General features: G+C 69.0%; 211 protein-coding genes, 3 tRNA genes, 2 pseudogenes and 1 riboswitch (2 of these 217 running past the window's edge). Of the genes and pseudogenes, 112 read left to right on the top strand and 104 right to left on the bottom strand.

Annotation, left to right across the window (positions count from 1 at the left end):
* From BLT43_RS03440 to arsJ, 5 genes are all read left to right on the top strand, one after another.
* Positions 1–740, top strand: the 3' portion of a protein-coding gene (locus BLT43_RS03440) for a BCD family MFS transporter (RefSeq protein WP_090110254.1). It extends 547 nt beyond the left edge of the window; 740 of the gene's 1,287 nt are visible here — the last part of the coding sequence; its start codon lies off the left edge, out of view; it ends in the stop codon at positions 738–740.
* On the top strand, positions 740–1,915 hold the full coding sequence (locus tag BLT43_RS03435) for a geranylgeranyl diphosphate reductase (RefSeq protein WP_207497401.1): 1,176 nt from the start codon (positions 740–742) through the stop codon (positions 1,913–1,915). The genes BLT43_RS03440 and BLT43_RS03435 overlap by 1 nt, the downstream gene beginning before the upstream one ends.
* Before the next feature lie 129 nt (positions 1,916–2,044).
* Positions 2,045–2,884, top strand: coding sequence for an arsenate reductase/protein-tyrosine-phosphatase family protein (locus BLT43_RS03430; protein WP_090110071.1), 840 nt, complete (start codon positions 2,045–2,047; stop codon positions 2,882–2,884).
* Positions 2,881–3,879 carry an ArsJ-associated glyceraldehyde-3-phosphate dehydrogenase gene (locus tag BLT43_RS03425; protein WP_090110070.1) on the top strand — a complete coding sequence of 333 codons (999 nt, stop codon included), beginning with the start codon at positions 2,881–2,883 and terminating at the stop codon, positions 3,877–3,879. The genes BLT43_RS03430 and BLT43_RS03425 overlap by 4 nt, the downstream gene beginning before the upstream one ends.
* Complete coding sequence (arsJ, locus tag BLT43_RS03420; RefSeq protein WP_090110068.1) at positions 3,876–5,141, top strand: organoarsenical effux MFS transporter ArsJ; 1,266 nt, start codon at positions 3,876–3,878, stop codon at positions 5,139–5,141. The genes BLT43_RS03425 and arsJ overlap by 4 nt, the downstream gene beginning before the upstream one ends.
* Before the next feature lie 13 nt (positions 5,142–5,154).
* Here arsJ and BLT43_RS03415 read toward each other — a convergent pair whose 3' ends face one another.
* From BLT43_RS03415 to BLT43_RS03400, 4 genes are all read right to left on the bottom strand, one after another.
* Complete coding sequence (locus BLT43_RS03415) at positions 5,155–5,595, bottom strand: PaaI family thioesterase (RefSeq protein WP_090110066.1); 441 nt, start codon at positions 5,593–5,595, stop codon at positions 5,155–5,157.
* A gap of 66 nt (positions 5,596–5,661) precedes the next feature.
* On the bottom strand, positions 5,662–6,060 hold the full coding sequence (locus tag BLT43_RS03410; protein WP_131802618.1) for a hypothetical protein: 399 nt from the start codon (positions 6,058–6,060) through the stop codon (positions 5,662–5,664).
* Between the two features lie 57 nt (positions 6,061–6,117).
* Positions 6,118–6,762 carry a protein-L-isoaspartate(D-aspartate) O-methyltransferase gene (locus tag BLT43_RS03405; protein ID WP_207497400.1) on the bottom strand — a complete coding sequence of 215 codons (645 nt, stop codon included), beginning with the start codon at positions 6,760–6,762 and terminating at the stop codon, positions 6,118–6,120.
* A 111-nt stretch (positions 6,763–6,873) separates the two neighbouring features.
* A complete protein-coding gene (locus BLT43_RS03400) occupies positions 6,874–8,832 on the bottom strand; it encodes a bifunctional 2',3'-cyclic-nucleotide 2'-phosphodiesterase/3'-nucleotidase (protein ID WP_090110063.1) in 1,959 nt (652 codons plus the stop codon).
* 179 nt (positions 8,833–9,011) lie between these two features.
* On the opposite strand from BLT43_RS03400, the gene BLT43_RS03395 reads away from it, so the two are divergent.
* The gene (locus BLT43_RS03395) at positions 9,012–9,578 is read left to right on the top strand and encodes a sugar O-acetyltransferase (RefSeq protein ID WP_090110061.1); all 567 of its coding nucleotides are present in this window, start codon (positions 9,012–9,014) and stop codon (positions 9,576–9,578) included.
* A gap of 71 nt (positions 9,579–9,649) precedes the next feature.
* On the opposite strand, the gene BLT43_RS03390 is transcribed toward BLT43_RS03395, so the two are convergent.
* From BLT43_RS03390 to rpsF, 4 genes are all read right to left on the bottom strand, one after another.
* Complete coding sequence (locus BLT43_RS03390) at positions 9,650–10,408, bottom strand: SDR family NAD(P)-dependent oxidoreductase (protein ID WP_090110058.1); 759 nt, start codon at positions 10,406–10,408, stop codon at positions 9,650–9,652.
* A 130-nt stretch (positions 10,409–10,538) separates the two neighbouring features.
* A complete protein-coding gene (gene rplI / locus BLT43_RS03385) occupies positions 10,539–11,123 on the bottom strand; it encodes a 50S ribosomal protein L9 (protein WP_090110056.1) in 585 nt (194 codons plus the stop codon).
* Positions 11,124–11,134: 11 nt separating this feature from the next.
* Positions 11,135–11,362 (bottom strand): 30S ribosomal protein S18, encoded by a 228-nt coding sequence (rpsR, locus tag BLT43_RS03380; protein ID WP_090110054.1) that lies wholly within the window; start codon positions 11,360–11,362, stop codon positions 11,135–11,137.
* A gap of 24 nt (positions 11,363–11,386) precedes the next feature.
* Positions 11,387–11,740 (bottom strand): 30S ribosomal protein S6, encoded by a 354-nt coding sequence (gene rpsF / locus BLT43_RS03375; protein WP_090110052.1) that lies wholly within the window; start codon positions 11,738–11,740, stop codon positions 11,387–11,389.
* Positions 11,741–11,988: 248 nt separating this feature from the next.
* Here rpsF and BLT43_RS03370 point away from each other — a divergent pair, with 248 nt between their 5' ends.
* The 4 genes from BLT43_RS03370 to BLT43_RS03355 all read left to right on the top strand — a co-directional run bounded on the left by BLT43_RS03370 (position 11,989) and on the right by BLT43_RS03355 (position 14,912).
* A complete protein-coding gene (locus BLT43_RS03370) occupies positions 11,989–12,594 on the top strand; it encodes a hypothetical protein (protein ID WP_090110050.1) in 606 nt (201 codons plus the stop codon).
* A 101-nt stretch (positions 12,595–12,695) separates the two neighbouring features.
* Complete coding sequence (gene fabD / locus BLT43_RS03365) at positions 12,696–13,622, top strand: ACP S-malonyltransferase (RefSeq protein ID WP_090110048.1); 927 nt, start codon at positions 12,696–12,698, stop codon at positions 13,620–13,622.
* Positions 13,623–13,745: 123 nt separating this feature from the next.
* Complete coding sequence (gene fabG, locus BLT43_RS03360) at positions 13,746–14,483, top strand: 3-oxoacyl-[acyl-carrier-protein] reductase (protein WP_090110046.1); 738 nt, start codon at positions 13,746–13,748, stop codon at positions 14,481–14,483.
* Positions 14,484–14,678: 195 nt separating this feature from the next.
* Positions 14,679–14,912, top strand: a complete 234-nt coding sequence (locus tag BLT43_RS03355; protein WP_017929475.1) for an acyl carrier protein — start codon at positions 14,679–14,681, stop codon at positions 14,910–14,912.
* A gap of 117 nt (positions 14,913–15,029) precedes the next feature.
* Here the strand turns inward: BLT43_RS03355 and BLT43_RS03350 are convergent, their stop codons facing one another.
* Entirely contained in the window at positions 15,030–15,962 is a 933-nt protein-coding gene (locus BLT43_RS03350) for an alpha/beta fold hydrolase (protein WP_090110044.1), read from the bottom strand.
* Positions 15,963–16,049: 87 nt separating this feature from the next.
* Between BLT43_RS03350 and BLT43_RS03345 the strand changes: the two genes are divergently transcribed.
* Positions 16,050–16,763: a helix-turn-helix transcriptional regulator gene (locus BLT43_RS03345; RefSeq protein ID WP_090110043.1), complete on the top strand. Its 714-nt coding sequence runs from the start codon at positions 16,050–16,052 to the stop codon at positions 16,761–16,763.
* 37 nt (positions 16,764–16,800) lie between these two features.
* On the opposite strand, the gene BLT43_RS03340 is transcribed toward BLT43_RS03345, so the two are convergent.
* Entirely contained in the window at positions 16,801–17,586 is a 786-nt protein-coding gene (locus BLT43_RS03340) for a PilZ domain-containing protein (protein ID WP_090110041.1), read from the bottom strand.
* A 168-nt stretch (positions 17,587–17,754) separates the two neighbouring features.
* Between BLT43_RS03340 and fabF the strand changes: the two genes are divergently transcribed.
* The 22 genes from fabF to BLT43_RS03235 all read left to right on the top strand — a co-directional run bounded on the left by fabF (position 17,755) and on the right by BLT43_RS03235 (position 35,786).
* Complete coding sequence (fabF, locus tag BLT43_RS03335) at positions 17,755–19,023, top strand: beta-ketoacyl-ACP synthase II (protein ID WP_090110039.1); 1,269 nt, start codon at positions 17,755–17,757, stop codon at positions 19,021–19,023.
* The gene (gene mltG / locus BLT43_RS03330) at positions 19,023–20,186 is read left to right on the top strand and encodes an endolytic transglycosylase MltG (protein ID WP_090110037.1); all 1,164 of its coding nucleotides are present in this window, start codon (positions 19,023–19,025) and stop codon (positions 20,184–20,186) included. The genes fabF and mltG overlap by 1 nt, the downstream gene beginning before the upstream one ends.
* A 182-nt stretch (positions 20,187–20,368) precedes the next feature.
* Positions 20,369–20,704, top strand: coding sequence for a hypothetical protein (locus BLT43_RS18865; RefSeq protein WP_131802617.1), 336 nt, complete (start codon positions 20,369–20,371; stop codon positions 20,702–20,704).
* Complete coding sequence (locus BLT43_RS03325; protein ID WP_090110035.1) at positions 20,586–21,995, top strand: DNA-packaging protein; 1,410 nt, start codon at positions 20,586–20,588, stop codon at positions 21,993–21,995. Before BLT43_RS18865 ends, BLT43_RS03325 begins: the two co-directional genes overlap by 119 nt.
* Before the next feature lie 154 nt (positions 21,996–22,149).
* Positions 22,150–23,325 carry a phage portal protein gene (locus tag BLT43_RS03320; protein ID WP_090110033.1) on the top strand — a complete coding sequence of 392 codons (1,176 nt, stop codon included), beginning with the start codon at positions 22,150–22,152 and terminating at the stop codon, positions 23,323–23,325.
* A complete protein-coding gene (locus BLT43_RS03315) occupies positions 23,318–23,542 on the top strand; it encodes a GTA head formation protein, RCAP_rcc01685 family (RefSeq protein ID WP_090110031.1) in 225 nt (74 codons plus the stop codon). The genes BLT43_RS03320 and BLT43_RS03315 overlap by 8 nt, the downstream gene beginning before the upstream one ends.
* A gap of 11 nt (positions 23,543–23,553) precedes the next feature.
* Entirely contained in the window at positions 23,554–24,072 is a 519-nt protein-coding gene (locus BLT43_RS03310; protein ID WP_090110029.1) for an HK97 family phage prohead protease, read from the top strand.
* 14 nt (positions 24,073–24,086) lie between these two features.
* Positions 24,087–25,256: a phage major capsid protein gene (locus BLT43_RS03305; RefSeq protein ID WP_423222109.1), complete on the top strand. Its 1,170-nt coding sequence runs from the start codon at positions 24,087–24,089 to the stop codon at positions 25,254–25,256.
* Positions 25,257–25,314: 58 nt separating this feature from the next.
* Positions 25,315–25,914, top strand: coding sequence for a head-tail connector protein (locus BLT43_RS03300; RefSeq protein ID WP_090110026.1), 600 nt, complete (start codon positions 25,315–25,317; stop codon positions 25,912–25,914).
* Positions 25,911–26,249, top strand: a complete 339-nt coding sequence (locus BLT43_RS03295) for a head-tail adaptor protein (RefSeq protein WP_090110025.1) — start codon at positions 25,911–25,913, stop codon at positions 26,247–26,249. Before BLT43_RS03300 ends, BLT43_RS03295 begins: the two co-directional genes overlap by 4 nt.
* Positions 26,246–26,656, top strand: coding sequence for a DUF3168 domain-containing protein (locus tag BLT43_RS03290; RefSeq protein WP_090110024.1), 411 nt, complete (start codon positions 26,246–26,248; stop codon positions 26,654–26,656). Before BLT43_RS03295 ends, BLT43_RS03290 begins: the two co-directional genes overlap by 4 nt.
* Positions 26,657–26,732: 76 nt before the next feature.
* Positions 26,733–27,149 carry a phage major tail protein, TP901-1 family gene (locus tag BLT43_RS03285; RefSeq protein WP_090110023.1) on the top strand — a complete coding sequence of 139 codons (417 nt, stop codon included), beginning with the start codon at positions 26,733–26,735 and terminating at the stop codon, positions 27,147–27,149.
* Entirely contained in the window at positions 27,149–27,457 is a 309-nt protein-coding gene (locus BLT43_RS03280) for a gene transfer agent family protein (RefSeq protein ID WP_090110022.1), read from the top strand. The genes BLT43_RS03285 and BLT43_RS03280 overlap by 1 nt, the downstream gene beginning before the upstream one ends.
* Positions 27,454–27,651 (top strand): rcc01693 family protein, encoded by a 198-nt coding sequence (locus tag BLT43_RS03275; protein ID WP_090110021.1) that lies wholly within the window; start codon positions 27,454–27,456, stop codon positions 27,649–27,651. The genes BLT43_RS03280 and BLT43_RS03275 overlap by 4 nt, the downstream gene beginning before the upstream one ends.
* On the top strand, positions 27,648–28,247 hold the full coding sequence (locus tag BLT43_RS03270) for a phage tail tape measure protein (protein ID WP_090110020.1): 600 nt from the start codon (positions 27,648–27,650) through the stop codon (positions 28,245–28,247). The genes BLT43_RS03275 and BLT43_RS03270 overlap by 4 nt, the downstream gene beginning before the upstream one ends.
* 8 nt (positions 28,248–28,255) lie before the next feature.
* Positions 28,256–28,888, top strand: coding sequence for a DUF2460 domain-containing protein (locus BLT43_RS03265; protein ID WP_090110019.1), 633 nt, complete (start codon positions 28,256–28,258; stop codon positions 28,886–28,888).
* Positions 28,885–29,736 carry a DUF2163 domain-containing protein gene (locus BLT43_RS03260; protein WP_090110018.1) on the top strand — a complete coding sequence of 284 codons (852 nt, stop codon included), beginning with the start codon at positions 28,885–28,887 and terminating at the stop codon, positions 29,734–29,736. Before BLT43_RS03265 ends, BLT43_RS03260 begins: the two co-directional genes overlap by 4 nt.
* Positions 29,733–30,155 (top strand): NlpC/P60 family protein, encoded by a 423-nt coding sequence (locus BLT43_RS03255; protein ID WP_090110017.1) that lies wholly within the window; start codon positions 29,733–29,735, stop codon positions 30,153–30,155. Before BLT43_RS03260 ends, BLT43_RS03255 begins: the two co-directional genes overlap by 4 nt.
* Positions 30,155–34,030, top strand: a complete 3,876-nt coding sequence (locus BLT43_RS03250) for a baseplate multidomain protein megatron (protein WP_090110016.1) — start codon at positions 30,155–30,157, stop codon at positions 34,028–34,030. Before BLT43_RS03255 ends, BLT43_RS03250 begins: the two co-directional genes overlap by 1 nt.
* Entirely contained in the window at positions 34,030–34,314 is a 285-nt protein-coding gene (locus BLT43_RS03245) for a DUF7742 family protein (protein ID WP_090110014.1), read from the top strand. Before BLT43_RS03250 ends, BLT43_RS03245 begins: the two co-directional genes overlap by 1 nt.
* 58 nt (positions 34,315–34,372) lie before the next feature.
* Positions 34,373–35,188, top strand: a complete 816-nt coding sequence (gene cysE / locus BLT43_RS03240; RefSeq protein WP_090110012.1) for a serine O-acetyltransferase — start codon at positions 34,373–34,375, stop codon at positions 35,186–35,188.
* A 103-nt stretch (positions 35,189–35,291) separates the two neighbouring features.
* On the top strand, positions 35,292–35,786 hold the full coding sequence (locus tag BLT43_RS03235; protein ID WP_090110010.1) for a fasciclin domain-containing protein: 495 nt from the start codon (positions 35,292–35,294) through the stop codon (positions 35,784–35,786).
* A 36-nt stretch (positions 35,787–35,822) separates the two neighbouring features.
* Here the strand turns inward: BLT43_RS03235 and BLT43_RS03230 are convergent, their stop codons facing one another.
* The 11 genes from BLT43_RS03230 to BLT43_RS03185 form a co-directional block, all read right to left on the bottom strand.
* Positions 35,823–38,078, bottom strand: a complete 2,256-nt coding sequence (locus BLT43_RS03230; RefSeq protein WP_090110008.1) for a pyrroloquinoline quinone-dependent dehydrogenase — start codon at positions 38,076–38,078, stop codon at positions 35,823–35,825.
* A gap of 71 nt (positions 38,079–38,149) precedes the next feature.
* Complete coding sequence (locus BLT43_RS03225; protein WP_090110007.1) at positions 38,150–38,614, bottom strand: GNAT family N-acetyltransferase; 465 nt, start codon at positions 38,612–38,614, stop codon at positions 38,150–38,152.
* Between the two features lie 46 nt (positions 38,615–38,660).
* On the bottom strand, positions 38,661–39,008 hold the full coding sequence (locus BLT43_RS03220; RefSeq protein WP_207497398.1) for an antibiotic biosynthesis monooxygenase: 348 nt from the start codon (positions 39,006–39,008) through the stop codon (positions 38,661–38,663).
* 291 nt (positions 39,009–39,299) lie between these two features.
* Positions 39,300–39,971: a hypothetical protein gene (locus BLT43_RS18860; RefSeq protein ID WP_131802616.1), complete on the bottom strand. Its 672-nt coding sequence runs from the start codon at positions 39,969–39,971 to the stop codon at positions 39,300–39,302.
* A gap of 290 nt (positions 39,972–40,261) precedes the next feature.
* The gene (locus BLT43_RS03215) at positions 40,262–41,632 is read right to left on the bottom strand and encodes a pyruvate dehydrogenase complex dihydrolipoamide acetyltransferase (RefSeq protein WP_090110004.1); all 1,371 of its coding nucleotides are present in this window, start codon (positions 41,630–41,632) and stop codon (positions 40,262–40,264) included.
* Positions 41,633–41,645: 13 nt separating this feature from the next.
* On the bottom strand, positions 41,646–43,046 hold the full coding sequence (locus BLT43_RS03210) for a pyruvate dehydrogenase complex E1 component subunit beta (RefSeq protein ID WP_090110002.1): 1,401 nt from the start codon (positions 43,044–43,046) through the stop codon (positions 41,646–41,648).
* A gap of 3 nt (positions 43,047–43,049) precedes the next feature.
* Positions 43,050–44,099 (bottom strand): pyruvate dehydrogenase (acetyl-transferring) E1 component subunit alpha, encoded by a 1,050-nt coding sequence (gene pdhA, locus BLT43_RS03205; protein WP_242652196.1) that lies wholly within the window; start codon positions 44,097–44,099, stop codon positions 43,050–43,052.
* A 164-nt stretch (positions 44,100–44,263) separates the two neighbouring features.
* Positions 44,264–44,560 (bottom strand): FtsB family cell division protein, encoded by a 297-nt coding sequence (locus tag BLT43_RS03200; protein WP_090110000.1) that lies wholly within the window; start codon positions 44,558–44,560, stop codon positions 44,264–44,266.
* Positions 44,561–44,697: 137 nt separating this feature from the next.
* A complete protein-coding gene (locus BLT43_RS03195; protein ID WP_090109998.1) occupies positions 44,698–45,627 on the bottom strand; it encodes a class I fructose-bisphosphate aldolase in 930 nt (309 codons plus the stop codon).
* A 126-nt stretch (positions 45,628–45,753) separates the two neighbouring features.
* Positions 45,754–46,548, bottom strand: a complete 795-nt coding sequence (locus BLT43_RS03190) for an SDR family NAD(P)-dependent oxidoreductase (RefSeq protein ID WP_165612529.1) — start codon at positions 46,546–46,548, stop codon at positions 45,754–45,756.
* Between the two features lie 11 nt (positions 46,549–46,559).
* Positions 46,560–47,750 (bottom strand): phosphoglycerate kinase, encoded by a 1,191-nt coding sequence (locus BLT43_RS03185; RefSeq protein ID WP_090109996.1) that lies wholly within the window; start codon positions 47,748–47,750, stop codon positions 46,560–46,562.
* 121 nt (positions 47,751–47,871) lie between these two features.
* Here BLT43_RS03185 and BLT43_RS03180 point away from each other — a divergent pair, with 121 nt between their 5' ends.
* Both BLT43_RS03180 and BLT43_RS03175 read left to right on the top strand, forming a co-directional pair.
* The gene (locus BLT43_RS03180) at positions 47,872–48,378 is read left to right on the top strand and encodes a peptidylprolyl isomerase (protein ID WP_090109994.1); all 507 of its coding nucleotides are present in this window, start codon (positions 47,872–47,874) and stop codon (positions 48,376–48,378) included.
* The gene (locus tag BLT43_RS03175) at positions 48,371–48,928 is read left to right on the top strand and encodes a peptidylprolyl isomerase (RefSeq protein ID WP_090109992.1); all 558 of its coding nucleotides are present in this window, start codon (positions 48,371–48,373) and stop codon (positions 48,926–48,928) included. Before BLT43_RS03180 ends, BLT43_RS03175 begins: the two co-directional genes overlap by 8 nt.
* A 45-nt stretch (positions 48,929–48,973) precedes the next feature.
* Here the strand turns inward: BLT43_RS03175 and BLT43_RS03170 are convergent, their stop codons facing one another.
* The 6 genes from BLT43_RS03170 to BLT43_RS03145 form a co-directional block, all read right to left on the bottom strand.
* Positions 48,974–50,083 carry a sensor histidine kinase gene (locus BLT43_RS03170; protein WP_090109989.1) on the bottom strand — a complete coding sequence of 370 codons (1,110 nt, stop codon included), beginning with the start codon at positions 50,081–50,083 and terminating at the stop codon, positions 48,974–48,976.
* A gap of 71 nt (positions 50,084–50,154) precedes the next feature.
* Positions 50,155–51,558, bottom strand: a complete 1,404-nt coding sequence (locus BLT43_RS03165) for a protein adenylyltransferase SelO (protein ID WP_090109987.1) — start codon at positions 51,556–51,558, stop codon at positions 50,155–50,157.
* A gap of 120 nt (positions 51,559–51,678) precedes the next feature.
* Positions 51,679–52,608, bottom strand: a complete 930-nt coding sequence (locus tag BLT43_RS03160; protein ID WP_090109985.1) for a nucleoside hydrolase — start codon at positions 52,606–52,608, stop codon at positions 51,679–51,681.
* An 89-nt stretch (positions 52,609–52,697) separates the two neighbouring features.
* Positions 52,698–53,264: an acetolactate synthase small subunit gene (gene ilvN, locus BLT43_RS03155; RefSeq protein ID WP_090109984.1), complete on the bottom strand. Its 567-nt coding sequence runs from the start codon at positions 53,262–53,264 to the stop codon at positions 52,698–52,700.
* A gap of 73 nt (positions 53,265–53,337) precedes the next feature.
* A complete protein-coding gene (locus BLT43_RS03150) occupies positions 53,338–55,089 on the bottom strand; it encodes an acetolactate synthase 3 large subunit (protein ID WP_090109982.1) in 1,752 nt (583 codons plus the stop codon).
* A gap of 283 nt (positions 55,090–55,372) precedes the next feature.
* Entirely contained in the window at positions 55,373–56,323 is a 951-nt protein-coding gene (locus BLT43_RS03145; RefSeq protein WP_090109981.1) for a YihY/virulence factor BrkB family protein, read from the bottom strand.
* A gap of 205 nt (positions 56,324–56,528) precedes the next feature.
* Between BLT43_RS03145 and BLT43_RS03140 the strand changes: the two genes are divergently transcribed.
* Both BLT43_RS03140 and BLT43_RS03135 read left to right on the top strand, forming a co-directional pair.
* Complete coding sequence (locus BLT43_RS03140) at positions 56,529–58,406, top strand: PhoX family protein (protein ID WP_090109979.1); 1,878 nt, start codon at positions 56,529–56,531, stop codon at positions 58,404–58,406.
* Between the two features lie 135 nt (positions 58,407–58,541).
* Complete coding sequence (locus tag BLT43_RS03135; RefSeq protein WP_090109977.1) at positions 58,542–60,191, top strand: alpha-amylase family protein; 1,650 nt, start codon at positions 58,542–58,544, stop codon at positions 60,189–60,191.
* A gap of 79 nt (positions 60,192–60,270) precedes the next feature.
* On the opposite strand, the gene BLT43_RS03130 is transcribed toward BLT43_RS03135, so the two are convergent.
* The 3 genes from BLT43_RS03130 to BLT43_RS03120 all read right to left on the bottom strand — a co-directional run bounded on the left by BLT43_RS03130 (position 60,271) and on the right by BLT43_RS03120 (position 62,218).
* The gene (locus BLT43_RS03130; RefSeq protein WP_090109975.1) at positions 60,271–61,107 is read right to left on the bottom strand and encodes an arginyltransferase; all 837 of its coding nucleotides are present in this window, start codon (positions 61,105–61,107) and stop codon (positions 60,271–60,273) included.
* Positions 61,108–61,208: 101 nt separating this feature from the next.
* Positions 61,209–61,673, bottom strand: coding sequence for an RDD family protein (locus BLT43_RS03125; RefSeq protein ID WP_090109973.1), 465 nt, complete (start codon positions 61,671–61,673; stop codon positions 61,209–61,211).
* Positions 61,674–61,744: 71 nt separating this feature from the next.
* Positions 61,745–62,218, bottom strand: coding sequence for a DUF2852 domain-containing protein (locus BLT43_RS03120; RefSeq protein ID WP_090109971.1), 474 nt, complete (start codon positions 62,216–62,218; stop codon positions 61,745–61,747).
* 252 nt (positions 62,219–62,470) lie between these two features.
* Between BLT43_RS03120 and BLT43_RS03115 the strand changes: the two genes are divergently transcribed.
* Entirely contained in the window at positions 62,471–65,245 is a 2,775-nt protein-coding gene (locus BLT43_RS03115) for a [protein-PII] uridylyltransferase family protein (RefSeq protein WP_090110249.1), read from the top strand.
* Positions 65,242–65,505: a hypothetical protein gene (locus tag BLT43_RS03110; protein WP_090109969.1), complete on the top strand. Its 264-nt coding sequence runs from the start codon at positions 65,242–65,244 to the stop codon at positions 65,503–65,505. Before BLT43_RS03115 ends, BLT43_RS03110 begins: the two co-directional genes overlap by 4 nt.
* A 57-nt stretch (positions 65,506–65,562) precedes the next feature.
* On the opposite strand, the gene eda is transcribed toward BLT43_RS03110, so the two are convergent.
* Positions 65,563–66,204: a bifunctional 4-hydroxy-2-oxoglutarate aldolase/2-dehydro-3-deoxy-phosphogluconate aldolase gene (gene eda, locus BLT43_RS03105; protein WP_090109968.1), complete on the bottom strand. Its 642-nt coding sequence runs from the start codon at positions 66,202–66,204 to the stop codon at positions 65,563–65,565.
* 228 nt (positions 66,205–66,432) lie between these two features.
* Positions 66,433–68,235, bottom strand: coding sequence for a phosphogluconate dehydratase (edd, locus tag BLT43_RS03100; RefSeq protein WP_090110248.1), 1,803 nt, complete (start codon positions 68,233–68,235; stop codon positions 66,433–66,435).
* 185 nt (positions 68,236–68,420) lie between these two features.
* On the opposite strand from edd, the gene BLT43_RS03095 reads away from it, so the two are divergent.
* Both BLT43_RS03095 and BLT43_RS03090 read left to right on the top strand, forming a co-directional pair.
* A complete protein-coding gene (locus BLT43_RS03095) occupies positions 68,421–69,629 on the top strand; it encodes an RSP_2647 family RNA methyltransferase (protein WP_090109966.1) in 1,209 nt (402 codons plus the stop codon).
* Positions 69,626–70,174: an RSP_2648 family PIN domain-containing protein gene (locus BLT43_RS03090; RefSeq protein ID WP_090109964.1), complete on the top strand. Its 549-nt coding sequence runs from the start codon at positions 69,626–69,628 to the stop codon at positions 70,172–70,174. Before BLT43_RS03095 ends, BLT43_RS03090 begins: the two co-directional genes overlap by 4 nt.
* Here BLT43_RS03090 and BLT43_RS03085 read toward each other — a convergent pair.
* On the bottom strand, positions 70,164–70,850 hold the full coding sequence (locus BLT43_RS03085) for a M48 family metallopeptidase (RefSeq protein ID WP_090109961.1): 687 nt from the start codon (positions 70,848–70,850) through the stop codon (positions 70,164–70,166). The two genes, BLT43_RS03090 and BLT43_RS03085, sit on opposite strands and share 11 nt — an antisense overlap.
* Positions 70,851–71,020: 170 nt before the next feature.
* On the opposite strand from BLT43_RS03085, the gene BLT43_RS19080 reads away from it, so the two are divergent.
* Positions 71,021–71,182: a hypothetical protein gene (locus tag BLT43_RS19080; RefSeq protein ID WP_165612528.1), complete on the top strand. Its 162-nt coding sequence runs from the start codon at positions 71,021–71,023 to the stop codon at positions 71,180–71,182.
* Between the two features lie 23 nt (positions 71,183–71,205).
* Here the strand turns inward: BLT43_RS19080 and BLT43_RS19075 are convergent, their stop codons facing one another.
* The gene (locus tag BLT43_RS19075) at positions 71,206–71,376 is read right to left on the bottom strand and encodes a hypothetical protein (RefSeq protein ID WP_165612504.1); all 171 of its coding nucleotides are present in this window, start codon (positions 71,374–71,376) and stop codon (positions 71,206–71,208) included.
* A gap of 313 nt (positions 71,377–71,689) precedes the next feature.
* On the opposite strand from BLT43_RS19075, the gene dksA reads away from it, so the two are divergent.
* Both dksA and BLT43_RS03070 read left to right on the top strand, forming a co-directional pair.
* Positions 71,690–72,112: an RNA polymerase-binding protein DksA gene (gene dksA / locus BLT43_RS03075; RefSeq protein ID WP_090109960.1), complete on the top strand. Its 423-nt coding sequence runs from the start codon at positions 71,690–71,692 to the stop codon at positions 72,110–72,112.
* Positions 72,113–72,116: 4 nt separating this feature from the next.
* Positions 72,117–73,289 (top strand): FAD-dependent monooxygenase, encoded by a 1,173-nt coding sequence (locus BLT43_RS03070; protein WP_090109958.1) that lies wholly within the window; start codon positions 72,117–72,119, stop codon positions 73,287–73,289.
* A 92-nt stretch (positions 73,290–73,381) separates the two neighbouring features.
* On the opposite strand, the gene BLT43_RS03065 is transcribed toward BLT43_RS03070, so the two are convergent.
* The 5 genes from BLT43_RS03065 to BLT43_RS03045 form a co-directional block, all read right to left on the bottom strand.
* On the bottom strand, positions 73,382–73,711 hold the full coding sequence (locus BLT43_RS03065; RefSeq protein ID WP_090109956.1) for a hypothetical protein: 330 nt from the start codon (positions 73,709–73,711) through the stop codon (positions 73,382–73,384).
* 194 nt (positions 73,712–73,905) lie between these two features.
* Positions 73,906–74,235, bottom strand: a complete 330-nt coding sequence (locus BLT43_RS03060; RefSeq protein WP_090109954.1) for a hypothetical protein — start codon at positions 74,233–74,235, stop codon at positions 73,906–73,908.
* 231 nt (positions 74,236–74,466) lie between these two features.
* Entirely contained in the window at positions 74,467–75,249 is a 783-nt protein-coding gene (gene xth / locus BLT43_RS03055) for an exodeoxyribonuclease III (protein ID WP_090109952.1), read from the bottom strand.
* Positions 75,250–75,314: 65 nt separating this feature from the next.
* The gene (locus tag BLT43_RS03050) at positions 75,315–77,786 is read right to left on the bottom strand and encodes a PBP1A family penicillin-binding protein (RefSeq protein WP_242652195.1); all 2,472 of its coding nucleotides are present in this window, start codon (positions 77,784–77,786) and stop codon (positions 75,315–75,317) included.
* Positions 77,787–77,929: 143 nt separating this feature from the next.
* Complete coding sequence (locus BLT43_RS03045) at positions 77,930–78,253, bottom strand: HesB/IscA family protein (protein ID WP_479724259.1); 324 nt, start codon at positions 78,251–78,253, stop codon at positions 77,930–77,932.
* Between the two features lie 80 nt (positions 78,254–78,333).
* Here BLT43_RS03045 and BLT43_RS03040 point away from each other — a divergent pair, with 80 nt between their 5' ends.
* The 8 genes from BLT43_RS03040 to BLT43_RS03005 all read left to right on the top strand — a co-directional run bounded on the left by BLT43_RS03040 (position 78,334) and on the right by BLT43_RS03005 (position 88,364).
* On the top strand, positions 78,334–79,557 hold the full coding sequence (locus tag BLT43_RS03040) for a deoxyguanosinetriphosphate triphosphohydrolase (RefSeq protein ID WP_479724258.1): 1,224 nt from the start codon (positions 78,334–78,336) through the stop codon (positions 79,555–79,557).
* A gap of 37 nt (positions 79,558–79,594) precedes the next feature.
* On the top strand, positions 79,595–81,430 hold the full coding sequence (locus tag BLT43_RS03035; protein ID WP_242652207.1) for a cation:proton antiporter: 1,836 nt from the start codon (positions 79,595–79,597) through the stop codon (positions 81,428–81,430).
* A 132-nt stretch (positions 81,431–81,562) separates the two neighbouring features.
* Positions 81,563–83,305, top strand: a complete 1,743-nt coding sequence (argS, locus tag BLT43_RS03030; RefSeq protein WP_090109942.1) for an arginine--tRNA ligase — start codon at positions 81,563–81,565, stop codon at positions 83,303–83,305.
* Between the two features lie 62 nt (positions 83,306–83,367).
* Positions 83,368–84,300, top strand: coding sequence for an SPOR domain-containing protein (locus tag BLT43_RS03025; protein ID WP_242652194.1), 933 nt, complete (start codon positions 83,368–83,370; stop codon positions 84,298–84,300).
* Entirely contained in the window at positions 84,297–85,292 is a 996-nt protein-coding gene (locus BLT43_RS03020; protein WP_090109940.1) for a glycoside hydrolase family 3 N-terminal domain-containing protein, read from the top strand. Before BLT43_RS03025 ends, BLT43_RS03020 begins: the two co-directional genes overlap by 4 nt.
* Positions 85,292–86,074, top strand: a complete 783-nt coding sequence (locus tag BLT43_RS03015) for a segregation and condensation protein A (RefSeq protein WP_090109938.1) — start codon at positions 85,292–85,294, stop codon at positions 86,072–86,074. The genes BLT43_RS03020 and BLT43_RS03015 overlap by 1 nt, the downstream gene beginning before the upstream one ends.
* The gene (scpB, locus tag BLT43_RS03010; RefSeq protein WP_090109937.1) at positions 86,071–86,703 is read left to right on the top strand and encodes an SMC-Scp complex subunit ScpB; all 633 of its coding nucleotides are present in this window, start codon (positions 86,071–86,073) and stop codon (positions 86,701–86,703) included. The genes BLT43_RS03015 and scpB overlap by 4 nt, the downstream gene beginning before the upstream one ends.
* Positions 86,704–86,846: 143 nt before the next feature.
* Complete coding sequence (locus BLT43_RS03005; protein WP_090109935.1) at positions 86,847–88,364, top strand: GGDEF domain-containing protein; 1,518 nt, start codon at positions 86,847–86,849, stop codon at positions 88,362–88,364.
* A gap of 79 nt (positions 88,365–88,443) precedes the next feature.
* Here the strand turns inward: BLT43_RS03005 and BLT43_RS03000 are convergent, their stop codons facing one another.
* From BLT43_RS03000 to BLT43_RS02965, 8 genes are all read right to left on the bottom strand, one after another.
* A complete protein-coding gene (locus BLT43_RS03000; protein WP_090109933.1) occupies positions 88,444–89,520 on the bottom strand; it encodes a 2'-deoxycytidine 5'-triphosphate deaminase in 1,077 nt (358 codons plus the stop codon).
* 58 nt (positions 89,521–89,578) lie between these two features.
* A tRNA-Pro gene (locus tag BLT43_RS02995) sits at positions 89,579–89,655 on the bottom strand.
* Between the two features lie 65 nt (positions 89,656–89,720).
* Positions 89,721–90,323, bottom strand: a complete 603-nt coding sequence (locus tag BLT43_RS02990) for a MerR family transcriptional regulator (protein WP_090109931.1) — start codon at positions 90,321–90,323, stop codon at positions 89,721–89,723.
* Positions 90,324–90,330: 7 nt separating this feature from the next.
* Positions 90,331–90,633, bottom strand: coding sequence for an integration host factor subunit alpha (ihfA, locus tag BLT43_RS02985; RefSeq protein WP_090109929.1), 303 nt, complete (start codon positions 90,631–90,633; stop codon positions 90,331–90,333).
* Between the two features lie 114 nt (positions 90,634–90,747).
* Complete coding sequence (locus tag BLT43_RS02980; RefSeq protein ID WP_090109927.1) at positions 90,748–91,719, bottom strand: beta-ketoacyl-ACP synthase III; 972 nt, start codon at positions 91,717–91,719, stop codon at positions 90,748–90,750.
* A complete protein-coding gene (plsX, locus tag BLT43_RS02975) occupies positions 91,716–92,780 on the bottom strand; it encodes a phosphate acyltransferase PlsX (RefSeq protein WP_423222108.1) in 1,065 nt (354 codons plus the stop codon). Before plsX ends, BLT43_RS02980 begins: the two co-directional genes overlap by 4 nt.
* A gap of 136 nt (positions 92,781–92,916) precedes the next feature.
* Positions 92,917–93,123: a 50S ribosomal protein L32 gene (gene rpmF / locus BLT43_RS02970; protein WP_090109923.1), complete on the bottom strand. Its 207-nt coding sequence runs from the start codon at positions 93,121–93,123 to the stop codon at positions 92,917–92,919.
* Between the two features lie 208 nt (positions 93,124–93,331).
* The gene (locus BLT43_RS02965) at positions 93,332–93,946 is read right to left on the bottom strand and encodes a YceD family protein (protein ID WP_090109922.1); all 615 of its coding nucleotides are present in this window, start codon (positions 93,944–93,946) and stop codon (positions 93,332–93,334) included.
* Between the two features lie 92 nt (positions 93,947–94,038).
* Here BLT43_RS02965 and BLT43_RS02960 point away from each other — a divergent pair, with 92 nt between their 5' ends.
* Positions 94,039–94,512 (top strand): outer membrane protein assembly factor BamE, encoded by a 474-nt coding sequence (locus BLT43_RS02960; protein ID WP_090109921.1) that lies wholly within the window; start codon positions 94,039–94,041, stop codon positions 94,510–94,512.
* Positions 94,513–94,520: 8 nt separating this feature from the next.
* Here the strand turns inward: BLT43_RS02960 and msrB are convergent, their stop codons facing one another.
* On the bottom strand, positions 94,521–94,925 hold the full coding sequence (gene msrB / locus BLT43_RS02955; RefSeq protein WP_090109920.1) for a peptide-methionine (R)-S-oxide reductase MsrB: 405 nt from the start codon (positions 94,923–94,925) through the stop codon (positions 94,521–94,523).
* An 88-nt stretch (positions 94,926–95,013) separates the two neighbouring features.
* On the opposite strand from msrB, the gene BLT43_RS02950 reads away from it, so the two are divergent.
* Together BLT43_RS02950 and BLT43_RS02945 are read left to right on the top strand one after the other, a co-directional pair.
* Positions 95,014–95,742 (top strand): GNAT family N-acetyltransferase, encoded by a 729-nt coding sequence (locus BLT43_RS02950; protein ID WP_090109919.1) that lies wholly within the window; start codon positions 95,014–95,016, stop codon positions 95,740–95,742.
* Between the two features lie 31 nt (positions 95,743–95,773).
* The gene (locus tag BLT43_RS02945) at positions 95,774–97,594 is read left to right on the top strand and encodes an ABC-F family ATP-binding cassette domain-containing protein (protein WP_090109918.1); all 1,821 of its coding nucleotides are present in this window, start codon (positions 95,774–95,776) and stop codon (positions 97,592–97,594) included.
* Positions 97,595–97,741: 147 nt separating this feature from the next.
* On the opposite strand, the gene BLT43_RS02940 is transcribed toward BLT43_RS02945, so the two are convergent.
* Positions 97,742–98,743: a Fe(3+) ABC transporter substrate-binding protein gene (locus BLT43_RS02940; protein WP_090109917.1), complete on the bottom strand. Its 1,002-nt coding sequence runs from the start codon at positions 98,741–98,743 to the stop codon at positions 97,742–97,744.
* A gap of 74 nt (positions 98,744–98,817) precedes the next feature.
* Positions 98,818–99,663, bottom strand: coding sequence for a nucleoside triphosphate pyrophosphohydrolase (gene mazG / locus BLT43_RS02935; RefSeq protein ID WP_090109916.1), 846 nt, complete (start codon positions 99,661–99,663; stop codon positions 98,818–98,820).
* Positions 99,664–99,725: 62 nt separating this feature from the next.
* Between mazG and BLT43_RS02930 the strand changes: the two genes are divergently transcribed.
* The 6 genes from BLT43_RS02930 (at position 99,726) to BLT43_RS02905 (ending at position 105,289) form a co-directional block, all read left to right on the top strand.
* Complete coding sequence (locus BLT43_RS02930; protein ID WP_090109914.1) at positions 99,726–100,886, top strand: M20 aminoacylase family protein; 1,161 nt, start codon at positions 99,726–99,728, stop codon at positions 100,884–100,886.
* A 2-nt stretch (positions 100,887–100,888) separates the two neighbouring features.
* The gene (gene speB, locus BLT43_RS02925) at positions 100,889–101,857 is read left to right on the top strand and encodes an agmatinase (RefSeq protein ID WP_090109913.1); all 969 of its coding nucleotides are present in this window, start codon (positions 100,889–100,891) and stop codon (positions 101,855–101,857) included.
* A 51-nt stretch (positions 101,858–101,908) separates the two neighbouring features.
* Entirely contained in the window at positions 101,909–102,391 is a 483-nt protein-coding gene (locus tag BLT43_RS02920; RefSeq protein WP_242652193.1) for a DUF1499 domain-containing protein, read from the top strand.
* A gap of 56 nt (positions 102,392–102,447) precedes the next feature.
* Positions 102,448–103,503, top strand: a complete 1,056-nt coding sequence (prfA, locus tag BLT43_RS02915; protein WP_090109912.1) for a peptide chain release factor 1 — start codon at positions 102,448–102,450, stop codon at positions 103,501–103,503.
* Complete coding sequence (prmC, locus tag BLT43_RS02910) at positions 103,500–104,366, top strand: peptide chain release factor N(5)-glutamine methyltransferase (protein ID WP_090109911.1); 867 nt, start codon at positions 103,500–103,502, stop codon at positions 104,364–104,366. The genes prfA and prmC overlap by 4 nt, the downstream gene beginning before the upstream one ends.
* Before the next feature lie 230 nt (positions 104,367–104,596).
* The gene (locus tag BLT43_RS02905) at positions 104,597–105,289 is read left to right on the top strand and encodes a DUF4167 domain-containing protein (protein WP_090109909.1); all 693 of its coding nucleotides are present in this window, start codon (positions 104,597–104,599) and stop codon (positions 105,287–105,289) included.
* Between the two features lie 78 nt (positions 105,290–105,367).
* On the opposite strand, the gene rsmA is transcribed toward BLT43_RS02905, so the two are convergent.
* The 6 genes from rsmA to lptF form a co-directional block, all read right to left on the bottom strand.
* Positions 105,368–106,210 carry a 16S rRNA (adenine(1518)-N(6)/adenine(1519)-N(6))-dimethyltransferase RsmA gene (rsmA, locus tag BLT43_RS02900; RefSeq protein ID WP_090109907.1) on the bottom strand — a complete coding sequence of 281 codons (843 nt, stop codon included), beginning with the start codon at positions 106,208–106,210 and terminating at the stop codon, positions 105,368–105,370.
* 65 nt (positions 106,211–106,275) lie between these two features.
* Positions 106,276–107,244 carry a 4-hydroxythreonine-4-phosphate dehydrogenase PdxA gene (gene pdxA, locus BLT43_RS02895; protein WP_090109905.1) on the bottom strand — a complete coding sequence of 323 codons (969 nt, stop codon included), beginning with the start codon at positions 107,242–107,244 and terminating at the stop codon, positions 106,276–106,278.
* Positions 107,241–108,455 carry a peptidylprolyl isomerase gene (locus tag BLT43_RS02890; RefSeq protein ID WP_341349828.1) on the bottom strand — a complete coding sequence of 405 codons (1,215 nt, stop codon included), beginning with the start codon at positions 108,453–108,455 and terminating at the stop codon, positions 107,241–107,243. Before BLT43_RS02890 ends, pdxA begins: the two co-directional genes overlap by 4 nt.
* Before the next feature lie 41 nt (positions 108,456–108,496).
* Positions 108,497–110,602 carry an LPS-assembly protein LptD gene (locus BLT43_RS02885; RefSeq protein WP_090109901.1) on the bottom strand — a complete coding sequence of 702 codons (2,106 nt, stop codon included), beginning with the start codon at positions 110,600–110,602 and terminating at the stop codon, positions 108,497–108,499.
* Entirely contained in the window at positions 110,599–111,687 is a 1,089-nt protein-coding gene (gene lptG / locus BLT43_RS02880; RefSeq protein WP_090109899.1) for an LPS export ABC transporter permease LptG, read from the bottom strand. Before lptG ends, BLT43_RS02885 begins: the two co-directional genes overlap by 4 nt.
* Positions 111,684–112,802, bottom strand: a complete 1,119-nt coding sequence (gene lptF / locus BLT43_RS02875; RefSeq protein ID WP_242652192.1) for an LPS export ABC transporter permease LptF — start codon at positions 112,800–112,802, stop codon at positions 111,684–111,686. Before lptF ends, lptG begins: the two co-directional genes overlap by 4 nt.
* A 159-nt stretch (positions 112,803–112,961) precedes the next feature.
* Between lptF and BLT43_RS02870 the strand changes: the two genes are divergently transcribed.
* On the top strand, positions 112,962–114,437 hold the full coding sequence (locus tag BLT43_RS02870; RefSeq protein WP_090109895.1) for a leucyl aminopeptidase: 1,476 nt from the start codon (positions 112,962–112,964) through the stop codon (positions 114,435–114,437).
* Positions 114,438–114,441: 4 nt separating this feature from the next.
* A complete protein-coding gene (locus BLT43_RS02865) occupies positions 114,442–114,903 on the top strand; it encodes a DNA polymerase III subunit chi (RefSeq protein ID WP_090109893.1) in 462 nt (153 codons plus the stop codon).
* Between the two features lie 49 nt (positions 114,904–114,952).
* Here the strand turns inward: BLT43_RS02865 and BLT43_RS02860 are convergent, their stop codons facing one another.
* The 3 genes from BLT43_RS02860 to BLT43_RS02850 all read right to left on the bottom strand — a co-directional run bounded on the left by BLT43_RS02860 (position 114,953) and on the right by BLT43_RS02850 (position 118,221).
* Positions 114,953–115,531: a retropepsin-like aspartic protease family protein gene (locus tag BLT43_RS02860; RefSeq protein ID WP_090109892.1), complete on the bottom strand. Its 579-nt coding sequence runs from the start codon at positions 115,529–115,531 to the stop codon at positions 114,953–114,955.
* A gap of 16 nt (positions 115,532–115,547) precedes the next feature.
* The gene (locus BLT43_RS02855) at positions 115,548–116,192 is read right to left on the bottom strand and encodes a MarC family protein (RefSeq protein ID WP_090109889.1); all 645 of its coding nucleotides are present in this window, start codon (positions 116,190–116,192) and stop codon (positions 115,548–115,550) included.
* Between the two features lie 181 nt (positions 116,193–116,373).
* On the bottom strand, positions 116,374–118,221 hold the full coding sequence (locus tag BLT43_RS02850; protein WP_090109888.1) for an ABC-F family ATP-binding cassette domain-containing protein: 1,848 nt from the start codon (positions 118,219–118,221) through the stop codon (positions 116,374–116,376).
* A 219-nt stretch (positions 118,222–118,440) separates the two neighbouring features.
* On the opposite strand from BLT43_RS02850, the gene ndk reads away from it, so the two are divergent.
* From ndk to BLT43_RS02830, 4 genes are all read left to right on the top strand, one after another.
* The gene (ndk, locus tag BLT43_RS02845; RefSeq protein WP_090109887.1) at positions 118,441–118,863 is read left to right on the top strand and encodes a nucleoside-diphosphate kinase; all 423 of its coding nucleotides are present in this window, start codon (positions 118,441–118,443) and stop codon (positions 118,861–118,863) included.
* Positions 118,864–119,023: 160 nt separating this feature from the next.
* Entirely contained in the window at positions 119,024–119,320 is a 297-nt protein-coding gene (locus tag BLT43_RS02840) for an antibiotic biosynthesis monooxygenase family protein (protein ID WP_090109886.1), read from the top strand.
* A 109-nt stretch (positions 119,321–119,429) separates the two neighbouring features.
* Complete coding sequence (locus BLT43_RS02835; protein WP_090109885.1) at positions 119,430–119,981, top strand: GNAT family N-acetyltransferase; 552 nt, start codon at positions 119,430–119,432, stop codon at positions 119,979–119,981.
* A gap of 63 nt (positions 119,982–120,044) precedes the next feature.
* The gene (locus BLT43_RS02830) at positions 120,045–120,446 is read left to right on the top strand and encodes a VOC family protein (RefSeq protein ID WP_090109884.1); all 402 of its coding nucleotides are present in this window, start codon (positions 120,045–120,047) and stop codon (positions 120,444–120,446) included.
* Positions 120,447–120,449: 3 nt separating this feature from the next.
* On the opposite strand, the gene BLT43_RS02825 is transcribed toward BLT43_RS02830, so the two are convergent.
* Both BLT43_RS02825 and BLT43_RS02820 read right to left on the bottom strand, forming a co-directional pair.
* Positions 120,450–121,406 carry a glutaminase gene (locus tag BLT43_RS02825; protein WP_207497396.1) on the bottom strand — a complete coding sequence of 319 codons (957 nt, stop codon included), beginning with the start codon at positions 121,404–121,406 and terminating at the stop codon, positions 120,450–120,452.
* A 16-nt stretch (positions 121,407–121,422) separates the two neighbouring features.
* Positions 121,423–121,899, bottom strand: a complete 477-nt coding sequence (locus BLT43_RS02820; protein WP_090109883.1) for a lytic transglycosylase domain-containing protein — start codon at positions 121,897–121,899, stop codon at positions 121,423–121,425.
* 550 nt (positions 121,900–122,449) lie between these two features.
* Here BLT43_RS02820 and BLT43_RS02815 point away from each other — a divergent pair.
* Positions 122,450–124,969, top strand: a complete 2,520-nt coding sequence (locus BLT43_RS02815) for a cation:proton antiporter (RefSeq protein ID WP_090109882.1) — start codon at positions 122,450–122,452, stop codon at positions 124,967–124,969.
* On the opposite strand, the gene BLT43_RS02810 is transcribed toward BLT43_RS02815, so the two are convergent.
* Complete coding sequence (locus BLT43_RS02810) at positions 124,966–125,559, bottom strand: gamma-glutamyl kinase (RefSeq protein WP_090109881.1); 594 nt, start codon at positions 125,557–125,559, stop codon at positions 124,966–124,968. The two genes, BLT43_RS02815 and BLT43_RS02810, sit on opposite strands and share 4 nt — an antisense overlap.
* A gap of 174 nt (positions 125,560–125,733) precedes the next feature.
* Here BLT43_RS02810 and recA point away from each other — a divergent pair, with 174 nt between their 5' ends.
* The 3 genes from recA to BLT43_RS02795 all read left to right on the top strand — a co-directional run bounded on the left by recA (position 125,734) and on the right by BLT43_RS02795 (position 130,412).
* The gene (gene recA / locus BLT43_RS02805) at positions 125,734–126,816 is read left to right on the top strand and encodes a recombinase RecA (RefSeq protein WP_090109879.1); all 1,083 of its coding nucleotides are present in this window, start codon (positions 125,734–125,736) and stop codon (positions 126,814–126,816) included.
* A gap of 406 nt (positions 126,817–127,222) precedes the next feature.
* Positions 127,223–129,901, top strand: a complete 2,679-nt coding sequence (gene alaS / locus BLT43_RS02800) for an alanine--tRNA ligase (RefSeq protein ID WP_090109877.1) — start codon at positions 127,223–127,225, stop codon at positions 129,899–129,901.
* Between the two features lie 121 nt (positions 129,902–130,022).
* Entirely contained in the window at positions 130,023–130,412 is a 390-nt protein-coding gene (locus BLT43_RS02795; protein WP_242652191.1) for an MOSC domain-containing protein, read from the top strand.
* Here the strand turns inward: BLT43_RS02795 and BLT43_RS02790 are convergent.
* The 5 genes from BLT43_RS02790 to BLT43_RS02770 form a co-directional block, all read right to left on the bottom strand.
* Positions 130,409–130,951, bottom strand: coding sequence for a dienelactone hydrolase family protein (locus BLT43_RS02790; protein WP_090109873.1), 543 nt, complete (start codon positions 130,949–130,951; stop codon positions 130,409–130,411). The two genes, BLT43_RS02795 and BLT43_RS02790, sit on opposite strands and share 4 nt — an antisense overlap.
* 117 nt (positions 130,952–131,068) lie before the next feature.
* Positions 131,069–132,886, bottom strand: coding sequence for a translational GTPase TypA (gene typA, locus BLT43_RS02785; RefSeq protein WP_090109871.1), 1,818 nt, complete (start codon positions 132,884–132,886; stop codon positions 131,069–131,071).
* Positions 132,887–132,993: 107 nt separating this feature from the next.
* Positions 132,994–133,605, bottom strand: a complete 612-nt coding sequence (locus tag BLT43_RS02780) for a YitT family protein (protein WP_090109868.1) — start codon at positions 133,603–133,605, stop codon at positions 132,994–132,996.
* A 54-nt stretch (positions 133,606–133,659) separates the two neighbouring features.
* Positions 133,660–134,022, bottom strand: a complete 363-nt coding sequence (locus BLT43_RS02775; protein WP_090109866.1) for a hypothetical protein — start codon at positions 134,020–134,022, stop codon at positions 133,660–133,662.
* 7 nt (positions 134,023–134,029) lie between these two features.
* A complete protein-coding gene (locus tag BLT43_RS02770; RefSeq protein WP_090109864.1) occupies positions 134,030–135,241 on the bottom strand; it encodes an NADP-dependent isocitrate dehydrogenase in 1,212 nt (403 codons plus the stop codon).
* Positions 135,242–135,375: 134 nt separating this feature from the next.
* Between BLT43_RS02770 and BLT43_RS02765 the strand changes: the two genes are divergently transcribed.
* The gene (locus tag BLT43_RS02765; RefSeq protein WP_090109862.1) at positions 135,376–135,783 is read left to right on the top strand and encodes a DUF4112 domain-containing protein; all 408 of its coding nucleotides are present in this window, start codon (positions 135,376–135,378) and stop codon (positions 135,781–135,783) included.
* A 4-nt stretch (positions 135,784–135,787) separates the two neighbouring features.
* Here BLT43_RS02765 and BLT43_RS02760 read toward each other — a convergent pair whose 3' ends face one another.
* Positions 135,788–136,381: an HD domain-containing protein gene (locus BLT43_RS02760; protein ID WP_090109860.1), complete on the bottom strand. Its 594-nt coding sequence runs from the start codon at positions 136,379–136,381 to the stop codon at positions 135,788–135,790.
* Positions 136,381–137,034, bottom strand: coding sequence for an alpha/beta hydrolase (locus BLT43_RS02755; protein WP_090109858.1), 654 nt, complete (start codon positions 137,032–137,034; stop codon positions 136,381–136,383). The genes BLT43_RS02760 and BLT43_RS02755 overlap by 1 nt, the downstream gene beginning before the upstream one ends.
* 172 nt (positions 137,035–137,206) lie before the next feature.
* Between BLT43_RS02755 and iscR the strand changes: the two genes are divergently transcribed.
* The 11 genes from iscR (at position 137,207) to BLT43_RS02700 (ending at position 147,200) form a co-directional block, all read left to right on the top strand.
* Positions 137,207–137,665, top strand: coding sequence for a Fe-S cluster assembly transcriptional regulator IscR (iscR, locus tag BLT43_RS02750; RefSeq protein WP_090109856.1), 459 nt, complete (start codon positions 137,207–137,209; stop codon positions 137,663–137,665).
* A complete protein-coding gene (locus BLT43_RS02745) occupies positions 137,662–138,705 on the top strand; it encodes a cysteine desulfurase family protein (protein ID WP_090109854.1) in 1,044 nt (347 codons plus the stop codon). Before iscR ends, BLT43_RS02745 begins: the two co-directional genes overlap by 4 nt.
* A gap of 19 nt (positions 138,706–138,724) precedes the next feature.
* On the top strand, positions 138,725–140,263 hold the full coding sequence (sufB, locus tag BLT43_RS02740; RefSeq protein WP_090109852.1) for a Fe-S cluster assembly protein SufB: 1,539 nt from the start codon (positions 138,725–138,727) through the stop codon (positions 140,261–140,263).
* Positions 140,263–140,853, top strand: a complete 591-nt coding sequence (locus BLT43_RS02735) for a hypothetical protein (RefSeq protein ID WP_090109850.1) — start codon at positions 140,263–140,265, stop codon at positions 140,851–140,853. The genes sufB and BLT43_RS02735 overlap by 1 nt, the downstream gene beginning before the upstream one ends.
* A gap of 17 nt (positions 140,854–140,870) precedes the next feature.
* The gene (gene sufC / locus BLT43_RS02730) at positions 140,871–141,626 is read left to right on the top strand and encodes a Fe-S cluster assembly ATPase SufC (protein ID WP_090110243.1); all 756 of its coding nucleotides are present in this window, start codon (positions 140,871–140,873) and stop codon (positions 141,624–141,626) included.
* A complete protein-coding gene (sufD, locus tag BLT43_RS02725; protein ID WP_090109848.1) occupies positions 141,626–142,909 on the top strand; it encodes a Fe-S cluster assembly protein SufD in 1,284 nt (427 codons plus the stop codon). The genes sufC and sufD overlap by 1 nt, the downstream gene beginning before the upstream one ends.
* A 1-nt stretch (position 142,910) precedes the next feature.
* The gene (locus tag BLT43_RS02720; RefSeq protein WP_090109847.1) at positions 142,911–143,396 is read left to right on the top strand and encodes a hypothetical protein; all 486 of its coding nucleotides are present in this window, start codon (positions 142,911–142,913) and stop codon (positions 143,394–143,396) included.
* Between the two features lie 2 nt (positions 143,397–143,398).
* Positions 143,399–144,004 (top strand): YIP1 family protein, encoded by a 606-nt coding sequence (locus BLT43_RS02715; protein WP_090109845.1) that lies wholly within the window; start codon positions 143,399–143,401, stop codon positions 144,002–144,004.
* Entirely contained in the window at positions 143,997–145,217 is a 1,221-nt protein-coding gene (locus BLT43_RS02710) for a cysteine desulfurase (RefSeq protein ID WP_090109843.1), read from the top strand. Before BLT43_RS02715 ends, BLT43_RS02710 begins: the two co-directional genes overlap by 8 nt.
* Positions 145,218–145,290: 73 nt before the next feature.
* A tRNA-Arg gene (locus BLT43_RS02705) sits at positions 145,291–145,367 on the top strand.
* 177 nt (positions 145,368–145,544) lie between these two features.
* Complete coding sequence (locus BLT43_RS02700) at positions 145,545–147,200, top strand: BCCT family transporter (protein ID WP_090109841.1); 1,656 nt, start codon at positions 145,545–145,547, stop codon at positions 147,198–147,200.
* 183 nt (positions 147,201–147,383) lie between these two features.
* Here BLT43_RS02700 and BLT43_RS02695 read toward each other — a convergent pair whose 3' ends face one another.
* The 12 genes from BLT43_RS02695 to BLT43_RS02640 form a co-directional block, all read right to left on the bottom strand.
* Complete coding sequence (locus tag BLT43_RS02695) at positions 147,384–149,801, bottom strand: mechanosensitive ion channel domain-containing protein (RefSeq protein WP_090109839.1); 2,418 nt, start codon at positions 149,799–149,801, stop codon at positions 147,384–147,386.
* 263 nt (positions 149,802–150,064) lie between these two features.
* Positions 150,065–150,796: an ABC transporter permease gene (locus tag BLT43_RS02690; protein ID WP_090109837.1), complete on the bottom strand. Its 732-nt coding sequence runs from the start codon at positions 150,794–150,796 to the stop codon at positions 150,065–150,067.
* On the bottom strand, positions 150,793–151,518 hold the full coding sequence (locus BLT43_RS02685) for an ABC transporter ATP-binding protein (RefSeq protein ID WP_090109836.1): 726 nt from the start codon (positions 151,516–151,518) through the stop codon (positions 150,793–150,795). The genes BLT43_RS02690 and BLT43_RS02685 overlap by 4 nt, the downstream gene beginning before the upstream one ends.
* Positions 151,515–152,186, bottom strand: coding sequence for a thiaminase II (gene tenA, locus BLT43_RS02680; RefSeq protein WP_090109835.1), 672 nt, complete (start codon positions 152,184–152,186; stop codon positions 151,515–151,517). The genes BLT43_RS02685 and tenA overlap by 4 nt, the downstream gene beginning before the upstream one ends.
* Complete coding sequence (locus BLT43_RS02675) at positions 152,183–153,118, bottom strand: ABC transporter substrate-binding protein (RefSeq protein WP_090109834.1); 936 nt, start codon at positions 153,116–153,118, stop codon at positions 152,183–152,185. The genes tenA and BLT43_RS02675 overlap by 4 nt, the downstream gene beginning before the upstream one ends.
* Positions 153,115–154,098: a HesA/MoeB/ThiF family protein gene (locus BLT43_RS02670; RefSeq protein ID WP_090109833.1), complete on the bottom strand. Its 984-nt coding sequence runs from the start codon at positions 154,096–154,098 to the stop codon at positions 153,115–153,117. The genes BLT43_RS02675 and BLT43_RS02670 overlap by 4 nt, the downstream gene beginning before the upstream one ends.
* Positions 154,095–154,691, bottom strand: coding sequence for a thiamine phosphate synthase (locus tag BLT43_RS02665; RefSeq protein ID WP_090109829.1), 597 nt, complete (start codon positions 154,689–154,691; stop codon positions 154,095–154,097). The genes BLT43_RS02670 and BLT43_RS02665 overlap by 4 nt, the downstream gene beginning before the upstream one ends.
* Complete coding sequence (locus tag BLT43_RS02660; protein ID WP_090109827.1) at positions 154,688–155,458, bottom strand: thiazole synthase; 771 nt, start codon at positions 155,456–155,458, stop codon at positions 154,688–154,690. Before BLT43_RS02660 ends, BLT43_RS02665 begins: the two co-directional genes overlap by 4 nt.
* A 1-nt stretch (position 155,459) precedes the next feature.
* Positions 155,460–155,657, bottom strand: a complete 198-nt coding sequence (gene thiS / locus BLT43_RS02655; RefSeq protein WP_090109824.1) for a sulfur carrier protein ThiS — start codon at positions 155,655–155,657, stop codon at positions 155,460–155,462.
* Positions 155,641–156,615: an FAD-dependent oxidoreductase gene (locus BLT43_RS02650; protein ID WP_090109822.1), complete on the bottom strand. Its 975-nt coding sequence runs from the start codon at positions 156,613–156,615 to the stop codon at positions 155,641–155,643. The genes thiS and BLT43_RS02650 overlap by 17 nt, the downstream gene beginning before the upstream one ends.
* On the bottom strand, positions 156,615–157,421 hold the full coding sequence (gene thiD, locus BLT43_RS02645) for a bifunctional hydroxymethylpyrimidine kinase/phosphomethylpyrimidine kinase (protein WP_423222107.1): 807 nt from the start codon (positions 157,419–157,421) through the stop codon (positions 156,615–156,617). The genes BLT43_RS02650 and thiD overlap by 1 nt, the downstream gene beginning before the upstream one ends.
* A 54-nt stretch (positions 157,422–157,475) precedes the next feature.
* A riboswitch (TPP riboswitch) is annotated at positions 157,476–157,576 on the bottom strand.
* A 371-nt stretch (positions 157,577–157,947) separates the two neighbouring features.
* The gene (locus BLT43_RS02640) at positions 157,948–158,979 is read right to left on the bottom strand and encodes a LacI family DNA-binding transcriptional regulator (RefSeq protein ID WP_090109818.1); all 1,032 of its coding nucleotides are present in this window, start codon (positions 158,977–158,979) and stop codon (positions 157,948–157,950) included.
* 143 nt (positions 158,980–159,122) lie between these two features.
* On the opposite strand from BLT43_RS02640, the gene BLT43_RS02635 reads away from it, so the two are divergent.
* The 5 genes from BLT43_RS02635 (at position 159,123) to BLT43_RS02615 (ending at position 164,587) form a co-directional block, all read left to right on the top strand.
* Positions 159,123–160,196, top strand: a complete 1,074-nt coding sequence (locus BLT43_RS02635; protein WP_207497395.1) for a carbohydrate ABC transporter permease — start codon at positions 159,123–159,125, stop codon at positions 160,194–160,196.
* Entirely contained in the window at positions 160,196–161,032 is an 837-nt protein-coding gene (locus BLT43_RS02630) for a carbohydrate ABC transporter permease (RefSeq protein WP_090109814.1), read from the top strand. The genes BLT43_RS02635 and BLT43_RS02630 overlap by 1 nt, the downstream gene beginning before the upstream one ends.
* Positions 161,033–161,072: 40 nt before the next feature.
* Positions 161,073–162,356 carry an extracellular solute-binding protein gene (locus BLT43_RS02625; protein ID WP_090109812.1) on the top strand — a complete coding sequence of 428 codons (1,284 nt, stop codon included), beginning with the start codon at positions 161,073–161,075 and terminating at the stop codon, positions 162,354–162,356.
* Positions 162,357–162,423: 67 nt separating this feature from the next.
* Positions 162,424–163,527, top strand: a complete 1,104-nt coding sequence (locus BLT43_RS02620; RefSeq protein ID WP_090109810.1) for a glycoside hydrolase 5 family protein — start codon at positions 162,424–162,426, stop codon at positions 163,525–163,527.
* Position 163,528: 1 nt separating this feature from the next.
* A complete protein-coding gene (locus BLT43_RS02615; protein WP_090109807.1) occupies positions 163,529–164,587 on the top strand; it encodes an ABC transporter ATP-binding protein in 1,059 nt (352 codons plus the stop codon).
* A 143-nt stretch (positions 164,588–164,730) separates the two neighbouring features.
* Here the strand turns inward: BLT43_RS02615 and BLT43_RS02610 are convergent, their stop codons facing one another.
* From BLT43_RS02610 to BLT43_RS02595, 4 genes are read right to left on the bottom strand one after another with little or no spacing between them, the layout of a single operon-like run.
* The gene (locus tag BLT43_RS02610) at positions 164,731–165,696 is read right to left on the bottom strand and encodes an ABC transporter ATP-binding protein (protein WP_090109805.1); all 966 of its coding nucleotides are present in this window, start codon (positions 165,694–165,696) and stop codon (positions 164,731–164,733) included.
* On the bottom strand, positions 165,693–167,579 hold the full coding sequence (locus BLT43_RS02605) for a dipeptide/oligopeptide/nickel ABC transporter permease/ATP-binding protein (protein WP_090109803.1): 1,887 nt from the start codon (positions 167,577–167,579) through the stop codon (positions 165,693–165,695). Before BLT43_RS02605 ends, BLT43_RS02610 begins: the two co-directional genes overlap by 4 nt.
* Positions 167,576–168,523 carry an ABC transporter permease gene (locus BLT43_RS02600; RefSeq protein ID WP_090109801.1) on the bottom strand — a complete coding sequence of 316 codons (948 nt, stop codon included), beginning with the start codon at positions 168,521–168,523 and terminating at the stop codon, positions 167,576–167,578. Before BLT43_RS02600 ends, BLT43_RS02605 begins: the two co-directional genes overlap by 4 nt.
* 54 nt (positions 168,524–168,577) lie before the next feature.
* Positions 168,578–170,149 (bottom strand): ABC transporter substrate-binding protein, encoded by a 1,572-nt coding sequence (locus BLT43_RS02595; protein ID WP_090109799.1) that lies wholly within the window; start codon positions 170,147–170,149, stop codon positions 168,578–168,580.
* A 101-nt stretch (positions 170,150–170,250) separates the two neighbouring features.
* Here BLT43_RS02595 and BLT43_RS02590 point away from each other — a divergent pair, with 101 nt between their 5' ends.
* Positions 170,251–170,940, top strand: a complete 690-nt coding sequence (locus BLT43_RS02590) for a DUF1028 domain-containing protein (protein WP_090109798.1) — start codon at positions 170,251–170,253, stop codon at positions 170,938–170,940.
* Here the strand turns inward: BLT43_RS02590 and BLT43_RS02585 are convergent, their stop codons facing one another.
* A complete protein-coding gene (locus tag BLT43_RS02585) occupies positions 170,941–171,708 on the bottom strand; it encodes a FadR/GntR family transcriptional regulator (protein WP_165612526.1) in 768 nt (255 codons plus the stop codon).
* Positions 171,709–171,776: 68 nt separating this feature from the next.
* Between BLT43_RS02585 and BLT43_RS02580 the strand changes: the two genes are divergently transcribed.
* The 6 genes from BLT43_RS02580 (at position 171,777) to BLT43_RS02555 (ending at position 176,842) form a co-directional block, all read left to right on the top strand.
* Positions 171,777–173,003 carry a M20 family metallo-hydrolase gene (locus tag BLT43_RS02580; RefSeq protein WP_090109796.1) on the top strand — a complete coding sequence of 409 codons (1,227 nt, stop codon included), beginning with the start codon at positions 171,777–171,779 and terminating at the stop codon, positions 173,001–173,003.
* A gap of 256 nt (positions 173,004–173,259) precedes the next feature.
* Positions 173,260–174,270, top strand: a complete 1,011-nt coding sequence (locus BLT43_RS02575; protein WP_090109794.1) for an AraC family transcriptional regulator — start codon at positions 173,260–173,262, stop codon at positions 174,268–174,270.
* 78 nt (positions 174,271–174,348) lie between these two features.
* Complete coding sequence (locus BLT43_RS02570; RefSeq protein WP_090109792.1) at positions 174,349–174,714, top strand: glycine zipper family protein; 366 nt, start codon at positions 174,349–174,351, stop codon at positions 174,712–174,714.
* Between the two features lie 199 nt (positions 174,715–174,913).
* Complete coding sequence (locus BLT43_RS02565) at positions 174,914–175,282, top strand: hypothetical protein (RefSeq protein ID WP_090109790.1); 369 nt, start codon at positions 174,914–174,916, stop codon at positions 175,280–175,282.
* Positions 175,283–175,298: 16 nt separating this feature from the next.
* Entirely contained in the window at positions 175,299–176,165 is an 867-nt protein-coding gene (locus BLT43_RS02560) for an SDR family oxidoreductase (protein ID WP_090109788.1), read from the top strand.
* Positions 176,162–176,842: a DUF4386 family protein gene (locus BLT43_RS02555; RefSeq protein ID WP_090109786.1), complete on the top strand. Its 681-nt coding sequence runs from the start codon at positions 176,162–176,164 to the stop codon at positions 176,840–176,842. The genes BLT43_RS02560 and BLT43_RS02555 overlap by 4 nt, the downstream gene beginning before the upstream one ends.
* 20 nt (positions 176,843–176,862) lie before the next feature.
* On the opposite strand, the gene BLT43_RS02550 is transcribed toward BLT43_RS02555, so the two are convergent.
* From BLT43_RS02550 to BLT43_RS19300, 10 genes and pseudogenes are all read right to left on the bottom strand, one after another.
* Positions 176,863–177,366 (bottom strand): anthrone oxygenase family protein, encoded by a 504-nt coding sequence (locus BLT43_RS02550; protein WP_090109784.1) that lies wholly within the window; start codon positions 177,364–177,366, stop codon positions 176,863–176,865.
* Positions 177,367–177,427: 61 nt separating this feature from the next.
* Entirely contained in the window at positions 177,428–177,856 is a 429-nt protein-coding gene (locus BLT43_RS02545; protein ID WP_090109782.1) for a DUF4345 domain-containing protein, read from the bottom strand.
* Between the two features lie 26 nt (positions 177,857–177,882).
* Positions 177,883–178,812, bottom strand: coding sequence for a Rossmann-fold NAD(P)-binding domain-containing protein (locus BLT43_RS02540; RefSeq protein WP_242652190.1), 930 nt, complete (start codon positions 178,810–178,812; stop codon positions 177,883–177,885).
* A gap of 8 nt (positions 178,813–178,820) precedes the next feature.
* Positions 178,821–179,954: an AraC family transcriptional regulator gene (locus BLT43_RS02535; RefSeq protein WP_242652206.1), complete on the bottom strand. Its 1,134-nt coding sequence runs from the start codon at positions 179,952–179,954 to the stop codon at positions 178,821–178,823.
* 73 nt (positions 179,955–180,027) lie between these two features.
* Positions 180,028–181,236 carry a winged helix-turn-helix domain-containing protein gene (locus BLT43_RS02530; protein WP_090109778.1) on the bottom strand — a complete coding sequence of 403 codons (1,209 nt, stop codon included), beginning with the start codon at positions 181,234–181,236 and terminating at the stop codon, positions 180,028–180,030.
* Between the two features lie 205 nt (positions 181,237–181,441).
* Entirely contained in the window at positions 181,442–181,687 is a 246-nt protein-coding gene (locus BLT43_RS02525) for a hypothetical protein (RefSeq protein ID WP_090109776.1), read from the bottom strand.
* A gap of 786 nt (positions 181,688–182,473) precedes the next feature.
* On the bottom strand, positions 182,474–184,819 hold the full coding sequence (locus tag BLT43_RS02520) for a Tex family protein (protein ID WP_090109774.1): 2,346 nt from the start codon (positions 184,817–184,819) through the stop codon (positions 182,474–182,476).
* Between the two features lie 302 nt (positions 184,820–185,121).
* Positions 185,122–186,192, bottom strand: coding sequence for an endonuclease NucS domain-containing protein (locus BLT43_RS02515; protein ID WP_090109772.1), 1,071 nt, complete (start codon positions 186,190–186,192; stop codon positions 185,122–185,124).
* Between the two features lie 227 nt (positions 186,193–186,419).
* Complete coding sequence (locus BLT43_RS02510) at positions 186,420–191,909, bottom strand: DUF4011 domain-containing protein (RefSeq protein ID WP_090109770.1); 5,490 nt, start codon at positions 191,907–191,909, stop codon at positions 186,420–186,422.
* A gap of 600 nt (positions 191,910–192,509) precedes the next feature.
* A pseudogene (locus BLT43_RS19300) lies at positions 192,510–192,973 on the bottom strand (IS110 family transposase); the annotation flags it as partial.
* Between the two features lie 147 nt (positions 192,974–193,120).
* On the opposite strand from BLT43_RS19300, the gene BLT43_RS18855 reads away from it, so the two are divergent.
* A complete protein-coding gene (locus tag BLT43_RS18855; RefSeq protein WP_165612525.1) occupies positions 193,121–194,767 on the top strand; it encodes a hypothetical protein in 1,647 nt (548 codons plus the stop codon).
* Positions 194,768–195,084: 317 nt separating this feature from the next.
* Here BLT43_RS18855 and BLT43_RS18850 read toward each other — a convergent pair whose 3' ends face one another.
* Positions 195,085–195,537 (bottom strand): hypothetical protein, encoded by a 453-nt coding sequence (locus tag BLT43_RS18850; protein WP_131802614.1) that lies wholly within the window; start codon positions 195,535–195,537, stop codon positions 195,085–195,087.
* A gap of 298 nt (positions 195,538–195,835) precedes the next feature.
* On the opposite strand from BLT43_RS18850, the gene BLT43_RS18845 reads away from it, so the two are divergent.
* The 3 genes and pseudogenes from BLT43_RS18845 to BLT43_RS02495 all read left to right on the top strand — a co-directional run bounded on the left by BLT43_RS18845 (position 195,836) and on the right by BLT43_RS02495 (position 197,743).
* Positions 195,836–196,123, top strand: coding sequence for a hypothetical protein (locus tag BLT43_RS18845; RefSeq protein ID WP_131802613.1), 288 nt, complete (start codon positions 195,836–195,838; stop codon positions 196,121–196,123).
* Between the two features lie 134 nt (positions 196,124–196,257).
* Positions 196,258–197,010 (top strand): annotated as a pseudogene (locus tag BLT43_RS02500) (IS5 family transposase); the annotation flags it as partial.
* An 88-nt stretch (positions 197,011–197,098) separates the two neighbouring features.
* On the top strand, positions 197,099–197,743 hold the full coding sequence (locus BLT43_RS02495) for a type VI secretion system-associated protein TagO (RefSeq protein WP_090109768.1): 645 nt from the start codon (positions 197,099–197,101) through the stop codon (positions 197,741–197,743).
* A 482-nt stretch (positions 197,744–198,225) separates the two neighbouring features.
* On the opposite strand, the gene BLT43_RS18840 is transcribed toward BLT43_RS02495, so the two are convergent.
* On the bottom strand, positions 198,226–199,860 hold the full coding sequence (locus tag BLT43_RS18840; RefSeq protein WP_131802612.1) for a primase-helicase family protein: 1,635 nt from the start codon (positions 199,858–199,860) through the stop codon (positions 198,226–198,228).
* Between the two features lie 690 nt (positions 199,861–200,550).
* Here BLT43_RS18840 and BLT43_RS02485 point away from each other — a divergent pair.
* The 7 genes from BLT43_RS02485 to BLT43_RS18690 all read left to right on the top strand — a co-directional run bounded on the left by BLT43_RS02485 (position 200,551) and on the right by BLT43_RS18690 (position 210,204).
* Positions 200,551–200,961: a helix-turn-helix domain-containing protein gene (locus BLT43_RS02485; RefSeq protein WP_090109764.1), complete on the top strand. Its 411-nt coding sequence runs from the start codon at positions 200,551–200,553 to the stop codon at positions 200,959–200,961.
* A gap of 198 nt (positions 200,962–201,159) precedes the next feature.
* Positions 201,160–202,920, top strand: a complete 1,761-nt coding sequence (locus BLT43_RS02480) for a site-specific integrase (RefSeq protein ID WP_090109762.1) — start codon at positions 201,160–201,162, stop codon at positions 202,918–202,920.
* On the top strand, positions 202,917–204,554 hold the full coding sequence (locus tag BLT43_RS02475) for a hypothetical protein (protein WP_090109760.1): 1,638 nt from the start codon (positions 202,917–202,919) through the stop codon (positions 204,552–204,554). Before BLT43_RS02480 ends, BLT43_RS02475 begins: the two co-directional genes overlap by 4 nt.
* Before the next feature lie 320 nt (positions 204,555–204,874).
* Positions 204,875–205,264, top strand: coding sequence for a hypothetical protein (locus BLT43_RS02470; RefSeq protein WP_207497392.1), 390 nt, complete (start codon positions 204,875–204,877; stop codon positions 205,262–205,264).
* 2 nt (positions 205,265–205,266) lie between these two features.
* Positions 205,267–205,713, top strand: a complete 447-nt coding sequence (locus tag BLT43_RS02465; RefSeq protein ID WP_090109758.1) for a hypothetical protein — start codon at positions 205,267–205,269, stop codon at positions 205,711–205,713.
* A gap of 658 nt (positions 205,714–206,371) precedes the next feature.
* Positions 206,372–207,475, top strand: a complete 1,104-nt coding sequence (locus BLT43_RS02460) for an SMEK domain-containing protein (protein ID WP_090109756.1) — start codon at positions 206,372–206,374, stop codon at positions 207,473–207,475.
* Positions 207,476–207,951: 476 nt separating this feature from the next.
* On the top strand, positions 207,952–210,204 hold the full coding sequence (locus BLT43_RS18690; protein ID WP_110559005.1) for a CHAT domain-containing protein: 2,253 nt from the start codon (positions 207,952–207,954) through the stop codon (positions 210,202–210,204).
* 339 nt (positions 210,205–210,543) lie between these two features.
* Here BLT43_RS18690 and BLT43_RS18835 read toward each other — a convergent pair whose 3' ends face one another.
* From BLT43_RS18835 to BLT43_RS02440, 5 genes are all read right to left on the bottom strand, one after another.
* Positions 210,544–211,620, bottom strand: coding sequence for a hypothetical protein (locus BLT43_RS18835; protein ID WP_131802611.1), 1,077 nt, complete (start codon positions 211,618–211,620; stop codon positions 210,544–210,546).
* Entirely contained in the window at positions 211,613–212,140 is a 528-nt protein-coding gene (locus BLT43_RS02455; protein WP_090109754.1) for an ImmA/IrrE family metallo-endopeptidase, read from the bottom strand. Before BLT43_RS02455 ends, BLT43_RS18835 begins: the two co-directional genes overlap by 8 nt.
* Before the next feature lie 637 nt (positions 212,141–212,777).
* Positions 212,778–214,853, bottom strand: a complete 2,076-nt coding sequence (locus BLT43_RS02450; protein WP_090109752.1) for a DUF6538 domain-containing protein — start codon at positions 214,851–214,853, stop codon at positions 212,778–212,780.
* A 146-nt stretch (positions 214,854–214,999) separates the two neighbouring features.
* Positions 215,000–215,074 (bottom strand) — tRNA-Asn (locus BLT43_RS02445).
* Between the two features lie 72 nt (positions 215,075–215,146).
* A complete protein-coding gene (locus BLT43_RS02440) occupies positions 215,147–216,034 on the bottom strand; it encodes an MBL fold metallo-hydrolase (RefSeq protein WP_090109750.1) in 888 nt (295 codons plus the stop codon).
* 36 nt (positions 216,035–216,070) lie between these two features.
* Between BLT43_RS02440 and BLT43_RS02435 the strand changes: the two genes are divergently transcribed.
* Together BLT43_RS02435 and BLT43_RS02430 are read left to right on the top strand one after the other, a co-directional pair.
* Positions 216,071–217,387, top strand: coding sequence for an ATP-binding protein (locus BLT43_RS02435; protein WP_090109748.1), 1,317 nt, complete (start codon positions 216,071–216,073; stop codon positions 217,385–217,387).
* Between the two features lie 204 nt (positions 217,388–217,591).
* Positions 217,592–218,899, top strand: a complete 1,308-nt coding sequence (locus BLT43_RS02430) for a flagellar hook protein FlgE (RefSeq protein ID WP_090109747.1) — start codon at positions 217,592–217,594, stop codon at positions 218,897–218,899.
* Positions 218,900–218,947: 48 nt separating this feature from the next.
* Here BLT43_RS02430 and BLT43_RS19070 read toward each other — a convergent pair whose 3' ends face one another.
* A complete protein-coding gene (locus BLT43_RS19070) occupies positions 218,948–219,829 on the bottom strand; it encodes a CAP domain-containing protein (RefSeq protein WP_110559004.1) in 882 nt (293 codons plus the stop codon).
* A 494-nt stretch (positions 219,830–220,323) separates the two neighbouring features.
* Between BLT43_RS19070 and BLT43_RS02420 the strand changes: the two genes are divergently transcribed.
* The 4 genes in view from BLT43_RS02420 to BLT43_RS02405 are tightly spaced (at most 24 nt apart) and all read left to right on the top strand, a layout consistent with a single transcriptional unit that may run on beyond the window.
* The gene (locus BLT43_RS02420; protein WP_090109745.1) at positions 220,324–221,904 is read left to right on the top strand and encodes an ABC transporter substrate-binding protein; all 1,581 of its coding nucleotides are present in this window, start codon (positions 220,324–220,326) and stop codon (positions 221,902–221,904) included.
* A gap of 24 nt (positions 221,905–221,928) precedes the next feature.
* Complete coding sequence (locus BLT43_RS02415; protein ID WP_090109743.1) at positions 221,929–222,903, top strand: ABC transporter permease; 975 nt, start codon at positions 221,929–221,931, stop codon at positions 222,901–222,903.
* A complete protein-coding gene (locus BLT43_RS02410; protein ID WP_090109742.1) occupies positions 222,903–223,808 on the top strand; it encodes an ABC transporter permease in 906 nt (301 codons plus the stop codon). Before BLT43_RS02415 ends, BLT43_RS02410 begins: the two co-directional genes overlap by 1 nt.
* Positions 223,805–223,962, top strand: the start of a protein-coding gene (locus BLT43_RS02405) for a dipeptide ABC transporter ATP-binding protein (RefSeq protein ID WP_165612524.1). Its footprint extends 1,552 nt past the window's final position; only the first 158 of its 1,710 coding nucleotides appear in the window; its start codon is at positions 223,805–223,807; the stop codon falls past the right edge of the window. Before BLT43_RS02410 ends, BLT43_RS02405 begins: the two co-directional genes overlap by 4 nt.

Here is a 223,962-nt window from a genome sequence, read left to right as displayed (position 1 = left end):
CGGTGGCGCTGACCGGCCTCGCCATCGCCGGCATTGAGGCCAAGGTCGAGCCGCGCCCGCCCGAGCCCAAAGCGAAGCTGCGCGAGGGGCTGGCCGAGATCTGGGCCGAGCCCGCGGCGCGGCGCTTCACCGTCTTCGTCTTCCTGTCGATGACCGCCTATTTCATGCAGGAGCTGATCCTCGAGCCCTATGCCGGGCTGGTCTTCGGCTTCACGCCCGGCCAGTCCACATCGCTCAGCGGCGCGCAGAACGGCGGCGTGTTCCTCGGCATGCTGACCGTCGGCATCGCCGCCACCGGCTTCGGCCTCGGCAGGCTGCGCTCATGGGTGGTCGGCGGCTGCCTCGGCTCGGCGGCGAGCCTCGCCGCCGTCAGCCTCGTGGCGCAGACCGGCAGCGGGGCCGCGCTGATCGCCGCCGCCGTGGCGCTGGGCTTCTGCAACGGCGTCTTCGCCGTCGCCGCGATCGCCGCGATGATGGCGCTGGCCGGGCAGGGCCGCGACCGGCGCGAAGGCACGCGGATGGGGCTCTGGGGCGCGGCGCAGGCCATCGCCGCCGGGATCGGCGGGCTCGCGGGCGCGGGCCTTGCCGACCTCTTGCGCGGCCTCATGGGCAGCGATGCCGCGGGCTTCGGCGCGGTGTTCCTGATTGAGGCGATGTTGTTCGTTCTGGCCGCGGCGCTCGCCGTGCGGGCGGTCGCGCCCGGCACGCGCGCGCCCCGGCCGCTGGCGGGAGAGGGCTGATGTTCGACGTGGTGGTGGTGGGCGGCGGCCCGGCGGGGGCGACGGCGGCCGAAGACCTCGCCCGCGCGGGGCACGCGGTGGCGCTTCTCGACCGAGAGGGCCGGATCAAGCCCTGCGGCGGCGCGATCCCGCCGCGGCTGATCGCGGACTTCGCGATCCCGGACGAGCTGCTGGTGGCGAAGATCACCACCGCGCGCATGGTCTCGCCCACCGGCCGGCATGTCGACATCGCGATCGAGAACGGCTTCGTCGGCATGGTCGACCGCAAGGATTTCGACCCTTTCCTGCGCGCCCGCGCCGCGGCCGCCGGGGCGACGCGGCTGGCCGGCACCTATCTCGGGGTCGAGCGCGAGGGCGGCGTCACCCGGCTGCGCTACCGCGACAAGGCCAGCGGCGAAGAACGTGCCGTCGCCACGCGGCTGGTGATCGGCGCCGACGGCGCGCGTTCGCGCGTGGCGCGGGCCGAACTGCCGGGCGGTGACCGCATCCCTTACGTCATGGCCTATCACGAGATCGTCGCCGCGCCCTCGGGCGCGGGCTGGGACCCGTCGCGCTGCGACGTGGTTTATGACGGCCGCGTCTCGCCCGATTTCTACGGCTGGGTCTTCCCGCATGGCGCCTCGGCCAGCATCGGCATGGGCTCGGGGCAGGGGCGGGTCGACCTCAAGGCCGCGACCGCGACGCTGCGCGCGGCAAGCGGTCTCGCGGACTGCGAGACGCTGCGCCGCGAGGGCGCGCCGATCCCGCTGAAGCCGCTCGAGCGCTGGGACAACGGCCGCGACGTGGTGCTGGCGGGCGATGCCGCGGGCGTGGTCGCGCCCTCCTCGGGCGAGGGGATCTACTACGCCATGGTCGGCGGGAGGCTCGCCGCCGAGGCCGCCGCCGCCACGCTCGCCTCGGGCCGCGCCCGCGACCTGCGGCTGGCGCGCAGGCGCTTCCTGCGCGAGCACGGCACGGTGTTTCGGGTGCTGCGCTCGATGCAGTCGGCCTATTACCGCTCCGACGACCGGCGCGAGCGCTTCGTTTCGCTCTGCCACGACATCGACGTGCAGCGCCTGACCTTCGAGGCCTACATGACCAAGAGCCTCGTCCGGGCCCGTCCGATGGCGCATCTGAAGATCGCCGCCAAGAACCTCGCGCATCTGACCGGTCTGGTGGCCGCGACCCGCGGCTGACTGGATGGTGGCCGCGACCCGCGGCTGACCGCGCCGCCCGTCCCGGCATGGCAAGGGCAGGGCCGCCGGGGCCGCCGATCTCTCCAAGCCCGGTTTACAGCAATTCGATAATTCGAGTATTCCTGAACTATGGAATCGAACGCCGTCGAATCGCTGGCCGTGCTGGCCCATCCGCAACGCCTCGCGCTGTTTCGCCTGCTCATGCGCCGCTACCCCGACGCGGTGCCCGCCGGCGAGATCGCCGGGATGCTCGAGGTGCGGGCCAACACGCTGTCGGCCTATCTCTCGGCGCTGCGCCAGGCCGGGCTGATCGCGCAGCTGCGGCAGGGCCGCTCGCTGCTCTACCGCGCCGACATGGAGCGGGCCGGCGGCCTCCTGAGCTACCTGATCGAGGATTGCTGCCGCAGCCGCCCGGCGCTGCGCCCCGCCCAGCTGGACCCGACCGCCGCCAGAGGCTTCGCCATGACCCGCAGACCCTACAACGTGCTGTTCATCTGCACCGGCAACTCGGCCCGCTCGATCTTCGCGGAGGCGATCCTGCGCGACATCGGCGGCGAACGCTTCCGCGCCTTCTCGGCCGGCACCAGCCCGCGCTCCGAGCTCAACCCGATGGCCCTGCAGGTGCTCGAGGCGAACGGCCACGACACCGCCAGCCTGCGCGCCAAGACGGTGGAGGAGTTCCGCGGCGCCGAGGCGCCTGCGCTCGATTTCGTCTTCACCGTCTGCGACCGCGCCGCCAACGAGGAGTGCCCAGCCTGGCCCGGCCAGCCGATCTCGGGACATTGGGGCCAGCCCGACCCGGTGAAGGCCACCGGCACCGGGCCAGAGCGGCAGCTGGCCTTCCACCAGGTCTACGGCGCGCTGCGCCGGCGCATCGAACTCTTCACCACGCTCGACTTCGCGGCGCTCGACCGGATCGCGATCCAGCGCGCCGTCGACGGCCTCACGACCGGAAAGGATCCGCAATGACCACCTACGCGCTGAACGGCCTCGGCCGGATCGGAAAGCTCGCCCTGCGCCCGCTCATCGAGAGCGGCGCCGAGATCGCCTGGATCAACGACGCGGTGGGCGACCCGGCGATGCACGCCCACCTGCTGGAGTTCGACAGCGTGCATGGCCGCTGGCCCGCCGCGTTCTCGGCCGACGAGACCGCGGTCACCATCGACGGCACCCGCCTGCCGGTCCATGCCGAGAAGCGCATCGACGATCTGCCGCTCGACGGCGTCGACGTGGTGATCGACTGCACCGGCGTGTTCAAAACCGAGGCGAAGCTCGCCCCCTATTTCGCGGCCGGGGTGAAGAAGGTCGTGGTCAGCGCGCCGGTCAAGGACGGGCGCACCGCCAACATCGTCTACGGCGTCAACGACGAGAGCTACGACCCCGACGCCCACGACATCGTCACGGCGGCGAGCTGCACCACCAACTGCCTCGCCCCGGTGGTCAAGGTGATCCACGAGGCCTTGGGCATCCGCCACGGCGCGATCACCACGATCCACGACGTGACCAACACCCAGACCATCGTCGACCGGCCCGCCAAGGACCTGCGCCGCGCGCGCTCGGCGCTCAATTCGCTGATCCCGACCACCACCGGCTCGGCCACCGCGATCACGCTGATCTACCCGGAGCTGAAGGGCCGGCTGAACGGCCATGCCGTGCGGGTGCCGCTCCTGAACGCCTCGCTCACCGACTGCGTCTTCGAGGTGGAGCGCGAGACCGACGTGGACGAGGTGAACGCGCTGCTGCGCGCCGCCTCCGAGGGGCCGCTCGAGGGCATCCTCGGCTACGAGACCCGGCCGCTGGTCTCGGCCGACTACACCAACGACCCGCGCTCCGCGATCATCGACGCGCCCTCGACCATGGTGGTGAACGGCACTCAGGTGAAGATCTACGCCTGGTACGACAACGAGATGGGCTACGCGCACCGCCTCGTCGACGTGGCGCGCATGGTGGGGGGGCGGCTGTGACCGCCCGGCCCGAGGGGCTCTCGGCCTACATCGCCGTCACCGCCGCCTACTGGGCCTTCATGCTCACCGACGGCGCGCTCCGGATGCTGGTGCTGCTGTATTTCCATGGCCTCGGCTTCTCGCCGGTGCAGCTGGCCTACCTGTTCCTGCTCTACGAGGTCGCGGGCGTCGTCACCAACCTCTCGGCCGGCTGGATCGCGGCGCGCTTCGGCCTGACCTCGACGCTCTATGCCGGGCTCGGCCTGCAGGTCGCCGCGCTCCTGGCGCTGGCCGCGCTCGACCCGGGCTGGGGGCTCTGGGCCTCGGTCGCCTACGTGATGGCCGTGCAGGGTGCCTCCGGCGTCGCCAAGGACCTCTCGAAGATGAGCGCCAAGAGCGCGGTCAAGCTCTTGGCGCCATCGGGGCAGGGCGGCCTGTTCCGCTGGGTCGCGGTGCTGACCGGCTCGAAGAACGCGGTGAAGGGCATGGGCTTCCTTCTGGGCGCGGCGCTGCTGGCGCTCATAGGCTTCGTGCCTTCGGTGCTGGCGATGGCGGCGGTGCTGGCCGTGATCCTCGTGGCGATCCGGCTGCGGATGCCGCCGGGCCTGCCGCAGGGCCGCAAGGGCGCGAAGTTCCGCGAGGTGTTCTCGAAGGACCGCGACATCAACTGGCTCTCGGCGGCGCGGCTGTTTTTGTTCGGCGCGCGCGACGTGTGGTTCGTGGTCGGCATCCCGATCTACTTCTACGCGGTGCTCTCCGACGGCTCGGAGGCGGGCAACCGCGCGGCATTCTTCCTGATCGGCAGCTTCATGGCGGTCTGGACCATCCTCTACGGCGCGGTGCAGGCCTGGGCGCCGCGGCTGCTGCGCGCGGCCCACAGGCCCGAGGCAGAGCTCGCGGGCGCGGCGCGGCGCTGGGCCGGCGCCCTCTTCGTGGTGCCGGCCGCGCTCGCCGCGCTGGTCTGGCTCGCGGGCGAGCCGGCAACATGGCTGACGCTGGCGCTGGTGGCGGGGCTGATGCTCTTCGGCGCGCTCTTCGCGGTGAACTCCTCGCTGCACTCCTACCTGATCCTCGCCTTCTCGAGCGCGGAGCGGGTGACCATGGATGTCGGCTTCTACTACATGTCGAACGCCGCCGGCCGGCTGCTGGGCACGCTGCTGTCGGGCGTGACCTACCAGCTCGGCGGCCTGCCGGCCTGTCTCGGCACCGCGGCGGCGATGGTCGGGCTGAGCGCGCTGGCGGCGACCCGGCTCGGGGCCACGCGCCGGCCCGCCGCCGCCTGAGACTCCCGGGCGGTCAGCCCGCCGCCGGCACCGGCACGATCGTGCCCTGCAACAGCGCGACCGCGCGCTCCGCGCCGTCCTTGGCGACGGCGCGGACCTCGGCGGTGACGACGATCAGCCGCCGCCCGGCCCGGACCACCCGGCCCTCGGCCACGAGCCGCTCGCCCTGCGCCGGGGCGAGCAGGTTGATCTTCATCTCGGCCGTCACCACGTCCTCCTCCGGCCCGAGCCGGCTCAGCGCGGCGTAGCCGGCGGCGCTGTCGCCGATCGAGAAGGCCAGCCCGGCATGGGCGACGCCGTGCTGCTGACGCAGCCCCGGCGCGATCGCCGCGCCGATCCGGCAATAGCCCGGCGCCACCTCCTCGATCCCGGCGCCCAGCGTCGCCATCATGCTCTGCTGCGCAAAGCTCGCGCGGATGCGCGCCGCCACGGCGTCGAACTCGCTGCCGTCCATGCCCGTCCTCCCGGTCCTCGTCCCGCCGCGGATGCTGGCGCAGCGCGGCGGCGCGGGCAAGCCCGCTCAACGCAGCCCGGTGTCGAGCTCCATCTGCGCCGCCGTGTCGACCAGCGCGTCGATCGCCATCATCGCCGCCATGAAGGCGGCCATGCAGACCGCCGAGTTCAGCGCGCTCTGGATCAGCCGCTTGCGGCGGCTGTCGAGCCGGGAAAAGATCGGGATCTCGGGCCGCAGCATGAAGACCGAGAGCAGGTAGGCGAACAGCAGCGCCGAAAGCAGCCAGTCCAGCAGCCGGAAACCGGGCCAGCCGGTCTCCTGCGCCACCAGCCGGGTGAAGCCGACCACGAGGCTCCAGCGCACCATGTTGAAGGCGACCACGGCCAGCTCCTCGAGCCGCCGGCCGATGGCCGCGCGCACGGACGGATCCGTCAGTCGTTCGGCCCAGTCCAGCACCCGTGGCATCGCCCTGCCTCCCGCCTCCATTAGACAGGGTTTCGCACGATCGGGGAAGCCGCGGGCTCAGCCGCGCCAGCCGGCCTGCCCCAGAAGCGGCACGAAGCGCACCGCGCCGAGGTCGTCGAGACGCCCGCCTTCCGGCGCGCGGGTCAGCCGCAGCAGCCGCTGCACGCCTTCGGCCGGGCCGACCGGCAGCACCAGCCGCCCGCCGGGGGCGAGCTGGTCGTAAAGCGCGGGCGGCGGCTCGGGTACGGCGGCGGCGACGAGGATCGCGTCGAAGGGCGCGGCCCACGGCCAGCCGGCGCTGCCGTCGGCCACGTGCATCTCGACCGAAAGCCCCAGCGCCCGCAGCCGCGCCCCGGCGGCCTCGGCCAGCTCGGGCAGGCGTTCGATCGCGACGACCCGCAGCCCCATCTCGGCCATCACCGCCGCGGCGTAGCCCGACCCGGCGCCGATCTCGAGCACGCGGTCGCCGGGCCTGGGCCGGGCCGCCTCGATCATCCGCGCGACGATGTAGGGCTGCGAGATGGTCTGCCCGGCGCCGATCGGCAGCGGCCCGTCGGCATAGGCGAGCCGCACCAGCCCCTCGGGCACGAAGCGCTCTCGCGGGACATGGCCCATGGCGCGCAGCACCAGCGCGTCGCGGATGCCGCGCGCGACCAGTTGCCGCTCGACCATGGCGGCGCGGGCCTCGGCCGGATCCTGCATCCGCGCGCCCTCCCGCATCCACGATACACCCGCCGGCCGGTCGCGGAAACGGCAGGGGGCCGGGGCGCCGCGTGGCGCCCCGGCCCCCGGGGTCGTCTCGTCAGCCCCGGCTCAGAGCCGGATCACGAAGCGCGCGAAGCCGTCCGGCCCGTCGCCCGCCGGCGCGATCTGCACGCCCTTGACGTCGTTGAGGTATTCCGCCGCGCGCGGGCCGGTGTCGAACAGCACCGTGGTGCCGTCCATCGGCACGAAGCTCCAGTTCGCGTCGGCCGAGGGGCTGATCGTGCCCTGCTCGACGATGTAGCGCACGATCACGTCGCGGTTGGTGTCGGGCGCCTCGAACACGATGGTCGAGCCGTCCGCGCCGGGGAAGGAGCCGCCGCCGGTGGCGCGGTAGTTGTTCGTCGCGATGATGAACTCCTGCTCGGGGTCGATCGGCCGGCCTTCGAACTGCAGGTCCTGGATGCGGTTGGTGTCGGGGTTCACCACCGCGCCCTCGCGGTCGAACTTGGCGGGCTGCGACAGGTCGATGCGGTAGGTCACGCCGTCGATCACGTCGAAATTGTAGGAGGGGAAGTCGTCATTGAGCAGGACCTGCTCCTCCTCGCCCTTCTCGATGTGGTTGAACATGCCGGCCGAGCGCTCGAGCCAGTCCTTGACCTCGGCCCCGGTCACGCGCACCGCGCGCACCGTGTTGGGGTAGAGGTAGAGGTCGGCCACGTTCTTGATCGCCACGTCGCCGGTGGGCACGTCGGTGTAGTAGTCCGGCCCGCCGCGGCCGCCGGCCTTGAAGGGCGCCGCCGCCGAGAGGATCGGCAGCCCCTCGTGCTCGGTGCCCTTCAGCATCTGCTCGATGTACCAGCGCTGCGCGTTCGAGACGATCTGCACCGACGGGTCGTCCGCCACCAGCGCGAAGTAGCTGTGCAGCGGCGCGTCGGTCTTGCCCACCGCGCGGCGCACGTAGTCGAGCGTCTCCTGGTGCTCGTCAGCCACCGCCTGCAGCACCGGGTCGAAGCTCTCGACCAGCGGCGTGATCGAGCGATCCTCGCCGCGCTCGTAGATCGGCCGCGCCTCGACCTCGGAAGAGGCGACCTTCCAGCCCTCGCCGTCGCGCTCGAGCATCAGGTCGACGAGGCCCATGTGGCTGCCCCAGAAGCCCGCCATCACGCCCGGCTTGCCGCCGATCGTGCCGGCCTCGACGTCGACGCCGGGCGTCTCGGCGTAGTCGGGGCCGGGGAAGACGAGGTGGCTGTGCCCCGTGAGCACGACGTCGATCCCCTCGACGCCCGCGAGCGGGATCGCCGCGTTCTCCATGCCCTCGGTGTGCTCGACCGGGCCGATGCCGCTATGGGCCAGCGCCACGATGATCTGCGCGCCCTCTTCCTTCATCTTCGGCACGTAGGCCTCGGCGGCGCGCACGATGTCGCGCGGCTCGACCTTTCCCTCGAGGTGCTTGCGGTCCCAGTTCATGATCTGCGGCGGCACGAAGCCGATCACACCGATCCTGATGGCATGGGTCTCGCCCGCGCCGTCGGTGATCTCGCGCTCGAGGATGGTGTAGGGCGGCACCAGCGTCTCGTCCTCGGTGATGCTCGCGCCGGCCTTGGTCACCACGTTCGACGACACGATCGGGAAGGCCGCGCCGGAGACCGAGTTCATCAGGAAGTCGAGCCCGTAGTTGAACTCGTGGTTGCCGAGCGTCGAGGCGTCGAAGCCGAGCGTGTTCATCGCCTCGATCACCGGGTGCATCGCGCCCTCGGGCATGCCGCGCTCATAGGCGATGTAGTCGCCCATCGGGTTGCCCTGCAAAAAGTCGCCATTGTCGAACAGCACCGAGTTGGTGGCCTCGGACCGGATGTCCTCGATCAGTTTCGCGGTACGCGCGAGGCCGACCGTGTCGATCTCGCGGTCCGCGTAATAATCGTAGGGGTAGACGTGGACGTGCAGGTCCGTGGTTTCCATGATGCGCAGATGCGCCTGGTTGGACTGGGCGCGCACCGAGAAGGGGTGCAGCGCGATCATGGCGGAGCTTCCGGCGAGGAAGCCGCGACGGTTCAGGATCAAGGCCATGGGTCGTTTCCCTGTTGCTGTCGGGGGACGTGCGCCCCCGTGTCATGGCTCCGACCTTAACCAATGCGCGTGACGGTTGAATGATTATTTCCCGCATGCGGCGGGCTGCCGCCACGGCAGCGGCTTGCCGGGCGGGCCGCGCGGTGCTCCACTCGCGCCGCGAACCATCGGAGGACGAGATGCGCAGCGAGAAGGACAAGATGCTGGCGGGCGAGCTCTACCGCGCCGGCGACCCGGAGCTTCAGGCGCTGGTCGGCCGCGCCAAGAACTGGATGGCCGACTACAACGCCATGTCGACCGCCCCGGTGGCCGAGCGCCACGCCAAGCTTTCGGAGATCATGGCGCATGTCGGGCAGGGCGCGGTGATCCGGCCGCCCTTCTACTGCGATTACGGCATGAACATCCGGCTCGGCGAGGGCGTGTTCCTGAACTTCAACTGCGTGCTTCTCGACGTGGTGGAAATTTCGATCGGCGATCTGACGCAGATCGGCCCCGGCGTGCAGATCCTGACCCCCGACCACCCGCGCGACGCGCAGTCGCGCCGCGACGGGCTGGAGTTCGGGCGGCCCATCCGCATCGGCGCCAATGTCTGGATCGGCGGCGGCGCGCTGCTGATGCCCGGCGTCACGGTGGGCGACGACGCGATCATCGGCGCGGGCGCGGTGGTGACGCGCGACGTGGCCGCGGGCACGACGGTGGGCGGCAACCCGGCGCGGGTGCTCAGGCGCCGGAGCGAAGAGGTCTAGCTCGCCTCAGGCGTGACGACGCCCGGCACGCCTCAGGCGAGACGACGCCCGGCACGCCTCAGGCGTGACGCCTAACGCGCCGACAGCCCGCCATCCACCGCGAACTCGGCGCCGGTGACGAAGGCGGACTCGTCCGAGGCCAGCGTCACGCAGGCGGCGGCGACCTCCTCGGGCCGACCGAAGCGGGCGAGCGGCGTGTCGGCGGTGAGCGCGGCCATGCGCTCGGCGCGGTCTGGGCCCGAGCCCAGCATCGGCTCCCAGATGCCGGTCAGCACCGCGCCCGGCACCACGGCGTTGCAGCGCACCGGCGGCGACATCGCCGCGCCGTGCAGCGCCACGCTCTTCGTCAGGCTCAGCAGGCCGGCCTTGGAGGCGGCATAGGCCGCCGCGCCCGCCACGCCGGTCTGCCCCGATCGCGAGGCGATGTTGACGATCGCGCCGCCGCGGCCGCGCATCAGCCGCAGCGCGTGGCGGCAACCCAGCATCGCGCCGTCGAGATTGACGGCCATGACGCGGCGCCAGTCGGGCAGGGCGACCGCCTCGGGGTCGTGCGGCGCGGCGCCGGCCTCGAAGCCGGTGATGCCGGCATTGTTGACCAGCACGTCGAGCATCGGGTGCGCGCCGGCCAGCGCCTGCCAGCCCGCCTCGTCGGTGACGTCGAGGCCGCGGCCGGTGCCGCCGATCTCGCGCGCCAGCGCCTCGGCCGCGCCGGCGTCGCGGTCGGTGACGATCACATGCGCGCCCTCGGTGGCGAAGCGGCGGGCGATGGCGGCGCCGATGCCGCGCGCCGCGCCGGTGATCAGGCAGGTCCGGTCGGCAAGGCGGGGCATGGCGGTCTCCTGCGCGGGCGGGTCGTGTCGGCCGGTCCAGCATCGGCCCGGCGGCGGCCGCGGGCAAGACATGAAGAAAGGGCCGCGTCCTGCGACGCGGCCCTTTCCGTTTCCAAGCCTGGCGGGGCGATCAGCCCTGCTGGCCCTCGTCGTCATTGGCGGCGCCGCCGATGTCGTCGAACAGGCCCTGGATCTCGAACTCGGCAGCGGCTTCTTCTTCCGCGGCCAGGTCCTGGATCGACTTGCCCGACGCCTGCAGCTCGGCCTCTTCGGGCGAGCGGGCGACGTTGACCTCGATGGTGGCGTCCACCTCGGGGTGCAGCACCACGGTCACCTCGTAGAGGCCCAGCTCCTTGATCGGGCCGCGCAGCACGACCTGCTTGCGGTCGACGGTGAAGCCCGCCTCGGTGGCCGAGTCCGCGACGTCGCGGGTGGTGACCGAGCCGTAGAGCGAGCCGCCGTCGGAGGCCGAGCGGATCACGACGAACTGCTGCCCGTCGAGCTTCTCGGCCATCTTCTCGGCCTCTTTCTTCGACTCGAGGTTCTGCGCCTCGAGCTGGGCTTTCTGGTCCTCGAAGCGGGCCTTGTTGGCGTCGTTGGCGCGCAGCGCCTTGCCCTGGGGCAGAAGGAAGTTACGGGCGTAGCCGTCCTTGACCTTCACGATCTCGCCCATCTGGCCGAGCTTGGCCACACGTTCCAGAAGGATCACGTCCATGGTCGGTCTCCTTATTTCACGGCGTAGGGCAGCAGCGCCAGGAACCGCGCGCGCTTGATCGCCTGGGCGAGCTTGCGCTGGTTCTTGGAGCCGACGGCGGTGATGCGCGAGGGCACGATCTTGCCGCGCTCGGAGATGTAGCGCTGCAGGAGCTTGGTGTCCTTGTAGTCGATCTTCGGCGCGTTCTCGCCCTCGAAGGGGTCGGTCTTGCGGCGGCGGAAAAACGGTTTGGCGGCCATTCTCTTATCCTTTCCTGAAACCGATCAGCGGCGGTCGCGACGGCCGTCGCGCTCGTCACGCTTCTGCATCTGGACCGAGGGGCCTTCCTCGTGGGCGTCGACCTTGATGGTCAGGACGCGCATCACGTCGTCATGCAGGCGCATCAGACGCTCCATCTCCTGCACGGCGGCCGAGGGCGCGTCCGAGCGCAGGAAGGCGTAGTGCCCCTTGCGGTTCTTGTTGATCTTGTAGGCCATGGTCTTCACGCCCCAGTACTCGTTCTCGAGCACCTTGCCGCCATTGTCGGCGAGGACGGTCGAGAAGTGCTCGACGAGGCTTTCGGCCTGCGCGTTGGACAGGTCCTGACGCGCGATGAAGACATGCTCGTAAAGCGGCATGCGATCTCCAGTTCGGTTTCCGGGCGCATTTCATAGGGCGGGGCGAAGCTCCTTCCGCTCCCCGTCCACGAGAGTCTGCGCGGTTCATGCGAATGCGCGGAAGGATGCGGCCTTATACAGGTCTCGGGCCGGGGCGCAAGCCGGCTGGCGATGCTGCAACTCGGCCGCCGCGGCGCCGCATTGACGCCGTAAATCTCGCGAGAAATGGACCTGCCCGAAAGGACAGTTAACCAGATTGGGACGTGGTGATGGAACAGGCGCAGCCGGAGGCGCGGGCGATGGACGAGGCGGCCGTTGACACGGCCTACGCGCTGAACGGAGGCGACCGGCGTCGCCCGGTCATGGCCGTGGCGCTGACCCTGATGTGGGGGGCGGGCTTCGGCGCGGCGGGCGCGGCGCTTCTGATGTGGGGGCTGCCGGGCGGCGGCGCGGCCGAGGCGCGGCTGGCGCTGCGGATCCTGCTGGTGCTGGCGCTGGTCGGGCTGATGGTCTGGTTCGCCGGGCGCAGCGACCGGCGCGAGCTCTTGTTCGACCCGCGCGCGGGGCTTCTGCGCGAGGTGCGCCACCGGCCCTGCCGCCCGACGCAGGAGCTGGCGCGCTGGGACTTCTCCGAGATCCTGTCGACCGAGATCCGGCGCCAGCCCGGCCCGGCGGGGCTGGCGGGCGGGGCCGAGCTGCGTCTGCGGCTCCGGCGCGAGCTCTGCGCGCTCAAGGTGGCCGAAGGCGGGCTCGACGAGATGACCGAGCTTGCCGCGCGGATCGAGGCCGACCTCGCGGCCGCGCAGGGCCGCCCGCGCCGCCGCCAGCGGCTGTTCCGCGGCGCCGAGGCGGAGGGCGACGGCGCCGTCGCCTGAACCCTCTTCCCGAACCGCCCGCTACCGGCCCCGCGCTTGTCGCGCGGGCGTGCTGCCGTTAAAGCGGGTGCAAACGGATCGCGACATCGAGGAGCAGCGCCATGAAGGCATTCGTCTTTCCGGGACAGGGATCGCAGGCGATCGGCATGGGCCGCGCGCTGGCCGAGGCCTATCCCGCCGCCCGCGAGGTGTTCGACGAGGTCGACCACGCGCTCGGCGAGAAGCTCAGCACGCTGATCTTCGAGGGCGAGATCGAGGAGCTGACGCTGACCCGCAACGCCCAGCCGGCGCTGATGGCGACCTCGATCGCGGCGATGGCCGCGCTCAAGGCCGAGGGGATCTCCGTCACCGACGCGACCTACGTGGCCGGCCATTCGCTCGGCGAATACTCGGCGCTCTGCGCCGCGGGCGCGCTGCGTCTCGACGACACGGCGCGGCTGCTGCGGCTGCGCGGCGAGGCGATGCAGCAGGCGGTGCCGGTGGGCGAGGGCGCGATGGCGGCGCTTCTCGGCCTCGACCTCGCCACGGCCCGCGCCGTGGCCGAGGAGGCCGCCGAAGGGCAGGTCTGCCAGGCCGCCAACGACAACGACCCCTCACAGGTGGTGATCTCCGGCCACAAGGCGGCCGTCGAGCGCGCGCTCGACATCGCCAAGGCCAAGGGCGCCAAGCGGGCGCTGCTGCTGCCGGTCAGCGCGCCGTTCCACTGCGAGCTGATGGCGCCTGCCGCCCGCGCCATGGCCGAGGCGCTCGACGGCGTCGAGATCCGCGAGCCGGCGGTGCCGGTCGTGGCCAATGTCCGCGCCTCGGGCGTCTGCGACCCGGTGACGATCCGCTCGCTTCTGGTCGAGCAGGTGACCGGCGCGGTGCGCTGGCGCGAAAGCGTCGAGTACATGGCCGGGCAGGGCGTGACCGAGTTCTGGGAGATCGGCGCCGGCAAGGCGCTGTCGGGCATGATCCGCCGCATCGCCAAGGGCAGCGAGACCCGCGCCGTCGGCACGCCCGAGGACGTGGCCGCCGCCAAGGGCTGAGCCCGCGGCTCCTTCACTCTTCAAATACTCGACTCCCGCGCCGCCTCCGGGCCGCGCGGGCTGTGGTCCGGGCGCGGGCTTGCTGCTAGACCCGGGGCCAACGGATTACGCAGGAGACCACACATGTTCGATCTGACCGGGAAATGCGCCCTGATCACCGGCGCCTCTGGCGGCATCGGCGGCGCCATCGCCACCGCGCTGCACGGCGCCGGCGCCACGGTGGGGCTGTCGGGCACCCGCACCGCGCCGCTCGAGGAACTGGCCGGCAAACTGGGCGAGCGCGCCCATGTCCTGCCCTGCAACCTGTCGGACGCCGATGCGGTCAACGCGCTGCCCAAGCAGGCGGCCGAGGCGATGGGCTCTGTCGACATCCTCGTCAACAACGCCGGCATCACCCGCGACAACCTGTTCATGCGGATGTCGGAAGAGGACTGGGCCTCGGTGCTCGAGGTCAACCTCACCTCGACCATGCGGCTGTGCAAGGGCGTGGTGCGGCCGATGATGAAGTCGCGCTGGGGCCGGATCGTCAACATCTCCTCGGTGGTGGGCGCGACCGGCAACCCCGGCCAGACCAACTACGCCGCCGCCAAGGCGGGCATGGTCGGCATGTCGAAGTCGCTGGCCTACGAGGTGGCAAGCCGCGGCATCACGGTGAACTGCGTGGCGCCGGGCTTCATCGCCACGGCGATGACCGACAAGCTCAACGACGAGCAGAAGTCGGGCATCCTCGGCCAGATCCCGGCGGGCCGCATGGGCGACCCCGAGGAGATCGCGGCCGCCGTGCTCTACCTCGCCAGCGCCGAGGCCGGCTACGTGACCGGCGCGACGCTGCACGTCAACGGCGGCATGGCGATGCTCTGAGCCCCGCATTCCGTGCAGGGCAGCGGGGCGAAAGCGTTTGCGCGTCCCGCAAACTCTGATAAAGGACGACGAGATTTCCGGTCGGATCCGCCTCGGCGGTTTTCGTCGGTCAGCGGCCCGCTCGGGCTTGAACGGCCCCCAGCGGGCAAGCAGTGAAAAGGCCCTCAAGGGGCCGGAAAGACGTGAGGAACTGACATGAGCGACGTCGCCGATCGCGTGCGCAAGATCGTTGTTGAGCACCTGGGTGTCGAAGAGGACAAGGTCGTCGAGAACGCCTCCTTCATCGACGATCTGGGCGCCGACAGCCTCGACACCGTCGAGCTGGTCATGGCCTTCGAGGAAGAGTTCGGGATCGAGATCCCCGACGACGCCGCCGAGACCATCCAGACCTTCGGCGACGCGGTCCGCTTCATCAAGGAAGCGCAGTAATCCAGAACGGCCCGGCGCCGGAACATTCCGGCCCGGTCGTCTCAGGCGGCACCCCCAGCGGGTGCCGCCTTTTTTCGTTTCGCGGCCCCGCCTCTCGCGCAGGCCCGCGCCGCCCCCTCATCCTTGCAGCCAGTTCAGGATCGCCTCCGTGGTCTCGCGCGGCTTCTCCTGCTGGATCCAGTGGCCGCAATCGAGGCTGACCACCTCGACGCCGGGCACCAGCTCGGCCAGCGTGTCGGATTGCGGAATCGTGTCCTGCGCGCCGTAGATCATCAGTGCCGGCGTCCGGATGACCGGGTCGGCATCCGCCACGATCCGCCAGTTGCGGTCGAGGTTGCGATACCAGTTGATGCCGGGCTCGAATCCCGTCGCCTCGAAGGCGGAGACGAAGACGGCCAGCTCGTCCTCGTCCATCACCGGCTCGCCCAGTGGCGTCTCGGCCAGTGCGAGGCCGATCATCACGTTGCCGGGCGCGGGCGGGGCCGGGGGGAGGTTCGTGCGAAAGAGATTTCGCAGGAAGCGCGCGGCGTTGGCATCGAGCACCGCGTCCGCGACGCCCGGCTGCCGGTTGAAATGCACGAAGTAATGGTCGCCGCCGAAGACCTCCTCCATCAGCTCGATCCAGGGCCGCTCGGTGCGCGGCTGGTAGGGCAGCGCGAGGCTGACGATCCTGCGGACCCGCCCGGGGTGCAATAGCGCCATGTTCCACACCACGTTCGCGCCCCAGTCATGCCCGATGAAGACGGCGTCGTCGTAGCCGTAATGGTCGAGCAGCGCCGCGAGATCGCCGGTCAGATGCGCGATGTCGTAGGCCGTGACCTCGTCCGGCCGCGACGACCGGCCATAGCCCCGCTGGTTCGGGACGATGACGTGATAGCCCGCCGCGGCGAGGGCGGGGATCTGGTGGCGCCAGGAAAAGGCATGTTCCGGCCAGCCGTGGCAGAGCACGATCGGGTTTCCGGCGTTCTCGCGCCCGGCTTCGAAGACCTCGAGCCGTACGCCGTTGACGGCGATGAGGCGGGCCTGCGGAAAAACATGTGAATGGATCATGGCATTCGTCCCTTGCTGATGCGTCCGGGGCAGGCCTAGGGTCCAATGGTGCCAGAAACTGGCACCATTCCACGCAGGGTAGAAGGAATGAAGGCTCGTCTTAGGCAGGACGCCATGGTGCGCCACATGCGCCGCAACGGCATCGTCACCGTGGCCGAGCTGGCCCGCGAGGTCGGCGCGTCGCGCCGCACCGTGCTGCGCGATCTCGGCGCGCTGCGCGACGCAGGCTTCGTGATCGATTCCGAGCCGGGGCGCGGCGGCGGGCTGCAGCTCGACCCGCGATCGGTGCAGGCCACGGCGCGGCTCTCGGTGTCGGAGATCTTCGCGCTGCTGATCAGCGTCGCCTCGGTGCGCGCGGCCGGGGGGCTGCCCTTCTCGGGGCTCGCGGATGCCGGCCTCGCCAAGATCGAGCAGGCCCTGCCGTCCGAGAAGGTGCGCGACCTGCGGCTGTTCCTCGACTGCCTCTATGTCGGGCGGCTCGCCCCCGAGGTCGACATCTCGGACATGGGCGAGATGGACCCCGAGCTGCTGCCGGCCTTCGAGCCGGCCTTCCTGCAGCGGATGCGGCTGCGTTTCCGCTACCGCGACGCGAAGGGGGCGGTGACCTGCCGTGATGTCGAGCCGCAGGCCATGCTGATCCTGCCGCCGCTGTGGTATCTCGTGGCGTGGGATCCGTCGCGCGACGGCTTCCGGCACTTCCGGATGGACCGGATCAGCGCGCCCGAAAGCGTCGCGGGCCCGCCGTTCCGCAGGCGCCGCGTGACGTTCAAGGACGACGTGCAGCCGGTCCGGCCCCGCTGAGCCCCGCCGCGCGACGCCGCCCCGGCGTTCCCGGCCCTCACGCCGCCCGCGTCGCCGCCAGCAGCGGCGCCAGCGCGTCCTCCGCCAGCGGCCGGTCGAAGCTCACGCCGGCATAATGCGCGTTGCGCCAGCGAATCGTGGCCGCGAGCCGCGCCTCCCCGATCTCGATCTCGACCGCAGTGGCGGGCTCGCCCGGCACGTCCGGCGCCAGCCGCAGCTTGGCGCCGAGCCGGCTGAGGTCGAGCACCATGGCCGGCGCCTCGCGCCCGCCCGCGCGCATCAGCGCGGGCAGCCGCACCGGGTGGCGGCGGCTCAGGCGGCGGCGGCGCCGGCGCAGCCGCGCCTGCAGCCAGACCGCGCCCGCCGCCGCGGCAGTCAGCGCCAGCGCCGCGACGCCGGCGGCTGCCAGCCGCACCGGGTGCCAGCCCGCCCGGTCCTCGCGCCGCCGGGCCGCGCCGCCGGCCTCGCCGCCCGTGGCCGCGCCGCGCGCCCGCGCCTCGGCGCAGCCCGCGCCCTCGGCCAGCCGCGCCAGCCGCGCCGCCCCAGACCCGGCCTCGGCCGCCACCGGCCGCCCCGCGGCCATCGCCCCGGCGGCGGCGAAGAGCCCGCGCACCGCGCCGGCCTCGGCCCCGAGCGGGTGATCGCGCAGCGCCCAGAGCAGGCTCTCCGCGTCGTGGCGGCGCAGGAGCGGCGCCAGCGCCGCGGGCCGCCCCGCCTCCACCGCGCGCGCCACGGCCTCGAGCGCCGCCACCGCCGTGCAATCGGCCCCGGCCCGGGCGGGCAGGGCCAGCAGAAGCGCGAGCAGAAGCGGCGGCAGGCGCATGTCGGGACCCCCGGGACAACCCGTTCATCCTCGCCCGACAGGCTGAATCCCGCGTTAAGCCCGGCTCACGCCCCGGCAGGGGCGGGTTTTCGCCGGGCGGCGCTCTTGCCCCTGCGCAAGCGCCTGCGGTATCAGGGCGGCAAGATTTTGACCGAGAAGGATGGGCAGATGCGGCGTGTGGTCGTGACGGGGCTGGGGCTGGTGACGCCGCTGGCCGACAAGGTCGAACCGAGCTGGAAGGCGATCCTCGAGGGCAAGAGCGGCGCGGGCACCATCACCCGCTTCGACGCCGAGCACCTCGCGACGAACTATGCCTGCGAGGTGCCGCGCGGCGAGGACGCAGATCCGGCGATCCGCTTCGACGCCGACGCCTACATGGCGCCGAAGGAACAGCGCAAGGTCGACGACTTCATCCTCTACGGCATCGCCGCCGCGCAGCAGGCGGTCGAGGATTCGGGCTGGACGCCCGAGGACGAGGAAAGCCTCGAGCGCACCGGCGTGATGATCGGCTCGGGCATCGGCGGCCTGAACTCGATCGCCGAGACGGCCGTGCTGATCAAGGAGAAGGGCCCGCGCCGCGTCTCGCCCTTCTTCATCCCCGGCGCGCTGATCAACCTGATCTCGGGCCAGGTCTCGATCCGCTACGGCTTCAAGGGCCCGAACCACTCGGTCGTGACCGCCTGCTCGACCGGCGCGCACGCCATCGGCGATGCCGCGCGCCTCATCAAGTACGGCTCGGCCGACGTGATGGTCGCGGGCGGCGCGGAAGCCGCGATCTCCGAGATCGGCATCGCCGGATTCAACGCCTGCAAGGCGCTCTCGACCAAGCGCCGCGATGACCCGCAGGCCGCGAGCCGCCCCTATGACAGCGACCGCGACGGCTTCGTCATGGGCGAGGGCGCGGGCATCGTCGTGCTCGAGGAATACGAGCACGCCGTGGCGCGCGGCGCCAAGATCTACGCCGAGGTGCTGGGCTATGGCCTGTCGGGCGACGCCTACCACATCACCGCGCCCTCCGAGGACGGCGAGGGCGGCGAGCGCGCGATGCGCGCGGCGCTGAAGGATGCGGGCCTCAGCCCCGACAGGATCGACTACATCAACGCGCATGGCACCTCGACCATGGCCGACACGATCGAGCTCGGCGCGGTCGAGCGGATGATGGGCGAGGCCGCGAAGAAGGTGACGATGTCCTCGACCAAGTCGATGACCGGCCACCTTCTGGGCGCCGCCGGCGCGATCGAGGCGATCTTCTCGATCCTGGCGATCCGCGACCAGGTGGCACCGCCGACCATCAACCTCGACAACCCGGCGGTCGAGACCGTGGTCGACCTCGCGCCGAACGCCAAGCGCGAGCGCGAGATCAACGTGGCGCTGTCCAACAGCTTCGGCTTCGGCGGCACCAACGCCAGCGTGATCTTCGGGAAGGTCGCCTCCTGATGTGGCGTCACGTCGCCTCCAACACGATCACCTTCCTGATCGTCGGCCTGGTCGGCGCGGCGGGGGTCGTGGCCTGGGGCGTCAACGAGTATTCCGGTGACGGCCCGCTCGAGACTGCGATCTGCCTGCGCGTCGAGCCGGGCACGACCATGCGCTCGGTCAGCCGGCGGCTCGAGGATCAGGGCGCGGTCAGCTCGGGCGCGATCTACCGGATCGGCGCGGAATACGCGGAGAAGTCGGGCCAGCTCAAGGCGGGCAGCCACCTGATCCCCGAGCGCGCCTCGATGCAGCGGATCGTCGACATCGTCACCCGTGGCGGCGCCTCGACCTGCGGCACCGAGATCCTCTACAAGATCGGCGTCAACGCCGTCCTGGCCGAGGTGCGCGAGCTCGACCCCGCCACCTCAGAGTTCACGGAGCTTGCGGAGTTCGACCCGACCGCCGAGGGCGTCGAGATCCCCGAGGACTACACCGAGATGCGCGAGCGGGCCGACACCCGCTACCGCATCGCCATGGCCGAGGGCGTGACCTCGTGGCAGGTGGTGCAGGCGCTCAACGCGATCGACACGCTCGAGGGCGACGTCGAGGAGGTCCCGGCCGAGGGCAGCCTCGCGCCCGACAGCTACGAGATCGCGCCGGGCACGCAGGTCGAGGCGGTGCTGGCGCGGATGCAGGCGGCGCAGGAGCGGATCCTCGCGGAGGCCTGGGAGGCGCGCGCCGACGAGCTGCCGCTGGAGAGCCCGGAAGAGGCGCTGATCCTCGCCTCGATCGTCGAGAAGGAAACCGGCGTCGCCGAGGAGCGGCCGCAGGTGGCGAGCGTCTTCGTCAACCGGCTGCGGCAGGGCATGCCGCTGCAGACCGACCCGACCGTGATCTACGGCATCACCGAGGGCCAGGGCGTACTGGGCCGCGGCCTGCGGCAAAGCGAGCTGCGCGCCGAGACGCCGTGGAACACCTACGTGATCAACGGCCTGCCGCCGACGCCGATCGCCAACCCGGGCCGCGCCGCGATCCAGGCGGCGCTGAACCCGGCCGAGACGGACTACGTGTTCTTCGTGGCCGACGGCACCGGCGGCCACGCCTTCGCCAAGACGCTGGCCGAGCACAACAGCAACGTCGCCAAGTGGCGCGAGATCGAGGCGCAGCGCGCGGCGGGGAATTGATTTTTCGTAAACGCTGCGGGCGGTTACGCGTTGCACCTGATGCATCCGACCTTGACTTTCGGGACGGTGTGACGTAAGGTCAGAGACAAGCTGAGACAGCTGCGCGAAGGCGGCCCCGGGTGATCCGGGGCCGCCTTTTTCGTGCGCGGTCGCGGCTTGAGGCAACCATCCGGAGCAGAGCGATGAACGACCTGACCGGCCCCCCGGGGCTGACCGACGCGGCGCGCCGCAAGCAGTGGGAGGACGCCTGGGCCTATCTCGGCTCGGTGCGCTCGACGCTGGCCGACCTCCTGGCCGAGGCGCGCGAGGCCGACAGCGGCTCCATGCGCGAAACCATCAGCAAGATCAGCCAATTGGAGAGCGCTCTTAAGACCGCGTTCGAAACCGAGAGGAAATTCCATGACTGGCTCAGCAAGCAATCCGGCGATCTCGCCGCCGGCGAGATCGACCTCGACGCCGCCCGCCATCGCATCGGCTGCCGGCTGGATCGCCTGCGCGCCTGCTGCCGCGAGGGCTGAGTTCCTCGCCGGCCTCGACGCCCACGACCTCCTGGCGCTCGAACACCTGTTCGAGCTCTGGGCGCTCGAGCACCAGCTTCCGCCCGGTGGGGACTGGCGCACATGGGTGATCCTCGGCGGGCGCGGCGCGGGCAAGACGCGGGCCGGGGCGGAATGGGTGCGCGCGCAGGTCGAGGGCGCGCGCCCGCGCGATCCGGGGCGCGCCCGCCGCGTGGCGCTGGTGGGCGAGACGCTCGACCAGGCGCGCGAGGTGATGGTGTTCGGCGAAAGCGGGCTTCTGGCCTGCGCGCCGCCCGACCGCCGCCCCGACTGGAGCGCGACGCGGCGGCTGCTGACATGGCCCAACGGCGCGCAGGCGCAGCTCTTCTCGGCGCATGATTTCGAGGCGCTGCGCGGCCCGCAGTTCGACGCCGCGTGGTGCGACGAGCTGGCCAAGTGGAAGCGCGGCGCCGAGGCGTGGGACATGCTGCAGTTCGGTCTGCGGCTGGGTGACGACCCGCGCGCCTGCGTCACCACCACGCCGCGCAACGTGGCTGTGCTCAAGGACCTGATCGCCGCGCCCTCCACCGTCGTCACCCGCGCGGCCACCGAGGCCAACCGCGCGCATCTGGCAGAGGGCTTCCTCGACGAGATGCGCCGCCGCTACGCGGGCACGCGGCAGGGCCGGCAGGAGCTTGACGGGCTGCTGCTCGACGACGCCGATGGCGCGCTGTGGTCGGCGGCGCTCTTGGAGGGCTGCGTCACCGACGCGGCGCCGCCGCTCGACCGGGTGGTGGTGGCGGTCGACCCGGCCGTGAGCGCGCATTCGGGCTCGGACGCCTGCGGCATCGTGGTGGCGGGCGCGGTCACGCAAGGCCCGCCGCAGGACTGGCGGGCCTGGGTGCTGGAGGACGCGACCGTGCAGGGCGTCTCGCCGCTCGACTGGGCGCTCGAGGCCTGCGCGGCGGCCGAGCGGCACGGCGCGGACCGGCTGGTGGCCGAGGTGAACCAGGGCGGCGCGCTGGTCGAGAGCCTCGTCCGGCAGGTCGACCCGCTGGTGCCGTTCCGGGCGCTCAGGGCGAGCCGGGGCAAGGCACTGCGCGCCGAGCCGGTCGCCGCGCTCTACGAGCAGGGGCGCGTGCACCACCTGCGGGGCTTGGGCCCGCTCGAGGACCAGATGGCGCAGATGACCGTGCGCGGCTATGCGGGCCCCGGCTCGCCCGACCGGCTCGACGCGCTGGTCTGGGCGCTGCACGAGCTGATGATCGGCCCCGCGCAACAGTGGAAGCGGCCACGTCTGCGGGTGCTGTGATCCCTACTTTACTCTGCAAATACTCGCGGGGGTGGGGGGGCGGCCGCCCCCGCGCTTCGCCCCGTTGCGCGCAAGCGGGGGGCACCGCACGCCCCGCTGACGCCATGCCAACCCCCGCCTGTCATCTTTCTCTCCACGGCGCAGGAGGGACGAGATGTTCGAATTCCGGAAACGCAGGGCGACCCCAGAGGCCCCAGAGGCCAAGGCCTCGGCCACGGGGCGGCTCCTGGCCTGGCCCGGCGCGGGCCGCCCGGCCTGGAGCGCGCGCGACGCGGGCTCGCTGACGCGGGCGGGCTTCACCGGCAACCCGGTGGGCTTCCGCGCGGTGCGGCTGATCTGCGAGGCGGCCGCGGCGCTGCCGCTGGTGCTGCAGGACCGCGCCGCGCGCCATGACAGCCACCCGGCGCTCGACCTTCTGGCGCGCCCCAACCCAGGCCAGGGCCGGGCGGAACTGTTCGAGGCGCTGGTCGGCCAGCTCCTGCTCACCGGCAACGGCTATCTCGAAGCGGTGGGCCGCGACGGTCTGCCTTACGAGCTGCACGTGCTGCGCTCGGACCGGGTGGCGCTGGTGCCGGGCGCCGATGGCTGGCCCATGGCCTACGACTATTCCGCCAACGGCCGCACGCATCGCTTCGCGCTCGGCGACGGGCCTGCGCCGGTTTGCCATATCAAGAGCTTCCACCCGCAGGACGACCATTACGGCCTCTCGGCGCTCTCGGCCGCCGCCACGGCGATCGACGTTCACAACGCCGCCTCGGCCTGGTCCAAGGCGCTCTTGGACAACGCCGCGCGCCCCTCCGGCGCGATCGTCTATCGCGGCGCGGACGGGCAGGCGGGGCTGACGCCCGACCAGTACGAGCGCCTCGTCGAGGAGATGGAGAGCCAGCACCAGGGCGCGCGCAACGCCGGGCGGCCGATGCTGCTCGAAGGCGGGCTCGACTGGAAGCCGATGGGCTTCAGCCCGTCGGACATGGAGTTCCAGCAGACCAAGGAGGCCGCGGCGCGCGAGATCGCCACCGCCTTCGGCGTGCCGCCGATGCTGCTCGGCATCCCCGGCGACGCGACCTATGCCAACTACCAGGAGGCCAACCGCGCCTTCTACCGTCTGACCGTGCTGCCCTTGATGGCGCGGGTCGCGGGCGCGGTGGCCGACTGGCTGTCGGATTTCGCGGGCGAGCGGTTCGAGCTGCGCGTCGATCCCGACCGGGTGCCGGCGCTCAGCATGGAGCGCGACGGCCAGTGGCGGCGGGTGTCGGAGGCGACGTTCTTGACCGACGCGGAAAAGCGCGCGCTCCTCGGCCTGCCGGCACGGGAGATCGGCGATGGCTGACGAGGGCTGGCACCGGGACGGCTTCGCCTGCGCGCCGGGGCTGAAGATCGAGGCGCATGAGCGGCTGGTGGCGCTGCAATTCGCGCAGGTCGCGGCGACCTTGGAGCGGATCGAGGCGGTGATGGAGCGGCTGGAGCGGCGTCTCTGGCTCGCGGTCTACGGCGTCGTCGCGGCGATCGGCGCGCAGGCGGTGCAGCAGATCCTGCAGGCGGCATGAGGGAGAACGGCATGGAACTGGAACGCAAGTTCTGCGCGGAGGGCGGCGCGCTGGAGATCGCGGAGGGCGCGGTCATCGCCGGCTACGCCTCGCTCTTCGGCACGCCCGACCAAGGCGGCGACGTGGTGGCCAGGGGCGCCTACGCGGCCTCGCTGAAGCGGCTGGCCCAGGGCGGCGGGAGGGTGCGGATGCTCTGGCAGCACGACCCCGCGCGCCCGATCGGCGTCTGGGACGAGGTGGTCGAGGACGGCCGCGGCCTGCGGGTCAAGGGCCGCATCCTGACCGAGGTGGCGCAGGGCCGCGAGGCGGCGGCGCTGGTGGCGGCCGGCGCGATCGACGGCCTGTCGATCGGCTACCGCACCAAGCGCGCGACCAAGGCGGGCGCGGGCCGCAGCCTCGAGGAGATCGAGCTGTGGGAGGTGTCTCTGGTCACCTTCCCGATGCTGCGCGGGGCGCGGGTCGGCGCGAAGGCCGACGACGCGCTGGCCGCGAAGATACGCGCCGCGCGGGCGGCGCTGAGGCTGGCATGAGCGAGGGGGATCGCATGCAGGAACACGAAACGGGGCACGAAACGGGGCTCGGCCGCGAGATCGGCGGGCTGATGGACGAGCTGGGCCGCTTCGCGGCCGAGGTCAGGACGCAACTTCAGAAGCAGGACGACCGCATGACCAGACTGGACCGCAAGACCGCGCTCGGGGCCGCGCGCCCGGCGCTCGACGCCAAGGCCGAAGGCCACGCGCCGCATCGGGACGCCTTCGCAGCCTATCTCCGCTCGGGCGAGGACGGGGGCCTGCGCGGCCTCGGGCTCGAGGGCAAGGCGATGAGCAACACCGTCGCCGCCGATGGCGGCTACCTCGTCGATCCGCAGACCGCCGAGGCGGTGCGCGCGGTGTTGGGATCCACCGCCTCGCTGCGCGCCATCGCCAACGTGGTCGCGGTCGATGCCGGCTCCTACGACGTGCTGATCGACCATGCCGAGACCGGCGCCGGCTGGGCCGCCGAGACGGCCGAGCGGGCCGAGACCGGCACGCCGCAGATCGACCGCATCACCATCCCGCTGCACGAACTCTGCGCGCTGCCGAAAGCCTCGCAGCGGCTGCTCGACGACAGCGCCTTCGATATCGAGGGCTGGCTCGCCGGCCGCATCGCCGACACCTTCGCCCGGCGCGAGGCGGCGGCCTTCGTCACCGGCGACGGCGTCGACAAGCCGCGCGGCATCCTCGACTACCCGCAGGTGGACGACGATTCCTTCGCCTGGGGCAGCCTCGGCTACGTCGCCACCGGCACGGCCGGCGGCTTCGACGCCAACAACCCCGCCGACGCGGTGATCGACCTCGTCTACCGGCTCGGCGCGCCCTACCGCGCGGGCGCCCGCTTCGTGATGAACTCGCGCACCGCAGGCGCGCTGCGCAAGCTCAAGGACGCCGACGGTCGCTTCCTGTGGTCCGATGGCCTCTCGGCCGGCGAGCCGGCGCGGCTGCTGGGCTACCCGGTGCTGATCGCCGAGGACATGCCCGACATCGCCACCGACGCTTGCGCCGTCGCCTTCGGCAACTTCGCCGCCGGCTACACCATCGCCGAGCGGCCCGACCTGCGCGTGCTGCGCGACCCGTTCTCGGCCAAGCCGCACGTGCTGTTCTACGCGACCAAGCGGGTCGGCGGCGCGGTGAGCGACTTCGCGGCGATCAAGCTGCTGAAGTTCGGCATCGCCTGAGCAAGGACCGGGGCCGCCATGCGCGCGGCCCCGGCGCGGCAGCGAAAGGACAGGCGCGATGAGATGGAACGAGACGGCACCCGTGCCCGAGGCGGCGCTGCCCGTGGAGGGCCTGAGGGCGCATCTGCGGCTCGGCACCGGCTTTGCCGAGGACGGGCTGCAGGACGCCGCATTGGCGGGCTTCCTGCGCGCGGCGATGGCCGCGATCGAGGGGCGCTGCGGCAAGGCGCTCATGGCGCGCGGCTTCGAGCTGGAGCTGACGCGCTGGGCCGAGCCGGGCCGCCAGCCGCTGCCGGTGGCGCCCCTGCGCGCGGTGACGGGCTTCGACCTGGTCGACGCGACAGGCACCGTGACGCCCGTGGCCACCGGGCTCTGGCGCGCCGACAGGGACACCCAGCGCCCCGCCATCGCGGCGCTCTCGACCGCGCTGCCCGCCATCCCGACCGGCGGCCACGCCCGGATCGGCTTCGAGGCGGGCTTCGGCCCCGCCTGGCCCGACATCCCCGCCGACCTCGCGCAGGCGGTGATGATGCTCGCCGCCCACTACCACGAATACCGCCACGACACGGCGCTGGGCCCCGGCTGCATGCCCTTCGGCGTCACCGCGCTGATCGAACGCTTCCGCCCCATGCGCCTGACCCTCGGGGGCCGGACATGAGGCCGCCGCGCCTGAACCGGGCGCTCGTGCTCGAGGCGCCGACCCGCACGCCCGACGGCGCGGGCGGCGTCAGGGAGGGCTGGAGCGCGCTCGGCACGCTCTGGGCCGCGATCGACGCCCGCTCGGGCCGCGATCTCGAGGACATGGGCGCGGCGCTGAGCCGGGTACGGCTCAGGATTACCCTGCGCGCCGCGCCCCCGGGCTCGACCATGCGGCCCGAGGCCGGGCAGCGGCTGCGCGAGGCGACGCGGACCTATGCGATCCGCGCCGTGCGCGAACTGGACCCCGACGGGCGCTACCTCGCCTGCGAGGCCGAGGAGGAGGTGGCGCGATGAGCTACGCCCAATCCGCCGCGCTGCAGCAGGCGATCTACGCCGCGCTCACCGCCCACGCGCCGCTGACCGACCTGCTCGGCGACGCGATCCACGACGCGCTGCCCGACGGGCCGCTGCCGCCGCTCTACGCGACGCTCGGGCCGGAAACCGCCCGCGACCGCTCGGACGGCACGGGCGCGGGCGCGCGGCACGACTTCACCGTCTCGGTCGTCGCCACGGCCGCCGGCTTCCACGCGGCGAAGCGGGCGGCGGCGGCGATCTGCGACGCGCTCGCCGGGCCGATCCCGCCGCTGACGCGGGGCCGCCTCGTCGGGCTGTCCTTCGTCAGGGCCAAGGCCGCGCGCGACGCCGAAGGGGCGGCGCGGCGCATCGACCTCGTCTACCGCGCGCGGGTCGAGGACGGCTGAGGGCAGCCCCGGCCGAGACCGGGGATTTGCGTATTTGCAGAGAGAAGTGGGCCACGAGCCCGGAAAGGAGGACGCGATGGCGGCGCAGAATGGCAGGGACCTGCTGATCAGGATCGACATGACCGGCGACGGGCTCTTCGAGACCGTGGCCGGGCTCCGGGCGCAGCGGCTCTCGCTCAACGCCCAGAGCGTCGAGGTCACGCATCTCGGCTCGCAGGGCTGGCGCGAAATACTGGGCGGCGCAGGCGTCAAGAGCGCGGCCATCGCCGGCTCCGGCGTGTTCCGCGACGAGGGCACCGACGCCCGGATGCGGCAGGTCTTCTTCGACGGCGAGACGCCGCGCATGCAGGTGGTGATCCCCGGCTTCGGCACCATGGAGGGCACATTCCAGGTCACCGCGATCGACTACGCCGGCACCCATGACGGCGAGGCCGCCTTCGAGATCGCCATGGCCTCGGCCGGCCCGCTCGCCTTCACCCCGGAGGCGGTCTGATGGCCAACCCGCATGCGGGCGAGGTGGCGGTGACGCTCGACGGCGAACGCCACGCCTGCCGCCTGACGCTCGGCGCGCTGGCCGAGCTGGAGGAGGCGACGGGCGAGGGCATCGACGCGCTGCTGGCCCGCTTCGAGGCGGGCGGCGCGACCGGGCGAGACGTTCTGGCGGTGATCGTCGCGGGGCTGCGCGGCGGCGGCTGGCAAGGCGCGGCGGGCGACCTCGTCTCGGCCGAGATCGCGGGCGGCCCCGCAGGCGCGGCCCGCGCGGCGGCGGAGCTGCTGGCCCGCGCCTTCGCCGCGCCATGAGCGGGCTCGACTGGGGCGCGCTGATGCGCGCCGGGATCAAAGGGCTGGGGCTGCGCCCGCGCGAGTTCTGGGCGCTCACCCCCGCCGAGCTGGCGCTGATACTCGGGCCCCGGGGCCCCGCGCCGATGACCCGAGACAGGCTGGAGGCGCTGATGCGCGCCCATCCCGACCCGACCGGAAAGGACGAGACATGACCGAGGACGAGATCGAGGCGCTGGAACGCGCGCTGGGCGATGCGGGCGGCATGGCAGACCGCTTCGCCGCGGACCTCGCGCGGATGCGCCGCGAGATGGCCGCCACCTCGCGCGACGTCTCGGCGCTGCAGCGCGGCTTCTCGGGCGGCATCCGCCGCGCCGTCGATAGCGTGCTGCTGGGCGGGCAAGGCCCGGGCGAGGCGCTGCGCGGCCTCGCGGGCTCCGTCGCCCGCACCGCCTATGGCCGCGCCATGCGCCCCGTGACCGACCGGCTGGGCGGCGCGCTGGCCGAGGGCGTGGGCGCTCTGATGGGCTTCGCGAATGGTGCCGCCTTCGCGGGCGGGCGCGTGGTGACGGGGCCGACCCCGGTCGCGATGCGCGGGGGCGCGGGCGTCATGGGCGAGGCCGGGCCCGAGGCGGTGATGCCGCTCTCGCGCGGTCCCGACGGGCGGCTGGGCGTCGCGGCACAGGCGGGCCAGCCGGTCGCCGTCACCGTCCACATCGCCACGCCCGACGCCGAAAGCTTCCGCCGCTCGCGCGGGCAGGTGGCGGCCGGGATCGCCCGCGCCGTCGCGCGCGGCCAGCGCAACAGGTGAGGTGAGACATGGCCTTCCACGAGATCAGATTTCCCGCCGCGCTGAGCTTCGGCGCATCGGGCGGCCCCGAGCGGCGCACCGAGATCGTCACGCTCTCCAGCGGCCACGAGGAGCGCAACACCCCCTGGGCCCATTCGCGCCGCCGCTACGACGCGGGCCTTGGCCTGCGCTCGCTCGACGACGTGGCCGAGCTCCTGGCCTTCTTCGAGGCGCGGCGCGGTCCGCTGCACGGCTTTCGCTGGAAGGACTGGCTCGACTACCGCTCGGGCCTCCCCTCGCACCCCGTGACCCCGCTCGACCAGCCGATCGGCACCGGCGACGACGCCGCCACCTCCTTCCAGCTGGTGAAACGCTACGGCGAGGGCGCGACGGCCTACCTCCGGCCCATTCAGAAACCGGTCGCGGGCAGTGTCCGCGTCGCGGTGGGCGGCGACGAGATCGTCGAGGGCGAGGGCTTCACGCTCGACGCCGCGACCGGGCTCGTCACGCTCGACCTCGCCCCGCCGGTGGGCGTCGGCGTCACCGCGGGCTTCGAGTTCGACGTGCCCGCGCGCTTCGACACCGAGAGCGTCGTGGCCGCCGCTGCCGGCTTCGAGACCGGCTCGGTGCCCGAGATCCCGGTGGTGGAGATCCGGTTGTGAGCGGGCTGGCAGGCCACCTCGCCACCGGCGCGACGACGCTCTGCCGCTGCTGGGCGCTGAGGCGCGCGGACGGGCTGGTGCGGGGCTTCACCGACCACGACGGGCCGCTGGCCTTCGACGGCATGGAATTCCGCCCCAATAGCGGCATGAGCGCCAGCGCGTTGGCGCAGGGCACCGGCCTCGCCGTCGACAATGGCGAGGCGCTGGGCGCGCTGACAGATGACGGCATCACCGAGACCGAGATCGAGCAGGGCCGGCTCGACGGCGCCGAGGTCACGGTCTGGCGGGTGAACTGGGCCGACCCGGCCCAGCGCGAGGTCGAGTTTCGCGGGCATCTGGGCGAGATTTCGCGAGAGGGCGCGCTGTTCCGGGCCGAGCTGCGCGGGCTCGCGGACCTGCTGAACCAGCCCGTGGGCCGCGCCTACCAGGCGCGTTGCGACGCGGTGCTGGGCGACGCGCGCTGCGGTGTCGAGGCCGGGCAGGCGGGGTTCTCGTTCGAGCGGACGCTTCAGGCGGTCGAGGACGCGCGATTGCGGCTCGACTGGCCCGACGCGCCCGTGCCGGGCTGGTTCGCGCGCGGGCGGGTCGAGGTGCTGGACGGCGAGGCGGCGGGCCTCTCGGCCCCGATCCGAGACGACCGGCAGGAGGGGGCGCGACGGGTGCTCGACCTCTGGCGGGCGATCCCGGGGCTCGAGGCCGGGGACCGGCTGCGCGTCGTCGCGGGTTGCGACAAGCGGGCGGAGACCTGCCGCGCCAAGTTCGATAACCTGCTCAATTTCCGCGGCTTTCCGAACTTGCCGGGCGAGGACTGGCTGATGGCGGTGCCGAGCGCGGGGCAGGGCCGGTGAGCGCGCGGATCGTCGCGGAGGCGCGCGGCTGGATCGGCACGCCCTACCGCCACGGCACAAGCGCCAAGGGCGCGGGCTGCGACTGCCTCGGGCTGGTGCGCGGCGTCTGGCGGGCGCTGGAGGGGGCCGAGCCGGAAGCCGTGCCGCCCTATGCGCGGCATGAGCCCGGGGCGGGCGAGACGCTGCGCGATGCGGCGCTCAGGCACCTGCGGGAGATTCCCCCGCGAGAGGCCAAGCCGGGCGACCTGCTGCTGTTCCGGTTGCGCCCGAACACACCGGCCCGGCACCTCGGGCTGCTCTCGGGGCCCGCGAGCTTCATCCACGCCTATGAGGGCCACGGCGTGGTCGAGAGCCCGCTCGGGCCCCCCTGGCAGCGGCGCATCGTCGCCGCCTTCGCACTGACGGAAAGGATCGGCTGATGGCGACCATCGTTCTCGGAGCCGTGGGCGGCGCCATCGGCGGCGCGCTGGGCGGCGGCGTCTTGGGGCTCTCGGGCGCGGTGCTGGGCCGCGCGGCGGGCGCGGCGCTCGGGCAGGTGATCGACGCGCGGCTGCTGGGCGCCGGGGCCGAGCCGGTTGAGACCGGGCGGGTCGACCGCTTCCGGCTGATGGGCGCGGGCGAGGGCGCGGCGATCCCCCGGCTCTGGGGCCGGATGCGGATCGGCGGGCAGGTGATCTGGGCCTCCGACTTCGAGGAGCGGCGCAGCACCTCGGGCGGCGGAAAGGGCGGGCGGCCCGAGCCGCGCGTGACCGAATATTCCTACGCCGTCAGCCTCGCCATCGGGCTCTGCGAGGGGCCGGTGACGCGGGTGGCGCGGATCTGGGCCGACGGGATCGAACTCGGCCCCGACGAGATCGACCTGCGGCTGCATGAGGGGCGCGAGGACCAGCTGCCCGACCCGAAGATACAGGCCGTCGAGGGCGCGGCCCCGGCCTATCGCGGGCTGGCCTACGTGGTGATCGAGAGCCTCGATCTCGGCCGCTTCGGCAACCGCGTGCCGCAGTTCTCCTTCGAGGTGCTGCGCCCGGCGGACGAGAGCGACCCTGCGCAGGCCGAGGACATCGCGCGCCTCGTGCGCGGCGTCGCGGTGATCCCCGGCACCGGGGATTACGCGCTGGCCTCGGGGCCGGTGCATCTGCCCGGCGGCTTCGGGGAACGAACGCCGGCCAATCTGCATTCGCCGCAGGGACCGTCCGACGCCGAAGCCGCGCTCGATGCGCTGGTGGAGGAGCTGCCGGAATGCCGTGCCGCCTCGCTGGTGGTGTCGTGGTTCGGGGACGATCTGCGCGCGGGCCATTGCACGATCCGTCCCAAGGTCGAGCAGGACGAGAGCGACGGCGAGGAGATGGCGTGGCGCGTCTCGGGGCTCTCACGCGAGACCGCGCCGCCGGTGCCGCGCGTGGACGACCGGCCGGTCTATGGCGGCACGCCCTCGGATGCGGCGGTGATCGAGGCGGTGCGGGCGATGAACGCGCGCGGGCTGGACGTCACCTTCTACCCGTTCATCCTGATGGATCAGCTTGCGGGCAACGGCCTGCCCGACCCCCATGGCGGCGCGGAGCAGGCGCCGCTGCCGTGGCGCGGGCGGATCACGACCGAGCGCGCGCCGGGCGAGGACGGGACCACCGACCGCACGGCGCAGGCCACAAGCGAGGTGGCGGCGTTCTTCGGGGCGGCGACGGCGGGAGATTTCGACCTGTCTTCGGGGTTGCCGGTCTACACCGGCCCCGAGGACTGGGGCCTGAGACGCTTCATCCTGCACTGCGCGCATCTCTGCGCTCTGGCGGGCGGGGTTGAGGCGTTCTGCATCGGCTCGGAGCTGGTGGGCCTCACCACGATCCGCGACGGGGCCGACGGCTACCCGGCGGTCGCGGCGCTGCGCGACCTCGCCGCCGAGGTCCGCAAGGTGCTGGGGCCGGGGACGAAGCTCTCCTACGCCGCCGACTGGTCCGAGTATCACGGCCACCAGCCCGGCGGCGGCACCAAGCGGTTCCACCTCGACCCGCTCTGGGCCGACCCGGAGATCGATTTCGTCGGCATCGACAACTACATGCCGCTCTCGGACTGGCGCGACGGGCGGGACCATCTCGATGCCGCCGGACACCGCTCGATTTACGACCTCGACTACCTGACGGCCAACGTCGCGGGCGGCGAGGGGTATGACTGGTTCTACCACTCGCCCGAGGCCCGCGCCGCGCAGATCCGCACGCCGATCACCGATGGCGACGGCGAGCCTTGGGTGTGGCGCACCAAGGACCTGAAGGGTTGGTGGGGCAACCCGCATCACGAGCGGATCGACGGGGTGCGGCAGGCGCAGCCGACCGCGTGGCAGCCGGGGATGAAGCCGATCCGCTTCACGGAACTCGGCTGCGCGGCCGTGGACCGGGGCACCAACCAGCCGAACAAGTTCCTCGACCCGAAATCCTCGGAATCGGCGCTGCCTTACCACTCGCGCGGCCATCGCGACGAGCTGATCCAGATGCGCTACCTGCAGGCGGTGCACCGGCATTTCGCGACGCCCGGAGAGAACCCGGTCTCGGGCGTCTATGGCGGGCCGATGCTCGACACCGGACACATGCTGGTCTGGGCCTGGGATCTGCGGCCCTACCCGTGGTTCCCGGCGCTGTCGGAGGTCTGGTCCGACGGCGCGAACTGGGCGCGCGGGCACTGGATCACCGGGCGCACGGCGCATCGCGACCTCGCCTCGGTGGTGCGCGAGATCTGCGCACGGGCCGGGGTGGCGGAGATCGACACGACACGGCTGCACGGGCTGGTGCGCGGCTACCTCGTCGATACGACCGGCAGCGCGCGCTCTGCGCTGCAGCCGCTGATGCTGGCGCATGGCTTCGACGCGGTCGAGCGCGGCGGGGTGCTGGCGTTCCGCTCGCGCGACGGCCGGAGCGATCATGCGCTGGAGATGGACGGGCTTGCCGTCACCGGCGATGGCCCGGCGCTGGAGCGGGCGCGCGAGGCCGGGGCGGAGGTGCCCGAGCGGGTGCGGCTGGGCTACGTCTCGGACGCGGCCGAGGCGGGCGCGGCGAGCGTCGAGGCGGCGCTGCCGGGGACGGAGGCCGCGCTGGTGCAGGCGGCGGAATTGCCGCTGGTGCTGACACGGGCGGAGGCGTTGGGGCTCGCCGAGCGCTGGCTGGCCGAGATCCGCATGGCGCGCGAGACGGCGCGCTTCGCGCTGCCGCCCTCGGCGCATGGCATCGGCGCGGGCGAGGTGGTGACGCTGGATGGCGGTGACTGGCGCATCGACCGGGCCGAGACCGCCGGGGCGGTGACGGTCGAGGCCACGCGCACCGCGCCGGGGCTCTACCTGCCGCCGCGCCACGAGGTCGAGGTGACGAGCGTGGCGGGCTACCGGCCGCCGGTGCCGGTCGAGGGGCTGTTCCTCGACCTGCCGCTGATCACCGGCGAGGAGGCGCCGCACGCGCCGCATTTCGCGGCCTCCGCCCGGCCATGGCCGGGGCCGGTGGCGCTCATGCGCGGGGTGGAGGATGCCGACCCGGTGCTCGACCTCGTGCAGCGCGGGCCGGCGGCGATGGGGGTGACGCTGACCGCGCTTGCCGCCGCGCCGGCGGGGCTGTGGGATCGCGGCCCGGCGCTGCGGCTGCGGCTGGTGCAGGGCGAGCTGGCGAGTGCCAGCGCCGCGCGGGTGCTGGCGGGGGCGAACCTCATGGCGCTGGGCGATGGCGAGAGGTGGGAGCTGCTGCAGTTCGTGGAGGCCGAACCGGTGGGGCCTGACGAGTGGGACATACGGACGCGGCTCAGGGGGCAGGCGGGGACGGACGGGGTGATGCCGGCGGTCTGGCCGGCGGGCAGCTACGTCGTGGCGCTCGACGGCGTGCCGGGGCAGGTGGGTCTGCCGGCGGCGGCGCGGGGGCTTTCGCGGCACTGGCGCTGGGGGCCGGCGCGGCGGCCGGCGCAGGATGCGAGCTGGCGGCAGGTGGAGCGCGGCTTCGAGGGCGTGGGCCTCAGGCCCTACGCGCCGGCGCATCTGCGCGGCGAAGAGCGCGGCGGCGATCTGCGGCTGTCATGGGTCCGACGCACGCGGGTGGACGGCGACGGCTGGGAGCGCGAGGTGCCATTGGGCGAGGCGCGGGAGGTCTACGCGGTGCGGATCGCGCGGGGCGGCGTCGTGCTGCGCGAGGCGGAGACGGGCGAGCCGGGCTGGACCTACGCCGCCGCCGACCGCGCGGCGGATGCGGGCGCGGGGCCGCTGGTCGCGGAGGTGGCGCAGGTGTCGGATAGCTTCGGGCCGGGACCCTTCGCGCGGCTGGCGCTGGGCTGATGCGGCCGGTGCTGCCGGGCTGCCTCGACCGCGGCACGGCCGCGCTTCTGGCGGTGCCGGGGCCGGCGCGGGCGGGGCTGGCGCGGCGGCTGGTGGCCGAGGCGCGGGCGGCGGACAAGTGGCGGTTGCGCATGGGAAAGGCGCATCCGCTTTGGGGCGACGGGTCGCTGATGGCGGCGGCGCTGCGGCACCCGCGCGTGGCGCTGCCGCCGTCGCTGGGGCGCGAGGGCCGCGCCGCGCTCAGGCTCCTGCTCGACGCCCTTGACGAGGCGGGCGGGCTTTGATCTTGGCCGGGAGGCCCTAAATGGGGTAGGACGAAAGCCCGGAACGCGGAGCACGGCGATGGCGACACCACAGGCCCAGCTGGCCGAACTGGACCCGGTCTGGCACCGGATCCGCGAGGAGGCCGAGACGGCGATCGCGGCCGAGCCGCTGATGGGCGGGGCGATGCATTCGGGCATCCTGCATCATGGCAGCTTCGAGCGGGCGCTGGCCTACAGGCTGTCTCTCAAGCTCGCCTCCGACGAGATGGGCGCGCAGATCCTGCGCGAGATCGTCGATGCCGCCTACGACGCCGAGCCCGAGCTCGTGGCCTCGGCCCGCGCCGACCTCGTCGCCACCTATGAGCGCGACCCGGCCTGCCACCGCTTTCTGCAGCCCTTGATGTATTTCAAGGGCTACCAAGCGGTGCAGTGCTACCGGCTGGGTCACTGGCTCTGGCAGGAGGGACGCACCGACCTCGCCTATTTCGTGCAGATGCGGGTGTCGGAAACCTTCGGCGTCGACATCCACCCGGCCGCCCGGATCGGGCGCGGCGTGATGATCGACCACGCGCATTCGGTGGTGATCGGCGAGACGGCGGTGGTCGGCGACAACGTCTCGATGCTGCACTCGGTGACGCTGGGCGGCACCGGCAAGGAAGAGCAGGACCGCCACCCCAAGATCGACGACGGCGTGCTGATCGGCGCCGGCGCCAAGGTGCTAGGCAACATCCGGGTCGGGCATTGCTCGCGCATCGCCGCGGGCTCGGTCGTGCTGACCGACGTGCCGCCCTGCACCACGGTGGCGGGCGTGCCCGCGCGCATCGTCGGCGAGGCGGGCTGCGCCCAGCCCTCGGTCTCGATGGACCAGATCCTGAAGGGCGAGACGCCCGAGTGAGGGCGAAGGCGGCCCGTCCGGGCCGCCGGCTTCACGCCATTTTGACCTTGGGTCAATGCGGCCTAACTCTGGCGGGTTTGTACCGTCCAGAAAGGTTGTACCCATGCAGAGACGCTTCGCCCTCAAGGCCGTGCTCGCCACCGGCGCGCTGGCCGTCGTCACCGCCTGCGCCCCGGCCGAGCCGCAGGCGCCCGACATCGTGCAGATCGCCTCGACCAATGACGACTTCTCGACGCTGGTGACGGCGTTGCAGGCCGCCGACCTGGTCGAAACGCTGCAGGGCGAAGGGCCCTTCACCGTCTTCGCGCCGACCAACGCCGCCTTCGAGAAGCTGCCCGCCGGCACGGTCGAGACGCTGTTGATGCCCGAGAACCAGGCGCAGCTCGCCGAGATCCTGACCTACCACGTGGTGCCGGGCGCCGTGACCTCGGCGCAGCTCGCCGGGCAGCGGCTTTCGACCGCGACGGTGCAGGGCACGGAGGTGCATATCGACGGCACCGGCGAGATGGTCACGGTCGAGGGCGCGAACGTCATCCTCGCCGACATCGAGGCGTCGAACGGCGTGATCCACGTGATCGACAGCGTGATCATGCCCTGATGCGCGCCGGACGCCGCCGCGCCCGGCGCGGCGGCGTCACTCCGCCGCCTGCTCCGCCCCGTCGGGCAGGGCGAAGGTGATCAGCTGGTCGCCGACCTGCGGCTTGAGGATCGGGTTGCCGCCGGCGACGAAGGAGACGTATTGCCGACCCTCGTGCTCGTAGACCGCCGGGATCGCCACGGCCGGCGCCTCGACCCGCCATTTCCACAGCTCCTCGCCCGTCGCCGCCGACAGCGCGCGCACATGCGCGTCCATCGAGGCGCCGATGAAGATCACGCCGCCCGCGGTGACCGCCGGGCCGCCCAGCGTCGGGCTGCCCCAGCTTTCGGGGGCGTAGAAGCCCCATTGCTGCGTCATGCCGAAGGGCACCTCCCAGAGCCGCTCGCCGGTGTCGAGGTCGTAGGCCAGCATGGTGCCGAAGGGCGGCTTCCAGCAGGGCAGGCCGATCGGGTTGACGAAGTTCGACAGCTTGAAGCCGTAGGGCACGCCCTCCTGCGGGTAGTAGCCCTGCTCGGCGCCGCTTTCGCCGGCGATGCGCTCGTATTCCTCGCGCGGGATCATCTTCAGGATCTGCGCCACCTTCTGGGTGTTGACGTAGAAGATGTTGGTCTCGGGGTCGAGCGCGCCGCCGCCCCACTGCATGCCGCCGGCCGTGCCGGGGTAGAGCAGCGTGCCCTCGCCCTCGGCGGTGGGCGGCGTGAAGAGGCCCTCGTAGCGCAGCTCGTCCAGCATCCGCGAGCACCAGCCGAAGCTGGTCAGGTCGCCCAGCCACCAGATACCGGGCCACGTGTCATAGGTGTTGGTGGGCTGCGGCACGTCGTAGAAGGGCTGCGTCGGCGCGGCCTCCTCGCCCGGCAGGTCGGAGGCGGGCACCGGCCGCTCCTCCATGCCGAAGACCGGCTCGCCGGTCTCGCGGTTCAGCACGTAGAGCATGCCCTGCTTCGAGGTCTGGATCAGCGCCGGGATGGTCTCGCCGTCGCGCTGGATGTCCACGAGCGCCGGCGCGGCGCCGGTGTCGTAATCCCAGATGTCGTGATGCACGAGCTGGCGCGACCAGATGATCTCGCCCGTGTCGGTGTCGACGGCGGTGACGGAGGTGGCGAGGGGAAGCTCCTCGGTGCGGTTGCCGCCGTAGTAGTTGGGGCTGGGCGAGGAGACGGGCAGATAGAGGATGCCGCGCTCGGGGTCGACGGTCATGTGGGTCCAGACATTGGCGGTTCCGGTGCGGTCCCACAGCTCCTTGGGGATGAAGTTGACGGTCCAGTCGAGCTCGCCCGTTTCGGCATCGACGGCGAAGACGGTGCCCGGCGGCGCCTGCGCGCTTTCCCAGTCCTTGCCGGCCCATCCGATGAAGAGGCGGCCGCCATAGGCCACGGGCGGTTGCAAGAGCGACAGCGGCCAGCGGTCGTTGGTGTCGTTCCACTGGTTGACGTCGAGCACGCCGGCCTCGCCGAACTCCTCGCAGGGCAGGCCGGTGTCGGCATCGACCGAGTGCAGCTTGGCGTCCATCGTGCCGATATAGACGCGCTTGGCGCAGGGGCCCTCGGAGCCTTCGGTCTCCCAGTAGGCGACGCCGCGGTTCTTCAGCGCCGGCTGGGTCAGCGCCTCGAGCCGGGCCTGGCTGTCATAGGACCAGATCTCCTGCCCGGTCGCGGGGTCGAGCGCGAGGATGCGGTAGAAGGGCGTGCCGACATAGAGCGTGCCGTTGGCGTAGACCGGGGTGGCCGACCAGACGGTCTGCGGCAGATCGCCCGAGCCGTCCGAGACGTCGCCGGTCTCGACCTGCCAGGCGGGCTCCAGCTCGTGCACGTTCTGCGCGGTGATCTGCTGGAGCGGGCTGTACTTCTGCGCCTCGAGATTGCCGTGGAAGCCCGGCCAGTCCTGCGCGCGGGCATCCTGCGCGAAGGGCAGGGCCATGAGCGCCAGCGCCACGGCGGCGTGGTCGCGCCGGCCCTTGCGCGAGACGAGGTTCCAGACCGAGCCGGCGGTGGCCGCGACCATCGCCCATGTCAGCACGTCCTGCATCAGGAAGTAGCCGGCGAGCGCGGTGAGCGCGGCGCCGATCAGCACGAGGATCTTCAGCGTCAGGTTCAGCCCCGCGGGCAGGACCACGAAGAGCACCACCGCCGAGGCGGCGGCGACCGCGACCGCGCCGAACAGCGCGAGGCCCGCGCCGATCGTGCCGGCGACGCCGCTGTCCGGGGCCAGCAGGGCGATGGCCCCGGCGATGGCGGCGATGACCGCCCCGATCAGCGTGAGGCCCAGACCGGGCTGCCTGTCTCGATGCGTCATGCGGTTCCTCCCGATCACCGTTTCGAGAGGCCAACGCGAGGTCGGGCGGCGGGTTCCCGCCGAGGTGGCGCTCAGCCGAGGCGCTTGGCGAAGAACACCCGGTCGAAGCCGTCTTCGTGGCGGCGGCCGGTCTCGGCGTAGCCGAGGCGCGGGTAGATCGCGAGATTGTCGGCCATCCTGGCGTTGGTGTAGAGCCGGATCTCGGGCAGGCCAAGATCGCGCGCCGCCGCCTCGCAGCGGCCGATCAGCCGCCTGCCGAGGCCGCGCCCGGCCGCCTCGGGCCGCACCGCGACGTTCTCGAGCAGCATGTGGCCGTCATCTTCGCGGAACACCACGAAGCCCATGAGGCCGTCGGGGCCGGCGGCGACATGCACCTCGCCCGCGGCGATCAGCGCGGCGTAGTCGGCGGTCATCGGCGCGGGTTCGCGGCCGATGGCGGCGACATAGCGGGCATAGGCGCGCCGCGCGCAGTCGCGCACCTCCGCCGCGTCGGCGGCGGTGGCGGGGCGGATCGGGGTCTTGTCGGTCTGCGTCATGCCGCGATGGAAGCCGATCGCGGCGCGCCGCGCAACCGGCGGGCGGTCATTCGGCGCGGGTCACCAACATGATGGCCGGCTGCCCGGCGACCCCGGCCTCCTGCATGGCGGCCATCAGCGCCTCGGAGCTGAAGAAGGCATCGGCGGCCTCGAGCGTCTCGAAGCCGTGCAGCACCATGACGTTGTTGGGGTTCTCGGGGTCCTGGTAGACCTCTTCCATGATGACGCCGCCGGCCTCCTGTTCCTCGGCGAAGCCGTCATAGGCGCTGCGCCAGGCGGCGTAGTCCTCGACGGCATGGGTGACCACGGCGAGCACGGGGGCGTCCTGGGCGGTGGCCGCGGCGGGCAGGGCGAGAAGCGCGGCGGCGGCGAGGGCGGTCAGGCGATGGGTCATGTCATCCTCCATGGGTCCGGCATCGGGCGGCGGGGCCGCCACGCTCAGGCTGCGCCTCCGGGCGGGGCGTTCCTAGCTGACCGAACGGTTGCAGGAGGATTGGAGGGGATGACCGCCTTGGGCCCTTACTGCAAGGTGCCGGATGACGAGCTACTATCCGCTGCCGGCTATTTATACGAGAATGCGCCAAAGATTGACTTGGCTTAGCCAAGTACGCGAGATGTGCGAGGAACACGTCATTTCATGGCTTCATTGGGCCTAGCTGCAACAGCTGACACTGTGGCAAAGTTCTTATAGGGTGCGGCGTGGACAATGGTTTTTGCTTTGCAGGAACCGGACCCTGCGATTCACTTCTCCTCGGCTGCCAAATGCGGGGACAATGAGTGTCGAAAAATCCGGAAGGCGATGATCCTTCCGGTGCAGAGTGTATTTCTCTCGGATCACGTCAAAATGGAAACGTCCGCGATAGGAGATACAGACGTCAACCGTCTCAATGTCAAACATTTGGGGCTGCGCAGGAATATTTCCCGAGATCTTGTCATCGACACGGATAGCCGATCCTGGCTCCAGAAAATCATGCCAGATTGCATCGCCAGTACTTGAGCGGGCGACAAACGACACATGGACATTGCGAACCTCTAAGTCTGATACGTTTTCAACTTCCAGAACGAGATCCGTGTAGGCGATAGGAAACCGTCTACCCTTACCAATTGCCAAGCCGATCAGCGCTTCAGGCGAGCAGAGGTCTGGATTGGTTTTGCATTTTGCCTTCCGATTCAAAAAAGCTTCGGACTCCTTGAAGTCAGCAATAAACTCAGCAGACGATGCTTCGCTTGGCATTAGCATGAGCCGCACTTGCGCGCGCGGTGTTGGAAAGGTGTAATCCGCCGTGACAAGTCCCGTAATCGAGCTCACGAAGCCAACCACGCCCACCACGGACAGCCCTTTTAACCAGCTCCGCATGCCAAACCCTTGCAACTATAATGCCGAAGTATTGGATACGAACCTGCGTAATTGCAAGTGAATCCGAAATCGGATCTCCGTAACCACATAGCACTTCGCAACATTTTCATTTACGACAAGCGTCGAGCAGCGTCTGGCGGAGATGAAATTTGATTAGAAGTCATTGGCGAAGTGGCAGCGAACTGGTGCCTAGTCCGCGTAGCGGACCTTCGCCTCAGCAGCCTTCGCGAACATGAAAAGGGCCGCACCCTCAGGGTGCGGCCCTTCTTCGTTCGCGCCGATGCGTGGCCTCAGGCCAGCATCACCATCGGGTTTTCCAGCGCCTCGGCGATGTGCTTCAGCAGCTCCGCGCCGAGCGCGCCGTCGATCACCCGGTGATCGACCGAGAGCGTCACCGACATCACCGTGGCCACCTCGACCTCGCCCGCGTCGTTGACCACCGGCTTCTTCACGCCGGCGCCGACCGCGAGGATCGCGCCGTGGGGCGGGTTGATGACGGCGTCGAAGTTGTCGATGCCGAACATGCCGAGGTTGGAGATCGCGAAGCTACCGCCCTGGTATTCGTGCGGCGCGAGCTTACGCTCGCGGGCGCGCTTGGCGAGGTCCTTCATCTGCGCCGACAGCGAGGAGAGCGTGCGGCTCTCGGCGTCGCGCAGGACGGGAGTGAAGAGCCCGCCCTCGATGGCGACGGCGACGGCCACGTCGGAGGGCTTGAGCTTCAGCACCCGGTCGCCGGCCCAGACGGCGTTGGCGTCGGACACCGCCTGAAGGGCAAGGGCCGAGGCCTTGATGATGAAGTCGTTGACCGAGAGCTTCACGCCGCGGGACTCGAGCTGCTTGTTGAGCTGCGAGCGGAACTTCAGAAGCGCATCGAGCTTGATGTCGCGGCGCAGGTAGAAGTGCGGGATGGTCTGCTTGGCCTCGGTCAGGCGCGCCGCGATGGTGCGGCGCATGCCGTCGAGCTTCACTTCCTCGAACTCGCGATCCGCGTACATCTTGCGGATCTGCTCGGCCTGCACGCCAGGCGCCGCGGGCTCGGCCACGGGGGCCTTGCCGGCTTCGCCGGCGGGCGCCTGCGCGGCCTTCTCGGTGGCCGAGGCGGGCTTCTGGCCCGGCTGGGCGTTCTCGACATCGGCCTTGACGATGCGGCCGTTCGGGCCCGAGCCCTCGATCTGGCTCAGGTCGAGGCCGCGGTCCTTGGCGATGCGCCGCGCCAGCGGCGAGGCGAAGATGCGGCCGCCGTCGCGGGCCTGCGGCGCGGGCGTGCCCTGCGCCGCGGCGTCGGCCTGCGCGGCCTTGCCGTCGTCGCCATAGCCCTTGGCGGGCGCGGTGGCCTCCTCGGGATGGGGTGCGGCGTGGCTGTCGGCGTCGCGGTCCTTGGCGCCGCCGCCCGAGGCGTCGATGTCGTCCGCGCTCTCGCCATCCTCGAGCAGCACGGCGATCGGCGTGTTCACCTTCACGCCTTCCGTGCCCTCGGAGATGAGGATCTTGCCGACCGTGCCCTCGTCGACGGCCTCGAACTCCATCGTGGCCTTGTCGGTCTCGATCTCGGCCAGAAGGTCGCCGGAGGCGACGGTGTCGCCCTCCTTGACCAGCCATTTCGCGAGCGTGCCCTCCTCCATGGTGGGCGACAGCGCGGGCATCAGGATTTCCGTTGGCATGTCTCGCGCCCCCTTACTTGTAGGTCACTTTGCGCACCGCCTCGACGACCTCGTCGGTCGTGACCAGCGCGTGCTTCTCGAGGTTCGCCGCGTAGGGCATCGGCACGTCCTTGCCGGTGCAGTTGATCACCGGCGCGTCGAGATGGTCGAAGGCCTGCTGCATCAGCACGGTCGAGACGTAGCCGCCGACCGAGCCCTGCGGCCAGCCTTCCTCGACGGTGACGCAGCGGTTGGTCTTCTTGACGCTCTCGATCACGGTCTCGGTGTCCATCGGGCGGATGGTGCGCAGGTCGATCACCTCGGCCTCGATGCCGTCGGCCGCGAGCTTCTCCGCCGCCTCCAGCGCGTAGGTCATGCCGATGCCGAAGGACACGATGGTGACGTCCGTGCCCTCGCGCGCGATCTTCGCCTGGCCGAGCGGCACGGTGAAGTCGTCGAGCTGCGGCACCTCGAAGCTGCGGCCGTAGAGGATCTCGTTCTCGAGGAAGATCACCGGGTTCGGGTCGCGGATCGCGGATTTCAGCAGGCCCTTGGCGTCGGCGGCGGAGTAGGGGGCCACGACCTTGAGGCCGGGCACCTGCATGAACCAGGCGGTGTAGTCCTGGCTGTGCTGGGCCGCGACGCGGGCGGCGGCGCCGTTCGGGCCGCGGAACACGATCGGGCAGCCCATCTGGCCGCCGGCCATGTAGAGGGTCTTGGCGGCCGAGTTGATGATGTGGTCCATCGCCTGCATGGCGAAGTTGAAGGTCATGAACTCGACGATCGGGCGCAGACCGCCGAAGGCCGCGCCGACGGCGATGCCGGTGAAGCCGTGCTCGGTGATCGGGGTGTCGATCACCCGCTTGGCGCCGAACTCGTCCAGCAGGCCCTGGCTGATCTTGTAGGCGCCCTGGTACTCGGCCACCTCCTCGCCCATCAGGAAGACGTTTTCGGCGCGGCGCATCTCCTCGGCCATGGCGTCGCGCAGCGCCTCGCGGACCGTGGTGGTCTTGGTCTCGGTGCCCTCGGGCCAGTCGGGCTTGCGCGGCACGCGGGGCGCGGCGGCGGCGGGCGACGAGGCGGCGGGGGTGTCGGCCGGAACGGTGTCCTTGGCCTTGGTCTCTTCCTTGACCTCGGTCTTGGCGTCGGAGCCCTTGTTAGTGCCGATATTCTCGGCGGCGGAGGCGTCCTCGCCATCCTCGAGCAGCACGGCGATCGGGGTGTTCACCTTCACGCCCTCGGTGCCCTCATTGATGAGGATCTTGCCGACGGTGCCTTCGTCGACGGCCTCGAACTCCATCGTCGCCTTGTCGGTCTCGATCTCGGCCAGGATGTCGCCGGAGGAGACGGTGTCGCCCTCCTTGACGAGCCACTTGGCGAGCGTGCCTTCCTCCATGGTCGGCGAGAGGGCGGGCATCAGAATTTCGGTCGCCATGGATCAGGCCTCCTGCGGGGCTTCGTCAGCGTAGATGTCGGTCCAGAGTTCCTCGAGCGCGGGCTCGGGGCTCTCCTTCGAGAATTCGGCGGCCTCGTTGACGATCTCCTTGATCTCCTTGTCGATCGCCTTGAGGTCGTCCTCGGTGGCGTGCTGGCCCGACAGCAGCACCTTGCGGATCTGCTCGATCGGGTCGCGCTCCTCGCGCATCTTCTGCACCTCGTCGCGGCTCCGGTACTTGGCCGGGTCGGACATCGAGTGGCCGCGGTAGCGGTAGGTCTTGATCTCGAGGATGTAGGGGCCCTTGCCGGCGCGGCAGTGCTTGACCGCGCGCTCGCCGGCCTCCTTGACCGCGAGCACGTCCATGCCGTCGACTTCCTCGCCCTGGATGCCGTAGGCGGCACCGCGCTCCCACAGGGAGGGGGACTTGGTCGAACGCTGCACGCTCGTGCCCATGGCGTACTGGTTGTTCTCGATCACGAAGACCACCGGCAGGTCCCACAGCTGCGCCATGTTGTAGGTCTCGTAGACCTGGCCCTGGTTGGCGGCGCCGTCGCCGAAATAGGTGAAGGTGACGCGGTCGGTGCCGTTGTACTTGTCGGAGAAGGCGAGGCCGGCGCCGATCGGCACCTGCGCGCCGACGATGCCGTGGCCGCCGTAGAAGTGCTTCTCCTTCGAGAACATGTGCATGCTCCCGCCCTTGCCCTTCGAGTAGCCGCCCTCGCGGCCCGTGAGCTCGGCCATCACGCCCTTGGGGTCCATGCCGCAGGCCAGCATGTGGCCGTGGTCGCGGTAGGAGGTGACGCGCTTGTCGCCCTCTTCGGCCGCGGCCTCGAGCCCGACCACCACGGCCTCCTGGCCGATGTAGAGGTGGCAGAAGCCGCCGATCAGGCCCATGCCGTAGAGCTGGCCGGCCTTCTCCTCGAAGCGCCGGATCAGGAGCATCTCGCGGTAGTAGTGCTTGAGCTCTTCGGCGGGGATGTTGGAGCCCTTGGGGGCGGGGGTGTCGGTTCCCTTGGCGGGCGCCGCGTCGGAGGATTTCCGGGTCGCCATGGCGTCTCCCTTCGCGCTGTCACGGATAGTTTAGCCTTGAACTATCCCTTACAGAAACTCGCCGGGATGCAACAGGCCATTTTCCATGTCGCGAAATGGAGCGCGCCGCGCCCCGGGAAAGGGCGCGGCGCGTCAAAATCTGCGATCGCGGCGAAAAGCCGGGCTCAGCGGATGACGATCTCGTCGGCGCGGATCAGGCCCAGCACCTCGCGGGCACGCGCGTCGAGCAGGTCGAGATCGAGATACTCGTCGGAGAGCCTTCGCGTCAGGTTCTCCATCTCGGCCACCTCGACGCGCAGCTCGCGCAGCTCTGCCCGGAGCTTGCGCGCCTCGGCATCGACCTCGGCGCGGCGGAACACGCCGTAATCGCCCTGCACCGCGGCGAAGGTGAAGTAGAGCCCGATCAGCGCCATGCTTCCGATGTAGAGCAGGGGGCCGAGCGCGGGTTTGCGTCGCATCATGTCACTGCCTCTCGTGCCACCTCTTGTCCGGGCGGCTGCATAGAGGATCGCACGAAAACGGCGGCGGGAGAACAGCTCCCCGCCGCCGTGAGTGGGTTTTCGCCCGAGCGTGGCCGGAAGGCCGCGCGCGCGTGGCCTCAGGCCTTGCCGAGATAGATGTCCTGCAGCTTGCCGAGCATCTCGAGCGCCTCGGTGCGGGGGCGCTGGAACGAGTTGCGGCCGATGATCGAGCCGTTGCCGCCGCCGTCGCGGATGGCGCGGGCGTCGTCATAGACCGAATCCGCGCCCTTCTTGGCGCCGCCCGAGAACACCATCAGCCGGCGGCCGGCGAAGGCCGACTGCACGCAGTGGCGCACGCGCGCGGCCTGGCTCGAGATGTCGATGCCCTGCTCCTCGTAGACCTTGCGGGCCTCGGGCAGCGACAGGTGGTCGGTCGAGAGCTTGATCTTGATCACGTGGGCGCCGATCAGGGCGGCGATCTGCGCGGCGTAGGCGGCGATGTCGATCGCGGTCTCGCCGTCCTTGTCGAGGCTCTCGCCGCGCGGGTAGGACCAGATCACGGTGGCCACGCCCTTGGCGGCGGCTTCCTTGCGCATCTCGACGATCTCCTCGAACATGTCGAGCGCGCAGTCCGAGCCGGGGTAGATGGTGAAGCCGATCGCCGAGGCGCCGATGCGCAGCGCGTCGTCGACGCTGGCCGTGACGGCCTGGTTCTTGCCGGCGGTCGAGGACATCAGCGAGTTGGCGCTGTTGCATTTGAGGATGGTCGGGATCTGGCCGGCGAAGCTGTCGGCCCCGGCCTCGAGCATGCCGAGCGGCGCGGCGTAGGCGTTCAGCCCCGCATCGATCGCCAGCTGGTAGTGGTAATGCGGGTCGTAGCCCTCGGGGTTGGGCGCGAAGCTGCGGGCCGGGCCATGCTCGAAGCCCTGATCGACCGGCAGGATGATCATCTTGCCGGTGCCGCCCAGCTTGCCGGCCATCAGCATCCGGGCGAGGTTGGCCTTCACGCCGGGGGTCTCGCCCTCGTAGTTGCGCAGGATGTCGCGGACGGTGTCGGTGATCTGCATGGGAGGCCTTTCGCGTTGCGTTTGTCGCAATTGGTAGGCCCCGGCTTGGCGACACACAATCCTGTTAGCGCCATCACGGCGGATTGTTAGCGCCACCAAGCCGCAGATTTCATTCAGGCTTTCGCCTCAGGCGCTGCCATAGGCCTTGCCGGTGAGCCGCGCGCCCAGCCAGCGCGGCAGCACCCGCCCGGCGAGCGCGGCGATGCGGGTCATGCCGCCCGGCACCACGGTGTGACGGCCCGCCAGCATCGCCTCCCAGCCGGCCTGCGCCACGTCGCGGGCGCGCGCCGGCTTGATGCCGCCGCCCGGGCCGCTCGCCGGCATGCCGGCGGTCTCGAAGAAGCCGGTCTCGACCGGGCCGGGGCAGAGCGCGGTGATCGAGACCTCGCTGCCCTCCTGCTCGAGCTCGGCCGAGACCGCGTCTGAGAGCGACAGCAGGTAGGCCTTGGTGGCGTGGTAGACCGCCATCTTCGGCCCCGGCACGAAGGCCGCGACGGAGGCCACGTTCATGATCCGGCCGGCGCCGTTGGCGCGCATGTGGCCGACCGCGCCCTGCAGGAGCACCGTGGCGGCCGAGACGTTGACCGCGACCATCTGCTCGACCTGCTCGGTGCCGCCCTCGCCGAAGCGGCGCTTGAGGCCGAGGCCCGCGTTGTTGACGAGGATGTCGATGCGGCGGCCTTCCGAGGCCTCGCGCCAGAGCCGCTCGGCGCCGCCGGGGCGGGCGAGATCGGCGGGGATCACCACCACCTCGACGCGCTCGCGCAGCTCGGCGGCGAGCGCCTCGAGCTTGTCCTCGGAGCGGGCCGAGAGGATCAGGCGGCGGCCGCCACGGGCGGCGATTCGGGCGAATTCGACGCCGAGGCCGGAAGAGGCCCCGGTGATCAGGGTCCAGCCGCGGCTTTGGGGTACGAGATCCATCTTCGGCTCCTTCATGCGCCCAGCGCCTTCACGCCCGGCAGCACCTTGCCTTCCATCCATTCCAGAAACGCGCCGCCGGCGGTCGAGACGTAAGAGAAGTCCTGCGCCACGCCGGCGGCGTTGAGCGCGGCGACGGTGTCGCCACCGCCGGCGACCGAGACGAGCTTGCCGGCCTTCGTCAGCTCTGCCGCCTTCTTCGCCGCGGTCACGGTGCCGCGGTCGAAGGGCTCGATCTCGAAGGCGCCCAAGGGGCCGTTCCACACCAGCGTCTTGGCGTTCTCGAGCGCCATCTCGACATGGGCGACGCTGTCGGGGCCGGCGTCGAGGATCATCGCGTCGGCGGGCGTGTCCTCGGCCTTGACGGTCTCGCTCTCGGCGCCGGCCTTGAACTCGCGCGCCACGACGACGTCGCGCGGCAGGAGGATCGTGCAGCCCTTCTCGGCGGCCTTCTGCGCGATCTCCTTCGCGGTGCCGGTCAGGTCGTGCTCGCAGAGCGACTTGCCGACATCGAGGCCTTGGGCGGCGAGGAAGGTGTTGGCCATGCCGCCGCCGATCACCAGCGTGTCGACCTTCTCGACGAGGTTCGACAGGAGGTCGAGCTTGGTCGAGACCTTGGCGCCGCCGACCACGGCGACGACGGGCCGGTCGGGTGTGCCGAGCGCCTTTTCGAGGGCCTGCAGCTCCTCGGCCATCAGCCGGCCGGCGGCGCAGGGCAGGAGGCGGGCCAGCGCCTCGGTCGAGGCGTGGGCGCGGTGGGCGGCGGAGAAGGCGTCGTTGACGTAGGCGTCGCCGAGATGGGCGAGCGCCTGGGCGAAGTCGGGGTCGTTCTTCTCCTCGCCCGGGTGGAAGCGGGTGTTCTCGAGAAGCAGCACCTCGCCGTCCGAGAGCGCGTCGACCGCGGCCTGCGCGGCCTCGCCCACGCAATCCTCGGCGAAGGCCACCTTGCGGCCGAGCTTGTCCTCGAGCGCGGGCAGGATCTGGCGCAGCGACATTTCCGGGACGACCTTGCCCTTGGGCCGGTCGAAATGCGCGAGCAGGATCACCCGGCCGCCCTTGTCGGCGATGTCGGTGACGGTGGGCGCGATGCGGGCGATCCGGGTCGCGTCGGTGACGCGGCCGTTCTCGACCGGCACGTTCACGTCCACCCGCAGGAGGACCCGCTTGCCCGCGAGGTCCAACTCGTCGATCGTCTTCCAGCCCATGCGCCGTCCTTTCCGTTTCGCGTCGTGCGATAGGTAGCGCCGGGGGGCGCGGCTCTCAAGCCATTGGCTTATCCGGCGCGCGCGCATATGTCTTCGCACCAGACCAGCAGGAGGACCGGCCATGGCCGAGATCAAGGATCCCGAGAACACCATCATCATCGAGCTGAAGGACGGCCCGGTGACGATCGAGCTTCTGCCCGACGTGGCGCCGAAGCACGCCGAACGGATGAAGGAGCTGGCCCGCGCCGGCGCCTATGACAACGTCGCCTTCCACCGGGTGATCGACGGCTTCATGGCGCAGACCGGCGACGTGCAGCACGCCAACATGGAGAAGGACTACAACCCGCGCCGCGCCGGCACCGGCGGCTCGGAGCTGCCGGACCTGCCGGCGGAGTTCTCGAAGCTGCCGCATGACCGCGGCACGCTGGGGGCGGCGCGCTCGGCCAACCCGAACAGCGCCAACTCGCAGTTCTTCATCAACTTCAAGGACAACCACTTCCTCAACGGCCAGTACACCGTCTACGGCCGGGTGATCGAGGGGATGGAGCATGTCGACGCGATCGCCAAGGGCGAGCCGCCGGCGAACCCCGACCGGATGATCAGCGTCAAGGTGGCCGCCGATGCGTAAGCTTGCCGCCCTGCTGGCGCTGGCCGCCAGCCCCGCCGCCGCCACCGGGCTCGAGATCGACGTGGCCGGCGAGGCCAACGGCACGATCGTGATCGACCTGTTTGAGGAGGTCGCGCCGAACCATGTCGAGCAGATCACCGAGCTGGCGCGCGCCGGCGAGTATGACGACGTGGTGTTCCACCGGGTGATCGACGGCTTCATGGCGCAGACCGGTGACGTGGAGTTCGGCCGGACCGGCGGCGACATGTCGATGGCCGGCATGGGCGGCTCGGACCGCGACGACCTCGATGCCGAGTTCTCGGACCTGCCGTTCGAGCGCGGCGTGGTCGGCATGGCGCGGGCGCAGGACCCGAACTCGGCCAACAGCCAGTTCTTCATCATGTTCGCGCCCGGCGACTTCCTGAACGGCCAGTACACGGTCGTGGGCGAAGTGACCGAGGGGCTCGACGTGCTCGACGCGATCAAGCGCGGCGAGGGGCCGAACGGCGCGGTGATCGGCGCGCCCGACGTGATGCGCGAAGTGCGCGTCGTCGAGGGCGCGGCCGAGTAGGGACCGCGACAGGACAGGGGGCCGCGCGTTCCGGCGCGCGGCCCGTCAGAAGAGCCGGGTCGGAAACTCGACGCAGACCCGGGCGCCGGTCTCGTCGAGATCGCGCGTGACCGTGCCGCCGATGCGGCTGATCGAGGCGTCGATGATCTGCCGACCGAGACCCTTGGCCGCGCCCGGCTCGACCGGCGTGGCGGCGCTGCCGATGCCGTCGTCGGAGACGGTCAGGAAGGCACGGTCGCCCTGCGCCGACAGCTCGATCAGCACCCGGCCGGCGCGGTCGTCGGGGAAGGCGTGCTTGGCGGCGTTGGCGACCATCTCGTTCACCACCAGCGCCAGAGAGGCCGCGACCTGCGAGGCCACGGTCAGCGGCACGAGGCGATGCTCGAGCCGGACCTGCTCGGGCAGGGTGGTGGCGAGGTGGCGGATGATGTCGGGCAGGAAGTGGTCGAGCGCGATCTCGTTGCGGGCCGAGACCTTGTGCAGCTCGGCATGCAGCATCGAGATGGCCGAGAGCCGGTCGATCGTGCCCGAGAGCGCGTCGCGGGTCTCGTCGTGGCTGGCCTGCGAGCGCTGGATGCGGACCAGCGCGGTGACCATCTGCAGCGAGTTCTTGACCCGGTGGTCGACCTCGGCGGCGAGCGTCTCCTGCGCGGCCAGCGCGCGGCGCAGCTCCATCCGGCGGGTGACCTGCCGGGCGAGGATCTTCAACAGCCGCTTCTGGCCGTCGTCGAGCTTGCGGGGCTTGGTGTCCAGCACGCAGAGCGCGCCCACGGGCGTGCGGCCGTCGACCTGCATCACCGCGCCGCCGTAGTAGCGGATGGCGCGCTGGCCGGTGACCAGCGGGTTGTCCATGGTGCGCGGGTCGCGGGTGGTGTCCTCGATCTCGAGGAACTCGATGTCGCCGCCGAGGCCGTGGCGGCAGATCGACTCGCGCATGGTGAAGTCGCGCTGGTCGGTGCCGTGGGCGGCCTTGGCCCATTGCCGGTCGGCATCGACGAGGGTGACGAGCGCGATCGGCGCGCCGCAGATCTCGGCGGCGTATTCGGCGATCTCGTCGAAATCGACCTCGTTGCCGGAATCCATGATCCCGAGCGACCGGATGGCCTCGGCGCGCTCGCCGGTCCTCGAGTCGTACTCGTCTCGCACTCCCGTCATCCTCGGTCGGGGCGCCTCCTGGCGCTCATGAAAACTACACCGCTCGCTGGACCCTCGGGTCAGCGATCACCCTAGGTGCCGCAGAAGGTCCTGTCCACAAGTTCGCCCTCCCCGGGGGGTGCGGCGAATGGCTCGCGCGCGGCGTCGAGCGGGTCGAAGGGCCGGGTGACGGCTTCGAGCATGGCGTGGAACGGCGCGAGGTCGCCGGCCACGGCGGCGGTGATGGCCTGCTCGATCCGGTGCAGGCGGGGGATGACGCGCGGGCTGGCGGCGTCGGCCACGGCGAGGTCGGGGGCGCGGGCGCGCCAGTCGGCGATCCAGTCCTCTGGCGCGCCGGTCTCCTCGGGCCGGTCCTCGGCCAGCGCGCGGAAACCCAGCGTGAAGTCGGTGCCGTGCTCGGCCATGGCGGTGAGCAGCCGCTCGATCAGCGCGCGGTCGTCCTCGGCGGCCTGCGCGAGCCCGATCTTGGCGCCGAAACGTTCGAGCCAGGCGGCCTGGTAGAGATCGGCGAAGCGGTTGATGATCGCGGTGAACTCCTCGACCGCCTTGTCCTGGTCGGGCATGAGCGGCACCAGCGCGGTGGCGAACTGCGCGATGTTCCACAGCGCGATCTGCGGCTGGTTGCCATAGGCGTAGCGGCCGAACTGGTCGATCGAGGAGAAGACGCGGGCCGGGTGGTAGGCGTCCATCATGGCGCAGGGGCCGTAATCGATGGTCTCGCCGGCGATCGAGCAGTTGTCGGTGTTCATCACGCCGTGGATGAAGCCGAGGCTCATCCAGTGGGCCACGAGGTCGGCCTGCCGCGCGGTCATCTGCGCCAGCATCTCGGGCACGGTGCCGGCCTTCGGGTAGTGCCGCGCCATCGCATGGTCGGCCAGCGCGCGCAGCGCGTCGTGGTCGCCGCGGGCGGTGAGGATCTGGAAGGTGCCGACGCGGATGTGGCTTTGGGCGACGCGGGTGAGCACGGCGCCGGGCAGGGCGGTTTCGCGGATCACCTCCTCGCCGGTGGTGACGGCGGCGAGGGCGCGGGTGGTGGGCACGCCCATGGCGTGCATCGCCTCGCTCATCAGGTATTCGCGGATGACGGGGCCGACCCAGGCGCGGCCGTCGCCCATGCGGGAATAGGGCGTGCGGCCCGAGCCCTTGAGCTGGATGTCGCGGCGGGTGCCGTCGGGACCCACGACCTCGCCCAGAAGGATCGCGCGGCCGTCGCCGAGTTGCGGGTTCCAGCTGCCGAACTGGTGGCCGGCATAGAGCTGCGCGAGCGGCTCGGCGCCTTCGGGGACGGCATTGCCCGCGAAGACGCGCAGCGCCTCGTCCGTGCGCAGCGCGGCCGGATCGAGGCCGAGATCGCGGGCGAGGCCCTCGTTCAGCGCGATCCAGCCCGGCGCGGCCACCGGCACGGGCGCCTGCCGGGTGAACAGGCGGTCGGGCAGGCGGGCGTAGCTGTTGTCGAAGGGGATGTGCAGGCTCATGGGACCGATCTATGCCTTCGCGCGCGGGAACCAAGCGGGCACGCGGCGGAAACGGGCCTGCCTGCTACTTTTCTCCACAAATACGCATGACGACCGGGTGGCGGGGGCCGCGACGGCGGGTCAGAGCCGGCCGATGCGCTCGGTCAGCAGATCGAAGAAGCCGTCGCGGTCGACATCGCCGATGAAGAGCGCGTTCTTCGGCCGGTCGGTCACGCCCCACCAGTCGGCGACGGTCATGCCCAGCGTCAGATCGGAGCCGGTCTCGATCTCGACATTGATCTCGCGGCCCGAGAACAGCTCGGGCTTCAGCAGCCACGCGATCACGCAGGGGTCGTGCAGCGGCGCGCCTTGGCTTCCGTATTTCGCGACGTCGAAGCGTTCGAAGAAGTCGGTCCAGCTGGCGACGACCTCGCCGATGCGGCCCATGTCGCGCATGGTGGCGATCCACTCCTTCGAGGTCAGCGCCTTGTGGGTGGCGTCGAGCGGCAACACGGTGACGGGGCGGCCGCAGCCGAAGACCTCGGCCGCGGCCTCGGGGTCGACATAGATGTTGAACTCGGCCGCCGGGGTGATGTTGCCGCCCTCGAAATAGCCGCCGCCCATCAGCACGATGCGCTGCACGCGTCCGACGATGTCGGGGGCGCGGCGGAAGGCGGTGGCGATGTTGGTGAGCGGCCCGAGCGGGCAGAGGGTGACGCTGCCCGCGGGCTCGCGGCGCAGCGTGTCGATGATGAAGTCGACGGCGTGCTGCTCCTGCAGGGGGAGCTTCGGCTCGGGCAGGGTGATGCCGTCGAGGCCGGTCTTGCCGTGGACGTGCTCGGCGGTGACGAGCGGGCGGGCGAGCGGCGCGTCGCAGCCGGCGTAGACGGGGGTGTCGCGGCCCGCGAGTTCGACCACCTGCCGGGCGTTGCGCTGGGTGAGGTCCAAGGGCACGTTGCCGGCGACGGCGGTGAGGCCCAGCACCTCGAGCTCGGGCGAGGCCAGCGCCAGCAGGATGGCGACGGCGTCGTCCTGGCCGGGATCGGTGTCGATGATGATCTTCTGCGCCATGCGTCGGGCCTCCTGTTCGTCAGGATCGCACAAGAGCAGGTCGCGCGCGCGAGGGCCAGCCCCCGCGCGCGGTCGGTCACGCCCTCGGATCAGACCTTGGCGTCGGCGCCGCGCGACAGGGCGGCGACGCCGGTGCGGACCAGTTCCTTGAGCCCGAGCGGGCGCATCAGCTCGGCGAAGGCGTCGATCTTGTCGGGCGTGCCGGTGATCTCGAAGACGAAGCTCTCGAGCGTCGAGTCGACGACGCTGGCGCGGAAGATGTCGGCGAGGCGCAGCGCCTCGACCCGGTGCTCGCCCTCGCCCGCGACCTTGAAGAGCGCCAGTTCGCGCTCGACGGTCGGGCCCTCGACGGTGAGGTCGTGGACCTCGTGGACGGGCACGATGCGCCCCAGCTGGGCCTTGATCTGCTCGATCACCTGCGGCGTGCCGGAGGTGACGAGGGTGATGCGCGACATGTGGCCGGTGTGGTCGATCTCGGCCACGGTGAGGCTTTCGATGTTGTAGCCGCGGCCCGAGAACAGGCCGATGACGCGGGCGAGCACGCCGGGCTCGTTCTCGACGATGACGGCGAGGGTGTGGCGCTCCTCGACGTCGGAGTAGACCGAGCGCAGGTTGTAGGCGGAGTGGCTGGTCGAGCCGGCCTTGATGTTCAGCATGGGTTGCTCCCTGTCCGGCCAGTGGCCGGAAAATTCCAATTTTCCGGGTCGTTTCCTTGGAAGGAAACGGCGCTCACACCAGCACCGCGCCGCCGGCCTCGATGGCGTGGGCGGTCGAGACCTCGCCCATCAGCATCTCGTTGTGGGCTTTGCCGGAGGGGATCATCGGGAAGCAGTTCTCATGCTTCTCGACGAGGCAGTCGAACAGGACCGGGCCGTCATGCTCGATCATCTCCATGATCGCGTCGTCGAGATCGGCGGGGTCCGAGCATTGGATGCCCTTGGCCCCGAAGGCTTCGGCCAGCTTGACGAAATCGGGCAGCGCCTCGGACCAGCTCTGCGAGTAGCGCTCGCCATGCAAGAGCTCCTGCCACTGGCGCACCATGCCGAGGCGCTCGTTGTTGAGGATGAACTGCTTCACGGGCAGGCGGTACTGCGCAGCGGTGCCGAGTTCCTGCATGTTCATCAGCCACGACGCTTCGCCCGCGACGTTGATGACGAGGCTGTCGGGATGCGCCACCTGCACGCCGATCGAGGCCGGGAAGCCGTAGCCCATGGTGCCGAGGCCCCCGGAGGTCATCCAGCGGTTCGGCGCCTCGAAGCCGAGATACTGCGCCGCCCACATCTGGTGCTGGCCCACCTCGGTGGTGACGTAGCGGTCGCGGTCCTTGGTCAGCGCCTCGAGCCGCTGCATGGCGTATTGCGGCTTGATCACCTTGTCGGAGTTTCGGAAGGACAGGCACTTCTTCGACCGCCACTCGTCGATCTGGGCGTGCCACTGGGCCAGGCCTTCCTTGTCGGTCTTGCGGCCGCGCGCGCTCCACGCCGCCATCAGGTCGGTCAGCACGTTGCCGACGTCGCCGATCACCGCGATGTCGGTGCGGATCACCTTGTTCACCGAGGAGGGGTCGATGTCGATATGGGCGCGCACCGAGTCGGGCGAGAAGGCGTCGATGCGCCCGGTGATGCGGTCGTCGAAGCGGGCGCCGACGCAGATCAGGAGGTCGCAGCCATGCATCGCCATGTTGGCTTCGTAGAGCCCGTGCATGCCGAGCATGCCGAGCCAGTTCTCGCCCGAGGCGGGGTAGGCGCCGAGGCCCATCAGAGTCGAGGTGATCGGGAAGCCCGTGGCCTCGACCAGCTCGCGCAGGATGGCGCTTGCCTCGGGGCCGGAGTTGATGACGCCGCCGCCGGTGTAGAAGACGGGCTTCTTGGCGGTCTCCATGGCGCGGGCGAGCGCCTCGATCGCCGCCGGGTCGCCCTTGATGGGCGGGTCGTAGCGGGTGGAGCGGGTCTCGGGGCCGCCATATTCGCCGGTGGCGAACTGCACGTCCTTGGGGATGTCGACGAGCACCGGGCCGGGGCGGCCGGCGGTGGCGACGTGGAACGCCTCGTGCAGGGTCTGGCCGAGGCGGTCGGTCTCCTTCACCAGCCAGTTGTGCTTGGTGCAGGGGCGGGTGATGCCGACGGTGTCGGCCTCCTGGAAGGCGTCGGAGCCGATCATGAAGGTCGGCACCTGGCCCGAGAGCACGACGATCGGGATCGAGTCCAAAAGCGCGTCGGTCAGGCCGGTGACGGCGTTGGTGGCGCCGGGGCCGGAGGTGACGAGCGCGACGCCGGGCTTGCCGGTGGAGCGGGCATAGCCTTCGGCGGCGTGGATCGCGCCCTGCTCGTGGCGCACGAGGATGTGGCGGATGTCGTTCTGCTGGAACAGCTCGTCATAGATCGGCAGCACCGCGCCGCCCGGATAGCCGAACACCGTGTCGACGCCCTGATCCCTCAGCGCCTGCACCACCATCTTCGCGCCGGTCATCTGCCGTGTCATCGTGGAGTTCCCTGTCTGTGTCGCCGTGCGGATACGAAAAAGCCCCCGGGTTTTCCGGGGGCGCATGGGAGACCGTCATGGTCGTGCCGTCACCGGCCCACGCGCCCAACCTCACCGATTACAAGAAGGAGATCCATGGTCCCCAGTCCTTTCGCTTCGCCCGCGCAGATATGCACGCACGGGCGGGAGGGTCAACCGCAATGTCCGGAGAAAATGTCGTGTCCGCGCGCGGGAGGGCAACTTTGTTGCCCCTGCCGCGCGCGGCCTTGCCGATCCGCAAAGCTCATCCCCGGGCGGCGGGCTTGTCGGCGCCGGATTCGGCGTCATCGGCCAGCGGGTCGTCCTGCGCGTCCTCGGGCTGCGGGTCGTGCTTGGCCTGGCGCTCCATCTCGCTGTCGAACTCGGCACCGAGCAGGATGATGAAGGACGACAGCCACAGCCACATCAAGAGCACGATGACGCCGCCCAGCGCGCCGAAGGTCTCGTTGTAGCCGCCGAAGTTGCGGACGTAGAAGGCGAAGCCGAGCGAGCCCACCAGCCACAGCAGGCAGGCCAGCGCCGCGCCGGGGGTGATCCAGCGCCATTTCTTCTCGCCCCGGTCGGGGCCGTAGCGGTAGAGGATGGCGAGGCCCAGCGCCACCATCACCAGCAGGACGGGCCAGCGCAGCACGGTGATCAGCATCTCGGTCGTGCCCTCCCAGGGCAGCACGCCCAAGAGCGCGGGCAGGCCGGCGGCGACGGCGACGATCGCGAGGAAGCCCACGATCATGCCCAGCGTCAGCAGGATCGTGCGGATGTAGAGCGCCACCATGCCGCGGCTTTCCTCGGCCTCGAAGGCGACGTTGAGCCCCTCGATCAGCGATTGCACGCCCTTGGAGGCGGAGTAGATCGCGACCGCGATGCCGAACAGCGCGGCGAGGCCGAGCCCGCCCTCCTCGGAGCCCGCGACCTCCTGGGCCTGTCCCAGAACGATCTCGGCGGCCTGCTGCGGCAGGAAGCCCGCGAGGCTTTCGAGCTGGCCGACCACGGCCGAGGGGTCGAAGAACAGCCCGGCGATGGCCATGGCGGCGACGATGCCGGGGAAGATGGCCAGAAGCCCGTAGAAGGCGCAGCCGGCGGCGATCAGGCTGACATGGTCGTCGCCGATCTCGCCGTAGACGCGCTTGAGCGTGGCCATCCAGCCGGGCTTGTTGATGTCACCCGGATGGGCGTCGGTGGTCTTTTGCTGCGCCATGGGCGGGCCTCCGCTGACAGGTCTCGACGGGCCAACACGGCAGGCATCGGCTGCGTTCCCCCCGGGGGCATGGGCGGCAAGCCCGGCACCGGCCCGGCACCGGGGGGGCGGCGGCTTTACAAAACCCTCACATGCGTGTCGCACCGGTGTCACGGGCGGGGCCTAGCAGGGCCGCAGCAAGATCTGCTCAACGAGGGAACGAGCCATGAACCGCAAGGATATCGACGCACTCAGCTGGGACGAGTGGGACGAGCGCCGCCGCCCGACCGACGAGACCACCGATTTCGACCGCGTGGTCGCGGGCGCGATGTCGCGCCGCGGCTTCCTGTCGGGGCTCGTGGCCTTCGGCTCGGGCGCGGCCGTGATGGGCTCGGGGCTGATGGGAGCCACCAGCGCGCGGGCGCAGGCGGCCTCGCGCTTCGCCTTCACCCCGATCCCGGCCGCGACCGACTTCACCGTGCACGTGCCCGAGGGCTACGAGTGGAAGGTGCTGACCAGCTGGGGCGACCCGCTCTTCTCGGACGCGCCGGCCTTCGACCCCGTCACCGGCACCACCCATGAGGGGCAGGCCCGCGCGGTGGGCGAGAACACCGACGGCATGCATCTCTACGAGATCGACGGCCGCGAGGTGATCGCGGTGAACCACGAATACGCCAATCTCAACATCAACCTGCCGCAGAACGACGAGGGCCGCCCGGCCACGATCGAGGACATCCGGCAGGTGCAGGACAGCCAGGGCGTCGCGGTGTTCGAGGTGAAGGATGCGGGCCAGGGCTACGAGGTCGTGCTCGACAGCCCCTACAACCGCCGCATCACCCATCGCACGCCGATGCGGATCTCCGGCCCGGCGGCGGGGCACGCGCTGCTCCAGACCTCGACCGACCCGTCGGGCACCGAGGCGCTGGGCACCTTCAACAATTGCGGCGCCGGGCGCACGCCATGGGGCACCTACCTGACCTGCGAAGAGAACTTCAACGGCTACTTCGGCTCGACCGACGCCGACCTGGAGCTGCCCGAGGGCTTCGAGCGCTACGGCATCGGCCACGAGTCGCGCTATGCCTACGAGCAGTTCGACCCGCGCTTCGACCTCGCGGTCGAGCCGAACGAGCCGAACCGCGCCGGCTATGTCGTCGAGATCGACCCCTCGGACGCCGCCTCGACGCCGGTCAAGCGCACCGCGCTGGGCCGCTTCAAGCACGAGAACGCCGAGGTGACGCTGGCGGCCGACGGCCGTGTGGTGGTCTATCTGGGCGACGACGAGCGCGGCGAGTTCCTCTACCGCTACGTCTCGAACGGCACCTACACCGAGGGCGGCGACACCTCCGGCCTGCTCGACGACGGCCAGCTCTATGTCGCGAAGTTCCACGAGGACGGCCGCGGCGAGTGGCTGGCGCTGACGCCCGAGACCACCGGCATGGACCGCGCGATGATCCACATCCACACCCGCCAGGCCGGCTCGGCGGTGGGGGCGACCACGATGGACCGGCCCGAATGGGTGGCGGTCAACCCGGTCAGGGCCGAGGCCTACTGCGCGCTCACCAACAACAAGAACCGCGGCGTGAAGCCCAATGCCGGCGGCGACGAGACCCCGGTGGGCGGCCCCAACCCGCGCGCCGAGAACCATTACGGCCAGATCGTGCGCTGGCGGCCCGAGGGCGAGGATCACGCCGCCGATGCCTTCGCATGGGATCTCTATGTGATGGCGGGCAACCCGGAGGTGCATGCGGACGCCTATGCGGGCTCCGACAACGTCACGCCGGGCAACCTGTTCAACTCGCCCGACGGCATGGCCTTCGACAGCCGCGGCATGCTGTGGATCCAGACCGACGGCGACGACAGCAACGAGGGCGATTTCGCCGGGATGGGCAACAACCAGATGCTCTGCGGCGACCCCGAGACCGGCGAGATCGCGCGCTTCATGACCGGGCCGAAGGGCTCGGAGGTGACCGGCGCGACCTTCTCGGCGGACCGCAGGACGATGTTCGTGGGCATCCAGCACCCCGACAACTTCCCCGACCCGGAGGCGCTGCCGCGCTCCTCGATCGTGGCGATCCGCCGTCTCGACGGCGCCGAGATCGGCTGAAACCAAGGCGGTGTTTGACGAGTGCGGGGCGGGCCATCGGTCCGCCCCTTTTTCGCGTGCCGCCGTCTCGCCGCGCCCGCGCCGCGTCCTAGCTCGCCGGTCAGATGGCGGGGCAGATGGCGGGAAGGACGCGCGATGATGGATCTGTGGTACAAGAACGCGGTGATCTACTGCCTCGACGTCGAGACCTACATGGACGCGTCGGGCGACGGGGTGGGCGATTTCCGCGGGCTCGAGCACCGGCTCGATCATGTCGAGGGGCTGGGGGCCACGGCGGTCTGGCTCAACCCGTTCTACCCGACGCCGAACCGCGACAACGGCTACGACATCACCGATTTCTACGGCGTCGATCCGCGGCTCGGGAACCCGGGCGACTTCGTGGCCTTCAGCCGCGCCGCCGCCGACCGCGGGCTGAAGGTGATCGTGGACCTCGTCGTCAACCACACTTCGACCGACCACCCGTGGTTCCAAAGCGCCCGATCGGACCCCGACAGCCCCTATCGCGACTGGTATGTCTGGTCGGAGGAGAAGCCCGAGGACATCACGGAAGGGATCATCTTTCCCGGCGTGCAGGAGGCGGTCTGGACCTTCGACGAGACGGCCGGCGCGTGGTACATGCACCGCTTCTACGAGCACCAGGCCGATCTCAACATCGCCAACTCGGATGTGCGGGCCGAGATCCTGAAGATCATGGGCTACTGGCTGGAGCTCGGGGTCTCGGGCTTCCGGATCGACGCGGTGCCCTTCCTGATCGAGTACAAGGGGCTTAAGGAGGAGCCGGACCGCGACCCGCATCTGCTGTTGTCGGAGATGCGCGACTTCCTGAGCTGGCGGCGCGCCGGGGCGATCATGCTGGCGGAGGCCAACATCGAGCGCGAGAAGGCGCCCGAGTATTTCGGCGGGCGCGAGTTCGGCGCCGACGAGCGGATGCACCTGATCCTCGACTTCCCGCTGAACCAGGCGCTGTGGCTGGGCTTCGCGCGGGGGCAGGCCGAGCCGGTGATCCGGGCGCTGGGCACGCGGCCCGAGGGGCCGCCGGTGCAGGCGCAATGGGCGACCTTCCTGCGCAACCACGACGAGCTGTCGCTCGACAAGCTGTCGGAGGCGGAACGGCAGGAGGTGTTCGACGCCTTCGGCCCGGAGGAGGACATGCAGCTTTATGGGCGCGGCTTGCGCCGCCGCCTCGCGCCGATGCTGGGCGACACCGACCGGGTGGCGCTGGCGCAGTCGCTGCTGTTCGCGCTGCCGGGTACGCCGGTGATGTGGTATGGCGACGAGATCGGCATGGGCGAGGACCTGTCGCAGCCCGAGCGCGACGCGGTGCGCACGCCGATGCAATGGGCCGACGAGCATCGCGGCGGCTTTTCGCGCGCGGACTGCGACCCGGTGCGGCCGGTGGTCGAGGAGGGGCCGCTCGGCTTTCACGAGACCTCGGTGGCGGCGCAGCGCGGCCGGCCGGGCAGCCTGCTCAGCCGGGTGCAGCAGATGGTGCGGACGCGCCGCGCCTGCCCGGAGATCGGCTGGGGCGAGACGCGGGTGCTGGAGGGGCTGCCGGCAGAGGTGCTGGGGCTCGAGAGCCGCTGGCGCGGCGCGCGGGTGGTGACGCTGCACAACTTCTCCGGCGAGCCTGTGACCTGCGCGCCCGATCTCGGCGACGCGCATCACCTCGTGTCGCTGCTGGGCGGGCCGGACGAGGCGGCGCGCGACCCGATCCCGCCGGGCGCGGAGATCGCGCTGCCGGGTTACGGCTACCGCTGGTACCGGGTGGACGGCGAACGGGCCTGAGGCGCGGCCCCGGTCGGCCGGGCTGCGCCCCGGCCGGTCCGTCGCGAGCCTCGGGCCGGGATCGTGGCGAAGGTGCCCTTCAGCCCGGCACGGGCCGGGTGTCGGGCAGGGCGATCCGGGCCACCTGTTCGGAGATCGGCGCGACCGAGAGCGGGTGGGTCTCGGAATCGTAGCCCTTCGGGTCGCCCAGCGGCTGCCAGCGCCCGGCGCGGTAGATCTCGAGCCCCGAGAAGCGGGCCTTGTAGTCCATCTTCGGGCTGCCGGGCACCCAGTAGCCGAGATAGACGTAAGGCAGCTCCATCTCGCGCGCGATGCGGACATGGTCCAGGATCAGGTGGGTGCCGAGCGAGCGGCGCGGCTCTGACGGGTCGAAGAAGGAATAGACCATCGACAGCCCGTCATCGAGGATGTCGGTGAGGCAGACCGCGCGCAGCCCGCGCCGGTCGTCCTCGATGCGGTCGGGGTCGGTGTATTCCACCAGCCGCGAGCGCACCGGCGTCTCCTCGACCATGGCGGCGAACTCGAACATGTCCATGTCGGCCATGCCGCCCTCGGCGTGGCGGCTGTCGAGATAGTCGCGGAACAGCGCGTACTGCTCCTCGGTGGCCCAGGGCGAGGTGGCGCGGCGCGACAGGTCGCGGTTGCGCCGGAGCACGCGCGCCTGGCTGCGCGAGGGCGCGAATTTCGACACGTCGATCCGGGCCGAGAGGCAGGCGGTGCAATCGGCGCAGGAGGGGCGGTAGAGCACGTTCTGGCTGCGGCGGAAGCCCTGCTTGGAGAGCGCGTCGTTCAGCTTCTCGGCCTGTTCGCCCTGCAACGCGGTGAACAGCTTCCGCTCCATCCGGTCCGCGAGATACGGGCAGGGCTGCGGGGCCGTCACGTAGAATTGCGGCGCAAAGGGCAGTGTGTGGCGCATGGCGTCTGCTGTCCGTCGGCTGGTCCGCAACAGAGGCTAGCGCCCGGTCGGGGGTCTGCCAAGTCCCCGGCCGAACGCTTCGGCAGATCGCCGACGCAGCGTCAGCCGCGGCTGCGCCGCATCGCGGTGGTGGCGAGGATGCTGTCGGTCAACCCCTGGCCGTGCGGGGTGAGCAGCATCATCGCCATGGAGACGAGCTGCAGCGGCATCACCATGACCGACACCGCGTAGCCGGCCGTGTGCAGAAACGCCTGCGTGGTGTCGAGCGGCCGGTCGTCGCCGTCGCGCAGCTCGATCGCCATCATCCGCATGCCCCAGGTGGCCGAGCGCGCCGAGATCGTGGCCCAGCGGTAGAGAAAGCCCACCACGGCCAGCATCGCCGGGAAGACGAAGAGCCCCAGGAAGGCGGTGAAGGGCAGAAGCAGCAGGCTCGCCACGAAGATGACGGCGACGTCGATCAGCCAGGCCAGGGCCCGCTTCATCGGCACGCCCTCGTAGAATTCGGGCGCGGTCTCGGGGTCGGGCAGGCCGCGCAGTCGCGCGGCGAAGCTGGGAGCGGCGGTCATGGCGCGATCCTCTCATGCCGGTGGGGGGACGGGCAAGGGCGGCCCCGCGGGGCCGCCCGGTTCGGTCGGGCTCAGGCGGCGTCCTTGTCGCCGTTGCCGTTGCCGTTCTCGTCGTCGCCGCGCTCGGCCGCCTCGCGGGCCTTGCGGGCGCGGTCGTCCATGAACTGGTCGAACTCGGCCTTGTCCTTGGCCTCGCGCAGCCGCTCGAGGAAGGCCTCGAAGGCGTGCTGCTCGTCCTCGAGCCGGCGCAGCGTCTCGGCCTTGTAGGCGTCGAAGGCGCTGTTGCCCGAGGGCCGCATGGCGGCGAAGGGCGAGACGTGGCGGGTGCGGCTGCGGCCGCGGCAGGAGGCGGAGAACATGCGCTTGCTCCAGATCATGTAGGCGAGAAGGGCGAGACCCACGGGCCAGAAGGCGACGAAGCCGAGCACCATGGCGGCGATCCAGGCGGGCTTGCCGCGGGCGTCGAGCCAGGCTTCGCCGCGGCGCAGCCAGCCGCCGGGGCCGGTGCGGCCGTAGCGGGGAGGCAGGGACATGGTCGTGGACATCGGTGGGGCTCCTTGCAGAGAGGCCTTGGTCGGGCCGGTGGGCAGAGAGGCCCTTTCGGGGCCGGTGGACAGTGTGACCCCTTCGGGGTCGGTGGTAATGTGAATGTCTTTCACATCTCTCATCTGGGCGCGGCGGATCGCCGCTTCAAGGGGTCATGTGAAGGGTTTTCACATTTTTCGGTCGCAGGCCGCGCGACGGGCCCGTCAGGGGAGCGATTGACGCCGCCCGCGCCCGGCCGCAACGTGGCGCGCATGACCGATCTCGCCTCGCGCCTGCGCCGCGCCCCGCGCCCCTTCGACACCGATCGCGCCCATGAGGCCCGCGCCGAATGCGGCTGGGCCTCGGGCGGCCTTGCCGAGCTGATCGGCGGCACCGCCGGCTGCAGCCCCTTCCTCGCCGGGCTGATCGGCCGCGAGGCGGCCTGGCTGGAGGCGGCCTGCGCCGACCCGGAAGCCGCGGTTGAGGCCGAGCTGGCAAGCTTCGACGGGCTCGACGCGGCCGCGCTGGCGCCGCGGCTGCGGCAAGCCAAGCGGCGCGTGGCGCTCATTGCGGCGCTCGCCGACCTGGGCGGCGCATGGCCGCTCGAGGAGGTGACGGGCAGCCTGACGCGGCTCGCCGATGCCGGGCTGCAGGCCGGGCTCAGGGCGCTGCTCGCGCCGCAGGTGGCGCGCGGCAAGCTGCCGGGCATCACCGAGGCCGACCTCGAGACCGGCGCCGGAATGTGCGTCTTCGCGATGGGCAAGATGGGCGCCTTCGAGCTGAACTACAGTTCGGACATCGACCTGATCTGCCTCTACGACGAGACCCGCTACGACGAGGCCGACCGCCACGAGGCCCGCGCCATCCTCGTGCGCGTCACCCGCCAGCTCGCGGCGCTGATCGGGGATCTCACCGGCGAGGGCTACGTCTTCCGCACCGACCTGCGGCTCAGGCCCGACGCCGCCGTGACGCCGGTCTGCCTGTCGATGGGCGCGGCCGAGCAGTACTATGAAAGCGTCGGCCGCACTTGGGAGCGCGCCGCCTGGATCAAGGCGCGGCCCTGCGCGGGCGACCTCGCCGCCGGCGGGCAGTTCGTCTCGACGCTCAGGCCCTTCATCTGGCGGCGGCATCTCGACTTCCACGCGATCCGCGACGCCCACGACATGCGGCTGAAGATCCGTGACCACAAGGGGTTGGGCGGCGCGCTCAACCTCATGGGCCACGACATGAAGCTCGGCCGCGGCGGCATCCGCGAGATCGAGTTCTTCACCCAGACGCGGCAGCTCATCTCGGGCGGGCGCGATGCCTCGCTCAGGGTGCGCGGCACGGTCGAGGGGCTGGAGCGGCTGGCGCAGGCGGGCTGGATCGAGGCCGGCGTGGCCGAGGGGCTGACCACGCATTACCGCGCGCATCGCGAGGTCGAGCACCGGGTGCAGATGATCGCCGACCAGCAGACCCACATGCTGCCCTCCACGGAAGAGGGCTTCGCCCGGCTCGCGGCCTTCATGGACCGCGACGCCGCCGAGCTGGGAGCCGAGCTGACCGAGCGGCTGGAGGCGGTGCACGAGCTGACCGAGGACTTCTTCGCGCCGGGCGGCGCGGGCGAGGCGGTGCCGGATTTCGGCCGCGAGACCACGGCGCGCTGGCCCGGCTACCCGGCGCTGCGCTCGGACCGGGCGGTCGAGATCTTCGACCGGCTGCGCCCCGAGATCCTGAAGATGCTGTCGGAGGCCGCGCGCCCCGACGAGGCGCTGGCGCAGTTCGACGCCTTCCTCGCCGGGCTGCCGGCCGGGGTGCAGCTTTTCTCGCTGTTCGAGGCCAACCCGCAGCTCACGCGGCTCCTGGTGGACATCTGCGCCACCGCGCCGGGGTTGGCCAAGTACCTGTCGCGCAACGCCGGCGTGCTCGACGCGGTGATCGGCGGCGGCTTCTTCGCCGACTGGCCGGGATGTGAGGCGCTGCGCTCTGAGCTGTCGGACCGGCTGGCGCGCCAGCCCGACCACGAGGCGCGGCTCGACGCGGCGCGGGTCTGGGCCAAGGAGATCCATTTCCGCATCGGCGTGCACCACCTGCGCGGGCTGATCGACGCCGACCGCGCCGGGCAGGAATACGCGGAACTGGCCGAGGCCGCCGTCGCGGCGCTGGTGCCGGTGGTGATCGACGACATGGCCCGACGCCACGGCCCGCCGCCGGGGCGCGGGCTCACCGTGCTCGCCATGGGCTCGCTCGGGGCGGGACGGCTGGGCTCGTCATCGGATCTCGACCTGATCGTGATCTACGACGCCGACGGGCAGGACGCCTCCGACGGGCCGCGCCCGCTGGCCGCGCGGGCCTGGTATTCGCGCTTCACCCAGGGGCTGATCACCGCGCTGAGCGCGCCGACATCCGAGGGCAAGCTCTACGAGGTCGACATGCGGCTGCGCCCCTCGGGGCGGCAGGGGCCGGTGGCGACCGCGCTGCCGGCCTTCCGCGCCTACCAGCAGGACGAGGCATGGACCTGGGAGCACCTGGCGCTGACCCGCGCCCGGCCGATCGCCGGCGAGCCGGCGCTGCGCGAGGAGGTGGAGGCGTTCCGCCGCGAGCTGATCGCCGAGAAGGCGCGGGGCACCAGCGTGCGCGACGACCTCGCCGCGATGCGGGCGCGGCTGGCCGAGGCGCGGCCCGCGCAGGGCGGCTGGGCGCTGCGCGACGGGCCGGGGCGGCTGCAGGATGTCGAGCTGTTCGCGCAGAGCCTCGCGCTGCGCGCGGGCTCGCCCGCCCGCGAGGTGCCCGCCCAGATCGCGGCCGGGCGCGAGGCGGGGCTGATCGGCGAGGACGCGGCGGCCGATCTGACCGAGGCGGCGATGCTGATGCGCCGGGTGCAATGCGTGATCCGGCTTCTGACCGGCGGCGGCGCGCCGCCCGAGCGCTTCGCCGAAGGCGGCGAGCGCCTGATGCTGCGCGAAACCGGGGCCGAGGATCTCGACGCGCTGCGCCGCGCCCTTGACGCGCGCGCCGAAAGGGCCGAGGCGGTGATCGCGCAGGCGCTTCAGGGAGACGGCGAATGAAGGATGCGATCGACCCCAAGGGGCTGGTGCGGGAAGCCTACCGGATCGAGGGGATCGGGCCGGAGGAATGCCGCTCGATCTTTCTCGACTGGGCCTTGTCGCTGCCCGAGGACACCGACAGCGCCATGGCGATCCGGCGGCTGCTGGAGCGCCACGCCACCGCGCCGCAGGGCCACCCGATGACCGCGGTGCTGGTCGAGGGGCTGAACGGCAGCGCGCCGCCGAAGCGGCGCGGCGGACGCGCCGGGCGCCAGGGCTGACGGCCCGCCCGGTCCGGCGGGCGGGCCATCAGCAGTTCGGGCGTGAAGCAGCCCCGCTCAGCGCGACAGCGCGGCGGCCTCGGCGGCGAGCTTGGTGATCGCGTCCCAGTCGCCGGCCCGGACCTTGTCGGCCGGCGCGACCCAGCTGCCGCCGACGCAGAGCGTGTTGGGCAGCGACAGGTAGTCGTTCGCGTTCTTCAGGCTGACGCCGCCGGTCGGGCAGAAATGCACCTGCGGGATCGGCGCGCCGATCGCCTTGAGCGCAGGCGCGCCGCCATTGGCCTCGGCCGGGAAGAACTTCTGCACCGTGTAGCCGCGCTCATAGAGCCGCAGCACCTCGGAGGCGGTCGCCGCACCCGGCAGGAGCGGCAGGTCGTTGGCCTCGCAGGCGTCGAGCAGCCGGTCGGTTGCGCCGGGGCTGACGCCGAAGCTCGCGCCGGCGGCCTTGGCGTTCTCGACGTCGCGCGGCGTCAGCAGCGTGCCGGCGCCGACCACGCCGCCCTCGACCTGCGCCATCTCGCGGATCACGTCGAGCGCGGCCGGCGTGCGCAGCGTCACCTCCAGCGCCGGCAGCCCGCCGGCCACCAGCGCGCGGGCGAGATCGGCGGCGATCGCGGCATCCTCGACCACGAGAACCGGGATCACGGGGGCGAGGCCGCAGACCTCGGCGGTCAGTTCGGAGGCGTGTTCGGGGGTCATCTGTCTGTCCTGTTGACTGTGTCGGGGGTGGGACGACGCAATCGTCCCTGTCTTGTTAATATCCGGTTAACCATATCGCCGCACCCTGCGGCGGCGGGGTCGGGCTGGCGGCCGTCGGACGGAGCATGGTCGCGTTCACGGGGCCGGCCCGTGGCCTCCCCCGCACAATGCGGCGGCGTCGGTGCCAGGCCGGGGAGGGGCCGGCATCGACGCCGTCCGCGCCATGCGTCAGACCACCACCGCCGCGCCGTAGGCGGCGCCGCCGACGGTGTTGCGGAACACCTCGAACAGCTCGCGGCCGACGCCGTTGCCGTTGCCCGACAGATCCGCCGGCGCCGGCTCGCGACCCGACAGGTCCTCGAGCACCTCGAGCCGGCCCGAGGGCGCGTCGAGCCGCATCCGGTCGCCGTCGCGGATGAGCGCGATCGCGCCGCCATCGGCGGCCTCGGGGGTGACGTGGATCGCCGCCGGCACCTTGCCCGACGCGCCCGACATCCGGCCGTCGGTGACCAGCGCCACCTTCAGGCCGCGGTCCTGCAGCACCGCCAGCGTCGGCGTCAGGTTGTGCAGCTCGGGCATGCCGTTCGACTTCGGGCCCTGGTAGCGGACCACGACGATGGTGTCCTCGGTGAACTCGTCGTTGCGGAAGGCGGTCTTCACCGCCTCCTGGTCGTGGAAGACGCGGGCCTTGGCCTCGATCACCTGACGCTCGGGGGTGACGGCCGAGGTCTTGATCACCGCGCGGCCGAGATCGCCGTCGAGCTGGCGCAGGCCGCCGGTCGGCTGGAACGGGTCGGAGACCGGGCGCAGGATCTTGTCGTTGCGGGTCTTGCCGTCGGTCGCCTCCCATTCGAGCTTGCCGTCCCTGAGCTTCGGCTCGCGGGTGTAGAGCTCGAGCCCGTCGCCCGCCACGGTGCGGGTGTCGGGGTGCAGGAGACCGGCGTTCAGAAGCTCGCCGATCATGTAGCCCAAGCCCCCCGCGGCGTGGAAATGGTTCACGTCGGCGAGGCCGTTCGGGTAGACCTTGGCCATCAGCGGGGTGATCGTGGAGAGCTCCGCGAAGTCCTCGAGGTCGAGGATCACGCCGGCGGCCTTGGCCATCGCGGGCAGGTGCAGCACGAGGTTGGTGGAGCCGCCCGTCGCCATCAGCCCGACGATGCCGTTCACGAAGGCGCGCTCGTCGAGCACGTCGGAGACGGGGGTGAACTCGTTGCCAAGGGCCGTGATCTGTGCCGCGCGGGCGGTGCCGGCCTTGGTCAGCGCGTCGCGCAGCGGCGTGCCCGGGTTCACGAAGCTCGAACCCGGCAGGTGCAGGCCCATGAACTCCATCAGCATCTGGTTGGAGTTCGCGGTGCCGTAGAAGGTGCAGGTGCCCGGGCCGTGATAGCTTTCCATCTCGGCCTTCATCAGCGCGTCGCGGCCCACTTCGCCGGCGGCGAACTGCTGGCGCACGCGGGCCTTCTCGTCATTGGGCAGGCCCGAGACCATGGGACCTGCGGGCAGGAACACCGAGGGGATGTAGCCGAAGGTGGCGGCGGCCATGACGAGGCCGGGCACGATCTTGTCGCAGACGCCGAGATAGAGCGCCGAGTCGTAGGTGTTGTGCGACAGGCCCACCGCGGCGGCGAGCGCGATCACGTCGCGCGAGAACAGCGACAGCTCCATCCCGGTCTGACCCTGGGTGACGCCGTCGCACATCGCCGGCACGCCGCCCGCGACCTGCGCGGTGGCCCCGGCCGCGCGCGCGGCCTCGCGGATCAGCGCCGGGTAGGTCTCGAACGGCTGATGCGCCGAGAGCATGTCGTTGTAGGCGGTGATGATGCCGATGTTCGGGGCGCGGCCCTCGGCCAGCGCGTCCTTGTCGGGGCCGGTGGCGGCATAGGCATGGGCCTGGTTGCCGCAGGTCAGATGCGCGCGGCGCGGACCCTCGGCGGCGGCGGCGGCCATGGTGTCGAGATAGCGCCGGCGCGGGCCTTCGCTGCGGGCGCGGATCCGGTCGGTGACGGCTTCGAGCGTGCGGTTGAGGGCCATGAACAGCTCCTGCTGGCGAGAAATCGAGGTCGGCCCGGCCATAGCATGTATCGTTAGCGCTAACAACCACGGTCGCCGCAGCGCGGCACGACGCCGGGGCCATGCCGGGTCAACGCGCCGGGCGTGGTGCGGTTCGCCCCGTTCGTCCCTCTTTTCGCCGTAGCCCGGGCAGGGTAGGAGGGCGCATGACGCCATTCCCCCACCTCCCGCCCTATCCGACGGTCCGGCTGCTGCCCAAGGCCGACGCCCGCGCCGTGCGCCACGGCTTTCCCTGGGTCTTCGCCAACGAGATGGTGCTCGACCGCCGCACCAAGAAGCTCGCGCCCGGCAGCCTCGCCGTGCTCGAGGATGCCGAGCGGCGGCCGATGGCCGTGGTCACGGTGAACCCGGACTCGAAGATCGCCGCGCGGGTGCTCGACCGCGACCCGGAGGCGGTGATCGACGGCGACTGGATCGCCGCGAAGCTGGTGGCGGCGCTGCGCCACCGCGAGGCGCTGTTCGACCAGCCCTTCTACCGGCTCGTGCATGCCGAGGCCGACGGGCTGCCCGGCGTGGTGATCGACCGCTTCGGCGAGATCGCGGTGCTGCAGCCCAACGCCGCCTGGGCCGATGCCGGGGCCGAGACCATCGCCGACGCGCTGCTCTCGGCCACCGGCATCCGCCGCGTCGTGCTGAACGGCTCGGGCCGCGCGCGCGGTCTGGAAGGCCTGGGCGAAGAGCTGCGGATGCTGCGGGGCGAGGCGCCCGAGGGGCCGGTGCCGGTGCCGATGAACGGCGCGACCTACATGGCCGACCTGATGGGCGGCCAGAAGACCGGGCTGTTCTACGACCAGCGGCCGAACCACGCCTTCACGGCGGGGCTCGCCAAAGGCGCGCGGGTGCTCGACGTCTTCAGCCATGTCGGCGGCTTCGGCTTGGCCGCCCTGGCCGGCGGCGCGGAGAGCGCGCTGGCGGTGGACGGTTCCGCCCCGGCGCTGGAACTGGCGCGGGCGGGGGCCGAGGCCTCTGGCATGGCCGACCGCTTCGAGACCCGGCAGGGCGACGCCTTCGATACGCTGGCCGCGCTGGCCGCCGAGGGGCGGCGCTTCGACGTGGTGGTCTGCGACCCGCCGGCCTTCGCGCCCTCGAAGCAGGCGCTGGAGGCAGGGCTTCGCGCCTATGAGCGGATCGCGCGGCTGGCGGCGCCGCTGGTCGAGGAGGGGGGCTACCTCGTGCTCTGCTCCTGCAGCCACGCGGCGGATCTGTCGAAGTTCCGCGCGGCCTCGGCCCGCGGCATCGGCAAGGCCGGGCGGCGCGGCGCGATCTGCTACACCGGCTTTGCCGGGGCCGACCACCCGGTGCTGCCGCAGCTGGCCGAGGGCGGCTATCTCAAGGCGCTCGCGTTCCGGCTGTGAGGGTCCTGCTCGACGCCTGCGTGCTCTACCCGACGGTGATGCGCGAGCTCCTGCTCGGCTGCGCCGGCAAGGGGCTGTTCGAGCCGCGCTGGAGCGCGCGGATCTCGGAGGAATGGGCGCGCGCGGCGGCGCGGCTGGGGCCGGAGGGCGAGGCGATCGCGCGCGGCGAGATCGCCATGCTCGACGCCAAGTTCCCGCGCGGCCGCACCAAGCCCGCGCCGGACCTGGAGCGGCGGCTCTGGCTGCCCGACCCGGACGACGTCCATGTGCTGGCAAGCGCCGTGGCGGGCCATTGCGACGTGATCGTCACCATGAACGCCAAGGACTTCCCGCGCGACATCCTCGCCGAGGAGGGGCTCAGCCGCGCCGATCCGGACAACTTCCTGCTCGGCCTCTTCGAGGCCAGCCCCGGCCCGGTGGGCGAGGTGGTGGACGCGGTGGTGGCCGAGGCCTCGCGGCTGTCGGGCGAGGGGTGGGAGCCGCGCAGGCTTCTGAAGAAGGCGCGGCTCAACCGGTTCGGCAAGGCGGTCGAGCTCAGGCGTTGAGCCACTTCGCCTCGTTGGCGTCGATCGCGGCGATGCGCTGCGCGGTCTTGGGGTGGCTCAGAAGCCAGGCCGGGGTGGCGCTGCCGCCGGCGCCGGCGAGCTTCTCCAGCTTCGACAGCAGCGACTTCTGCGGCCCGGTGCCGAGACCGGCCTTGAGCATCAGCGCCGAGGCATAGGCGTCGGCCTCGTACTCGTCGCCCCGGCTGAGCCGGGCCGAGACCAGCCGCGCGAGGCCCGAGGCGATGAGGCCGCCGAGACCGGGAATGAGCCGCGACAGCACGGCGGCGAGCGCGGTGCGGAGCGCGTTCTGCGCCGAGAAATCGACCATCCGGCGGCGGGCATGGCCAAGCGCCACGTGGCCCAGCTCGTGCGCCACGACGCTGGCGATCTCCTCGGCCGTCACCTCGCCGCGCGCGTAACGGTCGAGAAAGCCGCGGGTCAGGAAGATCCGCCCATCGGGGGCGGCGAGCCCGTTGACCGGGGCGATCTCGTAGACATGCACCTTGATGCGCGGCAGGTCGAGCGCGCGCGCCAGCCGGTCGCACACCGCCTTCAGCCGCGGTTCGGCCAGCTCGGTCGAGCGCTGGTCCAGCTCGCGCCGGGTGCGCCACGCGGAAAAGTGATAGACCGCAAGGCCGTAGAGCAGGGCGATCAGGATCGGTGTGAGTTTGAGCATCGTGGCAGCATCATGGCGGCGATTGTCGGACGCCTCACAGGGTCTTGTGGGTCACATGCGCTGTGGACGCCACAGTTGGGGTCGAGCCGATTCACGCGGTTGGAACCGAATCGGGGGTATCTCTATTGAAAGCATAACAGGGGGGGTGGCATCCACCGAACGAGGCAGTCATGGATTTCGAGCGACACGACAAGCAGGTTCGCGCCGCATCGATGCGCAAGGCATTCCCCGTGGAGCGGGATCTGCCGGATCATCTGCGCGACCTGCTGGGCCGTCTGGCCGAGGCCGAGACGAAACCCGCCCCCGGGCCCGAGCCCGATCCGCGCCACTGAACTTGGATCGCGCCCCTCGCCGCTCAGGCGGCGAGGCGGCTGACCGCGATCAGCAGGAACAACCCCACCAGACCCAGCGCGATCGCATGTGCGGCGCCCCATTGCAGCATGTCCGCCACGCGCCCGCCGCGGCGGCGCGCGCGCCATGCACCGAGCATCGCCCCGAGCACGAGGCCGGCCAGAGGTAGGATCATCGCAGGCTCCATCGCAGCAGACGCGGTCGCAGTAGCCGCCGTGCGCCGGGCTGTCCAGCGTCCATGCCGCGTCGCGGCGTCGCGCCCACCCCTCGCGCGAGCGTGAAAAGGCCGTGACAATCACCGCTTGTCGCCCGTTCGAAGCAATCGATTGCTTTGCAAGGAGTCGCGCCGAAGTGACGCGCCGGCCACGGCAGCGCAGAAACAGGATGACATAAGGTGACGCAGGGAGTAGGAGGGCGGCATAATAAGGGTACGCCGGCTGCGGGGTGGATTTGGGGGCCCCGGCGCTGGCCCTTGAATGGGAGCAGACATGAAAGCCGAGGCCTTCCTGACCGACGACTACCGGCCCGCCGAGGACGAGCCGTTCATGAACGAGCGCCAGCTCGAATACTTCCGTCGCAAGCTGCTGCACTGGAAAGCCGAACTGCTCTCCGACAGCCGTGACACCATCGAGGGGATGAAGGACGCGACGCGCAACATTCCCGACATCGCCGACCGCGCCAGCGAGGAAACCGACCGGGCGCTGGAACTGCGCACCCGCGACCGCCAGCGCAAGCTCGTCTCCAAGATCGACGCCGCGCTGCGGCGGATCGACGAGGGCGAGTACGGCTATTGCGAGATCACCGGCGAGCCGATCTCGCTGCGCCGGCTCGACGCGCGCCCGATCGCGACGATGAGCCTCGAGGCGCAGGAGCGCCACGAGCGGCGCGAAAAGGTGCATCGGGACGACTGACCCGATGCGACCCGTCCCGCCGCGGCGCCGGATCATCGTCGCCGGCGGCGGGATCGGCGGCCTCACCGCTGCGCTCGGGCTGGCCCGGGCCGGCCGCGAGGTGACGCTGCTCGAACGCGCCGGCGATTTCGGCGCGGTCGGAGCCGGCCTGCAGATCACGCCCAACGGGGCCGCGGTGCTGTCCGCGCTCGGGCTCGGCCCGGCGCTCGACGCCGCGGGCCTGCGCGCCGCGGCCGTGGTGCCGACCGACGGGCTGACCGGCCGCCCGATCGCGCGCTTCGACCTGTCGGGGCGCGATTACCGCTTTCTCCACCGCGCCGACCTGATCGACCTCCTGGCCGAGGCCGTCCGGCGCGAGGGCGTCGAAATCCGGCACGGGACCGAGCTGGTCTCGGCCGGCGCCGATGGCCATGTCTCGACCGCCGATGGCCGCGACTTGCAGGCCGGCCTCGTGGTGGGGGCCGACGGCATCCGCTCGACCCTGCGCGGGCTGCTGCGGCCGGGCGAGGCGCCCTTCTTCACAGGACAGGTGGCGTGGCGCGCGGTGATCGACGCGCCCGACCAGCCGGCCGAGGCGCGGATCTGGATGCTGCCCGGCCGCCATGTCGTGACCTATCCGCTGCCCGGCGGCCGGCTCAACATCGTCGCGGTGCGCGAACAGGGGGGCTGGGCGCCCGAGGGCTGGGACCATCCCGACGACCCGGACAACCTGCGCTCGGCCTTCGCGGACGCCGCGCCCGAACTGCGCGGCTGGCTCGGGCGGATCGGCGCGGTGCGGCTGTGGGGGCTGTTCCGCCACGAGGTGGCGCCGCGCTGGCATGACGGCGCGCGGGTGCTTCTGGGAGATGCGGCCCATCCGACGCTGCCCTTTCTCGCGCAGGGCGCGAACCTCGCGATCGAGGATGGCTGGGTGCTGGCGGATTGCCTCGCGCGCGAGGCCGGGCATGAGGCGGCGCTGGCCCGCTACCAGGCGCTGCGGCGCCCGCGCGTGGTCCGCGCCATCGCCGCGGCCAACGCCAATGCGCGCAACTACCACCTGCGCGGGCCGGCCCGGCGGGTGGCGCATCTCGGCCTCGGGCTTCTGGGGCGGGTGGCGCCGGGGCGGTTCCTCGACCGGATGGATTGGCTCTACGGATACGACGCGACCCGCGACACGGGGGTCGCGGGTCGGGCCTGAGGCGGGCGGCGCGCCATGCCGGTGGAGTAGAGACAGGGAGGCATGGCGGCCGCCGCGCGCGTCGCGCGGGGGTGGGAGGTGCCCCGTTGCGATCAGTTGGTGTCGATGCGCTGGGTGGCGACGATCTCGCCCGAGGCGTCGCGCAGCACGGCCGTCATGAAGCGGACGGGCTGGCGCTCGAGCTGGACGCGCAGGTCGTTGTTGGCGCCTTCGCGGACCGCGACGCTGCCGATCACCGGGCCGAGCCCATGCGCGGTGGCGTCGACGATCTCGACGATGCCGTCGCCGTCGGCGCGCACGAGGTCGATCGTGAGATAGGTGGACTTGTCGGCGTGGCGCTGCAGCGCGAAGCCGTTGGTGTCGGCCGCGGCGGCGGTGCCGCCGAGCGCGAGGGCGAGCGCGAATGCGATGCTGGTTTTCATGATCCGTCCTTTCCGATGTCCCGCGGGGCGGGAGTGTGGGGCGCTTGGGGTGGGCGGCGGGCCGGGGTCCGCTGCCGCGAGGACAGGCATCTCAGCCTCGGGCGCCCGGCGCCATCGCGGGAGTGTCGCCGGATGTCGCAGGGCGGGGCCGCGCGACATTGGGCGACAAACTTCCGGCGCCGGGCCGGCCGCGATCAGTTGGTGTCGATGCGCTGGGTGGCGACGATCTCGCCGTTCACGTCGCGCAGCACGGCGGTCAGGAAGCGGACCGGCTGGCGCTTGAGGTGGATGCGGACGTCGTTGTTGGCGCCCGAGCGCACGTCGGCGGTGCCGATCACCGGGCCGATGCCGTTGGCGGTCGCGTCGAGGATCTCGACGGTGCCGGCGGTGTCGGCGCGCACGAGGTCGAGCGTGATGAAGTCGGCCTTCTCGATGCTGCGCTGGAAGCCGAAGCCGGCGTTCGAGGCGCTGGCAGCGGTGCCGGCGAGAGCGAGCGACAGGGCGATGGCGATGGTCTTTTTCATGGGTCGGTCCTTTCGGTGTGCCTGGCCGCCGAGCGGCGGGGTGTGAAAGGCATATGGCAATCCGATTTCCGAACTGAACAGTTCAGTTTGTGCGATTTCGCGAGGCCGGTTGTGCGGGCCGGATCGGCTTTGCATGGCGGGGTTGCGCGCGGCGCAACCCTCTGGGCGCGCGCAGAAAAAAAGCCCGCGCTGCCGGGGCAGGCGGGCTCCTGGGGTACGCGGGCGGCGCGCTCAGGCGTCGAGTTCGACCCAGACCGGAACGTGGTCCGACGGCTTCTCGCGGCCGCGCTGCTCGCGGTCGATCCAGCAGTCGCGCATCAGGTCGGCGGCCTGCGGGGTCAGCAGCACGTGGTCAATGCGGATGCCGTTGTTCCGCTCCCAGCTGTTGGCCTGGTAGTCCCAGAAGGAGTAGTGGCCGGGGCCCGGCTGGCGGGCGCGGAAGGCCTCGGTGTAGCCGAGGTTGCAGATCCGGCGGAAGGCGGCGCGGCTCTCGGGGCGGAACAGCGCGTCATCGACCCAGGCCTCGGGGCGGGCGGCGTCCTCGGCCTGCGGGATGACGTTGTAGTCGCCCGCCAGAAGCGCCGGCTCCTCGGCCTCGAGAAGCTCCCTGGCGCGCGCCTCGAGCCGCTGCATCCAGGCCAGCTTGTAGTCGAATTTCGGCCCCGGCGCCGGGTTGCCGTTGGGCAAATAGAGGCAGCCCACCCGCACCGCGCGGGCGTCGCCGATCACCGTCGCCTCGATGTAGCGCGCCTGTTCGTCGCTCTCGTCGCCCGGCAGGCCGCGGGTCACGTCCTCGAGCGGCAGGCGCGACAGGATCGCGACGCCGTTGAAGCCCTTCTGGCCGTGGGTCTCGACCGTGTAGCCCATGTCCTCGAAATGCTCGCGCGGGAAGCCCTCGTCGACGGACTTGATCTCCTGCAGGAGCGCCACGTCGGGCTTTTCCTCCTCGAGCCAGGCCGAGAGCGCACCGATCCGCGCCTTGACGCCGTTGATGTTGAACGTGGCGAGTTTCATGCGCGCATCCTGTCGAGGCTCTCCGGGCCGCTGTTGTACCAGCCGCGGCCCGCGCGGCAACCCGCCTAGCGGGTGCAGAGCTTGCGCGGGCCGGAATAGGGCTGGAAGGTGCAGTCCGAGGCGCGGAACGAGCGGTAGGCGCGCGAGCAGGCCCGCACGTTGCAGCTTTGCGCCGCCTGTGCGCCGGCCTGCTGGCGCAGCCGCTGGGCGTTCTGGCCCTGCTGCTGCGGCTGCGGCGCGGGCTGGGCCGGCTGCGCGGCCGGGGCAGCCTGCGCATTCGAGCCGCCCGAGGCCAGCGCCACCTCGCGCCAGATCTCGGCCGGCAGGCCGCCGCCCGTCACCTCCTGCATCGGCGAGTTGTCGTCGTTTCCGATCCAGACGCCGATCACCATGCTGTCGGTGAAGCCGATGAACCAGCCGTCGCGGCTGTTCTGGCTGGTGCCGGTCTTGCCGGCGGCGAAGCCCGGGATCTGCGCCCGCTTGCCGGTGCCGTCGGTCACCACCTGCCGCAGCATCCGCAGCATCGGCTCGCGGGTGCGGTTGAGCTTGACCGCGTTCGGGTCCGCCCCCGAGACCGAGAGCGCCACGCCGGTCTCGCCCAGCTTGAGGTTGGAGATGCCGGTGGCCCGGATCGGCGCGCGCCCCGCGAGGATCGCGGCATAGGCCTCGGTCATGTCGAGCAGCGTCACCTCGGAGGTGCCGAGCGCGAGGCTCGGCGTCTCGGTCAGCTTGCCCTCGATGCCGAGCTGGCGCGCCACGGTGATGACGTTGTCGATGCCCACTTCCTGGCCCAGCCGCACCGCGGCGGCGTTGAGCGAGCGCGAGAAGGCCTCGTTCAGCGGCACGTTGCCGGCATAGTTGCCGGTGAAGTTCTGCGGCTTGTAGCCGTCGATGTCGATCGGCTCGTCGGGCACCAGCATGTTCGGCTCGGCGCCCATCACCAGCGCGGCGAGGTAGACCGGCAGCTTGAAGGTCGAGCCGGGCTGGCGCAGCGCGTCGGTGGCGCGGTTGAACTGGCTGGCGCCGTAATCGACGCCGCCGACCATCGCCTTGATGTGGCCCTCGGGCGTCATCGCCACGATCGCGCCCTGCGACGCGCCCGCCGCGCCGCCGCGATCGGCGATGGCGTTCTGCAGGATCTGCTCGGCGCGGGCCTGCAGCTCGGGGTCGAGCGTCGCGGTCACGGTCATCGGCCCGTCCACCGCGCCCGCGAGTTCCTGCGCCTCGCTCAGCACCCAGTCGGCGAAGTAGCTGCCGGCGCGGGCGGGGGGCGGCGAGGGTTCGAGCGCGGCCAGCTCGCTGCGGGCCGCCTCGGCGGCGGCGGGCTCGACCATGCCGAGATCGGCCATGACGCCCAGTACCGTCGCGCCGCGTTCGCGGGCGCGGGCGAGGTCGGCCTCGGGGTTGATCACGGAGGGCGCGCGGATCGAGGCGGCGAGGATCGCGCTCTCCGCGAGGCTCAGCTCCTGCACCGGCTTGTCGAAGTAGATCTGCGCCGCCGCCGGCATGCCCCAGGCGCCGGAGCCGAGATAGGTGGAGTTGAGATAGAGCTCCATGATCCGCTCCTTGCCGAGCTGGCGCTCCAGCCCCAGCGCCAGCACCATCTCCTGCAGCTTGCGCTTGTAGGTGCGGTCGGGGTCGAGATAGAGCACCTTCACCAGCTGCTGGGTGATGGTCGAGCCGCCCTCGACCACCCCGCCGGAGCGCAGGTTGCGCCACGCGGCGCGGCCGATGCCCTCGATGTCGATGCCCGGATGGTCCCAGAAGCGCCGGTCCTCGATCGCCGAGACCGCCTGCGGCAGATGCGCGGGCATGTCGGCCAGCGCCACGTAGCCGGCGCGGTAGGCGCCGCGGCTGAACAGCGTCTCGCCCTGCTGGTTCTCGACCGTGAGCGTCGGCTCCTCGAGCGGCGGCAGCATGTCGGCCAAGGGCAGGTCGCGCACCGCCCAGACCAGCACGCCGCCCGCGAGCACGGCGAGGAACAGCAGCACGAAGCTCACCGCGAAGACGCTGCGCCAGACCCAGCGGGTGGCGCGCACGGCGGCGGCGGGGCGCAGGGTGCGCTGCTCGAGCCGGGCGCGGCGGCGCGCGCCCGCGGCGCGCCAGGCGTCGCCGATGCGGCGTTGGATCGGCACGCGCGGCGCGGCCGGGCGGGGGGCCTGCGGGGCCTCGCCCTCGGCCCCGGCTTCCGTGGCGTCGCGCGCCTCGTCGCGTGTCGCGCGCCGCGCGGCGGCGGCCTCGGCGGCCTTCTGTTTCAGCTTCGCCGCGTTCTCCGAGCCGCGCGCCGCCAACGTCTGGCCGCCGCGGCCCATCGCGCCCAGCGCGGCCGAGCCCTGCCGCCCGCTCCAGCCCGCGACACCGGCCGCGCCGCGCCCCAGACCGCGCGCCGCCCGCGCCAGCGCGCGCATCAGCGCCGCCCAGAACAGCTGGGCCGCCTGCGCGAGATCGGTCTCGCCGCGCTCGGGCGGGCGTTCAGGGGCGCTGGCCCCGGACGAGGGTGGCGTCGGGTCGGTCGGTCTTTGGTCTTCGGAGGTCATCTCGGTTCGCATCCGGTGGGCGTGCGACCGAGGGTAGGGGCCGCCCGCACCGCGTCAAGACGACGCGGGCCGGGGCGTGGCGTGAGCCGGAAACGGCGCGGGCCCGGGGGCTGCGCCGGGCCGGCGCCGGGGCCTTGATGCGCTCAGATCGAGAAGCTGGTGCCGCAGCCGCAGGAGCTGGTGGCGTTCGGGTTCTCGATCACGAAGCGCGCGCCGATCAGCTCGTCGGCAAAGTCGATCGTGGCGTCGGCGAGGAAGGGCAGCGACACGCTGTCGACCACCACCTTCTCGCCCGCGCCCTCGAGCACGAGGTCGTCCTCCTTCGGCTCGTCGAGCGCGATCTCGTACTGGAAGCCCGAGCAGCCGCCACCCTCGACCGCGACGCGCAGCGCCTTGCCCTGCGCCTGCGCGCCGATCTCGGCGAGGCGCTCCCAGGCGCGGGGGGTGACCTTCGGGGGCAGCGTCAGCATGGGGAACCTATCCTTCGCGTGGCCATTGGGCCGGGCGGTGCGGCGGATTTGCCTGTCCGCGCGGGCTATTGCCCCATATAGGTAAGGGAAGGAATGACCTCAAGTTGGCGAATGACATGACCGCTCCCTACGCCTCGGACCCGCGCGAGACCCGTGGCCGCCTCTACCCCGAGCAGGAGAGCGCCTTCCGCTCCCCCTTCCAGCGCGACCGCGACCGCATCATCCACGCCTCGGCCTTCCGCCGGCTCAAGCACAAGACGCAGGTCTTCATCGAGCACGAGGGCGACTATTTCCGCACCCGTCTCACCCATTCGATCGAGGTGGCGCAGGTGGCGCGCACGATCTCGGGCGTGCTCGGGCTCAACACCGAGCTGACCGAGGCGGTGGCGCTGGCGCACGACCTCGGGCACCCGCCCTTCGGCCATACCGGCGAGGACGCGCTGAACGCGCTGATGGCGCCCTATGGCGGCTTCGACCACAACGCGCAGGCGATCCGCATCGTCACCTCGCTCGAGCGGCACTACGCCGATTTCGACGGGCTGAACCTGACATGGGAGACGCTGGAGGGCATCGCCAAGCACAACGGGCCAGTGACAGGGGAGATCCCGCACGCGTTGGCGCGCTACAATGCGCGCCACGACCTCGAGCTGCACACCCATGCCAGCGCCGAGGCGCAGGTCGCGGCGCTGGCCGACGACATCGCCTACAGCCACCACGACCTGCATGACGGGCTCAGGGCCGAGCTGTTCTCGACCGACGAGCTGGCGGAGCTTCCGATCCTCGACGCCTGCTTCGCCGAGGTCGACAGGCTCTATCCCGGCCTCAACTACTACCGCCGCCGGCACGAGGCGCTCAGGCGCTTCTTCGGCGTTCTGGTCGAGGACGTGATCGCCGTGGCGCGGCGCAACCTCGACGAGGCCGACCCGCGATCGGCGCAGGAGGTGCGCGCGGCGGGGCGGATGATGGTGCGCTTCACCGACGCGCTCTGGTCCGACCTCAAGGTGCTGCGCGAGTTCCTGTTCCATCGAATGTACCGCGCCCCTTCGGTGGTCGAGATGCGCGAGCAGGTGACCGGCGTGGTGCACGACCTGTTCCCCTTCTTCATGGCCAACCCCGACCAGCTGCCCAAGCAGTGGCGCAAGGACGTAGCGGAAGCCCGTGACGAAACCGACTTGGCGCGGATCGTGGCGGACTACATCGCCGGGATGACCGACCGTTTCGCGTTGCAGCAGCATGCACGGCTCATCGGCTCGGACATCCTTGAGACGACCAACGTGGCGGGGGCCTGGAGTGGCAATTGAAACGGCGACCGAGAACGCGGCGGCTCTGAGCCCGATCATGGCCTTCGCGCTGGTCGGCGCGATCGGGGTCGGTTCGCAATGGCTGGCCTGGCGGCTCAGGATGCCCGCCATCGTGCTGATGCTGGCGGCGGGGCTGCTGATCGGCCCGGTGTTCGAGCTGTTCGACCCCGACCGCGACATCGGCCCGCTGGTCAAGCCGATGATCTCGATCGCGGTGGCGATCATCCTGTTCGAGGGCGGGCTCACGCTCAACGTCCGTTCCCTGCGCGATGTCGGGCGCGGGGTGGGGCGGCTGGTCTTCATCGGCGCGCCGCTGGGCTGGCTGCTCTCGACGCTGGCGCTGCGCTACGGCGCGGGGCTGAGCTGGGAAAGCTCGGCCGTGTTCGGCGGCATCATGATCGTCACCGGGCCGACCGTGATCGCGCCGCTTCTGCGCACGGCGCGGCTGTCGCGGCGGCCGGCGGCGCTGCTGCAATGGGAGGCGATCGTCAACGACCCGCTCGGCGCGCTGGCCGCGGTGCTGGCCTTCGAGGTGGTGCTGGTGCTGCGCACCGCCACCGCCGTCGGCAGCGCGGTGTGGGAGCTGGCGGTCGGCATCGCCGTGGCGCTGGTCTTGGGCATCGCCGGCGCGCTGATCGTGGCCTGGGGCTTCCGCAAGGGGCGGGTGCCCGAGTTCATGAAGGTGCCGGTGCTCTTCGCGCTGCTGCTCGCGGTCTTCGCGGTGTCAGACACCATGCTGCATGAAAGCGGGCTTCTGGCCGTCACCGTCATGGGCATCGGCATCGCCAATGCCGACCTCGCCTCCTACGCCGAGCTGCGCCGCTTCAAGGAACACGCGACGATCCTGCTGGTCTCGGGCGTGTTCATCCTGCTGGCCGCGGCGATCGAGTTCGAGACGCTGGCCGGGCTCGACTGGCGGGCGGTGGTCTTCGTGCTGGCGGTGGTGCTGGTGGTGCGGCCGCTCACGGTCTACCTGTCGCTCATGGGCGCGGGCGTGCCGTGGCGCGAGCAGCTCCTGGTGGCGCTGACCGGCCCGCGCGGCGTGGTGCTGGTGGCGGTGGCGGGCCTCTTCGGCGAACGGCTGGCCGCGCTCGGCGTGCCCGACGGCGACAAGATCGCGCCGCTGGCCTTCGTGCTGGTGGCCGTGACCGTGGTGGTGCACGGCTTCACGCTGGCGCCCTTCGCGCGCTCGCTCAGGCTGTCGGGAGCGACCGTGCCGGGCGTGCTGCTGATCGGCGGCTCGCGCTGGACCCGCGGCCTCGCCGAGGCGCTGCGGAAGGTCGACGTGCCGGTGCTGATCGCCGATCCGAACCACAACAACCTGCGCACCGCGCGCGGCGAGGGGCTGCCGACCTATTCGGGCGACATCCTGTCGGAATCGGCCGAGCACTGGCTGGAGCTTGTGAGCTACGACATCGTCGTCGCCGCCACCGAGAACGATGCCTACAACACGCTGGTGGCGACCGATCTCGGCCCCGAATTCGGCCGCGACAACGTCTACCAGATCGCCCGGCAGAAGGGCGAGAGCGCGCGCCACGCCCTGTCCAACAGCCTGACCGGCCGGCCCTTCGGCCCCGACGAGACCCATGACGGGCTGGAGCGGCTGATGCGCGAGGGCTGGACCTTCCGCGTCACCCGGCTGACCGAGGAATACACGCTGAAGGAATGGCGCGCCAAGCGGCCGCACGCCAAGGTCATCGCCCGCGTCGGCCCGCAGGGCAGCACCGAGTTCATCTGCAAGGACGAGGAGATCCGCGCCGCGCCGGGGGTGCGGATCGTGTCGATGCTGCCGCCGGGCGAGGAGAAGGGCACCGACCCGCAGACCGGCAAGGAGATGGCCAAGCAGGCGGCGAAGCGGGCCGCGACCTCCTGAGACCGCCCGAGACATCCGGGGGACGCCCGCGCGCGGGCGTCCCCGATGCGCCCGCGCGTTGACGCGCGGCCTTGCCGTGGTAAAGGGTCGCGGGCCGATCTCGCGGCACTGGACTGGCCGAAAGGACTGCGCATGAACCTCTTCACCGACATCCGGGCGCTGGTGCTCGACACGCTGGACGCGATGACGCGCGACGGCGCGCTGCCCGAGGGGCTGGACACCGCCGCGGTGACGGTGGAGCCGCCGCGCGATCCGGCGCATGGCGACATGGCGACCAACGCCGCGATGGTTCTGGCCAAGCCCGCGAAGAGCAAGCCGCGCGACATCGCCGAGGATCTCGCCGCGCGGCTCGGCGAAGACGACCGCGTCGCCACCGCCGAGGTGGCGGGCCCCGGCTTCATCAACATCCGCCTCGCGCCGCAGCTGTGGCAGGGCATCGTTCGCGCCGCGCTGCGCGACGCCGATTACGGCCGCTCGCAGATGGGCGCCGGCGAGAAGGTGAACGTCGAATACGTCTCCGCCAACCCGACCGGCCCGATGCATGTCGGCCATGCCCGCGGCGCGGTGTTCGGCGACGCGCTGGCGCGGCTGCTGGACTATGCCGGCCACGACGTCACCAAGGAATACTACGTCAATGACGGCGGCGCGCAGGTCGACGTCCTGGCGCGGTCGTCCTTCGAGCGCTACCGCGAGGCCTGCGGCCTGACGCCCGAGATCGGCGAGGGGCTCTACCCGGGCGACTACCTCGTGCCGGTGGGCGAGGCGCTGAAGGCGCGCTGGGGCGAGAGCAGGCTCGACGCCCCCGAGAGCGAATGGCTCGAGGAGGCGCGCGAGGTCGCGACCGCCGAGATGATGGAGATGATCCGCGCCGATCTCGCCGCCCTCGGCGTCACCATGGACGTGTTCTTCTCCGAGAAGTCGCTCTACGGCACCGGCCGGATCGAATCCGCGATCGAGAGCCTGCGCGACAAGGGGCTGATCTACCGCGGCACGCTCGAGCCGCCCAAGGGCAAGACCCCCGAGGACTGGGAGCCGCGCGAGCAGACGCTGTTCCGCTCGACCGCGCATGGCGACGACGTCGACCGGCCGATCATGAAGTCGGACGGCGCCTGGACCTATTTCGCGCCCGACATCGCCTATCACTACGACAAGATCGAGCGCGGCTTCACCCAGCTGATCGACGTGTTCGGCGCCGATCACGGCGGCTACGTCAAGCGGATGAAGGCCGCCGTCTCGGCGCTGTCCGAGGGCCGCGTGCCGCTCGACGTCAAGCTGATCCAGCTGGTGAAGCTGTGGAAGAACGGCGAGCCGTTCAAGATGTCGAAGCGCGCCGGCAACTTCGTCACGCTGCGCGACCTCGTCGACCAGGTCGGCGCCGATGCGGTGCGCTTCCACATGCTGACCCGCAAGAACGACGCGCCGCTCGACTTCGACTTCGACAAGGTGCTCGAGCAGTCGCGCGAGAACCCGGTCTTCTACGTGCAATACGCCAATGCCCGCATCAACTCGGTGCTGCGCAAGGCCGAAGGCATGGGGATCGCGGTGGACGACGCGGCGCTGGCCGAGGCCGACCTGTCGGTGCTCGACCACGAGGCCGAGCTGCAGCTGATCCGGGCGCTGGCCGAATGGCCGCGCCTCGTCGAGATCGCCGCGCGCGGCCACGAGCCGCATCGCGTGGCCTTCTACCTCTACGATCTGGCCTCGCAGTTCCACGCGCTCTACAACCGCGGCAACGACGAGACCTCCCTGCGCTTCCTGCAGGAGGACGCAACGGCCACGCAGCGGGGCAAGATTTCGCTGGCGCGCGCGGTCGGCGTTGTGATCGGGCAGGGGCTTGGTATCTTGGGCGTCACCCCGGTCGAGGAGATGCGCTGACCCTAGCCCCGGGGCGAGGCGAACAGGGCGACGGGGGCCCACCCCCGCGACGGAGAGCGACGATGTCACATCCCGAGGAGCCGGGTCTCGCGACCCGACTGGCCGGACGGGCCGCGCTGCTGCTGCGCCATGCGGGGGCGCTGACCTCGCTCGCGCTGGTCGTCGGCCTCGGCGTGTGGGGCTACAAGCTGTGGATGCGCGACGTCACCGGCATCCCGGTGGTGCGCGCCATGCAGGGCCCGATGCGCGAGGCGCCCAAGAACCCGGGCGGCGAGATCGCGCTGCACACCGGCCTCGCGGTCAACGACATCGCCGCGATGGGCGAGGCCGCGGGCCCCGAGGAACGCCTGGTTCTGGCGCCGCGCGCGCCCGGCCTGACCGAGGAGGACCTGATGGTGCAGCCCACCGCCGAGGCCGACGAGCGCCGCGCCGGCGAGGCGCCGAGCTTCGACCCGTCCAAGCCGATGACCGCCGAGGACATTGCCGTGCTGGCCGACCGGATCGCCGCCGGCGTCGAGGAACCGGCCGCCCCGGCCCCGAACGTGATCGCCGGGCCGTCGCCCGAGGTGATCGCCGCCGTCGATTCCGGCGTCGTGGCCGGTGCCGCGCCGAGCAGCGGCGCGCCGATGCGCCCGGCGCTGCGCCCGCGCGCGCTGCGGCCGGCCACCGCCATCGCCGCCGCCACCGCCACGGCCCCCGAGACCGAGGCCGCGCCGGTCGCGGTCTCGACCCGCGAGATCGCGCCGGGCACCAGCCTCGTGCAGCTCGGCGCCTTCGACAGCCCCGAGGTGGCGGGCCGCGAATGGGGCCGCCTGACCGGCCGCTTCGGCGAGCTGTTCAACGGCCGCGAGCGGCTGGTGCAGGAGGCGATGAGCGGCGGGCGCACCTTCTTCCGGCTGCGCGCCACCGGCTTCGAGGACCTCGCCGACGCCCGCCGCTTCTGCGCCGCCCTCGTGGCCGAGGACGCGGCCTGCATTCCCGTGGTGGTGCGATGACCTCTGCCTGCATTCTCGGCCCCTCCGGGCCGTCGCTCGACGCCTCCGAGGCGGCTTTCTTCCGCGAGGCCGACCCCTGGGGCTTCATCCTGTTCGCGCGCAACGTCGAGAGCCGCGCCCAGCTGCGCCGGCTGACCGGGGCGCTGCGCGACGCGCTCGGGCGCGAGGCGCCGATCCTGATCGACCAGGAGGGCGGCCGCGTGCAGCGGATGCGCGCGCCGCACTGGCAGGAATTCCTGCCGGCGCTGGAGCAGATGCGCCGCGCGAAGGACCCGATGCGCGCGCAATGGGTGCGCCACCGGCTGATCGCGCAGCAGCTCAACGAGGTCGGCATCGACGTGAACTGCGCGCCGCTCGCCGATCTGGTCGAGCCCGAGACGCATCACATCCTGCGCAACCGCCTCTATGGCGGCGAGGTCGCGGAGGTGGTCGAAGCCGCCCGCACCGCCGCCGAGGCGATGCTGGCGGGCGGCGTGCTGCCGGTGCTGAAGCACATCCCCGGCTACGGCCGGGCGCGGGTCGACAGCCACAAGGCGCTGCCGCGCGTTTCGGTGCCGCTCGAGGCGCTGCGCGCGCGCGACTTCGCGCCCTTCAAGGCGCTCAATGACATGGCGATGGGCATGACCGCGCATATCGTGCTCGAGGCGGTGGACCCGGAGCTGCCGGCCACCACCAGCGCCGAGGCGATGAAGCTGATCCGCGACGAGATCGGCTTCGACGGGCTGCTGATGACCGACGACCTGTCGATGGAGGCGCTGTCGGGCCGGATCGGCGCGCGCGCCGCCGACAGCCTCGAGGCGGGCTGCGATCTCGTGCTGCACTGCAACGGCGACCGGGACGAGATGGCGGAGGTCGTCGCCGCCTCCGGCCGGATGACAGAGGCCGCGCGCCGCCGCGGCGACGCGGCGCTGGCGCAGCGCCGCGCGCCGGAGGCCGCCGACATCGCCGCGCTCGAGGCGGAGCTGGCCGAACTGACCGGGGAGACCGCGTGATGGATGGCGGGCAGGATTTCACCCCCACGGTCGAGGAACGTCGCGCCGCCGAGGCGCTGATCGTCGACGTCGCGGGCTTCGAGGGGCCGCTCGACCTGCTGCTGACGCTGTCGCGCAGCCAGAAGGTCGACCTGCGGCAGGTCTCGATCCTGGCGCTGGCCGAGCAGTACCTCGCCTTCGTCGAGCGCGCCCGCAAGCTGCGGATCGAGCTGGCGGCGGATTACCTCGTGATGGCGGCCTGGCTCGCCTTCCTGAAGTCGCGGCTGCTGCTGCCGCCCGACCCGGAGGCCGAGGGCCCCTCGGGCGAGGAGATGGCCGCGCATCTGGCCTTCCAGCTGGAGCGGCTGCAGGCGATGCGCGAGGCGGCGGGCCAGCTGATGGCGCGGCCGCGGCTCGGGCAGGACGTGTTTGCCCGCGGCGCCACAGAGGAGGTCGAGGTGCACCGCTCGACCGTGCATCACGCGGGGCTGCTGGACCTCTTGCAGGCCTATGCCCGCGTCCGCACCCGCGACGAGTTCCGGCCCTTCGTGATGGACCGCTCCAAGCTGATGACCATGGAGCAGGCGCTCGACCGGCTGCGCGCGGTGATCGGCGAGGCGGCCGACTGGGCCGACATCTCGGCCTATCTGCCCGAGGAGTGGCACGCCGAGCCGGAAAAGCGCCGATCGGCCACCGCCGCGACCTTCGCCGCCTCGCTGGAACTCGCGAAGGAAGGCCGCATCGAAATCCGACAGGGCGAGAGCTTCGCCCCGATCCAGATCCGCCGGAAGGACCGCGCATGACCGAAGCGCCGCAGCAAAGCCAGTTCGACGCCCCGCCGCTCGCCGAGGCCGAGCGCATGGTCGAGGCCATGCTCTTTGCCTCGGCCGAACCGCTGAGCCGGTCTGACATGGAAAAGCGCCTGCCCGAGGGCACCGATATCGACGCGGCCCTGGCCGCGCTGAGGACGCGTTACGAGGGGCGCGGCGTGACGCTGACGCGGGCGGGCGAAGCTTGGGCCTTCCGCACCGCGCCCGATCTCGGCCACCTGCTGCAGCGCCACGCGGTCGAGACGCGCAGGCTCAGCCGCGCGGCGACCGAGACTCTGGCGATCATCGCCTACCACCAGCCGGTGACCCGCGCCGAGATCGAGGAGATCCGCGGCGTCTCGGTCAGCCGCGGCACGATCGACCAGCTCGTCGATATGGGCTGGGTGCGGCTGGGGCGGCGCAAGATGACGCCGGGCCGGCCCGCCACCTTCGTGGTCACGGGCGACTTCCTCGACCATTTCGGGCTGGAGAGCCCGCGCGACCTGCCGGGGCTGAAGGAGCTGCGCGCCTCGGGCCTTTTGGAGAATCGCCCGCCGCCGGGCTTCGGCGAAGGCGGCGATGAGCCGGAGGGCGAATCGCAGGAAAGCCTGTTCGAAGGCTAAGCCCCGCGGCCCGACGTGGCGTCGTGCGGCGGCGAAATGATGACAATTCCGTCGTATCAAGGGCTTCTTAAGCCAAGCCGGTGATCCTGCCGACGATCCGCCCCGCCTGCGCGGTGGGGCCCGTCCCGTACAGGAACGCCGCCATGCCGCTCGAGCAGGCCAGACAACTGTCCACCCGCAGCTTCGGCGAGGTGCGCGCGGCGATCCGGCTGGTGCGCCGGGTGCAACGGGTCAGGCCGTGGCTCGCGGCGGCGGCCGGGGTGCTCTGCCTCGCCTCGGCCGCGGGCCATGTCCTTGACATCCGCTGGCTCTACCTGCCGGTCGCCGATGGCGGCGGCACGCATCTGCTGACGGCGCTTATCGGGCTCCTGCTGGCGCTGTCGCGGCTGTCGGTGCGCAACGGGGGCAGGGACGGGCGGCTGCCGCGCCTGCTGGCGTCGGCGGCGCTGACTCTGGTGGCGCTGCGCGCGACGGAGCTGACGCTGGCGCCGGGGCCCGTGCCGCTCGGCGCCTGGATCGACGCCTGGATCGGCGCGGGCCCGCTCCGACCCGAGATCGGCACCGGGCCCTATGCCGCCACGGCGCTGGGGGCGATCGCCGCCGCGATCCTGATATGGCCGCGCGCCTCGGCCGGCATGGCGGCGCTGCTGGCCGCCATCGGCCTGTGCGGCACCGTGCTTGTCGCCTACAGCTACGCGCTGTCCTCCGGGGTCGGTGGCATGTCGCCGGTCACCATGCTGATCTGCCTGCTGCTGGCCTGCGCCACGGCCGACCGGCATCTCGACCCGCTCGCGCTGAGGGTGCTGATCTCGGACGGGGCGGTCTCGACCCTGCTGCGCCGGCAGCTCCTGCTGGCGCTATCGGGCCTGTGGCTGGGCGGGCTGATGCTGCTGCAGGTCCGCCCCGGCCACTGGGAAGATGCGGCGCCGCTCTTCGTGACGGCGATGCTGGTGCTCGCCGCCGCCGGGCTGATCTCGACCATGGCGATCCTGGCGCAGGCCGAGAACGCCCGGCAGCGGCATCTCGCGGCGCTGGAGCGGGCCTCGGTCACCGATGCGCTGACGGGCCTCGCCAACCGCCGGGCGAGCGACCTCTTCGCGCGCCGATCCGTGGCCGCGGCGGTGCGGCAGGGCACCGGCCTTGCCGTGGTGCTGCTCGACATCGACCAGTTCAAGGCGATCAACGACCGCTTCGGCCATGCCCAGGGCGACCGGGTGCTGCGCGAGGTGGGGCGGCTGCTGCCGGGCTGGCTGCGCCGCTCGGACCTCGCGGTGCGCTGGGGCGGCGAGGAATTCCTGCTGATCCTGACAACGACCCGGCTGGTCGGGGCGATGGCGCTGGCGGAACGGGTGCGGCACTGCTTCGAGACGCGGCTGCGGCTGCCCGACGGCTCGGCCCCGGTCACGGTGTCCCTCGGCTGTGCCGAGCTTCTGCCGGGGGAGGAGACGCTCGAGGCGGCGCTGAGCCGCGCCGACGCGGCGCTCTACCGTGCCAAGCAGGCCGGGCGGAACCGGGTCGAGCCGCCGCTGCCGCCGGAGGGGGGCGCGACGCGGCCCTCCGAAACCGAGAGCGAGGCCGAGGATGAGAGCGAGGTCAGGGTTGGACGGCGGGCCGGCGACCGCGCCCACCACGGGGCGGACGAGGGGCGGGTAGGCGAGTGATGGCGGGCCCGGACCGTGCTTCTGGCGTGGGCCGGTGCCGTTTTGGTGGGTGCGTGGCCGGCGCGGCCGCGCCGCCGGCTCAGACGTCCCGGAACTGCTTGGAGAGCTTGAGCCCCTGGCCCTGGTAGTTCGACGCGATGCCGCGGCCGTAGAGCGTGTCGGGCCGCTCGGCCATGCGCTCGTAGACCAGACGGCCGACCACCTGCCCGTGCTCGAGCACGAAGGGCGCCTCGTGGCAGCGCACCTCGAGCACCCCGCGCGAGCCGCGCCCACCGGCGGCGTCATGGCCGAAGCCCGGATCGAAGAAGCCCGCGTAATGCACCCGGAACTCGCCCACCATGGCGAGGTAGGGCGACATCTCGGCGGCGTAGTCGGGCGGGATCACCACGGATTCGCGGCTAACGAGGATGTAGAAGGCGCCCGGGTCGAGCACGATGCCGCCATTCGAGACCGGCACGCTTTCCCAGAACTCGGACGGGTCGTAATGGCCGATCCGGTCGAGATCGATCACCCCGGCATGCGGCTTGGCGCGCCAGCCGGCGCGGGGGCCGAGCTCGGGCGAGAGATCGACCGAGAAGCCGAGGCCCTCCGAGATCACCGGCTCGCCGTCGACCAGCGGCTCGCGCGCATGCAGCGCGGCGAGCTCGGCGTCGTCGAGCACGGCCTGCCCGTCGCGGAAGCGGATCTGGTTGAGCCGCATCCCCGGCCGCACCAGCACCGAGAAGCTGCGCGGGCAGATCTCGGCATAGAGCGGGCCGGAATGGCCGGGGCCGATGCGGTCGAACTCGGTGCCGCCATCGGTGATGAGGCGGGTGAGCAGGTCGAGCCGGCCGGTCGAGCTCTTGGCATTGGCGACGGCCTGGATGTCCCGGGGCAGGTCGAGCCGTTCCATCAGGGGCACGACGTAGACGCAGCCCTTCTCCAGCACCGCGCCGTCGGTCAGGTCGATGCGGTGCATCTCGAACTCCGACAGACGCTCGGCGACGCTGCGGCCCTGGCCCGCGAGGAAGGAGGCGCGGACGCGGTAGGCCACGGGGCCGAGCCGGAGGTCGAGGCTGGCGGGCTGGATCTGGGCCGCGGCGATGGCCGGCTCGGCCGAGATCGCGCCGCTCTCGATCAGCGCGGCGATGCGCTGTCTGGGCAGAACTCCGGTCATTTTCCCTCCCCTGAAACGACGACGCCCGCCGCTTTTGGGGCGGCGGGCGGTCGTGTGTTGGTCGGGCTAGCAGGACTCGAACCTGCGACCTTCCGTCCCCCAGACGGACGCGCTACCAGGCTGCGCTATAGCCCGACTGACGCCCTGATGCCCCATTCACCGGGGGAGGGCAAGCCGAAAAGCGGGAAAAATCCACCCGCTCAGAGGCTGACGTCGCGGGCCCCGGCCATGCGTTCGCGCAGCGCGGCGAGCCGCGCCACGAGCGGCGCGATCCGCGCCGCCTGCGCCTTCATGCGGGCCGGATCGGCACGGCCGAGCCAGACCAGCGGCCCGGCGGAATGGGCCGTATCCGCCGCCGCCGCGTGGTCGCGCGGGGCCTGCCGGCCGGCCTCCGGGTAGTGCTCGGGCGCGGGGCGCGCGGCGAGGTGCGGCACCTCGGCCGCCTCCGGCTCGGGCCCGCGGGCGACGGGGTTCGGGGCGGGGCTCGAGGCGGGGCTGGGGGCGGCGTCGATCTGGTCTTCGGAGACGGTGGGCAGGGTCGACATGTCGGCGACGTGGCGCACGCCCTTCTCGCGCAGGAGCTTCTGCACGCCCTTGATGGTCATGCCCTGCTCGTGCAGCAGAAGCTTGATGCCGCCCAGAAGCGCGAGATCCTCGGGCCGGTAGTAGCGCCGGCCGCCGGCGCGCTTGACCGGCTTCACCTGCGGGAACTTGCTTTCCCAGAAACGGAGCACGTGGGCCGGGGTGTCGAGCGCGCTCGACACCTCGCCGATGGTGCGGAAGGCGTGGGCGGATTTGGCCATGCGCGGCTCAGCTCCGGTTGCCAGCTGCGACCCGGTCCTTCATCAGATGCGAGGAGCGGAAGGTGAGCACCCGCCGGGGGTGAATCGGCACTTCCTCGCCGGTCTTGGGGTTGCGGCCGATCCGCGCCGCCTTTTCGCGCACCGAGAAGGTGCCGAAGGAGCTGATCTTGACCTGTTCGCCGGCGACGAGCGCATCGGAGATGTGGCTCAGCACCGCTTCGACCAGTTCGGCGCTGTCATTGCGCGAAAGGCCGACCTCCTCATGCACCGCCTCGGCAAGATCCATGCGAGTCAATGTCTTGTCCGCCATCGCGCCCTCCTAACTCTGGCGTCAGCATAGCGGTGACGGCGATTTCAAGTCAACGTTTCGAGACGGTGTCAGATCGCCCGCGCGGTGTGTCGCGCAATCCGCACCATGCCGGTCCTACCAGCGCAGCACCACCGAGCCCCAGGCCAGCCCGCCGCCGATCGCCTCGGTGACGATCAGGTCGCCTTCCTTGATCTGGCCACGCTGCCGGCCGACCGACAGCGCCAGCGGAATCGAGGCCGCCGAGGTGTTGCCGTGGTCCTGCACGGTGACCACCACCTTGTCCATCGGCAGGCCCAGCTTCTTGGCCGTGGCCTGGATGATCCGGATGTTGGCCTGGTGTGGCACCACCCAGTCGATGTCCTCTGGCGTCAGCCCGGCCTGGTCGAGCGACAGATGCGCGGTCTGCGCCAGTTTTTCGACGGCGTGGCGGAACACCTCGCGCCCCTCCATCCTGAGATGGCCGGTGGCGCCGGTCGAGACGCCGCCGTCGACATAAAGGATCTCGCGGTGCCGGCCGTCGGAGTTGAGATCGGCGGCGAGGATGCCGCGATCGCTCGACAGGCCCTCGGATTCGACCGCCTCGAGCACCAGCGCGCCCGCGCCGTCGCCGAACAGCACGCAGGTCGAGCGGTCGGTCCAGTCGATGATCCGGCTGAAGGTCTCGGCGCCGATCACCAGCACGCGGCGGGCCTGGCCGGCCAGCATCAGCGCGTTGGCGGTGGAGAGCGCGTAGACGAAGCCCGCGCAGACCGCCTGCACGTCGAAGGCGAAGCCATGCGTCAGGCCGAGCGCGTGCTGCACCATGGTCGCGGCGGAGGGGAAGGTGAGGTCGGGGGTCGAGGTGGCGACGATGATCGCGTCGATCTCGTCGGCCTGCATCCCGGCGTCGCGCAGCGCCGCCTCGGCGGCACGGGTGGCGAGGCTCGACGTGGTCTCGTTCTCGGCGGCGATGTGCCGCCGCTCGATCCCCGAGCGCGAGCGGATCCACTCGTCGCTGGTGTCGACCAGGCCTTCGAACTCGGCGTTCTCCATCACCCGTTCGGGCAGGTGATGGCCGACGCCCCTGACTACCGCGCGCAGCGTCATGCCCGCACCTCCTCGCCCGCATCGGGCTGCATGGTGGCGATCGTCGCCATGCGGCCGGCGAGTCGATCGGAGAAATCGGAGCGCGCCAGCCGCGCCGCGAGCGCCATCGCCGCGGCGACGCCGGTGGCGTCGGCCGAGCCGTGGCTCTTGACCACGGTGCCGTTCAGCCCGAGGAACACGCCGCCATTGACCTGGCGCGGGTCGATCCGCGTCTTCAGCCGCTTCAGCGAGCCGGTCGCGAGCAGCGCCGCGAGCTTGGACAGGGCGGTCTTCATGAGGGCCTCGCGCAACAATCCCGATATCAATGTGGCGGTGCCTTCGCCGGTCTTCAACGCCACGTTGCCGGTAAAGCCGTCGGTGACCACCACGTCGACCCGGTCGGAGGGGATGTCGCCGCCCTCGATGAAGCCGACATAGTCGAAGGCGCCGCGCTCGGCGGCGCGGGCGATCAGCTCGCCCGCGACCTTCAGCTCGGCCCGGCCCTTGTGCTCCTCGGTGCCGACATTGAGCAGGCCGATGCGCGGCCGCTCGAGCCCGAGCCCGTTGCGGGCATAGGAGGCGCCCATCATGGCGTAGGCCAAGAGATCGTCCTGGTCGGCGCGGATGTCGGCGCCGGCATCGAGCATGACGTTGAAGCCCTGCGGGTTGCGCGAGGGCCAGAGCGCGGCGATGGCCGGGCGGTTGACGCCCTCGACCTTCCTGAGCCGCAGCATCGCCACCGCCATCAGCGCGCCGGTGTTGCCGCAGCTGACGCAGGCGCCGGCCCGGCGCTCGCGCACCGCCTCGATGGCGGACCACATGGAGGTGGATTTGCCGTGCCGCATCACGTGGCTCGGCTTGTCGGTCATCGCCACCGCGTCGGGGGCGTGCACCAGCTGCAGCCGGTCACCGAAGCCCGACTGGGCGAGCAGCGGCTCGAGCCGCTGCCGCGGTCCGTGCAGCAGCACGGAGGCGGCGGGGTCGGCCTGCAGGAAGCGTTTCAGCCCCTCGGCCACAATTTCCGGCCCCTGGTCGCCGCCCATGGCGTCGACCGAGAGCGTGATGGCTTTGTCTTGGGACATGCCCGTCATCGCGGCCCCGATCCTTGAACGCGCGGCCCGGGCCGCGCGGGTCACGTTGCGCTGCGCCGCGGCCGGCGGGCCCGCTCGGGGCCGGGCGGATCGCCCGGTCGAGACGCGCCGCGCCGCCCGCCGGGGCTCAGGCCGCGTCGTCTTCCAGGTCGGCGTCGGCGGCCTGCGCGATCACTTCGCGATCGGCATAGGTGCCGCAGGAGGGGCAGACGTGGTGCGGGCGCTTGAGCTCACCACAGCTCGGGCATTCGTTGGGGTTTGCGCCGGTCAGGCCGTCATGGGAACGACGCTGGTTGCGGCGCGACTTGGAAATCTTGTTCTGCGGAACGGCCATGTCACAACCTCGAAGTAATCTGGCTCTAATTCATGAGCCCCGTAGGGCCCGGGGATTGGCGGGCGGGGGCAGCCCCCTTCAGGGTTCCGTCCCGCGACGTCCGGCGGGTCTTAGGCGATAAGACCCGTGCTGTCGAGACGCGATCTGGAAAGAGCGGCGAAAATACTGCGTCGCGGGCAAAAGGCAAGCAAAAAGGGCGCCCCGGCCCTCAGGCCCGGCCGTCCCCGGTGTCGTTGTCGGCGTCGTCGCCGGGCGTGCCGTCATCGGCCTTGCCGTCGCCGCCGCCGAGCTTGTCCCTGAGCGCGGCAAGGCCGGCGAAGGGCTTGACCTCCTCGTCGCGGATCGGCGCGGCGCCGGGCGGGATCGCGCTGGCATCGGCGGGGGCGGCGCCGTCGGCGCGCGGGTAGTCGGGCAGCGCCAGCGCCAGCGCCTCGATCATCACCTGCGCGAGGTCGAGCGCGGCAGGCAGCGGCTCGAGCGTGTCGTCCTCGGGCATCTCGACCTCGACGCCCTCGGGCTCGCGCCAGTCGGCGAGGTAGCGGCGGGTCACCGTCTCGTCGATCCGGGTGACGACCGGCTCGAGCGTGGCGACGCAGTCCTGCACCACGGTGGCGCCGATCTCGCCCTCGAGCCGCCAGCCGTCGCGGCCCTCGGGGATCAGCCGGGCGAGGAAGCGCAGCTTGCGCACGCCGGGGATGTCGAGGTCGCGCGCCACGGCGGCGCGCTCGTCGGCCGAGGGCACGAGCTCGATCTCGGTGGCGCGCCGTTCGGGCAGCTCCGCGAGCCGGATCATGCGGCGCGGCAGTGGGGTGTTCTCGGGCATGGTCCGCTTCCTTCCTTGAAGAGGCCGGGTCGCTTGTTGTAAGCGCCATAGAAGCCGTAAGGCTTTGAGGCAAGAGCATGGGACAGGCACAGATGGGCAGAGCGACCGGCCGCGAAACCACCGGCACCGGCATGCGCCGCGCTGCGGCCCTTCTGGGGCTGGCGGCGCTTGCGGCCTGCGCCCCGACCAAGCGCTACCACGGCTACGCGCCCTCGGACGAGGTGCTCTCGAGCATCTCGCTGGGCGACAGCCGCGACCGGGTGATCGAGCAGGTCGGCCCGCCCACCGCCACCGGCGCCACCGGCACCGACCTCTACTACGTGCGCAGCGTCTTCGCGCATCAGGGCTTCTTCGCCCCAGAGGAGGTGCGCCGCGAAGTGCTGGCGATCAGCTTCGCGGCCGGCGGCGGCGTGGCCAACATCGAGCGCTTCGACCTGTCGGACGGCCGCATCGTGCCGCTGTCGCGCCGGGTCACCGACGACAGCGTCGAGAGCGGCACCTTCCTGCGCCAGCTCGCGGGCGCGGCCGGCAACTTCGACGCCAGCTCGATCATCGGCGAGGAGTGACGCGGCCCTCAGGCCGCGCCGTCCTCCTTTTCTTGGAACTCCATCGCCACGCCGTTCATGCAGTAGCGCAGCCCCGTGGGCGCGGGGCCGTCGGGGAAGACGTGGCCCAGATGCGACTCGCAGCGCGCGCAATGCACCTCGGTGCGCTTCATGAAAAAGCTGCGGTCGGTCTGCTCGCCCACCGCCGTCTCGTCGATCGGCGCGTAGAAGCTCGGCCAGCCGGTGCCGCTGTCGAACTTGGTGTGGCTGTCGAACAGCGGCTGACCGCAGCCCTTGCAGGTGAACACGCCCGCCGCCTTCGGAAAGTCGTCATGCGTGAAGGCCCGTTCGGTGCCGTGCTTGCGCATCACCTTGTAGGCCAGGTCGGAAAGCTGCGCGCGCCATTCCGCGTCGGTCTTGGTCACCTTGTCCATCGCGTCGTCCCTTTCTGCGTTTGGCCCCTATCTAGTCGCTCGGGCCGCGCACGCCAGAGGGCGGCCCGGTGCGCGACATGAGCCCGACATGGGCGTGATCCTGTCGCGGGGGCGGGTGGCGGTCCGCTGGGCCGAAGGCGCCGAGGATCTCGCCCGCTCGCGGGCGCTGCGGCATCTGTGCTTCGTGACCCGCGGCGGCGCGCGGCAGGAGGCGGACGGGCTCGACGCGCTGCACCGGCATTTGCTGGTCGAGGCGGCGGGCCGCGCGCTGGCCACTTGCCGGCTGCGGGTGACGCCGCCCGGGCCCGACCGCGCGCGTGGTGCCGCGGGGCGGGCCTATGATCTGGGCGCGCTGGCGGATCATCCGGGCGCGGCGATGGAGATCGGCCGGTTCTGCGTGCACCCCGACGCCGGCGGGCCGGACGCGCTGCGCCTGCTTTGGGGCGCGCTGGCGCGGGTGGTCGCGGAAAAGGACGTCACGCTGATGTTCGGCTGCGCGTCGTTTCCCGGCGCTGAGGTCGCGCGCCACGCCCCGACGCTTGGCTGGCTCGGGCGCGAGCGGGCGCTTGATGCCTTAGTGACGGCGCAGGCGGGCGGCGTGGCGCTGGCCGGGCTGCCGCCGGGCGCGGCGATGGCGGCGCGGGCGGGCCTGCCGCCCTTGCTGCGCAGCTATCTCGCCATGGGTGGCCGGGTCGGGCGGGACGCGGTGACGGATGCCGCGATGAACACGGTGCACGTGTTCTGCGCGGTGCCGGTGGCCGACGTGCCGGGGCCGCGGGCGCGGGCGCTCGCCGCGCTGGCGCAGGAGGGGCCTTGATCAAGCGCGCGGCGGCCTCTAGCTGGCTGCCATGGCACGCGCACCCCTTCTCCAGCTCACCGACATTTCCCTCACCTTCGGCGGCGATCCCGTCTTCGACGGCCTGTCGCTCGCCGTCCAGCAGGGCGACCGCGTCGCGCTGGTCGGGCGCAACGGGTCCGGCAAGTCCACCCTGATGAAGGTGATGGCCGGCCTCGTCGAGGCCGACAGCGGCCTGCGGGCCGTGCCGCCGGCCACCTGCGTCGGCTACATGGAGCAGGACCCCGACATGTCGGGCTTCGCCACCTTGGGCGACTGGGCCGCGCAGAACCTCGCGCCGGGCGAGGAATACCGGCTCGAGATGGCGGCCGAGGGGCTGAAGCTCGACGCAGGTCGCGACCCCGCCACCGCATCGGGCGGCGAACGGCGGCGCGCGGCGCTGGCCAAGCTGATGGCCGAGGCGCCGGAGCTGATGCTGCTCGACGAGCCCACGAACCACCTCGACATCGAGGCGATCGCCTGGCTCGAGGCCGAGCTGAAGCAGACCAAGGCGGCCTTCGTGCTCATCTCGCACGACCGCGCCTTCCTCAAGCACCTGACCCGCGCGACGCTCTGGATCGACCGCGGCGCGGTGCGGCGGCAGGAGACCGGCTTCGAGGGCTTCGAGGCCTGGCGCGACAAGGTCTGGGAGGACGAGGACGTGGCGCGCCACAAGCTCGACCGCAAGATCAAGTCGGAGGCCCGCTGGGCGGTCGAGGGCATCTCGGCGCGGCGCAAGCGCAACCAGGGCCGGGTGCGGGCGCTGCAGGACCTGCGCGCCGAGCGGGCAAACCAGATCCGCCGGCAGGGCACGGCGGCGATGGCGCTGGGCGAAGGCCCGACCTCGGGCCGCAAGGTGATCGAGGCGACGGGGCTGTCGAAGGACTATGACGGCAAGCGCATCGTGCAGGGTTTCGACCTGACGGTGATGCGCGGCGACCGGATCGCCTTCGTCGGGCCGAACGGCGTCGGAAAGACGACGCTCATCAAGATGTTGCTGGGCGAAGTTCAGCCCGACGAGGGGGCCGTCAAGCACGGCACCAACCTCGAGATCGCGGTGTTCGACCAGGCCCGCGCCCGGCTCGACCCCGACGCGACGCTCTGGGACAGCCTGACCAACGACCCGCTGATGGCGGTGTCGGGCTCCTCCGACCAGGTGATGGTGCGCGACAACCCGCGCCACGTGGTGGGCTATCTCAAGGACTTCCTGTTCGACGAGGCGCAGGCGCGCGCGCCGGTCCGCTCGCTCTCGGGTGGGGAGAAGGCGCGACTGCTCTTGGCCAAGATCATGGCGCAGACCTCGAACCTGTTGGTGCTGGACGAGCCGACCAACGATCTCGACATCGAGACGCTGGACCTGCTGCAGGACCTGCTGGGCGAATACGAGGGCACCGTGCTTCTGGTCAGCCACGACCGCGACTTCCTCGACCGGGTGGCGACGACCACCGTGGCGATGGAGGGCGACGGGCGCGCGACGCTCTATGCCGGCGGCTGGAGCGACTATCGCAGCCAGCGCGGCGCCGACGCCCCCGCCAAGGCGGACACCGCGAAGCCCGCGCCGAAGAAGGCCGCGCCCGCGCCGAAGCCGAAGGCCGAGGCCGCGAAGCCGAAGCTGAGCTTCACCGAGAAGCACCGGCTGGAGGAGCTGCCCGCGGTGATCGACCGGCTGGGCAAGGAGATCGCCAAGCTCGAGGAGCTGCTGGCCGACCCGGAGCTGTTCGGCCGCGAGCCGGTGAAGTTCCGCAAGGCGACCGAGGCGCTGACCGAACGCCAGCAGGCGCTCGACGCCGCCGAGACCGAGTGGCTGGAGCTGGAGGAGAAGGCGGGCGCTTGAAGGGCGCCCTCCAAGCCTTCGACGATAAACGATTTTTTCGGTCGGACCCATGGGTCGCGCCGCCCGCGCGGCTCCGCCATCGACCGAATGAAAAAGGCCGCCGCCCGAAAGGGCAGCGGCCTGATTTGTTCGCGGAGATCGGAACGATCAGCCGTCGAAGTTCACCTCTTCCATGATCCGCAGCGCGGTGGCGCGGTGGTCGGCGATGGTCGGCAGGTCGGTCTCGTCGGCGGTGAACTCACCCCAGCCCTGCACCAGCTCGGAGGCCTCGGCGCCCTCGAGCACGGGGTACTCGTAGTTGGCCTCGGCATAGACTTCCTGCGCCTGCGGCGAGACGAGGAACTCCATGAACTGCACGGCCTCTTCCTTGTTCGGCGCGGACTGGGTCAGCGCGACGCCCGAGACGTTCACGTGGGTGCCGCCGTTCTCGAAGGTCGGGAAGGTGATGCGGACGGCGTTCGCCCACTCGGTCTGCTCCTCGTCCTCGAGCATCTTGCCCATGTAGTAGGTGTTGCCGAGCGAGATGTCGCATTCGCCGGCCCAGATCGCCTTGACCTGCGCGCGGTCGTTGCCCTCGGGCTTGCGCGCGAGGTTGTCCTTCACGCCCTGCGCCCACTTCTTGGCATATTCCTCGCCGTGATGGGCGATGATCGCCGAAACCAGCGCGAGGTTGTAGTTGTGCAGGCCCGAACGGGTGCAGATGCGGCCTTCCCACTTGTCGGAGGCGAGATCCTCGTAGGTGGTCACCTCGCCGTCCTCGACGCGCTCCTGGCTCGCGTAAACGATGCGGGCGCGGGTGGTGACGCCGAACCACTCGCCGTTCTCGCCGCGCAGGTTGGCGGGCACGGCGGTGGTGAGCGTCTCGCTCTCGACCGGCTGGGTCACGCCGGCATCGACGATCTGGCGCAGGTTGGCGATGTCGACGGTCATCACGAGATCGGCCGGCGAACGCTCGCCCTCGGCCTCGAGCCGCTCGACCAGACCCTCCTCGACGAAGGCGAGGTTCACGGCGATGCCGGTTTCCTCGGTGAAGGCGTCGACCACCGGCTGGATCAGCTCGGGCTGGCGGGTGGTGTAGACGTTGACGTCGGCCATGGCCGTGGTGCCGGCGAGCGCGGCGGCGATGGTGAGGACGGGGCGAAGGGTCATGAGACGCTCCAGTTGCGTGTTGCGGTTGGCGCGCTTAAATCCGAGCAAATTGGTCGGGTCAATACCCGAGTTTTTCACTCGGTAAGTTTTTTCGCCCGGTCCGCCGCCCGCACCTCGTTCCAGATCGCGTCCATCTCGTCGAGCGTGCTGTCCTTCGGATGCCGGCCTTGGGCGGCCAGACGGTCCTCAATCACGTTGAAGCGGCGGGTGAACTTGTCGTTCGAGCGGCGCAGCGCCACCTCGGGGTCGACGCCCATGTGCCGCGCGAGATTGGCCATGACGAAGAGCAGGTCGCCCATCTCGGCCTCGACCTCGTCATGGGTGAGGCTGTCGCGCGCCTCGACCAGCTCGTGAGCTTCCTCGACCAGCTTGTCGAGCACCTGCGCCGTCTGCGGCCAGTCGAAGCCGACGCGCGCGGCGCGCTTCTGCAGCTTGACCGCACGCATCAGCGCCGGAAGCCCCAGCGCCACGCCGTCGAGCACGCGGGTCTCTTCCTTGCCGGCGCGCTCGGCCGCCTTGATCGCCTCCCAGGCGTGGGTCTGCTCGTCGGCGGTGCGGTCGCGGCTCTCGTCGCCGAAGACATGCGGGTGCCGGGCGATCATCTTGTCGGAGATGCCGCGTGCCACGGCGGCGAGGTCGAAATGCCCGGCCTCGTCGGCCATCTGCGCGTGGTAGACCGCCTGCAGCAAGAGGTCGCCCAGCTCACCCTGCAGCTCGGGCCAGTCCTCGCGGGCGATGGCGTCGGCGACCTCGTAGGCCTCTTCGATCGTGTAGGGCGCGATCGAGGCGAAGTCCTGCTCGATGTCCCAGGGGCAGCCGTGATCGGGGTCGCGCAGGGCGCGCATGATCGCGGCGAGGCGGGCGATCTCGCGGGCGGCGTCGTGGTCGGCGGCGGCCGGGTCGAGCAGCGTGTCGGGCATTGCGGCGGGCTCCTTTCGGTGGCAAGCCGCAACCTAAAGTCACAGCCACCGGAGCGCCAGCCATGCCCGTCCTGAACCGCATCGCCGATTTCGCGGAGGAGATGAAGGGCTGGCGCCGCCACCTGCACGCCAACCCCGAGATCGGCTTCGACTGCCACGAGACGGCGGGCTTCGTGGTGGCCAAGCTGCGCGAGTTCGGCGTCGACGAGATCCACGAGGGGCTGGCGACCTCGGGCGTCGTGGCGCTGATCCGCGGGCAGGGCGACGGGCCGGTGATCGGCCTGCGCGCCGACATGGACGCGCTGCCGATGGACGAGATGACCGGTCTCGACCACGCCTCGGGCACCAAGGGCCGAATGCATGCCTGCGGCCATGACGGCCACACCACCATGCTGCTTGGCGCCGCGAAGTATCTCGCCGAGACCCGCAACTTCGCGGGTACGGTGGCGCTCATCTTCCAGCCGGCCGAAGAGGGCGGCGGCGGCGCGGGCGTGATGGTCGAGGAGGGGCTGATGGAGCGCTTCGGCATCCGTGAGGTCTATGCGCTGCACAACGAGCCGGGCCTGCCGGTGGGCGCGTTCCGCACGGCGCCGGGGCCGATCATGGCGGCGGTGGACGACTTCTCGATCACCGTGACCGGCAAGGGCGGGCATGGCGCGATGCCGCACGAGGCGGCCGACCCGGTGGTCGCGGCCTGCGGCATCGTCACCGCGATCCAGACCATCGTCAGCCGCAACCACCACGCCACCAAGGACCTCGTCATCTCGGTCACGCAGATCCACACCGGCAGCGCCGACAACGTGATCCCGGCCACGGCCTGGATCAACGGCACGGTCCGCAGCTTCGACAAGGGCGTGCAGGCGATGGTGATGCGCCGGATGCGCGAGGTCGTCGAGGGGCAGGCCATGGCCTACGGGGTGAAGGCCGATCTCGACTACAATCTCGGCTACCCGGCGACGGTGAACGCGCCCGAGAAGGCGGCCTTCGCCGCCGAGGTGGCGGGCGAGGTCGGCACGGCGTCGGACCCCGACAGCCCGCGCGAGATGGGGGCCGAGGATTTCTCCTTCATGCTGGAGCAGCGGCCCGGCGCCTATCTCTTCATCGGCAATGGCGAGACGCGCGGCGTGCACCACCCGGAATATGATTTCAACGACGACACCGCGCCTTACGGCGCGTCCTTCTTCGCCCGCCTCGTCGAGCGGGCGCAGCCGGCGGAGCGCTGATCATGGCGATGGAAGATGCCAAGAGCCAGGTCGACCTGGCCTTCACCGGGCGCGGCCACGGGCTTGCGCACGAAAACACCTTCGGCGGCGCGACCTCGTTCCTGCGGCGGCGCTACACGAAAGACCTCGCCGGGGTCGACCTCGCCGTGCTCGGCGTGCCCTTCGACCAGGCGGTGACCAACCGGCCCGGCAGCCGCTTCGGCCCGCGCGCGATCCGCGAGGCGGCGACGCTGCAACCCTACGACCCGCCGCATGGCTGGGACGGCTTCGATCCGCTGTCGGAGTTCGAGATCGTCGATCGGGGCGATCTGGCCTTCGACTACGCCAATGTCGCGGCCTTCCCGGCGACGTTGCAGGCCGAGATCGCCAAGATCCTCGCGGCCGACGTGAAGACGGTGACGCTGGGCGGCGACCATTTCATCACCCTGCCGATCCTCAAGGCCCATGCCGAGAAGCACGGGCCGCTCTCGGTGGTGCAGTTCGACGCGCATTCCGACCTCTGGGCCGATGACGACATGGACCGCATCGACCACGGCACATTCCTCTACAAGGCGGTGAAGCTGGGGCTGATCGACCCGGCGAGTTCGGTGCAAATCGGCATCCGCACGGTCTGCGACGACGTGCTGGGCGTGAACCAGATCGACGCGCGGGTGGTGCACGAGGCCGGGCGCGGCGCGGTGGCGGCGCGGATCCGCGAGATCGTCGGCGACAGGCCGGCCTACGTGACCTTCGACATCGACGCGCTCGACCCGGCGTTCGCGCCGGGCACCGGCACGCCGGTCTGGGGCGGTCTGGCGAGCTGGCAGGCGGCGGCGATCCTGCGCGACATGGCCGGGCTCAACGTGGTCGGCGGCGACATCGTCGAGGTCTCGCCGCCCTACGACAACACCGGCGCGACCGCCGTCGCGGGGGCGCATGTGGCGATGGAGCTGATCTGTCTCGCGCTCTGGAATAGTCGCGGCGCGCGCTAGGTTTCGGCCATGGCCCACGGGCCGACTGGTTGAGAAGCGAAAGGCAAGTCATTGGCAGGCAAGGAATTGATCGTGGTCGCGGCGCTGGCCGCCACGGCCGCGCCGCTGGTCTGGGTGCGGGTCGCGCCCGCGGACGTGACGGCATGGCATGTCGACCCGATGCATGTGCCGCGCCCGCCGCGCCCCCCGCGCGAGGGCGGCTGGCTGGTCCGCACCGGCGAGGCCAACGCCGCGCCACCGGTCTTCGAGACCGACCCGGCGACGCTGATGACCGCCTTCGGCGAGATCATGCGCGCCGAGCCGCGCACCCGGATGATCTATGAAAGCCCGGCCGAGGGCCGCGCCACCTGGGTCACGCGGACGCCGCTGATCGGCTTTCCGGATTACACCAGCGTCAAGGCGGTGCCCGAGGCGGGCGGCGCGGCGCTGATGATCTGGGCGCGCAACCGCTTCGGCGTCTCCGACATGGGGGTGAACCGCAAGCGGGTCGAACGCTGGATCGCGGAGCTGGAGCGCCGTCTGCCACGGCGCTGAGACCGCCGGGCCGGGCAGCGCTTGACGCCTTCATGGCGATGGAGGATGGGTGATCCATGATCGCACAGGACAAGATCGACCAGATCACCGCCCGCTTCGAGTTTCTCGAGGCCAAGATGTCGTCCGGGGCCGCGGGCGGCGAGATCGCCGAGCTGGGCCGCGAATATGCCGAGCTGAAGCCGGTGGTCGAGACCGCCGCCGAACATGCGCGGCTGGAAGCCGAGATCGCCGAGACGCAGGCGATGCTGCGCGACCCCGAGATGCGCGACCTCGCCGAAGAGGAGCTGCCCGGCCTGCGCGAACGGCTGGAGGCGGCCGAGACGGCGCTCAGGCTGGCGCTTCTGCCCAAGGACGCCGCCGACGCGCGCCCCGCGATGATCGAGATCCGTCCCGGCACCGGCGGCGACGAGGCCGCGCTCTTCGCCGCCGACCTGTTGCGCATGTACATGCGCTATGCCGAGGCGCGCGGCTGGCGCTTCGAGATCATCGAGGAGCAGGCGACTGAGCTTGGCGGCATCAAGGAGGTCGTGGCGCGCGTCGCCGGCGAGGGCGTCTTCGCGCGGCTGAAGTATGAGTCCGGCGTGCACCGCGTGCAGCGCGTGCCCGAGACCGAGAGCGGCGGCCGCATCCACACCTCGGCGGCCACCGTGGCGGTGCTGCCCGAGGCCGAGGCGGTGGACGTGAAGATCGACCCGAACGATCTGCGCATCGACACGATGCGCGCCTCCGGCGCCGGCGGACAGCACGTCAACACCACCGACTCGGCTGTGCGGATCACCCATATCCCGACCGGCATCGTCGTCACCTCGAGCCAGAAATCGCAGCACCGCAACCGCGAACTGGCGATGGAGGTGCTGCGCTCGCGGCTCTTCGATGCCGAGCGGATGCGGGTCGAGGGTGCGCGTTCGGCCGACCGCCGCGCACAGGTGGGTTCGGGCGACCGCTCGGAGCGGATCCGCACCTACAATTTCCCGCAGGGCCGGATGACCGACCACCGGATCAACCTGACGCTCTACAAGCTCGACGCGGTGATGGGCGGCGATCTCGACGAGATCATCGACGCGCTCACCGCCGAGGCGCAGGCGGCGCTCCTGGCGGAGATGGAAGCGTGACCGACCTGCCCACCGGACCGCTGACCGGCTCTGTCGCGCTCTACCGCGCGACGCATGTGTTGGCCGAGGCCGGCGTGACCGACCCCGGCCGCGACGCGCGGCGGCTGCTGGCGCATGCGCTGCGGATCGATCCGGGGCGGCTGGCGCTGGTCCTGCCGGAGCCGGTGGACGGCGCCGGGCTGGCCGAGTTCGACGCGCTGGTGGCGCGGCGGGCGCGGCGCGAGCCGGTGTCGCACCTGACCGGCAGCCGCGCCTTCTACGGGCGCCGATTCAAGGTGACCTCGGACGTGCTCGACCCGCGCCCCGAGACCGAGATCCTGGTCGAGGCGGCGCTGTCGGGGCCCTTCGGCCACGTGCTCGACCTCGGCACCGGTTCGGGCTGCATCCTGCTGACGCTGCTGGCGGAAATGCCCGATGCGCGCGGCGTCGGGGTCGACCTGTCGGAGGCCGCCTGCGCGGTCGCGCGCGAGAACGCGGAGGCGCTGGGGCTGTCGCACCGGGCCCGGATCCTGGTGTCGGACTGGGTCGCGCGGGTCGAGGGGGCCTTCGACCTCGTGGTGTCGAACCCGCCCTACATCGCCGAGGCCGAGATGCCGGACCTCGCGCCCGAGGTGCGCGACTGGGAGCCGCGCGGCGCGCTGACCGACGGGGCGGACGGGCTCACGGCCTACCGGGCGATCCTCGACGGCGCGATGGAGGTGCTCGCGCCGCGCGGGCGGCTCCTGATGGAGCTGGGGGTAGGGCAGGCGGCGACGGTGTCGGAGCTGGCGGCGGCGCGGGGCTACGCGCCGGTGGCGCTGGTGCCCGATCTCGACGGCCGGCCGCGGGTGATCGTGCTGGAGCGGCCCGCCGCCGCCTTCTGAGGCGCGAAACGGCGTCTCCCGGCCGGATCGGCGGGGATTTCCGCAGTTTCCGCTTGCCACGGCGGGGCACGCATGGTTAGTCCTTGTCATCGGACCGAGGACGGCTGTGGCGCCATCCCGCTCCGATCGCTGCCAGATCATCGCCGGCCCAGACGTCGCAGCAGCGCGCGAAACGCGCGCAGACCCGGGCCGAAGCGCAACGCCCTAGCAGGCCGGAACCGAAGAACCACATGAGATCATCGAAGTCACGCTCGCGCGGCAACAAGAACCGCAACAACCGTCCGTCCGGCGGCAACATCGTCAACCGGGTCTTCGACAGCTCGGGTCCGGACGGCAAGGTGCGCGGCACGCCGCAGCAGATCATCGAGAAATACAACCAGCTGCATCGCGACGCCCAGCTTTCGGGCGACCGGGTGGCGGCCGAGAACTTCGCGCAGCACGCCGAGCATTACCTGCGAATGCTGGCCGAGGCGCAGCGCGAGATCGAGCAGAAGCGCGAGGAGGCCGAGCAGGCCAACCGCGAGCGCCAGGCCGAGCGCGACCGCGAGCGCGCCGCCCGCCTGAAGGCGCAGGAGGACGCCGCTGGCGCTCCGGCGCATCAGCAGCACTCCGAAGGCCATGACGATCGCGGCCAGGACCGGGGCCAGAGCCGTCCCCAGCCCGAGGCGGAGCGCGAGGACAGCGGCCTCGTGGCGACGCCCGAGAACCGCAGCGACGAGATCCCGGCCTCCGAGGGCAGCAAGCCCGCCGAGGCGGCCGAGGGCGAGGGCGGCGAGGCCGCCAAGCCCAAGCGCGCGCGCAAGCCGCGCGTGAAGCGCGACCTGCCCGAGGGCGAGAAGCCCGCGCCGCGCGCCCGCCGCAAGAAAGAGGCCGAGCCGAAGGGCGACGGCCAGGAGGCCGGCTCCGCCGAGGCGGCCGAGTAACGGATTTTTCCGGCCGATCATGCGAAGGGCCGCGCCCCCGATGGGGCGCGGCCCTTTTTCGTGCCGTCGCCCGGCCGCTCAGCCTTGCGCGAGCGAACGGGCCAGGGCGCACCATTGCTCGAGCCCGACCCGCTCGGCGCGTTCGGTCGGCGCGATGCCGGCGGCGGCGAGGTGGTCCTCGATGCCGGGCGCCAGCCCCTTGAGAGAGGCGCGCAGCATCTTGCGGCGCTGGTTGAAGCCGGCGGCGACGGCGCGGCTCAGGATCGCCGGGTCGGCCGGAAAGCGCGGCTCGGGCAGGGCGGTGAGGTGCACCACGGCGGACGAGACCTTGGGCGCGGGCACGAAGGCCTGCGGCGGCAGGTCGAGCACGATCCGCGCCGAGGCGCGCCACTGCGCGAGGATGGCGAGGCGGCCATAGGCCTTGGAACCGGGCTGGGCGACGATGCGCTCGGCCACCTCGCGCTGGAACATCAGCGTCAGGCTCTGCCAGAAGGGCGGCCACTCCTTGGGCGTCAGCCAGCGCACCAGAAGCTCGGTGCCGACATTGTAGGGCAGGTTCGCGGCGACCCGGATCGGCGGCGTCAGATGCGCCAGCGGGTCGATCTCGAGCGCGTCGCCCTCGATCACCTGCAGCCGGCCCGGGTAGCGCTCGGCGATCTCGGCCAGCGCCGGCATGCAGCGTGCGTCCTTCTCGATCGCCAACACCTTGCGCGCGCCCTCGGCCAGAAGGCCGCGGGTGAGCCCGCCGGGGCCGGGGCCGATCTCGAGGATGTCGGAGCTTGCGAGGTCGCCCGCCGCGCGCGCGATCCGGGCGGTCAGGTTGAGGTCCAGAAGGAAGTTCTGGCCGAGCGTTTTCTTGGCGCGCAGGCCGTGGGTCTCGATCACCTCGCGCAGCGGCGGCAGATCGTCGATGGCGGCCATGGGCGTGTCCTACTTCATTCCGCAAATACTCGTGGCGCGCCGCGAAGGCCCGCCGCGCCGCCCGTCTAGCGCGGCCCGCACGCCTGCGCCATATCCGCCGCCATCCGCAGCGCCGCGATCATCGAGGACGGGTCCGCCAGCCCCTTGCCGGCGATGCCGAAGGCGGTGCCGTGATCGGGCGAGGTGCGGATGAAGGGCAGGCCGAGCGTGACGTTGACGCCGCCGGCGAAGTCGATGGTCTTGATCGGGATCAGCGCCTGGTCGTGATACATGCAGACCGCCGCGTCGTAGCCCGCGCGCGCGGCCGCGTGGAACATGGTGTCGGCCGACATCGGGCCGCGCAGGTCGAAGCCCTCGTCGCAGAGACGGTCCATCAGCGGCGCGATCATCGCGATCTCCTCGCCGCCCATCTTGCCGTCCTCGCCGGCATGCGGGTTGAGCCCCGCCACGGCGATGCGCGGCGAAGCGATGCCGAAATCGCGGATCAGCGCGTCGCGGGTGATGCGGATCGTGGCTTCCAGCAGCTCCGGCGTCAGGGCCTCTGGCACCCGCGCCAGCGGGATGTGGATGGTCGCGGGCACGACGCGAAGCGCCTCGCAGGCCAGCATCATCACCACGTCGTCCACGCCCGCCAGCGCGGCGAGATACTCGGTATGGCCGGGATAGGCGAAATTCGCGCCGTCGATCAGCGCCGCCTTGTGGATCGGCGCGGTGCAGAGCGCGGTGCAGGCGCCCGCGCGCACGAGGTCCACGCCCTCGCGGATCGCGTCGATCACGCCCGGCGCATGGGCCGGGTCGGGCTGGCCGGGCACGGCGGGCGGGCCGAAGTCGCGCGCCAGAACCGGCAGGGCGGTGGCGCAGACGGAGGCGGCCTGCGACGCGTCGTCGATCTCCTCCCAGGCGGTCGCCTCGGGCAGGTGGCGCGGGTCGCCGATCCAGAGCATCGGGATCTCGCGGCCGAGCGCCTCCCAGGCGCGGGCGGCGATCTCGGGGCCGATGCCGGCGGGCTCGCCGCAGGAGATCGCGATGGTCATTGCGGGACGATGCGGGCCTGCGCCTTGAGCTCGGCCAGCAGCAGGTCGGCCTGGCCGGCGAGCTTCTGGTTCAGCAGGCTGTTGCGCACCGCGTCGCGATCGGCGCCCTGCGCGGCCGCGGGGGTGCGGGCGCAGAGCATGGTGAAGAGCAGCGCGCCGTCGCGGGTCAGGTTCCACGACGCCTCGTTGGCGTCGAGGCGGGCCAGCTCGATCGCGACGTCCTGCGGGATCGCGCCGGGCGCGACGCTCTGGCGCGCGAGGCGCTCCGCGGGCAGGCCCTTGGCGACGCCGTAGAGGTCGTCGCAGGTGTCGGTGACGGCGTCGACGCGCCGTGCCTCGGCCAGCGCCTCGGCGGTGCCGGCGCCGGGGATGGCGAACTGGGCGTAGTCGATCTCGGCGATCTCGGCCGGGGCCTGCGGGGTCTCGCGGATGTCGCGCAGCTGGAACAGCGCGACGCCGTTGGTGATCGGCAGCGGCTGCGTCACCTCGCCGGGCTCGAGCGTGCGCAGCAGCCCGCGCAGCCCCTCGGGGAAGTTGGTGATCGGCGTCCAAGGCAGGCGGCCGCCCTGATCGCGCGAGGGCAGCGCCGAGACGGCGCGGGCCTCGGCCTCGAAGGCGGCGGTGGAGCGCAGCCGCGAGATCTGCTGGGCCCGGGCCATGGCGGCCTGGGCGCGCTGCGGCGGCGCGGGGATGATGATCTCGCTCAGCAGCAGCTCGAGCGCGTCGGGCCCGCCGGTCCGGGCCAGTGCCGCGTCGACCTCGCCCTCCGTCACCTCGACGTCCGAGCCGAAGCGGCGGCGGACGTAGTCGCGCCAGGAGACGTTGACCTTGACGTAGTCGCGCAGCGTCTCGCGGGCGACGCCCTGGCTCGCGAGCTGGGCCAGGAAGGCGTCGAGCGACAGGTTGGCCCGGCCGGCGAACTCCTCCATGGCGGTCTGCAGCCCCTCGTCGGTCAGGGTCATGCCGACGCGCTGCAGCTCCCGCAGCTTCAGCTTGTCCTCGACCAGCTGCTCGCGCGCCTCGGCGGCGGTGTCGCCGGGCGTGTTGAAGGCCGACAGCAGCCGCGCGCGCTGGTCGAGCTCGTAATTCGTGACGGCGCTGCCATCGACCATGATCGCCGGGGCGAAGAGCCCGCTCTGCGCCATGGCCGGCGCGGCCCCGAGCGGCGCGGTCAGAACCAGGCCGAGCGCGGCCGCCTTCACGAAATCCATTGCCCGCATCCTCGCCCCCATCTTCGGGTGGTTGTCCCGCCTCATCCGTCGCAGCTCCGGGTCACTGGCCGCGCCGGCCGCCCCGCCGAGAACCCGGCGAGATTGACCGACAGACCGAAGCTGGTGGACGCGTCGGCGTCTTCCGTCTCGGTGTAGCGGCGTGCCGCCGAAAGGTCCACCGTGACGCATTCGTTGCGCCAGCCGACGCCGATCTCGGCCCGAAGCGGCGAGTCGCTGGCGATGTCGTAGCGGGCGCCGCCGTTCAGGCTCCAGCGCTGGCCGATCGCCACGTCGGCCTCGAAGGAGATCTCGGAGACCCGCTCGGGGCGGTTTTCCTCGGCGTCCGGCTCGATCCGCACATAGGCGCCCGAGAGGTCGATCCAGGCCGCGTCCCAGCCCAGCCGGGCCTCGGCGGCCGACAGCCCCAGGCCGTCGTCGAAGCTGACCCGGCCGCCGACCCGCAGGCCCTCTTCGAGCTGCACGCCACCGGCCAGGAGCCAGTCCGAGGCGGTGCCGCCCAGCTCGGCCCCGGCGGCCGGGGCGGGGTCGCGGCGCAGCACGCGCCCGGCGGTCAGCGTGGCGCTCCAGCCCTCTGGCACGATCCGGCTCCAGCCCAGGCCGAGCGCGCCGTGCCAGCCCTCGACCTCGCGGTCCTCGCCGGGCAGCCGGTCGAGCGCGAGCAGGTTGGCCTCGTCGAACTCGACCAGAAGCGCGTCCTCGTTGGGCACGTCGTCGCCCTGCACGCCGGCATAGGCGAGGCTCGCCACCGGCTCGAGCAGCTGCGTCGCGCCGCCGGCCTCGTGCCGCATCAGCGGCCAGCGCAGCCGCAGCGCGCCGGCCTGGCGCGCGCGCAGCGCGGTGGCGTCGTAGTCGGGGTCGTCATGGATCGCGTAGGCGTCGAGATCGACCCGGGCCTGGCCTTCCAGCAGCAGGCCGGGCCCGGCGACGGTGCTGGCCAGCCAGTCGGCCCCGAGGCCCGCGCGCGCCACGTCGCGCGGCGGCAGCCCAGTCGCGCCCTCCTGCCGGACCAGCGCGTCGGCATCGGCCTCGAGCCGCAGCCGGCCGCCCATCGGCAGGTCGCGGATGATCCTCTGGCGTTCGGCCCGGCCCACCAGGGGCGGCAGCGAATCGCTGTCCTCGCCTTCGCGCAGGCTTTCGTAATAGGTCAGCCGGCCGAGGAAGTAGCCGTCATCGCGCAGCCGGTAGAGCCGCAGCCGGCTGTCCAGCCGGTCGCGGTCCGAGATGTCGTAGTCCAGCAGGTAGGCCGGGTCCGAGACCGCCTCGAGGTCGAAGTCGAGCATGACGTCGCGCGGCAGCGCGAAGGCGCCCTCGGCGAAGAGCCCGTAGCGCAGGTCGCCGCCGGTGTCGTCGTCGCGCGACAGCGTCGCGTCGACGCCGACCCAGCCGCGCCGGAAGGCCTGCCGGTAGTCGAGGCCGAGCGTGCGGGCGCGGGTCGACAGGAAGGGCGTCACGGTCAGGTCGCGGCTGGGGCCGAGCGGGATGAAATAGGGCAGGCTCAGACCGATGCCGAGCTGGTCGGAGGACAGGATCTGCGGCACCAGGAGGCCCGCGGCGCGCTTGAGCGTGGGGTCGGGCAGGCGCATGTAGGGCAGCCACAGGATCGGCAGGCCGCGCAGCCGGAAGGTGGCGTCCTCGAAATGCAGCTGCCGGGCCGCCTCGTCATGCACGACGCGGCCGGCGCGGATCTCCCACAGCGGCGGGCCGTCGCCGCAGACCCGGCAGGAGGTCGCGGCGGTCTGGGTCAGCGCGGTGAGACCGGTGCCGGTGCGGTCGACGCGGCGCGCCGCGAGCTGCAGCTGGCGGTCGAGGATCAGCCGCGCGCCGCGCAGGAGCCCGGCCTCGAGATCGGGGTCGATCTCGGCCGTCTCGGCGGTGAAGACCTCGCCTTCTGGCGTGGTGATCAGGATCGGCCCGGCGATGGTCAGCCGGCCGGCGGCGCGGTCATAGGTGATCGTCTCGGCGGTGAGGCGCGTGCCCTCGTGGAAGGCCTCGACATTGCCGCGCGCGACGAGCGTGTCGCGCTCGGCCACGATGTCGACCTCGTCGGCGACGATCTGCGCGAGATCCTGGGCGGAGCCTTGCGCCGGCAACAGCGCGGCGAGGGCGGCGGCGAGCAGGCGGGTCATCCGTCCTCCATGTGAAGCAGCAGGCCGAGCGCGGCGAGGATTGCCGCCACCGGCGGGGCCCAGGCGGCGAGCGCGGCGGGGATCTGGCCGTTCTCGCCCAGGATCTGCGCGAAGTTGCGCAGGAAGTAGACGCCGAAGCTGAGCAGGATCGCGGCCAGCACCATGACGCCGACGCGGCCGCCGCGCTGGTGGCGCATGGTGAAGCCGGCGCCGATCAGCAGCATCGACAGGAAGAACAGCGGCTGCGCCAGCTCCATCTGCAGGAAGACCTGGTGGCGCCTGGCGGTGAAGCCCGCCGCCTGCAGCCGGGCGATGAAGCCGGGTAGGTCCCAGACCGAGATCGCCGACGGGTCGCCGAAGCTGTCGCGGATCTGGTTCGCGGTGAGGGTCGAGGGCAGCACCATCTGCGGCAGCCGCTCGGCGGCGCGCTCGGGGTTGGCCCCGGCCTCGAGGTCCCAGCGCTTGACGCCGCGCAGCAGCCATTGCCCGCCGCCGAGCTCGGCCATGCGCGCCTCGATCCGCTGCCGCGGCAGGCCGTCGGCATCGAACTGCAGGAAGCTCGCCCCCATCAGCACCGTGCCGTCGGCGTTGCTGCGCGCGGCGCGGATCACGGTCTGGCTCTGATCGTCGCCCTGCCGCAGCCAGAGCCCGTCATCGGAAAGCGTCACCACGCGGGTCTGGCCCGACAGCGCGTCGTCGCGCGCCTCGTAGGCCTGGCTGGTGGCGGCCACGAAGGGGTTGATCACCGCGGTGGCCGTGGCGCCGAGCAGGAGCGTCATCACCGCCGGCGCGGCCAGCGCGGCGAGCGCCGAGCGTCCGGCGGCGCGGGTGACGACCAGCTCGGAGCTGCGGGCGAGGCCGAGAAACAGCGCGATCCCCGACAGGATCACGATCAGCGGCATGATCTCGTAGATCTCCTCGGGCACCTTCAAAAGCGTCAGCGCCAGCAGGTCCGACAGCCCGCCCGCGCTGAGGCTGCGCGACTGCTCGATCAGCTCGACAGTGGAGAGCATGACGAAGAACACGCCGAAGGTCGCGGCGAAGGATTTGAGGAACCGCCAGGCGTAGTACCGGTGCAGGATCATGCGCGCCGCCTCCCGGCCCAGCGCCTCGGCCGGCCGGCCGCGGCCAGTTCCACCGCCGCGATCGCGAAGCCACCCAGCGCCGGCAGGTAGGAGAGCGGCCAGAGCGCGGCGTTGCCGCGCACCGCCGTGGTGGCGGCCGACTCGATCCCCTTGACCAGCACGATCAGCGCGATCGCGAACAGCACCTGCCGCCAGACCCCGAAGCGCGAGAACCCGCCCAGCAGCAGGGTGGCGAAGCCGATCAGCGCCCCGACCGGCGCCAGGAGCGCCGTGGCGAAGCGCTCATGCCCCTCGGCCACGAGGCGGCCGGCGCTCTGGCCGGTCAGCGCCTCGGTCTCGGGCGTGGGGAAGAGCAGCGCCGCGGTCGGCATCTCGCGCACGCGGCGCCGCTCGGGGCCGGTGTCCTGGATAAGCGATCCGAGGTCGTAGGCGAAATCCTCGAAGGAGGTGACGGCGAGCCGCTGGTCGCCCTGGCGCAGGCTCTGGATCATGCCGTCGATCATCACCAGCTGCGGCCCGGCCTCGCCCTGCACGAGGAAGGCCCGCGCGGCGGTGTAGGTGTCGGCGCGGGCCGGGTCGCGGCTGTCGGAGATCAGAAGGTCGCGCAGCTCGCCCTCGGTGGTGACGTCGCGGATATAGAGCGTCACGCCCGAGACGGGCGAGATGAACTGCCCCTCCTGCAGCAGCCGCGCGGTGGCGGTGCGGGCGATCTCGTCCTGCCGCTCGGCCAGCCGGGCATTGGCGATGGGCTCGATCACGGTCGACAGCGCGCCGGTCATCAGCGCCGCCATGAGCCCGAACAGCGCCACCGGCCGTGCCAGACGGAACGGCGAGAAGCCGGTCGCCTGCAGCACCGCCAGCTCGCTGTCCGAGCTGAGCCGGTTGGTGACGTAGAGGCTGGCCGCGAAGGTCGCGATCGGCAGCAGGTTGCGGATCAGCGCCGGCAGGGTGAGCGCGGTCAGCTCGAGGAAGACCGACAGGTTCTGGCCGTCGGCCACCAGCTGGTCGAACAGCTGCACCGCGCTGTTGACCCAGTAGACCAGCACCAGGATCAGCGCGAAGAAGCCGAACAGCATCATCAGCTGCGACAGCATGTACCTGTCGAATCGCGCCACCGGTCTCTCCCGTTGCCGGCCGCCCGGCCGGCCGCCTCGTCGCCGCAGGCTATCGCATGGGCGGGCGGGCTTGAACAGCCTTCTGGCCAAGCCGGGCGGCTAAGGCTAGGACTCGCCGCCAAGGCCCGAGGCCACCCCCACTCACCGACAGGAGCCGGCATGACCCGCATTCCCCGCATCGATTTCATCGCCCCCGACGACGACGCGCTTGCCGGCGCGGAGGGCCGCGTGGCGCTGTTCATGGAGGACGGCGCGCCGACCTCCGGCCTCGCCGCCAAGATCGACGGGCTGACCGGCGGCGCGCTGTCGCGGCTTGCCGGCACCAGGCGCTGGCAGAAGGCCAAGCCGGGCGAGGCGGTCGAGATCGCCGTGCCCGCCGGCATGGCCGCCGAGGCGCTGGTGGTGGTGCGGCTCGGCGCCGATGCCGACGCCAACGCCGCCCGCCGCGCCGGTGGCGCCATCGCCGTGGCGCGCGGTTCCGGCGAGCTGCTGGTGCTGGCCGACAACGCCGCGCATCCGCAGGAGGTCGCGCTGGGCGTGGCGCTGCGTGCCTACGGCTTCGACGCGCACCGCAAGGCCGAGGAGGACGCCGCACCCGAGCTGCGCGTGCGGATGATGGCCGAGGATGCCGAGGCGCTGGCCAAGGCCGCCGGGCCGATGGCGGCGGTGGCCGAGGGCGTGGCCTTCACCCGCGACCTCGTCAACGAGCCCGCCAACGTGCTCACCACCGACGACTTCGCCGCCCGCCTCGCCGCGATGCAGGAGCTGGGGCTGGAGGTCGAGATCCTTGAGGAGGACGAGCTGAAGAAGCTCGGCATGGGCGCGCTGCTCGCCGTCGGGCAGGGCTCCGACAGCCCCTCCAAGGTGGTCGTCATGCGCTGGAACGGCGGCGGCGACGAGGCGCCGCTGGCGCTGGTGGGCAAGGGCGTGGTGTTCGACACCGGCGGCATCTCCCTCAAGCCCGCGGGCGGCATGGAGGACATGACCATGGACATGGGCGGCGCGGGCGTCGTCGCCGGCACCATGCGCGCGCTGGCGCTGCGCCGGGCCAAGGCCAATGTCGTGGGCCTCGTGGGCCTCGTCGAGAACATGCCTTCGGGCCGCGCCACCCGTCCGGGCGACGTGGTTCGCTCGATGAAGGGCGACACGGTCGAGGTGATCAACACCGACGCCGAGGGCCGGCTCGTTCTGGCCGACGTGATGTGGTACGCGCAGGAACGCTTCAAGCCCGCCGGCATGATCGACCTCGCGACGCTGACCGGCGCGATCATCGTGGCGCTGGGCCACGAGAACGCGGGCGTCTTCTCGAACGACGACGACTTCGCCGGCGCGATGCTGGCGGCGGCCAAGACAGAGGGCGAGGGCGCGTGGCGGATGCCGATGGGCGAGGCCTACGACAAGGTGCTCAAGAGCCGGATCGCCGACATGCGCAACGTCGGCACCGGCCGCGAGGGCGGCTCGATCACCGCGGCGCAGTTCCTCGCGCGCTTCGTCAAGGAGGGCACGCCCTGGATCCATCTCGACATTGCGGGCACCGCGTCGCTGAAATCCGACTGGGCGCTCGGCCCCAAGGGCGCGACCGGCTGGGGCGTGATGGCGCTGAACCGCCTCGTCGCGGACCGCTACGAGAGCTGAGGCGATGGGCGCGGCCTTCTTCTACCACCTGACCGAGGGCCCGGCCGAGGAGGTGCTGCCGCAGCTCCTCGTGCAGGCCGGGCGCAAGGGTTGGCGGGTGGAGCTTCGGGGCCGCGACGCCCGCGCCATGGAGCGGCTCGACCTCGCGCTGTGGCGCGCCGGGCCGCCCGATGCCTTCCTGCCGCATGGCCTCGCCGGCGGGGCGCATGACGCGGCCCAGCCGGTGCTGCTGACCGTCGCGGGCGGGGACGCGCCGGGCCTGCCTTGCGTGATCTGCCTCGACGGCGCCGAGACCGCGCCCGAGGAGGTGAACGCCGCCGAGCGGGTCTGCATCCTGTTCGACGGCTTCGACGAAAGTGCCGTTCAGGCCGCGCGCGGGCAGTGGAAGCGGCTCACCGGCGCGGGCTGTTCGGCGCAGTACTGGGCGCAGGAGGACGGGCGCTGGGTCAAGAAGGCCGAGGGCTGACGCGCGCGGCCGGCCGGGTTTGAGTATTTGCGGAGTGAAGTGGGCCCGATCAGCGCGTCAGCACGAGCTGGCCGTCCGCGATCTGCAGCCGCCCGAAGAGCCGCAGGTAGCCCATGCCGAGCAGCGAGCCGTTGAGCTCGCCGTCGGTGACCACCGCGCTCAGCCCCTCGTCCTCGATCTCGCCCAGCGCCACGCTGTCGAGCTGCACCCGCGCGGTGCGGACCTCGCCATTGGCGGTCATGGCCGAGCCGAAATAGTCGAGTGTTTCGGGGTCGATCCCGGCGCGGCGCGCGTCGTCGCGGCCCAGCACCATGTCGGTCGCGCCTGTGTCGACCACGAAGTCGATCGGCGCGCCGTTGACCTCGAGCGTCAGGTAGTAGTGCCCGTCGCGGGCCTGCGGCACCTCGATCTGGTCGGAGCCGACCATGGTCTGGCGCGGCATCACCTCATCGCGCACGTCGGACCACAGGCCCGCGGCGGCGATCACACCGAGGAAGATGAAGCCCCAGACCGCGGCCTGCTGCGCCATCTGGCCCAAGCGGGTGCGGTTCTGCATCAGGAACCACCCGGCGACGGCGGTGCCCAGAAGGACGAGGTAGATCAGGCTGGCGAAGTTGTCGGGGCTCATACCCCAACATATGGGGTCAGACGCCGGCTTGGGAAGGCAGGCCGAAGCCCGACCCGTGCAGGCCGTCGATGATGAACTGCACCGCCAGCGCCGCCAGCAGCATGCCCAGCACCCGCGTCACCACGTTGAGGCCCACCGCGCCCAGCACCCGCGCCAGCGGGTCGGCCAGCGCGAAGGCGAGCCAGACCGTGCCCAGCACCGCCAGCGCCACGCCGTAGATCGCGGCGTAGCCGACCGGGCTGGTGGCCTCGGCGGTCAGCAGGATCAGCGTGGTGATCGCGCCGGGGCCGACGATCAGCGGCAGCGCCAGCGGGAAGATCGAGGGGTCGTGGTCGGGCTCGGCGCCTTCCTCGGCATTGTCGCGGCGCCGCGCCTGCCGGCGCTCGAACAGCATGTCGAGCGCGGTCAGGAACAGCAGCACGCCGCCGGCGATGCGGAAGGCCGGAACCGAGATGCCGATGAAGCGCAGCACCGCGTCGCCGAGCACCAGGAACAGCAGCATCAGCACCGCCGAGGTCGACAGCGCCCGGAACGCCACGCCGCGCCGCTGCGCGGGCGTCATCCCCGCCGTCATCGCGACGTAGAGCGGCGCGAGGCCGATCGGGTCGACGATCACGAAGAGCGTGGTGAAGGCGGTGACGAGGGTGGCGAATTCGATCACGTGAGCGTCCCTGGCGGATCGGCGGGCTTGGCCCGCATGTGGTCGGCACCCTGACGGGGGCGCGGCGACGGGGCAAGCCCGGCGCGGGGCTGACGCCGCGCTGCCTGCTACTTTTCTCTGCAAATACTCCGGGGGAGGGCCGCGAGGCCCGGGGGCGGAGCCCCCCGAGACCCCGGCCCGGTCAGGCGGCCTCGGCGGCCTCCAGCTTCTCGAGCGCGGCCATCCAGATCGCCTCGGCCCGGCCCAGCGCCTCCATCGCCTCGGCGTATTTCTTGTTCCAGGTCTCCAGCTCGCCCTTGCGGGTGTCCTCGTAGAGATCCGGGTCCGCGAGCTTCTTGGCGAGCTTGTCGCGCATCTCGTTGATCTTGTTCACCCGCTCCTCGGCCTTGCGGGCGTCGGCCTTGAGCGCGAGGATCGCCTCGCGCGAGGGCTTGGGCGCCTTGGGCTTCTCGGCTTTCGGCTTCTCGGCGGGCTTGTCGGCCGAGAGCAGCATCTTGCGATAGGCCTGCAGGTCGTCGTCATAGGCGGTGACGCGGCCGTCCTTCACCAGCCACAGCCGGTCGGCGACCATCGACAGCAGGTGCATGTCGTGGCTGACCAGGATCACCGCGCCGGAATAGGCGGTGAGCGCCTCGACCAGCGCCTCGCGGCTCTCGATGTCGAGGTGGTTGGTCGGCTCGTCGAGGATCAGCAGATGCGGCGCGTCGAGCGTGGCCAGAAGCAGCGACAGCCGCGCCTTCTGGCCGCCCGAGAGGCGCCCCACCTCGGTCTCGGCCTGCGCCGCCATCAGGCCGAACCCCGCGAGCCGCGCGCGCAGCTTGGGCGGGGCCACCTCGGGCAGGGCGCGCTGGATGTGCTGCAGCGGCGTCTCCTCGATGCGCAGCTCGTCGACCTGGTGCTGGGCGAAGAAGCCGATCCTGAGCTTGTTCGAGCGGGTGATCCGGCCGCCCATCGCCGACAGCCGGTCCGAGAGCAGCTTCGAGAGCGTCGACTTGCCCTCGCCGTTGCGGCCCAGAAGCGCGATGCGGTCGTCCTGGTCGATCCTGAGATCGAGCTTGGAGAGCACGACGTGGTCGCCGTAGCCGACCGAGACGCCCTCGGTCGCGATGATCGGCGGCGACAGCTCCTCGGGCTCGGGGAAGGTGAAGACGGTGCGCGCGGCATCTTCCGGCACGCGGATCGTCTCCATCTTCTCCAGCATCTTCACCCGGCTCTGCGCCTGCTTGGCCTTGGAGGCCTTGGCCTTGAAGCGGTCGACGAAGCTCTGCAGGTGGGCGCGCTGCGCCTCCTGCTTCTTGGCCGCGGCCGCCTGCACGGCGCGCTGCGCGGCGCGGGCCTTGGCGAACTGGTCGTAGCCGCCGGTCCAGTAGGTGAGCTGGCGGTTCTCGAGATGCAGGATGCCGCCCACCGAGCGGTTCAGAAGCTCGCGGTCGTGGCTGACGATCAGCACGGTGTGCGGGTAGCGCACGAGGTAGTTCTCGAGCCAGAGCGCGCCCTCGAGGTCGAGGTAGTTCGTGGGCTCGTCGAGCAGCAGCAGGTCGGGCTCGGAGAACAGCACCGCGGCCAGCGCCACGCGCATCCGCCAGCCGCCCGAGAAGGCGGAGCAGGGCATGAGCTGCTCTTCATGGGTGAAGCCCAGGCCCCGCAGGATGGTCGCGGCGCGCGCCTCGGCCGACCAGGCGTCGATGTCGGCGAGCCGGGTCTGGATCTCGGCGATGCGGGCGGCGTCCTCGGTCTGCTCGGCCATCAGGCTCGCGCGCTCGGTGTCGGCGGCCAGCACGGTGTCGATCAGCGAGACCTCGTTGCCGGGCACCTCCTGCGCGACGCCGCCGATGCGGGTGCCCTTGGGCAGCTCGATCTCGCCGGTGTCGAGCGTCAGCTCGCCCCGGATCAGCTTGAACAGCGTGGTCTTGCCGGTGCCGTTGCGGCCCACGACGCCGACCTTGTGGCCGGCCGGGATCACGGCGGAGGTGTGTTCGAGGAGTGGGCGGCCCTCGACCGAATAGGAGATGTCAGTGATGCGCAGCATGGGCGGGCCTTGCCCGAGACCGAGCGCCGCGTCAACGGGCGGAATGATCCGCGGGGTCGCAGCGGCGGGGTCGCGCGCCCCGCGGACGGGCGGGATCGCCGACGCGGCCGGGGTCGCGATGTCGCGTCTTTTCAGGGCGCGGCCCCCGTGCTAGGGCGCAGCCCGACCGGGGCCGCGCCCGCGCGGGCCCATCCGCAACCCGTTCACATGAGGGACCACATGGCCACCGAACGCACGCTCTCGATCATCAAGCCCGACGCCACCCGCCGCAACCTGACCGGCAAGATCAACGCCAAGTTCGAGGATGCCGGCCTGCGCATCGTCGCGCAGAAGCGCATCCAGCTGACCATCGCGCAGGCGCAGCAGTTCTACGCCGTGCACTCCGAGCGTCCCTTCTTCGGCGAGCTGACCGAGTTCATGGCCTCGGCCCCGGTGGTGGTGCAGGTGCTCGAGGGCGAAGGCGCGATCGCCAAGAACCGCGAAGTGATGGGCGCGACCAACCCGGCCGACGCCGCCGCCGGCACCATCCGTGCCGAGTTCGCCGAGTCGGTCGGCGAGAACTCGGTGCACGGCTCGGACGCCCCCGAGACCGCCCGCGAAGAGATCGCCTTCTTCTTCTCGGGCCTCGAGCTGGTCGGCTGAAGCCGCCCTCTCAGGGACACGAGGAAAGGCCCGCGCGAAAGCGCGGGCCTTTTTCGTTCGGGGAGCGTGCCTCGCCGGTCTGCCTCTCTACTGCGCGCGGGCCCCGTCCGGATCATGCTATGCTCGGGCATCGACAAGCTTTGCCATTCGGGAGGACGACATGATCATGCGGATATTCCAGGTCGTGACGAAGCCGGGCAAGGAGGAGGCGTTCTCCCGGTTCTTCCACGAGACGGCCATCCCCCTGATGCGCGGGACGAAGGGGATCGTGCAGGTGCTGCCGGGCGCGCCCCGGCCGGACTCGCCGCGCGAGTTCAGCTTCGTGATGGTCTGGGACAGCCTCGAGTCGCTCAAGGCCTTCGTGGGCGAGGATTACGACAGCCCGCATGTCGATCCGGCGGAGGCGGAGCTGGTCGAGTCCCGCAGCATCCGGCATTACGAGCTGGTGGGCGGGTAGGCACCGCGTCGGCCGCCCGGTCGGGGCGGAGAGACCTTCGCGCGCGATGGCCTGTTGATCGCGGCGCCGGTCCGGCTATCAGATGCGCCGCATGACCGATGAAACGCATATGAGGCCGGCGCACCGGCCGTCACCCGACCCGGACGTTCCGACCATCGACACCGCGCGGCTGCGGCTGCGCTCGCGCACCGCCGACGACGCGGCGGCGCTGTTTCCCGAGATGTCCGACCCCGACGTCATGCGCTGGTGGTCGCGCGCGCCGTTCGAGACGGAGGCGGAGCTGCGCGCCCGCTTCTCGCCGGAGGTCGAGAGCCGCCGCGCCTGGGCGATCACCCGGCCCGGCGACGACCGGGCGCTGGGCTTCGTGGCGGCAGGCGAGCGGCCGCAGGGCGGCGTGACCGAGATCGGCTACCTGCTCGCGCGCGACGCGCGGGGGCAGGGCTTCGCGCGCGAGGCCGTCTCGGCCGTGGTCGAGCGGCTCTTCGCGGAAGGCCAGCGCCGCGTCTTCGCGGATTGCGACCCCGAGAACGCCGCCTCGATCGCCCTGCTGGAAGGCTTGGGCTTCCGGTGCGAGGGGCGGCTGCGCGGCGAGTGGCACACCCATATCGGGCTGCGGGATTCGCTGATCTACGGGTTGCTCTCGACCGATCCGCGCGGCTGAGCGCGCTTTGGCCGCCCGCCGGGCTGCGGTATCCTGAGGGCGCAACCGGAAGGAGGGCGCGTCATGAAATACAAGCGGGGCCGGCTGATCGACCACGTGCACATCACGGTGGCCGATCTCGACCGCAGCCGGGCGTTCTACGCGGCCGTGTTCGACTGTCTCGGCATCGACGGGCTGCAGGCGGAAGAGCATTTCTTCTATTGCGACGAGCTCTTCGTCAGCCGCGGCGAGCCGAGCCGGGTGCATCTCGCCTTCCAGGCCGAGAGCCGCGAGATGGTGGACCGCTTCCACGCGGTGGCGCTGGCGCATGGCGGCACCGACAACGGCGCGCCGGGCGCGCGCGACTACCATCCGGGCTATTACGGCGCCTTCGTGCTCGACCCCGACGGCCACAACATCGAGGCGGTGCATCACGGTCCCGTCCGGCGCAGCGCCGAGGCGGTGGTGGTCACGCCGGAGGGCTGAGGCTCATTTCGGCGCGAAGACCGACCAGCCGGTGCGGTCGGCCAGCATCTCGAGCGCGATCGAGGCGAGATGCGAGTTGCCGACCGCGTTCAGCCCCGGCGACCAGCAGCCGATCGCCGCCTGTCCCGGCGCCACGGCGAGGATGCCGCCGCCGACGCCGCTCTTGCCGGGAAGGCCCACGCGGAAGGCGAACTCGCCCGAGCCGTCGTAATGCCCGCAGGTCAGCATCAGCGCGTTGATCTGGCGCGCCATGCGCGGTGCGATGGCGCGCGGCCCCTCGGGGCCGAGCTTTCCGTCGAAGGCGAGGAAGCGGCCGGCCCGCGCCAGCTGGCGCGGGGTCATGGCGATGGCGCAGTGGTGGAAATAGGTCCCGATCACCTTTTCCGGGTGCCGCTGGATCGTGCCGAAATCGCGCATGAAGTTGGCCAGCGCCGCGTTGCGCCAGCCGCTCTCGGTCTCGGACTTGGCGACCGCCGGGTCGATGGCGATGTCGTCGTCATCGGCGATGTAGCGCACGAATTGCAGGATCTGGCCCAGCGCCTCGCGCGGCTCGAAGCGCGACAGGATCGCATCGGTGACAGCGATGGCGCCGGCGTTGATGAACGGGTTGCGCGGCAGGCCGCGCTCGTGCTCGAGCTGGACGATCGAGTTGAACGGATCGCCCGAGGGCTCGCGCCCGACCCGGGTCCAGAGCTGGTCGCCGATCCGGCCCAGCGCCACCGCCAGCGCGAAGACCTTGGAGATGCTCTGGATCGAGAAGCGGACATCCGCGTCGCCGCCGGCGATCACCTCGCCCTCGGCGGTAGCCAGCGCCAGCGCGAAGCGGCCCGGATCGACCTTGGCGAGCTGCGGGATGTAGTCGGCGACCTTCCCGCGCTCGGTCTCCCGGGCCATGGCGGCGCAGATCTCGTCGACGATCTCGCGCAGCCGGGCGGCGTCGGGGTTGAGCCGGCCGCTCACGCCCGGCGCGCCCGGCTCAGCATTTCACCTCGCTGTCGCGCAGCCCTGTCTCGACCAGCAGGCAGCGGTCGCGGGCCTCGTAGTAGTAGCCGCGCGCGTACCACTGCACCGCCTTGTCGCGGTTGCCGTTGGCGACGATCCAGGCGCCGCGCAGATACTTCACGCCGTAGCGCAGGTTGACGGACGGATCGAGCAGCTCGGAGGCCGGGCCGCGATGGCCCATGGTGCGGGCGGTGGCGGGCAGGATCTGCATCAGCCCGTAATAGGGGCCGTTGCGGGCGCCGGGGTTGTAGCTGCTCTCGCGCTGCACCACCCGGTGCACCAGGTCGCGCGGCACCTTGTAGCCGTCGGCATAGGCGTTGATCAGCCGCCGGATCCGCGGGCTCTCGTTCGGGTAGAGATCGGGGATGGCGGGGCTGGGCGCGCGTCGGCCGCAGGCGGCGACGAGAGCGGCCAGGCCGAGGCCCATGGCGGCGCGGCGGGTGAACGGCATCGGGGTCTCCTGTCGGCGTCCCCGCCGTTCTAGCCCGCCGCGCGCCGCGGCGGAAGCCGCCGGTCTCAGATCGCCGCGTAGTCGCGGAAATAGGGCTTCGGAGGGGTCTGCTCGTGCACCTTGCGGGGCTCGTTGCCCGGGCGGGCCGGGGTGTCCTGCTTGGGGTTGGTGCTGCTTGCCATGTCGCGTTCCTTGTCTGCGGCCGTGATGCGCCGCCTCTGACGGGCCGCTTCACTCCGGCGGTTGCGATTCTTCAAGCCTGCATGCGCAAGGCGGTCGCAGCCAGGCCGGAAAGCGGCGGGGATTGGGCGGCCTTCCGCCAATTCAACGGACGCGTTGACGCAGGGGTCCCTCAACTGGGCGTGAGGCGCGGCGTTCCGCCGGCGGGCGTGCCCATTTCGCGACAGGTGCCGCCCGCCCGGATCGTCCGGCCCGTGCCGGTCGCGCCGGGGGCCTTGGAGGGCGCTTCGGACCGCCCGAGCCGGGCGCCGGGCCGCCGATCCGGCGCGAGGGCATTTCCCGCGCCGCGCCAAGCCTATATCGGATCGCCATGGACATCGTCATCGCCACCGCCATCCTCGCCACCTTCTTCCTGCTGATCGGGCTGGGGGAGCCGCTGGCCTCGCGATTGCGGCTGCCCTTCAACGTGATCCTCGCGGCGCTGGGCGTGCTGGCGGGTCTGGGCGCGACCTTCTTCCTGAACACCGAGCTGACCGACGCGCTCAACCCGGTGGCCGAGGCGATCCTCAACCTGCCGATCCGCTCGAACGTCTTTCTCTACGTGTTCCTGCCGACGCTGCTGTTCCAGGTGACGCTGGGCATGAACCTGCGGCGCATGCTCGACGACTGGGTGCCGATCCTGACGCTGGCGGTGGTGGCGGTCGTGGTGGCGACGCTGTCGGTGGGCTACGCGCTCTACTTCACCGGCGCGCTGCCGCTGATGGCCTGCCTGCTGATCGGCTCGATCGTCTCGACCACCGATCCTTCGGCCGTGGTCTCGATCTTCCGCAACCTCGCGGCGCCGCGACGGCTGAGCCGGATCATCGAGGGAGAGAGCCTGCTGAACGACGCCGCCGCCATCGCGCTGTTCGGCCTGTTCATGGGCTTCGTGATGCGCGGCGTGCCGAACCCCGAGATGGGCCCGGCGCTGGCGCGCTTCCCGATCCTGCTGGGCGGCGGCGCGCTGACCGGCTGGATCGTCGCGCAGCTCGCGGTGCGGGTGATGAGCGGGCTTGCACGTTTCCCTCTGGCGCAGGTGACGGTCTCGGTGGCGCTGCCCTATCTCGCCTACATCCTCGCCGAGCGCGTGGTCGGCGCCTCGGGCGTGATCGCCGTGGTGGGCGCGGGGCTGACGCTGAACCTCGCGGCGCCGGGGCGGCTGTCGCCCTTGGCCTGGACCAATCTCAAGGAGGTCTGGGACCTGCTCGCGCATTGGGCCGGGGCCTTCATCTTCCTGCTCGCGGCGCTGCTGATCCCGCGGCTGCTCGACGGGGCGCGGCCGTTCGACTTCGCGCTCGTCGCGGTGGTGACGCTCGCCGCCTTCGCCGCGCGGGGCGCGATCCTGTGGGGCCTGCTGCCGATCCTCGCGCGGCTCAGGCTCTCGCCGCCGGTGGAGCGCAGCTACCGCGTGGCGATCCTGTGGGGCGGCCTCAGGGGCGCGATCACTCTGGCGCTGGCGCTCGCCGTGACCGAGAGCCTGCGCGTGCCCGAGGAGGTGCGGCGTCTGACCGGCATCCTCGCCACCGGCTTCGCGCTCTTCACGCTGATCGTGCAGGGCGCGACGCTCAGGCCGCTGATCAAGGGGCTGGGGCTCGAGAAGCTCGGGCCGATCGACGCGGCGCTGGCGCGGCAGGTGGTCGCCGTGGCGCTGCAGACGGTGCGCGAGGAGGTGGCCGAGACCACCGAGAGCTACCGGCTGACGCGCGAGACGGTGCGCTCGGAGGCCAAGGGCTTCGCCGAGCGGCTGGACGAGGCGGTGGCCGCCGCTGAGGAGAACGATTCGATCCAGGACCGCGACCGGATCACGCTGGGGCTGATCGCGCTGGCGGGCGCCGAGCGGGACCATGTTCTTGAATTGTTCCGTGAGCGCGCGATCTCCGCCCGGCTCGCCGAACGCGCGCTGGGCGAGGCCGACCGTCTGATCGAGACCACGCGGACGGGGGGACGCACCGGCTATCGCCGCGCCGCGCGCGAAAGCCTCGGGCAGGGCGGTCCGACCCGGCTGGCGGCCTTCCTGCACAACCGGCTTTCCATCTCCGGGCCGCTGTCGCGGCTCACCGCCGACCGGTTCGAAATGCTGCTGATGCAGCGGCTGGTGCTGCGCGATCTCGACGATTTCATCGACGCCCGCATCCGCCGCATCCACGGCCGCCGGGTGGCGGAGCTGCTGCACGAGCTTCTTGAACGGCGCGCCGAGCAGGTCGAGCAGGCGCTCGACGGCCTCAGGCTGCAATATCCGGGCTATGCCGAGGAGCTGGAGCGCCGCTTCATCCGCCGCACCGCGCTGCGCTTCGAGGAGCGCGAATACGCCGCGCTGCGCGAGGACGGGCTGATCGGGCCGGAGCTGCACGCCACGCTGGTGGCCGAGCTCGAGGCCCGGCGCGCCGAGGCCGAGGCCCGGCCCAAGCTCGACCTCGCGGTGCAGAAGGCGGTGCTGGTGCAGCAGTTCCCGCTCTTTGCTGATCTCGACGAGGGCGTGCGGCGCAGGCTCGCCAAGGCGCTGGCCACGCGTTTCGTGGCGGCGGGCGAGGTGCTGCAGAGGCGCGACGCGCCCGCGCGCAGCGTCAGCTTCATCGCCTCCGGCGCGGTCGAGCTGGAAACCGCGGGGCAGACGCTGCGGCTCGGTCGGGGCGAGATGTTCGGCCAGCTTGCCGTGCTGTCGCCGAGACGGCGGCGCGCCGAGGTGCGGGCGCTGAGCCACGGCGTGCTGCTGGAACTCGACGAGGTGCGCTTCCGGCGGCTTTTGCGCCGCAGCAAGGCGCTGCGCGAGGCGGTGCGCGACAGCGCCGTCAAGCGCGGCATCGACCCCGAACGCCTCGCGGCGCTGGGCGTGGCGGAGGCGGTCGGCTAGGACGCGGCCTCCCAGACCGCGAACTCGGCCGCGCGCTTGCGCCGGAGCTTGGCCTCGACGCGCGGCGACAGATCGAGCGGATGGACGGGAGAGACGTTCAGGAGGGGCAGCTCGATCCGCATGGAGAGCCGTTCCTCGAGGAAGGCGGTGAACCGGTCGAAGGTTTCGTAGCGAAACAGGTGGTCCACCTCGATCCGGCCCGCGCCGTCGCCTACGAAACGGGCCTGGCTGCCGACATTGGCGAAGGGCGCGGGCTTGCCCTTGGCGTATTCGTCCACGAAGGCGTCGAAGCTCACCCCGCGCGTGCTGTTGGGGTGGCCGTCGAGATCGGCCCGCCGCCTGTAGCGCCACCAGCTGCCCAGCCAGTCGACCGGCTCGCGCAGCACCGCCACGGTCTCGAAACCCTCGCCGCCGCAGGCCTCGATCATCGGCAGCACGAAGCGGCGGATGCGGTAGATCGGCGCATGCTTGATCTCGGGCGGGTCGCGCAGCACCATCTGCGCCCGTGGCGCCAGCGCGCCCTCGAGCGCGGTGGTGCCGGTCTTGGGCACCGCCAGAAGGATCAGACGCTCTTTCCAGAACACCAGCATGCATGTCTCCAACCCGCTTCGGCGGTAACGATACATTAACCATCGGCGGGGGACACTGCCGCAGGTTCCGCTTGCAATGTTCCCCTTCTGGTCCCATATCCTTGCCATGGAACAAGACAAGAACGACGCAGCGATTGCCGCCATCTGGCGGGTGTGGGATAAGGATTGCGAACAATGGCAACGGCAGATCTTCTCCAAATGAGCGACAAGCGGACAGCGGACCGGCAGAAGGCGCTCGACAGCGCCCTGGCCCAGATCGAACGGCAGTTCGGCAAGGGCTCCATCATGAAGCTCGGCGGCGAGAACCAGCTGCCCGACATCGAGGCCACCTCGACGGGTTCGCTCGGTCTCGACATCGCGCTGGGCATCGGCGGCCTGCCCAAGGGCCGGATCATCGAGATCTACGGCCCCGAAAGCTCGGGCAAGACGACGCTGACGCTGCACGCCGTCGCCGAGGAGCAGAAGAAGGGCGGCGTCTGCGCCTTCGTCGACGCCGAGCACGCGCTCGACCCGCAATACGCCAAGAAGCTGGGCGTGAACCTCGACGAGCTGCTGATCTCGCAGCCCGACACCGGTGAGCAGGCGCTCGAGATCGTCGACACGCTGGTGCGGTCGGGCGCGGTCTCGATGGTCGTGGTCGACTCGGTCGCGGCGCTGACGCCGAAGAGCGAGCTCGAGGGCGACATGGGCGACAGCTCGGTCGGCGTGCATGCCCGCCTGATGTCCCAGGCGATGCGCAAGCTCACCGGCTCGATCTCGCGCTCGAACTGCATGGTCGTCTTCATCAACCAGATCCGGATGAAGATCGGCGTGATGTTCGGCTCGCCCGAGACCACGACCGGCGGCAACGCGCTTAAGTTCTATGCGAGCGTGCGCATGGACATCCGCCGCATCGGCGCGATCAAGGACCGCGACGAGGTGGTCGGCAACTCGACCCGGGTGAAGGTGGTCAAGAACAAGGTCGCCCCGCCGTTCAAGCAGGTCGAGTTCGACATCATGTATGGCGAGGGCATCTCGAAGACCGGCGAGCTTCTCGATCTCGGCGTGAAGGCCGGCGTGGTCGACAAGTCGGGCGCGTGGTTCTCCTACGGCGACCAGCGCATCGGCCAGGGCCGCGAGAACGCCAAGACCTTCCTGAAGGAGAACGGCGAGATCGCGCGCGAGATCGAGGACAAGATCCGCGCCGCGCACGGGCTCGAGTTCCACATGTCCGAGGAAGGCAGCGACAGCGGCGACGACGATCTCGTCGACATGTGAGCCGCGCCTTCGCGCTGGGCATCCGGACGGGCCGGGGCGGAAACGCCCCGGCCCGTTTCGCGTTCGGGGCCGGTGTCGAGGGGGCGACGCGGAAAGCCGGGACGGTAAGGCGGCCGCGCCGATCGACGGACCGGCCGTCGTCTTCGGCCACGCAGCTTCGGAAGCCGCTCCGCGCCACTGAATGCCGTCTCCGATCCGCCGATATCGGTTCGTCCCGGAAGACGGAACGAAAACGGTCAATACGTTCCGTTCACGCCGAGGGCCGACGACGGGGCCACCGGCCCGCCCCGAAAGCGCGTGCCGGGAAGGGCCGCGCGCCGGCCACGGCGGACCTGGCCCTCCGTGGGCCTTTACGCGCTGAGGTCACGGGGATAGGACTGCCACGCCGCGACCCGAAGGACACGCCATGACCAGTCTCGCCGACATCCGCTCCACCTTCCTCGACTTCTACCGCCGGCAGGGCCACGCCGTGGTGCCGAGTTCGCCGCTGGTGCCGCGCAACGACCCGACGCTCATGTTCACCAATTCGGGCATGGTGCAGTTCAAGAACCTGTTCACCGGGGTCGAGACGCGCGACTACAGCCGGGCGACGACGGCGCAGAAATGCGTGCGCGCGGGCGGCAAGCACAACGATCTCGACAATGTCGGCTACACCGCGCGGCACCACACCTTCTTCGAGATGATGGGCAACTTCTCCTTCGGCGACTACTTCAAGGAAGAGGCGATCCGCTACTCCTGGGAGCTGCTGACCCGCGATTTTGGCCTGAACCCCGACAAGCTGCTGGTCACGGTGTTCCACACCGACGACGAGGCCGCGAACCTCTGGAAGAAGATCGCCGGGCTGCCGGACGAGCGGATCATCCGCATCGCCACCGCCGACAATTTCTGGATGATGGGGCCGACCGGGCCTTGCGGCCCGTGCTCGGAGATCTTCTACGACCACGGCCCCGAGATCTGGGGCGGCCCTCCGGGCTCCCCGGAAGAAGACGGCGACCGGTTCATCGAGATCTGGAACATCGTCTTCATGCAGTACGAGCAGTTCGAAGACGGCACCCGCCGCGACCTCGATCAACAGTCGATCGACACCGGCATGGGGCTGGAGCGGATCGGCGCGCTCCTGCAGGGCAAGCACGACAACTACGACACCGACCTGATGCGGTCGCTGATCGAGGCCTCGGCGCACGCTACCTCGTCCGACCCGGACGGTGACGGCAAGGTGCATCACCGCGTTGTGGCCGACCACCTGCGCTCGACCTCCTTCCTGATCGCCGACGGCGTCATGCCCTCGAACGAGGGCCGTGGCTACGTGCTGCGCCGGATCATGCGCCGCGCCATGCGCCACGCGCATCTTCTGGGCGCGCGCGACCCGCTGATGCACCGCCTCGTGCCGGCGCTGGTGCAGGAGATGGGCACGGCCTATCCCGAGCTGGGCCAGGCCCGCGCGCTGATCGAGGAGACGCTGCGCGCCGAGGAGACCCGCTTCCGCCAGACGCTGGAGCGCGGGCTGCGGCTTCTGGACGATGAGCTGGGCCAGCTGCCCGAGGGCGCGGCGCTGCCCGGACAGGCGGCGTTCAAGCTCTACGACACCTACGGCTTCCCGCTCGATCTCACGCAGGACGCGCTGCGCGAGAAGGGCCGCACCGTCGACACCGACGGCTTCGACGCCGCGATGGCCGAGCAGAAGGCCAAGGCGCGCGCCGCCTGGGCCGGTTCGGGCGAGGTGGCCGATGCGAGCCACTGGTACGACCTTGCCGACACCCACGGCGCGACCGAGTTCCTCGGCTACGACACCGAGGAAGCCGAGGGCCAGATCCTCGCCGTGCTCGACGGCTCCGATCAGGTCGATAAGGCCGAGGCCGGCACCAAGGTGCAGGTCGTGCTGAACCAGACGCCGTTCTACGGCGAAGCCGGCGGCCAGGTCGGCGACACCGGCAGCATCCGCACCGAGAGCGGCCTCGTGCGCGTCACGGATTGCCGCCGCATCGCCGGGCTCTTCGTGCATGTGGGCGAGGTGGCCGAGGGCCATGTCGATCGCGGGCAGGGCGCCGAGCTGAAGGTCGACCACGACCGCCGCACCGGCATCCGCGCCAACCACTCGGCCACGCACCTGCTGAACGAGGCGCTGCGCCGCGCGCTTGGCGAGCATGTCGTGCAGCGCGGTTCGCTCAACGCGCATGACCGGCTGCGCTTCGACTTCTCGCACGGCGCGGCGCTGACCGCCGAGGAGATTGAAAAGGTCGAGGACGAGGTCAACGACCTGATCCGCCAGAACAGCACGGTCGAGACCCGCGTGATGACGCCGGACGAGGCGCGCGGCATGGGCGCGCAGGCGCTCTTCGGCGAGAAATACGGCGAGGAGGTCCGCGTCGTGTCGATGGGCAAGCTCGACGGCTCTGGCAAGGGCACCGACCAGGCGACCTACTCGATCGAGCTCTGCGGCGGCACGCATGTGCGCCAGACCGGCGACATCGGCGCCTTCGTGCTGCTCTCGGACAGCGCGTCGTCTTCCGGCGTGCGCCGGGTCGAGGCGCTCACCGGGCGCGAGGCGCTGAAGCATCTGGCCAAGCAGGGCCAGACGCTGTCGGAGGTGGCGCAGGTGCTCAAGACGCCGGTGGCCGAGGTGCTCGACCGCGTCAAGGCGCTGGCCGATGAGCGCCGCAAGCTCGCCAACGAGGTGGCCCAGCTCAAGCGCGACATCGCCATGGGCGGCGGCTCCGGCGGTGCGGGCGCGCAGGCGGTCGAGGTCGGCGGCGTCAAGTTCCAGGGCCAGGTGCTCATGGGCGTGACCGGCAAGGACCTTCCGGCGCTGATCGACGGCATCAAGGCGCAGATCGGCTCCGGCGCGGTGCTGCTGATCGCCGACACCGGCGGCAAGGCCGCTGTGGCGGCGGGCGTGACCGACGACCTGAAGGACCGCGTCTCGGCCGTGGACCTTCTGCGCGCGGCGGTGGCCGAGCTGGGCGGCAAGGGCGGCGGCGGCCGGCCCGACATGGCGCAGGGCGGCGCCGCCAGCGCCGAGAACGCCGAAGCCGCGATCAAGGCGGCCGAGCAGGTGCTGGCGCAGGCCGCTGAAGGCGTGGCGTGAGCCTAGGCCGGCTCGTCGCGGAGGGCTGAGGCTGGAGACCGTCGCCAGCCTCACCGGGCGCTTCCCGCGCCCGGGACGCATCGACTGGATCGGCCTGCGCCCGGCGCGGCGGGCCGAACCGGTGGCGGTTGACGCGGCCGAGATCGAGCTGCGCGGGTTGGTTGGCGATCATGCCCGGCCCGGCAAGCGGGCGGCGACGCTGATCCAGGCAGAGCATCTGCCCGTCATCGCCGCGCTGAGCGGGCACGCCCGGGTCGCGCCCGAAACCCTGCGCCGCAACCTTCTGATTTCAGGACTGAACCTCACCGCGGCGCGGCACCGGCTGTTGCGCGTCGGCACGGCGGTGCTGCGCTTCACCGTGCCCTGCGCGCCGTGCTCGCGCATGGAAGAGGCGCTGGGGCCGGGCGGCTACAACGCGATGCGCGGCCATGGCGGCTGGTGCATGGAGGTGGTCGAACCGGGGCGCGTGGCGCTTGGCGACGCGGTGCTGCCGCTGGAGGCCGGGGCCTAGAACCGGTCGAGGAAGGCGTCGGCGCGCGCGAGGCAGGCCTCGGCCGCCGCCGCGTCGTGGTCGGGGTGGTTCGGGTCGATGAACAGGTGGCCGATATCTGCATAGAGATGCAGCTCGGCGTCGAGCGCCTCGGCCCAGTCGTCGATGTCGCCATCCTCGTCGAAGGGGTCGGGCCGTGCGACATGCGCGGCGCAGGCCATGCCGGGCGGCGGGGCCGAGATCGGCGGCGCGACGCCGCAGAGCATCAGCGCGCCGGGCGTCTGCGGCGTCCAGAGCCGCGCCGCCACCGCCGTGCCCATGGAGATGCCGACCAGCACCGCGCCGGGGGCCGCCGCATGGGCGCGCCGCGCGCGGGCCGTCACCATCTCGGAGCCGGTTTCCTCGTAGAGCCGGAAGCCGGTGTCGTAGTCGTCCGAGAAGCCGCCGCCATAGAGGTCGGGCAGGGCGACGTCGTGGCCGCGCGCCTGCCAGCGCGAGGCGAGGTCACGCTCGAGCGGGCGCAGCCCGAGTACGCTGTGCAGAAGAAGGATCTGGGCCATGCGCGCAGCATCGCCGCAGCCGCCGGGGAGGGCAAGAACCGCCTGAGCCGACTTGCGCAGACGGAACGAAAAACGCCCGGTCGTTCCGACCGGGCGTTTTCATGTCCTTGCGCGGGATCAGCTGGCCTTGGCCTGCCGCTTGCGCTCATGCGGGTCGAGGAAGCGCTTGCGCAGCCGGATCGCGTTCGGCGTGACCTCGACGAGCTCGTCGTCGTCGACATAGGCGATGGCCTGCTCGAGGCTCATCTTCACCGGCGGCGTCAGGCGCACGGCTTCGTCGGTTCCGGAGGCGCGGACGTTGGTGAGCTTCTTGCCCTTGAGCGGGTTCACCTCGAGGTCGTTGTCACGGCTGTGCTCGCCGATGATCATGCCCTCGTAGACCGGCTCCTGCGGGTCGATGAACATCTTGCCGCGCTCTTCGAGGTTCCACAGCGCGAAGGCGACCGCGGTGCCGTTCTCCATCGAGACCAGAACGCCCTGGCGGCGACCCTGGATCGGGCCCTTGTGCGGGGTCCAGCCGTGGAAGATGCGGTTCATCACGCCCGAGCCACGCGTGTCGGTCAGGAACTCGCCCTGATAGCCGATCAGGCCGCGCGAGGGGACATGCGCGATGATCCGGGTCTTGCCGGCGCCGCCGGGCTTCATCTCGACCAGCTCGCCCTTGCGGACGCCGGTGAGCTTCTCGACCACCGGGCCGGTGTACTCGTCATCGACGTCGATGGTGACTTCCTCGACCGGCTCCATGCGGACGCCGTCCTCGTGGCGGAAGATCACCTGCGGACGCGAGATCGACAGCTCGAAGCCCTCGCGGCGCATGTTCTCGATCAGCACGCCCATCTGCAGCTCGCCCCGGCCCGAGACCTCGAAGGCGTCGCCGCCCGGGGTGTCGTCGATGCGAATGGCGACGTTCGACTCGGCTTCCTTCATCAGGCGCTCGCGGATGACGCGGCTCTGCACCTTCTTGCCGTCGCGGCCCGCCAGCGGGCTGTCGTTGATGCCGAAGGTGACGGTGATGGTCGGCGGGTCGATCGGCTGCGCCGGGATCGGGATATCGACCGAGACGTCGCAGAGCGTGTCGGCCACGGTCGCCTTAGCCATGCCGGCCACGGTGACGATGTCGCCGGCCTCGGCCTGCTCGATCGGCTGCTGCGCGAGGCCGCGGAAGGCGAGGATCTTCGAGACGCGGAACTGCTCGAGCTTCTCGCCCTTGCGCGACAGCGCCTTGACGGTGTCGCCGGCCTTGAGCGTGCCGCTCTCGACGCGGCCGGTCAGGATGCGGCCGAGGAAGGGGTCGGCCGACAGCGTGGTCGCCAGCATCCGGAACGGCTCGGCCTTGGCCTGCTGCTGCTTGGGCGCGGGGACGTGCTTGACGATCAGGTCGAACAGCGCCGAGAGGTCCTTGCGCGGCCCGTCGAGCTCAACGTCGGCCCAGCCGGAGCGGCCGGAGGCGTACATCGCCGGGAAGTCGAGCTGCTGGTCATCGGCGCCGAGATTGGCGAAGAGGTCGAAGCACTCGTCGAGCGCGCGGTCGGGCTCGGCGTCGGGCTTGTCGACCTTGTTGAGCACCACGATCGGCTTGAGGCCGAGCGCCAGCGCCTTCGAGGTCACGAACTTGGTCTGCGGCATCGGGCCCTCGGCCGCATCCACCAGCAGGACGACGCCGTCGACCATCGACAGGATGCGCTCGACCTCGCCGCCGAAATCGGCGTGGCCGGGGGTGTCGACGATGTTGATCCGGGTGTCGCCCCACTCGACGGAGGTGGCCTTGGCGAGAATGGTGATCCCGCGCTCGCGCTCGATGTCGTTGCTGTCCATGGCGCGCTCGGAGACGGCCTGGTTCTCGCGGAAGGCGCCGGACTGCTTGAGAAGCTCGTCCACCAGGGTCGTCTTGCCATGGTCAACGTGCGCGATGATCGCGATGTTGCGGATATCCATTCAATTCACTCTTTCAGGGGTCGCCGCGCCCTTTACAGCAAAAGGCGGGCCATGGCCAGTCCCGTTGCCGCGGCGCGGCGGAATGGCGGACATGCGCCGAGGACGGATCAGGTGGCGACGTAGCGGTCGCGGCGGTGGTTGATGGCGATGACGAGGTTCAAAACCGCCGCGCCGAACAGCGACCACAGCACGGTCGAGGTCGCGAAGAGGAACAGCGCCACGGTGAAGATCACGGCGTCGGCGGCGAGTTGCACGTAGCCCGCGCGCCAGCCCATCCGGTCCTGCGCGATCAGCGCCAGGATGCCGAGCCCGCCCAGGCTGCCATTGTGGCGGAACATGCCCAGAAGCCCGAGCCCGGTGAGCACGCCGAAGGCCAGCGCGCCGAGCCAGATGTCGACATGGCCGAGCGTCAGCCGGCCGGGCAGGAACTCCGTCACCAGCGACAGGAGCGTCACCGAGATCACCGATTTCACCGTGAATTCCAGCCCCAGCCGGCGATAGGCCAGCCAGTAGAAGGGCAGGTTGATGGTGAAGAAGACCGCGCCGAAGGACCAGTTCGTCAGGTAGGAGATGATCACCGCGATGCCGGCGGTCTGGCCGGTGATCAGCCCGACATGGGTGAGCACGTGCAGCCCGAGCGAACAGGCGAAGATGCCGATGCCGAGGCCCTGCAGGTCCTCGAGCAGCGAATGGCGGGTGGGGGTGGAGCGGCTGCGCATGGCCGCGCATCTAGGGCAGGATCGCTGACCTGTCCAGTGGGCCTGTCCAGTCGGTCAGCGCAGCGCAGGCGCGCCGTCACGCAGCCGCGGCGGCAGTTCGCAGCCCCAGACCGTGGCGCCGGGGATCAGCCGGTGCGGCACGCGGGCGGGCAGGGTCGGGATCTCGCAGGCGTGGAACGGGCCCTCCGCCTCTGGCGGCAGGGCGCGGCCCGGGGCGAGCCAGATCCGGCGGCCCGCCGGGTCGTCGCCCGCCAGCACGACGATATCGCCCGAGCAGCGGTTGATGCCGACCGCCGAGAGACAGGCATCGGCCGAGGGCAGCGGCGCGTCGCCGAAGCGGTCGCGCGCGGCCGAGACGACGACGGCGGCCCCCAGAAGGACCGCCGCCGCCTTGATCGTGAAACGCTTCAAGCCCATCGAGGGATCAGGCGAGCGCCTTGTTGAGGTACTCGTCGACCTTCTCGAGGAAGCCCATGGTGGTGAGCCACTTCTGGTCGGGGCCGACCAGCAGCGCGAGGTCCTTGGTCATGTGGCCGTCCTCGACCGCCTGCACGGTGACCTTCTCGAGCGTCTGCGCGAAGTTGACCAGCTGCTCGTTGCCGTCGAGCTTGCCGCGGTGCTTGAGGCCGCCGGTCCAGGCGAAGATCGAGGCGATCGAGTTGGTCGAGGTCTGCTCGCCGCGCTGGTGCTGGCGGAAGTGGCGGGTAACGGTGCCGTGCGCCGCCTCGGCCTCGACGATCTTGCCGTCCGGGGTCATCAGCTGCGAGGTCATCAGGCCGAGCGAGCCGAAGCCCTGCGCCACGGTGTCGGACTGCACGTCGCCGTCGTAGTTCTTGCAGGCCCAGACATAGCCGCCCGACCACTTCATCGAGGCCGCGACCATGTCGTCGATCAGGCGGTGCTCGTAGGTGATGCCCTTCTTCTTGAACTCCTCGGCGAACTCCTCGTCGAAGACCTCCTGGAACAGGTCCTTGAAGCGGCCGTCATAGGCCTTGAGGATGGTGTTCTTGGTCGAGAGGTACACCGGCCAGCCGCGGGCGAGGCCGTAGTTCATCGAGGCGCGGGCGAAGTCGCGGATCGACTCGTCGAGGTTGTACATCGCCATGGTGACGCCGGCGCCGGGCGCCTGGAACACCTCGTGCTCGATGGTCTCGCCGTCTTCGCCGACGAACTTGATCGTCAGCTTGCCCTTGCCGGGGAAGCGGAAGTCGGTGGCGCGGTACTGGTCGCCGAAGGCGTGACGGCCGACGACGATCGGCTGGGTCCAGCCGGGTACGAGGCGCGGCACGTTCTTGCAGATGATCGGCTCGCGGAAGATCACGCCGCCGAGGATGTTGCGGATGGTGCCGTTGGGCGAGCGGTACATGCGCTTGAGCCCGAACTCCTCGACGCGGGCCTCGTCGGGGGTGATGGTCGCGCATTTCACGCCGACGCCGTAATGCTTGATCGCCTCGGCCGCGTCGACGGTGATCTGGTCGTCGGTCTCGTCGCGCGCCTCGATGCCGAGGTCGTAGTATTTCAGGTCGATGTCGAGATAGGGCAGGATCAGCTTCTTCTTGATGAAGTCCCAGATGATCCGGGTCATCTCGTCGCCGTCGAGCTCGACGACCGGATTTTCGACTTTGATCTTGGTCACGGGGGCCTCCGCATCTGTTGTGCTGTTCGGCGCCGCAATAGCGCAGATCGCGGCGGTGTGAAAGGCGGCATACACTCGTATACGGCCGAACCAAGCGCCGTGTCGCGGGTTGGTGCGGCGAAAGGAGGCCGTTCATGCCCAAGGACACGACGACGCGCGAGATCCGCCACGCCGAGGAACTGGCCCGGCTCGACCGGATGGCGCATCTGCTCGACGCGCGCTTCAAGCTGTTCGGCTTCCGCTTCGGCTATGACAGCCTTCTGGGCCTGATCCCGGGCATCGGCGACACCATCGCGCTCGCGCCCTCGGCCTGGCTGGTCTGGCGGGCGACGCAGCTCGGCGTGCCGCGCGGCAAGATCGCCCGCATGGCGGCGAACACCGGCATCGACTACGTGGTGGGCTCGATCCCTGTGATCGGCGACCTGATCGACTTCGGCTTCAAGGCCAACCTGCGCAACGCCGCGATCCTGCGCGAGCATCTGGAGGCGGATGCGGTGTGGATGAAGGACGTGACGCCGGGCCGCCCGGGCGGCCGCGGCTGAGGCCTCAGCGCCCCGAGAACCAGGCCGCGATGCGGTCGCGCAGCCCGTCCCAGATGGCGGGCGCGCCGCGCGACACCTTGGTGCCGACGCGGGCCTCGAGCTGTTCTTGCGTGACGTTGTATTCGGGCCAGGTGCCGCCCTCGGTGGCGAGGTTGGTCAGCACCGGCTGCACCCGGTCGATCGACTTGGCGAAGACCGCCTCGTCGCTCTCGGCGGCCTCGAACTCCTCCCAGATCGCGCGCAATCCGTCGCGCTGGTCGGCCGGCAGCAGGCCGAAGATCCGGTCGGCGGCGGCCTGCTCCTTGGCCTCCTGTTCGGCCGGGTCGTGGTCGCCGTGGATCGGGTTGTCGCCCGCGTCGATCTCCACGAGGTCGTGCAGCAGCAGCATGGTCAGCACGCGCGAGACGTCCACGGGCCGCGCCGCGTGCTCGGCCAGCACCAGCGCGTGCAGCATCACGTGCCAGCTGTGCTCGGCCGAGTTCTCGCGGCGCGAGCGGTCGTGCAGGGTAGTGGCGCGCAGCACCGATTTCAGCCGGTCCGCCTCCGCGAGGAAAGCAAGCTGCGCGTCGAGGCGCGCCGGGCCCGCGCCATCGGCCATCAGCGGGTGGTCTCGGTCAGGCGGCGGCCGACATAGGACTTCACCGTGCCGGTGAGCGTCTCCATGTGCGGGTCTTCGAAGAAGTGCCCGGCGCCGTCGACCACCTCGTGGGTGATGGTGATGCCCTTCTGCTCGTGCAGCTTGTTGACCAGCCCCACCGTGTCGGCGGGCGGCGCGACGCGGTCGGCCGAGCCGTTGATGATCAGCCCCGAGGAGGGGCAGGGCGCGAGGAAGGAGAAGTCGTACATGTTGGCCAGCGGCGCGACCGAGATGAAGCCGGTGATCTCGGGGCGGCGCATCAGGAGCTGCATGCCGATCCACGCGCCGAAGGAGAAGCCCGCGACCCAGCAATGCTTGGCGTTGGAGTTCATCGACTGCAGGTAGTCGAGCGCGGCGGCGGCGTCCGACAGCTCGCCCACGCCCTGGTCGTACTCGCCCTGGCTGCGGCCGACGCCGCGGAAGTTGAACCGCAGGACGGTGAAGCCCATCTCGTAGAAGGCGTAGTGCAGGTTGTAGACTACGCGGTTGTTCATCGTGCCGCCGAATTGCGGGTGCGGATGCAGCACGATGGCGATCGGGGCGTCGCGGTCCTTCTGGGGGTGGTAGCGGCCTTCGAGCCGGCCCTCGGGGCCGGGGAAGATGACTTCGGGCATGGGCGTCCCTTGCGGCTGCGGTATCCGTGACAGTTTCTTGACAGAAACCATCGGGCACCTTAGAACGTTTCTAACTCGAGGGCGCCACGCCCCGGAGCGGTCCGAGGGAGTTAAACACCCCCTCGATTGGCGTCAATGACAATGCCCTGTGACGGGCGCGGAGAGACACGGGATGAAGCTTTCGACCAAGGGGCGTTACGCCATGGTGGCGTTGGCCGATCTGGCGTTGCAGCCCGAAGGCGACCTCGTCAGCCTTGGCGAGATCTCGCGGCGGCAGGACATCTCTCTGCCCTATCTCGAGCAGCTCTTCGTCAAGCTGCGCCGCGAGGGGCTGGTCGAGTCGGTGCGCGGCCCGGGCGGCGGTTACCGCCTGTCGCGGCCCGCGGCCGAGATCCGGGTGGCCGAGATCCTCGCGGCGGTGGACGAAACGGTGAGCGCGATGCACAAGGGCGCGGGCGTCTCGGGCGGTGCTTCGGGCAGCCGGGCGCAATCGCTGACCAACCGGCTGTGGGAAGGGCTTTCGGCGCATGTCTACGTGTTTCTGCACCAGACGCGGCTGTCGGACGTGACCGGCAACTCGCTCGCGCCGTGCCCGGCGGTGCCGTCGCTGTTCCATGTGGTGGACGAATGAGCCGAAGCTATCTCGATCACAACGCCACGGCGCCGCTGCGCCCCGAGGCCCGCGCCGCGATGGCCGCGGCGATGGACGTGACCGGCAACCCGTCATCGGTCCACGCCGAGGGCCGCGCCGCCAAGGCGCTGGTCGAGCGGGCGCGTGCCGAGATCGCCGAGGCCGCGGGCGCGATGGCGGCCGACATCGTCTTCGTCTCGGGCGCGACCGAGGCGGCGGCGCTGGCGCTCGAGGGGCGCGGCCTCGACGGGGCCGCGGTCGAGCATGACGCGATCTCGGCCTGGGTGTCGGACGCGCTGCCGGTGGACGGCGAGGGCCGGGTCACGGTGGCCGAGCCCGCCCGCGCGGTGCTGCAGCTCGCCAATTCCGAGACCGGCGTGGTGCAGGACCTGCCGCAGGGCCTCGCGCTCAGCGACGTGACGCAGGGCTTCGGTCGCGTGCCCTTCGCCTTCGACTGGGCCGGGGCCGAGATGGCGATCCTCTCGGCGCACAAGTTCGGCGGGCCGAAGGGCGTGGGCGTGCTGATCCTGAAGCGCGGCACCGACCTGGCCGCGCGCATCCGCGGCGGCGGGCAGGAGATGGGCCGCCGCGCCGGGACCGAGAACGTGATCGGCATCGCGGGGATGGCCGCCGCCGCGAGCGCGGCGCAGCGCGACCTTTCGGACGGGCGCTGGGAGCAGGTCGCACGGCTGCGCGACATGCTGGAGCAGGCGGTGGAAAGCGCGGCGCCCGATCTTATCTTTGCCGGCAGGGGCGCTGCGCGCCTGCCGAACACGAGCTGCTTTTCCGCCCCGGGCTGGAAGGGCGAGACGCAGGTGATGGCGATGGACCTCGCCGGCCACGCGATCTCGGCCGGGTCGGCCTGCTCGAGCGGCAAGGTCCGCGCCAGCCGGGTGCTGACCGCCATGGGATACGACGACGGCATCGCGGCCTCCGCGATCCGGGTGTCGCTGGGACTGGAAACGACCGAGGACGAGGTTCTGCGTTTCGCAGAGGCCTGGGGTTCGGCCTACAGGAAAATGCGCGCCCGCGCGGCGTGAAGAGGAAAGGAGATCCGCTATGGCGATCCTCGAGCAGGACATGACCAAGGAAGCCAAGGAAGGCGTCGATCAGGAGACGGTGGATGCCGTCGCCAAGCTGTCCGGCACCTACAAGCACGGCTGGAACACCGAGATCGAGATGGACTACGCCCCGAAAGGGCTGAGCGAGGACATCGTCCGCCTCATCTCGGAGAAGAACGAAGAGCCCGAGTGGATGACCGAGTGGCGCCTGCAGGCCTATCGGCGCTGGGTGCAGCTCGAGGAGCCGAACTGGGCGATGGTCGACTATCCCAAGATCGACTTCCAGGAGCAGTACTACTACGCCCGCCCCAAGAGCATGGAGGTGAAGCCGAAGTCGCTCGACGAGGTCGATCCGAAGCTTCTGGCGACCTATGAGAAGCTCGGCATCCCGCTGAAGGAGCAGATGATCCTCGCCGGCGTCGAGGGCGCCGAGGACCAGGCCCCGGCCGACGGCCAGCGCAAGGTCGCGGTCGACGCGGTGTTCGACAGCGTGTCCGTCGGCACCACCTTCCAGAAGGAGCTGGAGAAGGCGGGCGTGATCTTCTGCTCGATCTCCGAGGCGATCCGCAACCACCCGGAACTGGTGAAGAAGTATCTCGGCTCGGTCGTGCCGCAGTCGGACAACTACTACGCCACGTTGAACTCGGGCGTGTTCTCGGACGGCTCCTTCGTCTACGTGCCGCCGGGCGTGCGCTGCCCGATGGAGCTGTCGACCTATTTCCGCATCAATGCCGAGAACACCGGCCAGTTCGAGCGGACGCTGATCATCGCCGACAAGGGCTCCTACGTGTCCTATCTCGAGGGCTGCACCGCGCCCAAGCGCGACACCGCGCAGCTGCACGCGGCGGTGGTCGAGATCGTCGTCGAGGAAGACGCCGAGGTGAAGTACTCGACCGTCCAGAACTGGTATCCGGGCGACGAGGACGGCAAGGGCGGCATCTACAACTTCGTCACCAAGCGCGCCGACTGCCGCGGCGACCGCTCCAAGGTGATGTGGACCCAGGTCGAGACCGGCTCGGCGGTGACGTGGAAGTACCCGTCCTGCATCCTGCGCGGCGACGACAGCCAGGGCGAATTCTACTCGATCGCCATCACCAACAACCACCAGCAGGCCGACACCGGCACCAAGATGGTCCACCTGGGCAAGCGCACCAAGTCGCGCATCGTTTCCAAGGGCATCTCGGCCGGCCAGGCGCAGAACACCTATCGGGGCCTCGTCTCGATGCACCCGAAGGCCAAGGAGAGCCGCAACTACACCCAGTGCGACTCTTTGCTGATCGGCGACAAGTGCGGGGCGCACACCGTCCCCTACATCGAGGTGAAGAACAACTCGAGCCGCGTCGAGCATGAGGCGACCACCTCGAAGGTCGATGACGAGCAGCTGTTCTACTGCCGCCAGCGCGGCATGGACGAGGAGGAGGCGGTGGCCCTCGTGGTCAACGGCTTCTGCAAGGAAGTGCTGCAGGCGCTGCCGATGGAGTTCGCCATGGAAGCGCAGAGCCTCGTCGCGATCTCGCTCGAGGGCTCGGTCGGCTGATGGACGCGGTCGCGGACAGCCCCCTCGCTCTGCCTGAGGCGGAGGCCCGCGCGCTGCGCGCGGGCTACGAGGCTGCGTCCGCGATCCTCGAATACGGCGCCGGTGGCTCGACCCTCATGGCGGCGGGGCTTTCGGGCCGCACCGTTTTCTCGGTCGAGAGCGACAGGGGCTGGATCGCGGAGCTCGAGCGCCGCCTTGAGGCCGAACCGCCGCGGGCGGCGGTGCATCTGCACCACGCCGATATCGGCCCGACGGGCAAGTGGGGCCAGCCGGCGGACGAGACGCTGTGGCGGCGGTTCCACCGCTACCCGCTCTCGGTCTGGGATCGCGAGGATTTCGTCCACCCGGACGTGGTGCTCGTCGACGGCCGGTTCCGTGCCGCCTGTTTCCTCGCCGTGCTGTTCCGGATCACCCGTCCGGTGCGGCTGTTCTTCGACGATTACGCCGGGCGGCCGACCTATCACGAGGTCGAACGTTTCGGCGCCCCGGTGGCGATGCATGGCCGGATGGCTGAGTTCGCCCTGACACCCACGCCGATCCCGGCCACCGAGCTGGCCTGGATCATGCAGACATTCACCCGCAGGAAGTGATGCGGAAGGAGAAAAACATGCTGAACATCAAGGGCCTGAAGGTCAAACTTGAGGAAGAGGACAAGCAGATCCTGAAGGGCGTCGACCTCGAGGTCGGCGCGGGCCAGGTGCATGCGATCATGGGTCCGAACGGCTCGGGCAAGTCGACGCTCTCCTACGTGCTGTCGGGCCGCGACGGCTACGAGGTGACCGATGGCTCCGCCCATATGGGCGACATCGACCTGCTGGAGCTGGAGCCCGAGGAGCGCGCTGCCGCCGGTCTGTTCCTTGCGTTCCAGTATCCGGTCGAGATCCCCGGCGTCGGCAACATGACCTTCCTGCGCACCGCCTACAACGCGCAGCGCAAGGCGCGCGGCGAGGACGAGGTGTCGGCCGCCGACTTCCTCAAGCTGGTGCGCGAGAAGGCCAAGGATCTGAAGATCGACGCCGAGATGCTGAAGCGTCCCGTCAATGTCGGCTTCTCGGGCGGTGAGAAGAAGCGCAACGAGATCCTGCAGATGGCGGTTCTGGCGCCGAAGATGTGCATCCTCGACGAGACCGACTCCGGCCTCGACGTCGACGCGATGAAGTTGGTCTCCGACGGCGTCAACGCGCTGCGCGACGAGGGCCGCAGCTTCCTCGTGATCACGCACTACCAGCGCCTGCTCGACCACATCGTGCCCGACGTCGTGCATATCATGGCCGACGGCCGCATCGTGAAGACCGGCGGCCCCGAGCTGGCGCTCGAGGTCGAGAAGAACGGCTATGCCGACCTGATGGACGAGGTGCAATAATGGCGCTTCCCAAGGCGAAAACCGACGCCACCGAGGCGCGCCTGTCGGGGCTTTCGATCCCCGAGGGCGGCGCTGCCTGGGCCCGCGAGGCGCGCCAGGACGCGCTGAACCGCCTGACCGGCATGGGGCTGCCCTATCGCCGCGACGAATATTGGCGCTTCACCAACCCGGCCGAGTTCCTGGCGCGCGAGACCCCGCGCGCCGAGATCGCGCTCGATGCGCCCGGCTTCGAGGAGACCGACGTGCTGCGCGTCGTCTTCACCGACGGCGTGTTCGATGCCGAGGCCTCCGACGACCTGTCGCTGGAGCATCTCGAGATCGAGCGCTTCTCGGAAGCCGTGACCAAGGACATCCACTGGATCAAGGGTTTGCTTGGCGTTCTTGAGACGGCGGGCCAGAACCGGGTCGACCGCCCGCTGGCCACCTTCAACACCGCCTTCGCCGAGGACGGCATCGTCCTGCGGGCGACCGGCAAAGTGTCGAAGCCCGTGCATCTCGACTACCGCCGCTCGGACGACCGGGCCGAGGCGGTGCTGCGCCACGTGGTGCGGGTCGAGAACGGGGCCGATCTGACCCTGCTCGAAAGCGGCGTCGGCGCGGCGCGGCTCAACACCGCCATGGAAGTGGACATCGCCGATCGCGGCGGCTTCCACCACGTGCGTATGCAGGGCCGCGACCACGAGCGTCGCGCCGCCACCCATGTCTTCGCGCGTCTGGGCGAGGAGAGCACCTTCAAGAGCTTCACGCTCTCGCTCAACGGCATGATGACCCGCAACGAGGTGATCGTGACGCTGAAGGGCGACGACGCGGTGGCGCATGTCGCCGGCGCCGCGCTCGGCGACGGGCGCGACTTCCACCACGACGACACGGTCTTCATCACCCATGACGCGGTGAACTGCGAAAGCCGGCAGGTCTTCAAGAAGGTGCTGCGCAACGGCGCGACCGGCGTGTTCCAGGGCAAGATCCTCGTCGAGCCCGGCGCGCAGAAGACCGACGGCTACCAGATCAGCCAGTCGCTGCTCCTGGACGAGGATGCCAACTTCCTCGCCAAGCCGGAGCTCGAGATCTACGCCGACGACGTGCAGTGCTCGCACGGCTCGACCTCGGGCGCGATCGACGAGACGGCGCTGTTCTACCTCAAGTCCCGCGGCATCCCCGAGGACAAGGCGCAGGACCTGCTCGTGCTGGCCTTCGTCGCCGAGGCGCTGGCCGAGATCGAGGACGAGGACCTGGCCGAGACGCTGCGTCTGCAGCTTGCCGGCTGGCTCGAACGGCGCCGCTGAGATGGCGGTGTCCTCGGACATCCTGCGGACCTGGCGCGCCCCGCGCCAGGTCGTGTCCGATCTCGCCGCCGAGGGGCGGCGCGAGGACAAGGCCGTGGGCTGGCTCTTCGTCGCCTGCGGCCTGATCTTCGTCGCGCAATGGCCGCGCCTGGCGCGGGTCGCCTTCGAGACGCAGGCCGAGGTCGCGCAGCTCATGGCCTACGAGCTTCTGGCCTGGATCTTCGTCTGGCCGCTGTTCTTCTACGTGCTGGCCGGGGCGAGCTGGCTGGTGCTGAAGGTTTTCCGCGCCGGCGTCACCGCCTTCGAGGCGCGGCTGTCGCTGTTCTGGGCGTTTCTCGCCGCCACGCCGGCGGGTCTGCTCTACGGGCTGCAATCGGGGCTGAACGGCCCGGGCCTCGCCACCAGCGCGGTCGGCGCGGTCTGGATCGCGGCCTTCTTCCTGTTCTGGGCGCAAGGGTTGCGCGCCGTCATCGCGCGAAAGGACTGAGCATGGCTCTTGTTGCCGATCTTCTCCGGCTGAGCCTGCGCGCCCCGCGCGAGGCGGGCCAGCGCGTCATGACGCTGCCGCTGAGCCGCGCCACGGTCGGGCAGGGGCTCGTGCTCGTCACCTGCCTGTCGGTGCTGCTCACCGCGCTGTTGCAGGGCGCGATGCCCGCCGTGCCGACCGACGGCCTGCCGGAACCCGACATGCAGGGCTTCGGCCTGTCGCCCTTCGCCTATGCCGGGCTTCTGGGCACCTCGCTGCTGCTTCTGGCCTTCGGCCTTTCGGCCGCGGGCCGCGCGCTCGGCGGCTCGGGCCGCTTCGACGAGGCGCTGGCCATCGTCGTCTGGCTCGAGGTGCTGGCGATGCTCCTGCGGCTGATCCAGGGCGTGACGATCCTCGTGCTGCCGCCGCTCGGCGGGCTGATCGGCCTTGCGGGCCTGGTCTACCTGTTCTGGTGCCTCGTCCAGTTCACCGCCGCGCTGCATGGCTTTTCCGGGCCGGGACGCGCGGTGATCACCCTGTTTCTCGCGCTGATCGGCATCGGCGCGACGATTGCCCTGTTGCTGGCGTTGACCGGCATCGGCCTCCAAGGAGGACTTCCCAATGTATGACGTCGCAGACGTCCGGGCGCAGTTCCCGATCCTGTCGCGGGAGATCAACGGCAAGCCGCTGGTCTACCTCGACAACGGCGCCTCGGCGCAGAAGCCGCAGGTGGTGCTCGACGCGATCACCCGCGGCTATGCCGAGGAATACTCCAACGTCCATCGCGGGCTGCACACGCTCTCGAGCATCTCGACCGAGCGCTACGAGGGCACGCGCGACGTGGTGCGCCGCTTCCTGAACGCGCCCTCGCAGGACGAGATCGTCTTCAACACCGGCACCACCGAAGGCATCAACATGATCGCCTATGGCTGGGCCATGCCGCGCATGGAGCCGGGCGACGAGATCGTGCTGTCGATCATGGAGCACCACGCCAATATCGTGCCGTGGCACTTCCTGCGCGAACGGCAGGGCGTGAAGATCAAGTGGGTCGATGTCGACGCCAAGGGCGATCTCGACCCGCAGGCGGTGATCGACGCGATCGGGCCGAAGACCAAGCTCGTCGCCGTCACCCACATGTCGAACGTGCTGGGCACGGTGGTCGACGTGAAGGCGATCTGCGAGGGCGCGCGCGAGAAGGGCGTGCCGGTGCTGGTCGATGGCAGCCAGGCAGCGGTACACATGCCGGTCGACGTGCAGGAGATCGGCTGCGACTTCTACGCGATCACCGGCCACAAGCTCTACGGCCCCTCGGGCTCGGGCGCGATCTTCGTGAAGAAGGCGCGCATGGCCGAGATGCGGCCCTTCATGGGCGGCGGCGACATGATCGACCAGGTGACGCGCGACACCGTCACCTGGAACGCGCCGCCGATGAAGTTCGAGGCCGGCACGCCCTCGATCGTCTCGACCATCGGCATGGGCGTGGCGCTGGACTGGATGCTGGAGCTGGGCCTCGACAACATCGCCGCGCATGAGCGCCGCTTGCGCGACCGGGCGATCGAGCGGTTCAAGGGGTTGAACTGGCTCAATCTTCAGGGCCAGTCGGAAGGAAAAGGCGCGATATTTTCCTTCACCATCGAGGGCGGCGCGCACGCGCACGACATCTCGACCGTGCTCGACAAGAAGGGCATCGCGGTGCGGGCCGGCACGCATTGCGCGATGCCGCTGATGGAGCATCTGGGCACCGGCGCGACCTGCCGCGCCTCCTTCGGGCTCTACAACACCGAGGCCGAGGTCGACCGTCTGGTCGAGGCGCTGGAGCTGTGCCACGAGCTCTTCGCCTGACCGGAAATTGACGCCGGGGCGGGCGAGAAAAGCCGTTGCGCCCGCCCGTTCTTTCGCCTATCCCGGCGCTCAGGCACCCGTAGCTCAGCTGGATAGAGCGCTGCCCTCCGAAGGCAGAGGCCAGAGGTTCGAATCCTCTCGGGTGCGCCACTTCCCATTGAACATCATCGCGATGCAGGCCGAGGCTGAAGCACGCCGCCGGGCTTCGCGTCCGGGTTGCGCGTCGCGGCGCGAAACCTCTCCCTTCGGGCATTAATGTGCTCCTTTGCCGAACAGGTCGGCCCTTCGCCGCGTTGAGCAAAAACTTGCTCAACCGGGAGAAACGACATGTCAGGCATGCGACCTCAGGAACGGTTCTGGATCTTTCCTAAGGTGAACCGGCCGGTCTTCATCATTTCGGCCGGGCTGATCGTGGGCTTCATCCTGTTCGGCGCGCTGTTCGATGATCTCGCCAACAGCATCTTCCAGGGCGCGCAGGCGCTCTTGGCCGGCTATCTCGGCTGGGCGATGATCCTGCTGGTCAACGCGCTGCTGCTCTTCGTTCTGTTCATGGGGCTCGGCCCTTTCGGCGACGTGCGGCTGGGGCGGATGGATGAGAGCCCCGAATATTCGCTGTTTTCGTGGACGGCGATGCTGTTTTCGGCCGGGATCGGCATCGGCCTGATCTACTGGGGCGTGGCCGAGCCGATGTACCACTACTTCGCGCCGCCTCTGGCCGAGCCCGAAACCGTGGCCGCCGCGCAGGAGGCGATGGCGATCAGCTTCATGCATTGGGGCTTCCACGCCTGGGCGATCTACGCCGTGGTGGCGCTGGCGCTGGCCTATTACCATTTTCGCAAGGGGCTGCCGCTGGCGATCCGATCGGCGCTTTACCCGCTGATCGGCGACCGGATCTACGGCCGCTGGGGCGACGCGGTCGACATCGTCGCGGTGTTCGGCACGATGTTCGGCATCGTCACCTCGCTGGGTCTGGGGGCGACGCAGGTGAATGCCGGCCTGAGCGAGCTCTTCGGCATCCCCAACAACGTCGCGGTGCAGATCGCGATCATCGCCGTGATCACCGCCATGGCGACGATCTCGGTCGTCGCGGGGCTCGACGCCGGAATCAAGCGGCTGTCGAACATCAACATCGTGCTGACGCTGCTCTTCCTCGCCTTCATGGTGATCGTCGGCCCGACGCTGTTCATCCTCGACAGCTTCGTCGACAATTACGGCTATTACCTCAGCCGCTTCCTGCAGCTCGGCACCTGGTCCGAGGGCTGGGTGAACGGCAACGAGGGCGGTGACTGGCAGGACGCCTGGACCATCTTCTACTGGGCCTGGTGGGTCAGTTGGGCGCCCTTCGTGGGCGTCTTCGTGGCCCGGATCAGCCGTGGCCGCACGGTGCGCGAGTTCATGCTGGGCGTGATGCTTCTGCCGTGCTCGATCATGTTCTTCTGGTTCACCGCCTTCGGTGGCACGGCGATCCAGATCTCGCTGGGCGGCGACCCGGCGCTGGTCGAGGCCACGCGCGAGAACTACGCCAACACCATGTTCGTGCTGCTCGACTACTTCCCCTTCGCCTCGTTCACCTCGCTCTTCGCGACGGTGCTGATCGTGATGTGGTTCGTGACCTCGTCGGACTCCGGCAGCTTCGTGATCGACATGCTGACCGCCGGGGGCGACCCGAACCCGCCCAAGGTGCAGCGGGTGTTCTGGGCGATCTCCGAAGGGGCGGTGGCCTCGGTGCTGCTGCTCGCAGGCGGCCTCGGCGCGCTGCAGGCGGCGGCGGTGATCGCGGGCTTTCCCTTCGCGATCGTGCTGGCGCTGATCGCCTGGGGCCTCGTGCGGGCGCTGCGCTGGGACGACCTGATGGTGCACCGCCACCGGCAGCGCTTCCGCAGCGAGAGCGAGGCGGATCACAACATGGGCGGCGTGCACGACGCCTATCAGCAGATCGAGGAGGGCGAGCCCGCGCCGGCCCGCGTCGACGCCGCGGAGTGAGGCGCTAGGCCCCGCGCCGCCGGCGCGGGGCCGGGCATCGGTCCTGATCAGGGCATGATGCCGGCCGGAGCCTTCGGGTGCTTCGGCCAGCATGAGAGCATCGTGCTCTCCGGCGGCCCCTCGCATGGGGCCGCGTCGTCGGTGGGTGGTCCGGGCGCATGGCGCCCGGGCCACCCTTGATCTTCAGCCTTCGGCCGGGCGTTCGCCGGCTTCGCCACCATCCTCCGCCTCGGGGCCGAAGGCGCCGTCGTCGACCCGCTTGAGCCGCAGCGCCTGGGTGCGGCCGTCCTTGGCCTCGCCGAAGTAGATGGTCTGGTGCGGGAAGGGGATCTCGATCCCGCGCTCGTCGAAGATGCGCTTGAGGATGCCGTTATAGGCGCGGCCCAGGCCCCACTGCGTGCCGGGCACGGTCTTGATCCGCGAGCGCACCACCACGGCGCTGTCGCCGAAGCTGTTGACGCCGAACCACTCCATCTCGCCGATGATGTTGACGCGCTGGTCGGGGTCGGTCTTCAGCTCCTCGAAGGCGTCGAACATCGCCTGCTTCGCCTCCTCGACATCCTCGCGATAGGCGATGCCCATGTCGCAGACGAAATACGAGAAGTCCCGCATGAAGTTCGACACCATGTCGACGCTGGAGAAGGGGATGATGTGGAAGGTGCCCTGCACGTCGCGCAAGCTCACCGAGCGCACGGTCAGCTTCTCGACCACGCCGGTGGTGCCGCCCACGGTGACGACGTCGCCCACGTTCATCGCGTTCTCGAACTGGATGAAGACGCCGGTGATGATGTCCTGCACCAGCTTCTGCGCGCCGAAACCGATGGCGAGGCCGAGCACACCGGCCGATGCCAGCAGCGGCCCGATGTCGAGGCCGATCTCGGCCAGCGCGAACATCAGCGTGAAGATCAGCATCGCGATGGCGAAGGCGTTGCGCAGAAGCGTCAGCAGCGTGGTCTCGCGCGAGGTCGGAGCGCGGCCGACTTCGGGGTTGAGCCGGAAGTCGATCCAGCTGTTCACCGCCAACCAGATCATCGCCGCCACCAGCAGGATCAGCACCACCGAGACGACCCGGCCAGAGACCTCGAGCCCGATCGGCGAGGCGAACCACGCACCGAGATCGAGCAGGCCGATCACGTCGAGGGTGAAGAGGATGACCGCCGCCGAGACCAGCAGCCGCAGCGCGATCAGCAGCTTGGGGACTATGGCGTTGAGACGCGGCTCCAGAAGCGGCAGCTTGCGGCGCATCTCGTCGGGCAGCACCACGCCGTGGCGCAGGCCGCGGCCGATGGCGCCGATGATCAGCGAGCCGATCAGCGCGGCGGCCAGCACCTTGCCCGAGCCGATCAGGTAGTCGGCCACGACCTCGCCCGAGCGCGAGATCACCACGACGAACATGAAGCCCAGATAGGTCAGCGCGAACCAGTGCCAGGTCCGGGTCAGCGTGCCGAGCATGCCGCCCAGCTGCTTGCGCGCGGGCCGCTCGTCGGTGGGGCCGCCGGTCGCCGCGGCCTGCAGCGCGGGGTCGCCGGCCGGGGTCGTGGCCTCGGCGTCGGGCTCGTCGCTTTCCTCCTCGACCCGCTCGGCCATCAGGCGGCGGGCGATCCAGTTGGCGACGTTGGCGCGGTGCCGGATCACCAGCGCCACGAGGTAGACCAGCACGAAGACCGACAGCAGCGCCGAGACGCCGAGACCGGCGGCGAAGGAGATGTTGCGGTTGACCAGCGGCACCACCAGCAGCTGGCCGTAGCCCAGCACGCTGACCACGACGTTGACGTGCCGGTTCAGCCGCACCGCGGCGCTGTTCGACAGGTTGACCAGCCGCAGCCCGCCGGTGGCCGGCGAGACGATGGCGCGGATCGCCACCTTGACCAGTTCCACCAGCAGGAAGGCGTTGAGATAGAGCGCCTGCCGGAAGCCGACCTCGGCATATTCGCCCAGCGCCAGCAGCGTGATCGCGTAGCCCAGCGCCCAAGCGGCGATCACCACCACGACGTCGAGCGCGGTGGAGCCGATGAACAGGAAGATCGTGCGCAGGAAGTTGGCCTGTTCGGCGCGCTGGCCCATGCGCCGGTAGATCGGCTGCATCAGCGCCCTGAGCCCGAGCCAGACGGCGACGGTGATGACGATCACCAGGATCAGGCTCTGGAAGGTCTCCCACAGCACCGGCAGGTCGAGGCTCGCCAGCCCGCCCAGAAGGTTGCCGTCGCCCGAGAAGCTGCGGACGATCCGGTCGGCCTGCTCGGCCAGCCCTTCGGCGATGCCTTGGGTGATCTGGGCCACCTGCGCCCCGATCGACGGGCGCTGCTCGATCTGCTGCACCTCCTCGGCCACCGCCTCGAGGCCGCCCACGGCGCCGGTTTCGGTGGTCACGCGCTCGAGCTCGGCGATCAGCGCCTCGCGCGCGGTTTCGTCGCGCAGCACCTCGAGAAGACCCGTGAGCGGGCCGGCCTCCGCCTCGGGCGCGCCGTCCTCGCCCTCCGGGCCGGCCTCTGAGGGCGCGGGGAGCATCTGGGCTGTGGCGTCATGCGGTGCGGCCAGTCCGAAGATCAGGCCCAGCATCAGGGCCAGGGCGGGCAGCAATCGGGCAAGGGGTCGCGGCATCGGCGGCCTTTCTTCTGCTATCAACGCGACATGTCCGGGCCTCCTGCGAGGGCCCGGGTCGCGGGTCATCCTGCTGGCGCGCCCCCGTGGGCGCCCCGGTTCGATCGGGGGCCGTGCGTTGAAAACGCGGCCGTTTCGGCTGTGACAGGTAACGCGGGTTCGCGCCGGGCGATAGGGGGGCGCACCTCACATCGGCGTCTATGGCGCCGCTCGGCCACCCATCGCCCATGCCACGGGGCCGTCCGGGGGCGGGGTGCCGGCCGTCACGCCCCGAGCAGTCGCCGGCAGGCCGCGTCGATGGCGGCATGGAGGCAGAGCGCCAGCACGGCCAGCACGATCAGCGCGGCGAACATCAGGTCGATCTTCGCGCGGCCATTGGCGAGCAGCATGAGGTAGCCGAGCCCCCGCGACGCGCCCACCCATTCGCCGATGATCGCGCCGATCGGGGCGTAGACGGCGGCGAGCCGCAGGCCAGAGGCGAAGCCGGGCAGGGCGGCCGGCACCCGGATGCGCCACAGGGTGCGGGCCGGGGTCGCGTTCATCACGCGGGCCAGTTCGAGCCAGCCGGGCGGGGTGCGCATCAGCGCGTCGAAGAAGGCGGAGGTGACGGGGAAGTAGATGATGAGCAGCGCCATCGCGACCTTGGACCCGAGCCCGTAGCCGAGCCAGAGCGTCAGGATCGGCGCCAGCGCGAAGACCGGCACCGCCTGGCTGAAGACGAGCATGGGGCGCAGCAGCGCGCGCGCGAGCGGTGAGGCCGCCAGCAGGATGGCCGAGGCAAAGCCGCAGGCCGCGCCCAGCCCGAGGCCCAGCAGCACCTCGACGATGGTGACGAGCGCGTGCTCGGCGATGAGCGCCCGGCTGCTCCACAGCGTCGAGAGCACGAGCCCGGGCCCCGGCAGGATGAAGCGGGGCAGGTCGCCCAGCGTGACAAGCGCCTGCCAGGCCGCAAGGCCCAGAAGCCCGGCGCCGAGAAGGGAGGCTGCGCGGCTCATAGGGTCTCCATCAGCTGCCGCAGGAGGCGGCCTTGGAAGGCGAGCGTCTCGGGCGCGTCGAAGCGGCGCGGCGGTGCGCAGGTGGGCGGCGTGACGGTCTCGAGCCCCTCGCGGCTCATCAGCAGGACGTGTCGGCCCAGCCGCGCGGCTTCGCCCGCGTCGTGGGTGACGTGCAGCACCGTGCGCCCGGCCAGAAGCTCGGCCGACAGATGCTGCATCCGCGCCCGCGACCGCGCATCGAGCGCCGAGAAGGGTTCGTCGAGCAGCACGACGGGCCGGTCCTCCAGCAGGGTGCGCGCCAGTGCGACGCGCTGTCGCTGGCCGCCGGAGAGCGCCTCGGGCCGCTTGCCGGCGTGCTCGGCAAGGCCCACGCGCGCCAGCACCGCGCGCGCCCGGTCCTCGCGCGGCGTCTCGCCCCTCAGCCGCGCGCCGAGCATGACGTTGGCGGTCACGTCGAGCCAGGGCATCAGCAGGTCGCTTTGCGCCATCAGCGCCACACGCCCCTCAAGCGGCGCGCCGTCGCCCGCCGCGATCTCGCCCTCGAAGGTAACGGCTTCGCCGAGGCCCGCGAGCAGCCGCAGGACCGTGGACTTGCCGACGCCGGAGGGGCCGAGCAGGCAGGTCCAGGCGCCCGCCGGCGCCTCGAGCGTGACGGGGCCGAAGATCGGCACGCCGCCGATCGCCGCGCGGCCCGACAGGCGCAGCGACGGCGCGGCGCTCATTCCGCGAGCCCCATGCCCCAGAAGTCGGCCTCGAGCCGCGTCGCCATGTCGAAGCGGGCGCAGAGACGGGGCCATCTCGGGCTGGTCTCGGGCACGGTGCCGAGCCGCCGGGCGACCGCCGCGTCGATCAGCGCGCCGACCTCGCGGCAACTGCGCTGGTAGTCGGCCCCCGCATAGGTCGCGATCCAGTCGGCATAGGCGGGGTGCTCGGCCTCGGCCGAAAGCCGCGCGCCGATCTCGCCATAGCCCAGGACGCAAGGCGCGAGCGCGGCCAGCAGGTCGAGAAGATCGCCCGAATGGCCGGCGTCGAGCACGTAGCGCGTATAGGCGATGTTCTGCGGCGCTTCGCGCGCGGCGAAGAGATCCGCCTCGGGGATGCCCTCGGCGGCGCAGGTCTCGACATGCAGCTGCATTTCCTGGTCGAGCAGCCCGTGCACGGTGGCGGCGCAGGCACGCATCTCGTCCAGCGTCTCGGCCTTGGTCACGGCCAGCGCCCAGGCGCGGGAGAAATGGACGAGAAACAGGTAGTCCTGCACGAGGTAGCGCAGGAACGCCGCGCGCGGCAGCGTGCCGTCGCGCATCGCCTCGACGAAGGGATGGCGGGTATAGGCCTGCCACGCGTCGCCGGCGGCCGCGCGCCAGAGCGGAAAGGTGGTGCCGTAGCTCATTGCGCCCCCAGGTCGATCGCGAGGTCCGAGACGGCGCGCGTGCCCTCGACCAGCCCGGCCTCGTTCAGGAACACCTCGAAGCGGTGGTAGCGGCCCGCGTCCAGCGCCGCGGGCCGCAGGGCGAAGCGCGGGATGGTGTCGGCCCAAGCGCGCTCGTTCAGCTCGTCGCGCAGCTCGGCCGAGGTGCCGGCGAAGATCTCCCAGCTTTCGTCCGGGTGGTTGACGATGAACTGCGTCGCGCGCTCGGTCGCGGCGAGGAAGCGCCGGACGCGATCCGCGTCCATGGTCTCGGGGTTGGCGACGTAGATCAGCTCGTCATAGGCGGGTAGTCCCTCTTCCTCGAGATAGAAGCACCGCCCCGCGACGCCCTCGATCTCCATCTGGTTGAGCTCGAAGTTGCGGAAGGCGCCGATCACGGCGTCGACTTGGCCCGACATGAGCGCGGGCGACAGCGACCAGTTGACGTTGACGAGCTCGATGTCCTGCATCGCGAGGCCGTTGGCGGCCAGAATCGAGGAGAGCAGCGCCTCCTCGACGCCGGCCACCGAGAAGCCGACCTTGCGGCCCGCGAGATCGGCGATCTCGTCGATGGGCCCGTCCTCCAGCACCAGCAGGCAGTTGAGCGGCGTGGCGACCAGCGTGCCCACCCGCACGAGCGGCATCCCCTCGGCCACCTGCAGGTGCAGCTGCGGCTGGTAGGAGATGGCCAGGTCGGCCCGCCCGGCGGCGGCCATCTTGGGCGGATCGGCCGGGTCGGCGGGGGCGATCACCTCGACCGTGAGCCCGGTCTCGGCGAAGTAGCCCTGCTCCTGCGCGACGATGATCGGGCCGTGGTCGGGGTTGACGAACCAGTCGAGCATGACGGTGAGTTCGTCCTGCGCGGCGGCCGGCGTGGCGGCCAGAAGGGCGAGGGTGGTGAGTGCGGCTTTCATCGGGTCTCTCCGGTGGGGTCGCCCAGGGCGACGAGGCAGATCTCTCCGTTCCAGGCTTGGGCGAGCCGCTCGGCGGCGGCCCAGGCGCGCAGGCCCGAGCGGCAGCACAGCACGGCCCGCTGGCCGGGGGCAGGGACGGGGCCGTCCGGCCCGAAGGCCGTGACGGGCAGGCGGTGCGCCGCGGGGCGGACCAGCGGCGCCTCGTCCTCGGCCCGCAGGTCGACGAGGAAATCGGTCTCGGCGATCCGCGCGGGCGACAGGAAGCCGGGGCGCCGCTCGGGTTCGGCCGCGCCGGTGAAGTCAAAGCCGCCGAAGCGGTAGCTGCGCGCATCGAAGGTCACGAGCCGGCCCAGCGGCGAGGGCGCGATGCCCGCCAGCAGGGCCAGCGCCATCTGCGCCTGCAGCGCGCCGATGACGCCGACCACCGGCCCCAGCACGCCGTCCTCGGCGCAGGAGCCCGCGCGCCCCGGCAGTTCGGGAAACACCGCCCGCAGGCTCGGCCCGCCGCCACAGAAGGCGCCGGCATAGCCGTCCATCCCGATGACCGAGGCGCTGACCAGCGGCCGCCCGGCGGCGTGGCAGTTGTCGGACAGGATGTAGCTCGCCGCGAAGCTGTCGGCGCAGTCGAGCACGAGGTCCGTGCCGTCACACAACGCCGCGGCATTGTCCGGCTCGAGCGCCGCAATCACCGGTGTGACGCGGCATTCGGGGTTGCGCGCGGCCAGCGCGGCGGCCGCCGCCTCGGCCTTGGGGCGGTCGATGTCGGCCTCGCGAAACAGCGTCTGCCGGTGCAGGTTCGACGCCTCGACCCGGTCGGGATCGACCAGCCGGACATGGCCGACACCCGCGCCGCAAAGATATTGCAGCACCGGCGCGGCCAGCCCGCCGGCCCCGACCACCAGCACCTTCGCGCGGCGCAGCCGTTCCTGCCCCTCGGGGCCCAGTTCGGGCACGGCGACCTGCCGGGCATAGCGGTTCATCGCGTCGCCTCGATCCACTTGCGCAGGCGCGCCTCGGGGTCGTCGTTCAGCGTGATGTCGGTGACGGCCGAGACGATGTCCGCGCCCGCCGCGAAGGCGCCGGCCGCGCGCGCGACGCTCATGCCGCCGATGGCGACCAGCGGCAGCTCGCCCACGAGCCGCTTCCATTCGGTGACGCGCTCCAGCCCCTGCTGGTGCCACTTCATCTTCTTGAGGATGGTCGGGTAGACCGGGCCGAGCGCCACGTAGTCGGGCGAGAGCGACAGCGCGCGGTCGAGCTCGGCATGGTCATGCGTGCTGACGCCGAGCTTCAGCCCGGCCCGGCGGATCGCGGGCAGGTCGGCGGTGTCGAGGTCTTCCTGACCCAGATGCACCCAGTCGCAGCCCGCATCGATCGCCGCGCGCCAGTGGTCGTTGACTACGAGCACCGCCGAATGGGCGCGGCAGAGCGCCTGCGCCCGCGACAGCAGCGGCGGCAGCTCGGCCTCCGGCACCTGCTTGAGCCGCAGCTGCACCAGCCTGACGCCCAGCGGCAGCGCCCGTTCGAGCCAGCCCGGCCCGTCGAAGATCGGGTAGAAACGGTCGAGCGTCATGCGAGAAACGCCTTGCCGATCACCGGGGTCGAGGGCGCGGCCATTTCGCGCGGCTCCATCGGGTCGGCCTCGAAGGCCAGACGCCCGGCCTCGACCGCTCGGGCGAAGCCCTCGGCCATGCCGGCCGGGTCGCCGGCCTTCGCGACGGCGGTGTTCAGCAGCACCGCGTCGAACCCCATCTCCAGCGCCATCGCCGCCTGGCTGGGCAGGCCGAGCCCGGCATCGATGACCATCGGCACCTCGGGGAACTGCGCCCTGAGTGTGCGCAGGCCGTAGATGTTGGTCAGGCCCAGCCCGGTGCCGATCGGCGCGCCCCAAGGCATCAGCACCTCGCAGCCGGCGGCAAGCAGGCGCTCGGCCAGAACCACGTCCTCGGTGGTGTAGGGAAAGACCCGAAAGCCGTCCTCGCTCAGGATGCGGGCGGCCTCGACCAGCCCGAAGGGGTCGGGCTGCAGCGTGTCGGCATGGCCGATCACCTCGAGCTTGATCCAGTTCGTGTCGAACAGCTCGCGCGCCATCTGCGCCGTGGTGACCGCCTCGCGCACCGAATGACAGCCGGCGGTGTTGGGCAGCAGCGCCACGCCCAGCTCGCGCACGAGGTCCCAGAAGGCCGCGCCGGCCCGCTCGCCACCGGCCTCGCGCCGGACCGACACCGTCGCGATGCCCGCGCCGGAGCGGCGGAAGGCCTCGGCCAGCACGTGCGGCGAGGGGTATTGCGCGGTGCCGAGCATCAGCCGCGACGCGATCTCAGTGCCGTAGAGCTGCATCTCAGCCTCCCTGCCGCGGCGTGACGATCTCGACCCGGTCGCCGGGGGCGAGCCTCGTGTCCGCGCGCGCCGTGGCCGGCACGAAGTCTTCGTTGACGGCGGTGGCGAGCTTGGCGTCGCCGTAGCCGAGCTCGGCCAGGATCGCGTCGAGCGTCTCAGCGCCCACCTCGGTGGCGGTGCCGTTAATCATGATCTTCATCCATCAGCTCCGGTGTGGTGTGGTCGCAGGCCGCCTCGACCGCCATCCGCGCCAGCGCGGGCGCGAGCAGGAAGCCGTGGCGGAACAGCCCGTTGACGTGGATCGTCTCGCCGCGTCGCCGCAGGCGGGGCAGGTTGTCGGGAAAGGCCGGGCGGGCATCGACGCCGATCTCGACCAGCTCGGCCTCGCCGAAGGCGGGGTGCAGCGCATAGGCGGCCGAGAGCAGTTCGAGCACGGAGCGGACGCTGCGGCGGCGGTCGTCGCTTTCGATCTGCGTCGCGCCCAGCATGAAGTGCCCGTCCGCGCGCGGCACGACATAGAGCGGAAAGCGTGGATGCAGCAGCCGGACGGGGCGGGCGAGGCGGATATCGGGGCTGCGCAGCACCGCCATCTCGCCCTTCACGCCGCGCAGGTCCGGCAGGCTGTCCCGCGCCGCGAGGCCGCGGCAATCGAAGGTCGGCCCGCCCGCCGGGCCGGGCCCCTCGACGAAGGCGACGCCCTCGCGCTCCAGCCGGTCGCGCAGATGCAGCAGCGCGACGCGCGGATCGAGATGCGCCTCGGCCGCGACATGCAGCGCCCGGTCGAAGCGGCCGCCGAGATCGGGTTCGAGCGCGGCGAGGCCCGCGGCGTCGAGCGCGGCATGGCCCTCCACGCGCCGCGCGAAGCGGTCGAGCTCGCGCCGGTCGCGGCCGAGCGTGAGCACAATCGTGCCGTGGCGTTCGACCCGCACGCCCTGCCGCTGCCACCAGTCGACCGCCTCCCGGCCGAGCCGGACGACCGGCTCCTCGGCCGTCTCGCCCTCGCAGAACGGCGCCAGCATGCCGCCGGCCCACCACGAGCAGCCATGCGGCCCGGGTCGGGGCGCGGGGTCGAAGACGGTGACCTCGCAGCCACGGGCGACGAGTTCGGCCGCCACGCAAAGGCCGGCGACGCCGGCGCCCAGCACCTTGGCCCGCATCACGCCCAGACCTCGTGGAAGTGGTGGACCGGGCCATGGCCGGCGCCGAGGCCCAGCCCGTCCGCCCCCCGGATCGCGCCATGCAGCCAGGACTGGGCGCGCCGGACCGCCGCCTCGAGCTTGGCCCCCTTGGCCAGCTCGGCGGCGATGGCCGAGGACAGGCTGCACCCCGTGCCATGCGTGTTGCGCGTGGCAAGGCGCGGCTGTGCCATCGGCGTGACGCCATGGGGCGTCACGAGCCGGTCGATGCAGGAGACCCCCTCGGCGTGGCCGCCCTTCATCACCACCGCCCGGGCGCCGAGCGCAAGAAGCGCCCGGCCCTGCGCCTCGGTCTGCGCGGCATCGCGGGCCGGATCGCGGCCCAGCAGGCGCGCGGCCTCCGGCAGGTTGGGCGTCAGGACGTCGGCGCGCGGAAGCAGGGCCTCGATCAGCGCCGCCTCGGCCTCTTCGGCCAGCAGCCGGTCGCCCGACTTCGCGACCATCACCGGGTCAAGCACGACCGGGCCGGCATATCCTGCCAGCGCCGTGGCGACCGCGGCGACGATCTCGGGCGAGGAGAGCATGCCGATCTTGATCGCCCGCGGCGCGATGTCTTCGAGGATGGCGGCGATCTGCGCCGCGACCATGGCGGGCGCGACCGGCGCGACCGCGCGCACGCCGCGGGTGTTCTGTGCGGTGATGGCGGTGATCGCGCTGGTGCCGTAGACGCCGAGGGCCGAGAAGGTCTTGAGGTCGGCCTGGATGCCGGCGCCGCCGCCGCTGTCGGAGCCGGCAATGGTCAGTGCGGATACATGTGGCGTCATCATCGTCTCCTCCACCAACGACGGACGGAGGACGACGGGGCAGCGGCCTTCGGCCGCGCGCGATCATGCTCCGTTCCCTACGCCGGTATTGTCCGGATCAGGTTCGATGGGTTGGCTCGCGCCTCTCAGCCCCAGACGGGGCACCCCAACGGATTCGCTGAATTGGTAGCAGCAGGCGCGATGGCGCACAACCTGCGCGGATGCGGGCCGTTCGTTTTCGGAGGGCGCGGGCGCTTTGGTGCGGCCACGAACCAATGGGGGCGGGGGGGCGGCCCTTCGGGAGGTTGGAGGATCAGGCCACGGGCCGGGGGCTGTTCTCACGGAGAATCGCTGCCGCCACGCTACGCGGTTTTCAGCCAGCCAGAAACGGTCGCATGGCACGCCTCCAGTGGTTCGCGAGCGCGAGAGTGACGGCGAGCCGATCGGTGCTTCCCCAGCCCGAGCTGATCGGCACCACCCGCTCGCGGGGGCGCATCGGCTGGGTCAGGGCTTCGCGGAACGACGGATCGGCATTGGCCGTCTCCGGGCGTCAGGCCCGAGAGACCACGTGCGACTCGCGTGCGACCAGCGGGCATTCCAGGCGGGTTTGCTCGAAGGGTCCGGCCTCGTCCGACAGCAGGGTCCGCGCGCACCAGTTGCCCATTTCGCGATGCGGCAGCAGCACCGTCGACAGGGCGGGCGACAGGTGCTGGGCGATCTCCTGGTCGTCGTAGCCCATCACCGCGATGGTTTCGCCGATCCTCTCGCCGATCTCCTTCAGCGCCTCGTAGCAGCCGATCGCGGTCAGGTCGTTGGCGCAGAAGATGGCGTCGGGCCGAACCGGGCCGTTCATCAGCTGCAGCGTTGCGTCGCGCCCGCCGCTGGGCAGGAAGTTCCCCTCGGCGATCAGCGACGGATCGACCGGCAGGCCCGCCGCGACGAGCGCGCGCTCGTAGCCCTCCCGTCGCTGGGCCGAGGCCTCCATCCACGGCTCGCCCGTGATGAAGGCGATCTTCCGGTGCCCGGCCGCGATCAGGGCATGGGTCGCGACCTCGCCGCCCCGGCGTTCGGCCGGAACGATCGACGGATACCGCCCCGTGTCGTCATGGCAGTTGAGCAGCACGGCCCTGTGCCGGGCCAGCGCATCGGGCGGCGTCACCCGGCGCGTGAGGATCGAGCCATAGATCACGCCGTGAACCCGGTCGGCGGCCCATTTCTTGAGGACCGCGGCCTCGTAGTCGCGATCTCCTCCGGTCATCACCACCTCGGCGATCACGCCGCTCTTCCAGGCTTCTTCCTGCACCCCCTCGATCGAGATCGAGGCGAAGGGGCTGGTGGCGACCTCGTCGAACATCAGGCCGATGACCCGATGCGCGGTGGCCGTCATCGGCCGCCCGGCGGCGCGCGGCCGGTAGCCCAGCGCGTCGACCGCATCGAGGACCCGCTTCCGGGTCTCCGCGCTGATCCGCATGTCCTCGGTGCCGTTCAGGACGAAGGACACCGTCGACTGCGAGACGCCGGCACGCCGCGCGACATCCTTCATCGTGACGCGGGACGGCTTGGATTGCTCATGGTCTGACATGGTGCCGATCCGTGTACGGGCGGGAGCTGGAAAGCAACTTCTAGACGCAGCTAATAAATATTGCTAATAATATTATCACAAGCGGAATCACCGGGATTCGCGGCTTGACGGAGGGGGAGGACATGGCGTCGAAGCGATCACCGTTGAGCCGGCTGAGCCAGGCGCAGTCCGCGGCCCTGCTGCTGCTGCCCTTCCTCGCGACCTATGCTCTGTTTTTGGTCTACCCGTTCTTCCGGGGCGTCTGGATCAGCCTGCATGACTGGAACCTGCTGGAGGTCGCCTTCAACCCGGACGCCAAGGAGTTCGTCGGCGCGCGCAACTATGTCCGCGTCATGTGGGGGCGCGGCATTGAGTGGAGCGCGTGGGCGCGGCCCGGGCTGCAGCTTTTTGCCCTGGCCGGGCTCGTCCTCGCGGCGATCCTGCACGCGACGCGGCGGATCGGGCGGGGCCCGGCCATCGGCCTCGCCGCGGCGGCCTTGCTGCTCTTCGTGGTGGCGGGCATCCATGCGGGCGAGGAGGGGCGCTGGTACGACCGCCGCTTCTGGCCGACCGTCGGCAACACGATCCTGTTCGTGGCGCTCACCGTCCCCGGTGTGACGATCTCGGCGCTGGTGCTCGCCGCCGCGATGAACCGCGAGACCCGCGCGATGTCGGTTCTCAGGACGCTGTTCTTCCTCAGCCAGGTGCTCTCGGTCACGGTGGTCACTCTGATCTGGCAGATCATGTTCTCGCCGCGGCAGGGTCTCGTCGCCAACATCACCGAGCTGACCGGCGGCTCGCCGGTGAACTGGCTGACGGACGAGCGCTTCGCGATGGCGGCGATCGTCATCCCGACCATCTGGTGGTCTCTCGGGATCGCGATGATCCTGTTCCTCGCGGGGCTGCAGGACATCAGCCGCGACCTCTACGAGGCCGGCGCGCTCGACCACGCGACCGGCGCCAAGGCGTTCTGGTACATCACGCTGCCCAACCTCAAGCGCACGATCACGGTCGTCATCGTTCTGCAGATCATCCTGCACTTCCAGGTCTTCGGCCAGTCGCACCTGATGACGCAGGGCGGACCGAACGACGAGACCCAGGTTCTGGTGCGATACATCTACCAGACCGCGTTCCGCGACAGCGAGCTGGGCCGGGCCTCGGCGATGGCGGTCTTCCTGTTCCTCATCATCGGCGCCTTCTCGGTCGTCCAGTTTCTCGTCGGAAGGGAGAAGGACTGATGCTGTCGCGCAGCTACTTCTGGCTCGTCACCGCCCTGTCGATCCCGGCCTTCCTGTGGCTGGTGCCGACGATCTGGATGGTGTCGCTGTCGTTCCAGCCCAACGACGTGCTGGCACGGACGACCTCCTCGACCGCGCTGGGGCTGGTGCCGATCCCGTTCACCGCCGACAACTACGCCGCGCTCTTCGCCTTCGGCCAGACGCCGATGTGGTTCCTGAACTCGGTCGTCGTAGCCTTGGGCATGACGCTGGGGGTTCTCGCGGTCTCGACCACGGCGGGCTTCGCGCTGGCCCGGCTGAACTTCCCGTTCAAGGCGCCGATCGTGGTGCTCTGCCTGATCGGCCTGATGGTGCCCGAGCAGGCGGTGTTCATCCCGCTCTACACGATGTTCGCCGATCTGGGCTGGCACAACAGCTACCACGCGCTGATCCTGCCGCGCATGGCGGTGCCGATCGGCGTCTTCCTGATGATGCAGTTCTTCAAGGCGATCCCGAAGGACATCGAGGAGGCGGCAAGGCTCGAAGGCGTGAGCTGGCTGCAGATCTTCTGGCACGTCATGCTGCCGCTGGCGCGGCCGGCGATGATGACGCTGGCGATCCTGACCTTCCTCTACGCCTGGAACGACTATCTCTGGCCGCTCGTCTCGGCGCAGCAGCGCGACTACTTCACCATCACCCTGGGGCTCGCGAGCATCCAGTCGAACTTCGCGCAATCGGAAGGGCTGGGCCGCGTCATGGCCTCGGGAGTCATCGCCTCGCTTCCGGTCGTGATCCTGTTCCTGATCTTCCAGCGTTACGTGGTCCAGGCCATGACCGCGGGGGGAAGCAAGGGATGAGCCGGGGCCCCGCCCCAAACGCACCCATGGGAGGAGAACCATGAAACACCTGCTTACCGGAGCCCTCGTGGCCAGTGCGCTCACGACCGGCGCCCAGGCCCAGGAGATCACGCTCGGCCGCTTCTTCGGCGCCTGCGAGGATGCCGGAACCGACACCGAGACCAGCGTCGGCGAGGCCTGCATCATCCAGTCGATCATCAACGCCGCCGATGCCGAGATCGAGGGCGTCTCGGTCGAGACGCTGCCGACCGACTGGGGCAACTACTACGACCAGATCAAGGCGGCCTATGCCGGCGGCACCCCGCCCGACATCCACGTGATGCACCGGCACAGGGTGCCGGAATTCGCCGGAATCGGCGCGCTGGCCGATCTCACGGACGATCTCGAGGCCGCCGGCATCGACCCCGCCGACTGGACGGAGAGCGCGCGCGCGGCGGTGACCCATGACGGCGCGATCTACGGCGTGCCGATGGACCTGCATGCCAACCTCTGGCACGTCAACATGGCGCTGATGGAGCAGGCGGGGCTGGTGCAGGACGGCAAGCCGGTGCTGCCCAGCTCGCCCGAGGAGCTGCTCGAGCACGCGAAGATGCTCAAGGAGGCCACCGGCCAGGACTACCTCGCCGCCGACTTCGCCCAGTTCCCGATCGGCGTGCGGCTGGTGCTGGCGCTGCTGTGGCAGCAGGGCTCGAACATCTTCACCGAGGACGGCACCGCCACGATCGAGACCGCCGAGGCCCAGGCCGCCGTCGAGGCGATCACCCAGCTCTTTGCCGAGGATCTCGCCAACCCGCAGCTGAACTACGCCGACAGCCAGCAGGCCTTCCTGAACGGCGAGGCCGCGGTTCTGGTCAACGGCACCTGGGTCGTCGACTTCTACACCGCCGAGGCCGCCAAGGAGGAGACCGGGCTCGACGACTACTACGTCGCGGACTTCCCCAGCCTGTTCGGCGAGGGCGCGACCTGGGCCGACAGCCATATCTGGGTGATCCCCTCGCCGTTGGAGGCGAATGACGCCGAAAAGTACCAGGCCGCGCTGAAGGTCCTGGCCTTCATCAACGACCACAACATCGACTGGGCGCGCACCGGCCACATGGCGGTCCGCAACTCGGTGCTGGAGAGCGAGACCTACCAGTCGCTGCCGCATCGCGCCGAGTATGCCGGCACGGTCGAGATCGCCCGCGACACGCCGCCGAGCGAGAGCTACGGCGCGATCCAGGACATCCTGAACCGCGAGCTTCAGGCGATCTGGCTGACCGACAAGCCGGTCGAGGACGCGCTGGCCGATGCCGAGATCGAAGTGCAGGACCAGCTCGACCGCTGACCTGTCCCGCCGTCCCCCGCCGCGCGCGGCGGGACGGCTCCTCCCCGAAGACCGGAGAACGAGAGCCATGGCCCGATGGACCCCTGAAGACGCGCGCGCCTGGTGGGCGGACAAGCCCTGGATCTGCGGCTTCAACTTCCTGCCGTCCTCGGCGGTGAACTTCCTCGAGATGTGGCAGGCCGAGAGTTTCGACCGGGCGACCATCTCGCGCGAGCTGGGCTGGGCGGCCGGGATCGGGTTCAACGCGATCCGCGTCAACCTGCATTCGCTGGTCTGGGAACAGGACCGGGACGGGCTGGTCGATCGGCTCGACTGGCTGATGGCGGAGGCCGCGGGGCAGGGCATCCTGACCGTGCCCTGCCTGTTCGACGATTGCGGCTTCGGCGGGGCCGAGCCGGTCTACGGGCCGCAGCCCGATCCGCTGCCCGGCGTCCACAACAACCGCGCCGTCGCCAGCCCGGGCCGGGCCGCGGTGATGGATCGCGGCAGCTGGCCGGCGCTCGAGGCCTATCTGCGGGACATCGTGTCGTGCTTTCGCGACGACGACCGGGTGCTGTTCTGGGATCTCTACAACGAGCCCGGAAACCGGATGATCTTCGAGCCGGGCGGCTTCTCGCAATACGACGCCGGCCTCACGCCGCATAGCCTCGCGCTGATGGAAGCCGCCTTCGCATGGGCCCGCGACGAGCGGCCGAAGGCGCCGCTCACCGTCGGGGCCTGGGCGACGCCCGCGCCCGGCAGCGGCGACCTGCCTTACCGGACCGAGATCGACCGCCGCGCGCTGGAATTGTCGGACATCGTCACCTTCCATGCCTATTCGGATGCCGCGCAGGTGGCGGGCTTCATCGACCATCTGGCGCGCCACGACCGGCCGATGCTCTGCACCGAATGGATGGCCCGCGCCGTCGACAGCCGCATCTCCGATCAGCTCGCGCTCTACCGGGATCGCGGCGTCGGGTGCTTCCAGTGGGGCTTCGTGAAGGGCCGCACCCAGACGCATCTGCCATGGCCCGAAGCGCTCGTCCGTCAGCATGGCGGGCAGGCCGACACCGGCATCTGGTTCCACGACCTGCTGCACGAGGACGGCCGACCCTACGACCCGGATGAGATCGCCACGATCCGCGCGCTCACCGGCCCGACAGCGTCCCGACCCGACAACGAGGCCCACTGACATGTCACGCGTCACCCTTGCCGATACGATCAAGAAATACGGCGCCACGCAGGTCATCCACGGGATCGACCTCGAGATCGAGGATGGCGAGTTCGTGGTCTTCGTCGGCCCCTCGGGCTGCGGCAAGTCCACGCTCCTGCGGATGATCGCCGGGCTCGAGGAGACCAGCGATGGCCGGATCAGCATTGGCGGGCGCGAGGTGACCCGGCTCGATCCGGCCGACCGCGGCGTGGCGATGGTGTTCCAGACCTATGCGCTCTACCCGCACATGACCGTGCGCGAGAACATGGGCTTCGGCCTGAAGATGACCGGGCACAGGAAGCAAGAGATCGATGCGAAGGTCAGCGAGGCGGCCCGCATCCTGAAGCTCGAGCCGCTGCTGGACCGCAAGCCCAAGGCGCTGTCGGGCGGCCAGCGTCAGCGCGTCGCCATCGGCCGCGCCATCGTGCGCGGGCCGGAGGTGTTCCTGTTCGACGAGCCGCTCTCGAACCTCGATGCGGAGCTTCGGGTCGACATGCGGGTCGAGATCGCGCGCTTGCACAAGGAGATCGGCGCGACGATGATCTACGTCACGCACGATCAGGTCGAGGCGATGACGCTGGCGGACAAGATCGTCGTGCTGCGCGACGGGCGGATCGAGCAGGTCGGCGCGCCGATGGATCTCTACCGCGATCCCGACAACCGCTTCGTCGCGGGCTTCATCGGCTCTCCGGCGATGAACTTCTTCAAGGCGCATGTAGCCGGGGACATGGTCGACATCGAGGCCTTCGGCCGGAAGGTCCGGCAACCGGTCCGGCAATTGCCCGATCGCGGGCCGGTCGTCGTCGGTATCCGCCCCGAGCATCTTCGCGTCGACCCCGAGGGTGACACGCACCAGATCGACCTGGTCGAGAGCCTGGGCGGCGTGTCCTACCTGTACCTGGTCTCGAAGTCGGGAGAGCGCACGATCGTCGAGGATCGCGGCGACCACCACAGACGGGCGGACGATCGCGTGGGCCTCGCATTCGACCCCGAGGCCGCCTTCGTCTTCGACGCCGAGACCGGCCAGCGCCTGAGGTGACTTGGCCGCCTGCCTTCGCTGAAGCGAGGTGGGAAAAACCGTGAGGGTTCGCGGCGCGAATGGCCTCGACCATGCGCGCCGGTCCGCGACATGGGCCGGGTTCGGCCGGGGCGCAATGTTCGAGGTCCGAGAGAGAGTGAGCGCTACGCCGTGTCTCGGATCGGGTGATAGCAGGCGACGGCGCCTCCGCCCGGCGCGGCTTCGAGAGGGGGCGGAGCCCTGCGGCACTTCTCCGTCGCACGCGGGCAGCGGGCCGCGAAGGCGCATCCCTGGGGCGGATCGAGGGGGTCGGGCAGTTCGCTCCCTCGGGCCTCCGGCGCTTCGAGCGCGCGTCCCACGACGGGTGCGCTGTCGGCCAGAAGCTTGGTGTAGGGGTGCTGCGGCGCCCGGAAGACCCGCTCGGCCGGTCCGATCTCGATTAGGGCGCCGAAATAGAGCACGGCCACCCGGTCCGAGACCGCCTCGACCACCGCGAGGTCGTGGCTGATGAAGAGATAGGTCAGCCCGAGGCGTTTGCGCAGATCGGCGAGCAGGTTCAGCACCTGCGCCTGCACGCTGACGTCGAGCGCCGAGACCGGCTCGTCGAGGATCAGGATGCGCGCATCCGCCGCCAGCGCCCGGGCGATGCCGATCCGCTGCGCCTGGCCGCCCGAGAACTCGTGCGGGTAGCGATCGAGGAATTCGGGCCGCAGGTTCACGTCGTCGAATATCTCGGCGATGCGCTGCGCGCGGGCGGCCTTGTCCATGCCGTGCAGCTTCCTGAGCGGAAGCTCCAGGATCTGCCGGATCGTCTTGCGGGGGTTGAGCGAGGAGATCGGGTCCTGGAAGACATACTGGATGCGCCGGCCGAAATCGGCCGGATCCGCGGTGTCGAGGGCGGCTCCCTCGATCTCGATCGTGCCGGTGCTCGGCGCGACGAGGCCGACGAGCATCCGCGCCAGCGTGGTCTTGCCGCAGCCCGACTCCCCCACGATGCCGAGCGTCTCGCCCTGCTCCACGCTGAGCGAGATCGGCTGCACCGCGCGCACGCCGGCGCGCGGACCTCCGAACAGCCCGCCGCGCAGGGGAAAGGTCTTGGAGAGGTTGTCCAGTCGCAGGGCCTTGGTCATTCGGCAGCCTCCCTGGCAGGGCTTTCTTCCGGAAAGAGGCAGCGCACGGCCCGGTCGCCCTCCTGGGCGAGCGGGATATGCCCCTCGCGACACACGCCGCGCGCCTTGTTGCACCGCTCCGCGAAGGCACAACCCTCAGGCAGCCGGTCGACGGCGGGCGGCAGGCCCGGGATCGCCTCGAGCCTGCGGCGTCCGCCGCCCAGCTCGGGCACGCAGGCGATGAGCCGGGCGGTGTAGGGATGGCGCGGCGCGGCGAGAACCGCCTTGGTCGGACCCTCCTCGACCACCTTGCCGGCATACATCACCGCCACCCGGTCGCAGAGCTGCGCCACGACCCCGAAGTCATGGGTGATGAAGATGATGGCGAGATCGCGGGAGCGGCGGAGGTCGTCGAGCAGCGACAGGATCTGCGCCTGCACGGTGACGTCGAGCGCGGTGGTCGGCTCGTCGGCGATGATCACCTCCGGGTCGTTGGCCAGCGCCATGGCGATCCCGACGCGCTGGCGCATCCCGCCCGACATCTCGTGCGGGTAGTCCGAGATCCGGCGCTCGGGGTTGGGGATCCGGACGTCGCGCAGAAGCTCGACCGCCTTGCCGCGCGCCGCGTCGGCCCCGATCTTCTGGTGCGCCCGGATCGCCTCGACCAGCTGGTCGCCGACCCGGTAGAGCGGGTGCAGCGTCGAGAGCGGGTCCTGGAAGATATAGGCGATCTCGCGGCCGCGCACGGCGCGCAGGCGCTCATAGGGCGCCCCGATGAGGTCGTCGCCGCGGTAGCGTACCGCGCCGCCGGTGATGACGCCGGGCGGCGACGCCACGAGCCCGGTGACCGACAGGGCGGTGACCGACTTGCCGGAGCCGCTCTCGCCGATGATGCCGAGACATTCGCCCGGCCTGACCGCGAGGCTCACCCCGCCCACGGCGCGCAGCTTCCGCGGTCCGACATGGAACTCCGTCTCGAGCCCTTCGAGCGCGAGGATGCCCTCGAGGCCCGGTTCCGGGGCGTGGGTCCGGCGGCGCACCCGGGTCGCGGCCATCGGCCGCGACAGCGCGCCGGACTTGAGCCGAGGATCGAGCGCATCGCGGATGCCGTCGCCCAGCAGGTTGATCGACATCACGATGATCAGGATCATGACGCCCGGCACCACCGAGGTGTGCGGGTGGCTGATGAGCGCGGCGCGCGCCTCTCCCAGCATCGAGCCGAGATCCGCCTGCGGCGGCTGGCTGCCCAGCCCCAGGAACGACAGGCCCGCCGTCTCGAGGATCATCCAGCCGATCGTGGTCGACATCGCGATGACGATGACCGGCAGCACGTTCGGCAGGATCTCGGTGAGGATGATCTGCGGGCGCGACAGGCCGGAGAGGCGGGCGGCGTCGACGAACTCCTTGTGCGCGAGCCCGACGGTGATGCCGCGGATGTTGCGGGCGAAGAACGGCACGTTGACGGCCGCGACGGCGATCAGCGCGTTCAGGAGGCCGGGCCCGAGCGCCGCCACGATGGCCAGCGCCAGCAGGATGTAGGGAAAGGCCATCAGCATGTCGACGCCGCGCATGATGACGTTGTCGAGCCGCCCGCCGTAGAAGCCGGCGATGACGCCGATCGCAGCGCCGATGGTCGCGGCGATGGCCGCCGCGGCGAATCCCACGGCCAGCGACAGGCGCGTGCCCCAGAGCAGGCGGGACAGCAGGTCGCGGCCCAGATGATCGGTGCCGAGCAGGGCGCCTTCCGACAATGGCGGGCGGAACCGGTTCGCGGTGTTGGTCACGTCCGGGTCGGCCAGCGGCATAAGCGGCACGGCCAGCGCGAGCAGCAGGACGAAGGCCAGCACGACGCCGCCCGCCAGCGCCAGCCGGTTGCGCGAGAAAAGCATCAGCGAGGCGGTCATGTCCGGATCCTCGGGTCGAGCAGGCTCTGGGCCACGTCGACCACGATGTTGAAGAACACGTAGCAGGCGGCGACGACGATCACGCCGCCCTGCACCAGGAGGATGTCGCGGCGCAGGATCGCGTCGACCAGCATCCGGCCGATGCCCGGCCACTGGAACACGATCTCGATATAGACGGCGCCCGAGAGCACGAAGCCCGCCTGGATGCCCAGCACCGGCAGGATCGACACCATCGCGGCGCGCAGGGCGTGGCGCCAGATCACCGAACGCTCATGCACGCCCTTGGCGCGGGCGGTGCGGATGAAATCCTGCCGCAGCACCTCGAGCAGGGCCGAACGCGACAGCCGGGCGATCACGCCTGTGGCCACGACGGCGAGCGCGAGCGCCGGCATGGCCAGGTGCGAGAGCAGCGCGGCGGCGTCGCGGGTGCCGTAGATCGGCCACATGCCCGACACCGGGAACCAGCGCAGCCGGACCGCGAAGAGCAGGATCATCATCATGCCGAGGAAGAAGGAGGGGATGGAGATGCCCAGGAGCACCGCGAAGGTGATCGTCTTGTCGGCCCAGCCATACTGGTTGGCGGCCGAGATCGTGCCGGCGACGACGCCGAGAACGACGCAGAGCACGAAGGCCGTGCCGGCGAGGATCAGCGTCGCGCCGAAACGTTCGAGCACCTCGTCCAGCACGGGCCGGTTCAGGGCGAAGCTCTGCCCGAAATCGCCCTGCAGCATGTTGCCCAGCCAGATCAGGTACTGGCGCCAGAGCGGCGCATCGAGGCCGAGCTCGCGGTTGATGCGGGCGACGTTCTCGGGCGTGGCGTAGCTGCCCAGGATCGCGGTCGCGGGGTCGCCCGGGATCAGTGCCATGATCAGGAAGACGATCACGGTGATGCCGAGCAGCACCGGCACCGCCGAAAGCAGCCGTCTGAGGATGTATCCGCCCATGCGCGGTGTCTCCCGTATAGGGAGCGGGGGCCGGGGCGCGGCCCCCGCGCGTGATCAGTTCTTGGCGACGTCGTCGAGCAGCAGGAAGAACGAGGGCTGGAGGTCGAAATTCTCGACCCGGTCGTTGGTCACCGCGTTCTGCTTCCAATTGGCGACGAAGACCCAGGGCGCGTCCTCGTGCACGATCTCCTGCATTTCCTGGTAGAGGCGCGCGCGCTCGTCCTGGTCGGTGGCGCGGCGGGCCTGTTCGAGAAGCGCGTCGACCTCCGGGTTCGAGTAGTAGCCCGAGTTGAAGCCGCCCTGATCGGGAAAGGCCTCGCTGCGCAGCGCGAGGAAGGGCAGGGTGTCGGGGTCGTTCGTCATCCAGGCCATCTCGGCCATGTCGGCCTTGCCCTCGAGGCCCGGGTTCACCTCGCCCAGGAAGGTGTTCCATTCGTAGGTCTCGATCGTCACGTCGAAGCCCACCGCCTCGAGGTCGGCCTGGATCGCTGTGCCCATCGCCACCGGATCGAGCATGCCCGAGCCGCCCTCGGTCACGTAGAAGGTCAGCTCGGCGCCTTCGGCGCCGGCCTCGGCGATCAGCTCGCGCGCCTTCTCCGGATCGTAGGGGTAGGGTTCGAGAGCCTCGTTGTAGGCCCAGGCGAAGGCGGGCGGGGTCGGGCCGGCGGCGACTTCGGCGGTGCCCTCGAGCACCTCGTTCACGATCGCCTCCTTGTCGATCGCGTAGTTCGCCGCCTGGCGCACCAGCTTGTCGGCGAAGGGGCCTTCCTTGGCGTTGAGGATCAGGAACCACAGATGCGGGCCGGCCTGCTCGTGCAGCTGGTAGCTTTCGCCTTCGAACTGCGACAGCGCCACGGGCGGCACTTCGACCATCAGGTCGATGCCGCCGGCCAGCATCTCCGCCGTGCGGGTGCTCGCGTCGGTGATGGGCCGGAACACGACCGCCTCGAGCTGCGGCGCGCCATCCCAGTAGTCGGGGTTGGCCTCGACGACGACCGCTTCGTTGGGCCGCCATTCCGCGAAACTGAAGGGGCCCGTGCCCGAGGGGTTGCGCCCGAATTCCGCGCCGTGCTGCTCGACCGCGGCGGGCGATACGATCAGCCCGGTCGGGTAGGCGAGGTTCGACAGGAACGGCGCGTAGGGCTCGTTCAGCACGAACTTCACGGTCATGGGGTCGACGACCTCGACCTCCTCGATCGCGGAGAAGAAGAAGGAAAGCGGGAAGGGGCCGGTGTCGTAGAAGGGATGGTTCTCGTCGAGCATCCGGTCGAAGTTGAACTTCACCGCCTCGGCGTCGAACGGGCTGCCGTCATGAAACGTGACGCCCTCGCGCAGGGTGAAGGTGTATTCGGTGCCGTCCTCCGAGATCTCCCAACCGGTCGCCAGCGCCGGCTCGACCTCCAGCGTGCCGTCCTTGTAGCGCACCAGCCCGTCATAGACGTTCATCAGGATGCGGAAGTCGTTCACCGCCGTCACGGCCGCCGGGTCGAGGGCCTTGGGCTCCGCGATCTGGCCGACGACGAGGACGCCCGGCGGGGTCTGGGCGAGGGCCGGGGCACCCAGGGCCATGGTGAGGGCGGTGCCGGCAGCAAGCAGGCTTCGGCGGGTCAGTTGTCCAATCGACATGGGTTACCTCTCCTGTTCGGTGCGATCTTATTTTTCATGATAAATTGCATCAGGGCAAATTTTCATTATAAATTCAAGCGTGCTGGCACGGAGATGACGGGATGACGATTTCGATCCTCGCATATGACGCGGAAACAGGCACTTATGGCGGCGCCGCCACCACGGGCAGCCTCTGTGTCGGGGGGTGGGTGCTGCGCGGGGATGCCGAATCGGGGCTCTCGGCCTCGCAGGGCTCCTTGCCGAGCACGCTTTGGGGCGCCCGGGTGCTTGATCGCATGCGGGCAGGCCTGTCGGCCGCCGAGGCGGTGTCCGAGGTCGTCGATGCCGATGCGGGACGCGCGCACCGCCAGCTGGCGGCCCTCGATCCGAAGGGGGGCACAGGGCATTTCACCGGGGCTTCGAGCATTCCGGCGGCGGGGGCGCGGCAGGCGGCATCGGTCGTCGTGACCGGCAACCTGCTGTCCGGCGACGACGTGCTCGAGGCCTGCCTGGACGGCTACCGCGAGGGGCGTGGCACCATGGCAGAGCGGCTCATCGCGGCGCTCGAGGCCGCCGCCGCGGCCGGGGGTGACAGCAGGGGGCTTCTGTCGGCCGCGCTGCTCGTCGTGTCGCGCAGCGCCGCACCGCTCAGCCTGCGTATCGACCATTCCGAGACGCCGCTGCGGGACCTCGCGGAGCTGCATCGCCGGGCCACCAGCGGCGCCTACGGCGAATGGGCCCGCCTCGTGCCGACGCTGGACGAGCCAGAGCGCGCCGAACCCTATGGCGAAACCGTGACCCCGGCCGGCTGATCAGTGGGTCATGAAGCGCTTCATGACGACGGCCTGCTGGTCCTCCATCATCCGCCAGGCCATTTCCATGTGCGAGCGCATGATGAAGCGCGCCGCCTCGGCATCCCCCCGCTCCATCGCGTCGAGCAGGTCAAGCTGATGCTGCCGGCCCGTCCGCCAGAGCTCGACATTGGGCGCGGCGTAGAGCTGCTTGTAGACGGTGAGATCCGCAAGGATCTGCGACATGAAACCGATGATGAAGCCCAGCAGGGCGTTGTCGGCGAAGCTCGCGAGCCGGGCATGGAACCGCAGGGATGCGACGTGCTGCCTGCGCTCCTCCTCGGGGTCGCTGGCGGGCTCGGCATAGCCGTCGATGATGGCCCGCAGCTCCGAAAGATGATCGGCGGACAGCCGCCCGGCCAGCGCGGCCGCGACCTCCGGCTCGAGCGCGACCCGAAGCTGGTAGATGTCGGCGATCGAGATGTCGCGGAAGTAGAAATAGTTGGCGAGCAGGGCATGGGCGCGCTCGGTCGAGACCTCGCCGACGAAGCTGCCGCCGCCGGGGCCGGTCTTGGTCTCCACCAGGCCCTGCGCCTGCAGAAGCCGCATGGCTTCGCGGATCGTGCCCTTGGCCATGCCGAAACGCGCGATCAGCTCGGTCTCGCCGGGCAGGCGGTCGCCCGGTTGCAGGCCCTGCTCGACCACCCATTCCTTGATGGCCTCGGCCACGCGAATGGGGCGGGAGCGCCTGCGGCTCTTCTCGGCTGGGGTGACGCTCGCTCTCGCCATCGCACGACTCTTTTGACTTCCGAAGACATCCATAAAGCAAATTTATCATGATAAATACAAGGGGAAGCATGACATACGGGGAGTTGGCCGCGGCGAGGCTGCAGGAGATCGCCGAGATGTCCGAAGCGGGGCCGGGGGTCACCCGACTGCCCTGGACCCCGGAACATCGCCGGGCCCTCGATGTCATATCGGCCTGGATGGAGGATGCCGGGCTGGAAGTCAGCCTCGATGCGGCCGGGACCCTTGTCGGCCGAACGCCCGCCATGGCCGGCAAGCCGGCGCTCCTGCTCGGCTCGCATCAGGACAGCGTCCGCTCGGGCGGTCGTTTCGACGGGATCATGGGGATCGCCGTGGCCTGCCTTGCCGTCCGCCGCCTTCGCGAGGAAGGCGCCCGCCTGCCATTCGCGATCGAGGTGCTGGCCTTCGCGGACGAGGAAGGCGTGCGCTTTCCGACGGCCCTGATCGGTCCGCGCGCCTTGGCCGGAACCTTCGATCCGGCCGTTCTGGACATGCAGGACGCGCAAGGGGTGCATGTGCGTGAAGCGATGCAGGCGTTCGGCCTGGATCCGGCCGGAATTCCTGCGCTTGCGCGCCAGGGCGAAGAGGTGATCGGGTACCTGGAGGCCCATATCGAGCAGGGGCCCGTGCTCGAAGCCGAGGGCCGGTCACTCGGTGTCGTGACCGCGATCTGCGGCATCTCCCGCTACGCGGTCACCTTCAGTGGCGAGACGGGTCACGCCGGCACGGTTCCCATGGCGGGCCGACGGGACGCTCTGGTCGCCGCCGCCCGCTTCGTCGCGGCCGTGTCCGACGCCGCGACGGCGATCAAGGATTGCCGGGCCACGGCCGGCCGGATCGAGGCACGGCCCGGCGTCGTCAACGCCATCCCCTCCGAGGTCGGCCTGACCTTGGAGCTTCGGGCGCCGTCGGACGAGATGCGGCTGGATTTCCAGTCGCGCGCCGAGCAACTGGCCCGGGAAATCGCCGCGCAGGCCGGGGTGACCGTGCAGGTCGAGAAGACCTACGAGCAACCCGCAGTCGCCTGTGACCCCGTCGTGACGGACGCGCTGTCTCGCGCCATGGCCGCAATGGACATGCCAGCGCTCGCCATGCCCTCGGGCGCGACACATGACGCGTCCGCGATGGCGGATCTCTGCCCGGTCGGGATGCTCTTCGTGAGGTGTGAGGGCGGCATCAGCCATCGGCCCGACGAGTACGCCAGCGCCGAGGATCTGGACGATGCGATCCGGGTTCTCGCGGAGACCGTGAAGAACATGGGATTGCCGGGAACGTAGAGCGTAAGGCGGTGACTTGGAGGCTCTTGGGCGGTGGTCTGCTCCCACTGAAGTGCTCCGCTCACCGAGATGGATTTGTCTCGTCCGAAGCATGACGGAAGTCGGGGCGAAGAGATCGAGGAGGGCGGCGATCGGCGCAATCATGTGGTGCAGCATGGGGGTTGCCCCAACGTCATGCCCCGGGGCAATCTGCCCGCGCCGGTTCGGCGACGTCATGACCGGGCGCATCGCGATCCTGACCCGAGGAGACTGCCGCATGTCCGATCAGACCATGGCCGCCGGTTTCGCGGCCGCGTTCCTCGATTATGCGGTGGCCGAAGGCGTGCCTCGAGACAGCTTGCTGGCGGCGTCGAGGCTGACGGAGGACGATCTGGCGGATCAGGACACCCGCATCCCGGTCGCCTCCTACCGGACCCTCATCGCGACCGGGATCGAGGCGACGGGCGACACCTCGCTGCTCCTGCGGCACGTGCTGGAGACGCGGCTGGAGATGATTTCGATCGTCGGCCAGATCGTGCATGCCTCCACCTCCTTCCCGCACAGCCTGGACCAGCTGAACCGCTATTCGCGTCTCATGGCCGACGTGCCGATCCCCGGGGGACGGGACCGGTTCGAACTGGTGCGGGACGCGGACGCGGTCTGGCTGGTGGACCACCACCCCTGCGACGGCAGCTGGATGGCCACGGAGGCGAGCTTCGCGCGGTTCATCTCCGAGTTCCGCCGTTCCGCGCCGGAACACCCGTTCGAGCGGGCGCTGGAGGTGACCTACGCCCCGCCGCCGCATGCCAACCGCTACCCGGAGCTCTTCCAGGTGCCGGTCACGTTCCGCGCGGCGCGCAACGCGCTTCGCATCAATCCGGTCTGGCTCGACGAGGCGTTCGACGGCGGCAAGGAGTACGTCTTCGGCATCTTCACACGCCATGCGGACGCGCTGCTGGACGAGCTTGCGACGCATGACACCGTGCGCTCTGCCGTTGAGACCCGGATGCTTGCGGACCTGCACGAGGGCACGCTGTCGATGGATCGCATCGCGCGCGATCTCGGCATGAGCCGGCAGACGCTCTACCGCCGACTGAAGGACGAAGGCGCAACCTTCGCGCAGGTCCATGACGATCTGCGTCGCCGTATGGCGATGGATTACCTGAGCGCAGGCAAGGTCTCGGTCGGGGAGACGGCCTACCTTCTGGGCTTTTCGGAGGCCTCGGCCTTCGTACGGGCGTTCCGGCGCTGGACCGGCGCGAGCCCGACCGCGTGGCGCGGCGATTGATGCCGCAGGTCATGCCGTCGAGCGGCGCGGACAGATAATTTCTCTCTCGATACCCCTGGTGGTCGAAGGAGACATGACATGAAACCGGTGCTGATCGCCCCCATCTGCCTGACCGCCGTGCTGGCGGCCTGCGCCGACATGGGCGCGGGTGTGGACCCGATCTTGGACGGCGCGCCGCGCGCGCAGTTCCAGAGCGACCTCGCCGCCTGTCGAAGCCTTGCCCGAAGCCAGTCGCAGCTGGACCATGAAACGATGGCCGCAGCCGTCATCGGCGCCGGGATCGGCGGCGTGCTGGGCGAGGTCGACGAAGAGGGCGACGCCCTGGGCGGGGCCATCATCGGCGCGCTGGCGGGCGCCGCGGCTGGCGCGTCCGAGGCAAGCGACACGCGCGAGGACATCGTCCTGAACTGCCTGCGCGGCCGCGGCCACGCGGTCGTGAACTGAGGGAGGAAGCCATGCATGATGTCCGCACCCGCATGGAGGGCCTGCACGACCTGCTGACCGGGGGGGCGGGCCATCCGACAGGGCGCCGCGCGGCAGCGCCACGGCACCTGTGGGGCGATCTCGGCCTGCCCGACGGGAAGCCGCGCAGCCCGCGGCGGTCCCTTCCGGCGCCCCTGCTGCGGTGGTGAGGGGCCGGTCCATGACCCAGATCCTCGCCTTCGCCTATGCCGGGCTGACCGCACTGCCCATGCTGATGCATCTGGGCGTCGCCGCCGGTGCCCCGCTCGGCCGCCTGACGGTCGGCGGCCGCTTTCCCGGCCGCCTGCCGCCGGCCTGGCGGGCGCTGGCGCTGGTCCAGGCCGCGCTGCTCGCAACCATGGCCGGGGCGGTGCTCGCCAGGGCCGGCATTGGCGCGGCGCCGCTGGCGCCTCTGTTCTGGCCCGCTCTCGCGCTCACGCTGCTGTCGCTCGCCGCGAATGCCGCCAGCCCCTCGCGCCCGGAGCGCCTGCTCTGGACGCCGGTCCTCTTCCTCATGGCCGCCACCGCGCTTGGCGTCGGCCTGTCATGAACACCGGAGACGATCCATGAACGTTCTCGTTGCCGGCGCGACCGGCTATCTCGGCCGCTTTCTCTGCGCCGAATATGCGCGGCGCGGGCATCACGTCACCGCGCTGGTCCGCGACGCCGCGCGGGCCGGGGATCTTGCCGATCTGTCGATCGAGGCCGAGGCCACCCGGCCCGAGACGCTCGAGGGGATCATGGACGGCGTGGACCTCGTCGTCTCGTCGCTCGGCATCACCCGGCAGGCAGGCGGGCTCGGCTACCGGGAGGTCGACTTCCAGGCGAACCTGAACCTGCTGCGCGAGGCCGAGGCCGCGGGCGTCGGACGCTTCGCCTATGTGCATGTCCTGAATGCCGACGCCATGACGGGCGTGCCGCTTGTAGAAGCCAAGAGCGCCTTCGTGGACGCGCTCCATGCCTCCGACATGCCCGCGACCGTAATCGCGCCTAACGGCTTCTTCTCGGACATGGGCGAAATGTTCGCGATGGCGCGCAGGGGCCGCGTCTGGCTGTTCGGGGACGGGGCGCATCGCCTCAACCCCATTCATGGCGCCGATCTGGCAGTGGCCATCGCCGACGCGACCGAGGCGGGCCGGGGCTGGGCCGAGATCGGCGGCCCCGACGTGATGACCCAAGGCGAGATCGCCCGCGCCGCCTTCGACGCACTCGGGACCGCGCCGCGCATCACCCATCTGCCGGACGCCCTGCGCCGGACTGCGCTCGCCGTCCTGCCGCTCCTGCCGCGCCGCGTGAGCGGCCCCGCGCGCTTCTTCCTGACCGCGCTCGGAATGGACATGGTCGCGCCCCGCTTCGGGACGCAGCGCCTCGCCGACCACTTCGAAACCCTCGCCGCAGAAGCGGCGCGCCAACCGAAAGGACTTCGCTCATGACCCTCCGCAAAGCCGGCGGCCTTGCCGCCCTGACCTGCGCCGCCACCTATCTGTTTGGCTTCGCCCTGCTTGTCACCGTGCTCGCGCCGCTGGGTTTCGGCTCGAACGAGATCGACGTCGCCGCCGTCGTGGCCTTCATCGCCGAACGGCCGGGCGTGCTGATCGTCTGGAACACCCTGATCTATGTCGTGAACGCGCTGGCGCTCGCGGTTCTCGTCGTTGCGCTCCATCGGCAGATCGCCAGTTCGCGGCCCGACGCCGCCGCCCTGACCGGGGCGATCGGCCTGGTCTGGGCCACCCTCGTCCTCGGCGCCGGCATGATCGCGAATGTCGCCGTCGAGCGGACACATGCGCTCGCCGCGGACCCGGAGGCCGCGGCCTCCCTCTGGCAGACGCTCCACGCGGTCGAACTGGGCCTCGGCGGCGGCAACGAGATCGCCGGCGGCGCATGGATCTTGACGGTCAGCCTCGCAGGGCTTGCGAGCGGCCTTTTCGGCCGCGTCACGGCCGGGATCGGCGCGATCAGCGGCTTCGCCGGGCTTGTGACCGTCCTGCCGCCGCTCGGGGAGACCGCCGGCGCCGTCTTCGGCCTTGGCGCCATCGCGTGGTTCGTTGCCGTGGGGATCGTGCTTCTGCGGGGCGGCCGGACGACGTTGGGAGAGCGGATCACCGCGTGACATCGCCCGCCCCCTTTGCGTCACGCAGGCTGGGACTGGGACAGTGTCGTCAATCCGAAGAGCAGAAGCGCCGCCGACAGACCGCAGGCGATCGTCCGGACCGTGTTCCAGAAGGTCCAGCGCGGCAGGTAGGTGCCGGTCCAGTAGCTCTGGGTGGACGCCTGCGACAGGTCCATCCCGGCCAGCGCCTCGTTCATCGGCACGTTGAAGACCACCGTGACGGCGAAGCAGCCGAACAGATAGACGAGACCGGCCGTGGCGATCAGCATTGCCGGAGCGCCGTCGAGCCGAAGCGCGGCATGGACGACCAACGCCAGCGACACCGCCGCCAGTCCGAGGAAGAGGGCCATGAAGACCCAGCGGAAGACCTCGCGATTGATCACCTGCATGGCCTCGGCGCCGCCATGGCCGCTGGTGAGCGACAGCGAACGCATGATGAAATCGGAGAAGGCGAGGAAGACGCCACCGACCAGCGCGTAGGCGAGAACGGCGAAGTGAGCGAAGTAGAAGACGAGGGGTGACATCGGTCTGGACTCCTTCGGCTGATGGCGCGGCGCGGCGAGGAGAGCCGCGCCGCGCGCGTGGTTAGCGCATGGGGTGTGCCGCGAAGGGCAGGGAGGCTGGCTGCCAAAGGCGGCGTCGGAACGCGGCGATCAGAAGCGCGGCGATGGCGATCTCGACGACGAGGGCGGCGATCACGCTGCCGGACGGCATGCCGTCGAGAACCAGACCGACCAGTCGCCCCGCCGGGAAGGCGAGGAAGACCGTCAGGGCCACCGCGACCGAGACCGGCAGGAACGCGCGTCGCCAGATGCCGAGCAGCATGAGGATGCCGAAGCCGGCGAGTCCCGCGCCGGGCGCGCGGATTTCGCTGAGCAGGGACGCATTCCGCCCGAGCGCGATGCCGTAGCTCGCGTAGAACGCATGCGGCGCGCTGACGATGAAGCCGCCGATGGCGAGCGCGGTGAGGCCGGAGACCCCGAGCGCGACTTTCTCGAAGAGGGTGGTGGACATGTCGTGGTCCTCTCTAAAGTTGGCGATCAGGCGGCGCTGGTCCAGGCGCCGGACCGGGCCGCTCGCAGCGCGAAATCGGCGAAGTCGCGGGGCGGGCGTCCGAGCGCCCGCATCACGCCATCGGTCGTGTGCGCGTTCCGCCCATCGAGCGTCTCCCGCGCGATGCCGGTGAAGACGTCGGCGACGAAGTCCCCGCCGGCCTGTGCGACATTCGCGTGGAACTCCTCGAAGCTGATCGGCAGGTGCCGGATTTCGCGGCCCGTGGCCTGCGACAGAGCGGCGGCCATTTCGGCGAAGGTCATCAGGCGCGGGCCCGTGACCTCGTAGAGTGCGCCCTTGTGGCCGTCCCCGGTCAGCGCGGCGACAGCGACGTCGGCGATGTCTTCGATGTCGATGATCGGCTCCGCGATGTCACCGCCCGGCATCGGCAGGACGCCCGCGAGGATCGGGTCGCGCAGGTAACCTTCCGAGAAGTTCTGCGCGAACCAGGCGGCGCGAACGATGGTGAAGCCTGTGCCCGAGGCGCGGACGACATCTTCGCCCAGCTTGGCATGATGTTCGCCCCGGCCGGACAGGAGCACAAGATGCTCCAGTCCGACATCTCGGGCCGTCTCGCAGAGCGACTCGAGCTTCTCCACCGCGCCGGGAAAGGCGAGGTCGGGGAAATAGGTGACGTAGGCGGCGCGCGTGCCCGTCAGGGCCGGCCCCCAGGTTTCGCGCGCCTCCCAGTCGAACGGGATGGCGGAACTGCGCGAGCCGCGGCGAACGGCGACGCCTCGGGCCTCGAGGCGGCTGGCGACGCGGCGACCGGTCTTGCCGGTCGCGCCGATGACGAGGATGGGTCGGTCCTGCATGGGAGATCTCCCTGGCTGTCGATGTCGGTCGCCAACGGGATAGCTGGTCGTGCCCGGCCCGGTCTTGACCGCGCTTGCCAGGGTTTTGACCCGCGTCGCCAAGAGACGCCTCAGGGCCCCGCGCGCTCCTTGCGGTAGGCCGCCGGTGTCGTTCCCATCCAGCGCTTGAAGGCCCGGGTAAAGGCGCTCTGCTCGGAAAAGCCGGTCAGGAAGGCGATCTCGGCCAGGGAATGCCGGTCGTTGCGCAGAAGCCCCTCGGCGAGATCGCGGCGCGTCTCCTCGGTCAGGGCATGAAAGCTCATCCCGTGTTCGGAGAGGCGCCTGTGGAACGACCGCGCGCTGAACCCGAGGCTGCGTGCGATCTCCGCCATTTTCGGCGTCCCCTCGCTGAGCGCCTGCGCGATGGCATCCCTTGCCTGGCTCACGACCGCCGGGGTGTCCGAGACCCGCGACAGCTCCGCGTCGAGATGCAAGGTGAGGTAGCGAGAAATCCCCTCGTCGCCGAGGATGTTCGGCCGCGCGAGCGTCTCGTTCGCGAAGAGAAGCGCGTCGAGATCCGCGTCGAAGCGGACGGGGCAGCCGAACCAGTCCTCATGCGCCGCGACGGACCGAGGCGCGGCATGTCGGACCAGCACCATCTCGGGCCTGACCGGCACCGGACAGACCTGCCGGGCAATCGACACGGCGCTCGCAAGGGTCGCCTCGTTGGACAGCCGCATCCCGAGGCGCCGTTCGCCCGCCCGATGCAGGATGAAGAGCGTGCCTCCCTCGGCCGGCCGCAGCTCGTATTCGACGACGCTGGTCCAGAGCCGGGCGTACCGTTCGACCCGCGCATAGGACATGCCGAGCGTCGTCGCCGCCTTGAAGGCCAGCCCGAGCGCGCCATACTCGTCGAGCCGCATCGACGCGCCGGTGCGCACGGGAAGTCCGGTGACGTCGATCCGCTCGGCCATGCGTTCGAGCATGTCGTAGTAGCGCTCCGCCGGGATCATCTGTCCGGTATCCCAAGGTCCCGCGGGGTCGATCCCGACCGAGGTCAGCATCTCGTCCGCATCGACGCCGTCCCCAGCCGCGGCCACCATCTTGCGAGCAAAGAGCGATGTCACGTAACCCATGACCAGCAGCTTATGCTGCGGCTCGTGAGCGGCCAAGTTCGACGCGATGCGACGCCTGCCGTCGATCTCGCCCCATGCCCCGATGAAGTTGGATCGGCGCTCGACCAATGCGTCACACAGGTGGTCCACGAACAACCTGACCCGGCGGACCCGGCGCAGAAATGAAGCGACGCGAATGTCAGCTACGTGCCGGAACCGCGTTTCAATCTTCGGCTGACTCGATCAACCAGCCCTTCGCATACTCAACTGCATCAGCTCCGACCAAATGCCGGACCCGTTCGAGTTCCGACACCAATCCCGCCGTGCGCGCTTTCCCCATTCGAACATCGACTTCGGGCCAGAACGCGCGAACGACAAGGGTCGTGCCTGAGCGCTTGGCATCCAGCCGACCGATCAGTCGGTCGCCCTGAAGCACGGGGAAGATGTAATACCCGTACCGTCGCTTGGCTTCGGGCACGAAGATCTCGATGCGGTAATGGAAGCCGAATAGTCGCTCGGCACGCCCGCGGTCTCTCAGCGCCGGATCGAATGGCGACAGGAGGTGGACGCGGGCGCTCGGACTCGGCAAGGTGCGCGCATGGTCCAGTAGGGCTTCGGTGCTGAAACAGCGACGCCGGGATCCATCCGCCATCTCGATGTCGACCTCGAGGATGCGTCCGCTCGCAAGGGCGTCGGCGCACCAGGCCCTTGCCTCGTCCCGTGTCACGATCTCGAAGAAGGCGGCGAGCTCTGCGGTCGTGCCGAAGCCAAGCCGGTCGAGCGCCGAGGACATTGCCCAGTCAACGATGTCTGCATCGGCGATCCGGTGGTTGCGCTGCGCATCTGGTATGACCCGCTCCGTCAGGTCGTAGAACTTCCGAAATCCCTGACGGTGGCACACCGCGAGCCGGCCCGATCGCCACAGGAATTCGAGCGCTGTCTTGGATGGGTGCCAGTCCCACCAGCCTGAAGACCCGCGCTCCTCACCATTGGCGACATCGAGAGAGCAGGCGGCGCCGTTGTCGGCGACATGCCGAAGCACGCGGTCGAGTTCGTCCGTCCATCCGGGACGCCGCGCCGCCGGCCACCGCGCCCGCATCCGCGCTTCGTCGCGGGCGAACTTCGCGCGCCACATCGGATAGAACGCCATCGGGATCGCGGCCGCGTCATGTGTCCAGTGCTCGAAGGCGGACCGGCGATGCGCGACGAGGGATTGGAGCGCGCGGGGCCGGTATTGCCCCCGCCGTGACCACAGGATCAGGTCATGCGCGCGGGCCAGCGTGTTCACGCTGTCGATCTGGACGAAACCGAGCCCGTGCAGCACGGCGTCCAGGTCCTCGCCGCGCCCCGGGCCCGGATCGGCGCGCAGCAAGAGGTGCAGGTCCAGGAAAAGGCGGCGCGCGCTGGTGTTGTTCAAGTACGGTCGGGGCATCCGGTCACACTACCACTGTTGTCGCGCAAGCGACTGAGTTTCCTTCGGCAAACAAGCTCAAGAGAGGGTTCCACAGACTGGGCTGCTCCCCGCTTCGCATTTTTCGTGTTCGATGAACTCGAAAAAGGTGAGGTGACGCCACCGGCTCGGGCGACCATGGTTGCTCGGCGGGCCGCGCAGAAGATCGGTGAGCCGCGCCCGGAGTTCACCAGTTGCCTGCGAAAGGCGGGTCCCGCCGGAAAACATCGTGAACGAAACGTCGCGTCGACCGGATCGTATCGGCGTCCTTCTTGAACCGGGCAGCCTTGCCTTCGTCCTCGAACGAGCAGACCCCGTTGGAGCGCAGACCACGTGACATGTCGTCGACCCAGTCGTCCCAGAGGTCGATGATCTTCGGATCCGTTCTGTCCGGTATGCGGGCCGGCACCAGGAGGCTGGGATCAATTGTCATCTAAAGGCCGGGCAGGTCGTGGAAGGCAGCTGTCGGCCGAGCCGTCCACGGAGCGAGCCTATCCTCGCAGCAGTCCGGGCTTTCGTGGGCAGGGCGCTGTTCCTCGGCGACGGCCGGGGTTGGCCGTGGGATTTCGTTGCGGGGCTCGGCCTTATCCTGCGCGATATCGCATGACGCCGTATGGGCCGCGAGCTTTACCGTATCGGGCCGGGACGCGGCGGCGCCAGTAGTAACCGGTTGCTCTGAATTCGAGGTAAGGGGTCTTGAGCGCCATCGGCGAGGGGCCGCCAGGGGTTGGAGGTGTCGCGGGGCGATCCGAGGGGCTGTGCAGAGCTTTATGCAAGGCCAAACGCAAAACCCCCGGGTCTCTGCCGAGACCCGGGGGTTTTCTGCCTGAACTTCAGCGGCTTGCTGGAAGTTTGGCTCCGGCGGTAGGGCCCGGAGCCAAAATGCACAACGTTGTTTTGCAACGCCAATCGTGAGCCTCGGCGCCGCGTGGCGCCAGATTGTGCAAACTGCTGTGCAACGGCTCGGGTTCCAGGTCGAACTTAAAAAACTGCTGTGGGCCTGCGCCACTCCGCGCTGAAGACGGAGCGTTCCCTCTGCAGTGACCGAGCGTTGCTGCGCTAGGATCGGCATCTGCCTTCCGAGATCTTTGACGTCATGCAGGGCGGCCTCATGTCCGCCACAGGCGCTTGGTCGGATTTTGCTTCGCAACCGAAAGACTTGCTTCCAAGGCAGCATCCCGATCGCCGTTACACGAAGCTTCGAATGACGACGTGGTTTCTAGCGCTTCTTCATCGCATCGAGCAGGGCCGAACCAAGGGCTCCGGGTTGATCCCCGCCCCTGGGGGTGCCTCCGGTCGGACCCTTGCCGCGCGGCGGCGTTCCGGCGTGTCGCGTCGCCTCCTTGCGCCGTTCCGGTCGCTGGTCGCTCCGGAGATTGCGCTCCTGCTTGGCCGAGGCGCCGCCATCCTTGCGCATGGTCAGCCCGATGCGCTTGCGCGCCACATCGACCTCTGTCACTCGGACCTGCACGACGTCGCCGGCCTTCACCACCTCGTGCGGGTCCTTCACGAAGCGGTCGGCCAGCTGGCTGACATGGACGAGGCCGTCCTGGTGGACGCCGATGTCGATGAAGGCGCCGAAGGCCGCGACATTGGTCACCGTGCCCTCGAGCCGCATGCCCTCGCGCAGGTCGGTGATCTGCTCGATCCCCTCAGCGAAGCTCGCCGTCTTGAAGCTCGGGCGGGGATCGCGTCCCGGTTTCTCCAGCTCCGAGAGGATGTCCCGCACCGTCGGCAATCCAAAATGATCGTCGACATAGGCCTCGGCTCGCACGTTGCGTAGGGCGGCCGGATCAGATTGCAGGCTGCGCAGGTCGCGACCGCAATCGGCGATGATGCGGCGCGCCACGCCATAGGCCTCCGGGTGGACCGCGGAGGCATCCAGCGGCTCGCGGCCGTCTCGGATGCGCAGGAAACCCGCGCATTGCTCGAAGGCGCGCGGCCCGAGCCGGCTGACCTTCAGGAGTTCCTTGCGCGTCTCGAAGGCGCCTGCCTGATCGCGATGCGCGACGATCGCATCAGCCAATGCCGGAGTAAGGCCCGAGACGTGGGCGAGGAGCGGCGCGGAAGCGGTGTTGAGATCGACGCCGACCGCGTTCACCGCATCCTCGACAACCGCTTCGAGCGATTTCGACAGTCGGCGCTGGTCGACATCGTGCTGATACTGGCCCACGCCGATGCTCTTCGGTTCAATCTTCACCAACTCCGCCAATGGGTCCTGTAGCCGCCGCGCGATGGAGACCGCCCCGCGCAGGGACACGTCGAGATCGGGGAACTCCTTCGAGGCGAGCTCGGAAGCGGAATAGACCGAGGCGCCAGCCTCGCTGACGATCACCTTGGTCGGCTTCTTCACGTCGGCAGGGAGCAGGGCGAGCGTCTCCGCCACTAGCTTTTCGGTCTCGCGCGAGGCGGTGCCGTTGCCGATGGCGATGAGTTCGATGCCATGCGTCTTGATGAGCCGCAGGATGGTCGCCTGCGCCCCGGTTACGTCCTTGCGGGGCTGGAATGGGTAGAGCGTGTCGGTGGCGAGGACCTTGCCGGTGGCGTCGATCACCGCGGCCTTCACGCCGGTGCGGATGCCCGGGTCGAGCCCAAGGGTCGGCCGCGCGCCAGCCGGGGCCGCCAGCAGCAGGTCCTTGAGGTTGCGCGCGAAGACGGAGATGGCCTCCTCATGCGCACGGGCGCGCAGCTCGGCCACCAGCTCGGTCATCATGGTCGTCGAAAGTTTCACCCGCCAGGCCCAACTCGCGACATCGCGCAGCCAGCGGTCGCCGGGACCGTTGCCCGAAGGGTTCAGGCGCGCGGCGACCATGGCCTCGCAGCGCGGCTCTCCGACCTTCTTGTCGGGGCCGATGTCGAAGCGGATGACGCCTTCTTTAAGTGCGCGCAGCAGCGCCAGAGCGCGGTGCGACGGCATGGTTGCCCATTTCTCGGCGTGGTCGAAGTAATCCGAGAACTTGGCCCCGGACTCTTCCTGGCCGGAGACCACCTTGGCGGTCACGATGGCTTCATTCCGGAGGTAATTCCGTAGGTCGCCCAGCAGCTCGGCGGTCTCCGACAGCTCCTCGGTGAGGATATCGCGGGCACCGTTCAGCGCCTCCTTCGCATCCGGCACCGCCTCGCTCAGATAGGGCTTCGCAAGCGTTTCCGGGTCGCATGTCCGGTCCGCCATGATCGCGTCAGGCAGGGGCTCCAGCCCGTTCTCGCGCGCGATCATCGCCTTGGTTCGGCGCTTGGGCTTGAAGGGCAGGTAGATGTCCTCGAGCTGCGTCTTGGTCTCGGCGGCGGCGATGGCGCGGGCCAGCGCGTCGGTGAGCTTGTCCTGCTCGCGGATCGATTTGAGGATCGCGTCGCGCCGGTCGTCGAGCTCGCGCAGATAGCCCAGGCGGTCGGCCAGCAAGCGCAGCTGGGCATCGTCGAGCCCGCCCGTGGCCTCCTTGCGGTAGCGCGCGATGAAGGGGACGGTCGCACCCTCGTCGAGCAGTTTGATCGCGGCCGCGACCTGGGTCGCGGTCGCCCCGATGTCCTGGCCGATCGTCCGGTTGATGCGGGTCGCGCGATCCATGGCAGTCCTTTCCGTCCCTGAGGGCTCTCTCATACGCTTGGGGGCCTAGCGGCAAAAGGGCCGCCGTGACTTCTGCGGTCTTAAGAAAGTGGGAGCGTTCGCAGTTTTCGAAAACTGCCAACCTTAATACTTCAGGTTGTTGCCAGCTGCATCTCGGGCTGTTACCAGCGGCCGATCCTCTGGACACCACGATAAGATCGTGACCGTGCGATAGGAGGCCTCAGGTTAAGAACCGAACGTTCAGCGTTGAGTTCAAGATAGAGGCTATGAAGCTGGCAGCGTCTTGTTCCTGCCCCCGGATTTTAATCCGTGACTTCGAATCTTTCCATAAGCCTAGCGACCGTCGACCGCCACTTCGGCGTCACGGGTTTGCACACCGTATTCTGGTTTCCGAACATACCTACCTCCTGAACTGCCTGCGCCTGCGGAACAGTGCAGATCCACTGGACAGGAACGAAATATTCAGACTTCTCCGGATCATTAGAATATTCCCGATGGTAATTTCCTTCGAGGACATCTAGAGCTGGCATTTCATTGATCTGGAAATCTTTGGCGGCAACCCGAGGTCCCGTGACGCGACCCACGCCGACAAAACCTCTTTTGGGAATTTTTACCCAAATACGGTCGCCTTCTTCCAGCATCCTCAGGGAGTTGCTATACCACTCCCCGCCGCCACCAGATATAAATCCATAACGCACAGCCTCATCCCAAACGCGGCTTCGATCAGCACCAAAACTCACATAGAATTCGCCATTCCATGGCTCTTTTTCGCCGCTCTTGCTACGGCCAGCTGCCTGCACCTGAACGTCGCCTGGATCGATCAGCCACGCTCGGCTGAGAAGTTGCTGATCTCCATGGTCAAAAACCTGAAAAAACAATACGTTGATCGCGATCCCCTTGTCGTTGAGGTAGTTCACGATCCTCTCACTGCTGGCATCAAGAGTAGATGCCACGATGACCACTTGGTGACTTTCGTTGATGGTATCTTCATCAAGCGCTTGGCCAAACCGCGCTTCGAAGTCCGCAGCAAGACTTCTTCCGGGTTTGAAGCGGCTATAAATGGCTGCAATATCTTCCGCTCCTTGCACTTCGACCCATGAAGCGTAGTCGAGAGCTTGAGCGACGACTTCGCGTGGTGTCTTATCTCTTTTCAGTTCGATAACCACGAGCGTGCCGTCGGGCGCGACCGCTAGCAAATCAATCCACCCGCCGTGCCTGGTGCCGACTTGTCGGCCGATAAGCATCCACTCGGAAGACAGGATCTTGGGCTCTGCCATGATCATATCCTCAAGCATCTGCTCAGAGGGCAATGCGCCTTGTGGGATGACAGATGGGCGATCGGATACGGTCCACACCGCGTGACTGATCGGCATAGAGGTTTCCTCCGTAAGATACTCTAATTTTGTCTAAGTCTTGGTGCGCCGGCGATGCTTTTAAAAAGATCGCCGACCACTGGCTCGTTCTTTCCGACCTCCATCGCACCCGTTTTGATCGTCGGACCCCGTCAGGGGGGCAAGAGGTGCGCGGCGACGCCGCTGCGTCCGGGTCAGCAACGGTTGAAGCTGGGACTGCTCCGAGGGACAGAGCGCGGAGCCTTTTGTCACCTGACCTGTAGGATCCGGGCTGACTTTATCTCCACACCGACCTGGTATTCGACCTCGTCGCCCTCCTGGGCGTCGATCAGGGCTTGGCCGAGAGGCGTATGGATACCGACCTTGCCATTGTCGATGTCGTTTTCCTCCTCGACGAGTTGGAAGCTGAGCTTTCGGCCCTGCTCGGAGAGGATCTCCACCTTCACCTTGCTGCCGGCCATGATGGTGCCGGGGTCAGCCTCGACGACGCCGCCCAAAAGGTCGTCGCTGCCGTCGAAGAGATTGCTCTGACGCGCCCTGCTGTGGCCCCTGGGGGCTGCGGCTGAGACGGGAGGAGCCACCGGCATCGGGGTCTCCTCAGGCTCCTCCACGACGTCTTGGAGCGCTTTCACAGCCTCGATGCGGGGCTGAGTAGTGAAGCCGCTTTCCTTGGCAGCAACGAGGGCCGCGTCGATGGCTTCCTTGAGGCGCTCGACCTGCGTGCGCGGATCATTGAACCAGTCCGTCGACCAGATGCGGTGGAAGCGCCAGCCGAGACCTTCCAGCACTTCCTGCCGCAGCCGGTCGCGATCGCGGCTCGACTTGGAGGAGTGGTAGCTCGCACCATCGCACTCCACGCCCAGGATGTAGCCATAGGGCCATTCCGGGTGACGCACGCCGATATCGACGCGATAGCCGGCCGTGCCCACCTGCGGGACCGCTTCGCAGCCTAGCGCCTCGACCTGCTGGATTACGTAGTCCTCGAAGGGGCTATCGGTTTCGCCGCCGGGGCGCGTGCGGCTCGGCACGTAGCCGGAGCCGCAATACTCGAGCCAGGCGCGGAACATATGAACGCCGCGGTTCTTGCCCTCATCCACGAGGATGTCCGTGGGCTTGAGCGAGGTGAAGGTGACGATCTTGCGCTTGGCGCGGGTGAAGAGAACGTTCAGACGGCGATGACCGTGAGCCGAGTTGATCGGGCCGAAGCGCTGATGTGGCTTGCTGCCTTTGACCTCGGGCCCATAGAGCGTCGAGATGAACATCACGTCGCGCTCGTCGCCCTGAATCGTCTCTAGGTTCTTGACGAAGAAATGCTCGAGCGCGTCCTCGTGCTCCTCCCATTGGCGCACATAGGCTTGCACATGCGGGTTGCGATCCCGCTCGCGCTCGAACTCCTCGAGGATCAGGTCCTTCTGGTCAGTGTTCATCGTAACGATGCCGAGCGAGAGACTGGGATGCTCTCGCATATGGCGCACCGCGGCCTTCACGACCTCTCGGGCCTCGATGTCGTTGCGCTTGCCCTTGTAGATGCCATCGACCTCGACGAGATGAACGCCGAATTCGGGATCATCCTCGCGTGCCGACGGAAAGATCGTCAGCTTGCTGTCATACATCCACTCGTTGGAGAAGCGGATTAGGGCCGAATGGCGCGAGCGATAGTGCCAGCGCAGCTGGCGCACGGGACGGAAGGCCATGTTGGCCATGTCGAGGATGCTTTCGCTGTCCTCGCGCAGATCCTCGTCGGCGTCGCTGTCGTCGAGCATCTTCTGAAAGAAGGTAGTCGGCGGAAGCTGCTTGGTGTCGCCGACGATTACGGATTGCTTGGCCCGGCTCAGTGCTCCGATCGCGTTTTCAGGCGTCATCTGTGATGCCTCGTCGATCACCACGAGATCGAAGGTCAGCCCGGAGTGCAGGTATTGCGCGACAGCCAATGGTGACATCATCCAGCAGGGCTTCAGCTCCTGTAGCGCCTGCCCAGCGCGACGGGTGAGCTCGCGAACGCCGAGACGGTTCTTCTTCTTGCCCATCTCGTTCCGCAGAAGGCTCATATTGGTGTAGGTCGACTTGCGGCCGATGCTGTTGCCACCCGGCGGGCTTGCACGCTCGATGAGCTCGTTGCGCACCACCTGGCGCGACATTGCGATCAGCTCGCGGTCCTTTTCGATGATCTCGGCGCGGATACGGTCAAACTCCTCGCCATCATAGCCTTGTAGCCATTGGCTGTAGGCCTCGTAGGCCTTGTCCGCCATCGACTTGGCAATGACAGAGCGCACGAGCGGGGCGAGCTTGTCTGGGTCGAAGCTTTCACCTTCGGCCAGAACCCAATCGACGAGCTTGTCGAAGCCCTTGGAGCGTAGTGTCTCTTCGCTGCGCCGCAGGCGGGCACGCTCCATAAGAGAGGAGGGGTCCGATGCGGCCGCACGAAGATCATTCATCCTTTTCGCAAAGGAAAGACTGGTCGCGAGATCGCCTTCGATCTGAAGGTCACCACAGAGCTTCGCGACATTCTCCTCGGTGGCATCTTGGCGCGTTTTAAACTCCTCGATCTGTTCGAGCATGTCCGGCGCCTGACCGCTGCGAAGGATGTTCCGGATGGCATCAGGGGCAGGGGATGAGGCAACCACTTCCGAGAGGGTGCATTCGACCTCGAGGGCGGCAATATCGGTGCGGATACCCTTGAAGCGGTCGCCGAGGATGGGCCCGCAGGATGCCGTTTCGATCTCCTCGGAGATCTTCTCCACTTGTTGGAGCATTTTGATGGCCTCAGCGATCTCCTCGGCCGAGACTTCGGTTGTGGAGTTGAAGAGGGCGAGATGCTTCTCTGCCTCCTCCAGTTTTTCCTCGACGAAGCTCTTCTCCTCGGACTTCCGGTCGATCTCCGTCTTGAGGTCATAGAGCGTGTCAGAAGGAAGGCCCTCCTCCTGTGCGAAAGCCAGAACGGCTGTCAGGTCGCCAGACTCGAGGGCGCGGCGCAGGTCTTCGTCGCCGCAGGAGATGCGATCGCAATGCCGGTGAAGATCGCACATGGCATCGATATGCGAGATGTCGGTGTCGAGTCCCTTGAAGATATCGCCAAACATCTTGTTGTAAGCGGTATGATTTTCGAACTCGCTCTTCTTGGCGAGCCACTTTCCGTAGGTCCTGAGGCGCACGGTCATGGTAGGCCGATCATCGACAGGGCTGCCCCCGAGAATGCGCGTGTATGTGTTGCGCGCGTTCTTGAACTCCGAGGACATGAAGCGCAGAAGGCCGGACTGTTCGATGATGTCGGCCGTGCGCTCGATGAGTCCCTTGCTGTGATCGCCGGCATGCGGAATAGCCTTCCGGATGCGAGCGATCTCTGCGGTGAGATCAGCATGCTGTGACTTGAGTTCGCGGCCCAGCGCCTCTGTCTTTTTTTCGGGATCGGCGATGCGTTGGGCGAGAATCTTGCTCGTAACGCTTGCGAACCACGATGCCTGGGCATGCAGCTGGTCTAGCGGCAGTGGGTTATTGTGCGCCCAGTTCGCAGGCAGCGCGTTTGCGAGCTCGGCATGGCGTCTTGCTCGACCCAGCCAACGCTCGAGGGTGAAGGAGCTATCCCGGTAGGCGCCGGCATTGATGATGTCGTCGTTGCTCCGGGCGAAGGCCAGCGCCTTGTTGAGGCTCGCCTCGAGGGAAGGATCTTCTGGATCGCTCACGCGCTTACGGAGGCGACCGAGCAGGGATTGTCGCTCCTTTACCAGATCGCACAGCCCGCGCACACTACGGCGCTTGGCGGCGTCGGTGAGGGTATCAACAAGATCACCGTCGATCTGACCGTCTTTCTCGGCCAGCGCGGCGATGGCGTCGCGCAGCGCCGTGATGTCTGTCTCGAAGGCACCTTGAGAGAAGAGCGGTGCCGCATCGGAGCTGGTCACGTCCTCGACATACTGCTCGATGTCGTTGGCGATGCTTTCCAGTCGCTCGCAGATGTCCTCGGCGTCATCGCGGTTGGGGATGGAGGCTTGTGCGTCGAGCCAGAGGCGCGGCATTCGGGAAATGCGCGATAGGCGATCAGCAAACCCCTTGGCATCCTCGACGATGGCGTCGATTTCAGCCGGCCCGATCTGATCGCAGTTCGGCACACGGATCCGACGCACATCCTTGGGTGCGATTTCGCGAACCTCGTTTGTGGCGATGGCATGGCCGATGACCTCATAGACCGTGAGCCCGGTCGATCCGAAGTTCTGCGACAGGATGTCGAGGTAGTCTTGGAGGGTTTGGCGACGCTTCTCGAGCGCACGCTGCCGCGAAGAGAATTCACTGCCTGCGCGCCCATCTTCGATCTCGATGGAGAGCCGTTCTTCTAGGCTATGATAGACCTTGTCCCGCGTGCCTTTACCAGCCTGCAGAGGAAGAATGAACTCGCCGAGATTGGCAGACTCCAAGCGGTTCTTCACCACGTCGAGCGCCGTAAGCTTCTCGGCTACGAAGAGGACCTTCTTTCCCTCGCGCAGGGCTGCTGCAATGAGGTTGACGATGGTCTGGCTCTTGCCGGAGCCCGGTGGGCCTTCGATGCTCACGTCTTGGCCGTTGGCCACATCAACGAGCGCTGAGAATTGCGAGGCGTCGGCATCCATGACGAGGTGAGGCACCTTCTTGGACATCTCGGGCTCATCGGTGCCATAGACATCCGCGTAAGACGCCTCACCGCCGCCGCTGGTGGCCAGTAGCTTAGCCACGGTGGCGTTCTCGGCAACGCTGCGCTTCTTGGGGTCGAGGTCGTGATACATGGCGATCTTCGAGGAAGGAAAGATACCGATGGCGACTTCCCGGCGCACCTTCCAGTGCCACCCACTTGGTGCGGCCTCGGCCACTGTGCGGAAGTAGTCCTCGATCGATCCGGTCTCGTGATCCGGCAGGTCGAGGCGGTGTTCCGTGAAGAGCTTTTGCTTCAGCGTGGTGTTGACGGTGGCCTTGCCCTCTCCTGAAATCAGGAACTGGGCACCCTGCGGAGACTGCTTGCGCTCGATGCGGATCTCGCAAAGCAGCAGAGGGCTGACATAGGCCTTACTCTCTCCGGGGTTCTTCCATTCCAGCAGACCGAAGGCCGCGTGCAGGACGTTGACGCCGCTTTCGCGCTCATAGGAGCGACCACGCTCTGCGATTTGCTTGGCGACACGGCTGAGCTTCTCGGGAAGCATCAGGGTCTGAATGTCGGTGTCGTTGTGTCGACCATCCTCGTGCTCTTCGTCCGGCTCCGGAAGGGCGTAGTGCGGCGAAATCCCGTGTGCTTTGGCATGCTCGATGAGCGAAGGGTTGTCCGTGGTTTGCCTCTTGGGCAGACCCAGCGCCTCGCGGAGGCGATCCTTCAGAGCGCGCTCGATGTTGTATTCGTCTTCGTCGGCCGTCCTCGAGTCCGGATCGAGCGCTTCGATCTCGGACAGGTATTGCTCGTCCTCGGAGCGGGCGATGTGCAGGGCGTCGAGAAACTCGTCGGTCTGCTCGTCGGGAAGCTCCTCTTCGATCGCCGGCAGGGGCACGAGCCGCATCGCCGTGCCATTGGTCAGGTTGTAGCGCAAAATTTCGGGCAGCTCGTCGACCACGCGCAGAACGGTGGTGGAGTTCTTCTTGAAGGGAATGTTGATGAGCGGGTTGCGCCGGGACGAGTCGAGAAGGCGTTTGCGAAGCTCTTCCAAGCGATCGGAAACGAGGGAGATGATTTCAGGGTCTTTGAGGTGGGAGTCTTCGGTTGTGGTAAACGACTGGTCCTTCATGTGACCTCCTGCTGCCTGCCCCGTGGGGCAGCGAACTGACAATAAGCCCTGCGCGCTGAGCTACCATGGCAAGGGTTCGCGTTGGGCGTGCACTGTGGACATTGGCCATTTTCTCGCAGCCAAGATCAAGGGAAGTCAGGCAATTTCGTGAGAAGAGGGAGATATTTCGTGCCTTAGCTCTTGCAGTCCGCGCCGCCAGTAGATCACCATCATCGGATGGCAGGAAAGGCTGGGTGCTGTTGCGAGCGCATACCTATATGACTTCTAATATCTTTTGGATCCCATGTCGACTTCTCCCTCCGCGCCAATGCGGATGGCGAGAAAAACAGGCAAAGTGTCTATTACCTTTCTTGAACTCACCGAGCAGGGGAATGCGCACCGGGCGGTCGCATATACGCGGCAATGAGGAGACACGTATGAAGATGAATATGGCGACGGCCGCGGCTCTCGCGCTAAGCGTGCCGATGTCGGCGAGCGCCCAAGGCATTCCTGGCCTCTCTATGGGTGCGCAACCAGCGAAGACACGGCCGTGCGCGCGTGAGCTGGTAACTCATTCCGCGCGTCGTGAAGTAGCTTGGACAGCCCTTTCACTCCACCGGGCCCGGCGACGGTCACGATCCCGAACTCAGCCAGATGCGCACGCCGCGCGTTGATCATTGCGGTTCTCTGCCGGACCAGCAGGTCGCGCGTCTTATGAAGCATCAGCACACCCTGCTGCTCTCGGCTCTTCACGGCAACGAAGCGCATGGCCGGCCGCGTCACTGCCTCGCAAAGCGCCTCGGCATCAGCAGCGTCGGTCTTGCCGCGCTTCATGTAGGGATTGACGTAGGCGAGCGGCATCAGCCGCACCTTATGGCCGAGGGCAAGAAGCTCTCGCCCCCAATGATGCGCGGATGCGCAGGCTTCCGCGCCGGCAAGGCATGCGACAAGGACGAAAAGAACGGCAGCACTTCTCTCTGGCGGAGCTGGCGCTTGGCCACCACTGCTCCATCAGCGCTGATTGCATGGACTTGAAACACCCGCTTCGCGAGATCGAAGCCGATAACGGCAACATCCTGAGGCATGGGAACGCTCCTTAGACCTGGCTCAACAGCAGAAGACTGCAACTTACCCAGTAATTTGCGCATCGATACCTATCAATGAAAACAAGTTGTGTGCAAAATGCTTGAATATTAGCGCATCTACCAGATGCGCGACAGAGCAAGGGTCAGGTGAAGAAAGTGAAGAAATATTTCTTGGGGGGCGCCCTCGTTGGTTTGATTTTCTTTGGGGGAGTCTCATTGGCTGATACCTCAAATGTCGAGGCGAACCGTATTGCCGTAGAGGCAATTCAACTTTGGAATCGAGCATCATCCTCAAGTTCCTCTAGTTTTGAGGATCAGCTTGCGTCGCTGGAAGCGGTGGAGGCGATGCTAAATGAGATAGCAGAGAACTATCCAGAAAGTGAAGTTGGCCTATCTCTTCTGGGTGGGGAAGAGCTAGGCCCGTTAAGTCTGGAAGGAATAAAGGAAGAGGTGATAGCGGCGAGAGCGAAAGTAGGTGAAATCAATTGCGAGATCGATGTCCATACTCTCTGCTTGGCCGAAGAAATTATCAATATTGGTGGTAAAATTGAAGGCAATATTAGTCTAGACTTTCAGATCGCAGAAGTCGCGGCTGCACTTGGATCGTTAGGTGCATACGACATAGCAAAAGATGTCGCCAAACTGGCAGGAAGCGAAATATTTGCCGAGGGGGCGTTGAGTTGGATTGCGCGGGCTGCAGCTGCTCGAAACGACTGGGGCGCAGCTAAAAATCTATCTGAGCTCGTTGTCGCAGAGGGTCCCCGCACGGTCATTTTGAGCTCTATAGTGGGTGAGATGGTAAAGGCAGGGATGGTGGAAGAGGCGATAAATATTGCATCTTCCGATCCTGATTTTTCTGGTCGACTTATGTATTCTGCAGCGAAGGCTTTGATGGAAAATGGGGATACCTCGCTCGCGCTTGAGACAATGTCCTCTGGGTTGGAGATGCTCCGTCAGAGGGTCAAAGACAAGGCTATAGCTGAAACCTTTCTAAGTTTTGCAGGCAGTTATTATGATCTGGGACGCGACGAGCTTGGTCGAGCAGCTTTCGATGAAGCAATACTACTTTCCCTTTCCATAAGCGACGAACGAGAGGCGAGGGACTTCCAGAAAGCTCTTGCAATCGAGCTCTCGCGCGCTGGCCTCATCTCAGAGGCCGAAGAAGCTCTTAAGTCGATTCAGGACGAATATTATCGGTCCTCTGCAATGTCCCAAGTTGCTACAAATGAAGCCATACATGGGAACCTCTTCGGCGGGCTTGATAAGATAAAATCAGTGCCAATCGAGGATTTTAAATCAGGATACTTCTTGAGCCTGATTCAGGGATTGGCTGAGAGCGGTAAATTCCAAGATGCTAGGAAAGTGGTTGGAGAGCTCGATGATCTGGAAGACGAGATAAGGGCATTGGCCTATATATCAGTCCTTATGGACCAACACGGCTTTACCGAAGATGCGCGCGATCTAACATCGAAGATGTTTGTCATTGATTACGAATCTCGTTATTTGCCAATAGTGGTCGCCGAACATGGACGGGATTTTGCCAAGCTGGCTGGCGATGAAAGCATTGCCGCAATGTTTTCCACTGCCTTGAATCGGGTCGATGAGCTTGAAGCCCGAAGTGATCTGGGCTGGGCTTATTCCGGAGAATATTCGGTGGACGTCGCTGCTGGTCTCGCCGCATTGGGAGATCTGAGGCGATCTCTCGCTATCATAGAGCCCATTACAGATCTCGATAAGCGCATGGACGCGCTATTGGCGGTCACCAAGGCGTCGGTGAAAGCAGATCCTGTTTAGGCCTAGCAGGCTGTAAAGGTGTCTCTTGAGGGGCGGTTTCCTTGGCACGGTTGATACCAGTCGCGCCTCGGGGGCTGCCTAGAGATCTCCGAGGAAGGCCGATTTCAGGTGTCGGCCCTTCCGATCGTCGAGATACGGGGTGGGATGGCTACTCTCGATGCTGTGGCACCTACCGTCAGACGCTCTCAACGAGTAGCGGAGGGCCTTTTGGAGCGGCCCTCACTATGGCCTTGTTGTGGTTAATGCCCAAGCGCGGACTTGCTCAGTCGCCAATCATGAAGACCAAGGCTGTGATCGCGAGGGGCGTCTGGAAGGGGCTAATCTTCCAAATACAGGTAGTCATAGGCGTCGTAGGCCAAGGCCGCGGCTCCTACAGTCGTTGCTGCAAATGCAATGGCAGGGGCCCATGCGGGAGCGGTCAAGGTGGCGGCAGAAGCCGTTACTCCCATCGCTACCCGTTGTGCCCCCTTGGAGGCCAACCGGTTTCTGACGGGAGCGGGAATTCTTGCATAGGTCTCGGATACATAGCGCCCGCCCTGTGCGATAATTGATCCGCCGCTTGAGTGCTTGAGCGCTGGACCTGCGATTGCAGGCAAGAATGTCCCTTTCTTGTATCGACCGTTTTCCCGCTCTATCGTCCCGCCGCTGGAGTGCTCGACGAGCTCGCTTTTGCTGGCGCCAGTGAACCAGTCCATGACGCCAGCGCTTGCTGTCATCGGGAGCCCTGCAGCGAGCGCCATGATCATGATAGCGAAAAGCTGTCGTCGCATCGTCACCTCCACCTCACATCTATTCCAGCTGGGGGGTGGAAATGACTGTTTCAAGAAGTGTCGCGTGCTTTACCAACGTATTCTTCTTCTGCATTGTGATGAAATCCCGCCTATCCCCCATAACCGACCGACAGCTTTTTCGGACATCTCTACGAAGAAGGATTTCCACTACTTCCTCAATACAAGTGTTGCATTTGTGCAACTGTTGGGGCACGGGTCTACGCTGGGTAATTCACATCCCCGATCAGGATGCCATGTTAGCCGACTGCCCAATTGCCTGGGCCCAGGAGACGCAACCATGAAGATGATCCGTATTCTGGCAGTCGCTCTTGCTTGCGCTGCGCCGGCTACTGCCTTTGCTATGACGACTGACAACGCTCCAACCATTATCTGCCTAGAGGAGGGCTGCCCTGACGGCCCCATTGTCCATCTCGCGGTAGATGGCAGGGACGGGGGCTGCACTGAGTTCGACGAGGAACTGCTTTTCGCCAATAAAGTAGAACTCCATATAGAGACCTATGGTGGATCGTCGCCGGACGGGCGCGAGGGTGGCATCAAGGCGACTTTGGTCATCAAGTTCAGCTAAGGATCTACTCAATCGAATTGATGGCCCGCTTCGGCGGGCCATTTCTCTTTGAAGGATATTAGTTTGCTCGGGCGTTGTTGCAGAACTCCCGGCCTTACGGTTCACACAGCGAAGCAGCCGCTTAGGTGGGTGGCATGACGAAGCCTCTACCTGCCCGCTACCGCACGACGAACTGGTCCGCCTACAACGCAGCGCTGCGGAAGCGCGGCTCTCTGCTGATCTGGCTGGATCGGGAGATGGCTTGGCTCGCACCGCATGAGAGACGGCCGGGGCGTCCCCGGGTCTTTTCCGAGGGCGCGATACAATTCTGTCTCTCGATCAAGGTCCTGTTCAAGCTGCCGCTGAGGCAGACGGCCGGGATGGTGGCCAGCTTGCTGCGGATGGCAGGGCTGGACTGGCCGGTGCCGGACTACTCGACGCTGTGCCGCAGGCAAAAGACCTTGGCTGTCCAGATCCCGTATCGCCGGGCCAGTGGCCCGCTGAACCTTCTGGTGGACAGCACCGGCATCAAGTTTCTGGGCGATGGCGAATGGCAGGCGCGCAAGCATGGAGCGCAGGGGCGTCGCCAGTGGCGCAAGATTCACTTGGCCGTGGACACGGCCACGTCTGATATCCGCGCCGTGGAGTTCACTCCCAGCCGCGATGGCGATAGCCCAGTCTTGCCGGACCTGATCGAGCAGATCCCCGAGGACGAGCCGATCGACACCGTGACCGCTGATGGTGCCTACGACACGCGCCGCTGCCACACCGCGATCATCGAACGCCAAGCCACGGCGATCATCCCGATCCGCAAGAATGGACGACCATGGAAAGAGGATGGGCCGGCAGCTGCCGCCCGCAACGACATCCTCCGGGCGACACGGCCCCATGCAGCGGCACTCAGGAAGAGTTTTAGAGAATTTCGGACGCCTCGTTGTAATAGCTGCGATCTTTGATACAACCTCGCATTGTATTGATCGGAATATAGAGGCCCTGATGTTGCGCTTTCCTTCTCTTTGCCTGGTTGGCACCTTCCTTGTCGCGTCTCACGGGGCCTCGGCGGCCATTTCGGAGTGCCTCAAGCATGAGAACGATACTCTTCGACTGGCATGCTACGACTTGGAAGCCGGCTACTTCGATGAGTTGAAGAAGGATCTGCTCGGGTCTGAGGAGGAGGAAGCGGAAGAGGTCGCGAGCAAGGGTGACTGGATCGTGCGATCCTCGATCTCCAAGCTCGATGACTCAACGAACGTGATTGTCCGGCTGAAGAGCCATGACGAGACAAACTGCCGATACGACACCGAGAGCCACTACATTACTTTGGCCTGCCGGGAGAACGAGACGAACCTCTGGATCACCTTCGGCGGCTGCTACATGGCTGACATCCAGGGCAAGGGCAGGGTGACATACCGCCTGGGCACGCGCGACGCTGAAACCAAGAACTTCACGGAAAGCACCGACAACATGGCGCTTGGCTTGTGGAGCGGCGGATCTGCGATCGCTTTCATCAAGCGGATGATGAATTACGACACCATGATCGTCAGGGCTACGCCGTTCTCCGACAACCCCGTGACCGGCGAATACAACATCGCCGGCCTTTCGGAGGCGATCAAACCCCTGCGTGAATCCTGCAACTGGTAGCCTGATGCGCGTTCCATCTCACATCGAAGAGCAGCTCGGCAGCAGCAATCACTTTGACACCGTAGTGATCGCCGGGCTCATCATATTCGGGATCATTGCCGTGTATCGCATCGCCGCGGCCTCCAAGCACAACCAGAAGGAAGATTGAACATCTCTCCGCTGAGGTGCCTGCGGCGAAGGACCTTAACTATGACCGACGGCGCTGTTGCACATATCAGTGAAGGGGATTCACTGAGCGCGCGCTGACGGTTAGCTCGAGGGCATGCCGAAGCCTTCCCGTCGTCCTCGGTGTAAAACGAGGTGACCGACCGCAACTGCAGCAGAATGGTGGCAACGTTGCCGTTGCAAACCCGTGCATCGATAGCGGTTTCCGACTCCCCGGCATTGGTAGTCGGATTGTAACTACAAGCGCAGGTCGTCGGCCCCGGCTTCGGACAGCTGGGACCGACGACCTTCGCCAGTAAGACTTTGGTCGGCTCCGGTCAGGCCGCGCGACGAGCGCCACTCTTGATCTCACCAGATTTAGCTTCAATCGTAGCAGCCTTCATCACGGCGCGCCGCCATGGCACTCCCTGATAGGCAAAGGCGAGAGCATTCGTGCTGAGCTTCGACACGTCTTCGTAGTCCCGAACCGCCCAGACGCGGACCTGCTTTCCGTCCTTGCCAATACGTTTCCGGTCGAGGTCTCCACCCACCTTCTTCAAAAACGTAGTGACCTGCTGAAGCGTCATACGGGGGGCGCCCTTGCTTTCGCCGATCAGGTCGAGCGCTTCGCGGATATTCAGGACATCCTTGTCGAATGGCGCCGCGCCGGATTGCCACGCGTCTTCGAGCCACGCTTCGGCGCCGCCCTTGGTGGCTGCCTGCACGATGGTTTTGTCGGCGGTCATCGGCGCAGGAGCCTTCGGGTTGAAGTTCGACAGATCGCGGGAAGCAAGAAAGTGCGCGAAGCCCGCGATGTCCGGTCCGCCGATGTAGCTGTGCAGCTGGGCATAGTAGCCTTCATCCCGCGGCTTGCCGCGACAGATCACTACGAAGTAGCGGCGATCATTGTCTTCGATGTGGGCCGCGTTTTCATGGTTCGAGAACATCAGGAAGTTGACCGTATTCTGCACGGTATAGGGTTTGACGTGCTTCTCGTTGATCTCGCAGGTTGGCTGGGTAATCAACGGCTTCAGCTTGTTGGCGACATCCTTGCGGTCGCCGCACATGATTTCAGGGACAACAGCCAGCTGAGCGCCTTTCATGAAGTGGTAACGGCCCTCTGACAGCGCCTCATCCTGAACATACGGCACGTTGCCTGCGCCCATCACCCGCTGCATCGCCTCGGCCAAGGTGTCTTTCCCCACGCCTTGGTGGCTCGAGATGATCAGGATGGCGTGCGTGAGTTTCCTACCTGGATTCTGGTAGGCGTAAGCCAGCCAGTCCGAGATGTGATTGGCTTGCGCCTCGTCGCCGTTGCACAGGTAATGGATGTGATCGATCAACGGTTTAGCGTTGCCGGCAATGGGCTCGATATCGGGTGCGACCCAAGTGTTGAGCCATTGAACGCCGTCGATCGTCGCGATCTCATCATGGCATCCCGGGATGTAACGATCCAAGTGAACCCGATCTGCACGCTTGTCACGGCGGAGAAGGCCAAAGGCGGACTTCGCTCGGCCACTGCCATCGACTGGCATCCGGTGTGCCTCGAAGTTGTCGAGCCCCTGCGAGGAGATCCATGCTTTGGCGCGGCAATCCCAGAATTCGTTGCGAAACGCGGAATAGACATAGCGGGAACGGAGATAATTCATCAGCGCCTCGAGCTGTGGCTCTTCTGCTGCGTCTGATGCGCAGGAATAATCTGCGAAATCCTCGTCGAGAGCACCCAGGCCGAGTTCTGCACGCTGGCGTGCTTCGATATCCCGGCGCTCCAGCACCCACCAGAGGTGCTTTCCATTCACGGAAGGGTGCTCCTTCATCCACTCGCATGCCGCTTCGGCACCTACGTGATGGATTCCGAGGAGGCACGCTTTCACGCCTTCAGCGGAAAGGCCGCCTGCCTTACCCAAGATGCCCGCCTCGACGCGCTCGGTCAGGCCGTTCGGGCGGCGGTCAGTAGAGGGTAGTTTGGTCATTTGTTCGATCTCCCTTGAACAAGGTTGTTGCTTCGGGCGGAGCGATCTCGCGCGCCGTCGTGGGAGGGAGATGGTTCGGCTGAAGGAATGACTGGCGCGGGTTTGACTCGGGCGGATGACGAGACGTTCCTGAGCAAGAGTGCCATCACGAGCGGCGGGATCATGATGGAAGGACGTCGCTCGGCCCCGGTGCGATCAGACTTGATGAGATGACGCGTCGCTTTTCGTCCGTGCCGGCTTCGTCGCGCTCAGTAGTGCAAGCGAGTGTCAGCACTGGGACACAGGTGACGGCTGTGACAGCTCAATCCAGGCTGCTTCATTTCCCAGCGGACAATTTATTTATAGGAATTAAACAGTAACTTTCAACCCATCACATTAAATGCAAAATATACTCTGTCACAGGTGTCACGCGGCCTTTCAGAGTCAATGCATACTTGACTCCCGTGTGTGACATTCCATTAACGCTGCTGCTCTCATCTGTCGCTCTGGCGCTGCCGGCTGCATCACGCCACATGGCCACTTTCCAGAATTCTATCTTTCCCTGTGATTTTTGTGGGTGGGGCTCTCCCTACGTCCAAGGGTGCAAGCGGCGACGCCAAAATAGATGGAAGAGCATTGGAGGTGGCATTTCCCCTTGCTAAAGGTGTGTATAAATTTTTCGTATTGCCGCATTGAACCCATGTTCCGATCATGGGAAAGACATTATCAAATCTTCGCAAGACTGCTTCGCGTCGGGCAGCCATGCCTGTCCTCACTGTTTCTCAGATCGCGAAGCGGTGGCGATTAAGTTCCGATACCGTGCGTCTGATCTTGACGTGTCACGATCAGCCCAAAGCCTCCGGCCCTTGGCGCCATCCTCGCTACGCCTTCGTGGACATCCTGAGACTCGAGGGCGTTCAAGGAGAGCGGCTCACGCGTTACGAAGACTTCCCCGATCTGACCGAGCCGTTGATGACGGCGGCGGAGGTGGCCGAGATATTCAAATGCGTGCCGGCGACCATTCGCAATTACGCAGCGCAGGATCTCACACCGTCAATTCGCCTCGGTGGGTCAATCCGCTTCCGCCGCAGTGAGGTGCGGGGGTTGAATGATGCGGATTGAGCCGGTCAGGGCCGGTATCCGAAATATCTACCGAACGACGAAAAGTGAGGCAGACGCCCGGCATTACTTATCTCAATACGATTCGAGCTCATATTCCTCATTTCGTTATTTCAGTGCCGAAATTCGAAAATATGACCTCAAAACGCATCGAGTGGCAACAATAAGTTTCACGTCAAAATATTCAACAGGAGAAAAATTATGATGTATCTGGACGAAGCCGTCGGCCGACTGGAGGCCGGCGACTTTCCATACTCTGACGCCAACGCGAAGAAGATCCGTGGCTCTGCACGCAAATGCCAAAAGCTTCCCGCCTACAACTGTCCGCTCTCAATGATCCCGGTCGATGCCGAGGCCTTCGTGCGCAGGTGGGCGACGAACATTGCCAACCGGGATGCGCCGGAGGGATTCAAGACCTTCAGTCGGTTCTCGACCTGGCATTCGAACGTCAAAAGCCTCATGGAGCATGCCTCCGGGCGGCGGGCTGAGCGCGATCGCCTACGCGGTCAGTCAGACGACTGGTCGCAACTCCAGGATCAGGCCGCGGGGCTGATCAGGATGCGCCGCGCCGGCCACAAGATCCAGACACTCGACCTTATCGCACTGACCGTCCTCGCGACCGTCGGACGCGAGAAGGGTGCGCAGCCTCGGGGTCTGACGGTCGCTGCTTTGCATCTGTGGATACAGGACTGCCTGGATCGGGGTCGGAAAGCGTCCATCCGCAAGGCAGCGAAGCTCATCGACCAGCTGCATGCCTATCCCGAGGACGTTGACCCCATGCTTCTGCCGCCGCCACTCGGCGACATCCCGAAGGCCAGCCGTCATCGGGTGACACCAGAGCTTCCTCGGCCGGTGACGCAGGCCATCCGTGGCTATCAGCGCATGCTTCGAGAAGGACGGCCTTACGAGGGTCTCCTCGCTGGACGCCGGCGCGAGGGCCTGAGCGAGACGACCCTGAAGGGCATCGGCGACGAACTTCGGTGGTTCTTCACGGGCCTGACCGAGCTCGATCGCCTCCCGGTCGGCGCTGCCATTGAAGACCTCGCGACAGCCGAGAACATCTTCGCTGTCTTCGACGCGGAGATTGCCGAGGAATTCCCTTGGAAGCCGCTGGCGCCTCGGACTCTGAAGAAGAACCTCAGCACGTCTTTCCGTTTCGCGCGCCAGTATCGCCCTGAGCTCTTCGAGGTGCAGACGGAATTCTTCAAGACCGAGTTCTTCAGTAACTGGGACACGATGACCGAGGCGAACCAGGCGTTCTGCCGCAGGCTGGTGCAGTCGCAGTCGCGAATGGCGACATTCCTGAACCTGGCGCGGCTGCTCCAACAGCAGGCCGCTCCGCTCATCGCCGATTTCGAGTCCTTGCCTGAAGGCCAAAAGGGCAGGGCGGTAAAGCTGGCGCTCGCCGCGGCCTCGGCGGCGGTGCTGACCTTCCTGCCGCTCAGGGCGACAACGCTGACGCGGCTGGACGTGGTGGGCCAGCAGGCGCAAATCACTCTACCTGCCACCTCGAAAGGTGTGCACTTTGCGATCCCGAAGGGGCTGATCAAGAACAAGAAGCCTCTGACGGCCGTCATCTCGAGGCGGGGGAAGACCGACCCCAGGGCGATCCTGGATTGGTGGCTTGCGGAAGCGCGTCCGCACCTGATGCCCCGTCTTCGGCAGCCTGACCAGCGACTGCTTCTGGGCGGCGCGAATTACAGCTACCTCAGCGAGGCATGGCGCTTCGCCACGGCGTCGGTCGACCACTACATGACGCTGCATCAGGTCCGGCACAGCATCGCCTCCATCCTGATCAACCAGCCGGATGCAGACCTGCATGTCATCGCGGCGCTCCTGAACAATACGCCCAGCACGGTCGCCCGGACCTATGCCTTCTTCGATCAGGAGGCGGCATTCGCGCGCGGCCAAGTGGGCTTGGACAAGGTCAACAAGGCCCTGGAAGGGAGGATGGCCCGATGAGATATCAGACCACTGAACAGGAGCTTCCGGCGCGCATGCGCCGGTTCCTCGCCGATATCGATGCGAGCCGGGCCTACTTCTCCGACACCCTCATCAAGCAACGCCAGCATATCTCGTCGGCCCTGAGGGGTCTGATCGATGCCGCGAAGCTGGATGGCCTTCCTCTTCAGCTCTCGCAGCAGACGGCGCAGGCCTTCACCTCTCGGCTCGAACGAGAGGGATGGGCCCCTGCAAGCATCGCGTGCCAGCACGGATACCTTCGGAAGTATGCCTATGAAACAGGCGAGGGTATGGATTGGGCGCTCACAAGCGGCCGCTTCGATCGTCGTCCCTTGGCCCTGGTGTTCCGGGCCGCGCACTGGGCCCCTTACAGGTCCTTGCTGGATGAAATCGAGCAGGGCTGCGAGGCCTCGCTGATCCGTCTGGCGGATCGCTGGATGCGCTACCGTAAGGGCTTTCCCACCGTGACGGAACCCATGGTCCGAGGGTTCAAGGCGGATGCCCGGTCCTTGAGTGATCTCACCACCTTCATGGGTGCCATCGATCCGGAAAGCCCGGACAACATCGTCCTGCAGCAAGTGCAAGGGAAACGGCGCAATGAGGGCCGTGGCGAACCGGCGCGGAAGAAGCAGCCCCCCTGGCACGATCTCCATCAGCCATTTCACTTAGAGGTGCAGGTGCTGATGCAGCGCGCGCAGAAGCCCAATGGCCTCTCGGCAGAACGCATCAAGGCGATCTGCAGCGCCTTGCGGCGCCTGGAGGCGGCATGCCGAAAGCGCGGCCTGGCTATCGAACTCACGATGGTCACGGCCCGCGCTTTCGCCGAGGAGGTTTTCGATGCCGATTTGGCGACGCGCAGCAAGGCGGCTTACTGCGATTTCCTCGCCGCGTTTGCCAGGCACGCCGGCTACTCGGGCGAGATCCGCGCGGCGCTGATGGATACGCATAATGCCCTGAAACTCGAGGCCGGCAGCGACCTGCGCAGGAAGGAAATTGCGCTGGCCGAGCATCCGCTCGATCTCGTTGGTCTCGCAGAGACCGCTCGGGAAATGCTCGAGCATGCTTCCGAGCAGGACGACATCCGCGCCCGACGACGAGATGTCGTCCTTGCTGGCGCCATGGCACTGCTATGCAAGATGCCTCTTCGTTCGCTCGATTTGCGAAGCGGACGCATCGGCCAAGAGTTCCGGCGTGACAGCGAGGGCTGGCTCGCGGCCCTCGAGACCTCCAAGACCGGCGAACGGATCGACGGGCGTCTCGCAAGCTGCCTCACGCCTTACCTCGATGCCGTGCTCCTTATGGATGTCGGTCCGCAGCACCTATGGAGCATCTACCACCAGCGGGTCGGCACCGCGCTCTTCGGCAACCCGGCGAGGAGTTGGAAGCCGTTCGGGGACAACTGGCTGTGGGACAACATGCGTAAGCGGACCCATCACGGTCCGCACATCGTGCGCACGCTGATCTACGACGCGGTCGTCGCTGATGATGATCTCGACCTGCGCGTGGCGCAGGCCCTCTGCGGGCATGGGCATGAGGCGAGCCGACAGTTCTACGAGATCAACGCCGATCGCTATCGCCGTGAAGAAGGGCTGCAGCGGCTGATTGAGGCCGAGAGCCGTGCGGCGGCGACTTAACGGCTCACGCCACCGTTACGAGACCTGATGGGGCCGTTGGCCAAGCCTAAGGGCAGGGCGCGCGCTCATGGTTGTGTCGACCCGGTGAGTTGGGTGTTGAGCCCTCCGGCGCTCAAAAACTGGTGCCCATTCAATCCGAGCGATGTCGCTTGCTTTGTGCAGCTCTCCCGGGTGGGAGCCGCACAAAGCAAAGCGCATCGCTCCTCAAAGCAAACCTGAAACCGGTTCGTCCGCGAACCCGAAACCGCAGCCTTGGAAAGGAGGCCGGCTGTTCTTGTGAACCCGACGCATCCTGCGGCGGGAATAAGAGGGAGAACGCAATGTTCGATATCCCCTATGGTGCGGCCAGTGCGCTGCACATCTTCGCCCACGATAATATGGAAGGGTTGCAGAACGCGGCCCTGCTGCTCGGCGGCCGGCCATGGCTGACCCGCACGCAGCGTCTCATGGAGGACCTTCGCGCGTCTCCAGTGACCAGTCGGCGCGTCCAACGCGAGGTCATTGCACTGCACGCGCTCCTATCGCTCGATCATGTCCATGATGAGGATCGCCCGGAGGCCGGCTACTTCGCGGATCTCGATCCCGAGCAGCCTTATGTCGAGGAGATCTGTCTTCTCGCGGATGGGCTGACCGATGCCATCGCTGCAACCATGGAGCATTTCGGTCCGTCAATGCGGACGGCGCTTCAGTCCTACCAGAGGGAGGTGTAACCATGTGCGACGAAAACGAGGATCCCCTCAAGGCTGCCATCCTCGACGCCTTCGAGGCTGCGCATGCTGCGAGCGACGCTCTTCACGCCGCGAACGACAGCTGGACACCGGATAGCCTGATGCGTCGGCAGATCGAGGAGCTCGATCGTCGGCTCGATAACCCCCGACTGTTCGAGCCGCGCACATTGGATAGGGTCTATGCCGTTTCGCAAGCGCTCAGCCACGCGTCCGAACTGGAATGGGTCACCGAGTTCATTGCCGACGAGCACTGCGTGTCGGAGTCGCCTGAGCACTCATTTTTCACTGAGCGTGGACGGGCGATCATGAAGGCGTATCTCGACCTGGTCGATCTTCTATGCGCGCTGCGGCGCGTCAGGGATCTGATCCAAGCGGAAGAGCTAGCGTCGACCCTTAGGTTCCAAGGCACAAGTCAGTTCGGTGCCCGTTAAGTGGAACGCTAAAGATGAGGAGCAGCCGGCCCGCCCGGCTGCTCCGATATTTTTCAAGGATTCAGGCGAGTCCTGCCACCTAGAAAAAACGCCCCGAGAATGGGTCGCTTGCTGTCAAGCTCACTGTGGACTGGAACACATGGTCGGCGGTCGGAATCTTACTGCCATCCCGCCATTCTGATCAATCTGCCTGCGATTGCTGTCCCGGGTCAAATCCGCAGTCAGCGCAAATGCAAAGAGGTTATATCGAGACGCTTACAGGCCCTTGGGAACCGCTTAGCGAGCAGCACAGTGTGGCCGCTGATGCTCCGCGCAGCACGACTCCGCTTCGAGACCATCTGAATATGCCGCACAATGTTGAGTTCGCACATGCAGCAAGGTGCGACCTCACTCGACCGGCCCAAACATGCCGTTCGTCATAGGCACAGCGGAGGTCCGGTGTCAGCCCTGACCGGCCGGTCGCATCAGGCGAAGGGAACTACCGCACCTAGCCCAAAAGCAGCCTTGGTGCCGATGCTCGCATAGCTCAGGCTCCATTCGCTTGACTTCGGCGTTATCAGGGTGATCCTAGCGACAGGTCCGGACGGGCCGTGCTCAGGTGCGGTCGCATGACGAGTTCGGTGCGCTGCCTGTCCAATCACCTGAGGAATTTGCTCTCATGACCGCACGCGGAGCCTTCATCGGCCCGATCGTCGACGATCTCGATACAATTTCAAGCCGCGTCCGCGCGCGCAGCAAGCTCGGATTTACCGATCTCAACCGCATCCTCGAGGACTTCTTCAAAGAATTGCTCAACCTTATCCATAAGGCAAATCTCGTGAACCTCAACGAGACCCGCCGCAACGCGCCCGGCCTCAATCTCGGCGATACGACCAGCGCCACCAAGCGCGCATATCAGGTGACCTCGCAGGCATGTTCGCAAAAGATGAACAATACGCTCGCCAAGATCAACGATGTGGACGCAGAGCTCTACGATGAGATCTACGTCCTGATCATCGGCGAACGCCAAGCGAAATACCAGCTCGATCCCGAGGAGGTGAAGCGAGTCGGTTTCAAGAAACGCAACATAATAGGGATGACCGAACTTGCGAGCATGATTATAGCCAGCGAGATAGACACGATCCGCGCAGTCTACGATAAGCTGCGTGCGGAGCTGCAGCGGATCACCGTCGAGCTTGAGGTCGCAATCGACGGCAAGTTCCCCACCTCGCTCACCGGGGTGGTCGAAGACCGTCCCGCCGTGGATCGCAGCGACGCCTCGCTGCTTTTTGCCGACGCGAGTGATCTGTTCGCCAGTCGCGAGGAAACACAGGCGGCGCTCGATGGGTTCATCGACCGGCTTGAACTGCTCCCGCGCATGACCCGCCAGTTCTTGGGCTGGCTGTTCGACAACACCGATCTCGCGCTTGGGCTCGACAAGCCAGGCATGTTGTCGACCGGGCTGTCAGCTAACGCGGACCTCGTCGCGCGCAAGCATAGCGATCAGCGAGTGCTGCAGGAAGATATCCGACTGCTCCGCAGTTGGCATTTCGTCGATTGCGACGACGACGGTGACGGGACATCGCCGCGCATCAGCATCGGCTTTCCCGGCGCGCATAAGACGAGCCTGTCGGAAGCGCTGCCCAATTTTTTGATCGAACGGAAACTCTCGGCAGAGACCCTTTTTTCGACGATGAATTTTACTGTTTTCGGGCCACCGCCGGTCGCAAACACACCAAAGCACGCCACGAAAAAGAAGCGCAATGCACAGCGCAGAAAATAAGAGGGTTTACCTCGATGCGCCGGATTCCCCAGGAAAAGCACTCAAACAGAGTTTCGGGAGCGTGTGGGCCTTGTCAGGCGTCTGCTTGGCAATCCGCTATGTTGCCCGCCTGCCGCAGCCGCTGTCCGAGGTTCGCCTGAATGCAAGGTCTTCTGCGACGAGCGCCTCGACCGGGCCCAGCTTGGCTCCTGCGCGCGGCTTCCCTGAATGGCCTGGCGCGCCTAGTTTAGTTCCAATCGAGTGTCTACACGATTTACAGTCTCCCGTTTGAAATGCGCGTAGCTGCCATTCTTGACCGGTGAGACGAACGTCGGCTCTCCGCCCGCTCCGCCAGAGCGTCGCGAACGGCCCTCTGCGGTCAGCTATGTAGCCAGCTCCTGCCGCCGCTCAGCATAACTGAACCAGCCATTCGTCGCGCGTATGTGATGAGCATTTCGATGCTTCCAGCGGCAGCAACACTCCGCTAAGGTTCTGCAATGATAAAGACGATACAGAGCCAGAGAGCCAATAGCGGCAACGAACTTTACGATCTTTTGGGGAAAATTACCTGCATCATACCGGTTGAGGATGGCGACCCATATGAGGCCAGCTTTTTACAGGGATTTGCACCCAGCCTGATGCACAATGTAGGCATTGTTCGGCTCATCAATACTTTGCCAAGCGACATTTGGGAATTGACGCCGGAAGGGCAAAAGATCCGGCTCCCAAGGAGGATGTCTGGCCAAGCTTCGGTGATATGGCGAGGCCAGTCGCCGCGAGCTCTAAAAAAAATGGTTACACCTCCACTCCTTCCGTTCACGATCCTTTTTTTAGGGCGCGAGCACAAGATCGAGACGTATCGCGACTGGATAGATGCGCACTCGTTTCCTCTTACGGTTGTTGCCGAAGAAGGTGGCACGATAACATACGAAGATTTCAGTCTGGAAAAGCTAAGGGAAGCCTTCCTCAATATCTGTGATTCCCTTGTGGGACAGATTAAGCCGGATGCTCTGGAAACTGCCCGGGAACACCTTAGAAATTGGTGCGAACCGGAAGAGCGCGATCTTGGATACAAAGTCGGCGGCCATAACGCCGTAGCACCCAATCTGATGTCACTTTATGTAGCGGGGTTTCGCGACACGACTAGCGGTAGCTTTACCAAGATCGGTGGAGGGATCGCTCCCTACGTCGAAACAATTGTTCAAACTACACGCTCAGTTCTGGCGGAGAGGGAGCGGATCGGCGAGCGTGCAGCCAACCAGTATTTCCGGCGACCACCAAGCGTCAGCTTATTTGCCCCTTCTATCTATCCGCACTTCTATGAGACCAGCTTGGCCAACAGCCCATTCACGCCAGAAGAAAAGAAGATCTTCCTTGCTGTGCGGCGCATGCTTCAACGCCAAGATGGCTACGGTTTCAACACCAGCAATCCGACACAGGTTAAGGCGCTCTTAGGTGGAGCGGACGGCCACAAACCCACGCCGCATTCTATCATACTTGAACGGAGTGCCGAGCTGCATCTCGCGACACAATGCGTAGGCACGCTGTCCGCTTCGGAAGTATCCGCAGTGATAAGGTTGCCTAATGCAGTCAACCGAACATCCGGTCAGGTCCGACAGTTTGCTCAACACTACCATGCCACGCGCACCACCGAGAGGAAGAGGCGGGAAGCGTTCAGAAAGGTTCAGAGCGCAGTCACGGCATCTGTGCCAGTAGAATTTTTCGAATTTATTGAAGGTGCCGACGATGGACTCCGCCTGATTACTGATGCCCACCTCGAGTGGATGAACATTCGGGGGCTTCCACTTTGCGTCCAGAAAGATATCACGAGAGTCCCAGTAACGCCCGGAAATCTCTTCGTTGAGCAAGTATTGCCGAAAGAATACCTGCATCTAACGACGTCAGATTTTGAGGAAATATTGATATTGAGCGCGCTTAATGAGGATGACCCCATAAGCGAGTTTTTCGATATAGCACTTGCTGGATTTAAGCCTCATTTCAGAGACAAAATTCGCGTCCGGACGGAGCGCATCAGGAACGAAGCGGATCTGGTGGCTGCGCTAAATTCATACAATGGCTCAATGGTCATCTTTGACGGGCACGGCGGGCATGCGAAAGACAAGCCTGCTGGGCTTCAGCTTTTAGAAGAAAGCATCGATATCTGGCAGCTACAAAGCAAGCGGCCTCGGGTTCCGCCTGTTGTAGTTCTCAGTGCATGCGACACGCATGCAGCCGACCGAAACCATGCCACGACGGCCAATGGGTTCCTCGCAATTGGTGCGCGCACGGTTCTGGGGTCCGTTTTTCCCATTGATGCACGGGATGCGGCATCCTTTGTTGCCAGGCTACTCTATCGCATCGCTGAATTTGTGCCGGCATCCCACAAAATGTTCAATCAGTCTTTGAACTGGATGGAGATCATGGGCGGTATGATCCGGATGCAATTGCTGACAGATTTTTGCCGACGTATGGAAAGCAAGGGTCTGATCGACCACAAAACCTATGAAGCTATTCATCTTGCAGGTAACATGGCCATCAATGCTGGCGACGATTGGCCATACGAAACGGTCGTTACCGAATTATCAAAGCATGGCGTTGATGAAAAGCGGGCATGGCATGAGTTGCGCTCAGCAGTAGCGAACTCGACTGCAATCAGTTATCTCCCGATGGGTTGTCCTGAAACCATCATCGTTCATCCCGACGAAGGCTTTAGAGACGAGGCTCAAGCTGAGATGGACGCAGATCGATAGAACAGGTGCGGCCCAAGAGGCCGCTCCGTTGGGAGGTTACAGGGCGCGCCAGAAGGAGCGGCGAAGGTCGGCTTCCTGCGCTCAGTTTAGATCATCCCAGGCCCAGTGGCTCAAGCCTGACGGAATGTCTGCTTCCGTATTGAAACAAGGGAGCGTTCGCACATGCAGAGAATGTCAGGAAACCGCCCGGAGCAGACATTCGACGCGTAAAGTGAACGTGATTCCCAGTTCCAGGCCATCAGACCCGCGCTACCTTCCCTGCTACACATCAGCGCTGCAGGATGGAGGCTTTTCGATGATTGCGACTTCGGCGGACTGTGCTCGCAAGAGGCTGATCACTTAAGTGTCACCGGGAACCTCATGTGCGGCTTCTAATGGCGAAAGAGAAGCGTCTTCTAAATAGACTTCTTCTGCAGGCGCCAATCCATCTCCGATGCCCTCACCATCAAACTCTGTCTGCCTTTCGCCCGCGAGATGTTCCGAAATGTATTTTTTGTGAGTAGAGTAACTTTCCGGAACGCCGACGTCCGCAGCGGCACTGTCGACCTTCAAGGTTATTTCGTCTGTTCCGACAACCTTGCAGTATGCAGTTAGGTATTCTGAAAGTCTGGCCGGGTTAGGGACCTCCCCTTCACGAAGCACTTCCCGCTCTAGCTGCTTGGCAGCTTGCGTCGGTAGATACTCCATCGTGTCAATATACAAGAACGGATATGGCTCGTTCTTGTTGACACCCTTCAAGATACTTGGGCGCTCCAATCGAATTTGGTGTCCAAAGCTCAAATCCGGTCCGCTATTGACTAGCAGGCGCGCCAGCTGAACGCTCAGCGCAAATTTATCGGGTTGAGCCCTGGACGCGACACGAAAGCCCGTATCTATCGCTTTGCCAAGAAAATCGAATTGGAATGGCTCTTTGTCAGCAGAGAGCTCTAAAGCCTCAGATGCGGGCAATAGTTCGGGGCTATTCTCTCTTGCTCGAAGTTGCACTGTTCGATTTGGCTCAGGAAAGGCTGCCAGCCAGCCCGCACCTTTCAAATTGAGGTCAACACCTTGATCCGAAAGCCGTTTTCTGTATTGGTGAAGCGTCTTGATAAATGCATCAAGCGCGACAGCGCAGGACTTCTTGCTTGCAACTCTCCCGCAAAAAACTAATTCGTCGCCAACTGCCTTCCAGAGCTCAGGGCAGGTATCTGCTCCCACGCTATCGTTTCTTTGACGTTGAAACTCAGCAGCGAAGAGACCCGGGAAGTCCGAGTAGAATCTCTGGAAGACCGTCACCCAGTAAGGCGTTGCCCCAGTCTCCCGAGCCTCCCCATCTTTCGAATTTTTGAATGCTGTGGAACCACTGAGATCCACGGATAGAAACAAGCGCACACGGTATTCTGCGGCTTCAAATCTTAGGGCGTCTATATCAGTCATCAATACCCAGAGTTTTCGCCCTAACGTCGACCGCAGATTGCGTTACGCCAAATGTTTCACTGGCCACGCCTTTTGCATAGGCCTCGCAGAACTCTTCTTTCGGCATTAGAAACGCCGACGCAAACCAATTTGCCTCCCACTCACATCGCACCAAAGCCTCTTGACTTTCGTCGACTTTTCGCGTGGCGCGCATACCGCTTCCTTCGTGCGCTTTTTTTACTTTTGGCCAGTGCATCAGTAGATGCCCAAGCTCGTGGGCAATTGTGAAATTATCACGAAGCTCGCCGGTTTCCGAAGAGAGACGAATAACGAAGGATCCGTCTGGCTCCACAACGATTGCGTCAGTTTGATCTCTATCGAACATCCCTATGTATTCGATTTTGCCGCGGTTTCGGCTCACAAGCTCCGACAACTCGAAACCATTCTTTAAACCAACCGCGGCTCGTTGCTTTTCCGCAAACTCCCAAACTTTCGGCTTACTGACCCTTGACGGGATGGGAGGCCGGTAGGTGATATTCATTCAAACTGCCTCGCTGACCAAGCTGCATGGGAACTGCCCAAAACGGGGCGGACCATGTTCCTATATTGTTCTAGTCCGATTGTCAATTACCCTTGGTTGTCTCGCAGCTTGCGTCCGACTTGGCAAGAAATGGTTTGCCGCCGGGGGCTGATGTCTCGATCAGGCGCATCATGTCGAAACCATCTCGCCTTTGGCCCTGTGTTTTCCGGCTGGAGGAGCTGCGGCGGGCTTACAGTTGCTACGCTGGCCTGTTGGAAAGGTTCAGCCCGTTAGCTTTCGCGAGTTTTACTCCGGTGAGCAGCGGAGAAGCTCTTCCCGCCTTGTCTTCCAGGATTAACACGCGCCCCGTTGATCGCTGCTGCGACCCTCAGAGCCAAGGGGGATCGCACTCTCTTCGAATGTATCATCTAGCCAAAGTGGGTAGGCTCGAGGATGCCGAGCGCGCGGCTTCCCCGTGCCGGACGCAGGCTTCGAGTTAGCCTCCCCCCAAAGAGTTCTAGGTGCACACTTGACTTAGCCACCTCCTGCCAGCCGGTGAGCTGGACCGTGAAGAGCTCGAATGAGACCTTCTATGGGGGGATTATGCGTTTCGAAGTCGGCGCGCGGGATACCGCCCGCGGCTAGCAGGACTGCTGCATTAGGCAGAAAGCGCCACGCCATCCCGAGCCGCGAGGCGCGGGCCCTTCGGGCTCTGGACTTGCTGACCGAACCGCCGCGTGACCATGCTCAGGTCCAGCTGTTCCATCTCGATGTAGGACTTGAGGGTGGCGAGCGAGAACCCCTCGGGCAGGTAGTTCACGATGCCAACATCATCGTTCCGGTGGCCCATCAGGTAGCGCCGCGCCGTGTCCGGCACCGAGCCGGTCACGAGCGTCGAGTTGAAGGTCGTCCGCATGGCGTGCAGGTCGCGACGCTCGGTATAAACTTTCCGGGTCGTGCGGTAGTAGTTGAAGTTCTTCGTGAAGTTCGAGGTGAAAGTCAGCCGGCTGGACTTCGACCGGCTCACCTTGTCGAAGATACGCTCCTTGCCAAGCCCGCGCTGGCGCTGCACGAGTTCGAGGAATCCGAGTTCGATCAGCTGGCTGTGGATGGGGATCATTCGGCGGGCATTGTCGCTTTTGAGCGATTGGCCCGTGCCCCGCTCAATGTCGAAGAAGTGGATGCCGTCGTCGCACCGGATGTTCTTCGGCTTCAGCTGCAGGATCTCCTCGCTGCGCAGGCCATGGAGGCGCGCGATCAACGGCACCCAGAACACATGATCGTTGATCTGAGTCTTCTCCGAGTTCCACTTCTCCGTTTTCAGAAGGGCAGCGAAATCGCCGCTGCTCCAAATCTGGCGCGACGTCGTGGGGAGCGATTTGCGCATGTCCTCGATCATGGCTTGGCCGACGACGTAGGGCTTGAACGGGTTGTGCGAGAGCTGCCCCTTGCTCACAGCGTGATCCAGGGGAGCCGACAGGTATTTCTGGTGGCGCTGGAACGTGCGCGGCGAGATGCGAGCGATTCTGGCTTTGCGCAAGAGCTCCTCCTTCGCGTCGCCATCAAGACCTTGCTGAGCGATCTGCTTCTCGGCGGCGGCGATCTGCGCCTGCTCCTCCTTGTCTTTTAGTTCGATGAACTCGAGACAGCTCAGCTCCCGCAGACTGCTGGACCGGCCGTGATTGTTGGGAAGCCGAAGCAGGGTGTCGTTGAACCGGGTCCAGACCTCGCCGCCAGCTTGCGAAATGCGTGTGTCGCCCAGGATGTCCGCGATCAACTTGCGGGTGGAGCGAATGGTGTCAGCGTCCTTCATGAAGCGCTCGGCCTTGCCGGCATCTTCGAATGTGTAGGCGCCATCGGTCCGCACGCCACGCGACATCTCGTCGAACCACTCGTCCCAGAGCTCCAGAAGGCTGGGGTCTGACCCCTTCAGGCAGCGCGCCGGTGCGCCATGGCTCGCATCGACCGAGACCGACAGCCCCTCCCGCTGGTGAAACGGCGTCGGCGCTGCGGATACAGCCGCCGTCGGGGCGGAGGTTGCCTCCTCGACGACTACGGCCTCGGTCCTCGTTTCCTGCGGTTCGGCCTGAATGACGGGCTGCGCCGGGGCTGCGGGCGAGACTGGTGGGGCTGCGAGCGCCTTGGAAGGGGGGCCAGAAGCGGCCGATTGGCCGAGCGCAGCCGAGAGATAGGGCTGAGGCTCGGAGAAATGGCCACGGGCGCGGCGCTCCTTCTCCTCGCTGATCTCGATCATGAGGCGGATCATCCTGTCGGCCAGAATGGCAAAGTCGTCTTCGCTCTCATCGAGGGTGAGGCCCAAGCGGCACGCGGTATCTCGGATCGGGGCCAGGGCAGGGGTGGTATCGCACAGGAAGATGGCATCGCGCAGAGAGGCGCGCGCTGCTTCCTCAACGGCCATCGCCACTTCCGCGGCTTGCCTGGTGCGAGGGCCGGTCAGAGCGCGCAGGCGATCGGCGGCCTCGATGTCGATCCGGGCGTAGGTGACCAGGATGTTCGTCATGACCTCTGGCGACACGAGCGACTCCGCGTTGAAGCAGAGGTCGCTGACGGCGGTCAGTCGCCGGGCGAGCTCTGCGGCATCGCGGGGGACGTGCGTGCGCAGCGGAAAGCAGAAGAATTCCGGTTTGAATCGAGATCTGGCGTGGGCCGGGACACGGCGGCGCCAGTAGTAGCCAGTTGCTCTGAGTTCGAGGTGAGGGGTCTTGATCACCATGGGCGAGGGGCCTCCAGGAGTTGGAGGTGTCGCGGGGCGATCCGGGATCTTGTGCAGAGCTTTGTGCAAAGCCAAATGAAAAACCCCCGGGTCTCTGCCGAGACCCGGGGGTTTTCTGCCTAAACTTCAGCGGGTTGCTGGAAGTTTGGCTCCGGCGGTAGGGATCGAACCTACGACCAATTGATTAACAGTCAACTGCTCTACCGCTGAGCTACGCCGGAACATGTGGCGCATATAGCGTTATCCGTTCCGGACTGTCCAGAGGCCCCTCGGAAAAAATCCGGCGCTTGTCGTCACGTCAGCGAAAACGAGGCGCGCAGCGGGTCCGCGTCATCCGAGGCAACGAGGTTTCTGTTTTCGAGATCAACGAGATGCGCGATCACGTTGCGCATGGCGGCGGGGTGGAGTGAAGGCGCGACATCGCTGTAGAGCGCCCTCGTCAGCGCGCCCGCATCCGCTGTGCCGGCCCGCAGCGCGGCGAGGATCTGACGCTCCCGGTCGCGGCGATGCGCGATCAGCCAGTCGATCCGCGCGGCCGCGTCGTCGATCGGCGCGCCATGGCCCGGAAAGAGGCGCCGCGCGGCGCGCGCGCGCAGCCGTTCGCAGGATGCGACGAACTGCGACACGTCGCCGTCGGGCGGCGAGACCAGCGTGCTGGCCCAGCCCATCACCAGGTCGCCGGTAAAGAGGCAGCCGTTCCATTCGAGGCAGAGATGGTTGCCCATGTGGCCGGGCGTGTGCAGGGCCTCGAGCCGCCAGCCGGGCCCCTCGAGGCTGGCGCCGTCTTGCAGCGTGCGGTCCGGCGTGAAGGCCGCATCGACCCCTTCGCCGCCGCCGATCCGGCCGGCCAGACGCCGCATGGCGGCGCTGCGGCCGCTTTGCGCATCTCCGAAGGCCAGGATCGGTGCCCCCACCTGCCGCGCCAGCGCCGGGGCCAGGGCCGAATGGTCGCGATGGGCATGGGTGACGATGATGGCCTCGACCGGCCGGCCGCCGATTTCGGCCAGGAGCGCGGCCAGATGCCCGGCCATGTCCGGGCCCGGGTCGATGATGCAGAGCGCGTCCTCGCCCAGCAGGTAGCTGTTGGTGCCCCGCTCGGTCATCGGCGAGGGGTTGGGCGCGCGCAGCCGCACCAGCCCGGGTTCGAGTGCGATCCGGTCGGGATCATCGGTGTCGGCCATGCTTTTCCTTTCCGGGTCCGCGGTCTAGCCTGCGCCATGACCTTCGACTGGCTCAAGCGTTGGATGCCCACGGGGCTGCAGGGGCGTGCCGCGCTCATCCTGCTGCTTCCGGTGGTCACGCTGCAACTGGTGATCTCGGTCAGTTTCGTGCAGCGCCATTTCGAGGGCGTGACGCGGCAGATGACCCGCTCGGTCCTGCTCGAGCTGCGTTACGTGGTCGAGGCCGTCGAGGAGGCCGGCCGGCCGGCCGAGGCGGCGCGGCGGGCGCAGCGGCTGGGCGGCCCGCTCGAGCTGGACACGGTGCTCGGCGCACCGCCGCCGGTACAGGGCAGCCGCCGCCCCTGGGACCTGTCGGGCCGGCAGGTCGAGGCGGTGCTCGGCGCGGGCCTGCCGGGCCTCACGGCGGTCGAGCTCTGGCCGCGGCGCGACGTGGCCGTCTGGATCGAGACCCGGCACGGCCCGCTGCGCATCACCTTCGACCGGCGCCGCGTCTCGGCCAGCAACCCGCACCAGCTGATCGTGCTGATCGTGGTGCTGGGCGGCCTGCTGACGCTGGTGGCCTACCTGTTCCTGCGCAACCAGCTGCGGCCGATCACCCGGCTGGCCGCGGCCGCCGCGGCCTATGGCAAGGGCCGCATCGTGCCGTACCGGCCCGCGGGGGCGGCGGAGGTGCGCGCCGCCGGGTCGGCCTTTCTCGACATGCGCAGCCGGATCGAGCGCCAGAGCCAGGCGCGGACGCTGATGCTGTCGGGAATCAGCCACGACCTGCGCACGCCGCTCACCCGGATGCGGCTCGGCCTGTCGATGCTGCCGGAGGAGGAGGCGGCGCCGCTGGCCGACGATGTCGAGGAGATGCAGCGCCTGCTCGACGGCTTTCTCGATTTCGCGCGCGGCGACGCGGCCGACCGGGTGGAGCGTATAGACGTCTGCGGCCTTGTCCGGCGCGTGGTCGAGGATGCGCGCCGGGCGGGGCAGGCGGTGACGCTGATCGAGGCGCCGGACGTGGCGCAGGAAATGGAGCTGCGGCCCGTGGCGCTGCGGCGCGCGCTCGAGAACCTCATGGGCAACGCCCTGCGCTACGGCGACCGGGCCGAGGTGACGCTGCAGGTCACGCCGCGCAGTCTCAGGGTCATGGTCGAGGATGACGGGCCGGGCATCCCGGCCGAGCGCCGCGAGGAGGCGATGCGGCCCTTCACGCGGCTCGACCCGGCGCGCAACCAGGATCGGGGCTCGGGCGTGGGGCTGGGGCTGGCCATCGTGGCCGACATCGCCCGCACCCATGGCGGCACCCTCAGGCTCGACGACAGCGCCCGGCTGGGCGGGCTGATGGCCGAGCTGGTCATCGCGCGATGACCTGACGCAAGGTCATTCGTGCCGTCATGGCCACAGTGGCGGCGATTTGGCGGCGACGCCACATTCCGGCCACGTTTGAGCGATTACACGAAAGCATCAACAGATCTAACAATCGATGGCGTCCCGGCCTTTGCGTCGGGTGTGTCGGGCCAAGATCCAAAATGGGCTGCCCGACCGCGCTCCACTCACATCGAGATGAGACAAATGGGTATTGCTAATGCGATGCAGACCGGCGTGAGCGGTCTGCGGGCCAACGCCACCGCCGTGGGGCGGATTTCCGAGAACATCGCCAACGCCAACACCGACGGCTACCGGCGCAGCTTCGTGCAGATGGTGACCAGCTCGACGCTCAGCTCGGCCGCCGCACCGGCGCCCGCGGGCGTGCGCGCCATGCAAAGCCAGGACGTCAGCCTCGAGGGCGCGCTGCGCGCCACCGAACGGCCGACCGACCTCGCGATCGGCGGCAACGGCTTCTTCGTGGTCACCAAGCAGCCGAACGACCCGGTCGAGGCGAACTACATGCTGACCCGGGCGGGCTCCTTCCTGCCCGACGAGAACGGCAACCTGCGCAACGCCGCGGGCTACTACCTCGCGGGCTTTCCCTACGACCAGACCGCCTCTCTCGGCGTGATTGACCGCAACAGCTTTGACGCCATGAAGACGGTCAACCTCGCGAGCTTCAGCCAGACCGGCTCCCCGTCCAACCGGGTGGAGCTGGCCGGCAACCTGCCGTCGCAGCAGACCGGCCTCGCAGAGCCCGGCGAGCCGTTCCTGAGCTCGGCCGAGTTCTACACGCCGCTGGGCGAGGCGGAACGGCTGCAGTTCTCCTGGCAGCCGACCGACCAGGAAAGCACATGGGTCTTGTCCGTCTCGCACGAGGACGGCACGCAATACGGCGACGTGCGGGTGAAGTTCCACAACAGCGGCCCGCTGACCGGGGCGCCCGAGGTCTACTCCGACATCAACTCGACCGCGATCGCGCCCGCCGGGTTCGCCTTCGACCCGGCCACCGGAACCGCGACGCTGACCATCGAGAGCGGCGACACGCCGCAGACCGTGACGGTGGCGCTCGGCGCCCCCGACGAGCACAGCGGCATGACCCAGTTCGCCGGCGACTACTCGCCGCTGAAGATCACCGCCGATGGCGCCGAGAGCGGTGTTCTGGTGCGGACCGAGATCGACGAGCGCGGCGATGTCTACGGCGTGTTCAGCAACGGCTCGCGCAAGCCGCTCTACAACATCCCGCTGGCCGAGGTGGCCAATCCCGACGGGCTTCTGGCGACCGACGGCAACGCCTACCTGGTGTCACGCGCCTCGGGCAATTTCCGCCTGAGCCAAGCGGGCGCGGGCTCGGCCGGAACGTTGAAATCCGGGGCGTTGGAAAGCTCCAACGTCGAGGTGGCGCAGGAGCTGACCGACCTGATCCAGACCCAGCGGGCCTATTCCTCGAACGCCAAGACCGTGACCACCGTCGACGAGATGCTCGACGAGACCACCCGCCTGAAGCGCTGATCGCGCGCCGCCCCCGGTGCCTTGCGGCACCGGGGGCGAAGGCCCGGCTCAGGCCAGGGCCGCCCAATCGGCGGCGGAGAGCGTGGTGACGGTGAACTCCTCCCACGCGCCCACATCCTCGCCGTCGAAGGCGCGGATCTCCAGCGTGGTCTCGCCCGGTCGCCTGTCGGTGCGGACGCGGACCATCCCGATCTCGTCGGCATCGACGCGAAACCCCGCCTCGGTGTCGATCACGCCTTGGCCTCGGAAGACGAAATTGTCCCGACCTTGGGTGTCGCGCAGCTCGAACCAGACCGGCGCGTCGCCATCGGCATCGGTGACGCGCAGGTGGTCGGCCAGGTCCGTCCGGTAGGCGCCGCGCGCCCGGCCGACGGTGATGTCGGCGACTGTGACGAGCGGCGCGGCGTTCGGGTCCTCGGCCTGCATGGCGGGCGCGGGGCTCGCGGCGGCGGGAGTGGCGGGCAGGGGGGGCGCGTCCAGCATCGCCGGGGCGGCGCTGCGCGCGAAGTTCTGCGTGACCATCACCGCGTCCCAGCCCGAGAAATCGCCGGTCTCGATGCCGATCCCGATCAGTTCGTAATCGGGGTCGAGGATGTTGTCCCGGTGCCCGGGGCTGGCCATCAGCGCCGCATGCAGCGACACGACATCGTCGGCGATGCCGCTGGCGCCGCGCTCCGACTGCCAGGCGACGTTCTCGCCCCAGCTCCAGTCGCCGGCGAACTCGAAGCCGGCCTCGCGCATCCGCGCCCCGGCATTCGATCCGCCGGCGCCGTCATGCGAGAAGATGTTGTTCGTCAGCATCCAGTCGCTGTGCCGCTCGCTCGACGCGTTCAACCTGAAATCGAGTTGCAGCGGATCGACGCCGATCGCCGCGCGCTCGGAATTGATGAGGTCGAGCATCTGCCGCTCGAACGAATTCGCCTTGGACATGGACCATTCCTCGCTGCGATCCGGGGGACGGCGTTTCGTTAGGTCAACGAGGCGCACGGGCGGAAGCGCAGCCGCGCGAGGGCGCCGCGACCGGCGGTCGCGCGCCCATGGCGGCCCCAAGAGCGGCGAGGCTTCGCCGGCTCCGCCCGCGCAACGGGCGGCGCGTTGACGTTACGCAATCCGAGGGGGAAACGAGCGGATCGTCGCCGCCTGTCGCGCCGGTGGACCCGATAACGATGCGGGTGCCGCGCCACGCTCGGCTCCCGCACCGGCACCGGCCGAGCCTCGCGAGCGGCCGGCGGTCGGGACGGGGTCTGCCGCAACCTGGGCGCGACCGCGCCGGGGTGACGCAGCCCACACCGCCACGCGCGGGGGCGCCGGGCCCGTGTCCGGGCATCGCGGACCGGCCCTTATGTCCTTCATGTGATTGCGCTCCCTTGACGAAAGGCGCAATGACGTCAGGCTTACGGCATCGAAGCGATGGGGAGGGCGCGATGCGCATTCAGAGACATTTCAGGCCGGCGCTCTGCGCGACCATGGCGCTTGGCATGGCGGGGACAGCGGCGGCGGAGACCTTCCGCTGGGCCTCGGTCACCGATCCGCAGACGATGGACCCGCACGCCGTCAACGCAGCGCCCGTCACCTCCTTTCTCAACAACGTCTATGAGGGCCTCGTGCGCCGCGACGGCGATCTCGCGATCGAGCCGTCGCTCGCCACCGCATGGGAGCCGCTCGAGGGCGAGGATGGCTGGCGCTTCACCCTGCGCGAGGGCGTGACCTATCACGACGGCGCCGAGTTCACCGCCGAGGACGTGCGCTTCTCCTACGAACGCGCCGCCTCCGAAGAGAGCGACGTGCGCTCCTGGTTCGCGCCGGTGACCGAGTTCCGCGTCGTGGACGACTACACCGTCGAGTTCGTCACCGACGGGCCGAACCCGCTGTTTCCCGAGTCGATCGCCAACTTCCTGATCATGGATTCGGGCTGGGCCGAGACCAACGGCGCCGAGCGCCCCTCGCGCGATGCCGAGAACTTCGCCACCCGCAACGCCAACGGCACCGGGCCTTACGTGCTCGCCTCGCGCGATCCAGGCGTCGAGACCCGTCTGACGCCGTTCGACGGCTGGTGGGGCGAGGATCGCGGCAACGTCACCGAGGGCATCTTCACGCCGATCGGCAACCCCTCGACCGGGCTCGCGGCGCTGCTGTCGGGCGAGATCGACTTCATCGAACCGATCCCGATCCAGGACGTCGCCCGCGTCGAGAACCAGGACGGCTTCAAGGTCATCCAGGGCCTCGAGACCCGTGTCATCATGTTCGGCTTCGGCCATGACCACGAGGCGCTGCTCTATTCCGACGACGTCTCGGGCGAGAACCCCTTCACCGATCCGCAGGTGCGCCTCGCGGTCGCCCATGCGATCGACGTCGACACCATCAACCGCGTGGTAATGCGCGGCACGGTCGAGCCCGCGGGCCAGCTCGTGCCCGAGGGCATCTCGGGCTATTCCGAGGCCCATGCCGGCCGCCCGGCCTACGACCCCGAGCAGGCGCGCGCGCTTCTGGCCGAGGCGGGCTACCCGGAGGGCTTCTCCTTCGGGCTGAAATGCACCAACGACCGCTACATCAACGACGAGGCGGTCTGCCGCGCCGCGGCCTCGATGCTGGCCGAGGTCGGCCTCGACGCCGAGCTGACCACCGTGCCGGTGCGCAACTACTGGGAACAGCTGCGCGCCGACGACTACGACATGTACCTGCTGGGCTGGAGCCCGGGCACCTTCGACCACGAGCACCCGATCCGCTTCCTGATGCACACCCAGGACGACGAGGCGAAGCTCGGCTCCTGGAACTTCGGCAACTTCTCGAACGACCGCGTCGACGAGCTGCTGCCGATGATCCAGAACGAGCTCGACCCGCAGGCGCGCCAGGAGATGATCGACGAGGTCGTGGCGATCATGCAGGAGGAGACGGCCTATGTGCCGCTCTACACCGAGCCGCTGATCTGGGCCGCCAAGGAGAACGTCGATCTGACCCAGCGGGCCGACAACTTCTTCATGCTGCGCTGGGTCACGGTCGAGTAGGCCGAAGGCGCGGGGAAGAGGGCGATGGCGTGGTTCCTGATCAAGCGGCTGGCGCAGTCCGTGCTGGTGATGGTCGCCGTCGCCTTCCTCGCCTTCTCGCTGTTCCGCTTCGTCGGCGACCCGGTCAGCCAGATGACCGGGGTCGAGACCTCGGTCGAGGACCGCGAGCGGCTGCGCGAGGAGCTGGGTCTGAACGACCCCTTCGCGCTGCAGTTCCTGCGCTTCACCGGCGACCTGCTGCAGGGTGATTTCGGCTATTCCTACCGCACCCGCCAGCCGGTGGGCGAGATGATCCTCGACCGGCTGCCCGCCACCATCGAACTGGGTGTGGTGGCGCTGCTGATCTCGCTCGTCGTCGGCATACCGGCGGGCATCTACACCGCTCTGAGACCCAAGGGCGTGACCAGCCAGAGCGTGCTGCTGCTGACGCTGGTGGGCGTGTCGATCCCGACCTTCGTGATCGGCATCATGCTGATCTTCACCTTCGGCGTCTGGCTGAACTGGCTGCCGACCTTCGGCCGCGGCGGCACGGTCGAGATCGGCTGGTGGGAAAGCTCGCTGCTGCGGCCCGAGGGCTGGCGCTTCCTGATCCTGCCGGCGCTGACGCTCGGGGTCTACCAGCTGACGCTGACCATGCGGCTGGTGCGGGCCGAGATGATGGAGGTCATGCGCTCGGACCACATCCGCTTTGCCACGGCGCGGGGCGTGCCGTGGCGGCGGCTGCATTTCCGCCACGCGCTGCCCAACACCATGATCCCGGTGATCACCATCATCGGCTTGCAGTTCGGCGGCGTCATCGCCTTCTCCATCGTCACCGAAAGCGTGTTCCAGTGGCCCGGCATGGGGCTTTTGTTCCTCGAGTCGATCCGCTTCGTCGATATCCCGGTGATGAGCGTCTACCTCGTGGTCATCGCCTTCTTCTTCGTCGTGGTGAACCTGGCCGTGGACCTGCTCTACGTCGCCATCGACCCGCGGCTGCGGGTGCGGGAGGCCGCCTGATGCTCGACTACATCCGCCGCCGCGAGGGGCTGTGGCTCTTCACCCGCTCGCCCGCCGCGATGATCGCGGCGCTGGCGACGGTCGTGATCGTCGGCGGCGCGCTGCTCGCGCCTTGGATCGCCGCCTCGAACCCCTACGACCTGTCGACCTTCAGCCTGATCGACGGGCTGAAGCCGCCGGCCTGGCTGCCCGGCGGCGACCCGGAGTTCCTGCTCGGCACCGATGACCAGGGCCGCGACATGATCTCCTCGATCCTCTACGGCGCGCGGCTGTCGCTGCTGATCGGGCTGATGGCGATGCTGATCGCCACGCTGCTGGGCGTCGGGCTGGGGCTGCTTGCGGGCTATTTCGGCGGCTGGGTCGACGCGGTGGTGATGCGCGTGGCCGACGTGCAGCTGGCGCTGCCGGCGATCCTGACCGCGCTTCTGATCGACGGCATCGCCCGCGGCGTGCTGCCGACCGCGCTGCACCAGGAACTGCGGGTGCCGGTGCTGACGCTCGCCATCGCGCTGTCGCTCTGGGTCAATTTCGCGCGCACCGCGCGGGCCTCGGTGATGGTCGAGAAGAACAAGGAATACGTGCAGGCGGCGATGATGCAGGGCCAGCACCCGCTGCGCGTCATGGGCGTGCACATCCTGCCCAACATCCTCGGGCCGCTCCTCGTCATCATGACCGTCGACCTCGCCTCGGCGATCCTGCTCGAGGCGACGCTGTCCTTCCTCGGCATCGGCCTGCCGGCCGACAGCCCCTCTCTCGGCACGCTGATCCGGATCGGCATGGGCTTCCTGCTCTCGGGCGAGTGGTGGATCCTCTGGGTGCCGACCGCCTTCCTCGTGGCGCTGGTCGTCTCGATCAACATCCTGGGCGACTTCCTGCGCGACCTGTTCAACCCGAGGCTCAGATGACCCTGCTCAGCGTCGAAGACCTCACCGTGCGCTTCCCCTCGCGCTTCGGCGAGCTGACCGCCGTGGAGGGCGTGTCGCTCTCGATCGGACCGGGCGAGATCCATGGCCTCGTGGGCGAAAGCGGCGCGGGCAAGTCGACCATCGGCGCGGCGGT

The organism is Limimaricola pyoseonensis, assembly GCF_900102015.1.
Lineage (GTDB): Bacteria > Pseudomonadota > Alphaproteobacteria > Rhodobacterales > Rhodobacteraceae > Limimaricola > Limimaricola pyoseonensis.
This window is presented reverse-complemented; position numbering and strand designations above follow the sequence as displayed.

Coding starts and splice junctions, on each gene's coding strand:
- BLT43_RS03200 (WP_090110000.1), bottom strand. CDS start 44,560: ATGATGCGACGCAAACCCGCGCTCGGCCCCCTGCTCTACATCGGAAGC.
- BLT43_RS02420 (WP_090109745.1), top strand. CDS start 220,324: ATGCGCATTCAGAGACATTTCAGGCCGGCGCTCTGCGCGACCATGGCG.
- speB (WP_090109913.1), top strand. CDS start 100,889: ATGGCGATGGAAGATGCCAAGAGCCAGGTCGACCTGGCCTTCACCGGG.
- BLT43_RS19070 (WP_110559004.1), bottom strand. CDS start 219,829: ATGTCCAAGGCGAATTCGTTCGAGCGGCAGATGCTCGACCTCATCAAT.
- cysE (WP_090110012.1), top strand. CDS start 34,373: ATGGCGACACCACAGGCCCAGCTGGCCGAACTGGACCCGGTCTGGCAC.
- dksA (WP_090109960.1), top strand. CDS start 71,690: ATGAAAGCCGAGGCCTTCCTGACCGACGACTACCGGCCCGCCGAGGAC.
- BLT43_RS02685 (WP_090109836.1), bottom strand. CDS start 151,518: ATGAGCGCCGCGCCGTCGCTGCGCCTGTCGGGCCGCGCGGCGATCGGC.
- edd (WP_090110248.1), bottom strand. CDS start 68,235: ATGGCCCTCAACCGCACGCTCGAAGCCGTCACCGACCGGATCCGCGCC.
- BLT43_RS02595 (WP_090109799.1), bottom strand. CDS start 170,149: ATGTCGATTGGACAACTGACCCGCCGAAGCCTGCTTGCTGCCGGCACC.
- BLT43_RS02430 (WP_090109747.1), top strand. CDS start 217,592: ATGGGTATTGCTAATGCGATGCAGACCGGCGTGAGCGGTCTGCGGGCC.
- BLT43_RS02690 (WP_090109837.1), bottom strand. CDS start 150,796: ATGAGCCGCGCAGCCTCCCTTCTCGGCGCCGGGCTTCTGGGCCTTGCG.
- BLT43_RS02965 (WP_090109922.1), bottom strand. CDS start 93,946: ATGCCCGAGAACACCCCACTGCCGCGCCGCATGATCCGGCTCGCGGAG.
- BLT43_RS02565 (WP_090109790.1), top strand. CDS start 174,914: ATGACCCAGATCCTCGCCTTCGCCTATGCCGGGCTGACCGCACTGCCC.
- BLT43_RS03000 (WP_090109933.1), bottom strand. CDS start 89,520: ATGACCGGAGTTCTGCCCAGACAGCGCATCGCCGCGCTGATCGAGAGC.
- BLT43_RS02950 (WP_090109919.1), top strand. CDS start 95,014: ATGGGCGTGATCCTGTCGCGGGGGCGGGTGGCGGTCCGCTGGGCCGAA.
- BLT43_RS18860 (WP_131802616.1), bottom strand. CDS start 39,971: ATGCGGAGCTGGTTAAAAGGGCTGTCCGTGGTGGGCGTGGTTGGCTTC.
- BLT43_RS03165 (WP_090109987.1), bottom strand. CDS start 51,558: ATGAGCCTGCACATCCCCTTCGACAACAGCTACGCCCGCCTGCCCGAC.
- plsX (WP_423222108.1), bottom strand. CDS start 92,780: ATGTCCCAAGACAAAGCCATCACGCTCTCGGTCGACGCCATGGGCGGC.
- BLT43_RS02670 (WP_090109833.1), bottom strand. CDS start 154,098: ATGAACCGCTATGCCCGGCAGGTCGCCGTGCCCGAACTGGGCCCCGAG.
- msrB (WP_090109920.1), bottom strand. CDS start 94,925: ATGGACAAGGTGACCAAGACCGACGCGGAATGGCGCGCGCAGCTTTCC.
- BLT43_RS02545 (WP_090109782.1), bottom strand. CDS start 177,856: ATGTCCACCACCCTCTTCGAGAAAGTCGCGCTCGGGGTCTCCGGCCTC.
- BLT43_RS02720 (WP_090109847.1), top strand. CDS start 142,911: ATGGCGGTGTCCTCGGACATCCTGCGGACCTGGCGCGCCCCGCGCCAG.
- BLT43_RS02570 (WP_090109792.1), top strand. CDS start 174,349: ATGAAACCGGTGCTGATCGCCCCCATCTGCCTGACCGCCGTGCTGGCG.
- BLT43_RS02610 (WP_090109805.1), bottom strand. CDS start 165,696: ATGACCAAGGCCCTGCGACTGGACAACCTCTCCAAGACCTTTCCCCTG.
- BLT43_RS02530 (WP_090109778.1), bottom strand. CDS start 181,236: ATGCCCCGACCGTACTTGAACAACACCAGCGCGCGCCGCCTTTTCCTG.
- BLT43_RS02960 (WP_090109921.1), top strand. CDS start 94,039: ATGGGCAGAGCGACCGGCCGCGAAACCACCGGCACCGGCATGCGCCGC.
- BLT43_RS18690 (WP_110559005.1), top strand. CDS start 207,952: ATGATAAAGACGATACAGAGCCAGAGAGCCAATAGCGGCAACGAACTT.
- BLT43_RS02940 (WP_090109917.1), bottom strand. CDS start 98,743: ATGACCCTTCGCCCCGTCCTCACCATCGCCGCCGCGCTCGCCGGCACC.
- BLT43_RS03435 (WP_207497401.1), top strand. CDS start 740: ATGTTCGACGTGGTGGTGGTGGGCGGCGGCCCGGCGGGGGCGACGGCG.
- BLT43_RS03135 (WP_090109977.1), top strand. CDS start 58,542: ATGATGGATCTGTGGTACAAGAACGCGGTGATCTACTGCCTCGACGTC.
- typA (WP_090109871.1), bottom strand. CDS start 132,886: ATGGATATCCGCAACATCGCGATCATCGCGCACGTTGACCATGGCAAG.
- BLT43_RS02840 (WP_090109886.1), top strand. CDS start 119,024: ATGATCATGCGGATATTCCAGGTCGTGACGAAGCCGGGCAAGGAGGAG.
- pdxA (WP_090109905.1), bottom strand. CDS start 107,244: ATGACCATCGCGATCTCCTGCGGCGAGCCCGCCGGCATCGGCCCCGAG.
- BLT43_RS02715 (WP_090109845.1), top strand. CDS start 143,399: ATGGCTCTTGTTGCCGATCTTCTCCGGCTGAGCCTGCGCGCCCCGCGC.
- BLT43_RS02510 (WP_090109770.1), bottom strand. CDS start 191,909: ATGAAGGACCAGTCGTTTACCACAACCGAAGACTCCCACCTCAAAGAC.
- BLT43_RS03005 (WP_090109935.1), top strand. CDS start 86,847: ATGCCGCTCGAGCAGGCCAGACAACTGTCCACCCGCAGCTTCGGCGAG.
- BLT43_RS02640 (WP_090109818.1), bottom strand. CDS start 158,979: ATGTCAGACCATGAGCAATCCAAGCCGTCCCGCGTCACGATGAAGGAT.
- BLT43_RS02755 (WP_090109858.1), bottom strand. CDS start 137,034: ATGCCCGAAGTCATCTTCCCCGGCCCCGAGGGCCGGCTCGAAGGCCGC.
- BLT43_RS02695 (WP_090109839.1), bottom strand. CDS start 149,801: ATGCCGCGACCCCTTGCCCGATTGCTGCCCGCCCTGGCCCTGATGCTG.
- rpsR (WP_090110054.1), bottom strand. CDS start 11,362: ATGGCCGCCAAACCGTTTTTCCGCCGCCGCAAGACCGACCCCTTCGAG.
- BLT43_RS02455 (WP_090109754.1), bottom strand. CDS start 212,140: ATGAATATCACCTACCGGCCTCCCATCCCGTCAAGGGTCAGTAAGCCG.
- BLT43_RS02765 (WP_090109862.1), top strand. CDS start 135,376: ATGCCCAAGGACACGACGACGCGCGAGATCCGCCACGCCGAGGAACTG.
- BLT43_RS03370 (WP_090110050.1), top strand. CDS start 11,989: ATGGAACAGGCGCAGCCGGAGGCGCGGGCGATGGACGAGGCGGCCGTT.
- BLT43_RS02410 (WP_090109742.1), top strand. CDS start 222,903: ATGCTCGACTACATCCGCCGCCGCGAGGGGCTGTGGCTCTTCACCCGC.
- BLT43_RS03195 (WP_090109998.1), bottom strand. CDS start 45,627: ATGCAGATCACCGACACCGTCCGCGACATCCTGCGCAACTACGAGGGC.
- BLT43_RS03115 (WP_090110249.1), top strand. CDS start 62,471: ATGACCGATCTCGCCTCGCGCCTGCGCCGCGCCCCGCGCCCCTTCGAC.
- ihfA (WP_090109929.1), bottom strand. CDS start 90,633: ATGGCGGACAAGACATTGACTCGCATGGATCTTGCCGAGGCGGTGCAT.
- eda (WP_090109968.1), bottom strand. CDS start 66,204: ATGACCCCCGAACACGCCTCCGAACTGACCGCCGAGGTCTGCGGCCTC.
- BLT43_RS02415 (WP_090109743.1), top strand. CDS start 221,929: ATGGCGTGGTTCCTGATCAAGCGGCTGGCGCAGTCCGTGCTGGTGATG.
- BLT43_RS02760 (WP_090109860.1), bottom strand. CDS start 136,381: ATGGCCGATGGCGCGGGCCCGGCGCGCCTCGACGCGCAGCTTGCTTTC.
- BLT43_RS02775 (WP_090109866.1), bottom strand. CDS start 134,022: ATGGGCTTGAAGCGTTTCACGATCAAGGCGGCGGCGGTCCTTCTGGGG.
- scpB (WP_090109937.1), top strand. CDS start 86,071: ATGACCGAAGCGCCGCAGCAAAGCCAGTTCGACGCCCCGCCGCTCGCC.
- prfA (WP_090109912.1), top strand. CDS start 102,448: ATGATCGCACAGGACAAGATCGACCAGATCACCGCCCGCTTCGAGTTT.
- BLT43_RS02440 (WP_090109750.1), bottom strand. CDS start 216,034: ATGGCCGACACCGATGATCCCGACCGGATCGCACTCGAACCCGGGCTG.
- BLT43_RS02815 (WP_090109882.1), top strand. CDS start 122,450: ATGGACATCGTCATCGCCACCGCCATCCTCGCCACCTTCTTCCTGCTG.
- BLT43_RS03235 (WP_090110010.1), top strand. CDS start 35,292: ATGCAGAGACGCTTCGCCCTCAAGGCCGTGCTCGCCACCGGCGCGCTG.
- BLT43_RS03395 (WP_090110061.1), top strand. CDS start 9,012: ATGCGCAGCGAGAAGGACAAGATGCTGGCGGGCGAGCTCTACCGCGCC.
- BLT43_RS03250 (WP_090110016.1), top strand. CDS start 30,155: ATGGCGACCATCGTTCTCGGAGCCGTGGGCGGCGCCATCGGCGGCGCG.
- BLT43_RS02905 (WP_090109909.1), top strand. CDS start 104,597: ATGAGATCATCGAAGTCACGCTCGCGCGGCAACAAGAACCGCAACAAC.
- BLT43_RS03070 (WP_090109958.1), top strand. CDS start 72,117: ATGCGACCCGTCCCGCCGCGGCGCCGGATCATCGTCGCCGGCGGCGGG.
- BLT43_RS03145 (WP_090109981.1), bottom strand. CDS start 56,323: ATGGCGCAGCAAAAGACCACCGACGCCCATCCGGGTGACATCAACAAG.
- BLT43_RS03320 (WP_090110033.1), top strand. CDS start 22,150: ATGTTCGAATTCCGGAAACGCAGGGCGACCCCAGAGGCCCCAGAGGCC.
- fabG (WP_090110046.1), top strand. CDS start 13,746: ATGTTCGATCTGACCGGGAAATGCGCCCTGATCACCGGCGCCTCTGGC.
- BLT43_RS02660 (WP_090109827.1), bottom strand. CDS start 155,458: ATGCAGCTCTACGGCACTGAGATCGCGTCGCGGCTGATGCTCGGCACC.
- BLT43_RS02790 (WP_090109873.1), bottom strand. CDS start 130,951: ATGGCCCAGATCCTTCTTCTGCACAGCGTACTCGGGCTGCGCCCGCTC.
- recA (WP_090109879.1), top strand. CDS start 125,734: ATGGCAACGGCAGATCTTCTCCAAATGAGCGACAAGCGGACAGCGGAC.
- BLT43_RS03390 (WP_090110058.1), bottom strand. CDS start 10,408: ATGCCCCGCCTTGCCGACCGGACCTGCCTGATCACCGGCGCGGCGCGC.
- BLT43_RS03065 (WP_090109956.1), bottom strand. CDS start 73,711: ATGAAAACCAGCATCGCATTCGCGCTCGCCCTCGCGCTCGGCGGCACC.
- BLT43_RS02865 (WP_090109893.1), top strand. CDS start 114,442: ATGGGCGCGGCCTTCTTCTACCACCTGACCGAGGGCCCGGCCGAGGAG.
- BLT43_RS18865 (WP_131802617.1), top strand. CDS start 20,369: ATGAACGACCTGACCGGCCCCCCGGGGCTGACCGACGCGGCGCGCCGC.
- BLT43_RS02885 (WP_090109901.1), bottom strand. CDS start 110,602: ATGACCCGCCTGCTCGCCGCCGCCCTCGCCGCGCTGTTGCCGGCGCAA.
- pdhA (WP_242652196.1), bottom strand. CDS start 44,099: ATGGCGACCCGGAAATCCTCCGACGCGGCGCCCGCCAAGGGAACCGAC.
- BLT43_RS03015 (WP_090109938.1), top strand. CDS start 85,292: ATGGATGGCGGGCAGGATTTCACCCCCACGGTCGAGGAACGTCGCGCC.
- BLT43_RS02890 (WP_341349828.1), bottom strand. CDS start 108,455: ATGGATTTCGTGAAGGCGGCCGCGCTCGGCCTGGTTCTGACCGCGCCG.
- BLT43_RS03120 (WP_090109971.1), bottom strand. CDS start 62,218: ATGTCCACGACCATGTCCCTGCCTCCCCGCTACGGCCGCACCGGCCCC.
- BLT43_RS03225 (WP_090110007.1), bottom strand. CDS start 38,614: ATGACGCAGACCGACAAGACCCCGATCCGCCCCGCCACCGCCGCCGAC.
- BLT43_RS02650 (WP_090109822.1), bottom strand. CDS start 156,615: ATGCGGGCCAAGGTGCTGGGCGCCGGCGTCGCCGGCCTTTGCGTGGCG.
- BLT43_RS02590 (WP_090109798.1), top strand. CDS start 170,251: ATGACGATTTCGATCCTCGCATATGACGCGGAAACAGGCACTTATGGC.
- BLT43_RS03245 (WP_090110014.1), top strand. CDS start 34,030: ATGCGGCCGGTGCTGCCGGGCTGCCTCGACCGCGGCACGGCCGCGCTT.
- alaS (WP_090109877.1), top strand. CDS start 127,223: ATGACCAGTCTCGCCGACATCCGCTCCACCTTCCTCGACTTCTACCGC.
- BLT43_RS02860 (WP_090109892.1), bottom strand. CDS start 115,531: ATGAGCCCCGACAACTTCGCCAGCCTGATCTACCTCGTCCTTCTGGGC.
- BLT43_RS02745 (WP_090109854.1), top strand. CDS start 137,662: ATGAGCCGAAGCTATCTCGATCACAACGCCACGGCGCCGCTGCGCCCC.
- BLT43_RS03190 (WP_165612529.1), bottom strand. CDS start 46,548: ATGGATCTCGTACCCCAAAGCCGCGGCTGGACCCTGATCACCGGGGCC.
- BLT43_RS02830 (WP_090109884.1), top strand. CDS start 120,045: ATGAAATACAAGCGGGGCCGGCTGATCGACCACGTGCACATCACGGTG.
- BLT43_RS03125 (WP_090109973.1), bottom strand. CDS start 61,673: ATGACCGCCGCTCCCAGCTTCGCCGCGCGACTGCGCGGCCTGCCCGAC.
- BLT43_RS02930 (WP_090109914.1), top strand. CDS start 99,726: ATGCCCGTCCTGAACCGCATCGCCGATTTCGCGGAGGAGATGAAGGGC.
- BLT43_RS02605 (WP_090109803.1), bottom strand. CDS start 167,579: ATGACCGCCTCGCTGATGCTTTTCTCGCGCAACCGGCTGGCGCTGGCG.
- BLT43_RS02465 (WP_090109758.1), top strand. CDS start 205,267: ATGTGCGACGAAAACGAGGATCCCCTCAAGGCTGCCATCCTCGACGCC.
- BLT43_RS02835 (WP_090109885.1), top strand. CDS start 119,430: ATGAGGCCGGCGCACCGGCCGTCACCCGACCCGGACGTTCCGACCATC.
- sufB (WP_090109852.1), top strand. CDS start 138,725: ATGGCGATCCTCGAGCAGGACATGACCAAGGAAGCCAAGGAAGGCGTC.
- BLT43_RS03415 (WP_090110066.1), bottom strand. CDS start 5,595: ATGGACGGCAGCGAGTTCGACGCCGTGGCGGCGCGCATCCGCGCGAGC.
- BLT43_RS03085 (WP_090109961.1), bottom strand. CDS start 70,850: ATGCTCAAACTCACACCGATCCTGATCGCCCTGCTCTACGGCCTTGCG.
- BLT43_RS02810 (WP_090109881.1), bottom strand. CDS start 125,559: ATGCTGGTGTTCTGGAAAGAGCGTCTGATCCTTCTGGCGGTGCCCAAG.
- BLT43_RS18835 (WP_131802611.1), bottom strand. CDS start 211,620: ATGACTGATATAGACGCCCTAAGATTTGAAGCCGCAGAATACCGTGTG.
- ndk (WP_090109887.1), top strand. CDS start 118,441: ATGGCCACCGAACGCACGCTCTCGATCATCAAGCCCGACGCCACCCGC.
- BLT43_RS03285 (WP_090110023.1), top strand. CDS start 26,733: ATGGCGGCGCAGAATGGCAGGGACCTGCTGATCAGGATCGACATGACC.
- BLT43_RS03175 (WP_090109992.1), top strand. CDS start 48,371: ATGCGTAAGCTTGCCGCCCTGCTGGCGCTGGCCGCCAGCCCCGCCGCC.
- BLT43_RS02460 (WP_090109756.1), top strand. CDS start 206,372: ATGACCGCACGCGGAGCCTTCATCGGCCCGATCGTCGACGATCTCGAT.
- BLT43_RS03050 (WP_242652195.1), bottom strand. CDS start 77,786: ATGACCTCCGAAGACCAAAGACCGACCGACCCGACGCCACCCTCGTCC.
- BLT43_RS19080 (WP_165612528.1), top strand. CDS start 71,021: ATGGATTTCGAGCGACACGACAAGCAGGTTCGCGCCGCATCGATGCGC.
- rpmF (WP_090109923.1), bottom strand. CDS start 93,123: ATGGCCGTTCCGCAGAACAAGATTTCCAAGTCGCGCCGCAACCAGCGT.
- BLT43_RS02945 (WP_090109918.1), top strand. CDS start 95,774: ATGGCACGCGCACCCCTTCTCCAGCTCACCGACATTTCCCTCACCTTC.
- BLT43_RS03215 (WP_090110004.1), bottom strand. CDS start 41,632: ATGCCAACGGAAATCCTGATGCCCGCGCTGTCGCCCACCATGGAGGAG.
- BLT43_RS03410 (WP_131802618.1), bottom strand. CDS start 6,060: ATGCCACGGGTGCTGGACTGGGCCGAACGACTGACGGATCCGTCCGTG.
- BLT43_RS02990 (WP_090109931.1), bottom strand. CDS start 90,323: ATGGCCAAATCCGCCCACGCCTTCCGCACCATCGGCGAGGTGTCGAGC.
- BLT43_RS18845 (WP_131802613.1), top strand. CDS start 195,836: ATGAAGATGATCCGTATTCTGGCAGTCGCTCTTGCTTGCGCTGCGCCG.
- BLT43_RS03035 (WP_242652207.1), top strand. CDS start 79,595: ATGGCCTTCGCGCTGGTCGGCGCGATCGGGGTCGGTTCGCAATGGCTG.
- BLT43_RS03160 (WP_090109985.1), bottom strand. CDS start 52,608: ATGGCGCAGAAGATCATCATCGACACCGATCCCGGCCAGGACGACGCC.
- BLT43_RS02515 (WP_090109772.1), bottom strand. CDS start 186,192: ATGCCGATCAGTCACGCGGTGTGGACCGTATCCGATCGCCCATCTGTC.
- BLT43_RS03290 (WP_090110024.1), top strand. CDS start 26,246: ATGAGCTACGCCCAATCCGCCGCGCTGCAGCAGGCGATCTACGCCGCG.
- lptG (WP_090109899.1), bottom strand. CDS start 111,687: ATGATCCTGCACCGGTACTACGCCTGGCGGTTCCTCAAATCCTTCGCC.
- BLT43_RS03430 (WP_090110071.1), top strand. CDS start 2,045: ATGGAATCGAACGCCGTCGAATCGCTGGCCGTGCTGGCCCATCCGCAA.
- BLT43_RS03405 (WP_207497400.1), bottom strand. CDS start 6,762: ATGCAGGATCCGGCCGAGGCCCGCGCCGCCATGGTCGAGCGGCAACTG.
- BLT43_RS03230 (WP_090110008.1), bottom strand. CDS start 38,078: ATGACGCATCGAGACAGGCAGCCCGGTCTGGGCCTCACGCTGATCGGG.
- BLT43_RS03345 (WP_090110043.1), top strand. CDS start 16,050: ATGAAGGCTCGTCTTAGGCAGGACGCCATGGTGCGCCACATGCGCCGC.
- BLT43_RS03425 (WP_090110070.1), top strand. CDS start 2,881: ATGACCACCTACGCGCTGAACGGCCTCGGCCGGATCGGAAAGCTCGCC.
- BLT43_RS02870 (WP_090109895.1), top strand. CDS start 112,962: ATGACCCGCATTCCCCGCATCGATTTCATCGCCCCCGACGACGACGCG.
- BLT43_RS02700 (WP_090109841.1), top strand. CDS start 145,545: ATGTCAGGCATGCGACCTCAGGAACGGTTCTGGATCTTTCCTAAGGTG.
- BLT43_RS03305 (WP_423222109.1), top strand. CDS start 24,087: ATGCAGGAACACGAAACGGGGCACGAAACGGGGCTCGGCCGCGAGATC.
- sufD (WP_090109848.1), top strand. CDS start 141,626: ATGGCGCTTCCCAAGGCGAAAACCGACGCCACCGAGGCGCGCCTGTCG.
- BLT43_RS03140 (WP_090109979.1), top strand. CDS start 56,529: ATGAACCGCAAGGATATCGACGCACTCAGCTGGGACGAGTGGGACGAG.
- BLT43_RS03280 (WP_090110022.1), top strand. CDS start 27,149: ATGGCCAACCCGCATGCGGGCGAGGTGGCGGTGACGCTCGACGGCGAA.
- BLT43_RS03295 (WP_090110025.1), top strand. CDS start 25,911: ATGAGGCCGCCGCGCCTGAACCGGGCGCTCGTGCTCGAGGCGCCGACC.
- BLT43_RS03220 (WP_207497398.1), bottom strand. CDS start 39,008: ATGACCCATCGCCTGACCGCCCTCGCCGCCGCCGCGCTTCTCGCCCTG.
- iscR (WP_090109856.1), top strand. CDS start 137,207: ATGAAGCTTTCGACCAAGGGGCGTTACGCCATGGTGGCGTTGGCCGAT.
- rsmA (WP_090109907.1), bottom strand. CDS start 106,210: ATGGCCGCCATCGACGATCTGCCGCCGCTGCGCGAGGTGATCGAGACC.
- BLT43_RS02620 (WP_090109810.1), top strand. CDS start 162,424: ATGGCCCGATGGACCCCTGAAGACGCGCGCGCCTGGTGGGCGGACAAG.
- BLT43_RS02710 (WP_090109843.1), top strand. CDS start 143,997: ATGTATGACGTCGCAGACGTCCGGGCGCAGTTCCCGATCCTGTCGCGG.
- BLT43_RS03185 (WP_090109996.1), bottom strand. CDS start 47,750: ATGGGCTGGAAGACGATCGACGAGTTGGACCTCGCGGGCAAGCGGGTC.
- BLT43_RS03355 (WP_017929475.1), top strand. CDS start 14,679: ATGAGCGACGTCGCCGATCGCGTGCGCAAGATCGTTGTTGAGCACCTG.
- BLT43_RS03170 (WP_090109989.1), bottom strand. CDS start 50,083: ATGACGGGAGTGCGAGACGAGTACGACTCGAGGACCGGCGAGCGCGCC.
- thiD (WP_423222107.1), bottom strand. CDS start 157,421: ATGATGACGCCACATGTATCCGCACTGACCATTGCCGGCTCCGACAGC.
- ilvN (WP_090109984.1), bottom strand. CDS start 53,264: ATGCTGAACATCAAGGCCGGCTCGACCAGCCACTCCGCCTACAACCTG.
- BLT43_RS03275 (WP_090110021.1), top strand. CDS start 27,454: ATGAGCGGGCTCGACTGGGGCGCGCTGATGCGCGCCGGGATCAAAGGG.
- BLT43_RS02615 (WP_090109807.1), top strand. CDS start 163,529: ATGTCACGCGTCACCCTTGCCGATACGATCAAGAAATACGGCGCCACG.
- BLT43_RS02630 (WP_090109814.1), top strand. CDS start 160,196: ATGCTGTCGCGCAGCTACTTCTGGCTCGTCACCGCCCTGTCGATCCCG.
- BLT43_RS02550 (WP_090109784.1), bottom strand. CDS start 177,366: ATGTCACCCCTCGTCTTCTACTTCGCTCACTTCGCCGTTCTCGCCTAC.
- BLT43_RS02850 (WP_090109888.1), bottom strand. CDS start 118,221: ATGCTGCGCATCACTGACATCTCCTATTCGGTCGAGGGCCGCCCACTC.
- BLT43_RS02585 (WP_165612526.1), bottom strand. CDS start 171,708: ATGGCGAGAGCGAGCGTCACCCCAGCCGAGAAGAGCCGCAGGCGCTCC.
- BLT43_RS02580 (WP_090109796.1), top strand. CDS start 171,777: ATGACATACGGGGAGTTGGCCGCGGCGAGGCTGCAGGAGATCGCCGAG.
- BLT43_RS02600 (WP_090109801.1), bottom strand. CDS start 168,523: ATGGGCGGATACATCCTCAGACGGCTGCTTTCGGCGGTGCCGGTGCTG.
- BLT43_RS02480 (WP_090109762.1), top strand. CDS start 201,160: ATGATGTATCTGGACGAAGCCGTCGGCCGACTGGAGGCCGGCGACTTT.
- BLT43_RS02435 (WP_090109748.1), top strand. CDS start 216,071: ATGACCTTCGACTGGCTCAAGCGTTGGATGCCCACGGGGCTGCAGGGG.
- BLT43_RS03150 (WP_090109982.1), bottom strand. CDS start 55,089: ATGACACGGCAGATGACCGGCGCGAAGATGGTGGTGCAGGCGCTGAGG.
- BLT43_RS03270 (WP_090110020.1), top strand. CDS start 27,648: ATGACCGAGGACGAGATCGAGGCGCTGGAACGCGCGCTGGGCGATGCG.
- BLT43_RS02485 (WP_090109764.1), top strand. CDS start 200,551: ATGGGAAAGACATTATCAAATCTTCGCAAGACTGCTTCGCGTCGGGCA.
- thiS (WP_090109824.1), bottom strand. CDS start 155,657: ATGAAGATCATGATTAACGGCACCGCCACCGAGGTGGGCGCTGAGACG.
- rpsF (WP_090110052.1), bottom strand. CDS start 11,740: ATGCCGCTTTACGAGCATGTCTTCATCGCGCGTCAGGACCTGTCCAAC.
- BLT43_RS02525 (WP_090109776.1), bottom strand. CDS start 181,687: ATGACAATTGATCCCAGCCTCCTGGTGCCGGCCCGCATACCGGACAGA.
- BLT43_RS02625 (WP_090109812.1), top strand. CDS start 161,073: ATGAAACACCTGCTTACCGGAGCCCTCGTGGCCAGTGCGCTCACGACC.
- BLT43_RS02780 (WP_090109868.1), bottom strand. CDS start 133,605: ATGCGCAGCCGCTCCACCCCCACCCGCCATTCGCTGCTCGAGGACCTG.
- fabD (WP_090110048.1), top strand. CDS start 12,696: ATGAAGGCATTCGTCTTTCCGGGACAGGGATCGCAGGCGATCGGCATG.
- BLT43_RS03210 (WP_090110002.1), bottom strand. CDS start 43,046: ATGGCGACCGAAATTCTGATGCCCGCCCTCTCGCCGACCATGGAGGAA.
- BLT43_RS03020 (WP_090109940.1), top strand. CDS start 84,297: ATGACCTCTGCCTGCATTCTCGGCCCCTCCGGGCCGTCGCTCGACGCC.
- BLT43_RS03400 (WP_090110063.1), bottom strand. CDS start 8,832: ATGGCCTTGATCCTGAACCGTCGCGGCTTCCTCGCCGGAAGCTCCGCC.
- BLT43_RS18850 (WP_131802614.1), bottom strand. CDS start 195,537: ATGCGACGACAGCTTTTCGCTATCATGATCATGGCGCTCGCTGCAGGG.
- argS (WP_090109942.1), top strand. CDS start 81,563: ATGAACCTCTTCACCGACATCCGGGCGCTGGTGCTCGACACGCTGGAC.
- BLT43_RS03265 (WP_090110019.1), top strand. CDS start 28,256: ATGGCCTTCCACGAGATCAGATTTCCCGCCGCGCTGAGCTTCGGCGCA.
- BLT43_RS02665 (WP_090109829.1), bottom strand. CDS start 154,691: ATGACGCTCGACCGTTTCTACCCGATCTTCGACGGGCCGGGCTGGCTC.
- BLT43_RS03110 (WP_090109969.1), top strand. CDS start 65,242: ATGAAGGATGCGATCGACCCCAAGGGGCTGGTGCGGGAAGCCTACCGG.
- BLT43_RS02735 (WP_090109850.1), top strand. CDS start 140,263: ATGGACGCGGTCGCGGACAGCCCCCTCGCTCTGCCTGAGGCGGAGGCC.
- fabF (WP_090110039.1), top strand. CDS start 17,755: ATGCGGCGTGTGGTCGTGACGGGGCTGGGGCTGGTGACGCCGCTGGCC.
- BLT43_RS02675 (WP_090109834.1), bottom strand. CDS start 153,118: ATGAAAGCCGCACTCACCACCCTCGCCCTTCTGGCCGCCACGCCGGCC.
- BLT43_RS02820 (WP_090109883.1), bottom strand. CDS start 121,899: ATGCCGTTCACCCGCCGCGCCGCCATGGGCCTCGGCCTGGCCGCTCTC.
- BLT43_RS02520 (WP_090109774.1), bottom strand. CDS start 184,819: ATGGATCGCGCGACCCGCATCAACCGGACGATCGGCCAGGACATCGGG.
- BLT43_RS03180 (WP_090109994.1), top strand. CDS start 47,872: ATGGCCGAGATCAAGGATCCCGAGAACACCATCATCATCGAGCTGAAG.
- BLT43_RS02575 (WP_090109794.1), top strand. CDS start 173,260: ATGTCCGATCAGACCATGGCCGCCGGTTTCGCGGCCGCGTTCCTCGAT.
- BLT43_RS03350 (WP_090110044.1), bottom strand. CDS start 15,962: ATGATCCATTCACATGTTTTTCCGCAGGCCCGCCTCATCGCCGTCAAC.
- BLT43_RS18840 (WP_131802612.1), bottom strand. CDS start 199,860: ATGACCAAACTACCCTCTACTGACCGCCGCCCGAACGGCCTGACCGAG.
- BLT43_RS03340 (WP_090110041.1), bottom strand. CDS start 17,586: ATGCGCCTGCCGCCGCTTCTGCTCGCGCTTCTGCTGGCCCTGCCCGCC.
- BLT43_RS03325 (WP_090110035.1), top strand. CDS start 20,586: ATGACTGGCTCAGCAAGCAATCCGGCGATCTCGCCGCCGGCGAGATCG.
- BLT43_RS03060 (WP_090109954.1), bottom strand. CDS start 74,235: ATGAAAAAGACCATCGCCATCGCCCTGTCGCTCGCTCTCGCCGGCACC.
- rplI (WP_090110056.1), bottom strand. CDS start 11,123: ATGGACGTGATCCTTCTGGAACGTGTGGCCAAGCTCGGCCAGATGGGC.
- BLT43_RS03300 (WP_090110026.1), top strand. CDS start 25,315: ATGAGATGGAACGAGACGGCACCCGTGCCCGAGGCGGCGCTGCCCGTG.
- BLT43_RS03310 (WP_090110029.1), top strand. CDS start 23,554: ATGGAACTGGAACGCAAGTTCTGCGCGGAGGGCGGCGCGCTGGAGATC.
- BLT43_RS02470 (WP_207497392.1), top strand. CDS start 204,875: ATGTTCGATATCCCCTATGGTGCGGCCAGTGCGCTGCACATCTTCGCC.
- BLT43_RS03095 (WP_090109966.1), top strand. CDS start 68,421: ATGACGCCATTCCCCCACCTCCCGCCCTATCCGACGGTCCGGCTGCTG.
- tenA (WP_090109835.1), bottom strand. CDS start 152,186: ATGAGCTACGGCACCACCTTTCCGCTCTGGCGCGCGGCCGCCGGCGAC.
- mazG (WP_090109916.1), bottom strand. CDS start 99,663: ATGCCCGACACGCTGCTCGACCCGGCCGCCGCCGACCACGACGCCGCC.
- BLT43_RS03130 (WP_090109975.1), bottom strand. CDS start 61,107: ATGCGCCACACACTGCCCTTTGCGCCGCAATTCTACGTGACGGCCCCG.
- mltG (WP_090110037.1), top strand. CDS start 19,023: ATGTGGCGTCACGTCGCCTCCAACACGATCACCTTCCTGATCGTCGGC.
- sufC (WP_090110243.1), top strand. CDS start 140,871: ATGCTGAACATCAAGGGCCTGAAGGTCAAACTTGAGGAAGAGGACAAG.
- BLT43_RS02560 (WP_090109788.1), top strand. CDS start 175,299: ATGAACGTTCTCGTTGCCGGCGCGACCGGCTATCTCGGCCGCTTTCTC.
- BLT43_RS02555 (WP_090109786.1), top strand. CDS start 176,162: ATGACCCTCCGCAAAGCCGGCGGCCTTGCCGCCCTGACCTGCGCCGCC.
- BLT43_RS02450 (WP_090109752.1), bottom strand. CDS start 214,853: ATGGTGATCAAGACCCCTCACCTCGAACTCAGAGCAACTGGCTACTAC.
- BLT43_RS03315 (WP_090110031.1), top strand. CDS start 23,318: ATGGCTGACGAGGGCTGGCACCGGGACGGCTTCGCCTGCGCGCCGGGG.
- BLT43_RS03025 (WP_242652194.1), top strand. CDS start 83,368: ATGTCACATCCCGAGGAGCCGGGTCTCGCGACCCGACTGGCCGGACGG.
- BLT43_RS02495 (WP_090109768.1), top strand. CDS start 197,099: ATGTTGCGCTTTCCTTCTCTTTGCCTGGTTGGCACCTTCCTTGTCGCG.
- BLT43_RS19075 (WP_165612504.1), bottom strand. CDS start 71,376: ATGATCCTACCTCTGGCCGGCCTCGTGCTCGGGGCGATGCTCGGTGCA.
- BLT43_RS02475 (WP_090109760.1), top strand. CDS start 202,917: ATGAGATATCAGACCACTGAACAGGAGCTTCCGGCGCGCATGCGCCGG.
- BLT43_RS02980 (WP_090109927.1), bottom strand. CDS start 91,719: ATGACGCTGCGCGCGGTAGTCAGGGGCGTCGGCCATCACCTGCCCGAA.
- xth (WP_090109952.1), bottom strand. CDS start 75,249: ATGAAACTCGCCACGTTCAACATCAACGGCGTCAAGGCGCGGATCGGT.